This is a genomic window from Acinetobacter sp. 742879, assembly GCF_000588535.1.
GTDB classification, from domain to species: Bacteria; Pseudomonadota; Gammaproteobacteria; order Pseudomonadales; family Moraxellaceae; genus Acinetobacter; species Acinetobacter pittii.
This window is the reverse complement of sequence record NZ_JFYC01000007.1, coordinates 1-194,908: the sequence shown is the minus strand read 5'-3', so window position 1 is coordinate 194,908 and position 194,908 is coordinate 1. Positions and strand designations below refer to the sequence as shown.

Below are 194,908 nucleotides of genomic sequence, written 5' to 3'. Positions count from 1 at the left end.
GCACACAGGTAGGAAGGACATTTTTAGCAAACTCTTGTCCCATATATTTTAGGGAATCCGCATCATAGCCCACGTATCCCACTTGGCAGAGTTTAGTTCGAATGGTTTTATCGGTTACCCATCCAAGCTTATAACCCGCTATATAAGGTGCAAGTCGAATACCACCTAGTATTTGAGTTTTTTTATTTAAAGAAAATTTAAGGAATAGGCTGAATGTATCGCTGTGAGTGATTGTGCCGTCAAAGTCAAATAAAGCTAAGTTCATTTATGATTATCTCTAATATAATTAAAAAGTTATAAATTTAGATTTTTTTAAAGTAATAAAAAACAGGCACAAAAAAACCGCTATAAAAGCGGTTAATTCTTCAAGTTGGTGCGCTCAGAGAGATTCGAACTCCCGACCCCTTAGTTCGTAGCCAAGTGCTCTATCCAGCTGAGCTATGAGCGCGTAACTTGTGTGCCTTTCAGCGATTCGTTCTATTTTACTTGGTGCGCTCAGAGAGATTCGAACTCCCGACCCCTTAGTTCGTAGCCAAGTGCTCTATCCAGCTGAGCTATGAGCGCGTAACTTGTGTGCCTTTCAGCGATTCGTTCTATTTTACTTGGTGCGCTCAGAGAGATTCGAACTCCCGACCCCTTAGTTCGTAGCCAAGTGCTCTATCCAGCTGAGCTATGAGCGCGTAACTTGTGTGCCTTTCAGCGATTCGTTCTATTTTACTTGGTGCGCTCAGAGAGATTCGAACTCCCGACCCCTTAGTTCGTAGCCAAGTGCTCTATCCAGCTGAGCTATGAGCGCATTAAGTAAATGGCGGTGAGAGAGGGATTCGAACCCTCGATACCAGTAATAGGTATGCTTCCTTAGCAGGGAAGTGATTTCAGCCACTCATCCACCTCACCGGAACGAGCCGCCATAATACAAACTAAAACCCTATTGTTCAAGTCATCATAGTGAAATTTTCTTGTTTTTTAGTTCAATGAATTATTTTTTAAGCAATTTTCTCATTATTTTCGTCTTTTTCGATCAAACGCTTGTTAAGATAGATATTATTTCTTCATCAAAATACTGTAGTGCATAACACATTATTGCAAACCTAAACGTGCAGTTCGGGTCTGCATGACTTATGCTAAACTTATCTGCCAAGCGTGAAACCAAACGACATGACAAAAAACTGGGCTGACCCCGAAGCGAAAGCTGAAGCTGAACGTTATGACAATCCTATTCCAAGCCGTACTCTTATTTTAGATACATTGGAACAATTGCAGACACCGCAATCTCATGCAGAACTTGTCGATCATTTTAATATTCATGACCAAAAAAGTATTGAAGCACTCAGTCATCGCTTAAGTGCTATGGTTCGTGATGGTCAAATCATGAAAGACGGGTTTAAATTTCAGTTGGTGGCAGATCAACCGACCTATGAAGCAACTGTTTATATCAATAGTAAAGGTTTAGGCACAGCGCATATTGATGGTCAAAGTGACCTTTTACTTCCTGAACGTGAATTGCGTTTAGTCTTTAACGGTGACCGAGTTAGAGTGCGACAGACTTCGGTTGACCGTAAAGGCAAACCTTGGGGATTTATCACAGAAGTTTTACAACATCGCGTTAAACAATTAATTGGTAAATTGTCGGTTCACGATGGCGAATATTTTATTCAGCCCAACAATCCAAATCAGCACCAACCTATTCCTTTAGAAAAAGAACTGGTAACACACGCTGAAGCAAATGTTGGCGACATGCTACGTGTCGCAATAGATAGTTATCCGACTCGTGAAGAGTTTGCGACGGCGCATATTATTCAATCTATGGCCGACAAAGCTGATACAGAAATTATTATTCCGCAGACTATTCTTGAGTTTGGCTTACCTTACGAATTTCCAGATGAAGTTATAAAAGAAGCTGAAAGTTTTAAAGAACCATCAGCTCAAGACCGTGAAGGCCGCATTGATTTACGAGATTTAGCATTAGTTACGATCGATGGTGAAGATGCTCGAGATTTTGACGATGCTGTTTATGCAGAAAAACGTCCAGGTGGCGGTTATCGTGTAGTTGTCGCAATTGCTGATGTTAGCCATTATGTACGCTTAGACTCAGCCCTCAATGAAGAAGCTGAGGAACGTGGTACTTCGGTATACTTCCCGCATTTCGTATTACCGATGCTACCAGAGGCATTGTCAAATGGCTTATGCTCTCTAAACCCTCATGTAGACCGTTTATGTATGGTCTGTGACTTGAAACTCTCTCGTACAGGCCGTGTAACTGGTTACGATTTTTATCCATCAGTGATGCATTCAAAAGCGCGTTTGACCTATACACAGGTAGCACAATATTTTGACGGCGCAACAGATGCGATTCCAAAAGATCGTGATGTTCATAAATCGTTAAATACGCTTTTCCAGCTTTATCAGATTTTGAAAAATTTACGTGCTGATCGTCATGCAATGGAATTTGAAACCATTGAAACTTACATGACTTTTGATGAGCTAGGCGGGATTAAAGAAATTTTGCCACGTACACGTAATGAAGCACATAAACTTATTGAAGAGTGCATGTTACTTGCTAACGTTGCTGCGGCTGAATATGCATTAGAACATGATGTTCCAATGTTGTATCGCGTGCATGAGGCTCCAGAGTTTTCACGTATTCAGAAAGTAAAAGACTTTGTGAAATTACTGGGTCTACCCTTCCCTGACCAACCAACTCAAGCAGACTATCAAAGAGTAATTGAAGCAACTAAAGATCGTATTGATGCTCCTAGTATTCATGCCGTCTTATTACGCTCAATGATGCAAGCTTATTATGGCGCAAAAAATGCAGGGCACTATGGTTTGGCTTATGAAGCTTATACGCATTTCACTTCGCCAATTCGTCGTTACCCAGACCTATTATTACACCGTGCCATTAAAGCTCACTTGAAACAAAAGCCTTATCCACTCTCTGGTGCTGCACTAGATGATGCAGGTGAACATTTCTCTCAAACCGAGCGCCGTGCTGATGAAGCTTCTCGTAGCGTAACAACTTGGTTGAAATGTCACTACATGCAGCAGCATCTAGGTGATGAATTCATTGGTATTGTAAGTGCAGTGACTGAATTTGGTTTATTCGTGACACTGAAAGATTTATATGTCGATGGTATGATTCATATTAGCCAACTCGGCGATGACTTCTTTATTTATGACCAAGCGAGTCAAAATCTAGTAGGTCAAAATCGTGGTCAAGTCTTTGGTTTGGGCGATGAAGTTAAAATTCAGGTTGCTGGTGTCAATCTGGAAGAACGTAAAATTGACTTTCAGCTCATTAAGCAAGTTACCCATGCAGGCCGAGTAGTTCGTAGCCGTGCGCCGCGTACGACTAAAACTACTACGCAGGCGACTGAAGAAGTTTTCAGTAAACCAACTGTCAGTAGTGATGGTGAGCGACCTGTTCACAAAAAGAAAGAAAAAAGTAAGCCAAGTTCTTACACCAAAAAATCTGGTAAGAAAACCTCAGCAAAAGCCGAGACTAAATCAGAAAAGGTGAAGAAAAAATCTAAGCCTAAAAAGAAAAAGTCGAATGCAAAATCAAAGGCTGAATAGTGAGTAAATAATTATCACACTTCAGAAATAAGTCTCCAATAGGAGGCTTATTTCTTTTTAAAAAGGGTTATTTTACACATTAAGCTTGATTTCCAGCCTGAGAGGACCTACATCTAATACCATGTTTAAAAAATAATGTGGCTATTAGCAATGACTTTACAGCAATCGACTTTACCAACTCCGCGTTTTGACCAAATTGAATTAGAAAATTTAAAACAAGACATTCAACAAGCGATCCAAGCAGGTCAAGAATTTTTAAATACTCTTACGGCTGCACCTACAGATGCAGCTCAGCAACTTGCCGTACTTGAGCAAGTCGATACGCTTGAAAATAATCTAAGTGAATCATGGGGCGTTTTATCGCATTTAAACGCTGTAATGAGCAATGCAGAAACGAGAGAAGTCTATCAATCTTTATTACCAGCATTAAGTGAATATTACACTCAGCTTGGTCAACACACGGCGCTTTATCAAACCTATCAACACATCCATGATGGTCAAGGTTATAGCTCTCTTAGCCCTGCACAGCAAAGTGCTATTCGTCTAGCTTTGCGTGACTTTAAACTTTCTGGCGTCGCTTTAGAAGGCGAAGAGAAAAAACGTTATGCAGAGATTTCTGCGCGTCTTTCACAGCTTTCTTCTGATTTTTCAAACCACGTTCTTGATGCAACACAAGCTTACTTTAAGCCACTTACCGAAGATCAGCTAAAAGGCCTTCCAGAAAGTAATATTGAGTTATTAAAACAGTACGGCAAACAACGTGAACTTGACCAAGCTGTCGCAACCCTAGATTTCCCAGCATATTTTGCAATCATGACTTATGCCGATGACCGTGCATTGCGAGAAGAGCTTTATAGAGCTTATGTGACTCGGGCATCTGATCAGTCTGAACAAACTGAGTTTGATAACAGCAAAATTATGGAAGAAATTTTGAGTCTTCGTCAGGAAATGGCGAAACTACTTGGTTTCAATAACTATGCTGAATATTCTCTGGCAAGCAAAATGGCGCCAGACGTAAAAACAGTACATGAGTTTTTGGTTGACCTCGCAGAGCATGCGCGTGCTCCTGCGCTTCAAGAAGTTGCCGAACTTCAAGATATTGCTAAACAAGATGGTGTAGATGAGCTTAAACCTTGGGATACAACTTACTATTCTGAAAAACTAAAACAGCAACAATTTAATTTATCTCAAGAAGCATTAAAACCATACTTCCCTGCACCTAAAGTTATTCAGGGATTATTCCAGATTGTGCAGCGCCTATATGGCATTAACATTATTGAAAGACAAGCACCTGTCTGGCATCCAGATGCACGTTATTTTGAATTAGAAGACCAAGGCCAAGTGATTGGTGGCTTCTTCTTTGACATCTATGCACGTACAGGTAAACGTGGTGGCGCATGGATGAACGGCTTCCGCTCGCGCATGCAGACTCTTCATGGTTTACAAAAACCAATTTGCTATATGGTGTGTAATTTCACTCCTCCGGTAGGTGACCAACCTGCTTTATTGACTCATGATGAAGTGATTACTTTGTTCCATGAGTTTGGACATGGTTTACATCACATGTTGACCGAAGTAGATAATATCTCGGTTGCGGGAACTCATGGTGTTGCTTGGGATGCGGTAGAACTACCAAGCCAGTTTATGGAGTTCTGGTCATGGGATAAAGAAAGCCTAGATGTATTAAGTGAACACATCGATAGTAAACAGACTTTGCCACAAGAATTACTAGATGCTTTATTAAATGCTCGATTCTTCCAATCTGGTATGCAAACTTTACGTCAGCTTGAATTTGCATTGTTTGACTTGACCATTCACACCAAAACGCCTGCTCTGAATAGTGAGCAAATTCAGCAAACCTTAAACGATATTCGTAAACAATATGCGGTCGTTCCTACTGTCGACTACAACCGTTTCCAACATAGTTTTAGTCATATTTTTGCTGGCGGTTATGCCGCAGGTTATTACTCTTACAAATGGGCAGAAGTCTTAGCGAGCGATGCATTTGATCGTTTTGAAAATGAAGGCATTTTTAACACTCAAACGGGTAAAGAATTCCGTCAGGCAATTCTAGCTGTGGGTGGAAAAGACACTGCGCTTGAGGCATTTGTTAATTTCCGTGGACGCGAGCCTAAAATTGACGCATTGTTACGTCATCAAGGTTGGACGAATGACAACAAAACCGCTTAAACTATGGGCCTAAATTGATCGTGTGGTTAGGGTGATAAAGATGAAAAAACGTTTCATTGCTGGGGCAAAATGTCCAAAATGTGAAGCCATGGATCGGATTATCATGCTAACCACCGCAGAAGACGAATGGATTGAATGTATCGAATGCGGTTATAGCGAAAATCGTCCGACTCATGTTGATGAGCCTGAAACACCTGCTGAACCGGATGAAATCGGGGTAATACAGTTCAAGCCACGTCGTCCCGACTAAAGGTCTTAAACATGCCACTACAAAGAAAACAAAACTCAAAATTATTATGGATTTTAATTGGGGGCTTAAGCATTCTCGTAGTGCTTTTTTTTGCAGCGCAATGGTTTTTTAAAAAAACCGAGTCGTCAGCACCACTGGTTGATCCACAACCTGTCTCGACTCCTGCTCCTGCTAAACCGAAACCAGCTGAGCCATTACCAAGTTCTGAACCCTTAGCTGAAAATGCAAGCTCTCAGCAACTTGTCAGTGAAAATGTGCTTAAAGAGCCTGTCCCAGCACAAGAGTCTTTAGCAAAAGAAGAAGTATCTAAACTTGAAGATATTCATCGCCAGCTAAAAGATCAGGAAGCCACCTTAAAAGCTCAGCATGCAGATGCGGATCAACTAACTAAACTCAAAGAAGAACAAGTTAAATTGCTTGAAGCTCAGCTTAAATAGCAGTAGTTTTTCAATGAACTCTTAAAAAAAGCTAAAGCTGTACATCTTTAGCTTTTTTGGCCGGATTTAAATAATTCTAATCATCTTGTTCTAAATTTACTCAATCTACTTATTAAAAAAGCCCTCCATTTAGGAAGGCTTTTTTGTATAACTAATACTTTGATTTAAGTTATTTATACCAATCGAATAACTTAAATACATATGGCACATAAGTCACTAATACCAATGATGAGAACAAGACAATAATTGGTAGCAACCAGCGCTCATAACGGAAGTAGAAGCTTGTATATTTCTCTTTCGCTTCAGCATCAGCAGCGTTCACTTCATCATCCCCCACGGACAACCGCGTAAGTAGATGGTTCAAGGCAACTGGTGGTGTTACGTAGCCAAATTCGAATGCAACCAACACAATCATCCAGAAATGAATTGGATGAATACCATTTTCGTATGCTACAGGTGCAATAGTTGCAGCAACTAAAATTACAGCACCAAATGGATCTGTACACATACCAATAATGGCAAGTAATAGCGCAATACATGCAAGTGAAATGTAAATACTGCCCAAATGAGTCGGTAATAATTCGACCACTTCAGAGCGTTCAATTAAACCACCTACACTTGCAGACAATGCCATCAAAATAATTAAAGCACCGATATGGCCTACAGTTTCTGAGGTCGCAAAACGAAGTGCTCCACCAAAACCAAGACGGTATTGAGAGCTATGCGGATCATGTGCACGAAGAAATGGTGATTTTTGTTCATGTTCACGAACAATCGCTTCATGAATATTGATTGCAGGTGCTTCTTTTGTCGCAACTAATTTATCATACAAGATCATTGCGATCAGAACTAACGGCAAAATTACTGGTGCAGTAAATTCATTCATTCCTGTATCTAGTGCATATTTATAGATTGCAAGAACAACAGCAGTGATCAGGATGTATGGAATTACAGGTACAAAGGCACGCATCATGCCTGGAATCGCAACTTTTGGTGAATTCACACGGAATTTTTCTTCAGCCAAGAGTAGTGAAACACCCAAGAAAATAAATGCAGTTAACCAAAATACATAAATACCATGCCCAAATAGCTCATCCGACGTAACATGACGGCTATCAAGCATTGCAATTAAAACGACTAATAGACATGGACGTACAACTACCCCTAAAGAACCTGACATTGCAGACACAGCCAAAGCATATTGACGGCGAGCACCCGCATTCCAGACTTCTTTATAAATAATTGCACCTGCTGCGATAACAAAAATACCAGATGCACCTGTATAAGCTGTTGGTACAGCAGCAGCAATTAGAATTAACCAAGTTAAGGTTTCTGGCGCCAAGTTCCATGGACGAAGCACATTAAGGAACAAGTCCATAACGCGTGTTTGAGTTAAAAGCATACCTGCCCAAATAAACAAGGCAAGGTTTAAGAAGATACCCGAGAACTCAACCAATAAACCAAGGTAAATACCTTGCCCCATTGGGTAATCCATAAAGAACGTAAATACGATGCCTGTAATTAGGGCCATGTAAGCATATAAAGGCACTGATAATAAGGCTAAGCCTATATTCCCGCCTTCACGCTTTGGTGGAGGTGAAACAAATAATTGATACAAACTAATTAAAGTCAGAACAACAAATAGAATCATCCAGATCCAGTAAATCGTTACTGTTTCATAGGTAGGTGTTACCCCAGAATTTATGACTGAACGATACTGACTAATGACAGAGGTACTAAGCAGCGCATTACCAATCAACATAAACAGGGAATACACTTTGTAATCTTTTTTTGTTGCTGGGTTACGAAAGCCAATATGGTGATATTTCAACGATGCAGTAATCGCAGAAATCAGCACCATAAAGACTAGTAAAATGGCACGGTTCTCTGTACCAAATTTAAAAATACCAAAGAAACCTGTCTCGATAGCACGGTAAGTACGTACCCCTGGGTTAGCTTCGATATATTTAATAGTTTTATCATACGCCTGATATTTTTCATCACATTGTTGCTGCGCTGCGAGTAGTGATGCACGGACATCACTTTCCGATGCTGCACCAAAGAAACTCGCAAAATCATCAGACGCGTTCGCTTTCATTTGTTCTTTTACTTGAGCCTCGATATTTGGATGTCGATCACAAGTTGGCTTTTCAGGCTCGGCACGCAAAAAAGAATATTGCATACCTGTAGCAGGGTCGCCATAAAGACGTTCCCCGATACGTAATAATTGTCCGTGGATCATTTCCCCGGTACCAATAATTAGCGTCATTAATAGCAGAATGAGGATGACGAATGTTGAGATCCATTCGTTCCAGATATAACCCAGCAGACCTAATCCAGATCTTTTTTCTTGATGTTCTTGCATAAATATTCCAATTTTGTTCTCTCAAGTCCCTAAAAATTAAAGAATTGAGTCATGCAATTTTTCTTGGTCAGGGGTTAAATCCATCCCCCTTCTACCAATCCCTTTATTCAACGATCAAATTTGCATCAAACTTTGTTAATAAAGAATGACTAAAATCTCTTTTTTAACAGTTTGTATTGTCAATGTTTCTTTTTTAATCTCTGGAAAAGCCAATAGCATCCTCCAAAGATTGCGCCACCAATTGCTCCATATAGGTGAGCTTCAGTTAAAACTGGACTCCCTATTAACTGAGCGGTCCCTGTTTGCCCAAAAGTGTTTTCCCATATAAGTTTGGCAATAATTAACCCTAAAACCAGCAAAGCAAAATTTCGCTCTTTACGATATTGCAGATAGACTAAAGCAACCGCTGTATATAGCCCATGTAAGACACCAGATAGGCCCGCATAAGCTTCGATATAAGGTAAATAAAAGTAGAACACCAAACTAATAAAAGGTGGCAATAGCAAAAGTAGACTTAGAAGATGCCATGCTTTTGTATGCGGAAAGATAAAGGGTAAACAGGCAAATGCCATCATATTTAAAAGGAAATGAACCCATCCAACGTGTACCCAATGTGCAGTCCATAAACGCCAGAATTCGCCAAGTAAACTTTCGCGCCAATAAATAAAAGTATCGGGAAACACCTGTAGACAAGCAGATATGGAAATGCACACTGCGACCAAAAGCACTTTACTATTCAGTACATGATCCTTCATGGCACACTCCTTGAAATTAAACTCCTTACGATTATTGTAGAATTTAACAATAGACTCGCAAGAAGTTAGTCTTTCAAATATTCTTTACTGCGCTGCTGGTGGAGCAGATGAATCAGCAGGAACTTCAGAAGCGGCTCCCCCATCAAACAACTCATCTAACTCTGCTGCACCTTCATTCTTATCATTCCAGAAATGAGACATACCATCATCTCCGGTACGTACACCAGTATGTTCAGTCCAGTAACGATCAGAGATACCACGTACAATAAGGCCAGCCATACTGTCAATTAACTTAAAGTTAGGATTGACAGGTTTGTCATCAGCTTGAGACGCCGCATAAGATCTTAATGCATCACGGATTTTTGCATCATCACCGCTTGCTTGGGCAGCTACGGCATATAAGGCATGAGATAGGCGAACACCTTTTTTCTCACCAATCTGAATTGACTGTTTTAAAGTTTGGTATGGATCAGGTTTCCCTTCATCAGCACCTGGCAATAAAGTCCAGATAACAGCACGCGTTGCGTTAGGTGCGCCCCAGAATTTTTCATTATCTAGACAAACCATGCCACGCTCTACAATAGCAGCAATATCTTTAGGAACATTGACTGCGCCGCCTGAGTTAATATCGTTGGTCACAGCCTGAAGACCACTGATCATGCCAAGTAAATAAACGGTTTGATCAGTATCATTACGCATCGTTGGGCAAGAGTCACCTAAGTGATATTTATATTTAGATTCCCAACGATCAGCAAATAATTTATAGCCTGTATACTGACGTTCAGCTGCAATTGCTGCCCAACGCTTCTGTGCAATACGTGCATCTTGGGCTTCTGTCACTTGACCTGCTTTTGAAGCACGTAAATAACGCAGTTCTTGTTCTAAAGCTTGATTTTCCGCACATACACCTGATGCTGCATACATTAATACTGCAACACGTGTCGGATCTGCACCCATCCCTTTGGTAGACATGATTGCAGGCGTTAACGCACTACCGGTATTACATACCATTTCAGCATCTTGCATTGCCAAAATAGGTGGAACGACGTGCTTTTCCGTAAAACCTAGAGCAACATTTGCTCCGGTTTTCACGACGTATGAACAACCTGATAAAACTGAAGCTGCAAGAAAACTCACCGCCAAACCTTGGCTTATTTTTTGGACTTTAGACATCTTCCTGTCCTCTATGTAATTTGTTTTTTCCTTTTCAGATGTACATTAGCAGATGCATATCTTGAATAAAAGAGTAATTACTCTAATTGTAGCGCTTATACTTTGACACACTTCACAGCAGATAAAATTGACAGTTTTTCGAGGAAACAGAAATTTTAGGCAAAAAAAAGTAGCATTGCGACGGTTCAGCACATGCTACTTATTAACTGGGATAAGCTTTTAACGGCTTATATTATTTTTGTTCTATATAATCCTTAAGTAAAGTTCCTGCTCTTCCTACTACTACAGCCATAACAACTGCAATTAACAGAAACATCCACATTGAAATCTCCATGAGAGACCTCCTTACAACAATCGCCCCCAGTTATAAACTGGACACTTGATGAAATTAATCGATTAACCAATTTTAATAATTGACTGATCGACGACCTTGCATCCTCTGTCTCTTAACCTTGTTAAAACTAACTTTGTTAAGATGTTCCCTGAGTAAAGTTCCTGCTCTTCCTATCACCACTGCCAGAATTATGGCAATGACCAAGAACGACCATGTTGGCATCTCCATTTTGAGACCTCCGACACACTTTACGTTGGTGTTTGTACTTTAACCGATCAAATAGATACCCATAGGCGAAATTGTCAGACAATCATATTTCCTTGGCTTTTTTCTATATTTTAATTAGACAATCCGACGTTTAATGAAGAAAAAAATTATTAAGTTTTTGTTTTTTATAATTTTTAAATAAATATACAATTGTAGAATTGTCTAACAATTAATAGAGTTTTTCTAAAACTTTTAATCTTTTCCACTGCTGAATAGGAAGCTGATCGAACCAAACAATAGCTATGTTCGTAGGAGTTTCTTCAAGATAAATAACTACAAATAACTGATAATCAATTATTTTAGTAATTTCCGCGCGGTAAATTTCTTTTTTCGAAAAATATGCAACCGACCATAATTTTTGATCTAAATATTCAATTTGAGATATTTGTGCTTGCTTTAAAAAGAAAATAGAACCAATAAATAGAAGAACGACAGCACATAGCCACCATATCGGTGTTAATAACTGATAAAGCAGGATTGCTAAACCCAAACCAACAAAAAGCTGAAATATTACCGAGACACGGCTATATTTCAGCTCAAAATTTAATTCTTTTATCAAAACAGTTTAGCCATGTACATACTGTTTTAGTTTATAAATAAATTCACGTAACTCAGTACGTGGAGTCTCAGAAACTTCCATGAACCAATCTAATAAATCTGGATCTTCTTGATCAACTAGTTCTGCAAATAATGCTTTTTCTGCCGGATCAGCTTTTAAATAATAGTTTTTTACATACGGGTCAAAATAGACGTCAATTTCTTTTAAGCCGCGGCGTGCTCGATAAATTACTTTACGTTCTTCCAAGGTCATTTCGTCAGACATTTACGTCCCCATCTGTGTTGATAGTGCGCCTAGTTTACCTGATCACACCCTAAAGATCGCTAAAAATATCAAATTGACCAAATTTATCATCTTGTCTGCATAATTGAGCATTCATCACATTGTGAGGCATGAAATGCTTACGTATGTTTAGGGCATAACATCACACCTGAACCAAGGAAGAAATACAAATGCAATCTGGTGCCATCCGTCCTATTCCAAATATGTTACCGAGACAATTATTCAATGAAGAACACGAAGCCTTCCGTGAGACAGTGCGTAAATTCTATGAAAAGGAAGTCGTTCCCAATATAGAGAAATATGAAAAACAGCAACATGTTGACCGAGATCTTTGGAATAAAGCTGGAGAATTAGGTCTTCTTTGCACCACAATGCCAGAGCAATATGGTGGTTCTGGCGTAGATCGCCTATACAGTATGATTCTTATCGAAGAACAAGCGTATGCGATGGACTCAAGTACTGGTTTTTCTCTACATTCCGATATTGTTGCTAATTACGTTAATAATTTTGGTAATGAAGAGCAAAAACAAAAATGGTTACCCAAAATGGCAACTGGAGAAGTTGTTACTGCTATTGCAATGACTGAACCAGGCACTGGTTCAGATTTACAAGCGGTAAGAACCACCGCAGTACTTGATGGTGATGAATATGTCATTAATGGCTCTAAAATTTTTATTACGAATGGCTACTTATGCGACATGGCCGTAGTCGTTTGTAAGACTGGTAATAGTGACAAAGGTTCGGCGAACTTATCCTTAATTATTGTAGAAGCAGACCGTGCTGGTTTTAGTAAAGGTAAACCTCTAAACAAAATTGGTATGAAAGGCCAAGATACCTGCGAACTCTTCTTTGATAACGTTCGCGTTCCTAAAGAAAACCTTTTAGGCATGGAAGGTATGGGCTTTATCATGCTCATGAAAGAATTAGCATGGGAACGAATGTTAGTTGCTATCATTTGTCAGGCAGGTGCTGAAGCAGCATTTGCACATACCGTTCAATATACAAAAGATCGTAAGGCGTTTGGTAAACCTATTGGCGCATTTCAAAATACGCGTTTTAAACTTGCTGAACTCAGAACAGAAATCGATTTCTGCCGGACATATTTAGATCGTTGTATGGAATTACAACTTGAAGAAAAATTGAGTGTAGAAGCTGCCGCAGCTGCTAAATATAAAATTTCTGATATGTTCTCGAAGATTGTAGATGAATGTCTTCAGTTACATGGGGGTTATGGCTATATGCTTGAATATCCAATTGCACGTGCATACATTGATCATCGAGCAAATCGAATTTATGCAGGTACAAATGAAATCATGAAAGAATTAATTTCAAGAACACTTTAATACCTTCATAAGAAAAGGGGCATTACGCCCCTTTTCTTATTTAACACGACTTAAGATACTAATTTTGGTTTACGCTCATTCGCTTCAGAACGCTTATGAAAATGAAGAATGCCATCTTCAAATTTTGCATTTTTCAAAGACTTTCTATCTTCTAAATAGTTATTAGTCACCTGCCATGGAGCACGCTTACCTTGTTTAGGAAGTTCATGTGCTGCACGGTTAATATAACCTGAAGATAATTTACCCATTACAGTATCTTCTTCCATCACAGTCTTATCACCCGATGGAATCACTTCATCATAACTATTTTTGTCCATATAGTTTAATAAGCGACAAATATATTCGGCAGCGATATCTACTTTGAGTGTCCATGAAGCATTCACATAGCCAATAATCATAGCCATATTCGGCACATCACTTAGCATTATGCCGTTATAAAGCATATGTTCAGATGAGTTGATTGGCTTCCCATCAAGAGTTGCCTGAACTCCACCCATAATCTGAACTTGTAGTCCTGTTGCAGAAACAACGATATCAGCATCAAGATGTTTGCCAGATTTAAGTAAAATACCTTTTTCAGTAAATTTCTCGATTTGATCAGTTTCTACACTCGCTTTGCCTTCACGTAAAATCTTAAATAAGTCACCATCTGGCACCACACATAAACGCTGATCCCAAGGATTATATGAAGGTGTAAAATGCTTCATATCAACCTTACCTTTAAGCTGCACTTCAATTGCTTTTAAAAGTAAGCGACGTACAGTTTTAGGATGTTTCTGAGACAACGCATAAATAGCGCGCTGCATACCAATGTTGCGGGCACGGGTAAATTTATAAGCTGCCTCTTCAGACATAAATTTACGCGTTTTTTCATAGATGAAATCGATAGAAGGAACGCTGGCAATATACGTTGGTGAACGTTGCAACATCGTCACATGACCAGCCCCACCTTTAGCCATTGCTGGTACTAAAGTAATCGCTGTTGCACCACTACCAATAATAACCACCTTTTTACCTGCATAATCTAAGTTTTCAGGCCAATGCTGTGGGTGAATGAGTTGCCCTTTAAATGCTTCTTGATTTGAGAAAGAAGGCGCATAGCCCTGATCATAATTATAGTAACCTGTACAACCTACAACAAAGTTGGCAATCCAAGTCTGCTGTTTTTTATTGCTATCTTCGACTACAACCTGCCATTTTTTTGAAGCCGAATCATAATTAGCAGAAAGTACACGATGACCAAAATGAATTTTTTCTTTTAATTTAAATTCATTAATTACTTCACCTAAATATCCTTTAATAGAAGCACCATCAGCTAATACATTCGCTTTACACCAAGGTTTAAAGTTAAAACCAAAGGTAGACATATCTGAATCTGAACGAATACCAGGATAACGGAAAAGATCCCATGTTCCACCAAAAGACTCACGACGTTCTAAAATCTCGAATCGTCGTTGTGGTGAATTTTTTGACAAATGGGCAGCGATTCCGATTCCTGAAATACCTGCGCCAATGATTAAAATATCAACTTGCTTTTCCATTTTATTTTTATACCCATTGTTGAGAATATAAGTTTATTAAAACACAATTTTGACAATACACAATGTCAAGTTTGACCGTTTATCAGCTTTTTTATGTCACTTGAGGACATTTTTATAATTTATTTTGTGACTAGGAATAAAAAAGACCGGTATAAAACCGGTCTTTTTTGAATAAAATCAATTATTCAGCTGAAGTGTTTACTTCACGATCTACAAGCTCAACGTAAGCCATCGGTGCTGCATCACCAGCACGGAAGCCCGCTTTAAGAACACGTAGATAACCGCCGTTACGTTCTTTGTAACGAGGGCCGAGTACGGTAAATAATTTACCAACAGTTGCAGCATTACGAGTACGAGCAAATGCTAAACGACGATTTGCTACAGTATCGTTTTTTGCTAGAGTGATTAAAGGCTCAGCAACACGACGTAATTCTTTAGCTTTAGGCACAGTTGTTTTGATCAACTCGTGTTCAAATAAAGAATTAGCCAAGTTTTGGAACATCGCTTTACGATGGCTGCTTGTACGGCCTAATTTCACACCACTATTACGATGACGCATGGTGATAGTCCTACTTAATTAACGGCTACGATAGGCAAAACGGTCGTCCATACGAAGACTAGCTGGTGGCCAGTTTTCAAGACGCATACCGAGTTGTAAGCCTTTCGATGCCAAAACATCTTTGATCTCTGTTAACGATTTTTTACCAAGGTTAGGAGTTTTTAACAACTCAACTTCAGTACGTTGAACAAGATCACCAATGTAGTAAATATTTTCTGCTTTCAAACAGTTAGCAGAACGAACAGTAAGCTCTAGATCATCTACTGGGCGAAGCAAGATTGGGTCAACTTCTTCACGAGGCTCTTGAGCAACTGGAGTTTGGTCTTTCTGAAGATCAACAAAAATTGCAATTTGTTGTTGCAAGATTGTTGCCGCTTTGCGGATTGCTTCTTCAGGATCAACCGTTCCATTTGTTTCGAGGTCGATTACCAGTTTATCTAAATCGGTACGTTGTTCTACACGCGCATTTTCAACGGTGTAAGAAACACGCTTAATCGGGCTATAAGAAGCATCTAATTGCAAACGACCAACCGGACGTGTTTCACCTTCAGGGAAACGAGAATCAGATGTTTCATAACCACGACCTTGAGCAACTTTCAAGCGCATTTTTAATGAGCCTGAAGCACTTAAAGTACCGATTAAATGTTCTGGGTTAACCACTTCAACATTATGAGGTAAACGAAGGTCAGCAGCAGTAATATCGCCAGGACCTTGTTTTTCTAATGTTAAATATGCTTCATTTTGATCGAACAGCTTAATAGACAATCCTTTTAGGTTCAGCAAGAGCTCGACGATGTCCTGCTGCAAGCCTTCTAAAGTACTGTACTCGTGCTCGACACCTTCTATTTCTACTTCAACCACAGCAGCGCCAGGTAAAGAAGACAATAGAATGCGACGTAAAGCATTACCTAGAGTGTGGCCAAAACCACGCTCTAAAGGTTCTAGAATCACTTTTGCCGAGGTCCCGCTTACCGCTTCGACCTTGATCGCTTGCGGAGTTAGAAACTCGTTTGCAGTACGCGTCATTATTGCTACCTCAAGGATTATTTAGAATACAATTCTACAATCAAGCTTTCGTTGATTTCAGCAGGTAAATCAGAACGATCTGGTGCAGCTTTAAACGTACCTTCAAGCTTAGAATGATCAACTTCGATCCAAGCTGGAATACCACGTTGTGCAGCTAACTCAATCGCGTTTTTAATACGCAATTGTTGTTTAGCACCTTCGTGAACCGCAATTACATCACCAGCTTTAACTTGAATAGATGCGATGTTTACACGACGACCATTCAAAGTAATGCTACGGTGACTTACTAACTGACGAGCTTCTGCACGTGTAGAACCAAAACCCATGCGATAAACAACGTTATCAAGACGGCTTTCAAGCAATTTCAACAAGTTCTCACCTGTTGCGCCTTTAACACGAGCTGCTTCTTTATAGTAGTTACTAAATTGACGTTCTAACACACCGTAAATACGACGGACTTTTTGTTTTTCACGTAATTGTAGTGAATACTCAGATTGCTTACCACCGCGTGCCTGACCATGTTGACCAGGTGCTTTGTTAGCTTTTTTAGTTTTGACGTCAAATGGTTTAACGCCAGATTTAAGTTGCAGGTCTGTCCCTTCGCGGCGAGAGAGTTTGCATTTTGGACCAATATAACGAGCCATGAATGTTTCTCCTTACACGCGACGTTTTTTAGGTGGACGGCAACCGTTGTGAGGAATTGGAGTCACATCGGTAATGCTGTTAATCTTATAACCCACTGCGCCTAATGCACGAACCGCAGACTCACGACCTGGACCAGGACCTTTTACAAGGACATCCAGATTTTTCAAACCGTAATCTAAAGCTGCTTTACCAGCAACTTCAGCAGCTACCTGAGCAGCAAACGGAGTTGATTTACGTGAACCACGGAAGCCTTGTCCACCTGAGGTGGCCCAAGCCAATGCATTACCTTGACGATCAGTAATCGTAACAATGGTGTTATTAAAAGACGCGTGAATGTGTGCAACACCTTCAGAGACGGTACGAGTGACCTTCTTGCGTGTGCGAGTATCTTTAGCCATCTTTTAGCTTCCAGAAATCTTACTTTTTAATCGGTTTGCGCGGACCTTTACGGGTACGTGCGTTAGTTTTGGTGCGTTGACCACGGACAGGCAAGCTGCGACGATGGCGAAGGCCGCGGTAGCAACCCAAATCCATTAAACGTTTAATGTTCATGGAAATTTCGCGACGTAAGTCACCTTCGGTAGGAACCTTAGCAACTTCTGCACGAATCGCATCAAGCTGAGCATCGTCCAACTCACGGATCTTAGTAGTTTCAGTAATACCAACTGCAGCTAAGATATTCTTAGCAGTGTGGCGACCGATACCAAAGATGTAAGTGAGGGAGATAACAGCATGCTTGTTATCCGGAATGTTTACACCGGCAATACGAGCCATTCACTTTCTCCAAAAAGGCAGTAGAGATAATCAACCGCCCCACAAAAATCTTGAGGGGCGGATATTAACCCAATTCGCCTACTGAAATCAACAGGTCTTGATTAGATTAACCTTGACGCTGCTTATGACGAGGTTCTGCGCTACAAATTACGCGAATAACCCCATTACGACGGATAACTTTACAGCTACCACAAATTTTCTTTACAGAAGCTTGTACTTTCATGATGAAACCTCTAAGTGCGCTTATCCCTTAGGATGAGCAGTCGTTTTTCTCATTAATGTTTGATTATCATATTGATGAGATGTTAAATGCGCTTGTAGCTGAGCCATAAAGTCCATAACCACGACAACTACGATCAATAATGAGGTACCACCCAAATAGAATGGAATCCCAAAAGAGCTTTGTAGAATCATTGGCATTAAACAAATGACCGTAATATAAATCGCACCAATAAACGTCAAACGATTAAGAATATGATCTAAGTAACGAGCAGTTTGCTCACCTGGGCGAATACCAGGCACATAAGCTCCGCTGCGTTTTAGATTTTCTGATACTTCCTTAGGGCTAAATACTAAAGCCGTATAAAAGTAACAGAAAAAGATAATTAACGCACCAAAGAGCACCAAATACAAAGGCTGTCCAGGCGACAATACTAAAGCTAAATCTTGTAAGCTGCTTTTAATAAAACCAGCATTTGGATCTGCACTTCCCACCCATTGACCAAGACTTGCCGGGAACAAGAGTAAAGAACTTGCAAAAATCGCAGGAATAACCCCAGCCATATTAATTTTTAATGGCAAATGCGTCTGCTGTGCTGTAAATATACGACGCCCTTGTTGTTTTTGCGCATAGTTTACTGGAATGCGACGTTGTGCTTTTTCAATAAACACAATAGCTGCCAATACACCTAAAGACAAAAGACCAAAGATTACAAGACCAATTAAACTTGTCTGACCATTATCTACAGAAGAAACTGATTGCATAATTAGTTTAGGCAAACCAGCGACAATACCTGCAAAAATAATCATTGAGATACCGTTACCAATACCTCTTTCAGTGATTTGCTCACCTAGCCACATTAAGAACATAGTTCCAGCGACAAGCGAGGTTACTGCTGGGATATAAAACGCAAGACCAACTGATAGAGTAATACCCTGACCAATCAAACCTGCACACATACCAACTGCTTGAACCACTGCAAGCAACAATGTGCCCTGACGCGTATACTGATTAATTTTACGCTTACCTTGCTCACCTTCCTTTTTCAAGGCTTCAAGTGATGGAATTACAGTAGACATTAACTGCACAATAATTGACGCAGAAATGTACGGCATAATCCCTAAAGCAAGAATAGACATTCGCTCTAAAGCACCGCCAGAAAACATATTGAATAGCCCAAGAATAGTTCCTTGGTTCGCATGAAATAAATTTTCTAACGCAGCATTATTAATGCCTGGTACTGGAATATGCGCTCCTAGTCGAAAGACCAGCAATGCACCGATTAGAAAACTCATCCGGCGAATAATTTCACGGTATTTCACATGAAATGGCTGACCTTTCATCATGTTGACATGACCTGAAGAACTAGGAGACATAGACACTCGAGATTACTCCTCGACTTTACCGCCAGCTGCTTCAATCGCAGCTTTAGCGCCTTTAGTCAATGCAACACCTTGAACAGTGAATGCACGAGTGATTTCACCAGAAAGTACGATACGAGCACGAATTTGGTCACGACGAACAACATTCGCAGCTTTCAAAGTTTCTAGGCTAACGATGTCGCCTTCAACTTTGCTTAACTCAGATAAACGTACTTCAGCAGTTTTTAAAGCGATTTGGCTAGTGAAACCGAATTTAGGTAAACGACGATAAATCGCAGTTTGACCGCCTTCAAAGCCTGGACGAACGCCACCACTTTTACGTGATTTTTGACCTTTGACACCACGGCCACCAGTCTTACCAACGCCAGAACCGATACCACGGCCTAAACGACGGTGTTCACGTTTTGCACCTTCTGCAGGCGCAAGTTCATTTAAACGCAGAGTCATGGCTTATTCCTCTACACTAACCATATAGTAGACTTTGTTGATCATACCGCGGTTAGAAGGCGTATCTTGCACTTCTACAGTATGACCAATACGACGCAGACCTAAACCTTGTAAGCAAAGCTTGTGATTTTTCAAGCGATGTGAAGAAGATTTAGTCTGGGTAACTTTAATCGTTTTCATGATTGATTACCCTTGAATTTCTTCTACTGATTTACCACGTTTCGCAGCGACTTTCTCAGGAGAAGTCATATCACGCAAACCCTTGAAAGTTGCGTTTACTACGTTTGCAGCATTAGTAGAACCATAACATTTAGCAAGTACGTTATGTACACCTGCAGCTTCTAGAACGGCACGCATAGCGCCACCAGCAATTACGCCAGTACCTTCAGAAGCAGGTTGCATATATACACGGCTTGCACCATGACGAGCATTCACAGGGTGTTGTAAAGTAGTACCTGCAAGGTCTACAGTAATCATGTTGCGACGTGCAGCTTCAAGTGCTTTAGAAATAGCAGCTGGAACTTCACGAGCTTTACCACGACCAAAACCAACACGACCATTACCATCACCCACAACAGTTAATGCTGTGAAAGAGAAGATACGACCACCCTTAACAACTTTGGCTACACGATCAACGGCAACCAGCTTTTCAACAAGACCTTCGTTTTGTTCAACTTTAGCCATGATTAGAACTCCAAGCCGTTTTCACGAGCAGCATCAGCCAAGGCTTTGATACGACCATGATATTTAAAACCAGAACGGTCAAATGCAACTTTAGTTACACCAGCTGCTTTCGCACGCTCTGCGATTAAAGCGCCTACTTTAGTAGCCGCGTCTACATTACCTGTAGTACCGCTACGTAAAGATGCATCCAAAGTTGAAGCTTGTGCTAAAACTTTGCCACCATCTGCTGAAATAACTTGAGCATAGATGTGACGCGGAGTGCGGTTTACACACAAACGAGTCGCACCCAATGCACGAATGTGCAAGCGTGTGCTTTTCGCACGACGCAAACGGGATTGTTTCTTTTCGTTCATAAGAACCTCGCGCCTTATTTCTTCTTAGCTTCTTTACGAAGAATGACTTCATCCGAATAACGAACACCTTTACCTTTATATGGTTCAGGAGAACGATATGCACGGATTTCTGCCGCTACTTGACCTAACAACTGCTTGTTTGCTGATTTCAAAATGATTTCAGTAGCAGTTGGAGTTTCCGCTGTTACACCTTCAGGTAAAGCGTAGTCAATTGGGTGTGAAAAACCAAGGTTAAGGTTTACAACAGTACCTTTAACCGCAGCTTTATAACCAACACCAACTAGCTGCAACTTACGTTCGAAGCCTTCACTAACCCCTTTAACAAGGTTATTCAATACAGCGCGAGCAGTACCAGCTTGCATCCAAGCATCTTTCGATTCTTTAACTGGAGCAAGTTGAAGTTTACCTTCTTCCTGTTTTAGCTCGACCAGCGCATGCAGGTTGAAAGACAATGTACCTTTGCTGCCTTTCACTTCGACCTGCCGGCCGTTCTGAGTAACTGCTACACCATTAGGTACAGTTACTGGGGCTTTAGCCACACGAGACATGAGGAATCACCTATTAAGAAACAAAAGCAATAACTTCACCACCAACGCCCGCAGCACGTGCAGCGCGATCAGTCATGATGCCTTTGCTTGTAGAAACAATTGCAATACCTAAACCTTGCTTAACGCTTGGAAGTTTATCTTTACCACGGTATTGGCGAAGACCTGGACGGCTTACGCGTTTAACCATTTCGATAACTGGTTTGCCTTCGAAATATTTTAAAGTAATTGTCAAAGTAGATTTTGTCTCTTCTTGAGCAACTTCTACATTTGAAATATAACCTTCTTGTTGAAGTACGTTTGCAATTGCAACTTTCAACTTAGAAGAAGGCATAGAAACAGTTTGTTTCTTAGCCATTTGTGCGTTACGAACACGTGTTAGCATGTCGGCAACGGTATCTTGCATACTCATTTAGTCGCTCCTTACCAGCTTGCCTTAACAACGCCTGGTACATCACCCTGCATTACTGTGTCACGTAATTTGTTACGGCTTAAACCGAACTTACGGAAGTAACCATGAGGACGACCAGTTAAACCACAACGGTTACGAAGACGTACCGGAGATGCATTACGTGGCAATGCTTGTAACTTTAACATCGCTTCGAAACGCTCTTCTTCACTTGCATTTACGTTTGCAATCGTAGCTTTTAATTCAGCACGTTTTGCAGCGTATTTAGCAACTGTTTTTTCGCGTTTCAATTCGCGATTAATCATACCTTTCTTAGCCATATCGACCTCTTATTTGAACGGGAAGCCGAATGCACGCATAAGCGCACGGCCTTCGTCATCGGTGCGAGCAGTCGTAGTAATAGTAATATCCATACCACGAATACGATCAATCTTATCGAAATCGATTTCAGGGAAAACGATTTGCTCTTTCAAACCCATTGAGTAGTTACCACGACCATCAAATGATTTCGAAGAGAAACCACGGAAGTCACGGATACGAGGGATTGCGATTGAGATCAAACGGTCCAAGAATTCGTACATTTGGTCGCCACGTAAAGTAACTTTACAACCAATCGGCCAACCATCACGGATTTTGAAACCAGCGATAGATTTACGAGCAAGTGTAATTACTGGTTTTTGACCAGCAATTAATTGCATGTCGACTACAGCGCCATCTAATAATTTCTTATCAGTTGCAGCTGCGCCTACACCCATGTTTAGGGTAATTTTTGTGATGCGTGGAATTTCCATCACGTTCTTAATGCTAAGTTCTTCTTGTAACTTCGCTTTAAGTTCTTCGTTGTAACGTGCTTTAAGTCTGGCCATTGCCTTTTCAACCTATTACTTCGCTACCGCCACTGATTCACCATTTGATTTATAAACGCGAGTTTTCACGCCATCAATCACTTGGTAACCAACACGGTCAGCCTTCTGGGTTGTAGCATTTAAAATTGCCACGTTTGAAATATGAAGCGAAGCTTCTTGAGTAACGATACCGCCTTCAGCGCCAGTTACACGATTCGGCTTTTGATGCTTCTTCACTAAGTTAAGGCCTTCAACCTTAACGCGGTCTTCAGAAACAGACAATACAGTACCCTGTTTGCCTTTTTCTTTACCTGCGATCACGATAACTTGATCGCCTTTTTTAATCTTAGCCATGATTGCCTCTTATAGAACTTCAGGAGCCAATGAAATGATTTTCATGAACTGTTCAGTACGAAGTTCACGAGTCACTGGTCCGAAGATACGAGTAGCAATCGGAGCTTTGTTGTTGTTCAGGATAACTGCAGCATTATCATCAAAACGGATCACAGAACCATCTGGACGACGAATGCCGAATTTAGTACGAACTACAACCGCATTCATCACGTCACCTTTTTTAACACGTGCGCGTGGGATTGCTTCTTTTACAGTAACTTTAATAATGTCGCCAACAGAAGCATAACGACGATGTGAACCACCAAGTACTTTAATACATTGTACGCGGCGAGCACCACTGTTGTCTGCTACGTCGAGCATAGTTTCGGTTTGAATCATTGCCCTACTCCAAAACCGAGCATCACCGGTCACAATTTCGAAAGGCTCAAAGAGTACTCGAAATTGACCGATGATGCAACAAGAACGTCGAATTACTCAGCAGCTGCTTCAACTACTTCCACTAAAGTCCAAGCTTTAGTTTTAGAAATTGGGCGGCTTTCTTTAATGGTCACAACATCGCCAAGTTTAGCAACATTGTTCTCATCATGAGCGTGTAACTTAGTTGAACGGCGAATTGATTTGCCATACAACGGGTGTTGAACGCGGCGTTCGATAAGAACAACAATAGACTTGTCCATTTTGTCGCTTACTACTTTGCCGGTTAACGTGCGGACTGTTTTTTCACTCATTGTCCGTTCCCCTGTTTTTCGGTAAGGAGTGTCTTAATACGAGCAATTGTCTTACGAGCAACTTGCACTTCATGCGATTTACCCAACTGACCAGTTGCTTTCGCCATACGAAGACGGAATTGATTAAGCTGTTGCTCATCAAGCAAAGCTTTCAACTCTTCTACCGATTTTTCACGTAGATCTTTAGTTTTCATTACATTACCGTCCGAGTCACGATAGTGGTTTTAAACGGAAGTTTAGCAGCAGCTAAAGCAAATGCTTCACGCGCTAATTCCTCGTTCACACCTTCAATTTCGTACAGGATCTTACCTGGTTGGATCTGGCAAACCCAGTACTCCACGCTACCCTTACCTTTACCCATACGCACTTCAAGAGGCTTTTGAGTAATTGGTTTATCCGGGAATACGCGAATAAAGATTTTACCACCACGCTTAATACGGCGGCTAATAGTACGACGTGCAGCTTCAATCTGACGAGCAGTCATACGACCACGTTCAGTTGCTTTGATTGCAATCGAACCAAATGATACTGTACTACCACGATGCGCTAGACCAGTATTACGGCCTTTGTGCACCTTACGGAATTTGGTACGTTTAGGTTGCAACATGGATTATTCTCCCTTGTCAGCAGCACGGTCACCGCGACGACCACGACGCTCTTGACCTTCACCACGACCACGACCACGTTTAGCTGGACGATCTTCAGCAGGAGCAGGGTTCATGACTTGTTTCATGCCACCTAAAATCTCGCCACGGAAAATCCAAACTTTAACACCAATCGTACCGTAAGTTGTTTCTGCACGCATAGTTGCATAGTCAATGTCTGCACGTAGCGTATGTAAAGGTACACGACCTTCACGATACCATTCTGTACGAGCAATCTCTGCACCACCTAAACGGCCAGACACTTCAACTTTGATACCTTTAGCACCAGCACGCATAGTGTTTTGAACCGCACGCTTCATAGCACGACGGAACATTACACGCTTTTCTAATTGAGAAGCGATTGCTTCAGCAACTAAACGCGCATCTAAGTCTGGGCGATCAATTTCGTTGATACTTACTTGCGCTGGAACACCCATAATGCTGGTAAGTTCGCGCTGTAATTTCTCAATATCTTCGCCTTTTTTACCGATTACGATACCAGGACGAGCTGTGCTAATAGTTACTTTAGCAGCGCCTGATGGACGTTCGATAAGAATGTTGCTTACCATCGCATTCTTAAGTTTTTTAGTTAAAAACTCACGAACTTGAAGATCTTTAAGCAAGTATTCAGCGTATTGTTTCGGATTCGCATACCAGTTAGCGTTATGACGTTTCACAACACCTAGGCGGATACCGATTGGATGAACCTTCTGACCCATATCAAACCCCTACCTTAACGGTGATGTGACAAGTACGCTTAGTAATACGATCTGCACGGCCTTTAGCACGTGGCATAATACGTTTAAGGCTCATGCCTTCGTCAACGTAAATCGTAGATACTTTAAGATCGTCAACATCTAAACTGTTATTGTGTTCAGCGTTTGCAATCGCAGATTCCAATGCTTTTTTTACTAAAACAGCAGCTTTTTTATTGCTGAAGTTTAAGATATTTAAAGCATGCGCAACAGATTTGCCGCGAATAAGATCTGCAACCAAACGTGCTTTCTGTGCCGAGATAGCGGCACCGCGTAATTTAGCAGTTACTTCCATCATGACACCTATTAACGTTTAGATTTCTTGTCAACACCGTGACCACGATAGGTACGAGTTGGCGCGAATTCACCGAGTTTATGACCAACCATATGCTCAGTAACAATTACTGGAACGTGGTTACGACCATTATGAACAGAAATTGTTAAACCAACAAAATCTGGAAGGATCATCGAACGACGAGACCAAGTTTTAATCGGCTTGCGAGAGTTACTAGCAACAGCCGCTTCAACCTTAGCGAACAAGTGCGCATCGACGAATGGGCCTTTTTTCAGAGAACGAGGCATTAGTCAGATTCCTTTACTTGACGCGACGGTCGCGAATAATCATCTTAGTCGTACGCTTATTGGTACGTGTCTTGTACCCTTTAGCTTTTTGACCCCATGGGCTTACAGGTTGAATACCTTTGTTACGCCCTTCACCACCACCGTGCGGGTGATCAATCGGGTTCATCGCCATACCACGTACGGTAGGACGAACACCACGCCAGCGCGAAGCACCAGCTTTACCCAATGAACGAAGGTTGTTTTCTTGGTTAGAAACTTCACCAATTACAGCGCGGCATTCAACATGTACTTTACGCATTTCGCCTGAACGAAGACGAATAATTGCGTAAGAACCATCACGACCCAACAACTGAACAGAAGCACCAGCAGAACGCGCTAATTGCGCACCCTTACCAATTTTAAGTTCAACGTTATGAAGTGTAGAACCGATCGGCATATTACGAAGTGGCAAGCAGTTACCTGGACGAATTGGAGCATCGTTACCAGATTGTACTTTATCGCCAGCACGTAAGCCTTTAGGTGCGATGATATAACGACGCTCACCATCAGCATATTTCAACAAAGCAATATGTGCTGTACGGTTTGGATCGTATTCAATACGCTCTACAACAGCTGGGATGCTGTCTTTGTTACGTTTGAAGTCAACGATACGGTAGTGTTGTTTATGACCACCACCAACGTGACGAGTAGTAATGTGACCGTTGTTATTACGACCACCAGTACGTTTTTTAGCTTCAACCAACGGTGCGTAAGGAGCGCCTTTGTGAAGATGGTCATGAACCACTTTCTCTACAAAGCGACGTCCTGGAGACGTTGGCTTACATTTTTGAATCGGCATAATTTTCGTCCTTATTCCGCTGCGCTTTCAGCGGTATCGCCCAAGTCAGCCATTTCAACATCTTGGCCAGCTTTCAGGGTGACGTATGCTTTTTTAACATCAGAACGGCGTCCCAATGTACGACCAAAGCGCTTAGTCTTACCTTTAGTAATAGTTGTGTTAACTTTAACAACTTCTACACCAAAAAGTTTTTCAACTGCTTTTTTGATTTCAAGTTTAGTAGCATTGATGTCTACTTTAAATACTTGAACACCAACAGTATCACCTAATACTTGTGCCTTTTCTGAGAAGACTGGTCCTTTTAGGACTTGATAGATACGTTCGTTGTTCATCCGAGTTCTACCTCAATTTTCTTAGCAGCAGCTACAGACATCACAACTTTATCAAACGCGATCAAGCTTACAGGATCGATTGCAGTTGCATCTACCACATCTACATGCGGAAGGTTGCGTGCTGCAAGATATAAGTTCTCATCTACAGCGTCAGTAACGATTAATGCACGAGCAGCATTTAAGTCGTTAAGCTTTGCAAGCAATTCTTTAGTTTTTGGAGCTGCAACTGCAAACTCTTCAACTAATACAAGACGATCTTGGCGAACAAGTTCAGCTAAGATACATTGCATTGCACCGCGGTACATCTTACGGTTTACTTTTTGAGACCAATCTTGTGGACGAGCAGCAAAAGTTTTACCACCGCCAACCCAGATAGGGCTACGAATAGAACCCGCACGAGCACGACCAGTACCTTTTTGACGGAATGGCTTTTTACCACCGCCAGAAACGTCTGCACGTGATTTTTGAGCACGAGTACCTTGACGACCACCTGCTAAGTAAGCAGTAACAACTTGGTGTACAAGAGCTTCGTTAAATTCACGTCCGAAAGCAACTTCAGACAATTCAACAGCAGAGCCGGAAACAGTTTTCAAATTCACGGTATTTCCCCTCAGGCCTTGATGGTAGGACGTACAATCACGTCACCGCCAGTTGCACCAGGAATTGCACCTTTAACAACTAAAACAGAACGTTCAGCGTCAATAGATACGATTTCAAGACCTTGTACTGTTACGCGTTCATCACCTAAGTGACCAGCCATTTTCTTGCCTTTGAACACGCGCCCAGGAGTCTGGTTTTGACCTGTAGAACCTAATACACGGTGAGAAACTGAGTTACCGTGAGTAGCGTCTTGGGTACGGAAGTTCCAACGTTTAACACCACCTTGGAAACCTTTACCTTTTGATTGACCAGTTACGTCAACTACTTGACCAACTGTGAACAAATCAACGCCAATAGTACCGCCAACTTCACGGCCTTCAAGCTCAGCTTCAGTAACACGGAACTCTTTAACTAAACGACCAGCAGCAACACCAGCTTTCGCGAAGTGACCTTTCTGAGCGTTAGTTACGCGAGATTCGCGACGTTCACCAGTAGTTACTTGAACAGCTTGATAACCATCAGTTTCAAGTGTTTTGATTTGCGTAATGCGGTTTGGATCGACTTCGATGACTGTAACAGGTACAGAAACACCTGCATCTGTAAAGATGCGAGTCATACCACATTTGCGACCGACTAAACCAATAGCCATGTGCATAAACCTCTAAAAAAGCGGCCTAATTAACTTAGAAGTTAATCAACCGAAAGCCTTAACCCAAAGCGATCTGAACATCAACACCAGCCGCAAGATCTAATTTCATCAATGCATCAACAGTTTTATCTGTAGGTTGAACGATATCGATCAAACGTTTGTAGGTGCGGATTTCGTACTGGTCACGCGCATCTTTGTTAACGTGCGGTGAAGTAAGAACGTTGAAGCGTTCGATGCGAGTAGGCATCGGAATTGGACCACAAACTTGTGCGCCAGTACGCTTAGCGGTTTCTACGATCTCTTGAGCAGATTGATCAATCAGACGATGATCAAAAGACTTCAAACGGATACGAATTCTCTGGTTAGACATACCAGTAAACTCCAAGCCAAACATATAAAGAATCACCCTTGACGCATCTCACCTATTGGTAAGTGTCAAAGGCAGTGAAAATCACTAAGGTCATGATCGATGCCACGACTGTAATGCACATTTACTACTTTCTTCGCAGTAAATGCCCCTCCTTTTGAGGGTCGCCCATTATAACGATTGTTTAAGTCTTATGCAATTCTCTTTTTCTATTTTTTGTTCAAAACGCACTTTAACCTAGTATTCTCAACTTGCTCTAGGCATTTATAACAAATTCAATCGCTTTATTTAAGAGTTGATTACCTTGTTCAAATTTTTGTGCTTCTGAATATTGCAGTTCACTCACAGGCTGAACATATTCCCCATTAAAAATAGATAGCTCTTCTTCATTTTCAAGCAAGAGTTCTAACGTTGCTGGTGTCATTTCTGGATGAAATTGAAAACCAAGCACATTTTTTCCAATTTGATACATCTGATTACGACAAGCTATATTCTCGGCTAAGTGTATAGCACCTTTGGGTATTTCAAATGTTTCGCTATGCCACTGCATCACCTTTATCTTTTCAGGCAATGGAAAGCTGTCTTGAGGTAAATTTGCTACCCTTTGAACTGTCGACCAGCCAAGTTCCTGATAGCGGTTTCGACTGACTGCGGCGCCTAGTGCATTAGCAATTAGCTGACCACCCAAACAGAGACCTATAGCAGGCTTTCCTGCTGCTAAATAACGACGCAACCATCTTTTCTCTATCTTAAGCCATGGATAATTCGCCTCATCATTTACACTCATGGTGCCACCCATGACTAATAATAAGTCAACCTCATCAATTTGTGGTAAAGCTTCTATTTCAAGTGACCGATCAACCGGAAGTGCAAAAAACTCCGTAGAACTAATAGTCGCGTGGTGAGCTTTTAAAAATGAATAACAACTCCCAAACCCCTCACCCGCGATATGTTGAAAATAATGAACTCTTAAATGCGACTTCATGCGCTTAAACCTATTGTTGTTAGAATGTTGTAGTGGTCTTTGCAAAAATAAAGCCAAGTTTTTGTTTTATAGGTCTACTGTAACGAAACGTCTTACAAAACTTTATAAATCTAGCGAAGAATTTAAATTTCTCTTAATCTAACTTTATCATTTAAAACATAACGCACTATGAAAAAGCATAACGATTTCCAGACTCGTCTCATTCATGCCCCAAGAAAGGCTCCGCAATTCATTGAAACAGTGCAACCTCCCTTATTTCGCGCATCAACTATTATTTTCAAATCAACTTCGCACCTTTTTGATCGTCATTGGACTGATAAGTATGACTATAGCTATGGAACACATGGCACCCCTACCACATTCACCTTAGGCGACAATATTGCGCAAATTGAAGGTGGCTTGCATTGTTTACTTGCACCGAGTGGCTTATCCGCAATTAATATTGTGAACTCAGCATTTTTAAGCACTAATGACGAAGTATGGGTTCCAGACAATATTTACGGTCCAAATCTAGAGCATTTAACTTATCTACAAAGTCAATATGGCATTATTGTTAAAGTATATAACCCCATTGACGCTGCAAGTTTTCAACCCACCGAAAGAAGTAAACTATTATGGTTAGAAGCTGCAGGTTCAGTTACTTTAGAATTTCCTGATCTTAAAAATCTAGTCAAAAAAGCTAAAAAAAATGGTGTATTGACTGCTCTAGATAACACCTGGGGAGCGGGGCTTGCGTTTAATGCTTTCAATTTTTCTGATGAACATCTATCTGTTGATTTAACCGTTCACGCACTAACCAAATATCCAAGTGGTGGTGGTGACATTTTAATGGGTAGCATTGTAACTCGTGATGAGAAACTTCATCACCGCTTATTCCGTACGCATGCTATTTTGGGCATCGCAATCTCTGGAGATGATGCGGCTCAAGTTCAACGTAGCCTTGCTCATATGTCTTTACGCTATGAACAACAGTCAGCCAATGCTCATACTCTACTTAAATGGCTAAAGAACCAGCCTCAATTTGCACAAGTTCTACACCCAAGTGATGAATCCTCACCAGGCCATCAATATTGGCAAGAGATCTGTATAGACGGTCAAAGTGCTGGCTTAGTGAGTGTTATTTTTAAACCTGAATATGACATTACAGCAGTACGTCGTTTCTGCGATGCATTAGAGTTATTTAAGCTCGGCTTTAGCTGGGGTGGACCTGTTAGCCTGATTATGCTTTATGATTTAAAAATGATGAGAAAACTTGAGAATACACATTTACAACAAGGATTATTGGTTCGATTCTGTATAGGACTAGAAGATCCGCAAGATTTGATACAAGATATCGAAAATGCACTGAAACAACTGTAAAACGACAAGATTATAGTGACTCAAACCATAGGATAAAAATATATGGGTACACCGATTGTTATTGCTAAAAATATTAAGGACACATCAAAAGAAATTGTTTTATTTCCCCAGTTTGCTAACCGTCATGGACTTATTGCAGGCGCGACAGGTACAGGTAAAACAGTTACGTTAAAAGTTCTAGCAGAGAGTTTCTCTCGAATCGGTGTGCCGGTATTTCTTGCCGATGCTAAAGGCGATGTTTCGAGTCTTGCAAAAGCTGGTGAAGCTTCGGATAAATTTAATGAACGCTTAAAACTTTTACAAATTGATAGTGTTCCATTCGCAGCGAATCCAGTTGTTTTTTGGGATTTATTTGGTCAGCAAGGTCATCCTATCCGAACCACCATTTCTGAAATTGGGCCAATTTTATTAGCACGCATACTAAACTTAAATGATACCCAAGAAGGTGTTTTATCTGCTGTATTCCGCATTGCAGATGACCAAGGTTTACTTTTAGTCGACTTTAAAGATTTAAAAGCCATGATCACTTTTGTGAGTGAACATGCAGCTGAATTTAAAGCCGAGTATGGCAATTTATCTCCAGCCAGCCTAGGTGCCATTCAGCGCAACTTACTCGCTCTTGCCGACCAAGGTGGAGAACAGTTCTTTGGGGAACCAGCTTTAAATATTCTGGATTTTATCCAAACCGATGCAAACGGACACGGTTATATCAATATTCTTGCTGCTGACAAGCTCATGAATACACCTAAGTTATATGCCACTTTCCTCTTATGGATGCTTTCAGAGTTATTTGAACAGCTACCAGAAGTGGGTGATATGGATAAGCCTAAACTCGTGTTTTTCTTTGATGAAGCTCACTTGTTATTTGATAATGCCAGCCAAGCTCTACAAGACAAAATTGAACAAGTGGTACGTTTAATCCGCTCCAAAGGGGTGGGTATCTACTTTATTACTCAAAACCCACTCGATTTACCCGAAAGCGTTCTTGGTCAACTTGGTAATCGCGTTCAACATGCATTACGTGCATTCACCCCTAAAGATCAAAAAGCTGTAAAAACCGCAGCAGACACTTTCCGTGCTAATCCCGAGTTTAAAGTTGATGAAGCTATTACCCAACTTGGTGTTGGTGAGGCACTCATTAGCTGTCTAGATGAGCAAGGTACACCACAGATTGTAGAACGTGGTTGGGTTATGCCTCCATACTCTGCATTTACACCGATCACTCCAGAAGAGCGTCAGACTTTAATCTCGCAAAGTATTATTGCTGGGGTTTATGAACAAGCTGTAGATCGTGATAGTGCCTATGAAATGCTACAGAATAAAGTTGCTGAACGCGAACAACAGCAGCAAGAAGCCGAACTTGCAAAACAACAAGCTAAAGAACAAGAAACTTTAGCAAAACAGCAAGCTAAAGAGCAGGAACGTTTGGCACGTGAGCAATTAAAAGAGGAAGAAAGAGCAGCCCGTGAACGAGCTAAACTCACACAAGACATTGTTGGAACTTTTGCCAAAAGTGCTGCACGCAGTTTAGGAGGAAGTACCGGCCAAAAACTCGTAAGGGGCTTGCTCGGCTCTTTATTTGGTAAATAAAAATATTAAAAAAATTGTGTTAATTTTAGGGGATTTTATATCCCCTAATTTTTTTATGGTTTTTTATAAAAAAGTTATTGCCATTAATTTTTTAAAGATGTATTTTAAATACATCTTATATAGCCAGATAAATAAGGTCTAGCCATGACTCCACAACAAATTGAACTTGTTAAATCTACTGTACCGGTTTTACGTGAACACGGCGTTACGCTGACTACATACTTTTATAAGCGCATGCTTAATAACAATCCCGAGTTAAAAAATGTTTTTAATTTAGATGACCAAACCAGCTTACGTCAGCCACGTGCTCTTGCAGCTGCTGTGCTTGCTTATGCAGAAAATATTGAGAACCCTACTGTTCTAGCTAAAGCGGTAGAACGCATCACCACTAAACACGTGAGCTTAGATATTCAACCAGACCAATATGCAATTGTTGGGGACAACCTACTTCATTCAATTAGTGAAGTACTCAATGTGCCATTCGAATCAGAGCTTATTGAAGCGTGGAAACAAGCATACTTACAGTTGGCTGATATCTTGATTGGTGTTGAAAAACAAAAATACGAACAACTTGAAAGCTTAAAAGGTGGATGGGCTGGCTGGCGTTCATTTGAAATTACTCAAATTGATCCTCTGGAATCTGGCAAACGCTTCACTTTAAAAGCAACTGACCATGAAGACGTACTGACTAGCCCAGCAAATGCCTTTATTTCAGTTAAAGTACAAGTTCCCGAACAACAACTTGAACAACCGAAAGCTTTTAAATTTACTGAAGCTCAAGAAGATAACTCGTATCACTTTGAAGTGCAGCCTGAAGAAAATCATACTGAGTTTTCAGTTGCTAATATTCTACTTGAGCATTATAGAGTGGGTGATCAAGTACAGGTTTCAGCCCCTTTAACGCTGTAATGTAAAAACCTCTTGCCTGAAAGTTTTCTTATTAAGACTTTCAGGCTAAGATGATCATCCTTTTAACCTCTTCCATTTTTGGTGATCATGCAGCTTAATAAATTTACCGATTATGCATTACGACTCTTAATGTATGTTGCACGCCCAAGTGATGCACCCTACACGATTGCAGAAATCGCGAAAGATTTGCATGTTTCACAAAACCATCTAGTTAAAGTTGTTCACTTCATGGGCAAGCAGGAATGGATTATTACCATTCGTGGAAAAGGCGGAGGAATTCGCTTAAATCCAGATGCACTTAACTCAAATTTAGGTTCAATCGTTCGAATATTACAGGGCGACAATCAAATCGTTGAATGTAATACACCACCTTGTGTATTACGCAGTCACTGTGGTTTAAAAGGTATTTTAGATCAGGCTTTAGAAAGCTTTTATCAAAGCCTAGATCAATACACACTCGGAGAAGTTTTGCAGCAATCAAAATCTGCTCCTGCCAACTCCCCTATTGCATTTTTACAAATCTAAGCTCTACTGATTTTGATAAGTCGACTTATTGAAAATTAGCAAGAATACCCAAGCTCCTTTATACTAGGCGCGAGCCCTCTCATTTAAAAAGTTATTTTTTATGCGTCGTAGTGAAAAATCGAAAGACACCAAAGCCAGACTCGCACCCAAGCAAAAGATCAGCTATGAAAAGAAACCAGATCCAGCGATCACGGCATATGCTGTGCAATCACTCAATTGGTTACGCCAAGCTGAGTTTCTAATGAGTGCACCTAAATTGGCACTTTGTGTTGAAGATAGTGGCTACGAGATCGCTTTTGCAGGACGCTCAAATGCCGGTAAGTCTAGTGCTATCAATGCATTAACCAATAAAAAACAGTTAGCGCGCGCCTCTAAAAAACCTGGCCGTACTCAGATGATTAACTTCTTTAGTCTAGGCAACCCCGATCAACGTTTAGTCGATCTTCCTGGCTATGGCTATGCAGCCGTACCTGAAGATATGAAACGAGTATGGCAAAAAGAATTAGAGAACTATTTAATCCATCGTAAAAGCTTACAAGGCTTAGTATTACTTATGGATATTCGCCATCCTCTACAGCATTTCGACATGATGATGCTAGAGTGGGCTTATTCACGTCATCTCTTTGTTCATATTCTCTTAACGAAAGCAGACAAACTTAATCGTGGCCCTGCAAACAAAGTGCTATTAGAAGTTAAGCAACAACTGAAAAAAATGAAGCTTGATTTCTCGATTCAACTTTTCTCCTCACTTAATAAGTTAGGTTTAGAAGAGCTAGCAAGTGTTATGGCTGGACGCCTGCATTTTACGCTTGATCAAGAGCCGGAATTTGACGTTGACGCGATCCCTGAAGCATCAGATGAGGATACTGAAGAGTAAATCGTCAAAACAGATACAATTTCTTTATTAAATTTATTTTCAAATTGGCCCCTATTGCTAAACACAAATGTAGGGGCTTTTTTTATACTCGTTATAACTTCATCGAGTTAAAAATCAGGACTAAATGATGAAATTGTTATCTTTTTTGAAGAACAAGGCTTTAGGTTCTTCTATTGACTATAAAATTCTTCCACGTAAAGTAAAATTTGACTGGAAAGATACCCCTGTTGACTGGATTCCAAATCAGCCTTTCGCAAGTTATTTTATTAATGAAATTAATAACATCTTACCTGCTGGAGAATTCTGGTTTTGCCGTTTGTACAATAAAGTTTTACCGCAAATTAAAGATGAAAAACTTAAACAGGATGTGCAAGCATTTATCCGCCAAGAAGCTATGCATGCCAATGCGCATACTTCTGCCAATAAAGAATATTTAAGCGCACGTAATATTGATATCCAGCGAAATCTGGACATTATGAATTATCTATTTACCACTGCCTTAGCAGATAAACCATTCGACAAAGAAGTCCCTCAATTTCTACAAGGGCAATGGGACCTTTTCCGTTTAGGCGTTATTGCAACTGTTGAGCATATGACCTGTGTGTTGGGTAAATATGCACTCTATAACACGCGTTGGGAAGAATTAGGCGCTGACCCTGAAATGGTCGATCTAGTTAAATGGCATGGTTCAGAAGAAATTGAACACCGTACCGTTGCTTTTGATTTATACCGCCATTTGGGTGGTGGGTATATTCCACGCTACTATTTAAGCCTTGCAGTAATTGTACTGGTGCTTGGATTATGGGTAGATGGCGCTGCACATATTATGAAACAAGATCCACGTTTTGCTGATGCTGCTAAATCTAGATTTTTCCCAGTATGGGTTGCTGTAGAGTGGTATAAAATTAGCAGAAAAGATAATCAGGTTTTACCAAACCCAATCTGGCTTATTGCTCAACAAATTGATTACCTCATGCCTTGGTATGATCCAGTCAAGGAAGGCAGCACTGAAGATGCGGTAAGTTATTTATCTCAATCTCCAGCAGCAAAAAGAGCCGAGTTACAAGCGGCTTAAAAATAAAAAAGCAGGATTTAAAATCCTGCTTTTTTATTTAGGAGATTAGACACTGATATCTTTATCTTTTGTATAACGGTCAACAACCACGCTAATCATCATATCACCCTGCACATTTACCACTGTTCTTACCGTATCCAATAGGCGATCAATCGGAAGTAAAATTGCAATTGCTTCAGCCGGTAAACCTACAGACTGTAAAACCATAATCATGGTAACCATACCTGCACTTGGAATGCCAGGGGCCCCTAGTGATGCAATCATTGCTGTTAAACACACAATAATTTGTTGTGTCAGGTTTAAGTCTAGCCCCACCAAATTTGCGACAAATAATGCAGCTGCTGCTTCATATAGTGCAGTGCCATCCATATTAAGCTGTGTACCTAAAGGAATTACAAAACCAGCTGTTTGCGGACGAACACCTAAGTTTTCCTGTGCGCATTTCATACTAAGTGGCATCGTGGCAGAACTAGAGCTGGTTGCAAATGCTGTAATTAACGCTGTACGTGTTCCTTTGAAAAAAGTCCAAGGACTCATGCGGCCAAAAATCCAAAGTAGTAGCGGCAAAACAACAGCACCATGGAAAATGGTAGTCCCTGTCACTACAACAGCAAACTCAGCCAAACGACTTAGTACCGAAATATCTTCCGTTGCCATTAACTTTGCTAATAAAGCAAAAATACCCAAAGGTGCTAGCTTCATTACCCAGCCGACTAGCATCATCATCATTTCAAAAAATTGATGACTTAATACGCGAATACTTTTAAAACGCTCACCGCCATGGACTAAAGCAACACCAACAAATAGCGCAAACACCACAACCGCTAAAACGTTACCGTCGCTGAATGCTTTAAATGGGTTAATTAATGTATTTTGAATAAAATTAGTGAAAAAACTTGCAGGATTTAAACTATCTGGTGCCTGATAGTTTTGCATAGACGTTTGGAAAATAGAGATATCTATACCACGTCCTACTTCAAATAGATGAGCACAACTTATACCTAAAATTAAAGCTAGTGTGGTTGTAGTCAAACAACATAAAAAGGTAATTTTCCAGACTGGACCTAACTGCCCTCCCGCCTGCAAATTAGATACACCCACAACAATCGAGCTAAAAATCAAAGGCACCAACAACATTTTAAGCAGCCCAATAAAGACACTACTTAATATGCCTAACCCATATAAACTATGTTTTACAAACGCAGTATCGGGATACAACGTTAATATAAAACCAAAGGCTAAGCCTAAAATGGCCGCAATAAGAATTTGTGTATTTAAGTTCATATCAGCATTATTTTTTTCAGTTGGCAATCCTTTTGCAAATATGACATGAGCTTGCTTTTCATACGAGCAATTTTTTGTCACATCGTTTCAATTAAAAATAAAAAAGCCATCTCATGAGATGGCTTTATAAATAAGCTTATTGCGTTTCAATTTCCCGCAAACGAATTAAACCCTCTTGCACGGTACTGCATACAAGTTGGCCATTTTGCCACATACGGCCAAAGTTCAAGCCGCGAGAAGCTGCGCTAACGGTTGCTTCCATATCGTAAAGCATCCATTCATCAGCACGCAGCGGGCGGTGAAAATAGATGGCATGATCAATACTCGCACACTGTAAACTTGGAGAAATATAGCTGAGCCCATGCGGTCTCAAAGCAGTTGTCATTAAGGTAAAGTCTGAATAAAACGCAACAATCGCTTGATGGAGAGCAATATCATCTAATTGTTTTGGAATACGGTCGTGTGTGCGGATATAGTGCGCATTATACGGCGCTTCAGGTTGCGGTTGAAACGGATTTACCGGATCAATTGGGCGGATTTCTACATGGCGCTCACGCATGAAACTAGCACGAACATTTTCAGGTACGAAATTTAAAATACCTTCTTTGAGCTCATTTTCAGATTTAAGAGTCTCTGGTGCAGGATACTCTGGTTCTTGATGTTGATAATTCAGTCCTTCTTCTGGGTTAGCAAAAGAAACCATCGCCGAAAATATAACTCGTCCGTGTTGAATGGCACGAACCTGACGGCTTACGAAACTCTTTCCATCACGTAAACGGTCTACTTCATAGATAATTGGAGCATTAATATCACCGCCATACAAAAAATATGCATGCAAAGAATGCGCTGGGCGATCGGTTGTATAAGATGCCGCGCGTAAAGCCTGACCCAAAACCTGCCCACCAAAGACACGTTTACCGACAAGATTACGGCTTATGCCACGGTAAATATTTTCTTCTAGCTTCTCTAAAGTAAGAAGATCAACAAGTTCTTGGGTTAACGCATTCATGAGAGATACCTTCATATTTCAGGTAAAAAATCGTATTAAAGTACAGATGTGTAGAATCTATTGTGCCATAAAAAACTATTTGAACATGGAACAATCAGTCAACTTCTGACGAAGATTGCTCATATAACAGCTAAAAATACGATTTTTAACGATAAAATATGCCAAAAGCATTATAATTTATAAGAAAGTAGCATATTGTTTTTTTTAATAAATGCCGCAAAATAATTACCCTCTGCATTTGGTGCTGGGATTTGTCTTTAAGAAGTAGGAGTTCTTATGTCCAAGAGTGGGTTTGGTCAAATGTATCGTCGGCTTTCGAGTAAACTACTTGACCTCGTGGTAACACCACATGTTCTTGGGGAAGTTCCTACTGAACCAGTATCAGAAACAACAGAAACAGAAGCAAAAACTGACCGCCAAAAAGTGGTTTGTTACGTCTTACAAAACCACTCTCGAAGCAATGCTTTAGTGGTTGATGGGGAAACGCGTCGTTTAAATTTAAAACCTGCGTTAGACCCACTCATTGTGGGTACTCATCAGGAAAAAGCATCAGTTTTATTTTTACAGCACAATGATGAAAATAATTTACTGAATCCGCCTCCTCATGCTTTTCCACCGCGTTTAATAAAACTGATTGAAGTTTTACAAGAAAACCCTGAACTTGATATAGAGCTTGTTCCGGTTACAGTTTTATGGGGCCGTTCGCCAGATAAAGAAGATTCTTGGTTTAAATTATTATTTTCAGACACATGGGCAACACCAAGCACAGTTAAGCAGCTAGTTAATATTGGTTTGCATGGCCGTCAGTCTTATTTAGAATTTCATGATCCACAATCGCTACGTGAATTGGTTGATTATGCACAGCAGCATTATCCAAATCTTTCACCAGCAACTTATATTGTAAGTACGTTAAATGATTATTTAGACCGTCAGCGTGAAGTCGTGTTAGGCCCCGATTTGTCGGATCGCCGCAATGTCATGCAATCGGTTGTTAAATCTCGTGATGTGCAAGAAGCAATCCGCCGTGAAAGTATTCGCGGAAAAGTGAGCATGCTTGAAGCTGAACGCCGTGCGATTGGCTATGTGAATGAAATCGTATCGGATTATTCGCACTCAGCAGTGCGCTTTGCCGATCTTGCCTTAACACGCCTATGGACCCAGCTTTATGACGGCGTAGAAGTACATAACTTTAGTACGGTTCGTGAACTAGCGAAAGATTATGAAGTTGTCTACACACCTTGCCACCGCAGTCACATTGACTATTTACTATTGTCATATGTGATCTATAAACGTGGCTTAATGGTTCCGTATATTGCTGCGGGCGATAACTTAAACCTACCTTTTGTTGGTCAACTTTTACGTGGAGGCGGTGCATTCTTTATTCGCCGCTCTTTCCGTGGAAATGGTCTCTACACTACTGTATTTAAAGAATATCTATATAGTATTTTGTCACGCAACACGCCTCTTGAATACTTTATTGAAGGTGGACGTTCACGTACTGGACGTTTATTACCGCCTAAAACCGGTATGCTTGCCATGACAGTTCACAGCCATTTACGTGGCCGTGCTAAACCGATCGTTTTCTTACCAACTTATATTGGTTATGAACGACTCATGGAAGGCTCAACTTACGTAGGCGAAATGCAAGGTAAGCCAAAAGAAGCCGAATCTATTTTTGGTATTGTGAAAACCTTACGAAAAATTGAACGTATCTTTGGTAAAGTCCACGTGAACTTTGGTGAACCTGTTTTCCTTGATGATCTGCTTAAGCAACATAATGCAGAAAACGTTTATATCGAGAAAAATGACGACCCAATTCCTCAAGCTGTTTCAGATGCAGTAAATAGCTCTGCACATGCAATTTTAGAAAATATTAACCGAGCTGTGGTGATTAACCCTGTTTCTTTACTTTCTATTATTTTGCTTGCAACTCCAAAGCATACGCTTGATGAAGAAATTTGTATTAAGCAGCTAGAAGCTTATCGTAACTTGGCATCGAACTTCCCATATGACCAACGTATGGAAGTAACACCACTTTCTGGTAAAGAAATTATTGCGTATGGTTTAAAGCTTAAACTCATTAAACGCGTTCAGCATGCGCTTGGCGATATTATTGCGATTGAAGATAATCAAGCTGTTCTTTTGACTTACTTCCGTAATAACATCTTGCACGCTTTTGTTTTACCTTCTCTAGTAGCATCACTTGTTGAGCATAATGGAAAAATCAGTCGTTCAGATTTAACTAATGTCATCTATACGCTCTATCCATTCTTGAAAGCTGAGTTATTCCTTAAATGGAAGAGCAGCGAGCTTAAAGCACAAGTTGAGCAATATGCAGATGCTCTAGTTCAATCCAACCTTATTCAACAAGACGATGAAGGTAACTTGATTAGCTCTGCGCCAAATACAGAAGAGCATAATCAGCTTGTTGTTTTAGCAACGCCAGTTAAGCAAAGTCTTGAGCGTTACTACATGACACTTGCGCTCATTACTCAACGTGGTTCAGGCAATATCTCTGCTAAACAAGTTGAAGAATTAAGTCATTTATTAGGACAACGTTTATCAGTTCTATATGAATTTAATTCGCCAGAGTTCTTCGATAAAGCTTTATTCCAAAGCTTCTTAAAAGTACTTACGCAGCAAAATTACATTCGCACTAACGATCAAGGCCAAATTGAGTTTGATGATAACTTCCGTCAAATGGCTGCTGGCGCACAGTTGGTGCTTGATGAAGTAACCTTGCAAATGTTGCAGCACATCACTACCTTTACTGACGAAGAATTGAAAGATGCTCTTGAAGCAATGGCATCTCAACAAGCTAAACGCCGTTTAAAACGCAAAAAAGCTTAAAGTCTTCAGTCAAAATAAAAGGCAACTTCAGTTGCCTTTTATTTTATTAGCGAATTGGACATTCGAAATAACGTGGATCGTCCATACAACGTAAGCGCTTCATAAGCTGAACGAAATAAGCATCGTAATAACCTGAAAGAACGTACTGATTACGTATTTTGGCAACCATTACGTCATAACTTTGCTTCTCATAAAAAGAGACATCTACCCAATAATAAGCAGGTAAATGATTTTCCCATTGTGTTGCACGATTCGTCAGCAATTGGCTATTTTGAACAAACCATCCTCGAATTTTCCGGCCAAAATTAGCAGGATAAGCTTGCGGCTTAATAATTAAATTGACACCGAAATATGCCAAAGGAAAATTAATGACTTGAGTATCTGGTCCAAATTCTTTTTGTAAGTTATACGGCAATAATCCATACACTGGGGCAGCAATAATATCGATTTTATTTTGCTTAAACTGCGCAATCGCGTTAGATAAATCGACATAAACTGGCTGAGCACCTACACTTCGTACCAGTGCTTGTTGTGGTGGATTGTTGGGTAGCACCCCAATACGCTGATTTCTTAATTGAGCGACTCTAGAGAGGTTCCCATTTTTTAGAACCATGTAAGCAGTTCCAATTGGAATCATTCCTATAGCTTCATAATTCTTAGAAACTAACCTTTTCTCGATTGTAGGATGATTTAAAAGCTGCAAAAAGCTTTTGGCCGTACGGTTATTAGGAATAAGTCCTATACCCGCGGTACTTCCCATAAATTGGTTATAACGATAAGTATTGAAATTGGATGCAGCTAAACCTGAACATTTTCCATCATCAAAAGCTTGTATGGCCTGCTGTTCTTTTTGATAGGTAACCACTTTAAATTTGACTTGGTATTGCTGGGCATAAAGTCGAATGTCATTTAAACGGCGAGTAATATCCCCTTGGGACCCGATAGGATCATAGGCACACCACACCTGATCCTCAGCCCAACTCGCAACAGCTGTTATGCTCAAGATAAGAGCTAAACAAATTTTTTTCACTTTCAACCTTTTTATCTTTATCGGCAATTTGACTGCCTCATCAGGTATTTATGTTCTTATTTAAAGTTTAATCAAAATTTCATTTAGTGCTATGAACATTTAAACATAATAAATAGTCATTAAAGCAAATCGGATGTTCCAACTGAAAACCTGTTGTAGATAAATGTTTTGCATAAATTCTTTTACCTGAAATTTGGTTTGATTCTAAAGTTAATTCTGGCAATCCCAATTGTTTTTGAAACCACGCTATAACTTCATGCAAAGGTAATGGTTGGTTATTAGTCACAATATAGCTCGCTTGATGAGTTTCATAATCAGCCATAAAAGCCAAAAATCTTGCTAAATCATCAATATGTATTCGATTGCTATAATGTATATTTGGATAGCTTTGATGATTTTCAGCCATTTTTTTTAAACGGGCAATGGAAGTTCCATAAATACCTGTAGGGCGAACAATTACAGATTGAGTTGGATAATATTTTTGCCAAAGTAGCTCCATATTACGCAATATATGGCCTTGAGCATCATTTGGATGAATTTCACTAAAATCATCAATGATCTCCCCTGCATTTTCACCATATACCCGCGTAGAGGAGACAACGATTATTTTTTTCACTGGATGTATTTTTAATGCTTCTCGAATCGGTTCAATACTATCAACATAAGTTTGCTGATAGCCCTCAACCGTACTCTCATTTGGAGAAAGTAAAATATATACGACATCTACAGGTTCAATTTTACTTAAATCGAGCGTAAAAATATCCTGAACAAGATGTGTTGCGTAACTATCCGTTTTTACACTACGGCTGATTGTGGTAATTTGATGTTCTTTCTCAAATAGTTGTTTAGCAACACGCTGAGATGTTTTACCATAACCGATAAATAATATATGCATAGAAAACTCGTTGAGGGGACATGACTTCAGTCCATCAGTTACAAGGCGTTGGATCGGCTTCAGCAGCCCTGCTCGAAAAACTAAATATTTTTACCACAGATGATTTACTGTTTCATCTGCCACGTGATTATGAAGACCGCAGTACGATTATTCCAATGAATCAACTTGTGGTTGGGCGGAGCTATTTACTCGAAGGAGAAGTCAAATCAATTGATTTCCCTCCGGGAAAGCGAAAATCTATGGCAGCCTTGGTGCAAGATGAATTCGGTAAAGTCACCTTACGCTTTTATCATATTTATAAAAACCTGACTGATAAAATAAAACCCGGTCATCGCTTACGTATTTTTGGTGAAGTCCGTGTGGGTGCCCGCGGCCTTGAGATGTATCATCCCGAAATTCAGCTCATTCATGAACATACGCCTCTACCAAAAACTCAGCTTACAGCAATTTATCCAAGTACCGATGGGTTAACTCAACCCAAATTACGCGAATATGTTAAACAAGCTTTAAAACATCATAGTGATGCCCTACCAGAGCTACTCCCAAAGCAATATACCAATGGCTATGCGCTTAAAGAGGCTTTGTATTACATTCATGAGCCTCCTGTGGATGCCAACATGCTGCAATTGGCCCAAGGCTCGCACCCTGCACAGCAACGGCTTATTTTTGAAGAGTTGGTTGCACACCAAATTAGTTTACTTAATCGCCGTGCTTATATTCGTCAAATTGCATCACCTGCTTTTTCAAGCAGTAAAGTATTAGCTAAAAAACTATTAGAAGCTTTACCATTTCAAATGACCAATGCACAAAAACGTGTATCTAAAGAAATTTTAAATGACTTAAAACAACACCAACCTATGCTACGTCTAGTACAAGGCGACGTAGGGGCTGGAAAGACCCTAGTTGCAGCTGTAGCCGCTTGCCATGCTTTAGAAGCAGAGTGGCAGGGTGCATTAATGGCTCCGACTGAAATTCTTGCAGAACAACATTATTTAAACTTTAAACGTTGGTTTGAACCATTAGGTGTAACCGTGGCATGGTTATCTGGCAAACAAAAAGGTAAAGCCCGTGCCCAAGCAGAACAACAGATTAAAGAAGGCCACGCGGAACTTATTGTCGGTACACATGCCTTATTTCAAGATAATGTTGGCTTCGCTAAATTGGGGCTAGTGATTATTGATGAACAACATCGTTTTGGTGTAGACCAACGTTTAGCTTTACGCAATAAAGGTGCTGAGCAGTTCACTCCACATCAACTTGTAATGACGGCTACCCCTATTCCAAGAACTCTAGCAATGAGCGCTTATGGTGATTTGGATACATCCATAATTGATGAGTTACCTCCAGGCCGTACCCCAATTCAAACAGTTGCCATTCCTCTTGATCGTCGAGAGGAAGTGCTTCAACGTATTGCTTCGAATTGTAGAGATGGGAAACAGGCGTATTGGGTATGCACATTGGTTGAGCAGTCTGAGACTTTAGATGCTCAAGCAGCAGAAGCAACTTACCAAGAGATGAAAGAACGCTTTCCTGAACTCAATATTGGTTTGGTACACGGCAAAATGAAAGCTGATGAAAAGCAAGCCGTCATGCAAGCATTTAAAAATAATGAATTACAACTTCTTATCGCAACGACAGTGATTGAAGTTGGAGTAGACGTTCCTAACTCTTCCATTATGGTGATTGAAAATGCCGAGCGTTTAGGGCTTTCTCAGCTACACCAATTACGAGGTCGCGTAGGTCGAGGTGCTCAAGCTAGTTTTTGCGTACTTTTATATAAAACGCCTCTCTCTCAAAATGGACAAGAGAGACTTTCTATTTTAAGAGAAAGTAATGATGGCTTTGTGATTGCGGAAAAAGATCTGGAATTACGCGGACCAGGTGAATTACTAGGGACTAAACAAACCGGAGATATGGGATTTAGAGTGGCTCGTTTAGAGCGAGATGATCACCTACTGAGTCAAGCTCACTATGTGGCACAACAAGTTTTAAAAGATTATCCAGAACAGGCAGATGCTCTATTAAAACGTTGGCTTCCTGAGGCACCTCGCTACGCCTATGTTTAATTTTTTAAACTTCCAACCTCTTATTCAGTTATTTTCATCTTGCTCATTGTGCGAGTTAGGCACGCGAGAAAAATACTCGCTCTGTAAAGACTGTTGGGAACAGCTACCTTGGCTTAAACAAACGATTCAACGTAATAATCTATCTGTTCTTGTGGCCTGTAATTATGCTTATCCGGTTAACCGGATTATTCAGCAGTTTAAATATGAACAAAAGTTACATTATCAGATCTTATTAGGTGAAATTTTAAAACAATTAAAATTTCCCAAGGTACAAGCGATCGTACCTATGCCCATTTCCAATCAACGTTTAATCGAGCGTGGTTTCAATCAATCATTATTACTTGCCAATATCTTAAGTAAACACTTAAAAATACCTGTTTGGCAACCAATTCAACGTTTAAACGAGCACTCTCAAAAAGGACTTTCTCGGCTAGAACGCTTTGAAAATATCGAACAACAATTTTTACCTCATCATCAAGAGAAACGACGTTATCGCCGCGTTCTCATTATTGATGACGTGATAACCACGGGAAGCTCTGTTCATGCGCTCAGTCAGGCACTTAAACATTTAGGCTGCATATCCATTCATACGGCGTGCCTAGCAGCAACGCCCAAGAGTTAGGCTATTGCACCGTAGATAAATACTCTTCACACCAAGGAATGACAATTTCTCGGGTCAATGGTGCAAGTTGAGTTTCCGAATCATTTAAATCTATCCACTTCATTTCTGCAATTTCGGCTGCAATTTTAGGGGTCTGATCAAGTTGAACAAGATATAAATGACTCACCAGAATATGATCTGGCTCATTGGCAGCTGCTGTTTCGAAATGACCAATAAATTGCTCAATCACACAAGAGCTTCCGACTTCTTCTAAAATTTCTCGCTGCATGGTGATCTCTGGTGCCTCATTAGGTTCCAGCTTGCCACCCACTTGCATAAAAGCGTGTGTATTACGCTTTCTTACAAGCAACAACTGATTTTGCTCATTTAAGATCACTGCGGCAGCGACCGTAATTGTTTTCACCTATTTAACCTCGTTTATGGTTGGACGTCTGCGTTTGTCCATTTTGGAGCAGGAGCCTGATATTGCTCAAATTGTTCAAGAATATCTTCAATTTTGTCTGATGCGATCAATTTATCAACGAACCGTGCTTGGCTGAATCCATTATCCACCGTTCCTTGAATCATTTTAAGTAAATCTTCATAAAAGCCCGCTACATTTAAGAAAGCACATGGCTTTTGATGAATCCCTAATTGCGCCCACGTCCATTGTTCAAAGATTTCTTCCAATGTACCAGCGCCACCCGGCAAAGCAATAAAGCCATCTGAAAGATCCGCCATCTTGGTTTTACGCTCATGCATATTCTCAACCACATATAATCTGGTTAAGCCCGGATGAGCTAACTCACGATCAACTAAAGCACGAGGGATCACGCCAATGACTTGTCCACCTGCTTGTAAGGCGCTATCGGCCACCACACCCATTAGGCCTGAGCGACCACCACCATAAACCAAGGTCTTACCTTGTTTTGCAATAGCCTCGCCTGTAGCTTGGGCAATTTTTTGGAAAATTGGGTTTGAACCAAGAGATGAACCACAGAAAATACAAATTGATTTCATAGTGTAAAAAACCGTTTTATTGAACTGTCATGCTGACAAACTAAACTATCGATAGAGTTTTTTTTTGCAAAATAGCGTATTGGCAAGTGTTTTTCGGCAAATCCTTGTCTAAAATACACCCATCCATTTCCATCAGACTGCGTGAGGAAAAAAGACACATGCTTGAAGCCTTTTATGCCACAGAACGCGGAAGTCTGGAAGATGCCACCATCAATGGTGGATTTGATCTACATCCCGAATTAGTCTGGCTTGATCTTATTGCACCCTCGCAAGAAGAGCAACAATGGGTATTAGATGCCTATGACCAAAATTTACCAACACTAAAGTCGCTTGAAGACATTTCATCTTCTGCACGATTTTACCGTGATGATGACGGTATTTTGCACATCAGTACTTATTTTTTAACGAAAAATAAAAATTATCAGGTGGATGGCGACGCTGAAGAGTCATCACATATGCTGGCCATGGTGCAAACCGTAGCTTTTATTTTACATAAAGACCGCCTCTTTACGATGCGCGGAGAAAAACTAGTTGCGTTTCGTGCCTTTCGTGCCCGTGCTCGCCGAAATGACTATGACATGGACTATAAAGATCCAACGTGGATTTTATTAGGTCTTCTTGAAGCAAAACTCGATGAGCTTGCGGATATCTTAGAAGATATCCACAAAGATTTAGAAAAATACTCCACAGAGGTTCTTAATAACCACCAACGTGAAAAAATTCTAGATCTCGATGACATGATTACACGCCTAGCTCAACAAGAAGACATGCTAGGAAAAGCACAGCTTTGTCTCATTGATTTACGACGTGTACTTACTTTCTTATCGCGTCCACGTGCATTAGGCAGTCATATTTATGACGCAGACATTCGAGAGCTCAGTGAAGATGTGCGCTCACTGGTAGAACATGATGCGTTCTTATTCCAAAAAGTACGATTCTTACTTGATACGACGTCCGGATTTATTAACACCGAACAGAATGACACGATTCGTCGATTCTCGATCTTACCAAGTATGTTAGCTCCTCCAATGCTTATTGCCAGTATTTACGGTATGAACACAGACGTATTACCTTTTGCACATGGTACGACCAGTTTCTTTGTTGTTTTGCTGATTATTATGGGTTTCTTTATTGGGCCGATCATTTATTTCCGCTGGAAAAAATGGATCTAAGCTTTGTAATAAAATGCTAATTTCGAGCATAAAAAAGCACCTAAATATAGGTGCTTTTTTACATCAAAAACATCAGATCATTTGCAGATCATCCTGCAAATGACAGGCTTGAATGATCTTCAGCATTTTTTCAGGGACATTTTTAAAATGCAAACCAGTATTTTTTGGAGTCTCTCGTAACCATTGAACTAAAACAGCTAAGGCCAAGGTACTACCATGCTCAAGCTCAGTTAAGTCCACCACAAGTGGGAAGCTTTGCTGCTTCTTTATGATAGCCAAACCTGCTTGATACTGTTGTTCCGCATTGTCAAAATCAATTTTTCCCGAAACAACCAATTGTTGGTTGAGATACTGAACCACACGTCACCTACTTATTTCTTTTTGTTTTGATTAACAGCCGCGTCTGCATCAGGTTGGAAAGTTGCAATTGCTTTATTTAAATCACCGCCATTGCGTTTCACTGTTGCAGCAAACTGATTACGGAACTGTAATCCTAGATCAATACCAGAGACATTGATATTACGGATTTTCCATTGAGTACCTTTATCAGCTAACTGGAAAGAAACAGGAATTTTTTCACCATTGTGATTAAAGTCCAATGTCACTACAGGGTTCTTACCCGCAGTTGCCTTGTAAGGACGCATGGTATAGCTTTGATTTGTATATTTAGCAAATGCGCTACCGTAATTTTCAATTAATGTATTACGGAAGTTTGTTTCAAACTGAGCACGCTGTGCAGCTGTACTATACTGATTCGTCGCATAAGTACCCATCACGATACGAGTGAACGCTTGTGAATCAACATATGGGTCTAAGTTCTGACGTACAATTGATTTTACTAAAGCAGGATTGTTCTGCAACTTAGCATGATCTGCTTTTAAACGAGCGATCAAGCCATCAGCAACACGCTTGATAAAATCAGGTGGTGCTTCTGAAGGTGCAGCAAAAGCTGTACCTGCAATCATAGTAGACAAAAGACTTGCTGTCAGGGTTTGTTTAAACAACGTATTCACCTGGAACCACTCCTTCAAATAAACTCTTACTCAACAAATGACGGCTGTGCACTGCTGTCGGTACTTGCAGGAGCTTTTTCTTCTGCTGAGGATGAACCAGCGGCAACTTTACCTGCGCCACCACCAGTAATAAATTTACTAATTAAATCTTCTAAATCCATAGTTCCTTGGGTATTTGAAATTGTATCGCCACGTTTAAGATAGTTTAAACCACCACCTGGAACGACTTTCAAATATTTCTCACCCAACAAACCATTGGTTGCAACCATTATATAAGCATCTTCATCAATACTGGTGATGGAGGACATGTTACTGATCAGTTGCTGTTCCATTGCTTTTTGTTGCTCTGGAGAAGCCTCCGTATAATCAGAACTATAACGTAGTTCATCTAAAGCATTTTTTTGAACTTCTTTTAGCTGCTCAGCATTAAAACTTGTCAATTTTCCATCTAAACCAAAGGTTACCGTAGCCAAACGCGTAACTGGATCAAGGGTAATTGAATCAACACGACCAATTGTGACACCGCTCATCGTTACTTTAGCACGAGGCTTTAAACCATTGACGTTATCAAACTGAGCCTTCATGGTATAACTATCATTTAAGTTAGTACCAACAAGGCCACTAACTTTCATGGCTAAAAAGAACAAGGCAATACCGAAGATAATAACAAAGATACCTACGGCCAGCTCACTACTACGTGATTTCATTAAATCCCTCCGAACATGACCGCAGTCAACACGAAATCAAAACCTAAAACACATAATGAAGAATATACAACTGTTCTCGTCATTGCAGTTGCGATTCCTTCTGGAGTCGGATCACACGCATATCCTTGATATACCGCAATCCATGTACATAACAAAGCAAACACAATACTTTTGATAATGCCATTTACGACATCATGCCCAAATTGCACGTTGTTTTGCATACCGCTCCAGAATGAGCCTTCATCGACGCCAAGAAAATCGACACCTACCATTTTACCGCCCACAATACCAATCGCAGCAAAAATGACAGTTAGCATCGGTAAACTGACCACTCCCGCCCAAAGACGTGGTGATACGATTTGTTTTAATGGGTCAACCCCGATCATTTCCATGCTGGCAAGTTGTTCACTTTGCTTCATTGAACCAATTTCTGCTGTTAATGCAGAACCTGCTCGACCAGCAAATAATAACGCAGCAACCACAGGTGCCAATTCACGCAGCAATGTTAAAGACACCATGGTGCCTAGCATTGTTTCACTGCCGACGTTCACTAAAATTGAATATCCTTGTAAACCCAGTACCAAACCAATAAATAGGCCCGATACAGTAATAATTAACAAAGACATCACCCCTACCCGATGCATTTGGTAAATAAATCGTCCAAACCCACCAGATGAAGGAAAAGAAAAAACAATTTGTAAGAGCATTAGTGCCGCAACACCAATCCCTCGAATCCGCTCAATAACGAGTCTACCTAACCAGGCAATCGTATTCATGGACGAACCTCGTTATCTAAATAGGCTTGATGACTAAATTGGTATTCAACTGGTCCTTCTGCCGAACCTGTTAAGAATTGGCGCACAAATGGAGAAGCATATGCCTGTAATTCTTCTGGTGTTCCTTCCCCCTGAATTTTTCCTTCTGCTACAACATAAATGTAGTCAGCAATAGAAAGGGTTTCGGGAACATCATGCGAAACAATAATTGTGGTTAAATCTAAAGCTTCTCGCAATGAACGTATTAAACGTGTCAATACACCTTTTACAATGGGGTCTTGCCCCGCAAAAGGTTCATCGTACATGATTAAATCAGGGTCAAGCGCTATCGCACGTGCCAAAGCAACGCGACGGTTCATACCACCTGAGAGTTCTGTAGGCATTAATTGTTCAGAACCACGCAAACCAACTGATTCCAGTTTTAATGCAACCAGTTCAGCAATTAGATTTTCAGGAAGTTTGGTATGTGCTCGAATTGGAAATGCGACATTTTCATAGACCGACATATCCGTAAATAAAGCACCGCTCTGAAATAACATTCCCATACGCGCACGGGCTGAAAAAAGTTCCTGACGAGACATTTTTGCAATATCTTTACCGTCGAGCAGAACTTCGCCCTGATCAGGAACTAACTGTCCACCGATCAGACGTAATAATGTTGTTTTACCTGTACCAGAAGGTCCCATAATAGCCGTAATCTGGCCACGACGTATATTTAAACTAATATTGTCATAAATGACGCGTTCCCCTCGATTAAAACTCAAATTTTTCACTTCAATAAGTGGTTGAGTCGAGAGAGGAGTTTTATTATTCATAATGGCAATCGTTCCTGCACTTTTATGCACGCATACTATAACACTGAAAATTGACAAACTTGTTGTTATTTTGACAAAAGCAAAGCTAACTTAGTTGGTAGAAATAGAAGAGGTATGTTCGTAAAAAGAGGTTAATTCAGAAATTTGAAACTGCTCAATAGAACTTCCAGTTATAAAAGCATAGGCAAAATAAACCCCATTACACAAAACAAGTGCAATAAAAAGATAAGGCAAGCCGTGCTGAACTAATAAGTTCTTCAACTGTGCCATTATTGTTTCTTTTCGTTTACTTTTACTCATTATTTAATAAAAAATTGAACCAATTCACACTTTGTTATTTTATAACAAAACTGGAAAATAAAAAAGGCCAGTATTTCTACTGGCCTTTTTTTAAACGAACTTTTGATTAACGGTCGAATTTACGACGCGGTTTATCATCAAAACTACGACGTGGACGATCTTCACCACCGAAGCTACGTTTTGGACGATCTTCGCCACCAAACGCTGGACGCTCACCACGTGGTTTATCATCAAAGCTACGACGCGGTTTATCGTTAAAACCACCTTCGCGACGTGGACGATCTGAGTTGAACTCACGACGTGGACGATCTTCGCCACCAAATGATGGACGCTCGCCACGAGGTTTATCATCAAAACTACGACGTGGACGATCTTCACCACCGAAACTACGTTTTGGACGATCACCAAAACCATTTTCACGACGTGGTTTGTAATCTACGCGGTTACCACGGTTGTCATCATTTGAGTCAAAACGCGGTTTATCATTGAAACCACCTTCACGACGCGGACGATCTGAATTGAACTCACGACGTGGACGATCTTCAAAACCACCTTCACGACGTGGGCGATCTGAATTGAACTCGCGACGTGGACGATCTTCACCACCGAATGGACGTTCACCACGTGGTTTGTCATCAAAGCTACGACGTGGACGGTCATCACGACCACCTTCACGGCGCTTGAAGTTGCTTTCGCCTTCAAAACGACGACCACCGCCAAAACCGCCACCACGACGACCATCACGACCACCGTTGCCGCCACGACCACGACCACCGCCATCACGACCTGAACGAGCAGGAGGTGGAGATGGCTCTAAGCCTTCAATTTCAGAAACACTTAAACGTGCATCTAAATAGTCTTCAAGCGCACGGATTTTACCGCGTTCACGATAAGTCGCTAAAGTAATTGCTTGACCTGTACGCCCAGCACGACCTGTACGACCAATACGGTGTACATAGTCTTCGTGCTTCATTGGTAAACCGAAGTTAATTACGTGAGAAATTGTCGGTACGTCAAGACCACGTGCAGCAACGTCTGTCGCTACCAAGATTTTTGCACGACCTTCACGAATACTACGTAAACGACGGTTACGAACTGTTTGTGGCATTGCACCGTGAAGTGCAACTACAGAGTGACCTGCTTCTGCAAGTTCTTCAGCCAACATATCTGTATCTTCTTGAGTGCTCGCGAATACAACCGCTTGATCAAGAGTTTCATCAGCCAACCAGTGAGTCAGAAGTTTCTTCTTGTGTTCGAAACCATCTGTCCAGTGTAAAGTTTGGGTGATGTCAGTGTTTGTACTGTGACCTGTTTCAATTGCAATACGCTCAGGTTCATTCATCATGCGTTCAGCAAGACGAATAATACGGTCAGCGAAAGTTGCAGAGAACATTAATGTTTGACGACGGTTACCAGCTAAATCGCTGATCGCCTCTAAATCTTCAGAGAAGCCGAGGTCTAACATGCGGTCAGCTTCGTCAACGATTAAAGCTTCAACTTTATCTAACTTTAATTGACGACGGTTTACTAAATCTAATAAACGACCTGGAGTCGCAACAATAACTTGCGCGCCTTTAAGCTGTTGGATTTGCTTACCAAAAGGCATACCACCCATGATTGCAGCAATACGAACACCTTTCATGTGACGTACGAAAGCAATCGCATCTTGGCTAACTTGTTGAGCCAATTCACGTGTTGGGCATAAAACTAAAATGTTAGGTTGGGTCACAGCTTTCATACGTTCTTTGAACGGAACAAAAGTTTCTTGACCAGCTAAATTATGTAATGTCGGTAATAAAAATGCCGCAGTTTTACCAGAACCAGTCTGGCTAGATACTAGAAGGTCTTTTCCTTCTAAAGCTGCAGGAATAGATTGTTCTTGCACAGGAGTCGGGGTAGTAAAACCTAAACCTTCAAGCGCTTGTTGTAAGGTTTCATGCAAAGAAAATTCGGCAAAAGTTTTGCTCATAGAGAGTTTCACCCTAGTGGGTGCTCCATTTTTAATAAATACAAAATAGACATCGGCACAAAGCGGCAAAGCAAAGTTAGCTGAAACGTTTTTTCAGCAGCAATCCGAGTAACGACGATGTGGACTAAACGCACGCTTGATTACGGCCGAACCTGAAGAATCGCTGAGCGATCGGGGCGCAAGAAATGGTCCTCTCTATGGACAGCGTGCGCTTACAATGAATAGAACAGAATGTTCAGGTAATGAACGGAAATTTAAGTGCGTGGGCGGATTATAGCAGAAAGAAATTAAAAGTCATGTGTTTTAATCAACTTTCTTCATATTTATTGAACTAACTAAAATTTACCAATTACTTAAAAAATAAAACCCTCTGATAATAGAGGGTTTTATTTATAAATAATTAAATTATTTTGCAGCTTGCCCCCAAGCTGGAACTACAGTTTGCATTAAAGGTTTTAGCATTTTGAGTGAACTTGCAAGCACTTGACCATTTTCAAGAGACTCATTACCACCACGTGCATCAACCACTACACCGCCCGCTTCTTTAATAATAAGCTCACCAGCAGCGATATCCCATGGTTTTAAACCAAGTTCAAAGAAACCATCAAAACGACCAGCAGCAACATATGCTAAATCTAGAGCAGCTGAACCACCACGACGAATTTGTGCGCCAGCTTGAGTAACAGCTAATAATGAAGCAAAGTGTTGTTCTGCATAAGATACGATCTCACCAGCACGTTTAGCACGGTAAGGATGGCCTACTGCCAAGAATGTATTTTCTAAAGTATCTTTTACATTTACACGGATACGGCGTTGGTTCATAACTGCACCGCGACCGCGACTTGCAGAGAATAATTCGTCACGTACTGGGTCGTAGATTACGCCGTGTTGAGTAACGCCTTTATGCTGAACTGCAATAGAAATACAGAAATGAGGGAAACCATTAATAAAGTTTTGCGTGCCATCAAGCGGGTCGATTACCCAGCACCAGTCTGCATCGTGACCTTTGCCTTCTTGCAAACCGAACTCTTCACCTAAGAAGCTATGGTTTTTATAACTTTTACGTAATGTATCAATCGTCAATTGTTCCAAATAACGATCTACACGTGTTACTGGGCCATCAATGCCTTTCTCTTCAACTTGCAAATCGAGTTTATGACGATTTTGATGCGCTTTTAAAAGCTCTTGACCAACTGTTTGAGCCGCACGCGCAGCCATAACCACCATAGGTTCCATTGAACACCCACTACAATACAAATTTGAAGATTTTGACAAAGAATAATGCATAAAAGCGCATACATTTTAGCAAATGAATGCGCGTTATGGGAAAAAATGTTTCAAAAATTTTATTAAAGGCTTAAACCACTTGATTTAGCTTAAGCCAAGCTCGTTCAATTGAGCTCAAAATACCTTTAGCATCTAGCCCACAGTCTTGCAGCATTTGACCATGTGACGCCTGCTGCAAGAACAAATCTGGCAGACCTAAATTAATGATAGGTTTAACAATTTGTTCTTGCGCCATGAACTCATTTACTGCACTGCCTGCACCACCCATAATTGCGTGTTCTTCAACAGTTACAAATAATTGTGTATGTTCAGCCAAATCACGAATAATTTTTTCATCAAGTGGTTTCACAAAACGCATATTTACAACACGCACACCAACATCATGTTTTTGTGCAAACTGCTCAGCAGCTTCTATGGCAACCATAACGCGACTACCAAACGCTAAAATCGTAATCTGCTCATCACAAGCAGATTTAATTTCAGCAACTACTTCTGCCTTACCTAACTCAATAGCCGTTAGCTCCTGCTGAATTTCAACGCCTACCCCCGCACCACGTGGATAACGTACTGCTGCTGGCCCATTATAAGCATAGGCTGTATGTAGCATTTGACGGCATTCATTTTCATCTTTTGGTGCCATGATGACCATGTTCGGAACTGTACGCATATATGCATAGTCATATGCACCAGCATGAGTTGGCCCATCTTCACCAACCAAGCCTGCACGGTCAATTCCGAAAGTCACATCAAGATTTTGTAATGCGACATCATGAATAAGCTGGTCGTAACCACGCTGCAAGAATGTTGAATAAATCGCAACAACAGGTTTTAAACCTTCACAAGCCATGCCTGCTGCAAGTGTTACTGCATGCTGTTCCGCAATTGCAACATCGAAGAAACGTTTTGGAAATTCTTTAGCAAACTTAACCATGCCCGAGCCTTCACACATGGCTGGAGTAATCGCTAATAAACGTTCATCTTGTGCAGCTTCGTCACACAACCATTGACCAAATACATCAGAATATTTTGGTGGTGTTTTACCTGCTGAAGTCGCATTAATTTTGCCAATTGCATGATAGGTAATTGGGTCAGCTTCTGCCGGAGTAAAACCTTTACCTTTTTTAGTATAGACGTGGACTAGGCGTGGACCTTTACGTTTTTTTAATGCGTTAAATACTTGAACGAGTTGATTTACATCATGTCCATCGAAAGGACCGAAGTAGTCAAAACCAATCGCTTTAAATAAATTATCGGCCGCATCTGTTGCCGATTGATGTAAACGAGAGTTGTACGTCCATTTCGGATGTGGCTGTACATAAGCCTCGCCATGTTCATCGACATTAACTAAATGACCTTTTTCCCAAATTGCAGCTAAATGCTTAGCAAAACCACCTGTACTGCAAGAAATCGACATATCATTGTCATTAAGTACAACAATTAAATCGGCATCGTGTGCCACAGCATCGTTCATGGCTTCAAATGCCATACCTGCTGTCATTGCGCCATCACCCACAATACAAACGACTTCACATGGGTCATTTTGATAACGACGTGCTAAAGACATTCCTAAACCTGCTGAAATTGCAGTTGATGAATGCCCTACGCCAAAAGTATCAAAAACTGATTCTTCTCTAGCTGGAAATGCTGCTAAACCGTTCTTAGCACGGATTGTTGTCATTTGCTCACGGCGACCAGTCAAGACTTTGTGTGGATACGCCTGATGTCCTACATCCCAAACTAATCGGTCATTTGGAGTATTAAAACAATAATGCAGCGCAACCGTCAGCTCAACCACGCCGAGGTTAGCACCGAAATGGCCACCACTCTGGCCTGCTGCATATAAAATATATTGACGCAACTCATCAGCCACTTGAACCAATTGGCTATGCTCGAGCTGACGTAATTGTTGAGGATGATCAATTGCATCTAACAATGGCGTAACAGGGCGTTGAGTTGGAATTTCGGTATACAACATATGTGGCAAAGCCTTTATAAGCCTGGCAAATCCTAAGCTGGGTCAAAATGGGTCGATCATACAATCGAATGAAGTCACCTTCAATCAGCCACATTTGCGAACGAGGTCATGCAAAGCAGTCTCTCATACAGTATGGGTATGGTTGGCAGATTATCCTGAATAATCTGACTATTTATCAACTATTATCGTCTTCTTTATACAAAAAAGAAAACCTTAGTGCTCAAAATGATTATGACAATTCGACCAATCTCCCAGCATTACGCTATACTTTAAACCGTTTTCGGTTAAAAGATGAGTTAATCTGTGCCTATAGAGTTCATTGCAACATCAAAACTCCCGACCGCTTTTGGTGAATTCAATATTTCTGTGTTTCAAGATCCAGTATCAGGTGAAGAACATGTGGCACTTTCTAAAGGGTTAGAAAATCCACCCACAGGCCCTGTTTTAGTACGTGTTCATTCAGAATGCTTAACAGGTGATGCTTTTGCGTCATTAAAATGTGACTGCGGCCCTCAATTACAGGCAACTCAAAAGCTCATTAACGAAGCAGGTCAAGGCGTTATTTTATATTTACGTCAAGAAGGACGTGGTATTGGGCTTACAAATAAAATTCGTGCATATGCCTTACAAGATCAAGGTCACGACACTGTAGATGCAAATTTACTTTTAAATTTACCTGCTGATGCGCGCCGTTATGACATGTGTAGCATTATGCTTGATCATTTAAAAGTAAAAGAAGTTAAGTTAATTACTAACAATCCTTTGAAAATTCAGGCACTCAAGGATCAAGGTATTAATGTGATTGGTCGTGTTCCGTTAACGGTTGGACGCAATCCTTTTAATGAACAATATTTAAAAACTAAACGTGAACGCATGGATCACCTTTATCAAAAAGATGATTTCTAAAACAAAATTATAAATTTAAAAATAATTGGGAGGGATTTTTAAGACATTTCTTAAAAATCCCTTACTTTTTTTATGGTTTTGTGTTTTGATGTATCTATCTCCTATCTCAATCATCTTTGAGGGTCACTATGCAGCATCCGACTTCAACAGATATTCAACGTGTCCGCGAATTTCTCCTCGATTTACAAGCTCGTATTTGTGCTGGTTTAGAACAACAAGAAAAAGCTGGCGGTGGTACGGGTGAATTCATTATTGATGATTGGGAACGTCCAGAAGGTGGTGGCGGTCGTTCACGAGTTTTACAAAATGGCACCGTGATTGAAAAAGGTGGTGTGATGTTTTCTCACATCAACATTAGTAAACTGCCCGCTTCTGCTACAGAAAGACATCCTCAAATTGCTGGTGCTAAAGCACAAGCGCTTGGTGTGTCATTAGTGATTCACCCTAAAAACCCAAATATTCCAACCTCCCATGCAAATGTACGTTTATTTGTTGCAGAGCCTGAAGGACAAGATCCGATTTGGTGGTTTGGTGGCGGTTTTGACTTAACACCGTTCTATCCAGATGAACAGGATGTTATCGATTGGCATCAAGCCGCACATGACCTATGCCAGCCTTTTGGTGACAATGTCTATGCTGAACATAAAAAATGGTGTGATGACTATTTCTATCTAAAACATCGAGATGAACAGCGTGGTGTCGGTGGTTTATTCTTTGATGATTTAAATTGCTGGGATTTCGAAACCTGCTTTAAATATATTCAAGCTGTAGGGAATGGTTATTTAAATGCCATTCTGCCAATTTTTGAAAAACACCGTGAACAGCCTTATACCGAAGCTCAACGAGAGTTCCAGCTTTACCGTCGTGGTCGCTATGTCGAATATAACTTAGTGTATGACCGCGGAACATTGTTTGGCTTACAAACAGGTGGACGTATCGAATCTATTTTAGTCAGCCTGCCTAATCTTGCAGCTTGGTCATATCGTCCAGAATGGGATGAAGACTCACCAGAGAAACGTTTAACCGACTATTACTTAAAACCTCGTGACTGGTTAAACCTAAAAGAAAAAGTCGCTTAATTTTTTGCTTTTTGGAGATTCTTTGGCTTCCACCCCAAAGAATCTCCTTTTTTATTTTCAATTTTCTGAATCTCATTCAAATATTTTTTCTTATTAAAATTTGGCTTATAGTGAGGCCTGCTGAAAATTCAGTACAGACTTTATCTGCCTCATGCCATTTTAAAATTTTGGATATAAGAATGACCAAACAGTTTGCAGTAATTGGCAACCCAATCGAACAATCACGCTCTCCTGAATTGCATCATGCTTTCGCTCAAAAAACAGGTATTGACCTAGACTACCAAAAACGTCTTGCCCCTCTTGATGATTTTGAGCCGAGTATGCGTAGTTTCTTTGAAAATGGTGGGAGTGGCATGAACGTTACCGTGCCGTTTAAAGAACAGGCATTTGCTTTGTGTGATGTGCTGACTGAACGTGCTCAAATTGCCAAAGCTGTAAATACACTTTGGATGGAAGATGGCAAATTGCATGGTGACAATACAGATGGCCAAGGCTTAGTTGCCGCAATTCAAGCTTTAGATTGGAACTTAGAAAATACAGCTATTTTAATTTTAGGGGCTGGTGGTGCAACTCGTGGTGTTATTTACCCGCTTGTTCAGGCTGGTGCTAAAAAGATTGTGATTGCAAACCGAACTCTTGCTCGTGCTGAACAACTTGTAGATGACCTAAAAGCGGCAGTTCCTCAAGCTCAATTACAAGCAATTTCTCTAAATGAGTTAGAAGGGAAATTTGATATTGTAATTAATGCAACTTCTGCAAGCCTGTCTGGTGATGCATTACAACTACCTGAAAGTCTAGAGTTCAAATATGCCTTTGAGATGGCCTATGGCAAGCCATCTAGCTTTCTTGATCAAGCTAAACAACGCAATGTGCCTTATGCAGAAGGTTTTGGCATGCTAGTTGGCCAAGCCATTGAAGCCTTCTATATCTGGAATGGCGTAAAGCCAGAATTAAAAGATTTTCTATAAGTCAAAAAAAGAACCTACACGAAGTAGGTTCTTTTTTATTTCATCTATTATTTTTTAGCTGTAACCATCTGCTTATAAACATCTCGGAAAATCTCATAATCAATAAATTCATTATGTTCAGGTTTTAACTTCTGAATTGTTTTTTCCGTAAGTTGCTGTTTGCGAGCAGCGACATAAACTTTACCTAAAATATCAGCTGTTTCTGACAACAAATGTTTTTCTTCATCAGAACTACCATTTTGTTTTTCAAACTCTAATTGATACTGTTTTGAGAAAAGCTGTTCAGGTTGCTTATATTGTTTCTGTAGTTTTTGCCATGCTTCACGCCCAGCTTCACCTTGTATTGTTGTGATCACAATATGGTCCACAGCTCGGCCTAAGTCATTATCAAATTGGTCTTCTTGCTCAAGATGATGCTTTTTCTGCAATGCCTCAATACGTTCTAAAGCTTTACCTTGAGGGTTATAAGTTTCCTCTTCAGAGAACCAATAAGCATAAACCTCGGCAATTTCTTGCAACTGTTGAACTGAATAATAATTAATATATGACGGTTTTTCGGCAGTCAATTTTGCAATAAACACAGCCTTATATGTTTTGTCATAAGCATGTGTTGCATCATAAGTTTGGTTAGCCAACAGCGCTAGACTCGAATCTAAATCTTGTACATCGCTATGTGCACCAACTGGATGCTCAGAAACATCACTCTGCCCAAGTTTTTCACTAAATCCTTTTACGAAGTTTTCAAATAAAGAACCTTTGCTTGCCTCTGCAACTGATTTAGCTTGTTTAAGCTGCTGCTGATTAATTGGGGTCGCTTTACCATAATTGAGAATTTGCATGTCTGCTTTAATATTAAAGCGATGGTTAAATTCAGCTGGTGTATACGCAATATCATAATCCGCGTTGACTAAACGGCCCTTTTCATCCAGTCCGACATCAATCGCAACCGGATTTCTTTGTTTTGGTAAAGCTTGTTCAATTTCTGCCTTATGCTTGATCCATAGAGCCTTGAATGCCCCATCATCAACAAACTGGTTTTGATCATAAGCAGCAAAAGTTTGTTTCAAGGCAGCTTGACGAGCTTTAATCTGAGTTTTTTCGGTATTTACAGCACTCCGATCAAGCACATCAATACCGTAAATTTGACAGTAATTAATATCACCTAAGGCAACGGAACTTTTTTGAGACTGTAATTCGACACACTGATCTTCTGTAAGTGAAGCCACTTCTTCATCTTGTGTGACTTCTTCAGCATCTGCTACAGCAACATCTTCGGCTTGGGCCGTATCAGAAGCATCCTCTTCGGCTGCCCCAGCTTGAGCTGCACTTGATCGGTCTTCATCACCATATTCAGAATCTAAAGCATTACCGAAATGAGCATTAATAAGTGAATAAAGTTGCTGGCTAACTGCTGCTGCATCTTCTGAAGAAACTTTCTGCCCATCAGCATTACCCTCTTTACTCTTCGCTTCCGAAGCAGCTAATTCAGTTGCTATAGTTTCGGCAATCTTTTCTTCATCAAAACCAAAAACATTTTTTTGCAAATATTTAGCATTGACCTGACTATAGAGCTCTGATTGTAGCAATAACGCTTCAACCGTATCTTTTAAACGAATTTTTTCTACAATTCCCGCTTTACGCTCAGCGTCACTAACTGATAAACGCTGTAAATTTTGTGGTTCAGCCAAACGATAAGATACAGCGCCAGAAGCTTTCGCATATTCAACGAATTTCTGCATATCGACATTCGTAAACAGATTTTTATACTTTGAAAAATCGACATACGCTAAATTATTTTGATTATCTTTATTGACCAGATAAGGCATTAATCCGAAATAGTTAACGTAAAATTTATAATCCTTCAGATCAAGTACCATTGGCAATTTTGCCTGTACCAAAAGTGTCGGCTTTTCATACCTTGCTGTAAGGTTTAAAGACCCCATTTTTTGACGATAATGAACCGAACCATCGTAACTAAATTGAAGATCATTTAATAAATTAATTAATACGGCGTTTACTTTTTCTGAGCGTGATTCACCAGAAATGCCTGAATCCGCTTGCTCATTTGCAATTGCGGCATACAGGGCCTGCTTCTGTTTTTTATTCAAATTAATTTTTTGTTCACGTAAATATTGATCTACTTTTTTTTGCACTGCAGCATCTAGCTGCACTGTTTTTTCTACATTATTTATTTTTTTTGACTGATTTGGATCAACACTAACTTTAAAATGCCCACGATAGTCATAGCTTGGGTATTCATATATTGCATTCATACCCTGAATGACTTTTTGATCTAACTGAGTAGATGCTACCGATGGACGTAGGTTATGCTGCGCACAAGCGGTCAAACCCAAACTAAATAAACATAAACTGAGATATTTTAAATGCATAACCTTTTTTAAAACCTTATCGCTTTATCTTTTTAACAAAACTTGCTAAAAATAAGAAAATTAGTTGTTTTTTCACATAAAAGTATAAGTCCTGAATGTAGCAGAAATTATAATTTCAGGTGTATTTATTTTCGACAAAATTCGCTTTTCTGACATTTCTTTCGGGTGCGATTAACATTGTATTTTTATCATGTGAGTGAATAATCAAATCATCGATACAGATAATCCCACAATGATTCAAAATTAGGATTAAAGCCATGCCAGCATATAAAGCCCCGCTACACGATATCCGCTTCTTAATGAATGAAGTACTAGATTACCCTGCTCACTATAAAACTTTATCAAATGGTGAAAATGCAGATCCAGATACTGTTGATATGATTCTTGAAGGTGCGGCAGATTATTGTGAAAACGTATTGTCGCCACTTAACCAATCTGGTGATGAAGAAGGTTGCCATTTTGACAACGGCGAAGTAACTACTCCTAAAGGCTTTAAAGAAGCTTATGACCAATTCGTAATGGGCGGTTGGCAAGGTCTTTCTTACCCAGAAGAATTTGGTGGTCAAGGCCTTCCAATGTCTTTAAACCTGATTAAATCAGAAATGATGGGTACTGCAAACTGGTCATTTACCATGTACCCAGGTTTAAGTTCTGGTTGTATGAACACTATTTTGCAATTCGGTACTGATGAGCAAAAACAAACATATATGCCTAAGCTTGTTGAAGGCACTTGGAGCGGCACAATGTGCTTAACCGAACCTCAATGTGGTACAGACTTAGGTCAGGTAAAAACTAAAGCTGAACCTCAAGCAGACGGTAGTTACAAAATCACCGGTACAAAAATCTTCATTTCTGCCGGTGAACATGATTTAACTGAAAACATCATTCACATCGTACTTGCACGCCTTCCGGATGCACCTGCTGGTACTCGCGGTATATCATTATTCATCGTACCAAAATTCATGCCTACAGCTGATGGCGGTGTTGGTGAGCGTAATACAGTCGCTTGTGGTTCAATCGAACACAAAATGGGGATCCGTGCATCTGCAACTGCAGTACTCAACTTTGATAATGCAACTGGTTATTTAATCGGTGAAGTGAACAAAGGCCTACATGCAATGTTTACCTTCATGAATACAGCACGTATTGGTACTGCTGTTCAAGGTATTGCACACGCTGAGTTATCTTTCCAAGGCGCATTACCATATGCTAAAGATCGTATGTCAATGCGTGCGCTTTCTGGTAAAAAAGATCCTGATAAAGTTGCTGATGCAATCATTCACCATGCAGACGTACGCCGTATGCTGTTAACTCAAAAAGCAATCGCTGAAGGCGGTCGCTCTATGATTTACTACGCTGCTCAAATCGCTGACAAAATGACAGATGCTTTAGCACGTGGTGATCAAGCTGCTTTTGAAGACTACGATGATAAACTTGGTTTCTATACACCAATTTTAAAAGGTTTCTTAACTGAACTTGGTTTAGAAGCTGCTAACCACGGTATGCAAGTTTACGGTGGCCATGGCTATATTAAAGAATGGGGTATGGAGCAAATCGCACGTGATGCACGTATTGCGACCCTATATGAAGGAACAACTGGCGTTCAAGCACTCGACTTGATTGGTCGTAAAGTATTGTTAAGTTCAAAAGGTAAAGTAGTTCGTGAATACACTGCTGAAATCTTAAAATTCTGTGCTGCACATGCACGTAATAAATATTTACGTCGTTTTGCTTGGGACTTAACTAAGCTTTGTGCTCAGTGGAACACTTTAACAGTTCGTATCATGCTTGCTGCACGTAAAGACCGCGACATCGTATCTTCTGCTTCTGTAGATTTCTTGATGTTCTCAGGCTACGTGATGATGGCTTATTTCTGGGCTCAACAAGCTGTGGTTGCTTCTGAAAAATTAGAAGCAGGTAACGGCCAAGAAACTGCTGAGTTCTATAAAGCAAAAATCAAAGTTGCTGATTTCTACTTTGACCGTTTATTGCCACGCGCTCAAGGTCATGCAGAATCAATGGTGACTACATCTCGCACACTAACATCATTACCAGTTGAACACTTTAGCTTCGACTACTAATGATTTTTAAGTGGTGAAATAAAAAGAGCGCAATTTAATATTGCGCTCTTTTTTATATTTATCGGATATCTATTCTTTAGTTAAAACATAAGCCTGATTTGGAACAAAATAATTTTGCTCTAAAAATTCACGATTTTTTCCATAGTCGCTATAAAGTAATTTTTCTAAATTTGTGACCAATCTTTTATTTGAATCAATATTAAAATAAAAATTAACTTTAGATAGTGGACATTGAATTGTTAACTCACGCTCTTTTTCTTCCACTTTCCAATTTAGAGTAGGACATAATTGATTTACAGCGGCACTTTTAGCACCGTCCTTACTTCCCACACGACCAAAATGGACAACATTCCAATAAGCCGACCCATTTGGTAATAAATTTAAAATGTACTCTGCTTCGCCTGATTCACAATCAGCAAAAGCATCTTCACATGAAATACGAGTGTGATATCGCCCTACATATTGCAATGAGGCTTCGTTTAATTTTTGGGTTTGATCTGAGGTATTTTCAGGTAAGAAAGTTCGTCCAGCGACATAATCCAATGTTTTTATAGATGTACTACTTTTTATTAAGTTTTCTTCATGATTAGAACTAGAACTTGTAGTTGAGTGATCTTTTGAATTGGTATGGTTTATATCACAAGCACTGAGTGTCATGCACATCGCAGCCACTACAACCACATGCTTAACTGAAAAACGAGACCACTTCAAAGACATATACATTATTCACAGATAACAGCAACAGCTACATTTACGATTCAAATCAAGTATTAGCTGATTGCCGCTTTAAACTCTTAAGCCCTGAAAGGGTGCATTTTAGTAGATGTTAGTTTCGTTCATTTCAATCCTTTACATATTTTAACTATTTTACTTTTTAAAGGACTTTAAACCCGTTATTTCGTCTCCATATTTTTATTAAGCAAGAGTAATAGCTTCTTGTAACTTTTATCTTTAAGGAGAATTAGATGGCCAGTTCTGGTTTATATCGCTCGAACCGACACAGCATGATCGCCGGTGTAATGGGTGGTATTGCTGAACGTTTTGGTTGGAACGTAACTTTACTACGTGTCATTTTTGTTTTGATCTCAATTATGAGTGCTGCCTTTCCAGGAATTTTAGTTTATCTGGTTTTATGGTTAGTGATTCCTAAAAAACAGCCAGAACATATTGAAGGCTATCGACAATCCGTCCGAACAGTAAATGAAGAACAAGTACGTTAATTAATAACTTTGGTCGCTACGGTTGCATCCCCTAATCAACCGTAGCTTTTTTTATTCTAGAAATTATAGCTTTCGATTTAACTGTTGCTGCAATGCAGCAATCATATCTGCACGGCTAATCATTCCTATAAGCCTACGATCTTCAACAACAGGAATGTAATTAAAAGACTTTTCAACAAAGTATGGCACCAAATCTTGAATAGGTTGAGTTGGCAGTACGGTAACCACCCTACGGCTCATAATTTGTTTTACATAATGCTGCCAAGAATTCCTTGGGTCGGCTGCACCTTTAAACCACTCTACGACTTCATATAACGCTAAAGTTCCGACCAAATGGTTTTCTACATTTACTACAGGTAGGCTCATTAAGTTCACTTGTTTAAACTTATCGAGTGCCTGATGAATATCATCATCTTCATGTAGTTTAATCACATCACGGCTCATAATATCCTGACAGATATATTGATTTACCATACGCTCATTGGCATGTTCCTGAGCTTCTAAAATGATTTTTTCTAAATCATATTGGCTAATATCTAAAAGTTCAGTGTGATGCCCTAATGCATACTCAATATCTTTCGGCTGAATCGATACTTTTTGAGTTGGCGTTGGGTCCTTACTTCGCTCATTTAAATGCGCGGTAACCGGATAATGTCGCCCAATCAATCGATTAAAGAAAACAGCAAACCCAAGTAGAAGTAACGAATTGAGTAAAACTGGATAAAAAATAAAGTAAAAGCCCAACTTATGAATTGTGGCTCCACCCAGCACGGCGGTAATCGCAACCGCTCCACTCGGTGGGTGCAAAGAGTCGGTGGTCATCATTAAAAATATGGCAAAACCTACCGCGACACTAAAAGCTGTAGTTAAATCAGGAATCCACTGTGCACAGGCTACACCAATAATTCCGGCTAACGTATTACCAACAATCACATTCCATGGTTGGGCCAAAGGACTAGTCGGCACAGCAAACAATAGAACAGATGAGGCACCCATTGGGGCGATGTACCATGCATTAATTCCACCCAGAACATACCAGCTAATTAAGGAGGAAATTGCTAAACCACACAAAGCTCCAATTCCGCAAAGTAATCGTTCTTTTAATGGTAGAACCTTAAAATTTGGCTTTAAAATCTGTAACCATTCTGGCTGTATAACACTCACAGTACACCTTAGGGGATATGCCGTTATTTATAACGGGCAAAAGTATACGCCCAAAGACACATAAAGTGCATTTAAATTATACCTTTTAACTATCAGAAAACTTATTAAACCTATTCTTACTATTCTAATACTTTAATATTCAATCAATTTTTCATTTAAATAACGCCAATAACGCTTCGGCAAATATTGCACATGAAGTTTTATATTTTGCCGTTCAGTAATATTTACGCTGTTAAAATAATCCTTCCAAAGCTGATCATATAAAACTTCCTGCTCATCAAGCTCAAGCTGAAAGCTTTGGCTCATTCCATTTTTTAAATTACGATCAACATCCGAGGCTTCTAATGAAACTTCATGTATTTCACGTAAATCATAATAGATTCCAAACTTGCGTTGTTCGTCATAAATAAGCCAACGTTGATCTTGATAACGCCGTTTAAAATGCGGCTGAATGAGCGGTAAAACATTAAAATCAGGACGAACCAGACTTAGAAAAAGCTCATCTTTGGTTTTCTTAAAACGAATAAAAGCCTCCATCCGATGCTTCTCTCGTCCGACTTTTTTCGTCCACTGCGCAATCGCCAAAACACTAAGATTTAAATAATCTTTTTCAATGGAAACATGGCTAGTAAACACATAGATACAATAATCAAATAAGTGCTGATAGGCATCTAAAGATTCAGATAAATAAGCAAAATAAAATTGTTTTAACGAAGAAGATGAAAGCTTTTTTTGTAGCGCAGACCACACACGCTCAGCATGCTGCTCGTTATTTGCAACCTCAATTTTATCGGCAAATAAGCCATGTTGAGCTGCATCATTTAAACAGAGCCTGACCTGCAATTCTTTAAATTGAAATGCACGAAAAACACAGCTCAGCAGCCCAACCATTGAACCATCAAAATAGTAAGCCACTTCATCATTAAACATGGCTAAAACCCAAGGCTTAATTGTGGCGAGAGTTGCTGCACATATTTCGAAGAACCCTGCGTTAAAATCTGCTGCCGAATAAAACTTGAAGAAAGTTCTTTTTGGAACTTTGGACTGTCTTCACAGCGAATAAAGAATTTTGCACGCTGATAAGCTACCCCGAGTTTCTTAAGTAAATCGATATGGATTTTTCCAAAACGGCGAGCCTGCACAATTTTCTTGGCCGATTTCACCCCAATGCCCGGCACACGCAAAATCATTTGATAATCGGCACGATTTAAATCTACTGGAAACTGTTCAGGATGCCTCAAAGCCCAGCTTAATTTAGGGTCTACATCCAAATCTAAATTCGGGTGTTTTTCATTGACGATTTCATTGACCTGAAAACCATAAAAACGCATCAGCCAATCGCTTTGATAGAGTCGGTTTTCACGAAGCAACGGCGGTGCAGAACCAACAGCGGGTAAGTAATTATTTTCAGTATTAATTGGGATATAGCCAGAAAAATAAACACGTTTGAGTTTAAATTCTTTGTAATGCTTATCTGCCATAAACAAGACATCTTGGTCTGACTCTTGATGTGCCCCCACTACCATTTGTGTGGTCTGCCCTGCTGGTACATATTTCGGTACATGCTTAATGATTTGTCGCTCATCTTTAAGCTGAATGAGCCTGTCACGGACCAAACCTAAATCTTTTTGCACTTCCTGATGTGATTTTTCTGGCGCAAAAGTTTTTAACCCAATTTCGGTCGGCATCTCTAAATTAATACTCATACGGTCAGCATATAAACCTGCTTCATGAATCAATTCAGGCGATGCCCCCGGAATAGTTTTTAGATGAATATAGCCATTAAAATTTTCTTCAAGACGCAATTTCTTTACGACTTGAAGCATACGCTCCATCGTATGATCCGCCGATTTAAAAATGCCTGAGCTTAAAAATAAGCCTTCAATATAATTACGACGGTAAAAATTAATGGTTAAATCTACAACCTCTTGCACCGTAAATGCTGCACGCTGGACATCATTAGAACGACGTGAAACACAATAGGCGCAGTCAAAAATACACACATTACTAAATAGAATTTTTAAGAGAGATACACAGCGGCCATCTTCAGTATAGCTATGACAAATACCCGAATGGCTGGCATCACCTAGGCCTTTATCTTTGTTTTTACGGTCACTGCCACTTGATGAACAAGACACATCATATTTAGCAGCATCGGCAAGAATCTGTAGTTTTTCTCGAATGCGATCAGACATATCAAACGACTCATTTATGGCATCGTTTAAAAAATATCATTTTGCATTCTTAAATTTAATCCAGTGAAGTATGCTAAGCGTCATGAGGTGACGTTTAAAATAATTCGTCTTAATTAACGTATTCTTCAAGCTGTTTTACACGCGCCGCATACTCTTGCATTGGGCAATACGAATACATCGGTGAGCCAATGTATGAGCCTGCATTACTACATTCCTGATCTACATAAGCTTTCCAAAGTCGCTGAGATTTTAAAATATCTTGGTAACGTTCTGGCTGTTTGTATTCTTCGCTTTGTGTACGAATCTGATCAATGAGAGCCACAATTTTTTCTTCATAAGTCTTTTTAGCTTTTTCAGAACAGCTATGCACGACCATGTTATTAATGCTTTCAAGCTTCATTTCTTTAATGGTCTGCTCTACACATTGATTATATTCATCTTGCTCGTCAGCACCGGTCTGCGCATACAACCATGGACTACAAAAAAGGCTGGATAAAACAATGAGTTTGCAGCAAAATTTCAGCATAATTTATTCTCGATTGTATAATTTTTAATATGCTTCAATATAACAAAAAAATGATTATTCGCGCACTTGCGCTAGCTCCCATCCCTTTGTTGAGTATATCTGCCTTAGGAATAATCATCTTCAATGCGGAATTTAGTCTTTATTCGGTTGCAGTTATTTTTCTAGCCCATTTCTTATTTTATTTACTTTTTTATGGCCTTCTAGTTATTCCTTTCGCATATATCACTTCATATTTTCTCGTGCGTAAAAATCGTTTAAATCTGATGAGTATTTTTATCTGCGCAACTGTCATCTGGATTTTGATTAGCCCTATTACACGCTTAATTTTTGTCGGTTCATTCCCTTCTCCTTGGTGGCATATTTATAAGATCTATAGTTTTTATCTTATGATTTTATTTACCAGCTTTTGCTACTGGCTAGGCTTGGAATGGCTGAGGCGAAAACAAATAGGCTAAACACATATTCCTGTGATTAAGCCTTTGCCACTCCCCCACAAAATCCTTATACTTAGTGGCAATTTTTCTCATAAATTCGTGGATGCTACATGAGTCGCGCCATCTCGCACATTGATACATTTCAGGGCTTAATTCTTGCCCTACAAAACTATTGGGCCGAACAAGGCTGCGTCGTATTACAACCTTACGACATGGAAATGGGCGCTGGAACATTCCACACCGCAACATTCTTACGTGCTTTAGGGCCTGAAACTTGGAATGCTGCATACGTTCAACCTTCACGTCGTCCAAAAGATGGTCGCTATGGTGAAAACCCAAACCGTTTGCAACACTACTACCAATTCCAAGTGGTGCTTAAGCCAAATCCAGACAACATCCAACAGCTCTATCTTGATTCTTTAAAAGCAATTGGGATTGATACGCTTACTCACGATATTCGCTTCGTAGAAGACAACTGGGAATCCCCGACGCTTGGGGCTTGGGGCTTAGGTTGGGGAGTTTGGCTTAACGGGATGGAAGTAACTCAGTTCACTTACTTCCAACAAGTCGGTGGTGTTGAATGTTACCCAGTAACAGGCGAAATCACTTACGGTTTAGAACGTCTTGCAATGTACCTTCAAGGTGTTGACTCGGTTTATGACCTTGTTTGGACGAAAGGCCAATTCGGCACGGTAACTTACGGCGACGTATTCCATCAAAATGAAGTTGAACAATCGACTTATAATTTTGAATACGCTCCAGTTGAAAAACTATTTGAACTGTTTGATTTTTACGAGTCAGAAGCAAACCGTTTAATTGAAGCAAAACTTTCTCTTCCTGCTTATGAGCAAGTCGTTAAAGCGTCTCATACCTTTAACTTGCTTGATGCACGTGGCGCAATTTCTGTGACTGAGCGTCAACGTTATATTTTACGTGTACGTACTTTGGCTCGTGCAATTGCACAAAGTTATGTACAAGCACGTGCAGAGCTTGGCTTCCCAATGGCAGAACCACACTTACGTGATGAAGTATTGGCACAGTTAAAAGCACAAGCTGAAAGTGAAGCAGCAAAGGCGGAGAAAAACTAATGAGCAAACATACTGTTTTATTCGAACTTGGCTGTGAAGAGCTTCCACCAAAAAGCTTGAAAACTTTACGTGATGCTTTACAGGCAGAAACGGTAAAAGGCTTAAAAGATGCGGGCTTAAACTTCGCATCAATCGAAGCTTATGCTGCCCCACGTCGCTTAGCCCTTAAAATTGTTGATATCGATGCTGCACAAGCTGATACACAAAAACGCTTTGATGGCCCTGCTGTTCAAGCGGCTTACGATGCGGAAGGCAAACCAACTAAAGCACTTGAAGGCTTTATGCGTGGCCAAGGCATTACAGTTGATCAGCTTTCTACTTTCCAAGCAGGTAAAGTTGAAAAAGTTTGCTATTTAAAAGATGTGAAAGGTCAAAGCCTTGATGCTTTACTTCCACAGATTTTACAAACTGCATTAGACAATTTACCAATTGCTAAGCGTATGCGTTCTGCGGCAAGCCGTACCGAATTTGTACGTCCAGTGAAATGGGTTCTTTTACTCAAAGATGACCAAATTGTTGACGCGACTATTCAAGATCATAAAGCCGGCAATGTGACTTATGGTCACCGCTTCCATGCACCTGAAGCAGTGACTTTAGCGCATGCAAATGACTATTTAACTGCTTTAGAAAAAGCTTACGTTGTTGCGAACTTTGAAAAGCGTCAAGCAACTATTCAAGAACAAGTGAAAAAGTTAGCTGATGAAGTGAACGCAACTGCGATTGTTCCAGCTGACTTACTTGATGAAGTAACAAGCCTCGTTGAATGGCCTGTGGCGTTACGTGCAACTTTTGAAGAGCGCTACTTAGCTGTTCCGCAAGAAGCTCTTATTACGACAATGCAAGACAACCAGAAGTATTTCTGCTTGATCAATGCAGAAGGTAAATTACAGCCTTACTTCATTACTGTTTCAAACATTGAATCTAAAGACCCAACTCAAATTATTGAAGGTAACGAAAAAGTTGTTCGTCCTCGTTTGTCTGATGCTGAATTCTTCTTCTTACAAGATCAAAAGCAACCGCTTGCATCTCGTAAAGAAAAACTAGCAAATATGGTATTCCAAGCACAGCTTGGTACGCTTTGGGACAAATCAACACGTATTGCAAAACTTGCAGTTGCATTATCTTCAATCACTGGTGCAAACCCAGCCGATGCTGAAAAAGCTGCATTACTTGCTAAATGCGACTTAACCTCTGAGCTTGTTGGTGAATTCCCAGAACTTCAAGGTATTGCGGGTACTTACTACGCACGTATTGAAGGTGAAAACACTGAAGTTTCAGAAGCTTTAGGTGAACAATACTTACCAAAATTTGCGGGTGATGTTTTACCAAAAACCAAAACAGGTACAACTATTGCCCTTGCTGACCGTTTAGATACGCTTGTTGGTATTTTTGGTATTGGACAAGCGCCTACAGGTTCTAAAGATCCATTTGCTCTTCGTCGTTCAGCAATTGGTATCTTACGTTTAATTATTGAAAATGAATTAGATGTAACAATTGAAGAATTAGTAAATCTTGCGCTTCAAGGTTATGGCGATATCGTTAAAGACCACGACAAAACTCGTGCTGATGCAGTTGCATTCTTGGAAGGTCGTTACCGAGCTAAGTACGAAGACCAAGGCGTTGCCGTTGACGTACTTCAAGCTGTTCAAGCACTTGCACCAAAATCTCCACTTGATTTTGACAAGCGTGTAAATGCTGTTAACCACTTCCGCACATTACCTGAATCTGCGGCACTTGCTGCTGCAAATAAACGTGTTGCTAACATTCTTGCAAAAGAAGCAGCACCAGAAGGTTCTGTAGTTGAAGCGAACTTAGTTGAAGATGCTGAAAAAGCATTATTCGCTGAACTTCAAGCAGTGACACCAGTGGTTGAACCATTACTTGCAGCAAAAGATTACACAGCTGCTCTTTCTAAGCTTGCAGCACTTCGCGCGCCGATTGATGCATTCTTTGATGGCGTAATGGTAATGGCAGATGATGCTGACCTAAAAGCAAACCGTTTACGTTTATTGGCTCAGTTACGTAACTTGTTTACTGCAGTGGCTGATGTGAGCGTGTTGCAGGGTTAAAATTATATAAAAATTAATTTTTGTATAATTAGACTTTAATAAAAACCATGTTTTCACTCTAGTTGGAAACATGGTTTTTTATTGAAGAATTTCATTCAATATAATTATAAATGATTATTTTACGTTCAATTAATAAATAAGAATTATTTACTTCCTTCACTTTTTATCCACAATTCAATAAACTAAAACAAATAATTACCAAACTTAACAAAGTCCCATTGCAATGAAAAACTTAAATTTATTACTCATATCAACATTACTATTCACTGGATGTGCAACGACCAAATCGATTCAATATCCAGCAGCGGGTAAACAAACCTCTCTTTCTGTTTCTTCAGAACAACTTTCTTCAATGACTGAATCAGGTGCAGGTGATTACTTTGTAAAGGAAAGCCAAATATTAGTTGGTGATGCAAGTAGTGCTTCAGCCAGTCCAGTTTCTGGAATGTTTGGCCTTATCGGAGTAGGTGTTGCAATGGCAATTGATAAAAATGCAAATAGTTCAGCCATTGAAAAAAGCTCTCTCAATCAACCTATTAAATTTGACCAGTTAATAAATCAAAAAATTAACGATTCTCTCGCCAAAAATAAAGCAGATCCTACTCTAAAACTTCTAAGTTTAAATCAGGCATCTGAAATTAAAATTGTGCCTTATTCACGCCTTTCTTTCCGTGAAAAGCCAATTGTAAAAGTAAATTTTGGTTTAAAGACCCAATTTAAAAATGCGGCAGACAATAATGCAGATACAAAACGCTTATATCACTATGTAAGCAAAGAACGTATTTCTTTAGCTGAATGGGAAGCTCAAAATAATTTATTATTTATGAAAAAAGCAGATCAAGCATTTAGCGCTCTTAGCCAAGTATTCACTTTAGATTTGCAACATCAATTAAACTTAAAAGCATTTGATGAGAACAAGCAAAAAAACTGTAAAACTAATGCAGATACATCCTTAGTTTCTTTTATCCAAACTCCTGACAATTTATGTGTTGGTGTAGTTAAAACGAGTAAAGGAGATGTATTCGAAAATAGTATTTATATTGTTGAGCAATAATAAATATTAACCAAAAGGCTAGAGAACTACTTAAATTTAAGTAGTTCTCTAATGTAATCAAACAAAGTCTTTAATTTCTTCTAAACTTTTCGACGGCTCAAACCACATAAAATCATAATCGGCCACATCATGAATATAAAACGGATCATTTTTCATAATCTCTTCAGCTTCTTGAATCGAAGAGCTTAGAACTAAAATTACCCCACCTACTCTATTTTCCCGGCGCCCCGACGCTAAAAACTTCTTTTGCTCATAGTAATGATCTAAAAATGCAATATGCTCTTTCAGTACAGCATCAACTTCGGCTAACGGTTTTTTATAGGTCAGGGTAACAACAATCATCTCATTCTCTTAAAGCAAGTAGCGTATGACATAGCATTAGTCTATAGATAGTTTAATGATCTATAGATTATTCGATAGTACGTCTATTCCCCCAATTCATCCATACCAAACTCCCTACAATAATCACCCCACCTAACAGCACCATTATTGACGGTTTTTCATTTAAGAAAACAACTGCCAAATTCATCGCGACAATAGGAGAGCAATATAAAAAATTCGATGCAATCGTTAACGGCATATTTTTAAGTACATAGCCCCAAAGTACATAAGCCATCGCACTTGGGAAAATACCCAACAAAACTATAGACATATTGGCTTGCCAAGTAGCATGTAAAATTTCATGGGGTAAATGAGTACTATAAAATAGTAAAGGAATGGTCCCGAACCAAATGATGTAGCACATCATGCTCAAAGCATCATAATTTAAAGCAAATTTCTTATATAAATTAAAGTAGAGACCCCATGCAATTGCAGCCAAAACAATCAATAAACTATAAGGACTCGGTACACCAAAACCATGATCTCCACTGACCACCAACACGGCACCGCAAAGTCCCAATAAAATACATAACCATTGTTTGAAACTGATGTGTTCCTTAAAAAGCAAAGCTGAAATAATAAAGGTAAATAACGGAATAGATTGGCTCAAAATACTAGATGCAACCGCAGTCACATATTGCTGCCCTGTATTGATAAGCAGATGATGCAGCGTCACAGAGAAAAATCCTAATACTGCAAGCGCAGGAACATCTTTCCACTTTAAAGGCTGAATGCCTTTTTTCATGACCAAAAGCAGTAAAAAAACCGATGCGATCAAAAAGCGAAGCAAGGCAATATGCTGCGGTGTATATGAATGCAAGGCACTATGTACGCCAATAGGTGAATAGCCCCAACAAAAGACAGTCACAGCAATACATAAATAGAGCTTAAATGCGGGAGGCTGGGTTTCGGCAGCAAGAGAAATTGCCATGTTAAATCTGCACTAATGAAATGGAACTCTTTCATCATATGCGCATGGATAGTTGAATAAAATTAACTTATATTGAGTTTAATATTCATTAAAAGTGAATGATAAAACATGGATATCGCTCAGTTAAAGATGTTCCAAACCGTGGTTGAATGCGGAACAATGGCAAAGGCATCAATGCAACTGCATTGTGTACCATCCAACATTACGACACGGATTAAACAACTCGAAGAAGAGCTTGGAGCACCTTTGTTTTATCGAGAAGGAAAAAGTTTAAACCTCACTCCATCTGGTGAGATCTTTCTTAATTATTGCCATAAAATTTTAGCGCTATGCGATGAAGCGAAACGAAGTATTCATCCTGATGCACCGCCCTCTGGCCCATTAAAAATTGGGGCTATTGAATCTTCTGCCACAACTCGCCTCCCCAATTTACTTGCGAAATATCATCAACGTTTTCCAGAGGTTTCCATTCAAATTATTACTGGCACATGGAAACAGCTATTAGTTGATATTTCTCAACATAAACTTGATGGTGCAATTGTCGCGGGCAATATTGAGTTTCCGATGCTCAATAAACTCAGCATTTATCAAGAAGATATGGTTTTAATTGCATCTCACTCTTTGGGAGAGATTCATTGCCAAGAAGACCTGATTGGTAAAGAAATTTTTATGTGGACTGAAGGCTGTCCTTACCGTGCAGCCCTTGAAGAATGGCTTAAACTTAAGAATATCTCTCTTCCCATCACCAGCATTACCAGCTATGCCACGATTATTGGCTGTGTCAGTGCAGGCTCAGGGGTGGCGTTAGTACCTAAAAGTATTTATGAGCAATATAAAAATTTGGCCCATATCCAAAGTTATAAATTTGAATATCTTGCTTTTATGCAGAACCACTTTTTCTGGCACAAAAATGTGAGCAACCATAAAGCCAGAGACATGTTTATAGAATTGATTAAGACTGAATTTAGTTTATGAATCATTGCAATGATTGGTTTAGCGCTATTAAATGATGATTTATCGTAATCAAATCGTATGGGTTTTATCTCATTGCAGTACAAGCTTTATTTTTAACAGTAAGATCACTACTTCATCTTTTGATTCTGGTTGGTGAGATTGATCCATATGAAAACCTTACAAGTGTTATGCGTTACAAGTTCTATATTGGCTTCATCAACCTTATTTGCAGAAACAACACAGCCACAACAAGTTGTTGAAACGACACCTAAAACACAACCTTATGGTGACAATCCTAGCTTAGGGCGCGTACTGTTGTATAAAACAGGCAAAGGCATACAAAATTTAGGAAACTCTATTCAAGGTGCTTCTGAAAAAACATCGAATAAAATTAGTGAGAAATGGCAAAATACCAAAGAATTTACTGCTGAAAAAGCAGAAGTCGTTCAACAAAAAGCAGATACCGCCAAAGTATTTACTGAACAGAAAATAGAGCAAGCCAAACAAAATATTACCAGTAGCCGAAATGGTGAAAATATTCCGATCGAGCAAGGTGAATTAAGTAAATCGAGCACAGCAGCTAACTAATTTTTTGGATAGCGCGATAACTTCGCGCGCTTATAAACACAGATATTTATCTAGAAATAATTTCATTAACTATAAGAAAGCTGGGAATCTGCCTTATGAATAGTCAAAAACTCTTCTTTTCAACACTATGCTGCTTAGTATTAACTGCATGTGCAACCTCTACACCTCCTTCTTCATCTTATTCTCAAGCACAAGTTTTAGAACAAGATACGAATATCGAGGCTTATCCTTCTACTACAGGTAATGTAGCCAAACTCATTAAACAAGATAAACAGGCTTGTATGATTGAATTTACTGGCTATTTAGGGGGCGGACATGTAACTGAGCACTGGACTTTTAATAATAATGGTCTGATTTCAGCGACCTCATCGACTATGCAGTATCCTGATGAATCAGGCATATTAAATCAGGCAACCAGCTCTACAACCAAAAGCTCTACGACATTTAATATTCAAGATCCAGAAATTCAGAATAATTTCAAAAAACTCCAAAGCAACTTTAATCCAGCGAATCTAGCAAAGTGTAATTAATACTTTTTTCATAAAAAGCCCGTTGCAGAAGTTACCCTTTGCAACGGGTTATAGCTATTTAAAAATTTCTTGGACCTAATTTAAAAAATTATAAATAAGCTATTAATTAATGGTTAAACCATTTGTTGCTGCCAGTAAATCAATACGTGGGAAAACCAATCCCGTTCTTGGGTCAGTAATTGGTTTACCTGTCGTTTTTAAACGGCTGATGGTTTGATCAATACTTTCTGTTGGACTCACGCTATTCGCTCGTAACAAAGCAATTGCCCCTGCCACATGTGGTGTCGCTTGAGATGTCCCGCCCATGGTATACCCCCCCGCCGTGATCATTGCTCCTGGTGCTAATAAGGTCACAAGACTACCACCATTACTAAAGCACGCTACCTTATCTGCCGCTGTGGTTGGGTCCGAACATTTCACTGGGTTCCCCCATGACACACCACCAATATTACTATCATAAACAGCTCCTACTCTTACTGCACCAGCAACACAGGCAGGAGATGAAATTCCATCTGAAAATGCATCATTGCCTGAAGCGACTACAGGCACCACACCAGCAGCTCGTGCATTGGCAAATGCAGTTCCATAACTGCTATCACTACACTCCGAGGTATATTTAACACCTGGTACGCCAAGGCTCAAATTCACCGCTTTAATATTATAGGTTTGTGCATTATTTACAGCCCAATTAATCCCTGCGAGGATATCACTATCATAAGCTGTGCTTACCCACTTACCTTGGGATCTCACTTTTCTAAAGACATCAATACCTATAATTTTGGTTTTGGTAGCAACCTTAGATACGATGCCTGAAACATTACTCCCATGCCCATCATCATCTAAAGCGCCATCATCTGGTGCACTATCAAATGAATAAACCACTCGACATGTGCTTGATGGTGTATTTACTGCCGTACAGCCAAAATCAGAATGAAGATAATTCACACCTGTATCAATTACTGCCACACTAGAGCCTTCACCCGTAAAACCATTGGTATTGGCTTGTGGTTGATTAATTAAAGGTAAACTTTCATTGGTCGTAGTCTGGTTAATACGGTTCGGATAAACCGCTTTAACATTTGGATCATTTAATAAAGTCACCAAAGCTTCGCGATTACTAATTCGATAGAAAGCTAAAGGCAAATTATTGTAGTCCCTAAGTACTTGGACACCACCAGCACGGTTAAACCTTGCCTGTATATTCTTTTTATTTGTTGCAATATAACTCCGCCGCTCTAAACCAGAAGGCACACTCACCGAAGGAATATTGTATTCGACGATTAAATCATTCGAATCATTATTGACCAAGGCATCCAAATCGATTTTGCCCTGAAATACTTTTTGTTTTGCTGCTTGATTTAACCGCTGTTTAGCACCTTGAGAATCTAAAGGAAGAGCGGATGCAGTTGTACTTAATATTGTACATAGACCTAATAGAAATAACGTTTTACTTTGCATTATTTTTCTCCGTAGTTTTTCAACTAACAATTTGCTTATTTCGCTTTTATTTCATTTGCTGGATCTTTTTCTGGATCAATCGGTTGAATAGAAAGATCACTTTTTGTGTCATAAAAAGGAACAGTATCAGCTGATACCGATTGAGGATGAGTTGAATGTTGAGATAGATTTTTAGGTTGAGTAGGCTCCTTAAGTTTAGAAAGAAAGGACGATGTGTCTGGTTGTGGCGAATTCGACTCATGTAAAGCAGAATTGAACACATCAGATGTACCACTTGTCGGCTTAAGATAGAGAACAACGGCGACCAAGCCGACCAATACAAGAAGGGAAGCAATAATTTTCATCTGTCATATCTCTGTTTTTTTGTTTATAGATATCTATTTTTATTTTTGATTATTCGAAATAAAGCGCTATTTCTTTCAATATATTTCATGTGAAATTTCTATTTCATGAAATATACAAACCTGAGAAAAGCTAAAGTACCTTTTCCCGAATAAGCAAAAATACAGTTCTGCCCTGTACATTTATATTTCTGGCAGAATATGGTTCAAAAAAGTGCTAAAAAAGCACTCCATTCTCATAATAAGCAATAATTATGCCGTTTCCTCTAATAAATAATTAGATTCACATCACATTTAAAGATATAAAGGACAAGTCGAGAAAAACCGAAAGAGAAAAAATTAAAGGATATTTTTTAAAAAAGGAAAGATAAGCGAGCTTAATTAGAATATCTAACAAATAAATGTTCTTTTTCACTTTATTATTAATTTTTATTAATCTTCACAATTTATCCCTAGTCTGTTTACTCAACGTAACACTGTTGTAACATTTTGATGAAGACAGTTCACAAGACTATATTCCCTTGGCTATGATTCGTTTGCGTTTATGAAATACCTCACTAAAAGGGTATATTCTTTGAAGGATATCGCAATGAAAATGATGAAAACAGCTATCGTTACTGCAAGTGTTCTTGCTTCTGCCTCTATTTTTGCACAAAGTGCGGGCGTTAATGCAGGTGCTTCTGCTCAAGTAAATGTACAACCGGGTGGTCTTGTTAGTGGCGTAGCCAATACAGTCAAAAATACTGCTCATAATGTAGGTAGCTCAGCGAAGCATGCCGGTCATGTAGCGGCTGACACTACAGTTAAAGCAACAAAAAAAACAACAGGAAAAGTGACTGAACTTTCTTCTAAAGCTGCAAATGGTACAAAACATTTTGCTGCCGAAGCTGCGACAGGTACTAAAAATGTAGCAACTAAAGCCGCAACTGGTACTAAACATTTTGCTACCGAAGCAGTAACAGGTACTAAAAATGTAGCGACTAAAGCTGCAAACGGTACTAAAAACTTAGCAGTTGAAGCGAAAGCTGATACAAAAGCAGGTGTTGATGCTGTAAAAGCTAAAGTTGCAGAAAAACAAGCAGACCAAAAAGAATTTACTGCTGAAAAACAAGCTAATGCTCAAGCGCATGTAGATGCTGTAAAAACTCGTGTAGCTCAAAACCAAGCTGAGCAAAAAGAGTTTGTAGCTGACACTAAAGCTGATGCTCAAGCAAAATTAAATGCAGCTCAACCAGCTCATGGAGTTAACGCTCAAACAGGTGTAAACGTTGGTGTTAATGTTGCTGGTATTAATGCAAATGCAAACGTAAATGCAGGCGCTCAAGCGACTACACAAAAAGCTGAAAAGAAATCTTTTATTAAAGGCCTTTTCGGTAATAACTAATCCGTTATAAATAAAAAAGGGCAATTAATTGCCCTTTTTTATTTCTCAAAAAACAAGTATTCAATTCGCTTCAGTTAAAACTAAGCCCGCACGCAAACCAAGCTTCACATTTGGATTTGGAAATAAAATCCAGACCTGATCTTGCTCAACCACATAATTACCAGAAGGTTGAGTTGCAATGATTTCACCTTTGGTAAAAGTCGAAAAATTCGGAGCTTCAGCAGATAAATTCATCTGGAAGTCTTCATCTTTTTTAATTAAAGAATCAGACACTTTAAAGACTCGAATTTTTGTTTTATTGCGTAGCGGTAAGGCTTGCTCAGAAACTACATTACGAATAACTTCATCAATTGCAGCAAATTGGCTCAAGTCATTTTGCCCAAATGGCAAGGCTTTGCCTAACTCTAAAGTTGCGCTCGCCGCTTTAAAACTCTCACTCGTAAAATGTGTAAACGTTTTACCTACCGCATTGTGATAAACCAAAGCATCTAAATCGGCTGCTTCAAGACTTGCTGTTAAATCAGCATCATAACCATGCGTTTGATATGGAAATAAAGCAAACGTTGGTAACAATGAAGCACGAATTGCTGTGTGTAAATCATAGTGATAGCGTTTAGCGTCACTTGCACTTTCTTGAAAGAAGTTTGTGACAACTTGCTCTAAAACTTCAGCACGCTTTGATTCCTCATTCACGGCTAGAGTTTTATATCCACCACAAAACATTCGGTTTACATCATCATGCACATAGCGTTTGCCTTGACGCATTGCATAAGGGTTCCCCAATACAAGCAGCAACCTCACAGCAAGGTTTAAACGCCCTGCAAATAAATCCGTGCAAAGATGAGATAATAATTCAATTGGTGCCGTTTCATTACCATGCACTCCAGCTGACAGTACGACAGCTTTGTCGTACTGTGCGTTTGGCGTACATTCAAGAAGTCCTTCACCCAACCAACGCCAAGAAAAATTATTTTGTTTTCCTTCGCGAGTTATAGGCTGCTCACCTTGTAAGGTTAATGCTAGAAAATCTTGCATGTCACCTCCTCATTATTTTTGGAAAGGATAAACCGAACCCAAACCTAAAATTTTGGTCAGTTCGTCAAGTGCCATACGGCTTTCCATTAACAAATGCGGATCAGCCAGATCTTCTTGTGCTAAACGATCACGATAATGTTTATCAACCCATTGATTGAGTGTGCCAAACAACTGATCGTTCATGAGTACTTTTGGATTTACGGCATTTAACTCAGTTTCGTTTAAAGCTACACGTAAACGTAGACAAGCTGGACCACCACCGTTACGCATACTTTCACGTAAGTCATATACCTGAATAGCATCAATTGGTGTGCCCATTTGAATCATGTCATTCAAATAGCCCCAGACTGCTGCATTTTGACGAGACTCTTCCGGTACAACAATAGTCATTCCACCATCAGGACGAGTCAAAATTTGGCTATTAAATAAATAGGTTGCTACGGCATCGTCAACGGTAACACGGTTTTCAGGGACTTCAATCGAAATAAAATCTTCACCGATGCTTGCCATTTTTTGACGAATTTCAGCAAAAGCCTGATCCTGATTTAAAAAGGCATGTTGATGGTGGAATAAAACCTGTTGGTTACTTACCGCGATCACATCATTATGGAAAACGCCCTGATCAATTACATCCGGATTTTGCTGAACAAAAACAGTATGTGCATCATCTAAACGGTGCAAACGTGCAATTGCTTCACTTGCCTCGCGCGTTTGACGAGCAGGATAACGTTTTGGTCCCGGCAAGCCATTATTTAAATGTTGTTGACCATAAACAAACACCTGAACACCGCGCTTAGCATAATCACCACCTAAACGATTGTGATTTGCTGCACCTTCGTCCCCAAACAAAGCCACTTGTGGCAATGCTTCGTGATGTACAAAGTGGCGTTCATTTTTAAAGATGGCTTGTAAAACTTGGCTTGTAGTTTCAGCTTCAATTGAACGATGAAACTTATTGTTCAAGTTCGCTGCTGTGAAATGCACACGCTCATCTTGACTATCCGCAGAAGGTGAAACGGTAGCTGCATTGGCAGTCCACATTGGAGAAGCTGAACTTAAAGATGACAATAGTTCAGGTGAATGACGCATTGCTTGAGCAACAACGCTAATGTCATCACCTGTAAAACCTAAACGGCGTAACATTGGAACATGTGGACGCTCATGCGGAGCAAGTACACCTTGTTTCATTCCCATATCAGCCAAAGCTTTCATCTTTAGCAAACCTTGTTTAGCTGCTAATTTTGGATTCGAGGTATTATTACGGTTTTTTGTCGATGCTTCATTACCAAACGACAAACCCGCGTAGTGATGTGTTGGTCCCACTAAACCATCGAAATTTACTTCATATCCTTTCATTTTTTCTTTCCCTAGTGTTTAAGGCAACACAATCCCTGGAGATAATTTTTCTGGTAAGGTTAAGCTGTCACTTTCAAGTGATGCCATTGGCCAAGCACAATAGTCGGCAGCGTAAAAAGCACTCGCACGGTGATTACCTGACGCCCCCACACCACCAAACGGTGCAGCACTTGAAGCCCCAGTTAATGGCTTATTCCAATTCACAATACCAGCACGTGCTTCGATGAGTAAGTCATCAAACAGTTCACGTTTTGGTGAAACCAAACCAACTGACAAGCCAAAACGAGTTGCGTTAGCAATTTTTAATGCTTCATCAAAGTTGTCATAACGTTGAATAGTAGTAAGCGGACCAAAATATTCTTCATCCGGAATATCTTTCACGCCTGTGACATCAACAATACCTGGAGTAAGTAGAGAGCTGTCTTCTTGAGGACGCGTCATGGCTAATAAACTTTTTGCACCCAGCTCAAGTAACTTTTGCTGAGCATTCATCATGTTTGTTGCAGCAACTGACGAGATTACCCCACCCATAAATGGTTGTTGTTCATCATTCCAACGACCAACTTTTAGGTTTTTAGCAACTTCAACAAAACGTTGAATAAATGCATCACCTTCAGCACCATTTTTTACCAAGATGCGGCGCGCACATGTACAACGCTGACCTGCCGAAACAAAAGCAGATTGAATAGCAAGATTAACTACTGCATCGACATCAACAATTTCATCAATAATCAATGCATTATTGCCACCCATTTCAAGCGCAAGAATTTTTTCAGGTGCCCCCGCCATTTGCTTATGCAAGTGATAACCAGTGTTTGCACTTCCGGTAAACAATAAACCATCAATTTCATTTGAAGCAGCTAGCGCCTCACCCGTGGTACGACCACCTTGCACCAAGTTCATCACACCATTTGGCAGACCAGCTTGCTGCCAAAGTTTTACAGTTTCTTCAGCAGTCCAAGGCGTTAATTCACTTGGTTTAAATACAACTGTGTTGCCAGCAAGCAATGCAGGAACAATATGCCCATTTGGTAGATGGCCCGGGAAGTTATATGGACCGAAAACTGCAAGCACACCATGCGGACGATGACGTAAAGATGCTACCCCATCGGCCATTTCAGTTGAGCTTTCGCCTGTACGCTGGTGGTAAGCGCGAATCGAAATCGCAACTTTGCCAATCATTGATTGAACTTCAGTTAACGTTTCCCAAAATGGCTTACTGGTTTCTTGGCTAATGACTTCTGCTAAATGCTTTTTATTTTCTTCAAGCAAAGCGGCAAATTTTTCAACAATCGCTACACGCTCTGCAAGTGGTAAACGCGCCCAAGCTGGAAACGCAGTACGCGCTGCCTGACAAGCTTGCTCGACATCAGTAGCAGTAGCCTCGGTACCTGACCATACAGTTTGGTTATCAATCGGATTTGTTTTCTCAAATGTTGCGCCGCTGCCTTGTAACCAGACACCGTTTATAAATAAAGAGTTTGACATCAGGATACTTCCATTGGATTTAGTGATAACACACGAACAACGTGACCTTCTTGTACACCGAGTTTTTCAGCTTGTTCATGTGTTAAATTTATTGTGTTATCAACAAGATCAAGCTTTAACAACATTGCCTTATAGTCATGATAATTATCATTGGCAATGAGATATTGGGTCTTACCGACCGCAGCTTCACTTGTAATTTTGACGTTTAGTAACTGACTTTCTTTTACTGCTCGCAATTCATCAATATTGGCTTCAATGGTTGGACCAGCATCAAAAATATCGACATATCCTTGATAGCGTAAGCCTTCCGACTCAAGCACATGATAAGCAGGTAAAGTTTGTGGATGCATTTTTCCAATTACCTCTTGCGCATCTTTTGGCAAGAGATCTACATAGACTGGAAAACGTGGCATAAGCTCTGCAATAAACACTTTTTGCCCAATTCCACTCAAATAGTCTGCAGTTGAAAAATCCATATTAAAGAAATGGTGACCAATCGCATCCCAAAATGGAGAACATCCATTTTCGTCCGAGAAACCACGCATTTCAGCAATTAACTTTTTCTCGAAATATTGCTTAAAGGCAGCGATAAACATAAAACGGATTTTCGATAAGAATTTACCGTTTTGGTTTTCACGACGCTCTGGATCTAAAAATAGTGTACAGAGTTCACTACTACCTGTTCTGTCATTACTTAAAAATAAAGTAGGTAATGACTTATAGACATTTAATGCTTTTGAAGCGTGTACTTGAGTACCAACATGAAAGTTGTACCAAGGTTCAATGAGCCCTACAGCAACTTCAATTGCACTTAATCCAATAACACGTTGAGCTTCTGTATCTTCAAGAACAAACAGATAGCCTTGTTCACTTTTATGGACATTGCCATTTAAAGTATTGCGAGTACGTGAAATTCGAGCCGAAAGTGTATCCATATTTTGTGGCAAGGAAGTCAGGCCTACACCCGACTTACCCGCTAATTTATAAATATCTTCAAGGTCTCGAAACTCGGCATGACGGACAATCATCATGGCTAGCTTTCCTTTTTTTTATTTAGCCAATTTAGCCAATGCTCTTTTTAAACGAGCAATCCCTTCATCAATATCTTGTTCAGGAATGATAAGCGACGGAGTAAAACGAACCACATTCGGGCCTGCAATTAAAGCAAGTAAACCTTCTTCACCAGCCCAAGTCGTAATATCTTTAGCTTTCCCTGCATACTCAGCTTTTAATACGCAACCAATGAGTAAGCCTTGACCACGAATTTCTTCAAAAATCGGGTACTCAGTATTTAATTTATTTAATGCGTCTAGGAAATATTGATAACGATGTTTTACACCTTCAAGTACTTCAGGCGTATTAATAAACTCAAATACTGCCCCTGCTACCGCACTCGCTAACGGGTTACCACCATAAGTCGTACCATGTGTACCCACTGAAAAATGCGGAGCAAACTTATCGGTTGTTAGCATTGCGCCTACTGGGAAACCACCACCTAGTGCTTTTGCAGTCGTTAACACATCTGGAATAACGCCAGAGTTCATGTAAGCATACAGTGCACCTGTACGACCTACACCAGTTTGCACTTCATCAAAAATAAGTAAGGCACCGAACTCATCACACAGTGTTCTTAAGCCTTTTAAAAATTCGATGTCAGCAGGAATAACGCCGCCTTCACCTTGGATCGGTTCAACAATCACGGCACAAGTTTGTTCATTAATGACCGCTTTTGCAGCTTCTAAATCATTAAAGGCAACATGGTTGATACCATTTGGAAGAGGTGCAAAGTCTTGTGAATATTTAGGTTGACCCCCCGCCGAAACGGTAAATAAGGTACGGCCATGAAACGCATTGTTAAATGCCACAATGCCACTTTTGCCAGCAACACCGCTGTCTAGTCCAACTTTACGAGCTAGTTTTAAAGCAGCTTCGTTCGCTTCTGCACCTGAGTTACAGAAGAAAACCTTGTCTGCAAATGTATTTTCAGTGAGTTGTTTTGCAAGGCGTAGAACGGGTTCATTTGTATAACCGTTACCGACATGCCAAAGTTTTGTTGCTTGTTCTGTTAAAGCATTTACTGCCACTGGATGCGCATGACCTAATGCATTTACTGCAATCCCGCCTGCAAAATCGATATATTCTTTATTTTCTTGATCCCAAATACGTGAACCTTCGCCACGTACCGGAATGAAATTTGCCGGTGCAAAAACTGGAACCATCCAGTCGTTAAAGTTGCTTCGAGTTACAGAAATTGGCTGTTCCATGCTTACCTCAGTATTTATTTAATATATTCGATAACACTTAAATTTGAATAATTCAGAAAAAGGGACTGAACAAATAAACCCTATAACATCCTTTATATTTGTTCAGACCACTTTTTCTAAAAGTAATTTCCGCAGATTAGCCTGGGAAAATACCGCGTTCCTTACGAGCTTTTAAGATACGCTCACATGCCAAGATGTAAGCCGCTGTACGTAAAGTACAAGCGTTGCTGTTTGCTGTATTCCAAACATCTTCCATAGCTTGAACCATCAACTTGTCTAAACGTTCGTTGATTTCTTCTTCGCTCCAGAAGTAGCTCGCCATGTCTTGAACCCATTCAAAGTAACTTACAGTTACACCGCCGGCGTTACATACCACGTCAGGAACTACAACAATGCCACGCTCAACTAATACGTCTTCAGCTTTAGGATATGTCGGGCCGTTTGCGCCTTCTAAAATCAACTTAGCTTTAAGTTTTTGAGCACGTTCAACAGTGATTTGGCCTTCTAATGCAGCTGGAACAATAATGTCAACTTCAGCTGTCCAGAAATCTTCGTCAGCAATTGATTGAGCGCCGGCAAAACCACCAACACCTTGATTTGCATTTACGTGATCACGTAAGGCTTCAAGATCAATACCATCAGCATTGAAAATTGTGCCAGTGTGGTCTTGAACGTGTGTAACTTTCGCTTTTGATTCAACAAACAAGAAAGCTGCTTCACTACCTACGTTACCAAAACCTTGAATAGCAACTTTCGCGCCTTCAATTGGTAAATTAATTTTTGCTGCTACTTCACGACCTGTAACGAATACGCCACGACCAGTTGCTTTTACACGACCTAAAGAACCGCCTAAGTGAACTGGTTTACCAGTTACAACACCAGTTACCGTGTGACCTTGGCTAGTAGAATAAGTATCCATCATCCAACCCATGATATTGGCATTCGTACCAACGTCTGGAGCAGGAATATCTTTTTGAGGCCCAATAATATGACCAATTTCAGTCGTATAACGACGAGTCAAACGCTCTAATTCACGAGTTGATAATTTACGTGGATCAACACGGATACCACCTTTTGCACCACCAAATGGCAAATTCAAAACAGCAGTTTTAATTGTCATCCATGCAGACAACGCCATCACTTCATTCAAATCAACATTTGGATGGTAACGAACACCGCCTTTACCCGGACCACGAGACAAGTTGTGTTGTACACGGTAACCTTCAAAGTGCTGGATCGAACCGTCATCCATCACGATTGGCACGTCAACAATAAGCGCACGCTTAGGACGTTTTAAAGTATCGATATAATCAGCTAAGTGTTCTAAATATGGCGCTACACGGTCAATTTGTGCCAAGTAAGTTTGCCATGCATCGCTATGTTCGTTTACGTATGAAAGATCTGACATCTTTTTTCCTATATACCTTCATAGACTCAGATTTGATAAATCCGTAGTCTTTATTATTCAGCAACCAAAACCTTGCAATAACAAAGTCTTAGTTTATTTACTAAACCTTCTGCTCTTCTAAAGCATTAGATTTTTTAAATTCCATTTGTTGATACTAAAAGTATGATCTACTTTTATATATCGATATCTTTTACAAGCTTTCTTTCATGTAACTTACTGTTTATAAAGCTATCTTTATAAAAGCAAAGTTTAACCACAACCCACTTAATCCAGTCGGCTGAAATATAAATACAAAAGAAATGGCATAACCGTTTGGGAGTTAAAAAGAACGATGATTTATAAAAAAATCATATGTCCATAAAAATTATTTTGACTAATCGATAGATCCCTCCATTAGTCTTTTTAAAAATAAACATTGTTCAATAATGCTACAGATTAATTATCTCTACACACACCGCTTAAAATTAAGCCGGAACATAGCTATAAAATCTTCCAATAAATATAGCATAGAGCACACTCATTTAGAACATTTTAAAATAAATAAGCAGAGAAAAAATAATCAAATCGCACTAATCTTTATAATAAAAAAACAACAAATATTAAAAAAAGCTTAACTTTAATAAAAAAAATTTATAGAAAACATAAAATCATAATTTAAAAAAATACACCAAATTAAAATCATAAATAACAATAACTTAAAAATTAATCACCTTTATGAATTTGTCAAAAAATTATACCCTCTCTACATTAAATCTATAATAAGTCCATTTCTAATTCATATTTTATAAAAACCCAAAAACCTCTTTATCAAATAACCGAGCTAAACATAGACTTAATCAACTATTAATAATAAATAAATATTAATAAGAATCCGATAAATGGTAATTTTATAAAACAATATTTGTTTTCATGATCAAAAATAAAACTTCATTTTTAAAAAAAATATAGAAATTCTTTCTTTTGTAGTTCCTCTAAGGCACAAAAAAAGGCCCCTTTCGGGACCTTTAAAAACACATTTTTCGACTAAAAAGCTTAGCTTTGCACTAGATCTTTCTTTCGATAAAAAATGAAGTAGCTTGCATAACATAAAATGATAAAAATAATGCAGCAGATAAAACCAACTTGCATAGATGGGTCAAACACCATACTGATACAGGTAACGATACAGAACAGCCCACCTACAATTGGAGTAAGAGGGAAAAGAGGTGCCGCGAAGCGTAAATCTTTTGCTGTTTTACCTGACTTATACCACTGTCTACGGAAGTTAAATTGTGAAACGCAAATCGCAATCCAAACCACAACCATCGTAAAAGCAGCTACTCCCAACAAATTCTTAAAAATTGTTTCTGGCGCGAATTGTTCTGAAAGCAACCCAGGAATTGCACCAAACATAGTTACGGTAATGGCAACAATCGGTGTTCCAGAAGGAGTTAATTTAGAAAATATTTTTGGTAACTGATTTTTCGCCGAAAGCGACCACATCATACGCGAAGCAGCAAACAACCCAGAATTTGCAGCAGAAAGTAAAGCCGTAATAATTACAAAGCGGATAATATCTTCTGCATATGGAATACCAATATAGTTAAATACCGTCACAAAAGGACTATTACTTACTTCATTTGCACTAAGGCCTGCAAGCTGGAACGGCAGTAATGAACTAATCACCACAATTGTACCAACAAAGAAAATCAGTAAACGCCAAATAGCCGCATTGATTGCTTTAGGAACTGTCTGTGCTGGATTCTCAGCTTCCCCCGCAGCTACTCCAATTAATTCTGTGCCCGAAAAAGCAAAGTTAACAATCAGCATAGTAGCAAAAATTGGGAAGAGACCGTTTGGGAACCAACCGTGAGCAGTCAGGTTACTAAATAATGGCGCTGTTTCATGTCCTTGGTAAGGAATAAAGCCAAAAATTGCCAGTAGACCTAAACCAATAAAACAGATGATTGTAATAACTTTGACGAGGGCCAACCAGAATTCAGATTCGGCAAATAATCGAGTTGAACTGATATTAAGGAAAAAAACTAAGGCGCCAAAAAAAAGAGTCCAAGCCCATACCGAGGTAGATGGAAACCACTCCTGCACCAATAAAGCTGCCGCAGTAAACTCAGTCCCCAAAGTTGCAGTCCAAGTTAACCAATAGAGCCAAGTAATCATATAGCCCGTACCCGGACCAATATAACGGCGGGCGTATTCACCAAAAGAACCTGATTCCGGTACATGAACCGCAAGCTCACCAAGGCATAACATCACGGTATAGGCAATTAAACCGCCCAAAAAATAAGAAATAATTGCGCCAATTGGGCCTGCTTGGGAAATTACATCACCAGACCCTAAAAAAAGACCTGTACCTATGGCACCGCCAAGGGAGATCATCACCAAATGTCGAGTACTCATTGCTCGTTTCAAAGGTGCAGAACTTCCATGTTGCGATGCATCATTATTCCGATAATTTAATGATTGCATATAAAAAACTGTAACGACAATTTAGTAAAAAATCATTTTAGGAGAAAAAAATAAATATGCAATTATCTTTGAATAGTGAACTTATTTTAACCAAGCCCTTCAGGTAAAAATAAAATATATAGTAAAAACATTTAGTTATATTTTTTTATAGCTATAACTGTATTTTAATTAATCTTATATTATTTCTACAATTTATGTATTATGAAAACCCATTTATTTTTAAATATAATATTTATATACATTACTGGTTATGCCTACTTTAAATACAGCAGATCACCATATAATAAACCTACTATTTATTTAAATAATGAATTTTAAAATAATATACAAATAAGTTTATAAAAAAATATTTTTTCAGCAAAAAATAAAGCCCAAACCTAAAGGTCTGAGCTTTATTTAAACACTATAAAGTTTTAATAGCTGATGGTAGTCAACTGTTCTGTAGGTTGAATTGAACCTTCCGTAAATTCACACAGCCCTTGTTCATCACAAGATAAATTTAGTTGCTTATAGCTAATCGCAAAGCATTCGGAATATTTTTTGATTAGAAAAGGACTCATATCCGATGTTAAAGGCTCTTCACTCTTGAACAATTTAATAATCTTACGATCATTCATCGCTAACAAATAAACTTCATTATTTAATTCAATATGCACTACACCGGTTTGCTCAGCCACAATTGGAACCAAATAAGATTTATTCGCCAGTAGAGTATCTACTGTATAACTTTCAAACTTTGAATTGATAAGGTTGAATACCAAAATTAAACCAAAGCTAGTCTGCAAGCCTTCTGTGTAATTTGCATCTTCTTGAATTCGCAGCACTTTAATACCAAGCTTTTGAAAGTCTAACTCAGTTGCTTGATTTGTTTTTATCAGACTACGTGTAATAGCCTGTTTAAGTGGGTTATCAAAATAACGTTCATCTAACTGAAAATCATTTTGACGCAATATTTTTAACAACATTTCATCATGTTGGGTAAGAACATGCGCAAGTACATTACGGAAGTAAAACTTACTTTGTTTTTTGACCTTACGAACTTGCTGATAAAAATAGATTTCATCGAAATCATGTTCAATAAAATCATGTAATAAACTTGAACTAGCCAATACAGACAATGCTTCATGACCTGTAAATGGTAAATGAATCGTATGTAAGCTAGGTAACAGCTCTTTTATTTTTAAGTAATGTTCACGGTCAATCGAGAAATATGGGTCATAAACAATAACGTATTCACGCGCTGCATCGACATCTTGCGGCTGAATCTGCATGTCCTTGTTTGCTACCGAATCAAAAAACTCAGCGTAGCGTCGGTCTTCAACATGCTCTGGGTCAATTGAATATTGAGGCACAAATGCAATCACACGGTTCATATTCAATAAATTAGAATATTTGATTGCCGCATAGCCGCCCATTGAACCGCCATAACCCACAATATTTTTAAAGCCTTCTAGAATAGGCGAAATTGCTTTTGCCAGCTCAATCATGCTTGCTTGAGGAAACCATGATTTTTGTTTTGGCATTACCCCAATAACATTATATTGGTATTTAATTAGAGACTTTTCAGCATTGATAGATAAGCCACTCGCTCTGGTAATCAAATCGCCAAAAGAGAGAACTAATGTATTAGAATCGCCTGGTAAAAAAATGGCTCTAATGTGTTCGTCTTCAAAAATAATTTGCTTATCCATGCTCACACCGAAAGAAAATTTACTCCCACATACAACGTCAAAAATGAAACAAAATAGGTGTTTTGCCAATTTATGATTGCGGAGTATCTTATTTTATAGATGCCAGTCAGATTAAAAAGCGCAAAATATGACACAATCCTTACATCCTGCCGCTCAAAAAGGCTTCAGCTCAGCTGCTGAACTTTATCAGCAAGTTAGACCTAATTATCCCGCAGAAATAGTAAGTTGGCTGCAAAATTGCCTACAAATACAGGAAAACTCTACTGTTATTGATCTTGGATCGGGTACTGGCAAATTCTTACCCTACTTAAAACAAACACATGCTGATGTTATTGCAGTTGAGCCAATTGGCGAGATGTTACAGCAGCTTCAACAAGTTTATCCTGATATCAAAACATTACAGGCTTTTAGCCATTCAATTCCTGTAGCAGATCATAAAATTGATGCCATTATTTGTGCGCAATCTTTTCACTGGTTTGACAACCTCGACACCCTAACAGAAATGCATAGAGTATTAAAACCAGAAGGACATTTAGGGCTAGTTTGGAATCAACGCGACGAACGTACAGATTGGGTCAAGGCTTTAGCTGACTTCCTACTTCCTCTTGAAGGTGACACACCTCGTTACCATAGTGAAAAGTGGAAACGCGTATTTGAACAACAAGATTTATTCATATTTGATAGCCTACAAACATTCACACAGTCACAACACGGTTCTGTCGAACAAGTCGTGAGTAAACGTTTACTCTCTACCAGTTTTATTGCTGCAATGACTGAAAAAGATCAATTACAACTCAAAGCACAGTTTGAAAAAATTGTTTATGATTTTACGGGATTAGGTCCTCAAGATCAGATTGATTTTCCATACGTTACGTATGCATATCACTTTCAGAAAAGTACGTTACCCATTAAATAATTAGTGAATAGGTTTGGTTGAAAGTTATGAAGAAAACACCTCAAATCATATTAATGTCTTTGCTTTGCTCTAGCCTATTTCTGACTGCTTGTAAAAAAGCGGATGAGCCTGCTAAGACGGAGCAACCTTCTAGCACCTCATCTACCGATCAGGTTTTAGAAAAACTGAATGAAAGGCCTGTTAAGACCTTCCCTGCCACTGCTGATGATGCGCACGATATTGCGCTGTTAGAGGATTATGACCGTCGCTTTACAGAAATGAGTGACGAGATGGAAAGTGAATTAGCAAAAATGCATGAAGCTGGAACCCTCACTACAGAGTTTGAGCAACAGCGTACTCTCGATAATGTGCGCTCTGCTCTAACCATGTTAAAAGATTTAGATTTAAAAACTGAGCAGGGCCGTTACATTCAGGGACTACTCTATCAATATTGGGAAAACCAAGAAAAACACTTGAGTGATAAGCAAGCCAATAAAGATGAACAGATCAATGATCTTGCCGACTATTTACAAGCACAAAATCAATTAAAATATTGGAAAGCATCGCAACAGAAATAAGCAATGTAGTGGTTATAAAAAAGCCTTCAAACTTATGAAGGCTTTTTTTTAAATTATATATTTTGCTTTTCAACCCAATGAATTGCCTGAACGCGGAATAACTCACATGCACCATCACCAGTATCAGTCGGCGTAAGTGAAGATTTCCAGACCAAATTTTTGTCCTTAATCTCGACAAGGTCACCTTTTAGATAAACTAAATCACCACGTTTAACCTGTTTAATCTGCTGAGCAATCTCAGGGTTTGCAGGAATGATGTGCATGTTAGACACCATTTGCATTGCTTGCTCTGCTGGAACAGGTAATTTAGGAATTTTCCAGTTTAAATAACGGTCATATTGTTTCACTGAAATATGACGTGCGATTTCAGGCTGAGCAAACAATCCCCAACTTACGGCATAGTCAATAGGAGAAAATTTAGCTTGTTCATCATTTTGATAAACTTTTGAACCCAAGATTCTGAAATTGCCTTGAAAAGGTTGTAATACAGAAATAGATTGATCTTTTTCTATCGGGCTCAAACCATTGGCAATATTATATTCACTTGAGGTCGATGCAAATGTTGAACTCATGCCAATCACGGCGAGTAAGCCCATCATCAAACGTTGTTTTTTCATCGTGTTACACCTCAAATATTGCTCGATCAAAGTGAATAGATCTTCAATTTATAATAGCTTTAAGCGATGAAAAAAATATCGAAATTTAGTAACAATACAGATCAATTTCGTCTATTTTTGTGCTGAATTAAACAGCTTGTTAATCTTCAAAATCTATTCTCAACGTTTCAAAACGAACCTTGCCTTGTTGAACAGCTTGTGCAATTGCCTGTTGACCCTTTGTAAGTCTAGCTCCACCACTTTTTACATCGAGCAAAATAATATTGATGTCTTCTGCCGTACCATCACCATCGCGAAAATCGGTATATCCATCAAAAATAATATAGTCCACCGGATCGCCCATGAATTTTGCATCACTTGGTAAATACTGAAATTCAGGTAAAACTGGAGCAAATTGTTCTGCCATTTTTCCTTTCAACACCGCACGACTTGTATTTACACTTCTCTTTTGTGCTTGAGTAAGCGCTTGTTGATGCTCTAGTTCAAGTTCAGCAATATATTGCTCATATTCAGCCTTAATTCGTCCATTACGTGTATTTGATAAAATAAGAGTAGTGATAATGATGCCAATTCCAGCACCAATAAGCATGGCAAGCCATACAGACATAAATTTTCCTTAAAAAGCACGAATTAAGATTACAGATCTAATCATATCTAAAATAACGAAACAGCTTAAACTTTTGTCAAATGTGGTCATCTCCTTCACATAAAAAGATGCTAAGGTATAAAACATAAACAAATGTGCTGCTGAAAATAATTGGATTTATGAAAACGATACTTATTGCAAATCAAAAGGGCGGATGCGGAAAAACCATGACGGCCATTACGTTGGCAACAGCATTGGCACAAAAAGGATATAAAGTAGCATTAGCAGATTCGGACAATCAAAAATCGGCTTTACAATGGTTAAAACAGCGCCCTGATAGCGTTGCAACGATTCAAAGCCTAGACTGGCGTCATGAGAAATCAATTGGTGATGCACCCAAAAATTTGGATTATTTAATTATTGATGCGCCTGGTGCTCTGTCAGGTGAGCATGCTGAACAACTTATTAGTGAAGCTCATGCCATTATTACTCCGCTTCAGCCTTCATTTTTTGACATAGACAGTACTCGTCGATTTTTGAAGCATTTACAAGATATTAAACGTATTCGCAAAGGCAAAGTACAGATTTTGCTACTTGCTAACCGTGTAAAACCAAACAGTGCCAGCTCAAAAGATATCCAGCAGTTCTTTGAAAAAATTGAACAGGAACCTGTTGCATGGATTGCTGAACGCACTGCGTATGGCAGCTTAGCAATGCAAGGTTTAAGCATTTTTGATAAACCGCAAAAAAACTTTATTAGTATCCAAAATCAATGGCAACCTGTTCTAAACAAGTTAATTGAAGATAAAGCTGAGTGGTTTTAAAGGAATTTTAGCCTTTGAAACTGGATGTATAAGGTTCTTTACATTACGGCCTTAAAATTTGCCTCAGGTTATTTTTCAGTTAATATGACTTTATTCTATGTAGAAAATTAGAGAAATATTGTTCGTGCATCCATACGCTCCTAATTTACAGCGCGTTTTATTGTTTGGGCTGTTTTTTATTTTGATTTTTTTAGGATTTAATATCCTGAAATATTTTATTGTTCCTGTACTTTGGGCTGCCATCATTGCATATATGACTTGGCCTATTTATTTAAGAATTCAGCGCTTTTTTGGAGAATCACGTAATACTTTAAACGCAACCCTAATGATTAGTCTGGTCATTTTGGTAGTTGGCATCCCCTTTACATGCGCGGTTTTTATTTTGCAGCATGAGGGACGTAACTTATATTTTGATTTACAACGTCAGGTTTTTTCGGGTCATTTAAGCGTTCCAGATTTTATTCGTGACCTTCCTTTTGTAGGAAAAGAGATTTCTCGTACACTCAATGAATTAAATAACGATCCTAATAGTACGATTCAAAATATCGCAGCTTGGGTACAAAGCCATTTAAGTTATGGCCGTGTGCTGCTTGGTGAAATTAGTAAAAATATTGTCAAACTTGGCTTTGCAGTATTTAGCCTATTTTTCTTCTATCGTGATGGTCAAATGATTTTATCTCAAGTGAGTAAAGCTTTAGAAATGGTCATTGGCCCTCGTATTCATCATTATCTCGATACAATTTCTGAAACAACTCGTGCAGTAGTCTATGGTGTCGGTTTAACTGCAATTGCTCAAGCCGTTTTAGCTGGATTAAGTTACTTCGTAGCAGGTGTACCAAACCCTATGGTACTCACGATTGTTACTTTCTTATTGGCTTTAATTCCATTTGGTACTCCAATTTCTTATTTAGGCGTTGGCTTATGGTTGTTCTCTCAGGGACAAACCATGGAAGCAATTGGTGTTGTGGTTTGGGGTGTGCTGATTGTTAGTAGCTCGGATAATGTGATTAGACCACTCGTCATTTCTGGTGCCACCAAAATTCCATTCTTATTAATTATGTTTGGCGTATTAGGCGGTATTGCGAGTTTTGGCTTGGTTGGATTATTTATTGGTCCTGTAATTCTGGCTATTTTATTGGCAATTTGGCGTGAATGGTTACATGAGACGATTGAGCCTGAACCTATGCCAAAAACGACCATGATTTATGATTCTGAGAGTGAATCCTCCAATGACAAAGAGTGACATAGAGATTTAATTTAAAAATGTTTCTAGATACAAATTAACTATTTAAATTAACTTGTAGGTCAGACCTGTGTTTGTTTGAATCAAACAATCATATATATTTATAAGGACATCCAATCATGCAGATGTTTAATAAAATTGGCGCAGTTTGTGCGCTTACAGCCCTTTTTACCGTTGGCTGTAGTTCGGTAACTAAAACTGTATCAGACACAGCCCAAGCATTAACCTCAATGCATACAAAAAAAGTGGTCGATGTAAATGAAGTGACAGCTAACGGTATTGGCAAAAAAATAGGTACGATTAGCTTTCAAGATAGCGACAAAGGTTTAATTATTACCCCTGCTCTTGCTGACTTACCAAGTGGTACTCGTGGTTTCCATATTCATGAAAACGCTTCTTGTGCACCTGCTGTAAAAGATGGAAAACCTGGCGCTGCTTTAGCTGCTGGTAGCCACTATAACCCGAACCAAGCCCCTCATCATGGTACTCCAACCACTGGCCATTTAGGCGATCTACCTGTTTTAGTTGTCGATAATACAGGTGTTGCAACAACTGCCGTAATCGCACCTCGATTAAAACTTGCTGATATTCAGGGTCGAGCGATTATGATCCATGCGGGTGGGGACAATTATTCAGACTCACCTCAACCTCTTGGCGGTGGCGGAGCACGAATTGCGTGTGGCGTGATTAAATAATTTATGTATTTTTCAAATTGTGGGTATCTAAAAAGATATCCACAATTTTGTTAATTTATTGATCGTTACAACTTAGTTTAAGTCTAATAAAATCTTAAAAAATGACTGACTTTTGTAGATAAAAAGAATAATATTTTTGAAGTAATAAAAATTTAAAGTTACATACTGCTTTCTCACGTATTCTCTAATTTAGAACAAAAGCCGTGAATTATCTGACCCAAATATTTAATAGCTTTAAGACAAACTCTATTTTAATTTATTGCCTGCAAATTCTGATTGTACTCACTGGCACAACTTTAGGTTTGCTTTGGCTGGGCTATAATCAGCTTATTGTTCCCGTAACCTTAGGGGCAATTGCAGCAGCATTAACAGACTTTGATGATCGCTTAAGTATTCGATTACGCAACTTGGTTTATGTCTGCCTGCTCTTTTTTACAGTCAGTAGCATTCTCGGCTTTTTAGCTCCTTACAAAATTTTCTTTATTTTATATCTCTCTATCTCAAGCGCTTTTTTCATATTACTAGGCGCCTTAGGGCAACGTTATGCCACGATTTCTTTTGGCACGATTCTGCTCTCTATTTATAGTATGTTCGGTTTAGGCGAATACGCACATTGGTATCAACAACCTACTTATTTTGTTTATGGTGCTCTGTGGTACGGTTTAACTTCTATTTTATTTTTTATTATTAAACCGACACTTCCCTTACAAGATAAGCTCTCACAAATTTTTAAAGAAATTTCTGTTCTACTACAAGCAAAAGCTCGTTTGTTTGATCCTGACAATAAAGAGAATGTTGAACAGCTTTTATATGAATTATCTCTACAAAATACGCAAGTTGCCCAAAGCCTCAATCAAATACGCAGCTCCCTACTTACTCGATTGAAAGCTTCCAGAGTCAGTAATAAAAGTATCTATTGGCTAAACCTATATTTTTTCGCACGAGATATTCACGAGCAAGCCACTTCAAATTATTTACATTACGAACATATTCAACAGAATTTTAGCCGTAGTGATCTTATTTTCCGTTTCCAAAAAAACCTGCGTCTACAAGCACAAGCATGCCAAGACTTAGCTCAATGTATTTTATATAACCAACCATATCAGCCTTCGCAAGAAAGTCAGAAAGTACTAGGACATTTGGAAAGTTCTTTAAAAGATTGGATACAACAACATCCACAAAATTTTGAAGTTAAAAATTTAAAGCTTATTTTTGATAATTTAAAAGGAATGCATGAACAGTTTGAACAACTGCAATATGCCCAACCTGTTCCTGAAAATAGCACTCAAACAAGACAAGAACACTTAAATTTACTTGATGACGATATTCAAGGATTTTCAGATCTTATCTTAAAAATTCGGCAACAACTTACGCCACAGTCAGCGCTGTTTAGGCATGCTATACGGATTGCTGTGGTTTTTGCCGCAGGTTACGCAATTTCATTATTACCGTTTGCACAGCATGGCTACTGGATTTTACTGACCAGTTTGTTTGTCTGTCAGATTACTTATTTTGCGACTAAAAGCCGTCTTAAATTAAGAACGATTGGTACCCTACTCGGTGTTTTATTAGGAATACCAATTTTATATTTTGTACCGAGTATTGAAGGCCAGCTCATCATTACAATTATTTGTGGAGTCTGTTTTTTTTACTTACGTCAAAAGAAATATGCTTTGGCTACGCTCATGGCTACCCTTATGGTGCTATTAATTTTCAACTTAAAAGGCGCTGGCTACAGCATTATTTTACCTCGACTGATAGATACCTTATTAGGCTGCTTTATTGCATGGCTCGCCGTAAACTTTATTTGGCCCGACTGGAACTTTCGAAACATCCCCAATAATATTAATAAAAGCAGCAAAGCAACCTTAGATTATTTCAATGTGATTGTTGAGCAATATCAATATGGCAAAAATCAGGATATAGAGTACCGCCGAATTCGTCGTGCTGCGCATAACGCTCAGATTGAGCTATCCAACATGATTTCGAGCCTAAGTGCTGAACCGAACCCGAACCCTCAACTCATCCATTATGCTTTTCGTTATCTGGTTTATAGCCACAGCCAACTAAGTTACGTGGCAGCGTTAGGAAGTCAACGACAAAAAATTGATGATCAACAAGTATTACAACTCTTACTGGATTGTCAGCAAATTCTTAAACAGAGCTTATTTGATCCGGCTTATATTGATTTCAATTTCCTTGAGCAGACTTTAGCGCAAATTCAAAGCCTAACTACTCATGAGCACTTTTCAGAGAATTACACACTCGTGTTAAAACAAATCAGTTTATTGCTAGAAACCTTGCCAGAATTATTAACACTTAAAGACAAACTTTTAGAACAAGAGATTAAGTAGAATAAAAAAATACCGGAATATCACTTTCGGTATTTTTTTATTTAATTGTTACCTTGTTGCAGTCTTTCTTGCATTTCCTGCTTCAAAGCACTTCGCGGTTGGCTAAACCAAAGAGCAATAAAGGTAAAGGCAGACAATGCAAAAGCCCATAAATGAAATTGTGTATAGAGATAACGTACAAGTTCAATCATTGCAAAGAAGCTCATCATCAGTAACATCGAAACTGCCGCTGCAACAGTTCCTTTTGAGACCTCAGATGACATGAGTGCAAAGCGATATAAGACTGAAAAGCTAATTCCCTCACCAAAACAGATGAGCGTCATCCCTGTAAGCAAACAAGGTATGAGATAGGTTTGCCACACCACACCTAATATTAAAATGAGTGTCCCAATCAGCATAATCGGCAAACCCATCATGACGGTTTTACCCAAAGGCAAACGATCAATAATTTTGATTAAGACAATGTTACCTACAATCAAACCCAAAAATACGGGGAATTGAGCTAAGCCGTATTGCACACTGGTGAGCTTTAATTCATCTACTAAAATGATTGGAGATAAAGCAATCCACAGCATTAAAGGCATACCCACTAAAGGTAATGCGATACTTAAACCTAAAAAACGGCGGTTGGTAAACACCTTTTTAAAATCATCAAAAAGATAACTAAAAGGTTGCTTGGTTACACTGACTTGCTGGCTTGGCATCTGTTTTTTCAACCCGATCCAACTGAGTAATGCCAATACTGCGATGGCGACAAAGCCCCAGTGCCATGACACATAATCAATTAAGAAAGCGCCAAGTACAGGTCCTAGCAAGGGTGCAAGTAATGAGATATTTGCCATGAGGGCCATGACTTTAATCGCATCACGTTCAGCAAAGCTTTCTTGAATAGCCGCATATCCAACTGCTGAAATTACGGTTAAGCCAATTCCCTGCAAAAATCTTAATGCTAGAAACTGCTCGATTTGCGTCGTAAGTAAAATTAATAAACAGCATAGAGCAAAGAATAAAACTCCAGCTAATAGTACTTTTTTACGTCCGAGACGGTCCGACAAAGGACCAAGTAACCATGCAACAGATGCGCCACCTAATAAATAAAATGACATCGAAGACGGTGCCCAAGTTGCACTTACACCAAAGTCTTCAGTAATTGCCAACATGGCTGGCTGAATCAAGTCATTACCAATATAAACCGCAAATTCAAATAGCACTAAGGCCAAAGGAAACATCAACGTTGTACGGTTCAACGTTGTCGTTTGAATATTTTTCATGAGTTGTACACTTCAAAATAGCAGCCATATGTCTGTACGACTACCTATAAAATAAGATGTAGTCATGACGATGACATGTATGGTCAATCAATCTTTAGTTAAGTTGTTATATGCCGTGAGAGTGCATGTTTAGAGTGTGAAACACCGTATTCACAAGGTGTCTAAAACGAGAAAAAATATATGACGTGAGATTCGGTAATTTTTACCAATTGGCACAATTGCCGAGCGCAACAATAGCACTTTTTAAATTGATCAGCAATCATGCAATTTCAAGAAGCATAAATTTCAGTTTTTTGCACAAAAAGGCATGCAAATTATGGTTGTGCACAAACTCAAAGTTATCCACATATTCGATAAAAAATTAAGCATCATGGGCAAGGATTAACTTGAAAATCTGTAGTTTCCTCTCCTTTTGTACATTGATAGCTTTGCTTTTTATTCACAATTTTCCAGATTTGCTGATCTCGTTTTAATAAATATTCAGTACGTGTTTTCGACACCGCATCTGGACTAGGCTCTGTTTGCAAAATAGTAACTTGAGCATTGGAAGGATCATCCGAAGCATTCATTTGCTGTGAAATATCTAAATTGCTTGCATCATTTAAAAGATCTGGTTGATCGAGTAATACAGCCTGTATAGGACTATCAGCAAGTTGAGCAGAAGAATTTTGAGGGGGAGCACAAGCTGTTAATATGCTTAAGCTGAAAATAATCAACAAACCATTCTTTTTCATCACTCTTCCCCTCTATTTACTCAAAATTAATGCTAAAGATAATAGGCCACTTTTTCCTTTTGAGCTTTGTAAATAGTTATAAATTTATTGATATTAATGAGATAGATTAGTTTTAAATAGAAATCCAACAATAATTATTGATTTTTTATCAACAATATTTTTCCTATTCATGCATTTTTCTACAACAGTAAATCTCATAGAGTATGCGTCAAATACAGGAATTTAATGAGAGCAACCTCCATGAGTAAGATTTTAGTGATTAATGGTGCTAAACAATTTGCCCACTCAAACGGTGAATTAAATGACACATTAACCACCCTAGCAACCACACATCTCACGGAACTCGGCCATGAAGTCCAAGTGACCCGTGCAGACAGCAATTATGATGCTGAAAGTGAAGTTGAAAAATACTTATGGGCAGATGTTGTTATCTATCAAATGCCAGGCTGGTGGATGGGCGCACCTTGGACAGTCAAAAAATACATTGATGATGTCTTTACCACTGGTCATGGTTCACTTTATGCAAGTGATGGCCGTAGCCGTTCTGATGCCTCAAAAAAATATGGTTCAGGTGGTTTAATTCATGACAAAAAATATATGCTGTCATTGACTTGGAATGCTCCAATGGAAGCATTTGAAGATGCAGATCAATTCTTCCACGGCGTAGGTGTAGATGGCGTTTATTTACCATTTCATAAAGCCAATCAGTTCTTAGGCATGAGCACCCTTCCGACATTTATTGTAAATGACGTGATTAAAATGCCTGACGTTGATAGTTATGTTGAAGAATATAAAGCACACTTAAATACTGTATTTGCAGCAGCCTAATAAGGAGAAATCCATGCTAACCATTATTGCGGAAATTCGTACTAAATCGGGTGGACAGCATCGCCAGAACGTATTGGATGCCTTTCAAAAAATCATTCCAACTGTTTTAGCAGAAGATGGTTGTCATGGTTATGAACCTCTAGTTGATCACAAATCAAATGCGAGCTTCCAAACCCAAGAGCCTGATACGATTGTCATGCTAGAAAAATGGCAAAGTGTTGCTCATCTTGAAGCGCATTTAGCGACGCCTCATATGCAAGCGCATCATGCAGCCGTTAAAGATGATGTAGTTGACGTCAAAATTAAAATTTTAGAAAGCAGCGTATAATTTAGACTATAAAAAAGACGATATATTTATCGTCTTTTTTATTTTTAAGAGCAAAGTTGTGTTTGGAAACCTCTAGAGCCTTTCCCTCTCGCACATTGGTAGCTCTTTTGCTTATTTTGCAATTGCCACTTTTCATCAACCAGCTTAAATGAATATTCTGTTCGGATTGCAGAAACAGAATCATCCATTAAACCTGTTTGGATAACGGTAATACGGGAAACTGTTGGAGATTCTACTCGGTTAAATACTTGCTGAACTGAGGTATTATTGTGCTCTTTTACAATCTCAGGCTGGGCTTTAAGTACTTGTTGCATCGGGGTTTCAGAACCCACAAAAGGAATTAATTTACTGGTCGTCGCACACCCAGTGAAAAGTCCAGCACAAAGCGCTGAAATTAAAAATAAACGTTGCATTCTTATCACCAAAAACAAAAGCCATAGCTTTATGATGCTATGGCTTTGTCGGTTACTCTGTAGAAACTATGTAGCCCTACAAAATAGATCTAAATTAAAGATCGAATAATTTTCCTGGGTTCATCAAACCATTCGGGTCAAATACTTTTTTCAAAGCTTTCATATATTCAATTTCTTCAGGCGAACGTGAATATTCCAAATATGGCTTTTTCGTCATACCGACACCGTGTTCAGCAGAGATTGAACCGTCGTATTTTTTAACGGTATCAAACACATATTTATTTACCACCTGACACTTCGCAAAGAACTCATCTTTGGTTAAGTTTTCAGGTTTTAAAATATTTAAGTGCAAGTTACCGTCACCGATATGACCGAACCAACAAATTTCAAAGTCTGGATAGTTTTCTTGAACAATCGCATCAATTTCACGAATAAATGCAGGTACGTGAGTAATTAATACTGAAATATCGTTTTTGTATGGAATAAATGGCGCGATTGATTCAGAGATATCTTCGCGTAAACGCCATAAGCTTTCTACTTGGTCAAGGCTCTGGCTCATTACGCCATCAAGTACCCAACCCTGCTCCATACAATGCTCGAAAATTTCCATTGCTTTATCGAGAATCGGCTCATATGGAGCTTCAAACTCAAGTAATACATAGAACGGGCATTGAGTTTCAAATGGGCGTTGTACATGTCCATGATCTAAAACTTTTTGCATTGCAAGTTCACCAAAGAACTCAAATGCAGTTAAGTCGATGTCTTTTTGGAAAGCATGTAACACAGGCATTACTGCATCAAAATCTGGAACACCTAAAACTAAAACTTGTAAGTTTTGTGGTTGACGCTCAAGTTTAATTTCTGCTTCGGTCACTAAACCTAATGTGCCTTCACCGCCAATAAACAAATGCTGTAATGCATAACCAGTTGCATTTTTAACCATGCCTTTGTTTAAACGCAGGATGTCACCTTTACCAGTCACTACAGTTAAACCAAGTACCCAGTTACGTGTCATGCCATATTTAATAACTTTAATACCACCAGCATTGGTACCAATATTACCGCCAATCTGACTAGAACCCGCTGACGCAAAGTCCACCGGATAATACATGCCTTGTTCTTCTGCATAATTTTGCAATTGCTCAGTCACAACACCAGCTTGAACACGCACCATACGGTCTGCCGGGAAGAACTCAAGAATTTGGTTCATTTTGTCCATGCTAATGACAATTTCACCATTGGTTGCTACCGCACCAGCAGAGAGACCAGTACGACCACCTGACGGTGTAATCGCAACATTAAACTGGTTCGCAAGCTTTACAACTGCCTGAACTTGTTCAGTCGTTGACGGAAAAACGATGACCGATGGGTTCGGATTAAAATGCTTGGTATGATCTTTACCCCAGTTTTCGAGACTATCAGCATCAGTTTTAATACGGTTTTCACCGACGATTGCTGTTAATTGGGTGAGTAACTCAGGTGTTAAAGCGACTGGAGCATTCATCGTTTGCAGACCTAGCAAGAAGTAAACTGTGGTGGGACTATGACCTCATAATTCTCAAGGTTCTCACCTGAGCAAAGCCATAATGTTCAAGGAACTCCTATATTCTACATGTATCCGCGCAAGCGATAAAGTTCAGAATAGAGATACTGTCACTACAAAACATGTTTAACGTAAATAAATGCTTTCTATGGGGCTTTCAGAAAAAAATCACATTTCCCCCCATACAAAGCATTTTTAAAAATGCGGAAAAAGCCATAAACAGAAGTGATTAGACATAGATAAAATTGCCATAAGGCGATGGTATAAACGAAATATCTATAGCGCTGCCCAGTATGTTATTATACCGCCACCAAATTTGGCCTTTGTAGCGGAGCCGTAATGAGCCAACATCTTTCACTACCTAAAGATAAAATCCGTTTCCTTTTGTTAGAAGGCGTTCATCAAAACGCAGTCGATACTCTAAACGCTGCGGGTTACACCAATATTGACTATCGTAAAACTGCTCTTGAAGGCGAAGCGCTTAAAGAAGCAATTAAAGATGCTCACTTTATTGGTATTCGTTCGCGTACCCAATTGACTGAAGAAGTTTTCGAAGCTGCAAACAAATTGATCGCAGTAGGTTGTTTCTGTATCGGAACAAACCAAGTTGATCTTAAAGCAGCAATGGCACGTGGTATTCCTGTATTCAATGCACCGTATTCAAATACGCGTTCGGTTGCAGAGCTTGTACTTGCTGAAACGATTCTTCTTCTTCGCCGTGTTCCTGAAAAATCGGCGGCTTGTCATCGTGGTGGTTGGGACAAGTCTGCTGTCGGTTCTTTTGAAACTCGTGGCAAAACTTTAGGTATTGTGGGTTACGGTTCCATCGGTTCTCAACTTTCAGTTCTTGCTGAAAGTATGGGTATGCATGTTATTTATTATGATGCAGTAACCAAATTACCAATGGGTAATGCTCGCCAAGTTGGTTCTTTAGATGAACTTTTAGCAACTGCAGATGTTGTAACGTTGCATGTGCCAGATGTTCCGTCTACACGTAACTTCTTCACTAAAGAACAATTTGCGAAAATGAAAGAAGGCGCGATTTTCTTAAATGCTGCACGTGGTACATGTGTAGTGATTGAAGATTTAGCCGATGCAATCAAGTCTGGTCATATTGCTGGTGCAGCGGTTGACGTATTCCCGAAAGAACCTAAAGCAAATGGTGAAGAATTCCAGTCTCCACTTCGCGGCTTAGACAACGTGATTTTAACTCCTCACGTTGGTGGTTCAACCATGGAAGCGCAAGCAAACATCGGTTTAGAAGTTGCAGAGAAATTTGTTGCTTACTCTGACAAAGGTATGACACTTTCTGCGGTGAACTTCCCGGAAATCGCGTTACCATTGACAGCTGGTCAACACCGTTTATTGCACATCCACAAAAACGTGCCAGGTGTATTGTCTAAAATCAACAACTTGTTTGCTGAACAAGGCATCAACATTTCTGGTCAGTCACTTATGACTAAAGGTGACATCGGTTACCTTATCATGGATGTTGACGCTTCTGCTTCTCAAGAAGCTTTAGATATGTTGCATGAAGTTGAAGGTACAATTCGCGTGCGCGTATTGTTCTAATACGGACTGTAAATTCAAAAGCCACAGCATTGTCTGTGGCTTTTTTATGGGCATTTACATTATCATGTGAAAAGTATACCAATTGATCAAATAATAAAATGTCCACTTTAAACCAGAAATCTCAGCTACATGCTTTGGGTTTTCTTATTCTTGCTATGTTAAGCGTTCAAAGTAGCGCATCTTTAGCTAAAATTTTATTTCAGAACTTTCCTGTACTGACTGTTTCTGCAATGCGCCTATGTTTAGGTGCAATTATTCTTGCGATTATTTTTCAAATTTGGCGAATTAATTTTAGTCAGGTCCGCTGGAAAGCAATTTTAGCTTATGGATTTGCGCTTGCAGGCATGAACGCCTTATTTTATCTGTCGATCGAACGCTTACCGATTGGGATCGCGGTTGCTTTTGAATTTATTGGCCCTTTAAGTGTAGCGTTATACCACGCACGCCAAAAATATGATTTTGTTTGGGTCAGCTTCGCAATTATTGGGCTGATTTTACTTTTCCCTTTTAATCAGGCACATAGTCTAGATTGGATCGGCGTCTTATTTGCAATTAGTGCAGGGGCTTGTTGGGCGCTTTATATTATTGCCGGCCAGAAACCTTCTGGTATTTCAGGTAATCATACGGTGTGCTTGGGAATGAGTGTAGGTGCGTGCATCTTATTACCCATTACCTTTTTTTCAGGCTCGATTGGTCAAGTGATTGAACTTCCCTATCTTTTTTATTTTATTGGTTTGGCTATTTTAGCCAGTGCTCTCCCATTCTCTTTAGAAATGTTAGCACTGCGCAATTTGACACCTTTAAGCTTTGGAACATTGATGAGCCTAGAGCCCGCAGTTGCAGCACTATCTGGATTTATCTTCTTGGGTGAATATCTTTTATGGAATCAATGGCTAGCACTTGCAACCATTATCACTGCCTCTGTTGGTTGTACCGTAACCACCCAAAAAGCTCGCCAAGAACGTGAAAAAGCAGCAAGTTAATTTAATAAAATCTGCCAGCTAAAACATAGTATTCGTTATAATTATCCACCATTATTTTTAGACATCAGATGAAGCGCTAGAGTATTTTCCATGCAAAATCTTCCAATTATTGCTGTGCTGTATATGATTTTGTCGATGGTCTCATATCAAATCAGCGCTTCATTTGCTAAGCAGCTCATTGCAACATTAGACCCTCTCACCGTTACAGTTTTAAGGCTGAGTTTTGCAACGGTTATTGTCGCAATTATGTTCCGATCTTGGAAAATCTGGTCACGCTTACCCTATTTAAAATGGCGTGATTTATTGATGTACTGCGCATCTTTAGGCTTAATGAATATCCTATTTTATACATCACTTGGAAAATTACCCCAAGGTATTGCTGTTGGATTAGAGTTTATTGGTCCATTAGGCCTTGCGCTTCTTTCTATTAAACAAAAGAGTGACTACATTTGGGTAGCACTAGCCATGTTAGGCATTGCACTCATGGTACCTTGGCAAAACCCTATTCAACACCATTTCTCGTATGTAGGTGCAGCATGTGCGCTAGGTGCCGGACTTTGCTGGGCCTTCTATATCTATTTCGGTCATAAAGTTGTGACCCAAAATATCGGGATGCACGCCTTAACGATTGGGATCGGTGTATCTGCACTTGCCTTATTGCCAATTGGAATCTGGCATAATACTCCTGCATTACTTGAAACACAGTACTGGGGTAAAGCCTTACTTATTGCGGTATTAGCAACGGCAATTCCATATGCACTCGACTTAATGGCTCTCAAACAACTTAATAAATTAACTTACGGAACTCTAACGAGTTTAGCACCTGCATTGGCAGCATTAACGGGTTTCTTATTGCTTCACGAAGAAATCAGCATGCTGCAATGGGTGGCTTTGGCTTGCGTAATGCTGGCCTCTATTGGTGTTACTTTAAGAAGTACTAAAAAAGCTACATAGGTTTACTCTACTGTTGCTTTTTATACTTTTTATATTCCTTTAAATATTTATTACCCAGTGTCTCCTTTTCGCTGTCTTTAAGAATTTTTCCGGCTTGTTGAAAAAACTTATGTTCTTCTTCTTTTAAATGATGATGGACTTTTTCACTCAACTGTTTGGCGGTTGCTAACCAGCTTGGGCTACTCATATCGGTTTGTTCAAGTTGTTCGACCAACTCATCCATTTCATGATGTTCAGATAAAGCATGCCTCGTAATATCTAAACCGACATCATCAAACATTAAAGGGATATATAAGTAACGGTCTTCGGCAACCGAATGAGCATATAATTCATTTTTTAATGCATCAAATAATTCTTTTCGTTCTTCGGTTAAACCGTGTGTCTGAATGAGTTGTTCAGAAAGGTTACGTTGATTTTCATGGCTTTCTCTTAATGCTTCGAAAATATTCATTCTCTTCCTCATTTTTAGCTAAAAAATCTTTTTTATTTCAAGGTTTATCATACGTTGAAATTTATAATGTTTAAGTAGCTTAAAATGAGACTATTTTTTACACAGTTCTCTTTCTAGTAAATTTCTGTAATGATTTTTATATTTATAGCTGTAAATGATACACAAAAGTATGAACTGCATTTTTGAGACAGCTCATACTTTCAATCTTATTTAACCCGTAACAAACATTTGATAGCCCAAACGGCAAATCAGAATACTCACCAAAATTAAAAAGATAATTCGCACAAAACCACTGCCATATTTAAGCGCAGTACGCACCCCAACAATAGAACCTAGCACGTTAGCCGCCGCCATCATTAAACCAATATGCAAAATAGCGTGACCAGTTGGGATGAGGAAACTCAGCGCAGCTAAGTTAGTCATAAAATTACCAATTTTTGACAAAGCTGAAGCATGCAAGAAATCAACTTGTAAAAAACGGATAAAGAAGAAAATAAAGAAACTACCAGTACCCGGCCCAAAAATACCGTCGTAGAAACCAATGGCCAAACTACCAATACCAGCTAAAATTAACATTTTCGTGGTAATTTTTTGCTCGGTATGAACTTGACCGAAGTTCTTTTTAACTAGGGTATAAATCGCAATCACAATCAACATCACGAAAACGAAAGGACGCAATACCGATTGAGGAATAAGTGACAAACATGCCGCGCCGGCAAAAGAACTAATCAAGGCACAAATGGCAATAACGGCTAAAAGCTTCCATTGCAATTTTACTTTTTTAGCAAATGTATAAGCCGCCGATGCCGTACCAAAAATGGATGAGACTTTATTGGTACCAATCACCGTAGCAGTCGACATGTTAGGAAAAGTGCTCATGATCCCGGGAATCTGGATGAGTCCACCGCCGCCTACAGCAGCATCAATTGCTCCTGCAGTAAACGCAAAAAAGATCAAACTAAGGATAACGTCCCATTCCATGCCCATGCTCTATACTCTACATCTACTACAAATTTAAGATACGCTTAGGTACCAACCGTTTTTTATCGGTAATCTCGGCTAAGCCTAAACAGCGCTCACCCGAAAACACCAAAACTTCTGCTTCTGCAGAATGCTCAATATTGCTTTCTAAACCGTTGCAAAAATATTTTTCACGCCCTTCCGGAACTTGAATTTTTAGGAAATGGTCAACTGGTGCATAAACTGGAAGTAGCAAAGCTTCTCTTTGCTCTTCTGTTAAACTTTCCAGATATTCAATGGTATAACTTGGGATAAGCTCAAAATGTCCTGTTTGAGTCCGGTTCAGCATCGTTAAATGCCCACCACAACCAAGTGCTTCACCAATATCTTCACCTAATACACGGATGTATGTCCCTTTAGAGCAGGTTACATCCAGAGTGATACTATTTTCGGTAAACTCAATAAGCTCTAAAGCATAAATCGTGACTGGACGCGCCTCTCGCTCAATCTCTATACCTTTTCTCGCCAACTCATATAACGGCTTACCTTCTTTTTTCAAAGCCGAATACATGGGCGGAACTTGTTGAATATCGCCTCTAAACTTTTCTAAAGTTTGTTCAATAAGTTCTTGGTTAAGAACAGGAATAGGACGCTCTTGTAAAATATCCCCTTCCACATCACCTGTTGTTGTGGTCTGTCCCAATCGAACAGTGGTTTGATAACGCTTTGTTGAGTCCAGCAAATAATGTGAGAACTTGGTTGCCTCTCCTAAACAAATCGGTAGCAAACCTGTCGCCAAGGGGTCTAACGCTCCAGTATGGCCTGCTTTTTGGGCGCGATATAACCAACGCACTTTTTGCAAAGCGGCATTTGAACTTAAGCCTAATGGTTTATTTAATAGAAATACACCACTGATATGGCGACGAGAAATTTTTTGATTTTTTGTCGTCATTTTTACTGGAACACAAAGCTAGAAAAAAGTGCCGACATGTTAGCAAATTCGGCAAGATATTTTCACAATATTTAGGTGCCTTTTCACTTATTTTATGGCACATTAATGATCGAGTAAAAAAACAACAAATTAAAACTTAAGGAAGATATCTTTATGCAAGGAATGCAGAAGAAGGTATTGTGGTGCGTGCTCGGTTTTTTTATTTTGGGCCTCATTGCATGTGTCTATTGGTTAAAGCCTGACTCAAAAAACACATTAGCCCAAGTCAGTGAAACCACAGCTCAAAATTTATCATCGGCTCAACCCACAAATCATTCATCGCTAAATGCAGATGCTTACCATAGTAAAAGTCAGCAAGATACTGAAGTTAACTGTCAGTTAAAAATTGATAGTTCCCAACATTTGGTTGTTAACAGTCAAACTCGTGACTGCTTTGAATATTTTATTACTCAATATGGAGAAAATGATTTAGAGCAAATTAAAAATCACTTTGGACAATTTATTCAGGGGAAATATTTAGAGCCAGCTCGCTCACAGATTCTGGATTTATGGACCCGCTACTTAAAATACCGTGAACAGCTTGCTCAAATCCAAACACCTCCATCAAAACAACAAGATAAAAATTATTTTCAAAAGATCTTTAATTCAATGCAAGATCTAAGAAAACGTTTCTTTTCATCCGCTGAAATTGAAGGGCTCTTCTCAACTGAAGATATCTATCAGAACTACACGCTAGATCGTATGCAAATACTTGAGGACTCTTCTTTAAGCGAAATTGAAAAGGCTCAAAAGCTTAAAGAACGCTTTGAACAACTACCAGAAGACTGGCAACAGAACCTGCAAGAACTCTCTAAACTTGATGATTTACATGCACTGACCAAACAAATTAAAGCACGTCATGGTTCAGCAGAAGAACTTCGGCAGATGCGTACGGCACTCGTCGGAGCTGAAGCAACTCAAAGGCTAGAAACTTTAGATACACAGCGTAGTGCTTGGCAGCAAAGGGTTACAAGTTACTTGAGTGGACGAGATGAAATTATTAAAAGCAATATGAGCGATAGTGCTAAAAACCAAGCCATACAACAATTACGCCAACAACAATTTAACTCATCACAAGAACAATTAAGACTTCGAACTTTTGAAACGGTCCATGATCAGGGAGGTGAACTGCCATTTAATTATTAAGCCTTTTCTTTTAGGAGCTGGCTAAACAAGCACTAGCAGTAAGAAGCTGCTTTTCATACAAAATAAAAATAGTGAGTAAAAAATGAAAAGGAAGTTAACGTTTTTTTGCGCTGCAATGCTCTCAGGATTGAGTGTTTCAGCGGCCCATGCCACAAATGCTGAACAAGTTAAAAACTCGTTCGTCTATTCATCTTATGCACAAACCAAATATCCACTGGTTTTTAACCACGGTATGGCAGGGTTTAACCGAGTTGGGACAGATACACTTGGTCTAGATTACTGGTACCAAATTCTTCCTGATCTGGCACGTAATGGAGGAAATGTCTGGGCAACCAGAGTGTCACCTTTTAACTCAACAGAAGTGCGTGGTGAACAACTTGCCCAGCAAGTAGAAGAGATTATTGCCATTACTGGTAAGCCTAAAGTCAACTTGATCGGTCATAGCCATGGGGGCCCGACAATTCGCTATGTGGCCGGTATCATGCCAGAGAAAGTTGCCTCACTCACCACGATCGGTGCACCTCACAAGGGATCACCAATGGCAGATGTGATCCTGAACGTTGAGGGTACTCCTCTGTCTGGACTGGCAACGTTAGTAAACTGGTTTTCAGCAGCCATTACTTGGGCAGGAGGCCTAGACCCAACAAGCTATCCGCATGACTCTTTAGCAGGTGCTCATAGCTTATCAACTCAAGGTTCAGCTCAATTTAATGCTCAATTCCCTATGGGTGTACCAACTACTTCTTGTGGTGAAGGGACATACCAAGAGAAAGGTATTTATATGTATTCTTTCTCGGGGAATAAAGCGCTGACCAACCCATTAGATCCATTTGATATTGCGCTTACAGGCAGTAGTTTAGTAGTCGATCCATTTGGTGATAATGATGGACTTGTTTCCCGATGCAGTGCCAAATTTGGTAAAACAATTCGTGATGATTACAACTGGAATCATTTAGATGAAGTGAACCAAGTACTTGGTATACGTTCTATTTTCGCTTCCGATCCTGTCTCGGTTTACCGTCAACATGCAAACCGTTTAAAACTTCAAGGACTATAGTTTTTAAACAAAAAATGCGCCAAAAGGCGCATTTTTTTACTCGCTATAAGCTTACGCTTTACGAGCTGGTAATTTTTCACGAATACGTGCAGCTTTACCAGACAAGTCACGAAGGTAGTAAAGTTTAGCACGACGAACGTCACCACGACGTTTTACTTCGATTTTAGCAACAACTGGTGAGTGAGTTTGGAATACACGCTCAACACCAACACCGCTAGAAATTTTACGTACTGTGAACGCAGAGTTCAAACCACGGTTTTTCTTAGCGATTACAACACCTTCAAATGCTTGAAGACGTTCACGATCACCCTCTTTTACTTTTACTTGAACGATGACAGTGTCACCAGGAGCAAAAGCAGGGATATCAGATTTTAACTGTGCATTTTCAACAGCTTGAACTAAAGGATGTTTACCACTCATTGTGGGAATCTCCAATATGTGCGGAGTCAGAAGAGGTCTGAATTTCCGCTGGGGATAGAGGCTAAAGCGCATATCAACCCGTTTATCTTTCCCTTTACGACAATATGTCTATAAAGAGCCTTTAAATTTACATAAAACTATTCAATAAATAGAATTATGCTTTAACTCGAAGCATTGCTTCTCGTCTTGTTGCAGAACTTGCGTTCTTGAGAATAACGATTAAGAGTTACCGTTATTCACTTGCGTATCTTTTAGCCATTTTTTTTGCTGCTTAGTCAACTCAACCTTTTCGACCAACTCAGGTCGACGCTCTAGAGTTCGTTGATATCGCTGCAAAAAACGCCATTTTTCAATATTGCCATGATGTCCAGATTTTAATACCTCTGGCACATCCAGCCCTTCAAAATGGTCAGGCTTTGTATATTGTGGACAATCTAAAAGACCGTCAACAAAAGAATCTTGTACTGCTGATTGTTCATCTGACATTACATTCGGCAAACGGCGAATAATACTGTCAAGTAACACCATAGCGGGCAGTTCACCACCAGATAGAACATAATCACCAATTGACCATTCTTGATCAACATAATGCTGGATCAAACGTTCATCGACTCCTTCATAACGTCCACACAGTACAATTAAGCCGTCATAATCAACAAACTGCTGTACTGCCTGCTCATTTAAGGTTTTGCCTTGTGGGGACATATACACCACAGGAACATGAACATGTCCTGCTTGTGAGGCAAGCTGTTTGGCATGTGCAATTGCTTTCGCCAAAGGCTCAGCCATCATCACCATACCTGGGCCGCCACCAAATGGACGTTCATCCACTCTTCTGTAGTTTCCCTCAGCAAAATCACGAGGATTAATACAAGTGACTTGTACAATATCTCGTTTTGCCGCGCGTCCGCTGATGCCGTAGGCTGTAATCGCTTCAAACATTTCAGGAAAAAGCGTAATGACTGCAAAAAACATCACAGACTCCTCTATTTTCCTGCTGTATTAATCCTAAAAGGATTAATAATCTACGCCCCAATTGACGTAAATACGACCAGCTTCAAGATCAACACGTTGTACTACATCTTTATGCCAAGGAATCATGCGCTCTTCTGAATCAATGCTGTCTGGGGTAGCATGCACCACCATCACATCATTAGCTCCAGTTTCAAACAACTCATGAATTTTCCCTAAGTTTACTTCCTGTTCTTCTTCATCAAGACCTAATACAGTTAAGCCCTTTAAATCTGACCAGTAGTATTCATCTACATCTGCTTTTGGCAGTTGAGACTTAGCAATCCAGATATTAGCGCCAACCAAGCTTTCCGCCCCAGTGCGATCACTCACACCTTTCAACGCAACAACTAGGCCTTTGCCATGTGGTTTCCAACGTTTTACATCTATTGTTTGCCAACCGGCCTTGGTCTCAATGTACCAAGGCAGGTAGTCAAACATGTTGCTCATAGGTTCTGTATTTGAATACACCCAGAGCCACCCATTCAATCCATAAGCTGAACGTAACTGTCCAATCTGAATACGATCTTCGGGAACATTCTGTGTTGATGTCATGGGCTACCTACTACAAAAATTATGCAGTAGCTTTTTTAGCTTGAGCAGCTAAAGAAGCAACACGTTCAGAAGGTTGAGCACCTTGAGAAACCCAGTGAGCAAAACGGTCTGCATCTAAACGAAGTTTTTCTGCTTGACCTTGTGCAGTCGGGTTAAAGAAACCGATACGCTCGATGAAACGACCATCACGTGCATTGCGGCTGTCAGTCACAACGATTTGATAGAATGGACGTTTTTTTGCGCCGCCACGTGCTAAACGAATAACAACCATGATAAAAGCCTTATAATTCTTACGGATTATCCCTGCACCGACCATCGGCAACACTTCAAACCCCTTTCATAGAGGGCGACATTCTACGTGATTTTCGCCCTGAAAGAAAGATTATTTTTTGAGTTATCCGCAGTTTTGAATTTAAAATTACTGTAGCCAATTTGATGTGGCAGATAACGCACAATCAGTTGCACCTTTTGCCCAAAATTTTTGCCCTTGATCATTAAGACAAATGATCCCATCACCAGCTTGAGAACTAGTAGCAATAGGTGTAGCAGTTAACACCCAGCTTGAATCAGTTATGCTAGAAAAAGCTAAGTTATATAAGGCTTGGCCTTGTTGAGGACTGACACTAGAACCATAAATCGAAGTAATCGTCGCATTCGAGGGATAACGATTGTGAACTACTTTTTCTGATTCTAAAGTTTGGGCAATATTCATCATTTCAGATTGAACAGCTGTACGATGCCCTTTGCGTAAATACTGCAAATACGAAGGTGTCGCTATAGCTGCTAAAATTGCAATTATTGCTACTACAATCATGAGTTCTATTAAGGTAAAACCATTCTTCATTGCCAATTCTCACTATTTGTTTCACATACATTGCAAGTGCCTGTTCCACCACAGTCATTATCAACAGCTGCAGCTGTTAAACTTTGGCAGCGCAAACCTGAATTCTTAGCAATAAAATTAAAGTTTCTTGAATCTGTAGTTGTCGCTTTAATGACCCATGTCTGCCCATTTGCAGCAGTATTCGTTAATAAATTTCCTGTCGTCGTATCATCACTAATTTCAATCGTATAACCACCCCGTGGCAAAGTTACAGATGTCGTAGTAAATCCTCTATAGGTAAAGTTCTTGGATTTATGCCGTTCCAACTGTTCTGCCAATTTTAGAATTTCACCTTTAGCAGCAGAAGCCGTCGCTCTACGGCTATAACTTTGATATGAAGGGATAGCAATCGAAGCAAGAATAGCGACAATCACGATGACAACCATGAGTTCAATCAAGGTAACACCCTGATTAAACCGCAGAATATAATATTTATTCATCAGTCATCCCTTAGCGATAACGCTCATACCAGCGCGCAGGAACTAAGTGACTTGTACATTGCCACTCGCCCGTTCCACTCTCGTTCCCAGACAGTTGTAATTTCCCACAACTATTAGTCACTGGAGGCTCATCTCTTTTTGGAACAAATGCTATGCCGCGAATACCGGAACCAATAACGTTTTTATTACATTCAGAAGCTCCTACTGGGCAATTAGTACCAGTTTGTGTTTTGAATCCACTTCCATTCTCTTTATTTTGATCAATTGACCCATCAGAATTAAGGCAGGCGCCAAATGGTAAACAGAACGTCTGCTGGTCAGTTTCACCTACTACACGGGGTAAACATGGGTCTGCCGCTACAATACCTGTTCCCTGTGGATCATAAACAGGCACAATTAAAGTCCCTGTAATTGCCATAGGCTCTTCAAAAGCTTTAAGACCTCCTTTAATACGGAAACTATTATTAGCTTTCTCTGTACCATCGCTCATACTAGAAAGTGAGCGATACCAACCACCTTGCCCCACCCCAGTGTTTGGAAAGAAAATCTGTGCTACTCGTGTTTCCCCAGACCGTAAAATTTGTGGATTTTTTCGAAGCGTCGATCGAGTAATATCTTTCGTTTCAAGCTGGCTATCTGTTAAAGACATTAAATTCTTTTTAATAAAGTCTTTATCGATAATTCCATAAACGTTGTTTACAGGTCTTCCGCTTAATGCGGTGCTCGGTGACATCCCCTCACGACCTGTAAGCGGATAAACATCTAAAGGTGTACTACGGTCACCTGAAGCAATACCGACAGTAATAAAAGTGCGGATTCCATAATCGTGAATTGTCACTGTTGGCGGTTCATAAAAACGCGGCGCATTCCCAGCGGTATAGTCGTTCGAGGCATCATAAGTTGAGTCATTCGTTGCTAAATTGGCTAATCGAACAACTCGAATACCGAAACTGCTATAAGTTGAATTTGTTTTTGTCTGGTTATTATTAAGATCGATACGGAAAATTTGTCCGCCTAAATCGCCAAAATATAAATGGTCGACTAAACCATCAGCATCTCGATCTAAGGTACTAATGCGACTAACAATACTGTGCTTCATATTAGAGTTATCTATATTAGAGCCTGTATCACTAGTCCACCATAAGCGTTCCCCAGTTTTAGCATCAATAATATAAACAGCATTCCCTTTTGCTTTTCCATTCGTAAAGCAAGAATTACTCAAGGTAATATTCGGGTTTTCATAACATTGGTCGTAGCCACCACCAACAATCATAACCCGTTTAATAACTCCGTTATAACGTATATTTGCAAGTACAGGTTTAGACCAACTCTGCCCCATACGACTATAATCAGTTTGATCTGCTCCTACTCTAAAGAGAAGCTTAGGTGAAGCAGGATTTAAGACATTTAAGCCATAATAGCTGCTGCCCCCCATTCGCATGCCACCATAAATATTCATTTGTTTTGCAGTTACTTTTGATACTGCTGAACTACCGCTTCCTGTTGTAGTAATACTATATGCAGGGTCAGATACCCAAGCCCCATCCATACCGTGAGCAGGAGCTGTAGCATCACTTTGACCAACCACTAAAGCTTTTGATGCAACTGGATCATTTAATATATCGGCAGGAACGAAAGCCATTTGTTCTACACCAGTTGAGGCATCCACAATATGCAGACCACCTTCCATCGTTCCATAGAGAATGGATTGTTCACGCGCAGATGTTAAATTCCCATTTTCATCTAATGTTCCATTATAGGTAAGCTGTACCGGTAAAGAATGAATACTACCGCCCATCGATAAATAGGGTTCATTCGATGTAACTAATGACGAAGGTAAAGTCGTAGCGCTAATATCAGTTGAGTAACCTAGATAATTTAATATTTTTAATTTCAAACCAATCGGGAAAGCTTTTAAAATATCTTGTCCCGTTGATGCATTAAATTTTCCTAAAACATAACTTGCTGTATTAGCCACACTATCAAAAGGATTAGTTCCTTCTGGGGGAGCAGCTGGAATTTTTAGCAAATTAGTTCCAGAAGTCGATATTTTCGTTAAGCTACCATCCGCCGCAACAGCGGAAACATCAGTAAATAAGTTGCGGATTTTAGTTTGTACTGCGTAATAATATTTTATGATATTTCCATCTTCATCACGTGTTTCATTTTGTCCCACAATTGGTAAAGGAACTTTTGCATATGAACCACCTAAAAAGACATTACCTCCATCATTATAAGTCGAGCTATTCCAATAATCTTTCGTACCCGTTCTAAAAGCCCCAGTTGCGTTGTAAACCAACCCACCAGTGTTAGCTTCAAAAGCACCTGCATTGCCCCCTGATAAAACAACATGATATTTCTTTAAATTTCCACGCCATGTTAAGTATGTGTTAGCTGGGTTTGGCTCTAAAGCCCGTAAGTAACCATATTCCTGTAAATTTTTAGGGTTTAGTGCATCATAAGGAACTGAGATAGCGCCAGTGGTTAAGGGTTGTAACGGAACTTTTTCTAAGTTATTAATAAATGCGATAACGCTGTCTGTTACACCTTGCGCACTTTGGGTAGGGAAAAAACCTCCATTCCCATAACCAGGTGCAGCGACCGCATTTGTGGTCTGATTCGGTGAACACGCATCATCTCCTTTTCGGTCAGATTGGGTTCTCGAACTTAAACGACAGGCATTTTTTACATCAGAAGAACTTAAACTAGAAAAGTCACTTCCAAAACCGACAAATGCTGTTTGAATAGAAACTCCAGCTGGGTTTTTTGTTTTATCAAATAGTCGTTTTGCAAATTCCCCCATACAGGCCCAACCAGAGTCTGCTGTCGTGTTAGACAAACCTCTAGAACAAGTAAAATTTGCTCCCAAAGTGCTGCCTAGGGCTGTCGACATGACAGTTGCAGAACGTGTATTTGTTGTATTGTTCGGCTCCCCATCTGATAAAAAGTAAATGCCCTGCCCATCACAACTCTGGCGATTGGCCACTGCAGGCAAAGGAGATTGGTAAATAGCATTTAAATTAGAGGCATTTCTATCTACAACAATATTGGGATTGCTGGTTGTATCGTTTGATTTTGATTTTGGGATACCACTATCTGCATTTGCTACAGCATAATTAAAAGTGGTGTAGTAATAAGTATAAGAATAGGTCCAATCCGACGAAGTATCATAAGCAGTTGCCGCATCCACACCCGGATTAGAAGTTGACCAGTTACTCCAATAGTTATTAGAACGACAAGGTTGCCATAGATTTGTAGTATCGATTTGTGAATCGCGATAATTCGTACAATATGAGTATTCTGTTCTATTATCAGATTTTCGCACACGCCTTATATAGCTATCTTTTCGAATGGCATAATTTGCCTCTGAATAGGTCGTTGTACCCATCAAATAAGCAGCAGCTTCCGCATAAGCATGTGCTGAAGGCGTTGCCCCGCCAGCAGTTAAATTTGCAACAGCCTGTTTTAATTTATAACGTTGAGAACCCACTGTATTTAAAGTCCTCGCATCTCCTAAAGGAGCAGCAGCCACTAGAACCTGCCCACTTCGGCTATCACCATTTGCAGAGAAATTTCCCAACCCCACACGAGTGTCATTTAAAACAGGATTATTACTTGCTAAAAAAGCATTCATACCATTTTTAAGCATGGCCAGACGGTTTTCGCCATAACTATTGTTGGTCATACTTCCTGATGTATCCAACATCATCACAATGGTTTTTTTACCCGCTGTAGGTGAAGCATAAATTTGTAAATCACTCGCCTGCACAACGGAGCTTGTCATCAACCATGTAAAAGCAACCGAACTCGAACAGATGGCATACCATAAATTATTTGGCTTAAAATTCTTCAATTTTAGTTTCACGATATTCCCCATTATGAACCTGGTGCCGTAATTTGAGTGAGTTTATTGGTATAGTTAAATTCTTGAACTTGAGTACTAAAAGGCACGTTATGATTTGCTAAACACTCCGCTAATGTTTGTTTAGCCGTTAAAGCGGTATCAAAATTGTCGCTAATTTTTGCTGAACTCGTACTTAAACAATCTCTTTGTAAAGTTTCGATAGAGGTAGATGCATAGGCTGGTAAAAAAGCTGTTGTAATCACCCGAATACGTTGTGTAGACAACATGCTTTTAGGTAGTTGCGTACCTTCCGAGGTGTTTGTTCCTCGTGGTAAATTTGAGCCTGGAATATCGCTAGCAGCATCTGTTGGAACACTTACAGCAACTTGGGTAACCACTGCTTGACGATTACTACCATAGTCACTTGTTAAATCGCAGAACCCCGCCACGCCGCCATCTTCAACGACTGCATTATTAGCGCTTCCTGCTCGAAGTAAACTTGCACCTCTGGTCTGAGCAAAATTTGTTGCTGTAGAAACAGGCTTATAACAAAAGTTGTATTCCGCACCAGGATTACTTTCATGCTCTTTAAGCGCGGCACCAATCACATTAGTAATATTAGTTAGGGTGGTAGGATTCATCTGCACAATGAGTTCTAAAGGAGTGTCAGATGACTGAAAATTTAATTGGCTAACTTGGCTATTGGTAGCAACTTTTAAAGAAACAATAGCCACTCTTATTGCTAAAACGCCTACAGAAATAACAATCAATAAAATAATAAGCACAACAATAAGGGTTGCCCCTTTTTCCTTAGATCTACTCTTATGAATTAAATGGGTCATAGACTTTCCCCCATCGCGTTGCGTAGAGCAATTGTTAAGTTATAAGTGCGGCGTAAGAATCGAGTTGTATTATCAGAAGCATGCACGGTTTGATCTAACATAAAAAAAGATTGCTCAGGATCTATTGCTTTGCTTTGGGCATTATTAGTAGAGCGCGCTAATACAGATATTTGTATTGAAAGAATTCGTGGCGGCATCACAGATGGTGTGGCATCTCGGGCAGCCTGTGCAGCAGCGCGATATTGGGTAATGGTATAATAAGCAAAATTGCCAGCCGCATTTTTTGCACCAAACAGCACATGGAAATGATCAATACGCGGCAATACAATTTGACCAGCGTCGCCTAACCCAGCAACAGTGGTCGGTTGAGCTGTGGCTACAGCAGAGGGAGTATTTGCATCACATGCAAGTGCATAGTCTTGCTGGGAACTACCATTGCTATCCAGACGTAAAAAATAACGCTCTACAATTAAATCACCTGCAAGTACATTTACACCTTCACAATTGGTCATATTCGTAGGTGCAATAAATTGGATAGTCAGCTGATCACTTTGCATAGCAGCATCTGAACTGTTCTGTATATTTGAAAGACCTTTCCAGTGATTACTCACAGTACTCACCGTATCCCCTGTACCACGACTAAGTAATGTGTCAGCAATATAAGTATTTGTTCCAACGTTAGGGACAAAATTAACATTGTTGTTATTGGTTGCAGTTGAACCAGTTAATACAACACCGCCCCAAGGGGTCGTATCAGTTAATATTGGGTTGGTTATATTTCCATAATTTAGAAGGCGTATATCACGGGCAATATACTCCAAACCAAAAATACCGCTATCTTGTATTTCAGCATTTGCTTTTTGTAGACGACTTGATAGAAGTCCACCAATAAATAATTGAGTCGCCGCGGCCACCAAAATTAGACCTAAAGCCAATGCAACCATCAGCTCAATTAATGTAAAGCCTCGTTGTTTCCATAATACAAATGAGTGAGCCATTAATATGCCTCCATCATTAAACAGTTCGAATTATTGACATAAACGCCATTTGTACTCATACAACTCGACACATCCGCGCTCGTGACTCCCTCATTTGTTGTAATTACCGGAGAGGTTTTTCCCCAAAAAACAAAAAGACATTGCCTCTGCTGGGCCATCGTGCTTGTAACCCCTGGGCAATTTGTCATTGTAATTTTCATGCCAAGTTGATCAGCATTTCTTGCTGCTTGATATGCATCAAATTGGGCAAGCTGAGAAGGTGTACAAGCTGCATTGAAACACAACGTAGGAGCTGCGGTGGCAGATGAATAATTGCTATAACTACGGACAAATGCGGGATACTGACTAGCTTGAGAACTATTTACGCGAATGTTTTCTGCTAATCCTCTCATGATCATAATCGCTTGAGATTTGCTTAATGCCTCTGAAGAAGCATCCATAGCACGGACTTGCAAGGCAACATATCCCAAAACCCCTATCGCAATTAAAATTAAGGCAACCAACACTTCTAATAAACCCACCCCAACTTGAGCTTTTTGTTTAGAGCCCCGCATTAACATGTCTCCTCAGCTTTAAAAATTAATGTGCCAAGCTTTGTTAAAATAAGAATTTTCTTTTTATTTATTTTTGAATTACAAATAGATAAAAGTGTGTCTTGGGTGATATTGGTTATCACCCCATTCGCATTAAAAGTTAGAGTCGTCGCTGTTGATGAGCTCTGTGTACCATCAGCAGCTATATTTTTAAGCTCAAGAGTGCTATTGGAAGCAGCTTTCCAATTAAAAGAAGTCGATGTATTTGAGGCTGTTGAATTCAGATTAATGGATACATCTTGTCGACCAAGTATTGCTTGGCTCTTCGATTCCGACAAAGTATTGATTAGATCTCGTTGGTTTTCATCTAGTCGCTTACTTTCTAATAAATTCGACATAGATGGCGCGGCCATCATCGCGATAATCGCCATGACCGCAATCGTCACCATAAGCTCAACCAAGGTGAACCCGTCTTGCGGAGTAACTCCCCTCATCCCCAGAACCCCAAATAAACTTAAAAATTTTTTATTTATTAATTAAATTTTACGCCTTGTGTTTACAAAACAAATACAAAGCAGATAAAGGGTATAAAAAAACAGATAACTGTCATATCAACAATTATCTGCTTAACTATTTTAAAATCAGTATGTTAAATAAGTCACACTTTACGCTTGAGTCACATGAATGCGTAATTCTTTAGGAAGACTAAAAGTTATGTTCTCTTCACGCCCATCTAATTCTTTCGGTGCTTGAGCACCCCAATCTTGTAAACGTTGAATCACTTGTTTAATCAAAATTTCTGGCGCAGAGGCACCAGCAGTAACACCAATTTTACACGTCTCATTAAACCATGACTGCTCTAACTGATCAGCATTATCTACAAGGTAAGCGGCTTTACCCATACGCTCTGCAAGCTCACGTAATCGATTTGAGTTTGATGAGTTAGGTGAACCTACAACTAAAACCACGTCACACTTTTCAGCTAAATCACGCACAGCATCTTGTCTGTTTTGAGTTGCATAGCAAATGTCATCTTTACGCGGACCCTGAATATGCGGAAATTTAGCACGCAAAGCATCAATAACTTTAGCTGTATCATCAATAGAAAGCGTTGTTTGAGTTACAAATGCAAGCTTTTCAGGATGTCGTACGGTGAGTGCAGCAACATCAGCTTCATCTTCAACCAGATAAATATCACCGCCTTTTAATTTGTCATATTGCCCCATTGTACCTTCGACTTCCGGGTGCCCTTCATGACCAATTAAAATAGCTTCAGTACCTTCACGCGCATATTTAGTCACTTCAATATGAACTTTAGTCACTAAAGGACAAGTCGCATCGAAAACTTTTAAGCCTCGACGCTCTGCTTCTTGCTGAACTGCTTTTGAAACACCGTGCGCACTAAAAATTACAATTGAATCATCTGGAACCTGATCTAGCTCATCAACAAAAACGGCCCCTCTTTGTCGTAGGTCATCTACCACAAATTTATTGTGTACAACTTCATGACGTACATAAATAGGAGGGTTGAAACATTCTAAAGCCCGATTGACGATTGCTATGGCTCGATCAACACCGGCACAAAAACCACGCGGATTAGCTAACACAATTTCCATAACAGCCTCAAAATTAATAAAACAGGGGAATTTCTCTTGAATATTTGCAATTAAAACTATTCAGTTTAAACGCACGGTACACTACAATAGCGAAGATATTTTATCATATCAGGAAAAATATCATGTCGGGTCTATTGTTTGTCGTTTCTGCTGCATCAGGAACGGGCAAAACATCTTTGGTAAAAGCCCTGCTTGACCGTGTGAGCAATTTACATGTTTCAGTCTCGCATACAACCCGAGGTCAACGTCCCGGTGAGTTAGATGGTGTTCACTATCACTTCACTACAAAAGATGAATTTCTAGACCAAGTCAACCATGATGGATTTATCGAATACGCTGAAGTATTTGGTAACTACTATGGCACTTCTCAAGCTACGGTAAAACAACAGCTAGCTCAAGGACACGATGTCTTACTTGAAATTGATTGGCAAGGTGCAGAACAAGTACGCAAACTTTTCCCTGAATCCAAACAAATATTCATTTTACCCCCAACTCAATTTGACCTACGTCAGCGTTTATCTAATCGTGGCACTGACTCAGTTGAAGTCATTGAGCATCGTTTAAGCTGTGCAGTTGAAGATATGCAGCATTACACGAACTTTGATTACATCATTATCAATGATGATTTTAATAAAGCCTTACATGAGCTTGAAGCTGTGATTACAGCGAACCGTTTGGTGCTATCTCAGCAAGCAAAACGTCATCAAACTTTAATTCAGGACTTGATTACTCCTCAACCAAAACAGGAATAACTTGAGTCTAGATCGAAAGCCTTTTATACTATTTAGTCTGTTCAAATTCACCATTCCAAAACGAGAACTTTTATGGCACGCGTCACCGTTGAAGATTGTTTAGATCATGTAGACAACCGTTTTGAGCTTGTGCTCGTTGCAAGTAAACGTGCTCGTCAATTGGCACGTCAAGGCATGGAGCCAACTGTAGAATGGGATAACGACAAACCGACTGTAGTTTCTTTGCGCGAAATCGCGGCAGGGCACGTTACGAAAGAAATTCTTAAACAACGTGAGCAAGATTACCAAACTTCTAGTCTTGATCTTGCCCTTTCTACAAACAGCTTGAATTTAGAAGGTTTTTCTTTCTAATTCACTCTGTTTCATAAAAAAACCATCGTTTTTCTGCGATGGTTTTTTATTTGGCTTTGTCCCATATTTAAACATATTGAGAAAAGCAATTATTTTCATTGAAAAAAAAATACACTTTTTCAAATGAAAAAATTGACAAGTTCCGCAATATGCTTTTCATTAAGAAGCAGATAGATTTAGTTTTTCAGCAATAGGAAAAAGGGTGATTTATGCCAGGCGAAGAGGTCAGCCAAGCCAAGCAACAGCTCAAATTAATTATCGACCCTTACTTATCGGTAAGTGAAGTCGAAAAAGTGCTTGCTGCCTGCGATTTTGCCGATCTAGCGCACACTGGCATTACGCGTAAAAGTGGCGAACCCTATATTCTGCATCCGATTGCTGTAAGCTGTATTCTTGCAAACATGCGTTTAGATGCTGAAACTTTAATGGCAGCACTTTTGCATGATGTTATTGAAGATACTCAATATACAAAAGAAGATATTATTGAGAAGTTTGGCCTAACCGTTGCAGAGCTAGTCGATGGTGTAACTAAACTTAGCCAATCAAGCGATAAAGAATACAATAAAGCAGCTTCATTCCGAAAAATTCTGCAAGCGACCTTACAAGATCCGCGTGTCATCATTATTAAATTAGCAGATCGCTATCATAATATGACAACTCTAGGTGCTTTACGCCCAGATAAACGAGCCCGTATCGCTCAAGAAACTTTTGATATATTTGTACCGATGGCAAGATTAGTCGGCATGAATGAAATGGGCGATAATCTAGAGAATCTCTGCTATCAAAACCTTGACCTTGATATGTTTGATAACGTTCAGAATGCTCTGCTACAGACAAAGCCAGAACGCTGTAAATATCAAAGTATTTGGGAACAAAACCTCGCTGAACTTCTGCATAATTATCATATTCAAGGCCGTATTAAAAAGAAAAATAACAATATCGAATTATTACGCCATTTCGTTAAAAACGAGATGGATCTCCAAGAGCTTACCCATAGTCATGCTTTTGAAATTGTTCTACAAAGCATTGCCGACTGTGACCGCTTAGAAGAAGCATTAAGAGAAAACTTTCAGGTTATCCAGTACCAAGATCATATTCGTCGCCCATTACCCGGCGGTAATCAGTCTTTACTGATAAAGCTTAAAGGCGAAAAAACAACTCTATCTCTTACCATTCAAACCGAGCTCATGCGTAAAGCTGCCCGTTTTGGGGTGGTTTTAGGCGAAAATGCACCGCAAACTTGCCGCTCTGCCATTCAGGCTTCAATGCAGAACTTAAATACATTGATTGACGGCGAATGTGCTAAAACAACTTTTAATGATTTGCTGGATTACCTACATCAAGAAAAAATCTGGGTATATACGCCCCATGGCCAACTGCATGAGCTACCGCAAGGCGCTACCGTAGTTGATTTTGCTTATTCAGCAAGTTTATTTTTAGGTAACCACGCAGTTGGCGCAAAAGTCGATGGTGAGATTAAACCACTTTCCACCCCATTAGTTAGCGGTCAGGTTATCGAGATTATTACGGATGTTTTGGCAACACCAAATCCAGACTGGCTAAGTTTTATTAATACGCAGAAAGCTCGTCGTGCATTACAGCATGTACTAAAAGATCAAGATATCGAAGAACAACGTCTAGTTGGTGCACAAGCCCTTTCTCGTGCACTGAAACTCTTTAATCGTTCAATCAATGATCTTTCTGAAGCTGATTGGCTAGATCTATTGCAATGGCGTCACATTGATAATAAAAATACATTGTTTGAACAAATTGCGGTTGGTGATTTACTACCTCAGCTTGTAGCAAACCACCTGTTTGCTCATGATAAACATCCGCAAGTAGAAAACTCAGATCGACTTATTCAAAGTACTGAAGGGGTCGACGTTAAATATGCACACTGTTGCAATCCAATTTTAGGCGATCCAATTCAAGGACATTTAACGCGTCGCGGGTTAATTGTGCATCGCATTCGCTGTCATAACTTACTACATGAACAACATCTACACCCTGAAAATATTATGCCGCTTCAATGGAAAGCAGATGATGTAGATGATGTCCGCTTTACAGCCTACCTTGCTATTTATATGGCGATGAATGATGAACAAGTATCAGATCTGATTTATCAATGCCGTAAAAACAATGCTGGGGTAGAGATGGTTCACTCAAATGAGCAAAGAACTTTTGTGAATATTGTAGTGAATAACCGTAAGCACATTGCAAAAGTCATCCGTGATTTACGCATGCACTATGGTTTCCCACGTATTGAACGTTTAGATGCCCCTGCTCCACAAATGGAAATTTCAAAAGTAAGTTAAATTTTTATAGAAACTATTGGTTATAAATTTTTGTTTCCTTAACAAAATCAAACTTTCCAAATTCACTTAATCAATTAAATCGATGATACTTTTGTCCAAAGCTATCATCGATTATGATGGAAATAGATTTAATCAAGGAGAACCAAATGTCCCGCCAAGTCATTCATACTGAAAATGCCCCTGCTGCTATCGGCACATACTCTCAAGCTATTTTAGTAGACAATACGCTATATCTTTCAGGGCAAATTGGTTTAGACCCATACAGTATGGAACTTGTAGAAGGTATCGAAGCTCAAATTCGCCGTGTATTTGATAATTTAAAAGCAGTTTGTGAAGCTGCTGGTGGTTCACTTGCAGATATTGCTAAGCTCAATATTTTTTTAACTGATCTATCAAATTTCCAACTCGTAAACCAAATTATGGGTGAATATTTTGCTCAGCCCTACCCTGCACGTGCAGCTCTTGGTGTAGCAAGCTTGCCAAAAGGCGCACTAGTGGAAATGGACGGAATTGTAATTATTAATCAATAAGATATAAATTTTCAAACTATCCAATTTTAAATATTTAGTTTTTAAAAAACGAACCACCTTGGCATAAAAATCTAAATTCTTTTTAGATTTCCGCTTAGGTGGTATTTTTTTATCCAAAATCCCAATAATGATAAATGAGATTTTAAATGAATTTCATTGACAAACGATAATAATTATCAATAATATCAATTATCGCATTTATATTTGGGGATCACTCCCATGTACGTTTGCTTGTGTCGTGGCATTACCGATCAGGATATTAAAGACGCTATTGAAAATGGCGCTGAAAGCTATCGTGAAATTCGCGATTTGCTTGATCTTGGTACATGCTGTGGACGCTGTGCACCAGAAGCTCGCGCTATTATTAGCGAAGAATTAGCAGAAATCGCTGCTCGCATTTCTGTAGCTGCATAATAAAAATTAATATTTAACAAAATTTATTGACTCCTCCACCGCTTTTTGCGGAACCTTTATAGTTCCTCATTCAAGCGGTTTTTTTTGACATAAAAACCTCCTTTTTAATATTGTGTTGTTTTTGATTGCGATTTTCATTTGCTGTTCCATAAATTACTCGCCATCTCCATGATTGTTCACTAAAATGGATTTATAGATTGCCTTAATTAAGTTTGAGGCAGAAATTGTTTTGGAGTAGCTACAATGAAAGGCAATCGTGATGTCATTAATCAGCTTAACCAAGTGCTGTATCATCATTTAACTGCAATTAATCAATACTTTTTACATTCACGCATGTTTAATGACTGGGGAATTGAGCAGCTTGGCTCTGCTGAATATAAAGAATCAATTCGTCAAATGAAGTATGCAGATAAAATCATTGAACGTATTTTATTTTTAGAAGGACTACCTAACCTTCAACATTTAGGTAAGCTTTATATTGGTCAACACACAGAAGAAGTTCTGCACTGTGACATTCGTAAAGTAAAAGAAAATATAGAAGCAATTCAAAAAGCGGTTGCTTTAGCTGAAACAGAGCAAGATTATGTCACTCGTGACCTTGTTCAAGAAATTCTAGAAAAAGAAGAAGAGTACTGGGACTGGCTAGATACTCAAATTGATCTTATTGGCAATGTTGGTATTGAAAATTATATCCAGAGCCAAATGTAATTTCTCATAAAAAAATCCCCTTATACTTAAGGGGATTTTTTATTACTTCTCTTTTAGTAATTCCGATAGCGTTATTTTTTGCTTATAAAGATGTTGCAAAATAAATATTTGCTGCTGTGCCTGTTCTACTTTCCCGTTGTAAGCGAGCAATTTTGCGTATTTACGTAAGTTGTATGGAGTTGCTTTATTCTTTACTAAATTTTCCCATTCAACCAAATCACCTTCAGATAAAATATTTTGGGGATTAAGTTCTATCCAACTTAAACGCTGCTCAAACTGTGTTAAAACAAAAATTTTACTACTTCCCATAAATTCAGCGTTTGGACGCTTATTATTAAAAAGCAAATTACTATTCAGAACATAGACATTGTAATCACGTAGAATTGCAATAATAAGCAATAAACTTACAACCCATGATAAGCGAAAAAGATGTTTGTTGAGGATAATTCCCTTAAGTACAGTAGTTTGTGCTTGTACAATACCCAGTAGGAATCCACAAGTAAGTAAGAAATAAGCATAGCGCTGTGGAAACTCTAACATGGCATGAATAAGCACTGTACAGACCATCATAATCGCTATAATCGAGATGGTATTTTTAGCCTGTTGATTTAACCAAATAAACCAGCAAGCAAAGTAGGTAATGATTACAGCACCCAAGGGAATACCATTCCAGATAATTAAATCAAGCAGTACATTATGTGCACTGGTAGTCCACTCTCCTGTTGGGAAAGCATGGTAAACTGTCATTTGTGCCACACTGGTTTGATTCCAACCATAACCTAACCAAGGGTGCTGCTGTACAGCAAGCAACATTTGTGACCAGATATTAAAACGCAAATACCCAGAGCTTGCTCTTTCAACCAAACTACTTGCTTCGGTTACATCAGTACTTGACCATGCTTCAATTAAATTAGTAGCAAATGGTAGAATTACACCAGCCATTACGAAAAAACCGACGCACCACAAAAAACCTTGAAAAACTCCAAATCTTTTTTGTTTACCAAATTGTTTAACTATCCAATACATGAATAAAAATGGAAAAACGATCCATGATGTTCGTGACTGACTCAATGCAATCGTAAACAAAATAATTAGTGCTAGAGGTAGGAGTAGCCAGACTGTTGCCTTATTTTTTTCATAGAGATATAAACACCCTAACAATCCAACAATTAGGAATGTTGCCATATTATTTGGCTGACCGAAATTACCGTAAGGGCGATTACCAATCAGATTGAGCATATAAATAAAATCTGACTCTAAATTTAACCATTGGCAAATCGCAATAAAGCTTGTGCCGACAGAGACTGCTAATACTAAAATACTAAAACCAGAAAAAATTTGGTCGCGCTTTTGTTGATCTAAAGATAGGTTGTAACCAGCCACGACCATAAACCAAAAGCCTAGTAAATAAAATGCGCTCAGTAAAGCTGTACTTAAATCAAAAACTAAACCCAAACCCCATTGTATCATTGGTATTAAAGCAAATGGCAACAATAAGAGCTGTGCTCTAGGAATTTTAATATCTTGCTGAACTAGAGTAGCCAATACACACAACCCAGCCCCAAAAGTACTCACTTCACTTGAGAACATCACCCAAGGACTATAATGAAATGGGGATAACCATGCAAAACCCAACAGAATTGCAGCGAGGAATAGGAGGAATACTTGCATAGTGACAGGTTAAGAGATAAAACTTAAAAGAATTATACCTATAATAAAATATTCTTAGAGTTATATTTTTAGGTAAAATTAAGTTAACAGATTTCCAACTTACATAAAAAAGCACCTCTTAAGAGGTGCTTTTTTATGTAAATTTTTAATATTAAATTATAGTACAACCCTTTGGTGCGATTGCTGAAGAAATATCTGTTGTTCCTTTAGTAATAGAACACGCCCAGCCACCCACATTTGCATTTACTCCAGAAGCTGCAGCTACATCTGCACTACGTGTTAAAGTTAAAACACCACCTGTAATTGTAGCGGAACCTTGTAAAGTACATGTAATTGTACCAGTAGTTCCATTTGCAGTTACATTAACAGCTGAACAATTATTAGTGGTACTTTTTAAACCAATTGCTGCTGGACTATTATTCACACTGCTAGCCGTACCTTCAGATAAAGCTAGTTCAAATTGAGTTTTTCCTGGGCTGATTTCCGCTAATGCTGCTGTAATTTGAGAACGAGCAGTATATTTTTGATATTGTGGAATCGCAATTGCAGCCAAAATACCAATAATGGCAACTACGATCATGAGTTCAATTAATGTAAAACCTTTTTGTGCATTCATAGCCTTTTCCCCAAAGATTGTATGTATGTTTTTATATAAGCTTTTTCAGCTATTAACTATATTGCAGCATCCATGCCAACTTTTATTTTAATTAAAAAACAAATACTTATATTACAATCAACTATTCTTAAACATTAAATCGGTGTAAGTAATTGACAAAAAATGTCATATAATTTTTTATAAAAACACTTCACGTATTAAAAAAAATAAATTACACAATTCAAAGTTCATATTTATTTATGTGAACAAAATCTCTTTAAAAATAAATAAGTAGGTGACATTTTTTGTCAGTCACCTTTAAAAGTAAAATTATGAAATTAGCTAATACTGGAATGTTACAAGGCGAGTTAATTAAGAATAATCGGAGCATTCCCCAATTCATTGGATTGATCAGGCATGTTTTCGTCATAAAACCGCGACATCACTTCCCCAATTTGTTGTACGCCAATCACTACAGCTTGTTGATATTGTTGTTTTTTAAGCTTGTGTACTATTGCTTCACAAATCTGTTGCCAGACTTGCTCGTTAGTTGCATTTCTAATACCACGATCAAATATAATTTCTACTTTTCGTTCACATAAATTTAGGTATAACAATACGCCACTATTTAAGGCAGTATCCCAAACGCCCAATTCTGCAAATAACTGCTGTGCTCTTAAACGAGTATTCTGTTTGTAGGCTTGTGACACTGGGATATGGCCTTCAATTACAACCTGTATTTCCCCAACATGGCCATGTTCTGCTTGCTGTACAGCATCTGCGATAGCTTGCTTATCTTGTTTTGAAAAATAACGACTACTAGCAGGTAAATAGCATAGATGTTTAAACCAACGTTTTATGCTTGGCTCTACAGATTCCTCAATTTTTGGTTGAGTAATAATTTGTGTTGTTTCTGATGTTGTTACCATGAGCCTGAAGCACCTCCACCGCCAAAACGGCCTCCGCCGCCACCATAGCCTCCGCCACCTCCGCCGAAGCCTCCTCCGCGTCCACCACCGCCAGAACCACTTAAAATGGCTTGTAAAATAAGTTGGGCAATTGATGTAATGAGTAAAAAGAAAATACCAAAACCAAGTAGTAAGCTAGTGACTAGCCCCGCCCCATTTACAAATCCTGCTACCGCAGCAGCAACTCCTGCTGTAGATGCACTAAGCGGACGACCAACAATAAACGAACCCACAATTCCAGCAACAAGAATAAATAAAGCCATTGTCAGCGTTGTCTGCTTGGCTTGCTGTTCTTCTGCAGCTTGATGCTGACGTTCTTTTAAATCTTGGGCAGCTTGCTGTGCTACTTCTGGATCTAAATTTAAAATTCTTCCGATTTCATCAAGACCTGCACTCAAACCTTGGGCATATTGGGCTTGTTTAAAATAAGGGGTAATTTGGTTTCGAATAATCCGACTTGCCACAATATCCGGCAACACACCTTCTAGGCCATAACCAGTTAGTATTTGTATACGGCGGTCATTTACAGCGACTGCAATGAGTAATCCATTATCACGTTTAGATGATCCCAATTGCCATTTTTCACCAACACGTAATGCATAATCAAAAATATCTTCCTGGCCAGTGGTGGGAACAATAACGATACCAATCTGCGCTTTGCCTTGTTGATATAAACTTAGAATTTTTTGATTAAGTTGCTCCTTCTCAGCTTCGCTTAAGATATTGGCTTGATCAATAACAGGCTGGTTTAAAGTTGGCAAACCACGAATTGATTCCCCATCAGCCATATCATTAGTAACTTGGACTTGAGGAGCAGGACTTGAAGCAGCTTGAGTTTGTTGCTTTTGTATAATTTTGCCAGCAACTACTGCATCAGCCTCATCGGTAGCAGTTGCAATATTACTTTCACTCCATGCCGTATTCTGAAAAAGAACACCACAACAGAGCAAAATTAAGGTCGAGATAAAGACCTTAATTTGCTTTGATTGAAACAATAGAGTATTTCTCATACGGCACTCCTTTGATTTATAAAATTAATCAAAAGAAACTTTTGGAGCCTGTTGTGCAGATGCTTCTGCAGAGAAATTGGCTTTTGGATGCATACCAATTACTTTTGCTGTTACTGCCTGAGGGAACTGACGCACATATGAGTTATAGTCTTGTACTGTTGTAATATAACGATTACGTGCAACAGCAATACGGTTTTCAGTACCTTCAAGCTGAACTTGTAATTCTTGGAATTGAGTATTGGCTTTCAAATCTGGGTAATTTTCCGAAACAGCAATGAGTCGAGATAATGCCCCTGTTAATTGACTTTGAGCCTGTTGATATTTTTCAAGTAAAGCCGGATCTTCTAAAACTTCTTTATCAACTTTTAAACCTGCAACATTAGAACGAGCCTGTGTTACTTCGGTTAATACTTGCTCTTCATGCTTAGCATAGCCTTTAACGACGTTTACAAGATTTGGTACCAAATCTGATCGACGTTGATATTGGTTCTGTACTTCAGACCACGCTGCTGTTACAGCCTCATCTTTTACTTGTAGAGTGTTATAGCCACACCCCGAAAACAGTAAGGTACTGGCAAGTGTTGTTGCGATCGCAAATTGTTTCAACGTTTTCATCGGCACATTATCCTCAAGTTTTTCTTTATATTTTTAACCTCTTTACCTGATTGTATGATGAATTAGGCATTATTGTGTTGCTTTTATTTTATTGATTTTAAAAAACCGGACTTTTAAATCCGGTTATCTATTAGCTCAATCGCTGATCTTTTTCTTGTTCAAAACTTGCCATTTGATATTCTTCTGCCAAAGAGCTTTTCCAATAATTAACCACCCTGCCATAATCTTTTTGACTCGGATGAAAGTCTTTTTTGTAATATGCGAAGTATTCAGGCATTAACTGAACAAGCATCTTCATCAGCAAATATAATCCAAATAAATTACCCCCAATTTTAGGTAAGCTATTCCATTTATCTTGCCAAAATAAACGAGTTGTCCCATAAAAAGCGAGACTCGCAAATCCAGTAGTGACGCTACGCATGAGTAAGCGACGGATACGATCATCACCATATACATGTTGATAAACATCAAATGCAACCGAACGGTGTTCAATTTCTTCAATCGCATGCCATACCCAAAGTTTTAGCGCATCTTCATCTAGGGTTTTTAATAACTCTGGATGTTGTAAAACATATCCCCCAAGTAAAGCAGTGAAATGTTCAAATGCACAGGTGAGTGCCAATTGCAACTTAGGTGGAATTGTTCTTAAATATTTATCGCGCTCATTTAGCCAATTTTGAAAACTGTCCAGATTATAATTATCCCGTCGCCAAGCTTCATTAAACTCACCATGTGCTTTGGAATGCATGGCCTCTTGTCCGATAAACGCTGCAATTTGTGCTTGTAGCTGAGGATCTGAGACTTTATCACGCACATTACGGACGCTATTTACAAAAAACTGCTCTCCTACAGGAAATGTTGATGAGAGTGCAGTTAAAAAATGCGACATGAGGGGTGAATTTGCAAAATAGTGCCGCTTAATCGCCTTTGGATTAAATTCAAGACGACGCACTGTAATACCCAACGCTTTTTGACGATTTAAATATGATTTTTCTGCCGTCATACCTGCGATGTTCATATTCAACACCTACTGTATTGAAGAAGGAAGTTTCGAGTATGTCGCGAGCTTAAAAAGCTAAAAAGGGCAAAAAAGCTTATTATATTTGCCAAAAACATCAAAGTGACTAATGGTAGACAATAAAAAAGCCTACTTGAAGTAGGCTTTTTTTAGTCATTTAACAAATGTCTTTATTAAACACCAAGATAATCCAAAATGCCTTCAGCAGCTTGACGACCTTCCCAAATCGCTGTCACGACAAGGTCTGAGCCACGTACCATATCACCACCAGCAAAGATTTTCGGGTTTGATGTTTGGAATTTGAATTCTTGCTTTTCAGCTGCGACAACACGGCCTGAACCATCAAGATTAATATTCACATTACCAAACCAGTCTGCTGGGCTTGGGCGGAAACCGAAAGCAAGTAAAACTGCATCAGCTGGTAATACTTCTTCAGAACCAGGGATTGGCTCAGGGCTACGACGGCCACGACTATCTGGTTCACCCATTTGTGTCGTTACCACTTTTACGCCTGTCACTTTGCCATTTTCACCAACAATTTCGACTGGTTGACGATTGAATAGGAATTTCACACCCTCTTCGTAGGCATTTTTTACTTCACGCGCAGAGCCTGGCATGTTGCTTTCATCACGGCGGTATGCACAAGTTACATCGTGAGCACCTTGGCGTAATGAAGTACGGTTACAGTCCATAGCGGTATCACCACCACCAAGAACAATAACTTTTTTACCATCTAGGCTAATGTATTCACTTGGATCTTTTTCCCAACCTTGGCAACGATTCACGTTAGAGATCAAGAAATCAAGTGCATCATAAACACCTTCAAGATCTTCACCCGGGAAACCACCTTTCATGTAGGTATAAGTTCCCATACCCATGAATACCGCATCATATTCTGCAAGTAATTCATCAATCGTGATGTCTTTACCAATTTCAGTATTTAAACGGAATTCGATGCCCATACCTGTGAAAATTTCACGGCGGCGTTTCATCACATCTTTTTCCATTTTAAATTCTGGAATACCGAATGTAAGTAAACCACCAATTTCAGGACGCTTATCAAATACAACTGGTTTAACGCCACCGCGAGCTAGAATATCTGCGCAGCCTAAACCAGCAGGACCGGCACCAATAATTGCAACTTTTTTGTCAGTCCATTTTACACCTGACATATCTGGACGCCAGCCTAAAGCAAAGGCTGTGTCATTGATATATTTCTCAGCATTACCAATGGTTACTGCACCAAAACCATCATTTAAGGTACAAGCACCTTCACACAAACGGTCTTGTGGGCATACGCGACCACATACCTCAGGTAGTGTGTTGGTTTGATGACAAAGCTCAGCAGCTTGGAAAATTTGGCCTTCAGCGATAAGTTTTAACCAGTTTGGAATGTAGTTATGTACAGGACATTTCCATTCGCAATATGGGTTACCACAGCCTAAACAACGGTGTGTCTGATTAGTGACAGTTTCCGATGTAAAAGGCTTATAAATTTCCACAAATTCTGCTTTGCGGACAGTAATATCTTTTTTCTCTGGATCTTGACGTGGTACATCCAGAAATTGAAAGTCATTATTTAGGCGTTCTGCCATGTCTCTCTCCGTGGGTAGGCGCGGATTTCCTTGTTGCCCGCACCTGCCTATGTCTTTGCAGTCGTGGAATTATTGTGGGTCAGCTTGTGTTGTTTTCAAAAGCGTTTGCAAGTTAGCAGCTTTTGGTTTCACAAGCCAGAATTTACGGCTGTAGAAATCGAACTCATTGCGGATTTTATAAGCCCAAGCACTACCAGTTTCTTTAATGTGCTCATCGATAATACGCAACAAGAACTCTTTATGATCTTCCATAGATTCTGTTGAAATACGATTTAAATCGATCAATTCGTGGTTGTAGTAATCTACGAAGTCATTATCGAGGTCAAGTACATAAGCAAAACCACCAGTCATGCCCGCACCAAAGTTATGGCCTACTTTACCAAGTACAGTCACAACACCACCTGTCATATATTCACAACAGTGATCACCCGCACCTTCGATTACAGCAAATGCGCCAGAGTTACGAACTGCAAAACGCTCACCCGCTGTACCTGCTGCAAAAAGCTTACCGCCAGTTGCACCATACAAACAGGTATTACCAATAATTGCTGTGTTTTGTGTTTGGAAAGGTGAACCTTGTGGTGGGAAAATCGAAATACGACCACCCGCCATACCTTTACCTACATAGTCGTTTGCATCACCTTCAAGACGGATGTGTAAACCACCAGCATTCCAAACACCAAGAGACTGACCAGCTGTACCAGTTAAGTTCATTACAACTGGATGTGCTTCCATACCCAAGTTGCCGTAGCGACGAGCGATTTCACCCGAAACACGAGCACCGATCGAACGGTCACAGTTCACAACCTTGAAGTTAAACTGACCACCAGCGCTTGACTCAATTGCAGGAAGTATTTCAGCAACCATTTTCTCAGCTAAAACGCCTTTATCAAATGGTGCATTACCTTCTACTTGACAGTATTGTGCTTTACCTTCAGCAGAAGGATGCGAAGTTAACAGAGCACTTAAATCAAGGTGAGCATGTTTTTCAGTCTCGCCCGGTAATACTTCAAGCAAATCAACACGACCAATCAAGTCTTTCAATGAAGAAACACCTAGTGCAGCCAACCATTCACGAGTTTCTTCCGCAATAAAGTGGAAGAAGTTGATGAGCATTTCTGGCTCGCCAATGTAGTGTTCTTGACGTAAATGATCTTGTTGAGTTGCAACGCCGGTTGCACAGTTATTTAAGTGACAAATACGGAGGTATTTACAACCTAAAGCGATCATTGGTGTTGAACCAAAGCCGAAACTTTCAGCACCTAAAATTGCTGCCTTGATTACATCAAGACCAGTTTTTAAACCACCATCAGTTTGTACACGTACTTTGCCACGTAAGTCATTTACACGAAGAGCTTGATGCGCCTCACTCAAACCTAATTCCCATGGAGAACCCGCATGGTGAATTGAAGAAAGTGGAGATGCCGCTGTACCACCGTCATAACCAGAAATGGTAATGAAGTCTGCATATGCTTTAGCAACACCTGCTGCAATTGTTCCTACACCCGGCTCAGATACCAATTTCACCGATACCATTGCTTTCGGGTTAACTTGTTTCAAGTCAAAAATTAACTGAGACAAATCTTCAATTGAGTAAATGTCGTGGTGTGGCGGAGGTGAAATTAGCGTTACACCCGGTACCGAGTAACGTAAACGTGCAATTAAACCATTTACTTTACCACCCGGTAACTGACCGCCCTCACCTGGTTTCGCGCCCTGAGCAACTTTAATTTGCAATACTTCAGCAGAAGTTAGGTATGCAGGAGTTACACCAAAACGACCAGATGCAATCTGTTTGATTTTCGAGTTACGAATTGTGCCGTAACGAACAGGATCTTCACCGCCTTCACCAGAGTTTGAACGACCGCCAATCGTATTCATCGCGATTGCAATTGCTTCATGTGCTTCTGGAGAAAGAGCACCTAAAGACATACCTGCCGAATCAAAGCGAGGCAAGATATCTTCAACTGATTCAACTTGCTCAACTGGAATTGAGTTCGTTGTTTTTAACTTAAATAAGTCACGAATCGTCGCTACTGGGCGGTTATTCACCAGCTCAGCATATTCTTTAAAGTCTTCGTATTTACCAGAGCGAACGGCTTTGTGTAATGCGTTAATCACATCTGGGTTGAACGCATGGTACTCTTTATCAAATACGAATTTAAGTAAACCACCCTGATCAATTGGCTTACGATTTGACCAAGCTGTTGCTGCTAATTTTTTCTGGTCTTTTTCAAGGTCAGCAAATGTTGCACCCTGAATACGGCTTGGAACACCTAAGAAACACTGATCTACCACTTCTGATGATAAACCTACTGCTTCAAATAGCTGACCGCCACGATAAGAAGCAACTGTAGAAATACCCATTTTTGAAAGAACTTTTAATAGGCCTTTCTCAATACCTTTACGGAAGTTTGCTTGCGCATGGATTGGATCACCTAAAAGCTCACCTTTAGCAATCAAATCATTGATCACGTCATATGCAAGGTATGGGTAAACTGCGGTTGCACCAAAACCAAGTAATACCGCAAATTGGTGCGGATCACGTGCAAAACCAGTTTCAACCATGATATTTGCATCAGTACGCAGACCAGTTTTGATGAGGTAATGATGTACCGCGCCTGTTGCAAGTGCTGCGTTTGCTGGCAGCAAACCTTGACGGATATTTTTATCTGTTAAAACAATTAAAGTTTTGCCATCACGAACTGCTTGCGCCGCCTCTTCACAGATACGTGTGATCGCAGCTTGCAAGCCTTCTTCTTCGGCATAGTTTAAATTGATATCAACTGCTTCATAACCCGGACGCTCAATGCTACGGATTTGCTGCATTTTTGAATTTGACAATACAGGGCTAGAGATGATGATACGGTCAGCATGCTCAGGGCCTTGCTCAAATACATTCTGCTCACGACCTAAACAGGTTTCAAGCGACATTACAATTGACTCACGTAGCGGGTCAATTGGCGGGGTTGTCACTTGAGCGAACTGTTGACGGAAGTAATCTGTTACGTGGCGTACTTGACGAGACAATACAGCCATTGGCGTATCATCACCCATAGAACCAACAGCTTCTTGTCCGCTTTCAGCAATTGGACGTAACAACTGGTCACGCTCTTCAAATGTCACCATAAACATTTTTTGAGCCGCTTTTAAAGCATCGCCAGTTAAGCCTTTATCGACTAATTGCTCTTCAAGTTCTGGGTTTGCATTTAAACGAATCGCATGATCACGTAACCACTCACGGTACGGACGCATGTTTTTCAAATGTGTACTAACATCTTTAGTATCAAGTACTTTGCCTGTTAAGGTATCAACTACCAAAATTTGGCCAGGACCTACACGACCTTTAGAAACTACGTCTTCAGGCTCATAACCCCAAACACCGATTTCAGATGCCAAGGTAATGTAATCATTTTTGGTAATTACCCAACGCGCAGGACGCAAACCGTTACGGTCAAGCATACAGATCGCATGACGACCATCTTGAATAACAAGACCAGCTGGGCCATCCCAAGCTTCCATGTGTTTAGAGTTGAACTCATAGAATGCGCGTAAGTCTGCATCTAAAGTTTCTACGTTTTGCCAAGCTGGTGGTACGAGCATACGTAAGGCACGGAATAAATCCATACCACCACCTACTAAGATCTCAAGCATGTTATCTAAGCTTGAAGAGTCCGAACCCGTACGGTTAACGATTGGGTTAAGCTCAGTAAGACCTGGTAATAATGGGTTTTCAAATTTAGGAGTACGCGCCAGCGCCCAGTTACGGTTTGCTGTAATTGTGTTGATTTCACCATTATGAGCAAGGTAACGGAATGGTTGAGCCAACGGCCAACGCGGCAATGTATTAGTAGAGAAGCGTTGGTGGAATACCACGATATGTGATTTTAAACGCTCATCAGCTAAGTCTGTATAGAACTCAGCAATTGCAGCCGGCATCATCAAGCCTTTATAGCTGATTACTGTCGAACAAAGCGTAGTCACATAGAATGACGGATCATTTTGTAATTGTTGTTCTGCACGACGACGTGCCAAGAATAATTTACGGTTAAATTCAACCTCAGTTACGCCCATTGGACAGTTCACAATGACCTGTTCAAAAGCTGGTAAAGATTGAAGCGCAATTTCACCTAATGCATCGTTATTTGTAGGGACAACACGCCAAGCCAGTACACGTAGGCCATCTGACTCGATTTCTTTCGTTAAAATATTTTTAGAATGTTGCGCTAATGCCGGATCAGTATTTAAAAATACAGTACCCACAGCAAAAATTTCACTCAGTGTAATATCACTCAGTTTTTTTGCTTCATCACGGAAAAATTGCTTTGGCATCGCCAATAATAAGCCGCAACCATCTCCCGTCTTGCCATCTGCGGCAATACCACCACGGTGCGTCATGCAACTTAAACTGTGAATCGCGGTTTCAACTAGATGATGACTTGATTCACCCTTCATATGGGCGATCAGTCCAAAACCACAGTTATCCTTAAACTCATCAGGTTGATATAAACCTTGAGCGGGAGCTACAGTATTAGGCGATGGCATGTGCATAGCGTACCCTTCTTTCAATAAGGCTCTTTCGAGCGTCAAACAAACAACTTCTTTTTGCGATAGTGCCTACGGACGACAGTTAGCTCAATGTTTCACAAAAAAAATTTTTGGGCTGATAAGCCAATATACGCTGTTCCATTTTTACGTACACTGGTTTTTGCTAGAAAAATGTTTTGACTTATTTCGCACTCTTTTAAAGCAGTTCGACCCCTCGACTCTGCATAGAATTTACTCTTTAGAGCGCTAAAATAGTTTACAGCACATTAATAAGCACAAGAATAAAGCAAAAACTATGCCAATGTTATTTTTTGCAATTAAGTATTTATAATTATTGAAAATAGATCGATTTTATTCGCGTTATCATTTTAATAAATGACTAAATATGCACCACAGGTGATCAAAAAATATATATAACTATTATTATTGCACCATATCTGTGCAACGCATCCTTATAATTAATTACCTCTTGTGCCCTCATTTGTTGCATTTTTTGCTGTAGGTTCTGTTGTACGATTCTGTTGAGTCTTTTTAGCCACATCAACTGCCGAATTAGACTGATGTACATCCACAACATTCCCCTCAGCATCTCGACGAATAATCGTTGTACGAGTTGTAGAGTTTGTGGCTGGAGCCACCACTTTAGGTTGTGTAGCCACACCGCCCCCTATGAGCAAGGACTCATCAATTTTAGGTAGAGCAGCTGGACGTAACCGCACTTCATAAGTTTGGCTAATACCACCTTTCATTTCATCCGCACCTAAATCATTGACTAATGGCGCATAGGTCGAAAATTGTTGCGGTTGGGGTTTAATTGATTCAGGTAAATCAAGATTAAGTTGGGTTAACTGCTGAATTGCATCTTCAGAACGTTTAAATACACCATATGTCAAAACATATTGTTCAGATTGCTTATCTCCGCTTAAACGGAAGTAGATAAATTTATTTCGTTCTGGACGATTTTTTAAAAAGTTTTTAATAATATCTTCATCAGACGCACGGAAAAGCTCAAGCGTCCATTGTTTCTTGTTTTCATTAATAAATTTTGTACCGCGGAACTCTGCCTCATGCTGACCAGAAGCAACCGTACGAGTTGTTAAATCAAGAGGTCTAACTTCATCAGCTAAAGCCCCTAAATTAGCCGTTGTTGCTACCTTCTCTGGCTGAATTTGCACTGGCGCATCCGAATCAGCTGATTTTTCAACTTCAACCAGCTTTTTACTATCGGTCATTACCCAAAAAATAAAAGCGAGCAACAAGCAGACGATACCACCCACCAACCAGATATATTGTTGAACATTCTGCCAAAGTGTACGTGATACAGTCATGTGTTACCTTAATTTATTATCCGTGTTGATTTGCCAAAATAGCTTGTTTCATGAATTCAACATCAAAGTCTTTAGTAATTACTGCTTGCCCAAGTTGCTTTAACAGCACTAAACGTAATTGACCATTGAGAACTTTTTTATCATGCGCCATATATCCAAGGAATTCATCCAATGGAATTTTTGGACATGATATCGGCAAATTAGCGCGTTGAATAATTTTTTTTGTACGCTCTACATCATCGTTTGAAATCCAACCTAAACGTTGTGATAAATCAGCCGCCATCACCATGCCTGTCGCTACTGCTTCACCATGCAACCAAGTGCCATAGCCAAGGTAAGATTCAATCGCATGACCGAAAGTATGCCCTAAGTTGAGTAAAGCTCGTTCGCCTTGCTCTTTTTCATCGTTAGCAACAATTCGCGCTTTATGGGCACATGAACGATAGACAGCTTCTGCTAAAAGTTCAGCATCTCGCCCAATTAACCCATCCATATTCTGCTCTAACCAAACAAGAAAATCAGCGTCACCCAACAAGGCATATTTAATGACTTCTGATAATCCTGCAGATAACTCTCGATCTGGTAAAGTATCGAGTTGAGCCATATCAGCCAAAACAACTTGAGGTTGCTGAAATGCGCCCAACATGTTCTTACCAAGAGGATGATTAATCCCCGTTTTACCACCCACACTTGAGTCTACTTGTGAAAGAAGTGTAGTCGGAACCTGAACAAAATAAACCCCACGTTGGAAACATGCTGACGCAAAACCAGCCATATCCCCGATAACACCACCACCCAAAGCTAAAACCGTACAATCACGATTAAAACCAGCTTCAAGTAAAGCATCAAAAATTAAATTTAGATGTTGAATATCTTTATATTTCTCACCATCTGGCAAAATACAAGTCGCTACAGTTTTACCCAAACTTTTTAAAGCTTCTTGATAATGAGATAAATATAAAGGAGCGACCGTTTCATTACTCACGATCATGACCTGTTGACCATGAATATAAGGCTCAAGCAACTGCTTAGGATCAAGTTGACTGCCAATAAAAATAGGATAACGGCGTTCGCCTAATTCAACATGTAAAGTTTGCATGAGTTTATAAAACCACAAGTAAGTTTGGCTATTTTAGCGGGTTGGACAAAATAAGTTGCAAAATCTTTTGAGCAAGATCACGAGCAGCACCCTGATTGGTTTCAATCGTGTAATGCGCAACTTCACGATATAGAGGATCACGTATTTTTAACAAATCACGTAATTTTTGTTCAGGGTTTTCAACTTGTAATAGAGGTCTATTTTTATCGCGGTAAGTGCGTTGTAATTGTAGTTCTACAGGAGTGTAAAGATAAACAACAATACCACGTTGCTTTAGAAATTCGCGATTGGGTGCTTGAGTAATCGCACCTCCACCTGTCGCCAACACTAAGGCTTTACGGGAAGTCAACTCATTTAACACTACTGTTTCACGAGTACGAAATCCAAACTCCCCTTCTTTCTCAAAAATCCAGGGAATAGTGGCACCTGTTTTGCGTTCAATTTCATGATCACTATCTAAAAATTCACGCCCTAATAGTTCGGCTAAATGACGTCCAACGGTTGTTTTTCCTGCCCCCATGGGCCCTACCAAATAAATATTTGGCAGGGTTTCAAACGCTTTGCTTGGCAAGGCGCCACCTATTTCAATTGCTTTCATTAAAAAATATATTAATGATTTCTCACCAAAGTGTCATTAACAATTCGTGGCGTAACGAAAATCAGTAACTCTTGCTTATCATCAGATTTCTTATCTTTCCTAAATAGGCGTCCAATTCCCGGTAAATCCCCAAAGAAAGGAACTTTGGTTTGAGAGTTAAGGGTTGTCTGCTCAAACACCCCTCCTAAAATGACTGTCTCACCATTATTCACCAACACATTTGTCTTGATATTATTTTTATTTAGGATCAATTCACCATTAGGAGCCGCACCCGAAACCGAATCCTTTGAAATATCCAATTTCATTTGAATTTTACCATCAGGCGTAATGCTCGGGGTAACATCTAGGCTTAATAGTGCATCTTTAAAAGAGGTACTTGCTGTAGCACCAGCAGCAGAATTAGTTGTAGTTTGATATGGGACCTGTTGACCTGTTGCAACTTTTGCAGGCTGTTTATCTGCAGTCATTACTTTAGGGGTAGAAATAACCTCACCATAGCCATCAGCTTGTAATGCAGAAAGTTCAAGATCAAGCATAAAATCAGACATACTAATCAAGCCAAAGGCAATACTCCCAGCCGGATTGGTTACACCTAAATCGACATTTAAGTTATCTGGACGTTCAATCGTGTATTTATAACCACCCGTAGTCTCATCCTTTTTGGGCTCTCGTAAATTCCACAAGGTCGTTTCACTACCACCAACTAACAAGTTATTATTGTTAGTGATCCCTTGCGATAATATACCCCATTTAACACCGAGCTCTTTGGTAAAAGAAGTAGATGCTCTTACAATTCGCGCCTCAACCATAACCTGTTTAACTTGTACATCCAACAGATCAATCATTTTACGAATTTGATCAATCGACTGAGCCGTATCATTAATAATTAAGGTATTGGTACGATCATCTTGAGTAATTGTTCCACGGGGACTCAATAAACTTCCTACATTATTACCTAAACTATCAACACCAGTATTTAAATTAGTAGATGTAGAATTTCCACCATCAGATGTGCGCTGCATACCATTGCTATTATTTGAGCCTTGAGTAATTAAACTCATAATATCCTGAGCTTGCGCATATTTAAGTTGAATATACTCAGTTTGTAATGGGGCTAATTTCACGCTCTGTGCAACAGCTTTTGCTTCTTCTTCTTCAGCCTTGATCAGTTCCGCAACTGGAGCAATCCAAATTACATTTCCATTTCTGCGTTTATCTAAATTTTTAGTTTTTAAAATAATATCAAGTGCTTGGTCCCATGGTACATCTTTTAAACGCAAAGTGATATTACCTTGCACACTATCAGCCGCGACCATATTAATGCCAGTAAAATCAGCAAGTAACTGTAAAACGCGACGAACTTCAATATCTTGAAAATCGAGAGAAAGCTTATTACCAGAGTAATTAGGCGTCTTATATAAAGAGGTTACATTTTTGTCCTGCGGACGCTTGAGGCTAATGGTTAATTTATTTTCTGCCTGATAAGCCATATATTCATAGCTACCAGTAGATTGAATCGTAATAACGCCATTGCCTTTTTCATTATAAGATTCAATGGTCGAAACAGGCGTCGCAAAATCATTTACATTTAAGCGTTTAGCTAGATGTGTAGGAATTTTAGAGCCTAACGTTCTTACTACAACTTTGCTACCTTGTTGTTGCACATCAACAGGGGTATTACCTCCCAACAGGTCAATAACGATAAGGCCTTCCCCTTGACTACCGCGTTGGAAGCCGATGTTTGAAACACCTTGGGTTTGCATTGCACTTGCTGATACAGGTTTAGCTACAGCTTGCGCAGAATTAATCTTTAAAATAAAAGTGTTGCCTTCAATACGAGTAGTAAAAGCACCTGCCTCTTTCAAATTTACAGTTAAACGTGAACGCTGATCATCGGAGCTTACATCGACCGAACTCGCTTCATTCGTTCCAATCGCTACTTTTGACTGTATTAAATTCTGCTGCGCTTTATTAAAATCTAAAATCAAACGTGAAGGATTCTCAAGCTGATAGGCCTGTGGTTGCGGTGGCAAGCCATTAAATATCACTCGAATTTCTGTTCCCTGACCCGCTATTTGCGTCGGTACAATATTAGTCATGCTGACCTGTGCAGACGCAATCTGCATAATTGCAATCGCCACAGCTCCCATAGAAAACTGACGGAATACGTGATTCATTGTCTAACCATCCCCAATAAATAATCTTTAAAAATAATTTTTTCTTTGTTATTCCCTAAATTTTAGGGTGTGGGTCCAATTAACACTAAGGTTCTTGGTCTCTCCACATAGCCTTCTCGCCCATCAGGGACAATCTCCACCAAATCAATCTGAGTAGGACCAATATGGGTAATTCGACCTTGATTCATCCCGATATAGTTCCCTACCTGCACTCGCTCAATTTGTTGATCAGGTGTTTGGATCAGAGCCATGACTTGCCCGCGGCTGTTACGCATACTTCCTTTCATATTTAAGGACTCTAATGCATAGCTTTCGAGTGGCTGTGGTGCACGTGAGAAATTCGGATATACTCGTTTCCCCGCCATAATTTTGAGCTCAGCAGCAAGTGAGCTTGGTAAAAATGGGCTCTTTAACTGATGGGCTGCATAATTAAATTGTGGCACAGGCGTAAAAACAGGCGCTGGTTCTATGGCTTGTGGTGGCTGATTACGTATATCGGCCATTTGCTGATTTACGGCGTCGATTCTAGAGTCACATCCAACCAAAACCAAGCCTATCCCCAGAGAAAGTAAAATTTTCTTTAGTTTCATTAGTTATCCTCCTACTTTCGCTTTGACTTCTTTATAGAAGGAATATGTACATTACGGCTATCGGAGGCGTTTATCTGACTTTCACCATTTATCACTTGAGGATCACTATTATTTTGGTTTTCAACCGCACCCATATAGCGATAAGTTTTTGCTTTAATAGAATAATTAAGCACAGGAATATCTGATTTACCATCCTTAACAGGAGCAGCTTCAACAACAAAATCATGCATTGTCACAATACGTGGTAATGCCGCAATACTGCTAACAAAAGCACCGAAAGCGTGATAATCCCCAGTTGCTTCGATAGTAATAGGCTGTTCAATAAAAATTTCCTGCTTTACTTCATCTTCTAAGCGGATATTTTTAAACTTCAGACCAGAATTCACCCCCGTTAAGTTAATATCTTCAACTAAACTTGGAATTTCGGTTTCTTTTGGCAATTGTTCTAACTGCTGATTGAAGTTGGCTTGCATCTCTTGAAGCTGAAGCTGGTATTGCTGCAAGTTGCGTAATTTTGAGTCTTTTTCTCGAAACTCATTTAATAAATTACTTTCTTGTGCTTGAGCATTATCAATTGCTTGTAGCTTTGGTTGAATAGCAACAAAATACCCTAAAGCCAATACAGCAAAGAAAATAAAAATCCAACACGTAATTTTCACAGATAATGGCCAGCTGCCATAACTGTTCATATCGAGCGTGTTAAATTGCTGAAGGAATTTTTCTAAGGTGATCTTTTTTTTCTTAGATGGAGCTTGTTCTAAAGACAGCTCATGAAGTTCATCAGGACTCATTTTGCCGCCTCCTTATCCGTACCTACAGACGTATTGGCAGTATCATCTGTTGTAGTCACACCCATTTCCCCTACATCAACAGTAACAACAAAACTGCCATAGCTATCTTCAACTCTAGGAAGCAAAGAACTTACAGCCTTATCTTTTTTCTCTTCGGTCGCCAAGAAAGAACTCATAAAAGCGTTGCGATACCATGGCGATGCTTCGAGATTACGTAATAACTCTGCAACTGTATTTGGACTTTCCGCTTTACCTTCAATCGTAAATTTATCTCCGGTTCGACTGAATTTAGTCAAATACATGGCTGCCGGGGTCACACGTACTAATTCATCCACCAAACGTACAACGACCGGACGTTGGCTTTGCAAACCTTGAATGAGCTTCATACGCTCAATAATTGCGTCCCGCTGTTCTTGCAAGCCATTTAAGGTTTTAAGTTGTTGATCTAGATTCTGGTTTGTACTGATGATGAGCTGATTTGCTTGTTCTTGATCATTTAATTTTTGATTCAAATAAAACCACCCTGCAAATACAGTGGTTATCCCCAAAACAACGACCCCAAAACATAAAATAATAAATTGTTTTTTACGCTGCTCCCTAAGCCCATCACGCCAAGGGAGTAAATTAATTGTTGCCATTAATCAAAACTCCTTAAAGCCAAGCCACATGCCACCATTAATGAAGAAGCATCATTTTCAATTTTTTGAACGTCGACTTGAGGAGAGAAACCCATTTGTAAAAATGGATTGGCAATAGTGACTCGGTAACCGAGTTTCTGCTGCAACAATTTAGCAAGCCCTGGAATGTTGGCATTGCCACCCGCTAGCAAAATATGGTCAATTTCATTGAATTGGGATGAAGAGAAGAAAAATTGTAGAGATCTAGCAGCTTGCTGAACTACAGCATCTAAAAATGGTTCTAAGATTTCGATGTCATAATCATCTGGCAAAGAACGTTCTTTTTTAGCGCGTCCCGCTTCTTCTAATGACAAACCGTAACGGCTTTGAATTTCCAAAGTAAGCTGTTTACCGCCAAAGACTTGTTCACGGGTATAAATGATTTTGCCATTTTGCATAACCGATAATGTGGTCATGGTATGGCCAATATCTAAAATACCAATGGTATTTGCACCCATGGGTAAGCTATCAGCAAACACACTAAAAGCACGCTCGACAGCATAACTTTCAACATCAGCAAGCTTAGGCGTTAAATCAACCAGTTCCAGTACTTCTACGCGTGTTTCAACATTTTCTGTTCGTGTTGCGACTAAAAGTACATTCACACGATTTGGATTCGGCAGTCGATCTGGTAAAACCTCAAAATCAAGGCTCACCTCATCTAAAGGGAACGGTATATATTGCTCCGCATCTAATCGAATCTGAACTTCACGTTCATCATCGTTCATATCTGCATCCATTTCGATGGTTTTATGAATAACCGTCGATGTTGGAACAGCAATTGCAGCGTTAGTGGTGTGGGGATTTGCTAAATTCATCGCCCGTTCCAAAGCTTCTGCAACTGCTTCTGGATTCAAGATATTTTTTTCAACTACACTGTTCTCAGGTAAAGGCGTTAAAGCATAGCTTTCTACCCAATATTTACCGTTCTTAACAGAGAGCTCTAACAACTTAACAGAAGTCGAACTAATATCGACACCCATTAACCCCTTATTCGGTTTACGATATAACCTGAGCACACTATTGTCCTATTATTTTTTTATCCCCAAAAAAAATTACAAACCAATAATCTAGGTCTTTATTTTTACACGGATACAATATCTCATCTAACAATCCGCATGTCTAAAGGCTATACTGACCACAATTAGTTTGTATTCGATCTTATTAAAGCTTACTTATCATGAAAAAGCTATCCAGTTTGGGCTTCGTGCGTCCAATTTTTTTGATCATTATTATTATCTTAGTCTCACTTCCGATGGGCTTTTATGGCATGTATCTCTATATCGCCCCATCGCTTCCAGAAATGAGTTCACTAAAAAAAGCTCCCCTCTTAAAACCATTACAGGTCTACACTTCAGACAATCAACTGATTGCCGAGTACGGTGGTAAGCTTTCTATTCCGGTTGAATACAAACAAATTCCCCCTGCTTTTATTCATGCATTTTTAGCAGCAGAAGACTCTTCTTTCTTTGAACATAGCGGGATCAGTTTTAAGGGTTTAGGTCGTGCTTTGAGCGAAAGCGTGACGGGTTCAGATGTGCAAACTGGTGGTTCAACGATCACCATGCAAGTTGCAAAGAACTATTATTTGAGTCCAGAAAGAACTCTAAAACGTAAAATAACCGAAATCTTTTTGGCTCGAAAAATTGAGCAAAATTTATCCAAAGAAGAAATTCTCAGCCTCTATGTGAATAAAATCTTCTTAGGGAAAAATGCGTATGGTATCGCGGCAGCAGCTAAAATTTATTATAACAAAAGCATTAATGAGCTCAGCATTGCTCAAATGGCAATGATTGCAGGTTTGCCCAAAGCACCTTCTAAATATAACCCTGTAGTTAATCCTGAGCGCGCACTCGAACGACGCAACTGGATTTTAGGCCGTATGTTACAGCTGGGTTATATTTCTCAAGCAGAATATCAAAAAGCAGTTGCAGAGCCGATCAATTTAAATATGCCCAATCGGGATTTAAATAATATTCATCCCTATGCTGGGGAAATGGTTCGTTCAGAACTTGTAAAGCATTTCGGCGAACAAGCCATTGATTCTGGTTATAAAGTCTACACAACAATTAATGCTAAACGCCAAGCGATTGCAGAAAAAGCTGTGCAAGATGGCCTTGAGGCTTATGACCGTCGTCATGGCTGGCGTGGTGCAGAAGCACATGACAAACCATTAACTGAATTTAGAGCATATGCCAACACCTATCCTGCACAAGTTACTAAGGTAAATAGCAGCTCTTTTGAAGCATTAATGCAAGATGGCTCAACCGTTACGGTTCAATGGTCAGGCATGTCATGGGCACGCCCCTATCGCAATGCAAATAGCGTAGGTGGCGCTCCTTCACGTGCCTCCCAAATTGTTAAAGTTAAAGATATTGTTCGTTTACGCCCAAACGATAATAAAACCGCATGGTCTTTAGTTCAGGTTCCAAAAGTTCAAGGTCAACTCATTGCAATTAACCCGAATGATGGTTCAATTGAAGCAATTGTAGGTGGCTATAACTTCTACCAATCAAAATTTAACCGCGCCCTACAAGGCTGGCGTCAACCGGGTTCTACAATCAAGCCATTCCTCTATGCTTTAGCATTAGAAAGAGGTATGACCCCGTATAGCATGGTGAATGATAGCCCAATTACAATTGGCAAATGGACACCGCGAAACTCTGATGGGCGTTACTTAGGTATGATCCCATTACGTCGTGCTTTATATTTGTCTCGTAATACCGTATCAGTAAGACTTCTACAAACTGTAGGGATTGAACGTACTCGCCAATTATTTATGGATTTCGGTTTACAGGAAGATCAAATTCCACGCAACTACACCATTGCCTTAGGTACTCCTCAAGTATTACCAATTCAAATGGCAACTGGTTATGCAACGTTTGCAAACGGTGGCTACCGTGTTCAACCGCATTTCATTCAACGTATTGAAGATGCTTACGGCAAAGTCATTTATGAAGCTAAACCAGAATACGCGTGTATTCCATGTATTAATGCACCTGACACGACAGGTGATGAACAAAAACCTAAAACAACTGATGATGAAGTCATTGAAGTTACGAATAAAGACATAGAACAGAAAGAAAACGCAGCTAAGCAGCTTAATCTTAAACGGACTGACAAAAACAACAGTCAATATCGCCAAGCTCAACGTATTTTAAAATCAAGCTCTGCTTATGATATGGCGAACATCTTACGTGATGTAATCGAGCATGGTACAGGTCGTGCTGCACTTAAAATTGGCCGTAGTGACTTAGGTGGTAAAACTGGTACTACGAATGATGCAAAAGATGCATGGTTTGCAGGCTTCAACGGCAAGTTAGTGACTGTAGCATGGGTTGGATTTGACCAACCGACTACGCTTGGCCGTCGTGAATATGGCGGTATTGCTGCATTGCCGATCTGGATTAACTTTATGGGTCAAGCATTGCAAGGTACGCCAGCAGCTTGGGTCCGTTTAGATAAAGATGCTAAAGGTCCTATTTCACGTGACCAACAAGAAACCGTTACTGAAGTAGCTGATAAGAAAACTTATCGTGCGGCTCCGCCACTAGCACGTCCGCTCTATCGACCAGCACCGCCACAACCAAAATTAAGCAATGACAATGACTTTTCCGATTTACCAGGTGAAGAAATTGTTATTCCGTCAAAAGCTGCGCCTCCTGCCATGAGACCTTCACAGGAGTCCGCTCCTAAGCGAGAAAAAGATGAATTAGAAAATCTGATTAATCAGATTGAATAATAGAAAAAGCCATCGTTAGATGGCTTTTTTATTGCGCTTCTGAAAGACATAAATTTGAAAAGATGCAGTTATTTCTAATTGTGACTGCTGCTCTAACTGCGAACGGCGCTCAGGAGAGGCTTTATAAGCATAAGGTGTCATAGCAATCAGATTTTTTAGAGCCTGTTGATCAAGCACAAAAGGCGCATCAATAATTTGCTCTTGCTTTAATTCAAATAAATCTTGTAGTTGCTCTACAAACTTTTCTGGTGTGTGAGGATTAACTTGCTCAAATAAAGCCTCACGCATGGCATACAAATGTTCAGAAGCAGGCGTAACAACAATTAAATGACCCTCATCTTTTAAGACACGCGCAATTTCTGCTTGCGGAATTGGGCTAAATAAACTGGTGCAAGCATCCATACTCCTATCCAATACAGGTAAAGTTGCTCCTGTTCCCACCACCCAAGTTACTTCAGTGTTGAGCTTTGCCGCACGTTGTACCGCGTTTTTTGCAATATCAACACCAACACACTGTTCAACAACTTGCTGCATAGCACTTGTATAGTAGCCCTCACCACATCCGATATCGAGTATTGCTTTTACATCTAGTTGCTTTAATAAAGCGACTACAGCTTGCTGTAATGGCTGATAATAACCACCTTGCAAAAAAGCTCGTCGCGCATCGACTGACTCGGGCGTATCCCCTGGGTTTTTACTATGTTTATGTTGCACCACATGTAAATTGACATAGCCTTGTTTAGCTACATCATAACTATGTCCTTGCTCACATCGCCAAGTTCGTTCAGTTAAATTCAGGGACTGACGACACACAGGACACATTAAAACTTGCTTAGCCACTTTTAATTATTCTCTTGTTCTTTTTGTTGTAAATAAGTCTTTGCGTGTAGTCCAACAAAGGTGCGACCTGCATTTATACCATTAATCCATTCATCTACCTGAAACAAATCAAACAGACCTACCTTTACTAAAGTTGGAATTGCGATCTTTAACTCTTCCTCAATTTGCCCTCTTTGCCCAGCATTATATAATTCAATATTGTGCAGCATTGTTGCTACAGTTCCTGTTTGAACCTGACTTCCATCTTTAAGTACAACTTGAGGTAATACCTCGCCCTCTCCAACTACTTTTTGATTAATCACCGATAATTGGTCTAGACCAGCAACTTTTGTCATTCACCTCTCCAATAAAAAAAGCCAGTAGAACTGGCTTTATATTGACACTAAAATAAGATCTATCGCAATTTTAAAGTCATTAGACCTAAAACTACTAATATAATTGTGATAATCCAAAAACGGATCACAACTTGCGTTTCTTTCCAGCCCTGCTTTTCATAGTGATGATGCAGCGGCGCCATTAAGAACACACGTTTATTACGCATACGCAAGGAGCCGATTTGTAAGAATACAGATACTGCCTCCATTACAAATACACCACCCATAATTGCAAATACGATTTCTTGACGAACCATAACTGCAATTGTTCCAAGCATCGCACCTAAAGCTAAAGCACCGACATCCCCCATAAATACTTGAGCAGGATGCGCGTTATACCAAAGGAATGCCAAACCAGCACCAATCATGGCAGAACAGATTACTACGAGTTCAGAGGTATATTTCACATATGGAATATGTAAATAGTTAGCGAAACGGATGTCACCAGACAAGTAAGCAAATACGCCTAAGCCCGTAGCTACCATGACAACTGGCATGATTGCCAAGCCATCTAAACCATCTGTTAAGTTAACTGCGTTAGAAGCACCATTAATCACTAGATAGGTAAATACAATAAATGCCAAACCTAAAGGAACAATTGAGAGTGGAATTGAAAGATTCTTAAAGAATGGAATCAATAAATCCAGCATGTTTGCCGTATGTTCTGCATTGGACTGTTGAGTTGCAATTAAATATAACGCAATACCAGCACCCAGCGATGCAACAGAAGTCCAGAAAAACTTCTTACGTGCGGGTAAACCTGCATTGTCTTTATAGCGAATTTTAATCCAGTCATCTGCCCAGCCTACAGCACCGAACACAACCATTACACCAAGCACAATCCAGACATAAGGGTTAGATAAATCAGCCCATAGCAAGGTACTAATACCAATTGAAAGTAGAATTAAAATTCCACCCATTGTTGGTGTACCCATTTTTTTAGCATGATTTTCAGGAGCAAACGAACTTACTGCCTGACCGTATTTTAACGCTTGTAATTTACGAATCATGATCGGTCCAAGGACCAGACCAATAGTCAGTGAAGTTAATACACTGAGTAAAGAACGTAATGTTAAATAACGAACGACCTGAAACGAGCTGTGATAGCCCGCAAGTTGTTCAAACAACCATAACAGCATTTAAAGTTTCTCCATCAAATCAGCCATCAACGTTTCCATATGAGTAAAGCGAGAACCTTTAAACAGGAAACTCATGGACTGGGGTTGATGTGTTTGGATTAGATTGATTAAAAATGGAAGCGCCTCAGCTTGTGTCTGAAATGCTTTCACTTTATTAGAATGAGAGTCTGCACCCTCGAGAGCAGCTGGAGCGAACTGTCCAACTGCAATAATATGATCTAAAGAAAGTTCGGCAAGATCACGACCTAAATCATAATGCTCTTGCCAACTGCTATCACCTAACTCACCAATATCCCCCATGACCATCACTTTTACGCCTTGTTGCTGCAACAACACTTGTGCAGCAGCACGCATAGAAGTCGGATTGGCATTGTAGGTATCATCAATAAATAAGTAAGGTGACTTTTGAATAAAGTTAAGACGACCTTTGGCCCCCTGAGCTTGCTCTAAACCTTGGACAATATCTTCTAGTCTAATACCAATTGCTAAAGCAAAAGCTACAGCTGCGGTCGCATTTTGAACATTATGCTCACCCGCAAAAGGAAGCTTAACTGCACTGCTACCTTGCGGTGTATGAAGGTTAAAATTCGTTGATTGAGGCAATAACTCCACATCTGTTGCATAGACATCACCCCCTACACCAAATGTAGAAATACGATGAGCTTTCGCAGCATCAAGAATTTCGGCAGTGAAGTCATCTTGTTGCGGCACGATTGCAACGCCATTTGGTGAAATATGACGATAAATTTCCGATTTTGCGCGGCAAATACCTTCACGACCACCAAATTCGCCTAAATGAGCTGTACCAATATTTAATATGCCCGCAACATGAGGCTGAACGAGTTTTGATGTGTAATCAATCTCGCCTTGATGGCTTGCACCCAACTCCATCACCGCATATTGATGTTCTTTGCGAAGCTCTAGCAACATCATTGGTACACCAAGGTCATTATTTAAATTGCCTCGGGTGATTAGTGTCGGTGCTAAGCGCGACAATATACTTCCCAGCATTTCTTTGGTTGTAGTTTTACCACTACTTCCCGTTAAGGCAATCACCTTTAATTGTGAGTTTTGCGCACGGCGATAAGCGCCGAGTTGCCCTAAAGCCAATCGGGTATCGGCAACAACGAGTTGCGCAATATCTACATCTAACGGACGTTCAACAATAGCTATTTGACAACCATTTGCAGCAACTTGCACAACGAAATCATGCGCATCGAAACGCTCACCTTTTAGTGCTAAAAAGGCATCCCCAGTTTCCGCATGACGCGAGTCCGTCAAAATACGTTTAATTTCAGTTTGAGGGATCTGGTCTTTATTCCAGTAGCCCTGTGTTGCCTGTTGTAATTGTTGAGCTGTCCACGGTTCCAAAGGCACGGTACTGGTGGTTGAAGTATGCATAATTCGTCCTATTGTGCAGGGTAAGCAGCGTCTACAGTGTGATGTTGTGCATCAATCGCAGAACGCACTTCAACAACATCATCAAACCAGTGACGTACGCCATTAATTTCTTGATAATTTTCATGTCCTTTACCGGCAATCACAACAATATCACCAGCCTGAGCCTGCTGTGCAACAAATTTAATTGCTTCACGGCGGTCATGAATTTCATGCATACGGTGCCCTGAAAAGTCGATTCCTTGCTTCATGTCAGCAAAAATTTGTTCAGGGTCTTCTGTTCTTGGGTTATCCGACGTCAAAATAACTGGATTTGCGCCGTATAAAGCTGCTTGAGTCATTAATGGGCGCTTACCGCGATCGCGGTCCCCGCCACACCCAAATACAGCCCAAAGTTGATTAGACACATGACGTTTTAATGTTTTAAGCACTTGAATTAATGCATCTGGTGTATGCGCATAATCAACAACAAATAAACGCTCACCATCACGAATAACCTGCATTCGACCTGGGGCACCAATTAGTTTAGGAACGAAAGCTACTAACGCTTTTAAACTAAAACCTGCTTGCTCAGCAGCAATAAGAGCTGCAACCAAGTTTTCGACATTAAAATGCCCTAACAATGGACTTTGCACAGCAAAAGAACCTTGCGGGCTCACTAAATTAAATGTCGCTCCTGCTAAACTGTAACTCAGGTCAGTAATATAATAATCAGCAGTATTTTGAGTAAGTGAATACGTTAAAATTTTTGGTTGAGCAGGATTTTGCTTTGCTGCATTGATCATGAGAGCAGCATGCTCATCATCTAAATTAATAACGGCTACTTTTAAAGAGCTAAAACGGAATAAAAGAGCCTTCGCTTCTGCATAAGCCTCTAAAGTGCCGTGGTAATCCAGATGGTCACGACTCAAATTGCTATAAACAGCAATCTCAATCGCACAACCATTTAAACGACCTTGTTCCAAACCATGTGAGCTTGCTTCTAAAGAAGCGAAAGTCGCACCTTGTTTTGCATAATCATGCAATGCATTTTGCAGTTGTAAAGCATCAAGCGTAGTGTGAGTTGAGGGTGTTAAGTCTGGTAAAATACCATTGCCTGTAGTGCCCATCACAGCACAGCGCTGTTGTTGAGAGCTAATTAATTCAGCCACTAGACGCGAAATTGTGGTTTTACCATTTGTACCAGTCACTGCAATAATACGCACTGGTGCTACGGGATCTATACGCTGTAAATAACGTTCTTGCCACTCACCCATACGTTGACGTATATCAGAACATACCCACTCATTTGCTACGCCCAACTCAGTTTCGCTAATAATCGCAAGAGCGCCATTAGCTAAAGCTGACTCAGCAAAAGCGCGTGTTTTTTCAGGTTGGCTATAACTGGTCAAAGCGATAAAGATCTGGCCTGACACAACCTTACGGCTGTCTAAACTAAAGCCTTGAAAAGGCTGTTTAGACCACTGTGCATCGATCTCGACTGGATTAATCTCTTGGAAAGAAACAGACATAGCTTACCTGCGAATAGGATTTTCTGGAGTATCAAGGGGCTTATCAAGCGGCACATTCATTAAGCGCAATGATTCTTGCATAATGCGTGCAAAAACAGGGGCCGCAACCAAACCACCGTAATAACGGCCTTGTGGGTTTTCAACAACTACAATTACCGCTAAACGAGGATCACTAATCGGAGCTACACCTGCAAATAAAGCACGGTATTCATTATTTGAATAACCTTTACGGTCTGCACGAAGTTTATGAGCTGTACCTGTTTTACCACCAACGCGATAACCCGGAATATTAGCTTGCTTTGCAGTACCGCCTGGCATCGTCACCTGTTCTAGCATAAGCAAAACCTGATCAGCAATTTTTGGAGCAAGAACTTGCTCACCTTTAGGTGCTTGATCGAGCTTATGCAAGCTTAGAGGCATTTTTACCCCATGGTTTGCAAGCATTGCATAGCCTTGCGCCAACTGAAGAATAGTTGCATTTAGACCATAACCATAAGCCATGGTACCAATTTGGGAAGAGTTTAATTTGCTTACAGGAAGTACTAAACCAGAGCTTTCACCGGGGAACTTCACAGCAGAACGTTTACCAAAGCCAGCACGGTTAAAGAAGCTTGGTAACGTTTCTTTAGGAAGTGACAACGCAATTTTTGCCGAACCCACGTTTGATGACTTAATAATTACGCCACTGACAGTCAAAGCACCATAATTATGCGTATCACGAATGGTATGCCAGCCTAAACGCATTGAACCTGGTGAAGTGTTGACAATCGTATTTGGGGTATATTGTCCAGTTTCGAGCGCAGCAGAAACTGTAAAAGGCTTCATGGTAGAACCCGGCTCGAACATATCAATCGCACCGCGGTTACGCATGGCATCTTTATTAGATAAACCGTTTTTATCATTCGGGTTATAAGATGGCCAACTGGTCATAGCCAGAATTTCGCCTGTTTTAACATCTACAGCAATTGCTGTCGCCGAACGGGCGTTATTTGCGACACCAGCAGCAGTCAACTCACGGTACATAATGTATTGCAAACGAGAGTCGATACTTAAAGTGATGTTTTCGCCTGGCTCACCTTCACGAATAACCTCTGAAACTTTTAAGCGGTTACCACGTTTATCACGAATAATTTTTTGTTCGCCATCTACCCCAGACAGTTGTTTATTCAACTGCATTTCCAAGCCTTCAATCCCTTGGCCTTCACTATTGGTTAAACCAATAATCTGAGCATTTGGCTGCGGTTGAGGATAATAACGTTTATATGTTTTCTCAGCATAAACGCCTTGGAAGTTACCCTTTGTAATGAGATCTGCCTGCTGTGGCGGCACTTCTTTTTTCAAAACCAAATAACGAGAACGTGGACGCGCATTCATCTGTTTTTTTAGATCTGCACGATCTAAACCAACCACATCCGCTAACTCATCAAGGTTTAGGTTTTTATCTGGTAATTGTCGTTTTAACTTACGATTATTTGGATCTTTTTTTAATTCCGCTGTAATTTCGTCATATAAATGCTTGGTATCAAAGTAATCACGTGGATCAATGACAATTTTCATAATAGGCGTACTAATGGCCAAAGGCACACCATGACGGTCGCTAATAACCCCACGCATTGCCTCAATACGTTCCGTACGCAAAATATTGGCATTGGCCTTGTTTTGTAAAAAGTCTTTATTAATCACTTGCACATAAAATGCACGTGCAATTAATACAACAAAACAGAGCAGTACTGTTGCCCATAGCAGATAAAACCGCCACATATCGAAGGCAAGAGTTGGTTTTTCCGAAATAGACTGCTGTTTTTTCCGTGTTTGCTTTGTTCGCTTATCTACCATACAGCAAGGCCTTACTTATTTTGCTCTGAGGTCATCGGTAAAGAAATTACCACCGTTTCTGCAGCAGGTGGCGAAAACATGCGTAGTTGAGTTACAGCACGCGTACCAATCTGTGCTGTTGCACCGAAGGTTTGTTGCTCAATAAGCAAACGCCCCCATTCAGCATTGAGATCATCACGTTCACGCATATAAGAGCTAAGCTCTCTATAATCATGACGATATTCAAATACTTGAAAAACCACCATCATGGCACTGATAAAAACAAGCGCCACTAATACGGTGTATGCCACAACTTTTTTCACCACTTTATTTTCAGTGGTTTCAATTTCATCACTGCTTTTCATTACGCGCCTTTTTGTTCCAAGCGTTCAGCAACCCGAAGCCATGCACTACGTGAACGTGGGTTCGCTTTTACTTCTTCTTCACTCGCACGAACCCGTGAAATTTTCTTTAACCTTCTTGTATCTACCTGTTGCTGAGGCATTCCCCAGCTAATATCTTCTGCCAAAGTCGATTCTTTTTGAATAAATTGTTTGATTAAACGATCTTCAAGAGAATGAAAGCTAATCACAGACAAACGCCCTTTTGGTTTTAGTAAGTCTACAGCTTGTGGTAAAAATACTTCAATATCATCTAGTTCTTTATTAATAGCAATACGAATTGCCTGAAATGTACGTGTTGCTGGATGCTTATGTTTTTCCCACTTTGGATGAGCTGTTTTAACAAGTTCTGCCAATTGGGCTGTTGTATCTAGTTTTCCAGCTTGTTTAATCGCTTTTGCAATACGTCGACTATAACGTTCTTCGCCATATTGATAAATAATATTTGCTAATTGTTCTTCTTCAATTTCAAGTAACCACTCAGCTGCGGTTAATCCCTTAGAATTATCCATTCGCATGTCTAGAGGACCATCCTGCATAAAACTGAAACCACGCTCAGCTTGGTCGAGTTGAGGAGATGACACTCCTAAGTCAGCCATAATGCCATCAACACTCATCACACCAATTTCCTGCATTTTTTCTTTAATATCAGCAAAACTGGCATGAATAATGGTAAATCTCGGGTCTTCTTGCGCCAAAGCAGCTGCAACTTCCAAAGCTTGAGGGTCTTTATCAAATGCATATACTCGTGCATTTTCATCAAGTTTCGAGAGCAATAAACGTGTATGCCCACCTCGTCCGAAGGTTGCATCGATATACACCCCTGTTGTGCGATCTGCCAATAAGCTCTCAACGGTCTCAAAAAGTAAGACAGAAATATGCGACATAGGTGTTAAATCATTGCGTAAAAATGTAACTGCACATTATCACCTTGTTTATGACCAACGCCAAACGGCTTTTTGTAGGAAAATATTAATTTTTCATAGATAAAACCGTTTTGTTAGCATTTTTTAAGCAAAAAAAGAAAGCAAGCTTACTTTTTTAAGTTTGCTTGCTTTCTTTATGAATATTTAACTTCTAAGTTTTCTTTTTGGACTATTGTTTTTAGATCATTTTATTTACTGCTTGCCGTCATAAATTTGATCAAAAATAGCACCGTTTGCAAAGTGAGTTTTCTGAGCTTTAGCCCAACCACCGAACACATCATTAATGGTAAATAATTTAATTTTTGGAAATTGCGCTGCATATTTCGCAGCCACTTGAGCATTACGCGGTCGGAAATAATGTTTAGCAGCCAATTCTTGGCCTAAAGGTGAATATAAAAAGTTCAGATAACCTTTTGCCAAGGTTCGGTTTCCATCTTTATCTACTGTTTTATCTACAATCGCGACAGATGGTTCAGCCAAAATTGAAATTGATGGATAAACAATTTGATATTTATCCTTATCAGGTCCTTTCGTCGCCAACAAAGCTTCATTTTCCCAAGACAACAAAACATCACCAATGCCACGTTCGGCAAATGTCGTAAGTGAACCACGGGCTCCCGAATCTAGAACTTTCACATTGTGATAAAGCTTTTTCACCAACTCTCGAGCCTTAGCATCATTTCCACCTGGCTGTTTTAAAGCATATCCCCACGCAGAGAGATAAATCCAACGCGGTGCACCACCTGTTTTAGGGTTAGGGGTGATAATTTCCACACCTGGTTTTGTTAAATCATTCCAGTCGCGTATATTTTTTGGGTTACCTTTTCGTACTAGAAACACGACAGTCGAAGTATACGGGGCAGAATTATTTGGAAATTCTTTTTGCCAGTTCGGCTGAATAAACCCAGCTTTCACAATCTCATCAATATCATTCGCTAATGCTAACGTTACTACATCAGCTTCAAGTCCTGTGGCTACCGCGCGGGCTTGTTTGCCAGATCCACCATGTGACTGTTTGAATTCAACGTCTTGCCCTGTTCGCTGTTTCCAAAATTTACCAAATGTTTGGTTATATTCTTGATAGAACTCTCGAGTCGGATCATAAGAAACATTTAAAAAAGAGGTCGCTGCTTGAGCCGCTGTTGTCGCTATTCCCACATATAAAGCGACAGCTATTATTGATATTTTTTTCATTTATAAAATCCATCATTCGTTTTAGTTTAACTATATTTTCAATTTTATTTTTTACAATCAATTACTTATATTTATATCTTTTTTATTAATCTTTTTTAGATATATAGCTTAGAATGTCTAAGTTATTTCATTTTTGAAAAATTTTGTAATTATTCTTACAACTTATTTAGGACCTTCACTTTATCTACACATTAATTTGTTAAATAATGAAGCGTAAAGGATACATATGGTCTACATTTGAGTCGACCAGCTTAAAATATAGGTAAATTTTGTAAAAAGTGTGACACAGTTCCACTTTTTTATTAATATTTATGTTTAAATCGTAGCATTACCGTAATTTTACATTTTGTTAAACTCAAAAAATAGATGAAATGTAATGAACAGAGGGGATGATTAACAATGAAAATTCATTATGGAAAAGCTTTAAGCTTAAGTTTGGTGCTGAGTTTGGCATCACAGTTTTCTGCAGCAGCAGTACTTAAAGATACTCCAAGCAAAACTGGTTCAGAGAAACAGACTTCGCTTATTGAAAAAGCTTTAGATCAGCAGAAACGTAACCCTATTGTGTTACCTTCTACAAATGATGAGCTTAAAGTTCTAAATACGATTCGCGTTACACCAACTCAAAATTTTCTTGCTGCACAACACGAACGTTTTTCACGTTTTGTTCAGGCAATCTTTCAGCCCCATGCTTCTTAAAATCTGAAACACCCCCTCTTCGTTTCAGTTTTAGCCCAGCCTGACGTTAAATAAAACGTCAGAATACTGGGCTTTTTCGTTATAATAGTTTCAATTTTTATTCTGACCCATTATCTATGAAAGTTCGTACTCGTATTGCACCTTCCCCTACCGGTTTTCCTCATGTTGGCACAGCCTACATTGCTTTATTTAACATGTGTTTTGCGAAACAACATGGCGGAGAATTTATTTTAAGGATTGAAGATACAGACCAACTTCGTTCTACACCAGAGTCTGAAAAAATGATTTTGGATTCATTACGTTGGTTAGGTTTGAATTGGTCTGAAGGTCCAGATGTAGGTGGCCCACATGCACCATATCGCCAATCTGAACGTATGGGAATTTATAAGCAATACGCATTAGAACTTGTTGAAAAAGGTCATGCTTTTTACTGTTTCGCAACCGCAGAAGAACTTGACCAAATGCGTGCTGAACAACAAGCACGTGGCGAGACACCAAAATATGACGGCCGCGGTTTAAAACTTTCTCAAGAAGAAGTGACTCGACGTCTTGAAGCGGGTGAACCTCATGTCATTCGTATGAAAGTGCCTGAAGAAGGTGTTTGTAAATTTAACGACTTGCTACGTGGAGAAGTTGAAATTCCTTGGGCTCAAGTCGATATGCAAGTCCTTCTTAAAACAGATGGTTTACCAACTTACCATTTAGCTAACGTTGTTGATGACCATTTAATGGAAATCACTCATGTATTGCGTGGTGAAGAATGGCTTCCTTCTGCACCAAAGCATCAGTTGCTTTACCAATATTTTGGTTGGGAAATGCCAACTCTTTGCCACATGCCACTGTTACGTAACCCAGATAAATCAAAACTATCTAAACGTAAAAATCCGACATCAATTAACTACTACCGCGATATCGGTGTATTACCAGAAGCCTTACTCAACTATTTAGGCCGTATGGGTTGGTCAATGCCAGATGAAAGAGAAGTTTTCACATTACAAGACATGATGGATAACTTTGACATTCAACGTGTATCACTAGGCGGACCAATTTTTGACGTTGAAAAATTGAACTGGTTAAATGGTCAATGGATCAAAGGTTTAACACCTGGCCAATTATTAGACCGTTTATTAACATGGAAGAGTGATCGCAACACTTTAGAAGACATTGCTGCCGCTATTCAACCACGTATTAATTTACTTTCAGAAGCTGTGAATTGGGCTGGTTTCTATTTTAACCATATGCCACAAATTACTGCTGAAATGTTTGAAAGTAAAAAATTGACTCAAGAGCAAGTTCGTCAAAGTTTACAATTTGCAATTTGGCGTCTTGAAGGTCAGTTTACTTGGAATAATGACACCGTTAGCCAAACCCTAATGGATCTTGCGAATCAGATGGGCATTAAACTACGTGATTTCATGCCAGCGTTCTTTATCGCAATTGCCGGTTCAACGAGTTCAACACCAGTGATGCAATCAATGGTTACGCTTGGGCCTGATTTAACTTTCGCTCGCTTACGTCATGCCTTAGAAATTGTGGGCGGACCGAGCAAGAAAGAAGTTAAAAATTGGGAAAAACTCAATGAGAGCTTAAAATTGCCGAAAAATGACGCAACTAGCGAAGTTTAATTCATTTTTTTGTTGACGTGTGAGCGCATTCACCCTAAGATTGCGCTCACACAAACTGGGGTCATAGCTCAGTTGGTAGAGCGCTACAATGGCATTGTAGAGGTCAGCGGTTCGATCCCGCTTGACTCCACCACGCTCCTTTGTGTTTGCCTCATCAAGTCCCTATCGTCTAGAGGCCTAGGACATCGCCCTTTCACGGCGGTAACCGGGGTTCGAATCCCCGTAGGGACGCCATATTCTGCTTTAAAAATTATAAAAAGACTCTATCGTCACCTTACTGTTTATTCTTTATCTCTTTCTAGATTGCACATTTGTCTATTTTATCTAAAATAGCGTCTTTCTTAATTCTCTCAATGTGTAATATGCAGCCATCTGACAATCAACTAGATGCTCATCAGCATCAGAACAGTACTGCACCTTTAAAAAGAGCCATGAGTACGCGCCATCTTGTGATGCTATCACTGGGCGGAGCGATCGGAACTGGTCTATTTTTAGGTTCAGGGGAAGTCATTTCACAAACTGGAGCTATTGGCGCAATTATTGCCTATATTCTTGGTGGCGCGATCGCTTACATGGTCATGCTCTGCCTAGGAGAACTCGCTGTACACATGCCTGTTTCAGGTTCTTTTGGTGCCTATGCCAAAAAATATATCAGTCCAAGTACTGGCTATATGATTTCTTGGATGTACTGGCTCACCTGGACTGCAACGCTTGGAACCGAATTCACTGCCGCAGCCCTACTCATGCAAGAATGGTTCCCGCAGATTTCGATGTGGATTTGGACAATTATTTTTGCAGTTACTATTTTTGGCTTAAATATTAGTTCAACTCGTATTTTTGCTGAATCTGAGTTTTGGCTGGCTCTTGTTAAAGTCGTTACCGTGATTGCCTTTATTGTGCTCGGCCTATTAGCAATTTTTGGTTTAATTCCATTCCATGGTGCCCAGACTGCTCCACTATTTAGCAATCTTACGGCTCAAGGCTGGTTCCCTCATGGTTTAATTCCTATTTTTACGACCATGTTAATTGTTAACTTTGCTTTCTCAGGAACCGAATTAATTGGTGTAGCAGCTGGCGAAACAAAAGATCCGGCTCAAAATGTACCAAAAGCGATTAATGCCGCGATCTGGCGCCTCCTTATTTTCTTTGTGGGTACCATCATTGTTATTAGCGCTTTACTTCCTTTCCAACTTGCGGGTTTAGGCGGTGACGGTGTAAGTAGCAGTCCTTTTGTGACGGTATTTAATTATATTGGCATTCCATATGCGGATGACATTATTAGGTTTGTAATCATCACAGCTCTGCTTTCAGCAGCCAATTCTGGCCTATATGCAGCTTCACGTATGATGTGGTCTCTGTCAGAACAAAAATTACTACCTAGTGTGTTTGCGACTTTATCAAAAAGTGGAACGCCAATCGTAGCTCTAGTTGTAACTATGTTCGGTGCAATTCCAGGTTTATTATCAGAGCAATTTGCACCTGAGACTATTTTTAAGAATCTGCTGGGTGTAGCTGCTTTTACCATGGTCATCGTATGGATGAGCATTTGTTTAAGTCAGTTCAATTTCCGCCGCCAATGGTATAGATCAGGTCATACAGTTAAAGACTTACAATATGCTGCGCCTTTATTCCCTATTGTGCCAATTTTAGGTTTTGTTTTCTGTTTCATTACTTGCTTGAGTATGGCAGCAGACCCTGAAATGCGCGCTGGTTTTGTAGGCTGTCTTATTTTTACAGCTTTATGTTATGTCAGTTATTTTATTTTTTATCGTAATAAAGACTAAACCCGTCGTTATTCAATTAAAGTGTAGCAAAAAGCTACACTTTTTTTTGCCTATATACTGGTTTTAAACAACATACCGTTGTAGATTAAAATTTATATTAAAAACAAAATCTTGTATAGAATGAAAATTATATTTATCCACGGGATGAATCAACAAAACTACACAGCACATCGCTTGAAAGAGCATTGGTTAAAAGTATTCAAGCTCGGCCTGAAACAAATGCCTTGCAAAGTTAATGTCCGCGATCTTCATATTCACATGCCATTTTATGGCGACTTAATGACCAAATACCAATTAAGTAACCAATTAGACCTTAACACGTTATTACCTAAATCATTTTTTAATAATTATTTCCCTATTAACGTACACCCAAGTAATCCTCCTACTAGAGAGCACACTCCATTTGTTCCGTTGTTACGTCCCTCAACCGATCAAACTGATAAAAGCTTCTCAGAACGGCTTTATCTCACTTCTCAATTAGTTAAAGATCGTGTACTGAAAGAACTAGTTGTTTTATTAAATAACTTTCCTAAACTGCATGAAAGTTTGATTCAACAATTCCTCATCGAAACCTATATGTATCTATCTAATCCAGAGTTTATGGAGGAAGTACATCAAAGAATTTTAAAGAAAATGCGAGAAGAAGAAGATTATGTTGTGGTTGGACACTCTCTCGGTTCAGTTATTGCTTTTCAATTATTATCAGATCCATCTTATCAATTCTCAGTTAAGCGTTTTATCACCCTAGCTTCCCCTTTATCTTTTCGCGTGATTCAAAGTAAGCTCCCGAGTCCAATTTCTAGACCGCCATGTATTTACGGTGATTGGTTTAATTTTTACTCTCAGGATGATTTTTTGACCGCATTTCCATTGTGCGAGGCCCCATTTAATTTTGATCCTGCCATTATTAATCAGAAAATTTATACCTTTGCCAACCAGCCGCATGAGATTTTAGGATATTTACAACATCCGTCGGTTATAAAGGCAATTATTGAACCTTTTCAGAAAAATGAAGGCTAAATGTATATATTTTCTACAATTTGAGTTATTTTTAATCGCTTGACTGTTTTTTTTAATATTTCTTCAGAAAACTATTTGACACTTTTATTAAATCGACCTAATATACGCCCACCTCTGAAACGTCCCTATCGTCTAGAGGCCTAGGACATCGCCCTTTCACGGCGGTAACCGGGGTTCGAATCCCCGTAGGGACGCCAATATTTTTTCAGATGTATGCCTCATATAAGTCCCTATCGTCTAGAGGCCTAGGACATCGCCCTTTCACGGCGGTAACCGGGGTTCGAATCCCCGTAGGGACGCCAATATTTTTTCAGATGTATGCCTCATATAAGTCCCTATCGTCTAGAGGCCTAGGACATCGCCCTTTCACGGCGGTAACCGGGGTTCGAATCCCCGTAGGGACGCCAATATTTTTTCAGATGTATGCCTCATATAAGTCCCTATCGTCTAGAGGCCTAGGACATCGCCCTTTCACGGCGGTAACCGGGGTTCGAATCCCCGTAGGGACGCCAAATTCTAAAAAGCCACTGCATAACGTCAGTGGCTTTTTTCTTGCCTAAAAAAATAAAAAGCCAATCAATGATTAGCTTTTCATATGCTCTATCAACCCGCAATTCCTACTTGTACTTCAAGGCGACCTGACTGCACTCGCAGTCCTCTAATTTCAAACTGATCTACGAGCTGCTGCACAAGCTCGCGACTTTCTCTCAAAATATTCAAGCCTGGTAAAATACTAAAATCAGTCAAACTTAAAAGCTTTTCAACCATCCATGAACGGTTGTTAATAAAGTCAATAAATCCTGCTTGCTCTAGGTCAATAAACCACATGCGGTGGCCATCGCGTTGGATTCCGGGAATATCGCCAATCAAATGATTAATGAGTGATGGAATAGGCAACATATTTACCACTTCAAAACCAACTCGACCAATACGGCGCACAGCCCAATTTGACAAGGTGCCGCCATGTCGAATCTGAACATCAAGACTTTCATCCATTTGTCGCAAGCGTAAGAATTTTTCCTGCCCAATACGACATTCCAACACTTTAAAATCTAAACTCAAACGATACATGAAACGATGATAATGCCCATCGATCTCGACTTGGAAACTGTCATTGCCGCACTTAATTTTAATATCATCAATTTCTGAGCGATCAATGCGCTTACGAATTTGATTATTTAATAACATTTCGGGTAAGTACAACGTTAAGGTACTTTTGCCCAAAAAAGTTCGCGCCATAATCAACGCGACTTGGCGTGCTGTTTCACTGGTTTCAGACACCATATCTCTTACCGTGCCTGCTGCCAGATTTGTCATTCCGACAACTCCACGTCGTGTATGAGTAGTTACTTGATCGAGCGCGTCCAAAGCAGCATCAGCAACCTCTGCAATATTACGTGTCGTGTCGCTAGCAAACCCAACTGCATCTTGGGCATGTTGCAATGTCTTATGCAGTAATCGACGAGATAATGACGGTTTAGCGGTATCTGGGGTAGCTAAAACCGATGCTGTCGTTGTAGGCTGCGACTTATTGTCATCTTGTTGACCCAAGTCCCTCTCTCCTTTTTATATTTATCCCACATCCTATTCGAGTATTTAAGCTCACTTATTGTGCTAATCACACTTCATTTTTCTGTAGATTAGCATGCTCTACAATATTATTTTAATTTTTATGTGTACGGATAAATCATCTGTTTTTTTATATTTCTTTGTTTATTCATAAGTAATTTTTCTGCTAACTCAACGCATTTCATCGATATCTTACAAATTTTTTTCTTTCTGCACATTTCCGTTAGAATAGATTCAAACTAAATGTGGAGTTCTCATGCAATATCGTTGCCCTAAATGTCAAAGTGTTAAAATTATGCCTGTGAGCCAAGGCGTGAACAGCGCAAAACCTGTCGTTCCTAAAAGTCTGGTTATCTTGATTCCTGCAATTTTTGTGCTTTTACTGTTAGTAGTCATTAGCATCTTTATGTGGATTTTTGGCAATGGTGCAGGTAGTTCTCTTCAAATCGCAACAGTAGTTGCATTTGTGGTTACTGTAGGGGCAGGTTTTATGTTCTGGCGTGATTTACCTGATTTTAAACTGTCTATGCAAGCATTTATGCAGTCACAAAAACACTGGAAATGCCGTGACTGCAATAACGAATGGGAAATTTAAAAAAACTGTTCACATCAGCTTAATGCTGATGTGAATGTGCATTGTCTGCATCATCATGTTTGTGCGAAGCATGCTGAGCAATATGCTGACAATTGATCTCGGCATCGTCCTCAATTTGTAATGTCACTTCACCAATACCATGTTCATGAGAAAGCATTTCAACAGCATCTTGATAGAGCTTGGTACGATCAGCTTCAGGCGCAAATAAGTGCACGGTTAAATGGATATTTTTAGAAGTAATCGCCCACACTTTGAGTTGGTGAATACTCTCAACACCATTTAAAGAAAGTAAATCTGCACGTAGCTTCTCAATATCAACCTCTTCGGGTACACCTTCGAGCAAAATGTTAATACTTTGCTTAAGTAAAACCCATGTTCTTGGCAGCACCCAAAATCCAATCAGTACCGCAATAAGCGTGTCAATCCAGTACCAATTAGTGAAGTAAATAATAATTGCACCAATAATAACGCCTACCGAACCTAGTGCATCACTCAATACTTCTAGATAAGCACCTTTCACATTTAGGCTGTTATTGGCACTCGACATCAGGATTTTCATTGAGATGAGGTTAATTACCAAACCAATAGTCGCTACAACCAGCATACCCACACTTTGAATTTCGGGTGGCTTAGAGAAACGGATATAGGCTTCATATAAAATATAAATTGCCACCACGAACAGCATGAGTGCATTAAATAAAGCGGCCAGAATTTCAAAGCGTTGATAACCAAAAGTACGCTTATTATCAGCGGGACGTTTTGAAATCTGAATTGCGACCAGAGCAATTGCCAAAGCAGCTGCATCTGTAAACATATGCGCAGCGTCAGAGAGCAACGCCAGACTTTGTGTGATTAAACCTGCAATAACCTCAACAATTAAAAATGTCGTAGTAAGCGCCAAGGCAATCGTTAATTTCTTGGCATTACCTTCAGTCACTACAGCATGACTATGGTCATGACCATGTTGTCCACCCATTTTGCGGACTCCTTATTATTTATCTTTATGGTGAGGTAAAAGTAACCATGAATTCATGTTTACCTTTACCTGTTTCAAATACTTTTCTGACTCAAACTTTTTCATCAAAAAAGATATCTCAAATCGATGACATTATGAATGCTCAACTTTATTCGTCTTGCTTTCATTCATCCATCGATAAATGACTGGTAATAAAACCAGCGTTAGTATCGTAGATGAAATAATGCCACCGATTACTACCGTTGCCAAAGGTCGTTGTACCTCTGCACCAGTTCCAGTTGCCAAAGCCATTGGAATAAAACCAAGTGAAGCAACAAATGCCGTCATTAATACAGGGCGTAGTCGCAGTACAGCACCTTTCCAAGTTGCAGCATGAACATCTAGGGTTGCTCTTAGCTCTTTAATGAATGTGAGCATGACCAAACCATTCAATACCGCAACACCTGATAAAGCGATAAACCCGACTCCAGCAGACATAGAAAGCGGAATATCTCTCAGCCACAAAGCCACTAATCCGCCAGACAAAGCGAAAGGAACCCCGCTAAATACCAGTAAGCTATCTTTAAAATTACTGAATACAGCCATCAGCAACACAAAGATCATGATGAGCGCCATCGGTACAACGATTTGCATTCTTGCAGTGGCAGAAGCCAGGTTCTCAAATTGCCCTCCATAACCTAACCAATAACCGCTAGGTAGCTTTTGCTCCGCCAGTTTGCTTTGCATCTCTTGTACAAAAGACCCAAGGTCACGATCACGCACATTTGCCGTCACAATCACTCGGCGCTTACCATTTTCACGGCTCACTTGAGCAAGGCCCAGAATATTCTCAACCTTGGCAACGTCTTGTAACTGGATCAGACCGCCGTTTGGTAAGCGAATCGGTAATTGTGCTAGCTGCTGAGGCGTACGCATGTTTTCCTGTAAGCGAATCACGAAATCGAAACGTCTATCGCCCTGTAAAATTTGCCCTACACTCTGTCCTCCAATACTAGCAGCGACAATATCCTGAATAGACTTGACTGATAATCCATATTGCGCAGCCAGAGCATGATCAACATCTACATTAAGTAATGGCAAACCATCAGTCTGTTCAACTTTGACTTCACTGGCACCTGGAATACTACGTAACTGTTGGGCTATTTTTTCCGCTTCCTGATTGAGGATTTGCATATCATCCCCAAAAACTTTCACCCCGATATCACTACGGACGCCTGAAATGAGTTCATTAAAACGTAGTTCAATCGGTTGCGAGAATTCACTGTTATTACCAGGAATCTGATTCACGAATTGCAGCATTCTGGTACGCAATTCATCTATCGTTTCTTTAGGGTTTGGCCATTGATCATGTGGTTTTAATAGAACAATACCATCGGAAATATTTGGAGGCATGACATCGGTAGCAACCTCGGCTGTTCCTGTTCTTGCAAAAATGGCTTTAATTTCAGGGAAAGCTTTGAGTAACTGCTTTTCTACATTCTCTTGAATCTTAAGCGACTCTTCTATGCCTGTGCTCGGTGCACGCATGAGTTGTAGTGCAAAATCACCCTCACTGAGTTGAGGTGCGAATTCACTGCCCACTCTTGTTGCAATAGCACTTGTCAAAATTAAGATGCTGACCGCTGCTGTGACAACAACATATCGAAAGGCATATGCTTTATCGAGTAAGCCTGCATAACCTTTTTTCAGCGTCATCATCCAGCGGCTTTCTTTTTCCTTCACTTCACCCGTAACAAACAGAGCTACTGCTGCCGGAACAAAGGTCACAGATAAAATAATTGCTCCCAATAATGCTAGGACAACGGTCATTGCCATAGGATGAAACATCTTTGCTTCAACGCCTGCTAAAGCAAAAATTGGTAGGTACACGACCATAATGATGATCTGACCAAATATTAATGGTCGGCGTGCTTGTTTAGCCGCTAGAAAGACCTCAGTGAAACGTTCGGAACGTGTTAATAAGCGACCTTTTAAATGCTGCGCTTCAGCTAAACGCCGAATACAGTTTTCAACAATAACAACGGCCCCATCAACAATGATCCCGAAGTCCAAAGCGCCCAGACTCATCAGGTTGGCACTGATTTTTTGTTCCGCCATACCTGTTAAGGTAAAAAGCATTGCCAATGGGATAATACAAGCAGTGATTAAAGCGGCGCGAAAGTTTCCTAAAAAAATAAAAAGGATAACGATGACTAAAATCGCCCCTTCAATCAAATTTTTAGCTACTGTTTTAATCGCTTTATCTACGAGGCTACTACGATCATAGACTGTTTCAATCACCACGCCCTGAGGGAGCGATCTTTGAATTTCCTCAACTTTGTCGTCAATGGCCTTGGCAATGGTTTTACTGTTTTCACCCATCATCATCATGGCGATACCTAAAACAGTTTCCTGTCCATTATAGGTAGCACCCCCCGTACGCAAGTCATGACCAATCGATACTGATGCAACATCTGCAACCCGTATAGGTAAACCGTTTTTAGTGGCAACCGTAACGTTCTGGATATCTTGTATTGACGTCAGCATACCGGGAACACGAACTGTGAGTTGCTGGCCATTTTCTTCAATAAATCCAGCACCACGGTTTTCATTATTATTTTGAAGCGCATCCTGTAAATCAGTGAGTGGAATTTGCAACTGTTGTAACCGTGTCAGATCTGGAGAGACCACATAGGTTTTGTTATATCCACCAATGCTATTAACCTCGGCTACCCCTTGTACACGTTGTAACTGAGGCCGAATAATCCAGTCTTGAATTTCACGCAGGTCCATCGCGCTATAGGCTGAACCATCTGCTTTTTTAGCATTGGGCTCTGCTTTTACCACCCATTGATAAATCTCACCGAGTCCAGTCGAAATTGGAGACATTTGCGGTTCAATGTCATCCGGTAAAGCACTCTTAGCTTCTTGTAAACGCTGGTTAATCAGCTGTCTTGCCCAGTAAATGTCAGTACCATCTTTAAAGATAATCGTGACCTGAGAAAGACCATATCTGGAAATTGAACGAGTCTGTTCCAGATTTGGAATACCGGACATGGCATTTTCAATCGGATAAGTAATCCTTTGCTCAACTTCTGGTGCTGTAAAACCATTAGCCTGACTATTGATTTGTACCTGTACATTGGTGATATCAGGCACGGCATCAATTGAAAGTTTTTGGTAGCTATAAATTCCGACACCAATCCAAGCAATGACAAACATCATGACCCAAATGGCGTTGTTAATTGAAAACTGAATGATTCGATCAAACAAACCTTCAGCCTTTGGCAAATCAGGTTTATTAATGTCCATGCTCGGCCTCCCCTTTTTCAAGTTCGGACTTGAGCAAGAAACTACCTTGAGTCACATATTGCTGCTTTTCAGTAATTCCGGATTTAACTTCGACCCATTGCGCATCTGAAGAATAATTGCCTAACTCTACCGCAACAGGAGCAAAATGAATTTTGTCCTTCTCCTGTTTTGCAATAAAGACGACATTCTTTCCATCAATCTGTTGTATCGCTGTCTTATTAACTCGTAATACAGTCGCTGCATTATTTTGTTTCAGTAACACATTGACCATTAAGTTAGGACGCAATTCTTTTGAAGGTGTCAGTACCTTGGCACGAACCTGTAAACGACCAGTTTGAGTATCTGCTTCTGAAGTTAGGCTTTGCACCTGCGCTTTGAAAATATTGTTCGTTTGCAATGATTTAAATTCAATTTCCTGATTAGGCTGAATATTGGTATTTGCACTTGGTAGCACAAATTCGACCCATAACTGATCCAGGCGATCAATAACAAATAATTGTTTTTCAGGGCCAATTTGCTCCCCAATGACAATATCTTTATTACTGATTACACCACTTAAAGGTGCAGTTAAAACATATCGGCCTTTACTTGAGCGATTCGCCCCCAAAGCAGATAAACGGCTATTTGCAGCCTGCACTTGAATCTGCGCCTGACGATAAGCATTGTAAGCGCGCTGGTAATCTTGTCGTGCTGAAACCCCTTGTTCCCACAATTGTTTTTCACGTTGATAATCTTGCTGCGCTAATGTCAGTGCTTCTTGTGCCATGCTTAAGTTAGCTTGTTGATCGACCAAATCCGGTACAAATAAAGTCGCAAGTGCCTGACCCTTTTCAACTTGTTGTCCCAGTGCGACATTTACGCTGTCTACTCGTGCAGAAAACGTAGAAGAGACATGTGCTTGCTGGTCTGTATTTACAACGAGTTTGGCAGGATAAGAGAGGCTCTGTTCAACTTCTCCACGCCCTACTTGCTCTAACTTCACGCCATATTCAACCAGTTGCTTAGAAGTTAAGTTTAAACTGCCTTCCTCTTTTTCAGATTCTTCATGACCAGCTTCACCCTCTGCATGCTCTTCTTCACCTTCATCAGTATTAGGCTGTTTTTTTCCAGAGAAAAATAACCAAGCACTTAAAGCAAGGCAGACAATCAGCAGCAAAATAGCAATAAGCCGTTGGTTTTTCATTTTTTTAACTGACATTACTCTGCCCCTCCAACTGTCGGCAAGTTATAGGTGTCTTGCCATAAATTTTGATTAATTTGATTTAATGCATCTCCAGACATCACCACATTTGGATCGATCCCGAGAGCTAAACTTTCTGCCTCAATTGCTTTTTGCCAAGCAGATTTAAGGAGTTGAACTTTCTTCAAACGTTGTTCTTGTAATTGAAGGGTAGATTGCTGAACATCAGTAATTGCAAATTTACCGACTTTAAAGCCAAGCAACATTTTCTCTTGTACCGTCTCTGATAAAGGGATTTGCTGCTCATTCATTAAATTATATTGCTGCTTTAAACCCACTAACTCGTACTGTAGAGTACGAATAGAATTCTCGCTTTGCTTTTTATAAAAGCTTTGCTGCTGGTCAATTAAATCAAGTTTGCTTTGAGCAACTTTTAGGGTATATTGCTGGCGATTAAAAATGTTTAAAGGAACTGCTATACCGACTCGAATCTGATTTTCGGTACTGCTCGTTTCTGCGGTTTTACTACGAACCACACCCATATTTACAGTAGGCGTAGGACGATTTTTTGCCTTTAAATAATTAATTTCAGAATTTTGTTGTATTGCTTGAAGCCGCAGGGACTGCTCTAACAAATTTTGTTTTAGATATTGATCGATATCACCTTCATTTTTTAAAGGCCACACACTTTTTATATCTGGACGTAACGTGAAGTTATCTTCTGTCTCACCCCATAAGTTAGCCAATTTTCTTTTAGCACTACTCAGTGATAATTCAATTTCCTGATATAAACGCTGATTTTCAACATGCGTCATGAGAGTTCGATCTAAATCAACCTGAGCAATACTGCCTGCCTGAAAGCGTAAGCGGGTAGCATCTAAAAGGTTCTTACTCGTTCTTAACTGGGCTTTAGCAACTTCATGTTCAAGCTCTAAAATAGATACTTGTGACCATAAATATTTTACCGCCAGCTTCAGTTGAGCCTCATATAAGACCTGATTTAACTCAACTTGATTTTGCTGAACACTTGCTAGTTTTTTTGCTGCGGAACGTACACCAAAAATATCTAGTTTTTGCGAGATCCCAAGTTCTAATTCCTGATCTTTTCCAGATTTAAAACCCGTTTGCTGTACAGAAACCGTCGGATTTTCCCATAGCTGACTCTGTTTGATATTGCTCTCGGCGATATCTTGTTGAGTTTGCCAAATTCCTGTTTGAGTCTGAAACTGCTTAACCTGATCGAGCACCTGTTCAAACGTTAAAACATTCTGTACTTGCTGCGGTTGAGTATTCTGCGTGAGGTTCTGATTTGCACTAGCAGCAGTTGTTACAACGCTAGTTGAAAGCGCAACTGCAACAACTAATGATTTAAGTACCCAAGATGTGCTCAGACTAACGAAACGCTTTTCGTATAAAAAAATAGACATAAAATAACCCTATGAAATAAATAATATTTCTGGTGGGCTAATTTTCGGCTACCCCACCTATAGCAGGGTTAAAACAGGAGGCGGGGCTTGTTTAGAAATATGAGGGGACTTATAAGAATTGGACCAATAATATTGTTGTTTTGGCTCAGATGACTGTATTAACGGTGAAACAAGCTTTTCTTGTGCTTCTACAATCACAACATGAAAACATGAAGGTAAATGGTCATGATGATCAGACAAGGTTAAAGGAGCTTTATGAGTAGTTCCTACGATATCTGTCTTTTCCGTATGGCTATGCTGTAAAGCTTCATAGCTCAACGCTGCATGATGACCAAAATGATGTAATGCCTTCTCCTGATTTTCATGGGCGCAAAATGCTGCTGCCACATTCCATAAACTTTGGAATATAAGCAAACAGAATAAGACGGACATGAAAAGTGCAGAACGTGGCAACAGCACACCATTAAACTAAGAAGTTGAACAAAGCCACTATAGCAGGCTATCGGCATGTAATAAAATTACATCTATAAATAGCAATATAGAAGCGATCCTAATCTCGCCTGAGTAAAGATAAGAATAAATCATTAAGAATTTTTATCTTTACTCATAGGAAACTAATTATTAAGTAATTAGTTTCCTAAAAAATAAAAATTATTTACGCTTACAAGTTAAATGAGGATTCTTACTTTTTTCAGCTTTAGCTTTTGTTTCTTGCTGAGACTTAATATTCTTTTCGAGGAATATTAACCCTCCATCAGCATGAGCCAAACTTGTTGAAAGAAGTAAAACCATCAAAACTGATTTTTTATTTAGTTTAATAGACATAATAATCACCTGATCTAAATATTTCGAATTTATTTAAGGATTTAACCCAGAAATAAAATTAATTTTTCGCATGCCTTAGTTAATCAACTCAGAACAAAACTTCTGAGTCTCTAAGAAGCATGCGGATATACTTTCATTTCATTTTTAGAACCAACTAAACAATGAAGGGAGAACACCGTGTAGTCGCAACTCATCAAAAAGTTGGACTAACGCCGCAACCCAGATAAACCACACCACCTGCGTCAAAAAAATACGGAAATGCGTCGGCGAAACCTGATAGAACTCAGGCTCTTTAAAATTTTTGAAACTTGGTAAAAAGCGTGGAATTGTCTTTATATAATCTGAATATGCGGTTCCATATTTTTCACTCAGGAATGCTTCTTCTTGGCGTATAACAAAATGGTAGTAACAGAGAAAATAAAGCGTGAATAATATTGGGAAGATAAACGTCTCTGTAATCAACATGATCCCGACTCCCCCCAGATAACTAAACAGATAGAGTGGATTTCTACATAAAGAATAGGGACCGTCTGTCACCAACTTGGCATTCTTAAATCCAGAAATGTAAAGACTGCACCATATTCTTCCCATTACTCCGATGCCCACAAAAAACCATCCAAAGAACCATAAAATATGTTCTATAAATGCCGCCTGGAAATGCCATTTACTAAAACTGAAGGCGAGAATAATAGCTAAAACAATCCCAATCCCTCGGGAGCTCACAGTCCTAACACGGGGGGTAAATAAAATATTCATTTCCATAAACCTCCATCACTGTGAATCATCAGAGATGAGATAACAGATTCATTAAAATGATATTTTTGTTTTCCGGAAAAATTTGACAGAACCTTATATCCCGCCTTGTCATTAACATAAAGACGTGAATGTTTAAGCGAGTAATCTACATAGAAGATTGCTGCGCTTTGTTTGCACATATAATTAAGCATAAAATAACCCTTTGAAATAAATAAATTTCTGGTGGGTTATTTTTCGGCTACCCCACCTATAGCAGGGTTAAGACAGGAGGGGGATTTAAAGAGCCAAGATGCGGAGACTGATAAGAATTAGACCAGTAATAGATTTGTGAAAGCTCATGTACACGCACAAAAGGTTCTTGAGCTTGTTGTGCATTTTCAGTCATCACTACATGAAAACATGAAGGTAAATGATCGTGATGATCTTGCCAGCTTAATGGAGCATTATCAGAATTTTCTACAATACCAACATGTTCAGTCTGCATATGGTCTGAAGATTGATATACATTTAAATCTGCATGATGACCGAAATGTTGTAATGCCGCTCCCCTATTTTCATGCACGCAAAATGCCGCCGCCACATTCCATAAGCTTTGGAATATGAGCAAGCTAAACAAGACGGACATAAAAATTGTAGAACGTGGCAACCGTACACCGTGATAATTAGAAATTGCACAAAGTCACTATAGCAAGCGATACCAATGTAATAAAATTACAAAATAATTTTTGGTCAATTTATCGCTGTTTTAAAAAAGTTTTTTCTTTAGAAAAATTATTTTCCTATTTGAGTTCCTGCAATGTATAAACTATTTTCCACCCTAATCGTTATCGTCTGTTTAAATTTGAGTGCTTGTGCCACGACATTGCTTTCAGAAGCCCTTCCTAATGAAACCACAAGAATCGAGAAGATCATTTTAGCAAAAGATCAAATCATTGCTTTAGGGCAAGCTGTTCAAAACCAGCAAGAACAAGGGATCGTATTTGTAGGCCAAGATTTCAGCTATTTAATGACCGAGGGAAGCGCTGAGCTATCAAAACTTCTTCATGCAATCCCGGCAGACCAACGGAGTCTGACCAGTCCATCCCCACTAGTACTGACCATGGATGACCCCAATCATTTTCATGGAGAACTTCAATTCCTATATAAAACTCCTCTATTCTCTCTTTCTGAACAACAAAAAGAAAATTTAAAAAACCTAGGATTTAAAAATCATTTTGTTGTGATAGAAAATCAAAAAGATGTTTTATATCCTTACGCTTTTCTTAGCTTTAAAGGACAAATATATAAAGCTCCAGACATACAAAAAATTCAACAAACCCTTCCCATTCCTTATCCTATCGCCTTACAGCAAAAATATGAAATAACAAAGAAACATCCGTTTAAACGTGTAACTCGTATGGCACTTTATCCGTTAGCGATGGCATTTGATGTGGTCACGGTGGCCCCTTCTCTGATATGGGCAGACTTACGAGGTGACTTTACAAAATAGAAGTTCCTAGGCAAAACTAATTAACTAGCTCTTAAGCTGGTTTTGTTTAAAGAAATTTCTTTTGTTTGATATTTATAAATTTTCTCAAAAGTCTTTTGCGTTAAATAATAGCTATTTTTTAATTTTAAAAGCTCTAATTTCCCTTAAGAATGCCACTATTCTCATAGTAGTTTCACTTAGCGTAAAAACACGTGTAACTTTTATGTAAGCCAAAACTTCATTATTTTTCATCCAAATGCGCTATATCACATTTACAAAAAAAAACATAATATTTCAATATAAGGGACTAGCTTAAAAGTGTGAGTCAATTCAATTAAATTGAGGAACAAGGGAGACTATCATGAATATGAAATCAATCAAGTATAGGCTTAATCACTTGTTTGCTTTTGAAAACTTACCTTCTGATATGCATTCACAAGCAGTTGATGAAATTGAACAGGGTTTACGCTTTGAGGAACTAGCCGAGCAAGACCATGAACGTATGCAAAACTGGTTAGATGTAACTCCTAACGACCGAAATGCTATGTGGTGCTACCTACGAGCAGCTTTACGTGGTAGCTCTGACGCTTCTTTTAAGCTTGGTATCGGTTATCTAAATGGTCAATTTGGATTAGATAAAAATTATCGTGAAGCTGAAAAATGGCTACAAAAAGCAGCAAGTCAGGGACATCCCGATGCTGAACGCTGCTTACAAGAAGCGTTTAGCAAGCTCGCATTTTCTTAAAATAAAAAACCAGCCCTTAGGCTGGTTTTTTAAATTAACAGAGATTAGCCGCTAATTTTTTTGTATTTAGTACGTTTTTGAACAGCGTCTTCACCTAAACGTGACTGACGGTATGCTTCATATTCTGCATAGTTACCTGTGTAGAATTCTGGCTGTTCATTTTCGAATGACAAGATGTGTGTCGCGATACGGTCAAGGAACCAACGGTCATGCGATACCACCATTACCGTACCCGGGAATACAAGAATTGCATCCTCAAGCGCACGTAAAGTTTCAATATCCAAATCGTTTGATGGCTCATCCAGTAAGATAACGTTTGCACCTTGCTGTAAAATTTTCGCAAGTTGTAAACGGTTACGCTCACCACCAGACAATTCGCCTACGCGTTTTTGCTGATCTTGACCTTTGAAGTTAAAGCGGCCGATATAAGCACGTGAAGCAATTTCATAATCGCCCACTTTCAAGATATCTAAACCACCAGACACTTCTTCCCAAACAGTTTTGTTATTGTCTAGAGTGTCGCGAATCTGACCCACGTAAGCCACTTTAACTGACTCACCTAAAGTCACAGTACCTGTATCAGGTTGCTGTTCGCCAGTCATCATACGGAATAAAGTCGTTTTACCCGCGCCGTTTGGACCAACGATACCCACAATTGCTGTTGGAGGTACAGTAAACGATAAGTTTTCGTACAATACACGGCCGTCAAATGATTTGCTGATACCTTCCACTTCCACAACTTTATTACCCAAACGAGGGCCAGGTGGAATGTAGATTTCAGACGTTTCATTACGTTGCTGGAATTCTTTAGAGTTAAGCTCTTCAAAACGCTCCATACGTGCTTTGTTTTTCTTTTGCTGACCTTTCGCATTTGAACGAACCCATTCAAGTTCTTTTTTCAATGCTTTAGCAAAAGATTCTTCTTGTTTCTGCTCTTGTTCTAAACGAGCATTTTTTTGCTCTAACCAAGAAGAATAGTTACCTTGGTAAGGAATACCATGCCCACGGTCAAGCTCCAAGATCCACTCGGCAACGTTATCCAAGAAATAACGGTCATGCGTAATCGCAACAATTGTGCCAGGAAAATCTTTCAAGAAGCGCTCTAACCAAGATACCGATTCTGCATCTAAATGGTTCGTCGGTTCGTCAAGAAGCAACATGTCTGGCTTTGAAAGCAATAAACGGCAAAGTGCTACACGACGGCGTTCACCACCTGAAAGCTTAGTTACGTCTGCATCCCAAGCTGGAAGGTTCAAGGCATCTGCCGCGATTTCAAGCTGGTTATTTAAGTTATGTGCATCCCAAGCATGGATAATTGATTCTAATTTTTCCTGCTCTTTTGCAAGTGCATCAAAATCTGCATCCGGATCTGCATATTCTGCAAAAACCTGATCAAGGCGCTCTAATGCATCTAAAGCTTCACGCACGCCATCTTCAACGTTACCACGAACGTCTTTAGTCGGATCAAGAGGTGGCTCTTGCTCTAAATAGCCGATTTTAATTCCAGGTTGTGCACGAGCTTCACCAGAGAAATCTTTATCTACGCCAGCCATAATACGAAGCAAGGTAGATTTACCTGCACCGTTCAAACCGAGCACACCAATTTTGGCACCCGGGAAAAATGATAAAGAGATGTCTTTCAAGATTTCGCGCTTTGGCGGAACCATCTTAGACACTCGGTTCATCGTATAAATATATTGGGCCACGCAGGACTCCTCAATTGAAAAACCAATACATCGCATAAGCGATAAATAATCGCGCGTATTATACGCTGAAAACCTCTATGACTTGAAGTTATGATTTCCATCGTACGGATTTATCAAACAATTTTCTTTTTCAATAAGTTGCAAAATGTTTATGAATAAGATTTATACAGCGTTTCAGCGTATATTTTTCTATCTTTATTCCTAAAATTAGAAAACAAACCAGAATTTCTGCAATTTTCTATTTAACTTTTAAGCTAGACTCGCTCAATATTTAACTCACGAAGATGAAGTAATCATGACTTATAAAGATGAAACCTTAGCAATTCATGCTGGCTACTCACCCGAAGCAACAACAAAAGCGGTTGCGGTCCCTATTTATCAAACCACTTCATATGCATTTGATAATACACAGCACGGTGCTGACCTTTTCGATTTAAAAGTTCAGGGCAATATTTATACCCGTATTATGAACCCGACCACTGCTGTGCTTGAGCAACGTCTTGCTGCACTCGAAGGCGGAATTGGTGCTTTAGCCTTGGCTTCTGGAATGGCAGCGATTACGTATGCTGTCCAAACGATTACAGAAGCTGGAGACAACATTGCCTCCGTCTCAACTTTATATGGCGGAACTTATAATTTATTTGCCCACACCTTACCAAAACAAGGCATTGAAGTTCGCTTTTTTGATTATCAACAGCCTGAAAGCTTACGTAACTTAATTGATGATAAGACTAAACTTGTTTTTGTTGAATCAATTGGGAATCCACTCGGAAATATTATCGATTTAGAAGCAATTTCAAAAATTGCACATGAATATGGCGTACCTGTCATCGTCGATAATACGGTTGCCACCCCTGCCTTATTAAAACCATTTCAATATGGTGCCGATATCGTCATCCATTCGCTTACTAAATATATTGGTGGTCATGGCAATAGCATTGGTGGTGCAATTATCGATAGCGGTAAATTTCCTTGGGGTAAATATCCAGAGCGTTTTAAAGTTTTGAACACGCCAGACCCAAGTTATCATGGTGTGAATTATGTTGAGGCATTAGGCGAAGCTGCCTATATAGCACGAGCTCGAGTTGTACCATTGCGTAATACAGGCGCGGCAATTAGCCCGCTCAGTGTCTTCTTGATTTTACAAGGCCTCGAAACTCTAAATCTCCGCATGGAGCGTCATACTGAAAATGCGCAAAAAATTGCAGAGTATTTACAGACCCATCCAAAAGTAAAATGGGTGAATTACGCAGGTTTAAAAGATCATCCGCAGCACCAGCTTGCTCAAAAATATGTAAAAGGTAAACCTTCTGCAATTTTATCTTTCGGTGTACAAGATGGGCGTGAAGGAGGTACTCGCTTCATTGATTCACTTCAGCTATTTACTCGTCTTGTAAACATTGGTGATGCGAAAAGTTTGGCTTGCCACCCTGCAACTACGACTCACCGCCAGCTCAATGAACAAGAGCTTAAATCTGCTGGTGTAAGTGAAGATATGGTTCGTCTTTCCATTGGAATTGAGCATATTGATGACTTAATTGCCGATTTAGAACAAGCACTTTCAGCTGTATAACTTTTAAACTATTTATCAAGCCTCTGGAAATAGAGGCTTTTTTCATTTTTCTGTTCACTATATAACTAAAATAATTAATGGATTAAGATACTATTTTAGAGTTTTTACTCTAAATAAATTGTTAAATTTCATATATTTACGGACTAGACAATTTTTAAACATCTATTAAGATAAAGACAATATTTATGAGTTCATTTGGATGAACCTACGGTTGTAAAAAATAAAAATTACATACCGGAATAAATAGTCCCTGCCCCTACTTAGGTAAAATGCTGTGAATAAAAAATTAGAAGCTCTGTTCCAGGAAAAGGTACAAGATAAAGTCATTTTAGTGACAGGCGCCTCGAGTGGAATCGGATTAACGATTTCAAACAAACTTGCTGATGCTGGTGCCCATGTTTTACTGGTTGCCCGTACTCAAGAAACTTTGGAAGAAGTAAAAGCAGATATCGAAAAACGTGGCGGTAAGGCATCAATTTTCCCATGTGATCTCAACGATATGGAAATGATTGACCAAGTTTCTAAAGAAATTTTAGCAACTGTGGATCACATTGATATTTTAATTAATAACGCAGGTCGCTCTATTCGCCGTGCTGTACATGAATCTTATGATCGTTTTCATGACTTTGAACGCACGATGCAATTAAATTATTTTGGCGCGGTTCGCCTAGTTCTCAATATCTTGCCGCATATGATTCAGCGTAAAGACGGACAAATCATTAATATTAGCTCGATTGGTGTTTTAGCAAACGCTACTCGCTTCTCTGCATATGTCGCGTCTAAAGCAGCGCTTGATGCATTTAGCCGCTGTCTATCGGCCGAAGTTCATGCACACAAAATCGCAATTACTTCAATTTATATGCCATTGGTTCGTACCCCAATGATTGCACCAACTAAAATTTATAAATATGTTCCAACCCTTTCACCTGAGCAGGCTGCTGACTTAATTGCTTATGCAATTGTGAAACGCCCGAAACGTATGGCAACTAACTTAGGTCGCTTAGCTTCAATGACTTATTCTGTAGCGCCAGGCATCAATAATATGTTCATGTCGATTGGTTTCCGTTTATTCCCAAGTTCAGATGCAGCGAAGGGACAAAAAACTGAGAAATTAAACTGGGCACAAAAAGCTTATGCACGCATTTTCCCAGGTGAACACTGGTAATTTTGAGTTAATCGCATAAACAAATAAAAAGCGCCTTAACTAAGGCGCTTTTTTTAACTAAAGGACTGATCAATCAAGAAACTGAACATGCCCTGTTTTTACATCGTAAATTGCACCCACAACTACGATCTCACCTCGATCAACCATATCTTTAAGCACGCTGCTGTTATTAATAATGTACTGGATGTTGTAATGAACATTCATTGCTGTGACTTGACTTATAAAAGCATTACCTAATTCACGTGGCTGCATAATGTCATATACGCTATCAACCGAATGCATTAATGGCCCAAGCACATATTGAATGTGTGGCATTTCCTTCACATCAGACACTTGCTTTTGCTCTAAACGCAATTGACATGCACTTGTTACTGCACCGCAATCGGTATGTCCTAAAACAACGATGACTTTAGAACCTTTAGCCTGACAAGCAAACTCAAGTGAACCCAATACTTTTTGCCCAGCAATATTACCTGCAATTCGTAAGCTAAACAGATCACCAATACCGACATCAAAAATCATTTCGGTAGGGGCACGTGAGTCCATACACCCAAGGACTGCTGCAATCGGATGTTGCCCTTCATCTGCAGTCACACGAATTTGTCGGTAAATATCTCGTTGTAGACGTTCATTTTTTACAAAACGTTCGTTCCCTTCTTTAAGTAGGTTAACGACCTGTTGTGGACTCAGCTTTTGTTGTAAATCATGCGTACTAATATCAATATCAAGTACCGCATCATCAACATCTTGATAGTGCTGTTTGAACCCGACCAATTTAAGGTTTACCTGACGTTTAATAGCCGTTTCACTTTGATAATCTTGAATAACTTGATAGATATCAGGATCAATCGAATCACACTGAGTTGCATCAATAATGAGTTGCTGATGTTTATGTACATGTTCCAATGCCGAAATAAGCGCAGAACGATTAAGGAAGGTCACTTGTGATGGGAGTTCAATACGCGTGACTACGCCATGCAAACGCTTCTCTCTATAAACACGAATACCTTTATTAAAATTGCCATAGAGAATAAAAGCACTACTGGTGAACAGACCAATTAAAATTCCCATTAAAAGATCTGTCAGCAAAATTGCAACTAAGGTAATAATAAAAGGTAAAAACTGTTTCCAACCTTTTTGATAAAGCTGTTTGAATAGTTTTGGATGGGTAAGCTTAAAGCCTGTCACAATAAGGATCGCAGCCAATGCAGACAGAGGAATCATGTTCATTAATGGCACGAAGAACAAAACCGCTAACAGCAACAATACCCCATGAATAATGGTAGAGCACTTACTACGCGCGCCTGTATTCGCATTCACCGAACTACGAACAATCACTGAGGTGACGGGCATGCCACCTATTAAGCCCGAAACGATATTCCCTGTACCTTGTGCCCAAAGTTCACGGTTCGGCGGAGAAGAACGTTTTTGAGGATCGATTTTATCTGCTGCCTCTAAATTCAATAACGTTTCTAAAGATGCAACGACAGCCAGAGTAATTGCCCCTGTGTAAATCATAGGCTCAGCTAAATAGCTAAAATCAGGGAAAATTAATACTTTTTCAGGTGCCTGTAATATATTCGGCAATTGAATAAGATTATCAATTTGTACTGCCCATGAAGAGCCCATACTCACTAAAATAAAATTTAAAACTGCTGCGAGCACAACCGCAATCAAAGCCGAAGGTAAAGCTAGTTTTTTAAGCGGACTGCTATCCCACGCTAAAATTAAAAATAAACTGAGTAAACCAATAAGTGCCGCTCCTCCATCAAAACGTTGAAGGAATGCATCTGGTGTTGAAGTCCAAACCTGTTTCCATGAAAAATCAGAAAGTCCAAACAGATAAGGTAATTGTGTGGCAATCAGGATGACACCAATAGCGGCTAATAACCCTAAAATGACATTATTTGGAATAAAGTTCGCAAAAAAACCTAACTTAAATAATCCAAATAGAATTTGTAGAACACCGGCAAAAATAATACATAATAAAAAGGCGGCATAATTGCCGCCCAATTGTTCTAATTGCACAAGGATGACAGCAGTCAGCCCTGCCGCTGGGCCTGCAACGCTAATGTGAGAACCACTCAGTAAACCCACAATAATGCCGCCTACAATACCTGCAATAATACCAGAGATGATGGGAGCACCTGAGGCTAAAGCGATACCCAAGCATAGTGGTAATGCCACGAGGAATACGACAACTCCGGATAAGAGGTCTTTTAAATGAAATCTATTTTTCAGGTTTAAAACCGACATAAAACAACCATTTATAATAAAAAGAAATAAGCAAAGTTGTACTATTACAGCCTGAAAGTGAGTAAATGCTTCAAGGCTGGGTTGATGATGTCGAACAACTGAATATCATTAAAGTTTAGTTATGCTATAACGTTGTGTATTTAATTGTGTATTTAACAACGATTTGTTGATCTTAAGATTCACCTCATCTTTACGACTGTTTTTTTCTTATTTTGCTTTTATATAGTTATTAAAAACATAATATTTAACCCATAAAAAAGCCTCCAATTGGAGGCCTTTTTATCAACTAAAGACTCTTATTTAGAACCTTTAATTCCTGCTTGTAATAACAATGCACCTAAACCACCGATCTTTTGTTCTTGTGGTTTCTCTTGCTTGCTACGCTGAGGGCGTTCAGCTTGATCTTTACGCGGTTGAGGACGTTTACCTTGAGGCTTACGTTCAAAACGCTGTTCTGTATTTTGTTCACGGCGTGGTGGACGCTGTGCTTTTACAGGTGCAGAACCTTCAGCACGCATACTTAAGTTCACGCGGTTACGTTCAACATCAACCTGCATAACACGCACTTGTACGATCTGACCTGGTTTTACAACTTTATGCGGGTCAGAAACAAACTCATTCGCTAATTCCGAAATATGAACTAAACCATCCTGATGCACGCCAATATCAACAAAGGCGCCAAAGTTTGTGACATTAGTAATCACACCTTCAAGTTGCATACCTTCAGTTAATTGACCAACTTCAGTGATATCTTCGCGGAATTTAGCAGTACGGAACTCTGGACGCGGGTCACGACCCGGTTTTTCAAGTTCAGCTAATACGTCTTGAACTGTTGGCAAACCAAATTTGTCATCAACAAATTCATCAGCTTTTACTTGGCGAATGATTTCGGTATTACCAATGATGTCTTTAACAGTTGTCGCTTTTGCTGCAACAATTTTCTCAACAAGACCATAACTTTCAGGGTGAACAGCAGAAGCATCTAAAGGTTCAGAACCATTTTGAATGCGTAAGAAACCAGCAGCTTGTTCAAAAGTACGCTCACCTAAACGTGGTACGCTTTTCAAAGCTTGACGGTTATCAAAACGACCATGCTCTTTGCGATATTCAACAATTTGCTGAGCAATGGCTTTATTCAAACCTGCAATATAAGCCAAGATTGCTGGCGATGCCGTATTTACATCAACACCAACAGCATTCACACAGTCTTCAACTACCGCATCAAGTGTTTTAGCCAAACCAGTTTGATTTACGTCGTGTTGATATTGACCTACACCAATTGATTTCGGATCAATCTTAACAAGTTCAGCAAGTGGATCTTGTAAACGGCGAGCAATCGACACTGCACCACGAATTGAAACATCAAGCTCTGGAAGTTCTGCCGCAGCAAGCTCACTTGCAGAGTAAACAGATGCACCCGCTTCACTTACAGTCACACGTGTTAATTTAAGGTCTGTATTAGCAGCCATCATTTCAGCCACTACAGCTTCTGTTTCACGGCTAGCTGTACCATTACCAATAGCAATAAGCTCTACATTATATTCACGGCATAGACGTGCAAGTTCAGTAATAGAACCTTCTTTATCTTCTTTAGGTGCGAATGGGTAAATCGTGCTATGGGCAAGTACATCACCTGCATCGCTTACTACCGCAAGTTTCACACCAGTACGAATACCAGGGTCAACACCTAAAGTAGTACGACCACCCGCTGGTGCTGATAATAATAAATGACGAAGATTTTCAGCAAATACTTGCATTGCTTCTGCTTCGGCAGTAAGTCGTTTCTCTGTTAGCAATGAATGCTCGATTTGAGGACGAACTTTACCTAACCAGAATAATTTTGCAGTTTGTTTTAAGAAATCTTGACGTGCTTGAGGTTGAATTTGCTCAAGGTTGTATTCAGTTTCAATACGCGCTAATGGCGCATCATCTTCACCATCAACTTTTAAACCTAATACATTTTCTTGACGACCACGCAACATCGCCAATAAACGGTGTGAAGGTAATTTGTTTAAACCTTCAGAAAATTCAAAGTAATCACGGAATTTTTTACCGACTTCTTTCTTTTCTTCAGAAGCAACAGTACTTTTTAAAACCGCAGTTTTTGCAAAAGTTGCTTTTAATTCTGTAGTAAGCGCAATATTTTGTGCCCAGTCATCAATCAGAATATGCTGGATCGCATCTAACTGACTTTCAACATCTGGATAGTCTTCATGACTAAACCCAGCCAATGCTTCTGTCGGGTCAACTTGTTCTGCAATAATTTTTTCAGCAATTGGTCCTAAACCTGCTTCTTTTGCTTTAAAAGACTTACTTGTACGCTTAGGACGATACGGTGCATAAATTTCTTCTAAAGCATTTTTTGTTTCGGCTGCATTCACCCGCGCCAACAAGTCATCATTCAATTTATTCTGTTCTTGCAAAGACTGAATGACCTTTTCACGGCGCTCATATAAATCACGTAAATACGCTAAACGAGTATCTAATTGGCGTAACTGCGTATCATCTAAACCTTGTGTTACTTCTTTACGGTAACGGGCAATGAATGGAACACTGGCACCTTCGTCAATTAAGCGGATGGCAGCTTCTACTTGGTTTGGACGTACGGCAAGCTCACTTGCCAACTGCTGAACTAAGTCAGTCATCGTGTTTGATCCCACAAGGATAAAGTTTAAAAGCACTGATTATAAAGACCAAGCCCATAAAATCCACACTTGTTTGCGTATTCAAAACGTTTTTTTGTATTGACTCTGAATATTTATACTTTTTACGACTACTAGAGCACATAAAAACAGTGATTTAAGTATGAAAAATTTGAGAGCGAACCCTCCCTTTTAATCTTTAAAAAATATAAACGTATGACTTGTGTCATGAACGTGACAAAAAATTAATATAATTTATGAGAAATTGATCATATTGATACATAGCCCAAAAGACAAAAATATTAAGGTTGAGCACTACTTTATTCTTCTAATTTGTTATTTACTCAGTTTTTTTATCTTATTCAGCAATCAAAAGCCTATTATATTTATTTCAAATAACTGATTTGAAACAATTAGTTATTACTATTGAGTTATTAGAAATTTATTGAAAATTTAACTATTTGTTGTTTTAGATCTATCTTTGCTAAATTATGGGCTTAAGATGTTGTTTTTTGGTTTCAAACCACCTTGAAAATTGTAATTTTGAGCAAATTGATACATAGTCTAAACAAGAACATCGGCATTATACTGAGGGCTTGTTGGCAATAAGCCTATCCGACCCAATAATATATAAATTATGACTTTAAAAGGGAGTACATCATGAGTTTAGTTGTACCTGCTGAACATCCTGAAACCGTACACAACGAAACGGATCGTGTCGAACGTATTTTAGTGGTCGATGACGATGTGCGTTTACGTACCCTCTTGCAACGTTTTTTGGAAGATAAAGGCTTTGTTGTAAAAACTGCCCATGATGCTTCACAAATGGATCGTTTATTACAACGTGAGTTATTTTCACTTATCGTACTCGACTTTATGTTACCGGTTGAAGATGGTTTAAGTATTTGCCGTCGTTTGCGCCAATCAAATATTGATACGCCAATCATCATGTTAACAGCACGCGGTAGCGATTCAGACCGTATTGCAGGTCTTGAAGCTGGTGCAGATGACTACTTGCCAAAACCATTTAACCCAAATGAACTTTTAGCACGTATCCGTGCAGTATTACGTCGCCAAGTTCGTGAAGTTCCGGGCGCACCAAGCCAACAAGTTGAAGTTGTAAGCTTTGGTCCATGGTCTCTAGACTTGTCTACTCGTACGCTGACACGTGAAGGACAAATCGTTACCTTAACAACTGGTGAATTTGCAGTATTAAAAGCATTGGTACAACACCCACGTGAACCATTAACGCGCGATAAACTGATGAACTTAGCGCGTGGCCGTGAATGGGGTGCAATGGAACGTTCAATTGACGTTCAAGTTTCTCGTTTACGTCGTTTAATTGAAGATAACCCTGCACGTGCACGTTACATCCAAACTGTATGGGGTGTAGGCTATGTATTCGTTCCAGATGGTGCTGAATAAGCTTGAGATAAAATAGAGTGAGTTTAGAACCAATCGCCCCACAGAACTTTACCGATTACGTTGCCTATTCAGAACGTAAACGGACTCGATGGGAACGTTTTCTCGACAAAATAAAGCCACGTTCTGCTGCCATGCGTACCACTATTTTGGTACTGCTGGTGGTGTTCTTTAGCTTATTTATGTCGTTATGGTTCTTTTGGCGCACTCTTTATTTACCTGAAATTCAACAGCACGCCCGTTATCTTGCGGTTGAGCTTGAGCTCGTCAATAATCCTGATATACGAATTTTTCATCGTGAAAATGAAGTAGATATTGATGCGTGGTTGCGTAATCGAGTCGGTATTGAATACGTTACCAATCCCAAAGAATATCCAAGTGTCCGAGAAAAGGTCATTGCCGAGTTTTTTACCAATCATGTCGAAAAAAAGCTGGCAAATGAGATTGGGACTAAAGACGTTACCGTTTACTTTCAGTTTAAACCGAGCCCACGCATTTGGATTCAAACTCCTGAAATGCATGGGAACTGGGTTCGTGAGCCTTTAAAAACCTATGCCAACTACAGTCCTGAACTTTTAGTGGGTTGGGTCGTGGGTGTTCCATTACTGTCGGCTATCATTATTTTAATTTTGGTTCGACAGATGAACCGCCCTCTGCGTCGTTTGCAGAATGCTGCCAATGAATACAGTAAATCCGGAACAGCGCCGTATCTTGATACCAACCACGGTCCATTAGAAATTCGTCAAGTAAACCAAGCCTTTAATCGCATGGTCTACACACTCGATCAGACTGAGCGCGAACGACGTATTATGTTGGCGGGGATTTCACATGATTTGCGCACCCCTCTTACACGCATACGTTTAACAGCAGAGATGCTGCCTGATGAGTTTTTGCGTGAAGGTTTGGTTTATGACGTAGATGATATGGATGCAATTCTTAATCAGTTCATTTCGTATATGCGCGATGGTTCAGATGAGGAATTGAAAGACACCAATATCAACATGCTTTTGCAAGAACTTGTTGTGCAATTTAAACCTCTCGATATTCAATTCGAGATGCAGGATGTACCTATTATTCCAGCACGTAGTCTTTCTTTAAAAAGATTGATTGCCAACTTGATTAATAATGCAAAACGCTATGGTGCTGAACCGATAGAACTCAGCGCAAAAGTTGAAAATGAATGTATTTTAATTACCGTTGCTGATCATGGTGAAGGCATTCCTGCAGATCAAATTGAAGAGTTAATGCAACCTTTTGTTCGCGGAGACTCAGCAAGAACTATTCAAGGTAGTGGTCTTGGGCTGGCTATTGTTAAACGTATTGTCGATATTCATCATGGTGAGATTCAAATTCATAATCGTGAACAAGGTGGTTTAGAAGTTATTATTTCTTTACCAATCCCTAAACCGAGTACCGAAGAAAATACCACGACGAATCCTTTGGAAAAAATAAAACAAACTTTGAGTGAGCGCTTTTAATTTAATCAGTTGGTTATTAAAAGGCTCATTTTAAAGACAAATAAAAGCAATAAAAATCAATCAAATAAAAACCATAAATATAATTTATACCACCATTTATTTACAAAATTAGACCTTAGCCTAACACCTATGCACTTTTCAATTTTTCATAGCTAAAATCCCGTATGTTTTGACAATATTGAGGATGTCCAATGTCTTTAAGTCGTATTCGCCTAGCTTCTCTTCATGACAAGGTCATCAGTGCTGAACAAGCTGCGCAATTCATCGAAAATGGAATGACCGTTGGTATGAGTGGTTTTACTCGTGCCGGTGAAGCTAAAGCTGTTCCACAAGCACTTGTAGAGCATGCAAAGAAAAATCCGTTAAAAATCACGTTAATTACGGGTGCTAGCTTAGGTAATGACTTAGACAAACAACTCACGGAAGCAGGTGTTTTATCTCGTCGTATGCCATTTCAGGTAGACAACACTTTACGTCGTGCGATTAACAACGGCGAAGTTATGTTTATTGATCAACATTTATCAGAAACTGTTGAGCAAATGCGTAACCAGCAACTTAAACGTCCAGACGTTGCGGTGATTGAAGCAATCGCGATTACTGAAGATGGCGGTATTATTCCAACAACTTCTGTAGGTAACTCTGCAAGCTTTGCTATTTTTGCCGAAAAAATTATTGTTGAAATCAACACCTCTCTAAGCGAAAGCTTTGAAGGTTTGCACGACATCTATATTCCGACTTACCGTCCAACACGTACTCCAATTCCATTAACAAAAGTGGATGAGCGTATTGGTACAACAGCAATCCAAATTGATCCTGCAAAAATTGTAGGTATTGTATTTAACGATACACATGACTCACCATCAACAGTAACTCCTCCAGATGATGAGACTCAAGGCATTGCAAACCACTTAATTGCTTTCTTTAATAAAGAAGTTGCAGAAGGTCGTTTACCGAAAAACCTTGGTCCATTACAAGCAGGAATTGGTTCTATTGCCAACGCTGTATTAACAGGTTTAAAAGATTCTGATTTTGAAGACCTCATCATGTACTCAGAAGTACTACAAGACTGTACTTTTGAACTCATTGATGCAGGCAAAATGAAATTTGCTTCTGGTAGCTCAATTACCCTTTCTGCAAAATGTGGTGAAAAAGTTTTTGGCAATATCGAAGCTTACAAAGACAAATTAGTGCTTCGTCCACAAGAAATTTCTAACCATCCTGAATTGGTTCGTCGTTTAGGGATTATCGGCATTAACACTGCGCTTGAGTTTGATATTTACGGTAACGTGAACTCAACTCACGTGTGTGGTACTAAAATGATGAACGGTATTGGTGGTTCAGGTGACTTCGCTCGTAACGCTCACTTGGCGATCTTTGTAACCAAATCAATTGCTAAAGGCGGCGATATCTCTTCTATCGTACCAATGGTAAGCCACGTTGATCACAGTGAACACGACGTTGATATTTTAGTGACAGAGCAAGGTTTAGCAGACTTACGCGGTTTAGCGCCTCGTGAACGCGCTCGCGCTATTATTGATAATTGTGTACACCCACTTTATCGTGATGCATTAAATGACTACTTTGACCGTGCATGTACGAAAGGTGGACATACTCCTCACTTACTTCGTGAAGCATTGTCTTGGCATGCAAACTTCGAAGAAACAGGTCAAATGCTTCAAGCAGCACCAGTTGCAAAATCAGCTTAAATCACTGGTTTAATTCAAGCACTCCTTCGGGGGTGCTTTTTTATTTGTTTAAATTATTAATAAAAAACTGCTCAAGCCCGAATTTTTATTTTATCTTTTCAGCACATCAAAACAAAAAGTAGAAATCCATATGTTTATTATTCGTCAATTTACAAATGCAGATCTGGATGATGTCGTTATTTTATGGGAAAGCTGTGGTCTAACCCGTCCTTGGAATAATCCTGAAACCGATATTTTCAGGAAAGTCTCGCAACAGGATGATTTGTTTTTGGTTGCTATTAAAGATGAGCAACTGATTGGCACGCTTATGGGCGGCTACGACGGCCATAGAGGCTGGATTAACTATTTGGCTGTTCACCCCCACCAACAACGCTTAGGAATCGCTACAGCGCTTGTTCAGCAGCTTGAGAAGCGACTGATTGCTCGCGGCTGCCCAAAACTTCAATTATTAGTCCGTAAAGACAATTTGAATGTGTTGAACTTTTACGAACAGCTTGGCTATGACGAGATAGAAGCAGTGTGCTTAGGAAAACGACTTATTCGTGATAGTTCTCACGATTAGAGACAAGTTTTCAGTTGAGCCATTTTTAGAAAGTTAAGGCAATATTGGGGATAACTCTTTGCTTGTGGATAAAATGAGATTTATACACAGGTAAGGTCTTAATATTTTTATTAAATAAACAGGCATGAAAAAAGCCCCATACATTATATATGGGGCTTTTTCGAATATGGTGGCGAGACCCAGGATCGAACTGGGGACACACGGATTTTCAATCCGTTGCTCTACCTACTGAGCT

General features: G+C 39.6%; 189 protein-coding genes, 11 tRNA genes and 4 pseudogenes. 70 read left to right on the top strand and 134 right to left on the bottom strand.

Going from position 1 to position 194,908, the window contains the following annotated elements; genetic code table 11:
• From J690_RS15210 to J690_RS15185, 6 genes and pseudogenes are all read right to left on the bottom strand, one after another.
• Nucleotides 1-265: pseudogene (locus tag J690_RS15210) on the bottom strand (HAD-IB family hydrolase); the annotation flags it as partial.
• Nucleotides 266-371: 106 nt separating this feature from the next.
• Nucleotides 372-448: transfer RNA gene (locus tag J690_RS15205), tRNA-Arg, on the bottom strand.
• A 39-nt stretch (nt 449-487) separates the two neighbouring features.
• Nucleotides 488-564, bottom strand: a tRNA-Arg gene (locus J690_RS15200).
• 39 nt (nt 565-603) lie between these two features.
• Nucleotides 604-680: transfer RNA gene (locus tag J690_RS15195), tRNA-Arg, on the bottom strand.
• Nucleotides 681-719: 39 nt separating this feature from the next.
• Nucleotides 720-796 (bottom strand) — tRNA-Arg (locus J690_RS15190).
• 10 nt (nt 797-806) lie between these two features.
• Nucleotides 807-897, bottom strand: a tRNA-Ser gene (locus J690_RS15185).
• Nucleotides 898-1,158: 261 nt separating this feature from the next.
• Between J690_RS15185 and rnr the strand changes: the two genes are divergently transcribed.
• The 4 genes from rnr to J690_RS15165 all read left to right on the top strand — a co-directional run bounded on the left by rnr (nt 1,159) and on the right by J690_RS15165 (nt 6,453).
• The gene (gene rnr / locus J690_RS15180; RefSeq protein ID WP_005078314.1) at nt 1,159-3,576 is read left to right on the top strand and encodes a ribonuclease R; all 2,418 of its coding nucleotides are present in this window, start codon (nt 1,159-1,161) and stop codon (nt 3,574-3,576) included.
• Between the two features lie 135 nt (nt 3,577-3,711).
• Nucleotides 3,712-5,766 (top strand): M3 family metallopeptidase, encoded by a 2,055-nt coding sequence (locus J690_RS15175; RefSeq protein ID WP_032036739.1) that lies wholly within the window; start codon nt 3,712-3,714, stop codon nt 5,764-5,766.
• 40 nt (nt 5,767-5,806) lie between these two features.
• Entirely contained in the window at nt 5,807-6,016 is a 210-nt protein-coding gene (locus J690_RS15170; RefSeq protein WP_002117042.1) for a YheV family putative zinc ribbon protein, read from the top strand.
• An 11-nt stretch (nt 6,017-6,027) separates the two neighbouring features.
• Nucleotides 6,028-6,453: a hypothetical protein gene (locus J690_RS15165; protein ID WP_032036737.1), complete on the top strand. Its 426-nt coding sequence runs from the start codon at nt 6,028-6,030 to the stop codon at nt 6,451-6,453.
• Nucleotides 6,454-6,622: 169 nt separating this feature from the next.
• Here J690_RS15165 and J690_RS15160 read toward each other — a convergent pair whose 3' ends face one another.
• The 5 genes from J690_RS15160 to J690_RS15140 form a co-directional block, all read right to left on the bottom strand.
• Nucleotides 6,623-8,818, bottom strand: a complete 2,196-nt coding sequence (locus tag J690_RS15160) for a TRAP transporter large permease subunit (protein WP_032036735.1) — start codon at nt 8,816-8,818, stop codon at nt 6,623-6,625.
• 179 nt (nt 8,819-8,997) lie between these two features.
• Nucleotides 8,998-9,573, bottom strand: a complete 576-nt coding sequence (gene rrtA / locus J690_RS15155; RefSeq protein ID WP_005078319.1) for a rhombosortase — start codon at nt 9,571-9,573, stop codon at nt 8,998-9,000.
• A gap of 84 nt (nt 9,574-9,657) precedes the next feature.
• Entirely contained in the window at nt 9,658-10,746 is a 1,089-nt protein-coding gene (locus J690_RS15150; RefSeq protein WP_032036732.1) for a hypothetical protein, read from the bottom strand.
• 770 nt (nt 10,747-11,516) lie between these two features.
• On the bottom strand, nt 11,517-11,906 hold the full coding sequence (locus J690_RS15145; protein ID WP_032036731.1) for a hypothetical protein: 390 nt from the start codon (nt 11,904-11,906) through the stop codon (nt 11,517-11,519).
• 6 nt (nt 11,907-11,912) lie between these two features.
• Complete coding sequence (locus J690_RS15140; RefSeq protein WP_032036730.1) at nt 11,913-12,170, bottom strand: FAD assembly factor SdhE; 258 nt, start codon at nt 12,168-12,170, stop codon at nt 11,913-11,915.
• A gap of 188 nt (nt 12,171-12,358) precedes the next feature.
• Here J690_RS15140 and J690_RS15135 point away from each other — a divergent pair, with 188 nt between their 5' ends.
• Complete coding sequence (locus J690_RS15135) at nt 12,359-13,531, top strand: acyl-CoA dehydrogenase family protein (RefSeq protein ID WP_016143559.1); 1,173 nt, start codon at nt 12,359-12,361, stop codon at nt 13,529-13,531.
• Nucleotides 13,532-13,581: 50 nt separating this feature from the next.
• On the opposite strand, the gene J690_RS15130 is transcribed toward J690_RS15135, so the two are convergent.
• The 30 genes and pseudogenes from J690_RS15130 to J690_RS14985 all read right to left on the bottom strand — a co-directional run bounded on the left by J690_RS15130 (nt 13,582) and on the right by J690_RS14985 (nt 29,795).
• Nucleotides 13,582-15,072 carry a flavin-containing monooxygenase gene (locus tag J690_RS15130; RefSeq protein ID WP_032036727.1) on the bottom strand — a complete coding sequence of 497 codons (1,491 nt, stop codon included), beginning with the start codon at nt 15,070-15,072 and terminating at the stop codon, nt 13,582-13,584.
• 181 nt (nt 15,073-15,253) lie between these two features.
• A complete protein-coding gene (gene rplQ, locus J690_RS15125) occupies nt 15,254-15,631 on the bottom strand; it encodes a 50S ribosomal protein L17 (RefSeq protein WP_002049717.1) in 378 nt (125 codons plus the stop codon).
• Between the two features lie 18 nt (nt 15,632-15,649).
• Entirely contained in the window at nt 15,650-16,657 is a 1,008-nt protein-coding gene (locus J690_RS15120; RefSeq protein WP_002116730.1) for a DNA-directed RNA polymerase subunit alpha, read from the bottom strand.
• 17 nt (nt 16,658-16,674) lie between these two features.
• Entirely contained in the window at nt 16,675-17,301 is a 627-nt protein-coding gene (gene rpsD, locus J690_RS15115; protein ID WP_000135204.1) for a 30S ribosomal protein S4, read from the bottom strand.
• A gap of 12 nt (nt 17,302-17,313) precedes the next feature.
• Complete coding sequence (gene rpsK, locus J690_RS15110; RefSeq protein ID WP_001040166.1) at nt 17,314-17,700, bottom strand: 30S ribosomal protein S11; 387 nt, start codon at nt 17,698-17,700, stop codon at nt 17,314-17,316.
• 19 nt (nt 17,701-17,719) lie between these two features.
• Complete coding sequence (rpsM, locus tag J690_RS15105; RefSeq protein WP_000090815.1) at nt 17,720-18,076, bottom strand: 30S ribosomal protein S13; 357 nt, start codon at nt 18,074-18,076, stop codon at nt 17,720-17,722.
• Nucleotides 18,077-18,182: 106 nt separating this feature from the next.
• The gene (gene rpmJ / locus J690_RS15100) at nt 18,183-18,299 is read right to left on the bottom strand and encodes a 50S ribosomal protein L36 (RefSeq protein ID WP_000867907.1); all 117 of its coding nucleotides are present in this window, start codon (nt 18,297-18,299) and stop codon (nt 18,183-18,185) included.
• A gap of 20 nt (nt 18,300-18,319) precedes the next feature.
• Nucleotides 18,320-19,639 carry a preprotein translocase subunit SecY gene (gene secY, locus J690_RS15095; RefSeq protein WP_014207743.1) on the bottom strand — a complete coding sequence of 440 codons (1,320 nt, stop codon included), beginning with the start codon at nt 19,637-19,639 and terminating at the stop codon, nt 18,320-18,322.
• A 45-nt stretch (nt 19,640-19,684) separates the two neighbouring features.
• Nucleotides 19,685-20,125: a 50S ribosomal protein L15 gene (rplO, locus tag J690_RS15090; RefSeq protein WP_002116985.1), complete on the bottom strand. Its 441-nt coding sequence runs from the start codon at nt 20,123-20,125 to the stop codon at nt 19,685-19,687.
• Between the two features lie 3 nt (nt 20,126-20,128).
• Complete coding sequence (gene rpmD, locus J690_RS15085; RefSeq protein WP_000849088.1) at nt 20,129-20,305, bottom strand: 50S ribosomal protein L30; 177 nt, start codon at nt 20,303-20,305, stop codon at nt 20,129-20,131.
• A gap of 6 nt (nt 20,306-20,311) precedes the next feature.
• Entirely contained in the window at nt 20,312-20,809 is a 498-nt protein-coding gene (gene rpsE, locus J690_RS15080; protein WP_001141025.1) for a 30S ribosomal protein S5, read from the bottom strand.
• Between the two features lie 2 nt (nt 20,810-20,811).
• Nucleotides 20,812-21,162 carry a 50S ribosomal protein L18 gene (gene rplR, locus J690_RS15075; protein WP_002049741.1) on the bottom strand — a complete coding sequence of 117 codons (351 nt, stop codon included), beginning with the start codon at nt 21,160-21,162 and terminating at the stop codon, nt 20,812-20,814.
• A gap of 14 nt (nt 21,163-21,176) precedes the next feature.
• Entirely contained in the window at nt 21,177-21,710 is a 534-nt protein-coding gene (gene rplF / locus J690_RS15070) for a 50S ribosomal protein L6 (protein ID WP_002116801.1), read from the bottom strand.
• A 13-nt stretch (nt 21,711-21,723) separates the two neighbouring features.
• The gene (gene rpsH, locus J690_RS15065) at nt 21,724-22,119 is read right to left on the bottom strand and encodes a 30S ribosomal protein S8 (protein WP_002049732.1); all 396 of its coding nucleotides are present in this window, start codon (nt 22,117-22,119) and stop codon (nt 21,724-21,726) included.
• A gap of 11 nt (nt 22,120-22,130) precedes the next feature.
• The gene (gene rpsN / locus J690_RS15060; RefSeq protein WP_002049689.1) at nt 22,131-22,436 is read right to left on the bottom strand and encodes a 30S ribosomal protein S14; all 306 of its coding nucleotides are present in this window, start codon (nt 22,434-22,436) and stop codon (nt 22,131-22,133) included.
• A 9-nt stretch (nt 22,437-22,445) separates the two neighbouring features.
• Nucleotides 22,446-22,982: a 50S ribosomal protein L5 gene (gene rplE, locus J690_RS15055; RefSeq protein ID WP_002116961.1), complete on the bottom strand. Its 537-nt coding sequence runs from the start codon at nt 22,980-22,982 to the stop codon at nt 22,446-22,448.
• A gap of 15 nt (nt 22,983-22,997) precedes the next feature.
• Nucleotides 22,998-23,315, bottom strand: a complete 318-nt coding sequence (gene rplX, locus J690_RS15050; RefSeq protein ID WP_002116820.1) for a 50S ribosomal protein L24 — start codon at nt 23,313-23,315, stop codon at nt 22,998-23,000.
• A 9-nt stretch (nt 23,316-23,324) separates the two neighbouring features.
• Nucleotides 23,325-23,693, bottom strand: coding sequence for a 50S ribosomal protein L14 (gene rplN / locus J690_RS15045; protein ID WP_001982634.1), 369 nt, complete (start codon nt 23,691-23,693; stop codon nt 23,325-23,327).
• A gap of 92 nt (nt 23,694-23,785) precedes the next feature.
• Nucleotides 23,786-24,043 carry a 30S ribosomal protein S17 gene (gene rpsQ / locus J690_RS15040; RefSeq protein ID WP_002116661.1) on the bottom strand — a complete coding sequence of 86 codons (258 nt, stop codon included), beginning with the start codon at nt 24,041-24,043 and terminating at the stop codon, nt 23,786-23,788.
• Nucleotides 24,040-24,237 (bottom strand): 50S ribosomal protein L29, encoded by a 198-nt coding sequence (gene rpmC / locus J690_RS15035; RefSeq protein ID WP_000849928.1) that lies wholly within the window; start codon nt 24,235-24,237, stop codon nt 24,040-24,042. The genes rpsQ and rpmC overlap by 4 nt, the downstream gene beginning before the upstream one ends.
• Nucleotides 24,237-24,650: a 50S ribosomal protein L16 gene (gene rplP, locus J690_RS15030; protein ID WP_002049688.1), complete on the bottom strand. Its 414-nt coding sequence runs from the start codon at nt 24,648-24,650 to the stop codon at nt 24,237-24,239. Before rplP ends, rpmC begins: the two co-directional genes overlap by 1 nt.
• Nucleotides 24,590-25,406 (bottom strand): annotated as a pseudogene (gene rpsC / locus J690_RS15025) (30S ribosomal protein S3). Before rpsC ends, rplP begins: the two are co-directional and overlap by 61 nt.
• 1 nt (nt 25,407) lies before the next feature.
• Entirely contained in the window at nt 25,408-25,737 is a 330-nt protein-coding gene (rplV, locus tag J690_RS15020; RefSeq protein ID WP_001982638.1) for a 50S ribosomal protein L22, read from the bottom strand.
• An 11-nt stretch (nt 25,738-25,748) separates the two neighbouring features.
• Nucleotides 25,749-26,024, bottom strand: coding sequence for a 30S ribosomal protein S19 (gene rpsS, locus J690_RS15015; protein WP_001138119.1), 276 nt, complete (start codon nt 26,022-26,024; stop codon nt 25,749-25,751).
• 13 nt (nt 26,025-26,037) lie between these two features.
• Nucleotides 26,038-26,862 (bottom strand): 50S ribosomal protein L2, encoded by an 825-nt coding sequence (rplB, locus tag J690_RS15010; protein ID WP_002049686.1) that lies wholly within the window; start codon nt 26,860-26,862, stop codon nt 26,038-26,040.
• 11 nt (nt 26,863-26,873) lie between these two features.
• Entirely contained in the window at nt 26,874-27,194 is a 321-nt protein-coding gene (rplW, locus tag J690_RS15005; protein ID WP_002049693.1) for a 50S ribosomal protein L23, read from the bottom strand.
• Nucleotides 27,191-27,793 carry a 50S ribosomal protein L4 gene (rplD, locus tag J690_RS15000; RefSeq protein WP_002049755.1) on the bottom strand — a complete coding sequence of 201 codons (603 nt, stop codon included), beginning with the start codon at nt 27,791-27,793 and terminating at the stop codon, nt 27,191-27,193. The genes rplW and rplD overlap by 4 nt, the downstream gene beginning before the upstream one ends.
• A gap of 11 nt (nt 27,794-27,804) precedes the next feature.
• On the bottom strand, nt 27,805-28,443 hold the full coding sequence (gene rplC, locus J690_RS14995) for a 50S ribosomal protein L3 (RefSeq protein WP_002117051.1): 639 nt from the start codon (nt 28,441-28,443) through the stop codon (nt 27,805-27,807).
• Nucleotides 28,444-28,501: 58 nt separating this feature from the next.
• Nucleotides 28,502-28,813 carry a 30S ribosomal protein S10 gene (gene rpsJ / locus J690_RS14990; RefSeq protein WP_000070912.1) on the bottom strand — a complete coding sequence of 104 codons (312 nt, stop codon included), beginning with the start codon at nt 28,811-28,813 and terminating at the stop codon, nt 28,502-28,504.
• Nucleotides 28,814-29,066: 253 nt separating this feature from the next.
• A complete protein-coding gene (locus tag J690_RS14985) occupies nt 29,067-29,795 on the bottom strand; it encodes a type 1 glutamine amidotransferase (protein ID WP_002116949.1) in 729 nt (242 codons plus the stop codon).
• A gap of 168 nt (nt 29,796-29,963) precedes the next feature.
• Between J690_RS14985 and J690_RS14980 the strand changes: the two genes are divergently transcribed.
• The 7 genes from J690_RS14980 to J690_RS14955 all read left to right on the top strand — a co-directional run bounded on the left by J690_RS14980 (nt 29,964) and on the right by J690_RS14955 (nt 36,130).
• Complete coding sequence (locus tag J690_RS14980; protein WP_032036725.1) at nt 29,964-31,154, top strand: PLP-dependent transferase; 1,191 nt, start codon at nt 29,964-29,966, stop codon at nt 31,152-31,154.
• A gap of 42 nt (nt 31,155-31,196) precedes the next feature.
• On the top strand, nt 31,197-32,744 hold the full coding sequence (locus tag J690_RS14975) for a helicase HerA-like domain-containing protein (RefSeq protein ID WP_032036724.1): 1,548 nt from the start codon (nt 31,197-31,199) through the stop codon (nt 32,742-32,744).
• Nucleotides 32,734-32,886 (top strand): hypothetical protein, encoded by a 153-nt coding sequence (locus tag J690_RS24295; protein WP_155392813.1) that lies wholly within the window; start codon nt 32,734-32,736, stop codon nt 32,884-32,886. The genes J690_RS14975 and J690_RS24295 overlap by 11 nt, the downstream gene beginning before the upstream one ends.
• A 2-nt stretch (nt 32,887-32,888) precedes the next feature.
• A complete protein-coding gene (locus J690_RS14970) occupies nt 32,889-33,653 on the top strand; it encodes a globin domain-containing protein (RefSeq protein ID WP_014207751.1) in 765 nt (254 codons plus the stop codon).
• Between the two features lie 87 nt (nt 33,654-33,740).
• Nucleotides 33,741-34,178, top strand: coding sequence for an RrF2 family transcriptional regulator (locus tag J690_RS14965; RefSeq protein ID WP_002116968.1), 438 nt, complete (start codon nt 33,741-33,743; stop codon nt 34,176-34,178).
• 100 nt (nt 34,179-34,278) lie between these two features.
• Entirely contained in the window at nt 34,279-35,055 is a 777-nt protein-coding gene (gene yihA, locus J690_RS14960; protein WP_002116788.1) for a ribosome biogenesis GTP-binding protein YihA/YsxC, read from the top strand.
• Between the two features lie 124 nt (nt 35,056-35,179).
• Nucleotides 35,180-36,130 carry a metal-dependent hydrolase gene (locus J690_RS14955; RefSeq protein ID WP_080749811.1) on the top strand — a complete coding sequence of 317 codons (951 nt, stop codon included), beginning with the start codon at nt 35,180-35,182 and terminating at the stop codon, nt 36,128-36,130.
• Nucleotides 36,131-36,175: 45 nt separating this feature from the next.
• Here the strand turns inward: J690_RS14955 and J690_RS14950 are convergent, their stop codons facing one another.
• Together J690_RS14950 and J690_RS14945 are read right to left on the bottom strand one after the other, a co-directional pair.
• Entirely contained in the window at nt 36,176-37,441 is a 1,266-nt protein-coding gene (locus J690_RS14950; protein WP_031945274.1) for a dicarboxylate/amino acid:cation symporter, read from the bottom strand.
• A gap of 109 nt (nt 37,442-37,550) precedes the next feature.
• Nucleotides 37,551-38,423: an acyl-CoA thioesterase gene (locus J690_RS14945; RefSeq protein ID WP_002116924.1), complete on the bottom strand. Its 873-nt coding sequence runs from the start codon at nt 38,421-38,423 to the stop codon at nt 37,551-37,553.
• Nucleotides 38,424-38,699: 276 nt separating this feature from the next.
• Here J690_RS14945 and plsB point away from each other — a divergent pair, with 276 nt between their 5' ends.
• On the top strand, nt 38,700-41,273 hold the full coding sequence (gene plsB, locus J690_RS14940) for a glycerol-3-phosphate 1-O-acyltransferase PlsB (protein WP_032036720.1): 2,574 nt from the start codon (nt 38,700-38,702) through the stop codon (nt 41,271-41,273).
• Between the two features lie 46 nt (nt 41,274-41,319).
• Here plsB and J690_RS14935 read toward each other — a convergent pair whose 3' ends face one another.
• Both J690_RS14935 and J690_RS14930 read right to left on the bottom strand, forming a co-directional pair.
• Complete coding sequence (locus J690_RS14935) at nt 41,320-42,303, bottom strand: putative solute-binding protein (RefSeq protein WP_032036719.1); 984 nt, start codon at nt 42,301-42,303, stop codon at nt 41,320-41,322.
• Between the two features lie 79 nt (nt 42,304-42,382).
• The gene (locus J690_RS14930; RefSeq protein ID WP_032036718.1) at nt 42,383-43,198 is read right to left on the bottom strand and encodes an NAD-dependent epimerase/dehydratase family protein; all 816 of its coding nucleotides are present in this window, start codon (nt 43,196-43,198) and stop codon (nt 42,383-42,385) included.
• Nucleotides 43,199-43,218: 20 nt separating this feature from the next.
• Here J690_RS14930 and recG point away from each other — a divergent pair, with 20 nt between their 5' ends.
• Both recG and J690_RS14920 read left to right on the top strand, forming a co-directional pair.
• Entirely contained in the window at nt 43,219-45,264 is a 2,046-nt protein-coding gene (gene recG / locus J690_RS14925; RefSeq protein WP_032036717.1) for an ATP-dependent DNA helicase RecG, read from the top strand.
• Nucleotides 45,257-45,886, top strand: a complete 630-nt coding sequence (locus tag J690_RS14920) for a ComF family protein (protein WP_032036716.1) — start codon at nt 45,257-45,259, stop codon at nt 45,884-45,886. The genes recG and J690_RS14920 overlap by 8 nt, the downstream gene beginning before the upstream one ends.
• Nucleotide 45,887: 1 nt before the next feature.
• Here the strand turns inward: J690_RS14920 and J690_RS14915 are convergent, their stop codons facing one another.
• Nucleotides 45,888-46,289 carry an NUDIX hydrolase gene (locus tag J690_RS14915; protein ID WP_032036715.1) on the bottom strand — a complete coding sequence of 134 codons (402 nt, stop codon included), beginning with the start codon at nt 46,287-46,289 and terminating at the stop codon, nt 45,888-45,890.
• 14 nt (nt 46,290-46,303) lie between these two features.
• Complete coding sequence (locus tag J690_RS14910; protein ID WP_032036713.1) at nt 46,304-46,885, bottom strand: LOG family protein; 582 nt, start codon at nt 46,883-46,885, stop codon at nt 46,304-46,306.
• Between the two features lie 158 nt (nt 46,886-47,043).
• Here J690_RS14910 and J690_RS14905 point away from each other — a divergent pair, with 158 nt between their 5' ends.
• Nucleotides 47,044-48,057 carry a magnesium and cobalt transport protein CorA gene (locus J690_RS14905; protein WP_002116978.1) on the top strand — a complete coding sequence of 338 codons (1,014 nt, stop codon included), beginning with the start codon at nt 47,044-47,046 and terminating at the stop codon, nt 48,055-48,057.
• 72 nt (nt 48,058-48,129) lie between these two features.
• Here the strand turns inward: J690_RS14905 and J690_RS14900 are convergent, their stop codons facing one another.
• The 9 genes from J690_RS14900 to dxs form a co-directional block, all read right to left on the bottom strand.
• Nucleotides 48,130-48,417 carry an STAS domain-containing protein gene (locus J690_RS14900; protein WP_032036711.1) on the bottom strand — a complete coding sequence of 96 codons (288 nt, stop codon included), beginning with the start codon at nt 48,415-48,417 and terminating at the stop codon, nt 48,130-48,132.
• Between the two features lie 11 nt (nt 48,418-48,428).
• Nucleotides 48,429-49,070, bottom strand: coding sequence for an MlaC/ttg2D family ABC transporter substrate-binding protein (locus J690_RS14895; RefSeq protein ID WP_002116826.1), 642 nt, complete (start codon nt 49,068-49,070; stop codon nt 48,429-48,431).
• Between the two features lie 26 nt (nt 49,071-49,096).
• A complete protein-coding gene (gene mlaD / locus J690_RS14890; RefSeq protein ID WP_032036709.1) occupies nt 49,097-49,777 on the bottom strand; it encodes an outer membrane lipid asymmetry maintenance protein MlaD in 681 nt (226 codons plus the stop codon).
• The gene (gene mlaE, locus J690_RS14885; protein ID WP_032036707.1) at nt 49,777-50,553 is read right to left on the bottom strand and encodes a lipid asymmetry maintenance ABC transporter permease subunit MlaE; all 777 of its coding nucleotides are present in this window, start codon (nt 50,551-50,553) and stop codon (nt 49,777-49,779) included. Before mlaE ends, mlaD begins: the two co-directional genes overlap by 1 nt.
• Nucleotides 50,550-51,368 carry an ABC transporter ATP-binding protein gene (locus J690_RS14880; protein WP_002116999.1) on the bottom strand — a complete coding sequence of 273 codons (819 nt, stop codon included), beginning with the start codon at nt 51,366-51,368 and terminating at the stop codon, nt 50,550-50,552. Before J690_RS14880 ends, mlaE begins: the two co-directional genes overlap by 4 nt.
• Before the next feature lie 90 nt (nt 51,369-51,458).
• Nucleotides 51,459-51,668, bottom strand: coding sequence for a hypothetical protein (locus J690_RS14875; RefSeq protein WP_005067237.1), 210 nt, complete (start codon nt 51,666-51,668; stop codon nt 51,459-51,461).
• Between the two features lie 106 nt (nt 51,669-51,774).
• The gene (locus tag J690_RS14870; protein WP_016143582.1) at nt 51,775-53,637 is read right to left on the bottom strand and encodes a DEAD/DEAH box helicase; all 1,863 of its coding nucleotides are present in this window, start codon (nt 53,635-53,637) and stop codon (nt 51,775-51,777) included.
• Nucleotides 53,638-54,042: 405 nt separating this feature from the next.
• On the bottom strand, nt 54,043-54,873 hold the full coding sequence (locus J690_RS14865) for an inositol monophosphatase family protein (RefSeq protein WP_002117045.1): 831 nt from the start codon (nt 54,871-54,873) through the stop codon (nt 54,043-54,045).
• Nucleotides 54,874-54,994: 121 nt separating this feature from the next.
• Nucleotides 54,995-56,899 (bottom strand): 1-deoxy-D-xylulose-5-phosphate synthase, encoded by a 1,905-nt coding sequence (gene dxs / locus J690_RS14860; RefSeq protein WP_002117085.1) that lies wholly within the window; start codon nt 56,897-56,899, stop codon nt 54,995-54,997.
• A gap of 303 nt (nt 56,900-57,202) precedes the next feature.
• On the opposite strand from dxs, the gene ribA reads away from it, so the two are divergent.
• The 3 genes from ribA to aroE all read left to right on the top strand — a co-directional run bounded on the left by ribA (nt 57,203) and on the right by aroE (nt 59,852).
• Entirely contained in the window at nt 57,203-57,805 is a 603-nt protein-coding gene (ribA, locus tag J690_RS14855; protein WP_032036704.1) for a GTP cyclohydrolase II, read from the top strand.
• Between the two features lie 128 nt (nt 57,806-57,933).
• Nucleotides 57,934-58,884 (top strand): oxygen-dependent coproporphyrinogen oxidase, encoded by a 951-nt coding sequence (gene hemF, locus J690_RS14850; protein ID WP_005067232.1) that lies wholly within the window; start codon nt 57,934-57,936, stop codon nt 58,882-58,884.
• Between the two features lie 179 nt (nt 58,885-59,063).
• Nucleotides 59,064-59,852 (top strand): shikimate dehydrogenase, encoded by a 789-nt coding sequence (gene aroE / locus J690_RS14845; protein ID WP_017387003.1) that lies wholly within the window; start codon nt 59,064-59,066, stop codon nt 59,850-59,852.
• A gap of 47 nt (nt 59,853-59,899) precedes the next feature.
• Here aroE and J690_RS14840 read toward each other — a convergent pair whose 3' ends face one another.
• On the bottom strand, nt 59,900-62,242 hold the full coding sequence (locus J690_RS14840) for a hypothetical protein (protein ID WP_032036691.1): 2,343 nt from the start codon (nt 62,240-62,242) through the stop codon (nt 59,900-59,902).
• A 257-nt stretch (nt 62,243-62,499) separates the two neighbouring features.
• On the opposite strand from J690_RS14840, the gene J690_RS14835 reads away from it, so the two are divergent.
• Nucleotides 62,500-64,323: an acyl-CoA dehydrogenase C-terminal domain-containing protein gene (locus J690_RS14835; protein ID WP_002116803.1), complete on the top strand. Its 1,824-nt coding sequence runs from the start codon at nt 62,500-62,502 to the stop codon at nt 64,321-64,323.
• A gap of 69 nt (nt 64,324-64,392) precedes the next feature.
• Here the strand turns inward: J690_RS14835 and J690_RS14830 are convergent, their stop codons facing one another.
• Nucleotides 64,393-65,040 carry a hypothetical protein gene (locus J690_RS14830; RefSeq protein WP_081405185.1) on the bottom strand — a complete coding sequence of 216 codons (648 nt, stop codon included), beginning with the start codon at nt 65,038-65,040 and terminating at the stop codon, nt 64,393-64,395.
• A gap of 248 nt (nt 65,041-65,288) precedes the next feature.
• Here J690_RS14830 and J690_RS14825 point away from each other — a divergent pair, with 248 nt between their 5' ends.
• Complete coding sequence (locus J690_RS14825; RefSeq protein ID WP_002116779.1) at nt 65,289-65,543, top strand: PspC domain-containing protein; 255 nt, start codon at nt 65,289-65,291, stop codon at nt 65,541-65,543.
• 63 nt (nt 65,544-65,606) lie between these two features.
• Here the strand turns inward: J690_RS14825 and J690_RS14820 are convergent, their stop codons facing one another.
• From J690_RS14820 to J690_RS14805, 4 genes are all read right to left on the bottom strand, one after another.
• Nucleotides 65,607-66,707, bottom strand: coding sequence for an HPP family protein (locus J690_RS14820; RefSeq protein ID WP_032036687.1), 1,101 nt, complete (start codon nt 66,705-66,707; stop codon nt 65,607-65,609).
• A 132-nt stretch (nt 66,708-66,839) separates the two neighbouring features.
• Nucleotides 66,840-67,637 carry a TIGR03915 family putative DNA repair protein gene (locus J690_RS14815; RefSeq protein WP_032036685.1) on the bottom strand — a complete coding sequence of 266 codons (798 nt, stop codon included), beginning with the start codon at nt 67,635-67,637 and terminating at the stop codon, nt 66,840-66,842.
• 2 nt (nt 67,638-67,639) lie between these two features.
• A complete protein-coding gene (locus J690_RS14810) occupies nt 67,640-68,902 on the bottom strand; it encodes a putative DNA modification/repair radical SAM protein (protein ID WP_005804586.1) in 1,263 nt (420 codons plus the stop codon).
• 109 nt (nt 68,903-69,011) lie between these two features.
• Nucleotides 69,012-69,428 carry a lysozyme inhibitor LprI family protein gene (locus J690_RS14805; protein WP_032036683.1) on the bottom strand — a complete coding sequence of 139 codons (417 nt, stop codon included), beginning with the start codon at nt 69,426-69,428 and terminating at the stop codon, nt 69,012-69,014.
• A gap of 29 nt (nt 69,429-69,457) precedes the next feature.
• Here J690_RS14805 and J690_RS14800 point away from each other — a divergent pair, with 29 nt between their 5' ends.
• From J690_RS14800 to J690_RS14785, 4 genes are all read left to right on the top strand, one after another.
• Nucleotides 69,458-69,883 (top strand): hypothetical protein, encoded by a 426-nt coding sequence (locus J690_RS14800; RefSeq protein ID WP_032036682.1) that lies wholly within the window; start codon nt 69,458-69,460, stop codon nt 69,881-69,883.
• An 89-nt stretch (nt 69,884-69,972) separates the two neighbouring features.
• Entirely contained in the window at nt 69,973-70,950 is a 978-nt protein-coding gene (glyQ, locus tag J690_RS14795) for a glycine--tRNA ligase subunit alpha (protein WP_032036681.1), read from the top strand.
• On the top strand, nt 70,950-73,019 hold the full coding sequence (gene glyS / locus J690_RS14790; protein WP_032036679.1) for a glycine--tRNA ligase subunit beta: 2,070 nt from the start codon (nt 70,950-70,952) through the stop codon (nt 73,017-73,019). The genes glyQ and glyS overlap by 1 nt, the downstream gene beginning before the upstream one ends.
• Nucleotides 73,020-73,242: 223 nt before the next feature.
• Nucleotides 73,243-74,073 carry a hypothetical protein gene (locus J690_RS14785; protein ID WP_032036677.1) on the top strand — a complete coding sequence of 277 codons (831 nt, stop codon included), beginning with the start codon at nt 73,243-73,245 and terminating at the stop codon, nt 74,071-74,073.
• Between the two features lie 57 nt (nt 74,074-74,130).
• On the opposite strand, the gene J690_RS14780 is transcribed toward J690_RS14785, so the two are convergent.
• Together J690_RS14780 and J690_RS14775 are read right to left on the bottom strand one after the other, a co-directional pair.
• A complete protein-coding gene (locus tag J690_RS14780) occupies nt 74,131-74,415 on the bottom strand; it encodes a YciI family protein (RefSeq protein WP_002116836.1) in 285 nt (94 codons plus the stop codon).
• A 67-nt stretch (nt 74,416-74,482) separates the two neighbouring features.
• A complete protein-coding gene (locus J690_RS14775; protein WP_032036675.1) occupies nt 74,483-75,385 on the bottom strand; it encodes a DMT family transporter in 903 nt (300 codons plus the stop codon).
• Nucleotides 75,386-75,493: 108 nt separating this feature from the next.
• Here J690_RS14775 and J690_RS14770 point away from each other — a divergent pair, with 108 nt between their 5' ends.
• The 3 genes from J690_RS14770 (at nt 75,494) to J690_RS14760 (ending at nt 77,457) form a co-directional block, all read left to right on the top strand.
• Complete coding sequence (locus J690_RS14770; RefSeq protein ID WP_032036673.1) at nt 75,494-76,360, top strand: LysR family transcriptional regulator; 867 nt, start codon at nt 75,494-75,496, stop codon at nt 76,358-76,360.
• Nucleotides 76,361-76,507: 147 nt separating this feature from the next.
• Nucleotides 76,508-76,927 (top strand): hypothetical protein, encoded by a 420-nt coding sequence (locus J690_RS14765; RefSeq protein ID WP_032036672.1) that lies wholly within the window; start codon nt 76,508-76,510, stop codon nt 76,925-76,927.
• 95 nt (nt 76,928-77,022) lie between these two features.
• Nucleotides 77,023-77,457, top strand: a complete 435-nt coding sequence (locus J690_RS14760; RefSeq protein ID WP_032036670.1) for a hypothetical protein — start codon at nt 77,023-77,025, stop codon at nt 77,455-77,457.
• 102 nt (nt 77,458-77,559) lie between these two features.
• On the opposite strand, the gene J690_RS14755 is transcribed toward J690_RS14760, so the two are convergent.
• Together J690_RS14755 and J690_RS14750 are read right to left on the bottom strand one after the other, a co-directional pair.
• A complete protein-coding gene (locus J690_RS14755; RefSeq protein ID WP_032036668.1) occupies nt 77,560-78,915 on the bottom strand; it encodes a S8 family peptidase in 1,356 nt (451 codons plus the stop codon).
• A gap of 35 nt (nt 78,916-78,950) precedes the next feature.
• Nucleotides 78,951-79,259, bottom strand: coding sequence for a hypothetical protein (locus J690_RS14750; protein ID WP_032036666.1), 309 nt, complete (start codon nt 79,257-79,259; stop codon nt 78,951-78,953).
• A 586-nt stretch (nt 79,260-79,845) separates the two neighbouring features.
• Here J690_RS14750 and J690_RS14745 point away from each other — a divergent pair.
• On the top strand, nt 79,846-80,640 hold the full coding sequence (locus J690_RS14745; RefSeq protein WP_032036665.1) for a hypothetical protein: 795 nt from the start codon (nt 79,846-79,848) through the stop codon (nt 80,638-80,640).
• Between the two features lie 60 nt (nt 80,641-80,700).
• Here the strand turns inward: J690_RS14745 and astE are convergent, their stop codons facing one another.
• From astE to J690_RS14705, 8 genes are all read right to left on the bottom strand, one after another.
• On the bottom strand, nt 80,701-81,675 hold the full coding sequence (astE, locus tag J690_RS14740) for a succinylglutamate desuccinylase (protein ID WP_032036663.1): 975 nt from the start codon (nt 81,673-81,675) through the stop codon (nt 80,701-80,703).
• 12 nt (nt 81,676-81,687) lie between these two features.
• Nucleotides 81,688-83,031 carry an N-succinylarginine dihydrolase gene (gene astB, locus J690_RS14735; RefSeq protein ID WP_002116805.1) on the bottom strand — a complete coding sequence of 448 codons (1,344 nt, stop codon included), beginning with the start codon at nt 83,029-83,031 and terminating at the stop codon, nt 81,688-81,690.
• 18 nt (nt 83,032-83,049) lie between these two features.
• Nucleotides 83,050-84,519, bottom strand: coding sequence for a succinylglutamate-semialdehyde dehydrogenase (gene astD, locus J690_RS14730; RefSeq protein ID WP_032036661.1), 1,470 nt, complete (start codon nt 84,517-84,519; stop codon nt 83,050-83,052).
• A complete protein-coding gene (gene astA / locus J690_RS14725) occupies nt 84,519-85,550 on the bottom strand; it encodes an arginine N-succinyltransferase (RefSeq protein WP_002116871.1) in 1,032 nt (343 codons plus the stop codon). Before astA ends, astD begins: the two co-directional genes overlap by 1 nt.
• 18 nt (nt 85,551-85,568) lie before the next feature.
• Nucleotides 85,569-86,783 (bottom strand): aspartate aminotransferase family protein, encoded by a 1,215-nt coding sequence (locus J690_RS14720; protein ID WP_032036659.1) that lies wholly within the window; start codon nt 86,781-86,783, stop codon nt 85,569-85,571.
• Between the two features lie 136 nt (nt 86,784-86,919).
• A complete protein-coding gene (locus tag J690_RS14715; protein WP_005078412.1) occupies nt 86,920-88,191 on the bottom strand; it encodes a Glu/Leu/Phe/Val family dehydrogenase in 1,272 nt (423 codons plus the stop codon).
• Between the two features lie 1,032 nt (nt 88,192-89,223).
• The gene (locus J690_RS14710; RefSeq protein ID WP_005804571.1) at nt 89,224-90,657 is read right to left on the bottom strand and encodes an amino acid permease; all 1,434 of its coding nucleotides are present in this window, start codon (nt 90,655-90,657) and stop codon (nt 89,224-89,226) included.
• A 413-nt stretch (nt 90,658-91,070) separates the two neighbouring features.
• Complete coding sequence (locus J690_RS14705; protein WP_032036657.1) at nt 91,071-92,348, bottom strand: hypothetical protein; 1,278 nt, start codon at nt 92,346-92,348, stop codon at nt 91,071-91,073.
• 127 nt (nt 92,349-92,475) lie between these two features.
• Between J690_RS14705 and J690_RS14700 the strand changes: the two genes are divergently transcribed.
• On the top strand, nt 92,476-93,264 hold the full coding sequence (locus J690_RS14700; protein WP_032036655.1) for a class I SAM-dependent methyltransferase: 789 nt from the start codon (nt 92,476-92,478) through the stop codon (nt 93,262-93,264).
• A 26-nt stretch (nt 93,265-93,290) separates the two neighbouring features.
• On the top strand, nt 93,291-93,821 hold the full coding sequence (locus tag J690_RS14695; protein WP_078219767.1) for a hypothetical protein: 531 nt from the start codon (nt 93,291-93,293) through the stop codon (nt 93,819-93,821).
• A gap of 53 nt (nt 93,822-93,874) precedes the next feature.
• Here J690_RS14695 and J690_RS14690 read toward each other — a convergent pair whose 3' ends face one another.
• Together J690_RS14690 and J690_RS14685 are read right to left on the bottom strand one after the other, a co-directional pair.
• Entirely contained in the window at nt 93,875-94,438 is a 564-nt protein-coding gene (locus J690_RS14690) for a hypothetical protein (RefSeq protein WP_032036652.1), read from the bottom strand.
• A gap of 139 nt (nt 94,439-94,577) precedes the next feature.
• The gene (locus J690_RS14685; protein WP_002116954.1) at nt 94,578-95,045 is read right to left on the bottom strand and encodes a Holliday junction resolvase-like protein; all 468 of its coding nucleotides are present in this window, start codon (nt 95,043-95,045) and stop codon (nt 94,578-94,580) included.
• A gap of 158 nt (nt 95,046-95,203) precedes the next feature.
• Between J690_RS14685 and J690_RS14680 the strand changes: the two genes are divergently transcribed.
• The 4 genes from J690_RS14680 (at nt 95,204) to yccS (ending at nt 100,140) form a co-directional block, all read left to right on the top strand.
• Nucleotides 95,204-95,848: a ParA family protein gene (locus J690_RS14680; protein WP_032036650.1), complete on the top strand. Its 645-nt coding sequence runs from the start codon at nt 95,204-95,206 to the stop codon at nt 95,846-95,848.
• Between the two features lie 124 nt (nt 95,849-95,972).
• Nucleotides 95,973-97,091: an AI-2E family transporter gene (locus J690_RS14675; RefSeq protein WP_005067168.1), complete on the top strand. Its 1,119-nt coding sequence runs from the start codon at nt 95,973-95,975 to the stop codon at nt 97,089-97,091.
• Nucleotides 97,092-97,216: 125 nt separating this feature from the next.
• On the top strand, nt 97,217-97,786 hold the full coding sequence (sodC, locus tag J690_RS14670; RefSeq protein WP_075383285.1) for a superoxide dismutase family protein: 570 nt from the start codon (nt 97,217-97,219) through the stop codon (nt 97,784-97,786).
• 203 nt (nt 97,787-97,989) lie between these two features.
• Complete coding sequence (gene yccS / locus J690_RS14665) at nt 97,990-100,140, top strand: YccS family putative transporter (RefSeq protein WP_032036649.1); 2,151 nt, start codon at nt 97,990-97,992, stop codon at nt 100,138-100,140.
• Between the two features lie 41 nt (nt 100,141-100,181).
• On the opposite strand, the gene craA is transcribed toward yccS, so the two are convergent.
• Both craA and J690_RS14655 read right to left on the bottom strand, forming a co-directional pair.
• Nucleotides 100,182-101,411, bottom strand: a complete 1,230-nt coding sequence (gene craA, locus J690_RS14660; protein ID WP_032036647.1) for a chloramphenicol efflux MFS transporter CraA — start codon at nt 101,409-101,411, stop codon at nt 100,182-100,184.
• 368 nt (nt 101,412-101,779) lie between these two features.
• Complete coding sequence (locus J690_RS14655; protein ID WP_014207798.1) at nt 101,780-102,148, bottom strand: hypothetical protein; 369 nt, start codon at nt 102,146-102,148, stop codon at nt 101,780-101,782.
• Between the two features lie 237 nt (nt 102,149-102,385).
• Between J690_RS14655 and J690_RS14650 the strand changes: the two genes are divergently transcribed.
• Together J690_RS14650 and J690_RS14645 are read left to right on the top strand one after the other, a co-directional pair.
• A complete protein-coding gene (locus J690_RS14650; RefSeq protein ID WP_014207799.1) occupies nt 102,386-102,973 on the top strand; it encodes an NAD(P)H-dependent oxidoreductase in 588 nt (195 codons plus the stop codon).
• Between the two features lie 13 nt (nt 102,974-102,986).
• A complete protein-coding gene (locus J690_RS14645; protein ID WP_032036645.1) occupies nt 102,987-103,301 on the top strand; it encodes a putative quinol monooxygenase in 315 nt (104 codons plus the stop codon).
• A 44-nt stretch (nt 103,302-103,345) separates the two neighbouring features.
• Here the strand turns inward: J690_RS14645 and J690_RS14640 are convergent, their stop codons facing one another.
• On the bottom strand, nt 103,346-103,714 hold the full coding sequence (locus tag J690_RS14640) for a hypothetical protein (RefSeq protein WP_017400479.1): 369 nt from the start codon (nt 103,712-103,714) through the stop codon (nt 103,346-103,348).
• Between the two features lie 94 nt (nt 103,715-103,808).
• Nucleotides 103,809-105,218, bottom strand: a complete 1,410-nt coding sequence (locus J690_RS14635; protein ID WP_002116692.1) for an FAD-binding oxidoreductase — start codon at nt 105,216-105,218, stop codon at nt 103,809-103,811.
• Between the two features lie 378 nt (nt 105,219-105,596).
• Between J690_RS14635 and serA the strand changes: the two genes are divergently transcribed.
• The 3 genes from serA to J690_RS14620 all read left to right on the top strand — a co-directional run bounded on the left by serA (nt 105,597) and on the right by J690_RS14620 (nt 108,766).
• Nucleotides 105,597-106,829 (top strand): phosphoglycerate dehydrogenase, encoded by a 1,233-nt coding sequence (gene serA / locus J690_RS14630; RefSeq protein WP_005067152.1) that lies wholly within the window; start codon nt 105,597-105,599, stop codon nt 106,827-106,829.
• A gap of 98 nt (nt 106,830-106,927) precedes the next feature.
• On the top strand, nt 106,928-107,812 hold the full coding sequence (locus J690_RS14625) for an EamA family transporter (protein WP_032036643.1): 885 nt from the start codon (nt 106,928-106,930) through the stop codon (nt 107,810-107,812).
• 90 nt (nt 107,813-107,902) lie between these two features.
• Nucleotides 107,903-108,766 (top strand): EamA family transporter, encoded by an 864-nt coding sequence (locus J690_RS14620; protein WP_032036642.1) that lies wholly within the window; start codon nt 107,903-107,905, stop codon nt 108,764-108,766.
• Nucleotides 108,767-108,773: 7 nt separating this feature from the next.
• Here the strand turns inward: J690_RS14620 and J690_RS14615 are convergent, their stop codons facing one another.
• The 3 genes from J690_RS14615 to truB form a co-directional block, all read right to left on the bottom strand.
• Complete coding sequence (locus J690_RS14615) at nt 108,774-109,217, bottom strand: hemerythrin domain-containing protein (RefSeq protein WP_002116886.1); 444 nt, start codon at nt 109,215-109,217, stop codon at nt 108,774-108,776.
• Nucleotides 109,218-109,427: 210 nt separating this feature from the next.
• A complete protein-coding gene (locus J690_RS14610; RefSeq protein ID WP_000525218.1) occupies nt 109,428-110,204 on the bottom strand; it encodes a sulfite exporter TauE/SafE family protein in 777 nt (258 codons plus the stop codon).
• Nucleotides 110,205-110,223: 19 nt separating this feature from the next.
• Nucleotides 110,224-111,129 carry a tRNA pseudouridine(55) synthase TruB gene (gene truB, locus J690_RS14605; protein ID WP_032036641.1) on the bottom strand — a complete coding sequence of 302 codons (906 nt, stop codon included), beginning with the start codon at nt 111,127-111,129 and terminating at the stop codon, nt 110,224-110,226.
• Between the two features lie 153 nt (nt 111,130-111,282).
• Between truB and J690_RS14600 the strand changes: the two genes are divergently transcribed.
• Both J690_RS14600 and J690_RS14595 read left to right on the top strand, forming a co-directional pair.
• Nucleotides 111,283-112,314, top strand: a complete 1,032-nt coding sequence (locus J690_RS14600) for a lipase secretion chaperone (protein ID WP_032036639.1) — start codon at nt 111,283-111,285, stop codon at nt 112,312-112,314.
• 115 nt (nt 112,315-112,429) lie between these two features.
• Complete coding sequence (locus J690_RS14595; protein ID WP_080591800.1) at nt 112,430-113,371, top strand: lipase family alpha/beta hydrolase; 942 nt, start codon at nt 112,430-112,432, stop codon at nt 113,369-113,371.
• Between the two features lie 51 nt (nt 113,372-113,422).
• Here J690_RS14595 and rplS read toward each other — a convergent pair whose 3' ends face one another.
• From rplS to ispH, 12 genes are all read right to left on the bottom strand, one after another.
• Nucleotides 113,423-113,791, bottom strand: coding sequence for a 50S ribosomal protein L19 (gene rplS, locus J690_RS14590; RefSeq protein WP_002116654.1), 369 nt, complete (start codon nt 113,789-113,791; stop codon nt 113,423-113,425).
• Nucleotides 113,792-114,010: 219 nt separating this feature from the next.
• Nucleotides 114,011-114,766, bottom strand: a complete 756-nt coding sequence (trmD, locus tag J690_RS14585; RefSeq protein WP_002116964.1) for a tRNA (guanosine(37)-N1)-methyltransferase TrmD — start codon at nt 114,764-114,766, stop codon at nt 114,011-114,013.
• Nucleotides 114,767-114,808: 42 nt separating this feature from the next.
• Nucleotides 114,809-115,357 carry a ribosome maturation factor RimM gene (gene rimM / locus J690_RS14580; protein WP_002116736.1) on the bottom strand — a complete coding sequence of 183 codons (549 nt, stop codon included), beginning with the start codon at nt 115,355-115,357 and terminating at the stop codon, nt 114,809-114,811.
• A gap of 19 nt (nt 115,358-115,376) precedes the next feature.
• The gene (gene rpsP / locus J690_RS14575; RefSeq protein ID WP_000260334.1) at nt 115,377-115,628 is read right to left on the bottom strand and encodes a 30S ribosomal protein S16; all 252 of its coding nucleotides are present in this window, start codon (nt 115,626-115,628) and stop codon (nt 115,377-115,379) included.
• A gap of 147 nt (nt 115,629-115,775) precedes the next feature.
• A complete protein-coding gene (locus J690_RS14570; protein ID WP_014207809.1) occupies nt 115,776-116,201 on the bottom strand; it encodes a type IV pilin protein in 426 nt (141 codons plus the stop codon).
• A complete protein-coding gene (locus J690_RS14565; protein ID WP_032036637.1) occupies nt 116,198-116,680 on the bottom strand; it encodes a type IV pilin protein in 483 nt (160 codons plus the stop codon). Before J690_RS14565 ends, J690_RS14570 begins: the two co-directional genes overlap by 4 nt.
• Before the next feature lie 10 nt (nt 116,681-116,690).
• Nucleotides 116,691-120,545 (bottom strand): PilC/PilY family type IV pilus protein, encoded by a 3,855-nt coding sequence (locus J690_RS14560; RefSeq protein ID WP_032036635.1) that lies wholly within the window; start codon nt 120,543-120,545, stop codon nt 116,691-116,693.
• 11 nt (nt 120,546-120,556) lie between these two features.
• Nucleotides 120,557-121,366: a PilX N-terminal domain-containing pilus assembly protein gene (locus tag J690_RS14555; protein WP_002117088.1), complete on the bottom strand. Its 810-nt coding sequence runs from the start codon at nt 121,364-121,366 to the stop codon at nt 120,557-120,559.
• Nucleotides 121,363-122,364 (bottom strand): PilW family protein, encoded by a 1,002-nt coding sequence (locus tag J690_RS14550; RefSeq protein WP_032036633.1) that lies wholly within the window; start codon nt 122,362-122,364, stop codon nt 121,363-121,365. The genes J690_RS14555 and J690_RS14550 overlap by 4 nt, the downstream gene beginning before the upstream one ends.
• The gene (gene pilV, locus J690_RS14545; RefSeq protein WP_081405184.1) at nt 122,364-122,924 is read right to left on the bottom strand and encodes a type IV pilus modification protein PilV; all 561 of its coding nucleotides are present in this window, start codon (nt 122,922-122,924) and stop codon (nt 122,364-122,366) included. The genes J690_RS14550 and pilV overlap by 1 nt, the downstream gene beginning before the upstream one ends.
• Complete coding sequence (locus J690_RS14540; protein WP_032036630.1) at nt 122,918-123,391, bottom strand: pilus assembly FimT family protein; 474 nt, start codon at nt 123,389-123,391, stop codon at nt 122,918-122,920. Before J690_RS14540 ends, pilV begins: the two co-directional genes overlap by 7 nt.
• Before the next feature lie 171 nt (nt 123,392-123,562).
• Nucleotides 123,563-124,513 (bottom strand): 4-hydroxy-3-methylbut-2-enyl diphosphate reductase, encoded by a 951-nt coding sequence (ispH, locus tag J690_RS14535; RefSeq protein ID WP_032036628.1) that lies wholly within the window; start codon nt 124,511-124,513, stop codon nt 123,563-123,565.
• Between the two features lie 122 nt (nt 124,514-124,635).
• Between ispH and gmk the strand changes: the two genes are divergently transcribed.
• The 5 genes and pseudogenes from gmk (at nt 124,636) to J690_RS14515 (ending at nt 128,461) form a co-directional block, all read left to right on the top strand.
• Entirely contained in the window at nt 124,636-125,265 is a 630-nt protein-coding gene (gene gmk / locus J690_RS14530; RefSeq protein ID WP_002116973.1) for a guanylate kinase, read from the top strand.
• Nucleotides 125,266-125,337: 72 nt separating this feature from the next.
• On the top strand, nt 125,338-125,616 hold the full coding sequence (rpoZ, locus tag J690_RS14525; RefSeq protein ID WP_002116990.1) for a DNA-directed RNA polymerase subunit omega: 279 nt from the start codon (nt 125,338-125,340) through the stop codon (nt 125,614-125,616).
• Nucleotides 125,617-125,654: 38 nt separating this feature from the next.
• Nucleotides 125,655-125,810, top strand: a pseudogene (locus tag J690_RS24290) (hypothetical protein).
• 15 nt (nt 125,811-125,825) lie between these two features.
• Nucleotides 125,826-127,931, top strand: a complete 2,106-nt coding sequence (locus J690_RS14520) for a RelA/SpoT family protein (protein WP_002116807.1) — start codon at nt 125,826-125,828, stop codon at nt 127,929-127,931.
• A gap of 146 nt (nt 127,932-128,077) precedes the next feature.
• Nucleotides 128,078-128,461, top strand: a complete 384-nt coding sequence (locus tag J690_RS14515) for a RidA family protein (protein WP_002116996.1) — start codon at nt 128,078-128,080, stop codon at nt 128,459-128,461.
• On the opposite strand, the pseudogene J690_RS24285 reads toward J690_RS14515, so the two are convergent.
• Nucleotides 128,451-128,578 (bottom strand): annotated as a pseudogene (locus tag J690_RS24285) (hypothetical protein). The gene J690_RS14515 and the pseudogene J690_RS24285 sit on opposite strands and share 11 nt — an antisense overlap.
• Nucleotides 128,579-128,680: 102 nt before the next feature.
• Here J690_RS24285 and J690_RS14510 point away from each other — a divergent pair.
• Nucleotides 128,681-128,875: a bacterioferritin-associated ferredoxin gene (locus J690_RS14510; protein WP_000289091.1), complete on the top strand. Its 195-nt coding sequence runs from the start codon at nt 128,681-128,683 to the stop codon at nt 128,873-128,875.
• Between the two features lie 243 nt (nt 128,876-129,118).
• Nucleotides 129,119-129,583, top strand: a complete 465-nt coding sequence (gene bfr / locus J690_RS14505; protein ID WP_032006355.1) for a heteropolymeric bacterioferritin subunit Bfr — start codon at nt 129,119-129,121, stop codon at nt 129,581-129,583.
• A 42-nt stretch (nt 129,584-129,625) separates the two neighbouring features.
• On the opposite strand, the gene J690_RS14500 is transcribed toward bfr, so the two are convergent.
• The 16 genes from J690_RS14500 to J690_RS14425 all read right to left on the bottom strand — a co-directional run bounded on the left by J690_RS14500 (nt 129,626) and on the right by J690_RS14425 (nt 149,882).
• Complete coding sequence (locus J690_RS14500; RefSeq protein WP_032036627.1) at nt 129,626-131,254, bottom strand: PglL family O-oligosaccharyltransferase; 1,629 nt, start codon at nt 131,252-131,254, stop codon at nt 129,626-129,628.
• A 151-nt stretch (nt 131,255-131,405) separates the two neighbouring features.
• Complete coding sequence (locus J690_RS14495) at nt 131,406-131,870, bottom strand: pilin (RefSeq protein WP_032036626.1); 465 nt, start codon at nt 131,868-131,870, stop codon at nt 131,406-131,408.
• 347 nt (nt 131,871-132,217) lie between these two features.
• Nucleotides 132,218-132,778, bottom strand: coding sequence for a TPM domain-containing protein (locus tag J690_RS14490; protein ID WP_032036624.1), 561 nt, complete (start codon nt 132,776-132,778; stop codon nt 132,218-132,220).
• Nucleotides 132,772-133,827, bottom strand: coding sequence for a TPM domain-containing protein (locus J690_RS14485; RefSeq protein WP_032036622.1), 1,056 nt, complete (start codon nt 133,825-133,827; stop codon nt 132,772-132,774). The genes J690_RS14490 and J690_RS14485 overlap by 7 nt, the downstream gene beginning before the upstream one ends.
• Nucleotides 133,828-133,851: 24 nt before the next feature.
• Nucleotides 133,852-134,442 (bottom strand): LemA family protein, encoded by a 591-nt coding sequence (locus J690_RS14480; RefSeq protein WP_002117090.1) that lies wholly within the window; start codon nt 134,440-134,442, stop codon nt 133,852-133,854.
• 130 nt (nt 134,443-134,572) lie between these two features.
• Nucleotides 134,573-135,460 carry a metal-dependent hydrolase gene (locus J690_RS14475; RefSeq protein WP_032036621.1) on the bottom strand — a complete coding sequence of 296 codons (888 nt, stop codon included), beginning with the start codon at nt 135,458-135,460 and terminating at the stop codon, nt 134,573-134,575.
• Nucleotides 135,461-135,633: 173 nt separating this feature from the next.
• A complete protein-coding gene (locus J690_RS14470) occupies nt 135,634-137,055 on the bottom strand; it encodes a glutamate synthase subunit beta (protein WP_005804536.1) in 1,422 nt (473 codons plus the stop codon).
• A 69-nt stretch (nt 137,056-137,124) separates the two neighbouring features.
• The gene (gltB, locus tag J690_RS14465; protein WP_171073737.1) at nt 137,125-141,600 is read right to left on the bottom strand and encodes a glutamate synthase large subunit; all 4,476 of its coding nucleotides are present in this window, start codon (nt 141,598-141,600) and stop codon (nt 137,125-137,127) included.
• Nucleotides 141,601-142,061: 461 nt separating this feature from the next.
• A complete protein-coding gene (locus J690_RS14460) occupies nt 142,062-142,931 on the bottom strand; it encodes a hypothetical protein (RefSeq protein WP_032036618.1) in 870 nt (289 codons plus the stop codon).
• 16 nt (nt 142,932-142,947) lie between these two features.
• Nucleotides 142,948-144,030, bottom strand: a complete 1,083-nt coding sequence (gene aroB, locus J690_RS14455; protein ID WP_032036617.1) for a 3-dehydroquinate synthase — start codon at nt 144,028-144,030, stop codon at nt 142,948-142,950.
• A 28-nt stretch (nt 144,031-144,058) separates the two neighbouring features.
• Nucleotides 144,059-144,628, bottom strand: coding sequence for a shikimate kinase AroK (gene aroK, locus J690_RS14450; protein WP_002116987.1), 570 nt, complete (start codon nt 144,626-144,628; stop codon nt 144,059-144,061).
• A gap of 11 nt (nt 144,629-144,639) precedes the next feature.
• A complete protein-coding gene (gene pilQ / locus J690_RS14445) occupies nt 144,640-146,805 on the bottom strand; it encodes a type IV pilus secretin PilQ (protein WP_032036615.1) in 2,166 nt (721 codons plus the stop codon).
• A gap of 62 nt (nt 146,806-146,867) precedes the next feature.
• Nucleotides 146,868-147,395 carry a pilus assembly protein PilP gene (locus J690_RS14440; RefSeq protein WP_032036613.1) on the bottom strand — a complete coding sequence of 176 codons (528 nt, stop codon included), beginning with the start codon at nt 147,393-147,395 and terminating at the stop codon, nt 146,868-146,870.
• 11 nt (nt 147,396-147,406) lie between these two features.
• Nucleotides 147,407-148,186: a type IV pilus inner membrane component PilO gene (locus J690_RS14435; RefSeq protein WP_032036611.1), complete on the bottom strand. Its 780-nt coding sequence runs from the start codon at nt 148,184-148,186 to the stop codon at nt 147,407-147,409.
• Nucleotides 148,183-148,824 carry a PilN domain-containing protein gene (locus tag J690_RS14430; RefSeq protein WP_032004890.1) on the bottom strand — a complete coding sequence of 214 codons (642 nt, stop codon included), beginning with the start codon at nt 148,822-148,824 and terminating at the stop codon, nt 148,183-148,185. The genes J690_RS14435 and J690_RS14430 overlap by 4 nt, the downstream gene beginning before the upstream one ends.
• Nucleotides 148,824-149,882 carry a pilus assembly protein PilM gene (locus J690_RS14425; protein WP_005067078.1) on the bottom strand — a complete coding sequence of 353 codons (1,059 nt, stop codon included), beginning with the start codon at nt 149,880-149,882 and terminating at the stop codon, nt 148,824-148,826. Before J690_RS14425 ends, J690_RS14430 begins: the two co-directional genes overlap by 1 nt.
• 161 nt (nt 149,883-150,043) lie before the next feature.
• On the opposite strand from J690_RS14425, the gene ponA reads away from it, so the two are divergent.
• Nucleotides 150,044-152,605: a penicillin-binding protein PBP1a gene (gene ponA, locus J690_RS14420; RefSeq protein WP_032036609.1), complete on the top strand. Its 2,562-nt coding sequence runs from the start codon at nt 150,044-150,046 to the stop codon at nt 152,603-152,605.
• 15 nt (nt 152,606-152,620) lie between these two features.
• Here ponA and J690_RS14415 read toward each other — a convergent pair whose 3' ends face one another.
• The 9 genes from J690_RS14415 to J690_RS14375 all read right to left on the bottom strand — a co-directional run bounded on the left by J690_RS14415 (nt 152,621) and on the right by J690_RS14375 (nt 162,203).
• Nucleotides 152,621-153,445, bottom strand: a complete 825-nt coding sequence (locus tag J690_RS14415; protein WP_005078486.1) for a putative RNA methyltransferase — start codon at nt 153,443-153,445, stop codon at nt 152,621-152,623.
• A 2-nt stretch (nt 153,446-153,447) separates the two neighbouring features.
• Complete coding sequence (locus J690_RS14410; protein ID WP_032036607.1) at nt 153,448-153,780, bottom strand: DUF7709 family protein; 333 nt, start codon at nt 153,778-153,780, stop codon at nt 153,448-153,450.
• Nucleotides 153,781-153,839: 59 nt separating this feature from the next.
• A complete protein-coding gene (gene mraY / locus J690_RS14405; protein ID WP_002116751.1) occupies nt 153,840-154,958 on the bottom strand; it encodes a phospho-N-acetylmuramoyl-pentapeptide-transferase in 1,119 nt (372 codons plus the stop codon).
• Nucleotides 154,959-156,359 (bottom strand): UDP-N-acetylmuramoyl-tripeptide--D-alanyl-D-alanine ligase, encoded by a 1,401-nt coding sequence (locus J690_RS14400; protein WP_032036605.1) that lies wholly within the window; start codon nt 156,357-156,359, stop codon nt 154,959-154,961.
• Between the two features lie 8 nt (nt 156,360-156,367).
• A complete protein-coding gene (locus J690_RS14395) occupies nt 156,368-157,867 on the bottom strand; it encodes a UDP-N-acetylmuramoyl-L-alanyl-D-glutamate--2,6-diaminopimelate ligase (protein ID WP_032036604.1) in 1,500 nt (499 codons plus the stop codon).
• A gap of 3 nt (nt 157,868-157,870) precedes the next feature.
• Complete coding sequence (gene ftsI, locus J690_RS14390) at nt 157,871-159,703, bottom strand: penicillin-binding protein PBP3 (RefSeq protein WP_002117016.1); 1,833 nt, start codon at nt 159,701-159,703, stop codon at nt 157,871-157,873.
• Nucleotides 159,704-159,714: 11 nt separating this feature from the next.
• Complete coding sequence (ftsL, locus tag J690_RS14385; protein WP_002116847.1) at nt 159,715-160,047, bottom strand: cell division protein FtsL; 333 nt, start codon at nt 160,045-160,047, stop codon at nt 159,715-159,717.
• Nucleotides 160,047-160,970 carry a 16S rRNA (cytosine(1402)-N(4))-methyltransferase RsmH gene (gene rsmH / locus J690_RS14380; protein WP_032036603.1) on the bottom strand — a complete coding sequence of 308 codons (924 nt, stop codon included), beginning with the start codon at nt 160,968-160,970 and terminating at the stop codon, nt 160,047-160,049. The genes ftsL and rsmH overlap by 1 nt, the downstream gene beginning before the upstream one ends.
• 231 nt (nt 160,971-161,201) lie before the next feature.
• The gene (locus J690_RS14375; RefSeq protein WP_032036602.1) at nt 161,202-162,203 is read right to left on the bottom strand and encodes a sulfate ABC transporter substrate-binding protein; all 1,002 of its coding nucleotides are present in this window, start codon (nt 162,201-162,203) and stop codon (nt 161,202-161,204) included.
• 399 nt (nt 162,204-162,602) lie between these two features.
• On the opposite strand from J690_RS14375, the gene J690_RS14370 reads away from it, so the two are divergent.
• From J690_RS14370 to J690_RS14325, 10 genes are all read left to right on the top strand, one after another.
• Nucleotides 162,603-162,902 carry a hypothetical protein gene (locus J690_RS14370; RefSeq protein WP_002116889.1) on the top strand — a complete coding sequence of 100 codons (300 nt, stop codon included), beginning with the start codon at nt 162,603-162,605 and terminating at the stop codon, nt 162,900-162,902.
• Between the two features lie 116 nt (nt 162,903-163,018).
• The gene (gltX, locus tag J690_RS14365; protein WP_017387062.1) at nt 163,019-164,527 is read left to right on the top strand and encodes a glutamate--tRNA ligase; all 1,509 of its coding nucleotides are present in this window, start codon (nt 163,019-163,021) and stop codon (nt 164,525-164,527) included.
• A gap of 57 nt (nt 164,528-164,584) precedes the next feature.
• A tRNA-Ala gene (locus J690_RS14360) sits at nt 164,585-164,660 on the top strand.
• Nucleotides 164,661-164,685: 25 nt separating this feature from the next.
• Nucleotides 164,686-164,761: transfer RNA gene (locus J690_RS14355), tRNA-Glu, on the top strand.
• Nucleotides 164,762-164,889: 128 nt separating this feature from the next.
• Nucleotides 164,890-166,311, top strand: coding sequence for an amino acid permease (locus J690_RS14350; RefSeq protein WP_005067053.1), 1,422 nt, complete (start codon nt 164,890-164,892; stop codon nt 166,309-166,311).
• Nucleotides 166,312-166,431: 120 nt separating this feature from the next.
• Nucleotides 166,432-167,331 (top strand): PGAP1-like alpha/beta domain-containing protein, encoded by a 900-nt coding sequence (locus J690_RS14345; RefSeq protein ID WP_081405183.1) that lies wholly within the window; start codon nt 166,432-166,434, stop codon nt 167,329-167,331.
• A gap of 121 nt (nt 167,332-167,452) precedes the next feature.
• Nucleotides 167,453-167,528: transfer RNA gene (locus tag J690_RS14340), tRNA-Glu, on the top strand.
• Nucleotides 167,529-167,557: 29 nt separating this feature from the next.
• Nucleotides 167,558-167,633, top strand: a tRNA-Glu gene (locus tag J690_RS14335).
• 29 nt (nt 167,634-167,662) lie between these two features.
• Nucleotides 167,663-167,738: transfer RNA gene (locus tag J690_RS14330), tRNA-Glu, on the top strand.
• Between the two features lie 29 nt (nt 167,739-167,767).
• Nucleotides 167,768-167,843, top strand: a tRNA-Glu gene (locus tag J690_RS14325).
• A 91-nt stretch (nt 167,844-167,934) separates the two neighbouring features.
• On the opposite strand, the gene J690_RS14320 is transcribed toward J690_RS14325, so the two are convergent.
• Complete coding sequence (locus tag J690_RS14320; RefSeq protein ID WP_002116860.1) at nt 167,935-168,882, bottom strand: hypothetical protein; 948 nt, start codon at nt 168,880-168,882, stop codon at nt 167,935-167,937.
• A gap of 274 nt (nt 168,883-169,156) precedes the next feature.
• On the opposite strand from J690_RS14320, the gene J690_RS14315 reads away from it, so the two are divergent.
• Complete coding sequence (locus J690_RS14315) at nt 169,157-169,495, top strand: hypothetical protein (RefSeq protein ID WP_002117013.1); 339 nt, start codon at nt 169,157-169,159, stop codon at nt 169,493-169,495.
• A gap of 19 nt (nt 169,496-169,514) precedes the next feature.
• Here J690_RS14315 and J690_RS14310 read toward each other — a convergent pair whose 3' ends face one another.
• From J690_RS14310 to J690_RS0104485, 9 genes are all read right to left on the bottom strand, one after another.
• Nucleotides 169,515-170,471, bottom strand: coding sequence for a cation diffusion facilitator family transporter (locus J690_RS14310; RefSeq protein ID WP_005067046.1), 957 nt, complete (start codon nt 170,469-170,471; stop codon nt 169,515-169,517).
• Between the two features lie 132 nt (nt 170,472-170,603).
• A complete protein-coding gene (locus J690_RS14305; RefSeq protein ID WP_032036599.1) occupies nt 170,604-173,762 on the bottom strand; it encodes an efflux RND transporter permease subunit in 3,159 nt (1,052 codons plus the stop codon).
• The gene (locus tag J690_RS14300; protein WP_032036598.1) at nt 173,752-174,960 is read right to left on the bottom strand and encodes an efflux RND transporter periplasmic adaptor subunit; all 1,209 of its coding nucleotides are present in this window, start codon (nt 174,958-174,960) and stop codon (nt 173,752-173,754) included. Before J690_RS14300 ends, J690_RS14305 begins: the two co-directional genes overlap by 11 nt.
• Nucleotides 174,960-176,369, bottom strand: coding sequence for a TolC family protein (locus J690_RS14295; RefSeq protein WP_032036596.1), 1,410 nt, complete (start codon nt 176,367-176,369; stop codon nt 174,960-174,962). The genes J690_RS14300 and J690_RS14295 overlap by 1 nt, the downstream gene beginning before the upstream one ends.
• A gap of 57 nt (nt 176,370-176,426) precedes the next feature.
• Nucleotides 176,427-176,822 carry a cation efflux protein, CzcI-like gene (locus J690_RS14290; protein WP_032036595.1) on the bottom strand — a complete coding sequence of 132 codons (396 nt, stop codon included), beginning with the start codon at nt 176,820-176,822 and terminating at the stop codon, nt 176,427-176,429.
• A 198-nt stretch (nt 176,823-177,020) separates the two neighbouring features.
• Nucleotides 177,021-177,194: a hypothetical protein gene (locus tag J690_RS23870; protein ID WP_199977048.1), complete on the bottom strand. Its 174-nt coding sequence runs from the start codon at nt 177,192-177,194 to the stop codon at nt 177,021-177,023.
• 144 nt (nt 177,195-177,338) lie between these two features.
• On the bottom strand, nt 177,339-177,956 hold the full coding sequence (locus J690_RS14285) for a methyltransferase family protein (protein WP_081405181.1): 618 nt from the start codon (nt 177,954-177,956) through the stop codon (nt 177,339-177,341).
• Nucleotides 177,947-178,141, bottom strand: a complete 195-nt coding sequence (locus J690_RS0104490; RefSeq protein WP_031946965.1) for a hypothetical protein — start codon at nt 178,139-178,141, stop codon at nt 177,947-177,949. Before J690_RS0104490 ends, J690_RS14285 begins: the two co-directional genes overlap by 10 nt.
• A gap of 56 nt (nt 178,142-178,197) precedes the next feature.
• A complete protein-coding gene (locus J690_RS0104485; protein ID WP_032036591.1) occupies nt 178,198-178,596 on the bottom strand; it encodes a cation efflux protein, CzcI-like in 399 nt (132 codons plus the stop codon).
• A 150-nt stretch (nt 178,597-178,746) separates the two neighbouring features.
• Between J690_RS0104485 and J690_RS14280 the strand changes: the two genes are divergently transcribed.
• Complete coding sequence (locus tag J690_RS14280; RefSeq protein ID WP_032036590.1) at nt 178,747-179,439, top strand: YidX family protein; 693 nt, start codon at nt 178,747-178,749, stop codon at nt 179,437-179,439.
• A 340-nt stretch (nt 179,440-179,779) separates the two neighbouring features.
• The gene (locus J690_RS14275) at nt 179,780-180,163 is read left to right on the top strand and encodes a tetratricopeptide repeat protein (protein ID WP_002116715.1); all 384 of its coding nucleotides are present in this window, start codon (nt 179,780-179,782) and stop codon (nt 180,161-180,163) included.
• A 44-nt stretch (nt 180,164-180,207) separates the two neighbouring features.
• Here the strand turns inward: J690_RS14275 and ettA are convergent, their stop codons facing one another.
• Nucleotides 180,208-181,869: an energy-dependent translational throttle protein EttA gene (gene ettA, locus J690_RS14270; RefSeq protein ID WP_005067029.1), complete on the bottom strand. Its 1,662-nt coding sequence runs from the start codon at nt 181,867-181,869 to the stop codon at nt 180,208-180,210.
• 295 nt (nt 181,870-182,164) lie between these two features.
• Between ettA and J690_RS14265 the strand changes: the two genes are divergently transcribed.
• On the top strand, nt 182,165-183,442 hold the full coding sequence (locus tag J690_RS14265) for an O-acetylhomoserine aminocarboxypropyltransferase/cysteine synthase family protein (protein ID WP_005078509.1): 1,278 nt from the start codon (nt 182,165-182,167) through the stop codon (nt 183,440-183,442).
• Between the two features lie 274 nt (nt 183,443-183,716).
• Nucleotides 183,717-184,607 carry an SDR family NAD(P)-dependent oxidoreductase gene (locus tag J690_RS14260; protein WP_002116932.1) on the top strand — a complete coding sequence of 297 codons (891 nt, stop codon included), beginning with the start codon at nt 183,717-183,719 and terminating at the stop codon, nt 184,605-184,607.
• 69 nt (nt 184,608-184,676) lie between these two features.
• On the opposite strand, the gene J690_RS14255 is transcribed toward J690_RS14260, so the two are convergent.
• Together J690_RS14255 and J690_RS14250 are read right to left on the bottom strand one after the other, a co-directional pair.
• Complete coding sequence (locus J690_RS14255; RefSeq protein WP_005067022.1) at nt 184,677-186,863, bottom strand: SulP family inorganic anion transporter; 2,187 nt, start codon at nt 186,861-186,863, stop codon at nt 184,677-184,679.
• A 296-nt stretch (nt 186,864-187,159) separates the two neighbouring features.
• Nucleotides 187,160-189,508, bottom strand: coding sequence for a Tex family protein (locus J690_RS14250; protein ID WP_032036587.1), 2,349 nt, complete (start codon nt 189,506-189,508; stop codon nt 187,160-187,162).
• A gap of 657 nt (nt 189,509-190,165) precedes the next feature.
• Here J690_RS14250 and ompR point away from each other — a divergent pair.
• From ompR to J690_RS14230, 5 genes are all read left to right on the top strand, one after another.
• Nucleotides 190,166-190,930 (top strand): osmolarity response regulator transcription factor OmpR, encoded by a 765-nt coding sequence (gene ompR, locus J690_RS14245; protein ID WP_000060753.1) that lies wholly within the window; start codon nt 190,166-190,168, stop codon nt 190,928-190,930.
• Nucleotides 190,931-190,947: 17 nt separating this feature from the next.
• The gene (locus J690_RS14240; protein ID WP_032036586.1) at nt 190,948-192,405 is read left to right on the top strand and encodes an ATP-binding protein; all 1,458 of its coding nucleotides are present in this window, start codon (nt 190,948-190,950) and stop codon (nt 192,403-192,405) included.
• Between the two features lie 27 nt (nt 192,406-192,432).
• Nucleotides 192,433-192,561, top strand: coding sequence for a hypothetical protein (locus J690_RS23865; protein ID WP_081405186.1), 129 nt, complete (start codon nt 192,433-192,435; stop codon nt 192,559-192,561).
• Between the two features lie 35 nt (nt 192,562-192,596).
• The gene (locus J690_RS14235) at nt 192,597-194,111 is read left to right on the top strand and encodes an acetyl-CoA hydrolase/transferase family protein (RefSeq protein ID WP_032036584.1); all 1,515 of its coding nucleotides are present in this window, start codon (nt 192,597-192,599) and stop codon (nt 194,109-194,111) included.
• Between the two features lie 130 nt (nt 194,112-194,241).
• The gene (locus J690_RS14230) at nt 194,242-194,673 is read left to right on the top strand and encodes a GNAT family acetyltransferase (protein ID WP_032036583.1); all 432 of its coding nucleotides are present in this window, start codon (nt 194,242-194,244) and stop codon (nt 194,671-194,673) included.
• The last annotated feature ends 235 nt before the right edge of the window (nt 194,674-194,908 follow it).

What these genes read in the sequence shown, in the direction of transcription:
- J690_RS14745 (WP_032036665.1), top strand. Translation starts at nt 79,846, where the DNA reads ATGAAAATGATGAAAACAGCTATCGTTACTGCAAGTGTTCTTGCTTCT.
- J690_RS14780 (WP_002116836.1), bottom strand. Translation starts at nt 74,415, where the DNA reads ATGATTGTTGTTACCCTGACCTATAAAAAACCGTTAGCCGAAGTTGAT.
- sodC (WP_075383285.1), top strand. Translation starts at nt 97,217, where the DNA reads ATGTTTAATAAAATTGGCGCAGTTTGTGCGCTTACAGCCCTTTTTACC.
- J690_RS14295 (WP_032036596.1), bottom strand. Translation starts at nt 176,369, where the DNA reads ATGTCTATTTTTTTATACGAAAAGCGTTTCGTTAGTCTGAGCACATCT.
- rplV (WP_001982638.1), bottom strand. Translation starts at nt 25,737, where the DNA reads ATGGAAGTAACTGCTAAATTACGCGGTGCCGCTATCTCGGCACAGAAA.
- J690_RS14305 (WP_032036599.1), bottom strand. Translation starts at nt 173,762, where the DNA reads ATGGACATTAATAAACCTGATTTGCCAAAGGCTGAAGGTTTGTTTGAT.
- J690_RS14875 (WP_005067237.1), bottom strand. Translation starts at nt 51,668, where the DNA reads ATGAGTAAAAGTAAACGAAAAGAAACAATAATGGCACAGTTGAAGAAC.
- J690_RS14520 (WP_002116807.1), top strand. Translation starts at nt 125,826, where the DNA reads ATGCCAGGCGAAGAGGTCAGCCAAGCCAAGCAACAGCTCAAATTAATT.
- J690_RS14315 (WP_002117013.1), top strand. Translation starts at nt 169,157, where the DNA reads ATGCAATATCGTTGCCCTAAATGTCAAAGTGTTAAAATTATGCCTGTG.
- J690_RS14495 (WP_032036626.1), bottom strand. Translation starts at nt 131,870, where the DNA reads ATGAATGCACAAAAAGGTTTTACATTAATTGAACTCATGATCGTAGTT.
- J690_RS14770 (WP_032036673.1), top strand. Translation starts at nt 75,494, where the DNA reads ATGGATATCGCTCAGTTAAAGATGTTCCAAACCGTGGTTGAATGCGGA.
- J690_RS14980 (WP_032036725.1), top strand. Translation starts at nt 29,964, where the DNA reads ATGAAAAAGCATAACGATTTCCAGACTCGTCTCATTCATGCCCCAAGA.
- rpsJ (WP_000070912.1), bottom strand. Translation starts at nt 28,813, where the DNA reads ATGTCTAACCAGAGAATTCGTATCCGTTTGAAGTCTTTTGATCATCGT.
- mraY (WP_002116751.1), bottom strand. Translation starts at nt 154,958, where the DNA reads ATGCTGTTATGGTTGTTTGAACAACTTGCGGGCTATCACAGCTCGTTT.
- J690_RS14835 (WP_002116803.1), top strand. Translation starts at nt 62,500, where the DNA reads ATGCCAGCATATAAAGCCCCGCTACACGATATCCGCTTCTTAATGAAT.
- J690_RS14375 (WP_032036602.1), bottom strand. Translation starts at nt 162,203, where the DNA reads ATGAAAAAAATATCAATAATAGCTGTCGCTTTATATGTGGGAATAGCG.
- trmD (WP_002116964.1), bottom strand. Translation starts at nt 114,766, where the DNA reads ATGTTTTTTGCAGTCATTACGCTTTTTCCTGAAATGTTTGAAGCGATT.
- astE (WP_032036663.1), bottom strand. Translation starts at nt 81,675, where the DNA reads ATGCAAGATTTTCTAGCATTAACCTTACAAGGTGAGCAGCCTATAACT.
- pilV (WP_081405184.1), bottom strand. Translation starts at nt 122,924, where the DNA reads ATGTTAATGCGGGGCTCTAAACAAAAAGCTCAAGTTGGGGTGGGTTTA.
- J690_RS14700 (WP_032036655.1), top strand. Translation starts at nt 92,476, where the DNA reads ATGACACAATCCTTACATCCTGCCGCTCAAAAAGGCTTCAGCTCAGCT.
- J690_RS14910 (WP_032036713.1), bottom strand. Translation starts at nt 46,885, where the DNA reads ATGAAATCAATTTGTATTTTCTGTGGTTCATCTCTTGGTTCAAACCCA.
- J690_RS14230 (WP_032036583.1), top strand. Translation starts at nt 194,242, where the DNA reads ATGTTTATTATTCGTCAATTTACAAATGCAGATCTGGATGATGTCGTT.
- astB (WP_002116805.1), bottom strand. Translation starts at nt 83,031, where the DNA reads ATGAAAGGATATGAAGTAAATTTCGATGGTTTAGTGGGACCAACACAT.
- J690_RS14600 (WP_032036639.1), top strand. Translation starts at nt 111,283, where the DNA reads ATGCAAGGAATGCAGAAGAAGGTATTGTGGTGCGTGCTCGGTTTTTTT.
- J690_RS14985 (WP_002116949.1), bottom strand. Translation starts at nt 29,795, where the DNA reads ATGAAGTCGCATTTAAGAGTTCATTATTTTCAACATATCGCGGGTGAG.
- plsB (WP_032036720.1), top strand. Translation starts at nt 38,700, where the DNA reads ATGTCCAAGAGTGGGTTTGGTCAAATGTATCGTCGGCTTTCGAGTAAA.
- J690_RS14680 (WP_032036650.1), top strand. Translation starts at nt 95,204, where the DNA reads ATGAAAACGATACTTATTGCAAATCAAAAGGGCGGATGCGGAAAAACC.
- J690_RS14410 (WP_032036607.1), bottom strand. Translation starts at nt 153,780, where the DNA reads ATGACAAAAGTTGCTGGTCTAGACCAATTATCGGTGATTAATCAAAAA.
- J690_RS15175 (WP_032036739.1), top strand. Translation starts at nt 3,712, where the DNA reads ATGTGGCTATTAGCAATGACTTTACAGCAATCGACTTTACCAACTCCG.
- J690_RS14785 (WP_032036677.1), top strand. Translation starts at nt 73,243, where the DNA reads ATGAAAAACTTAAATTTATTACTCATATCAACATTACTATTCACTGGA.
- rplN (WP_001982634.1), bottom strand. Translation starts at nt 23,693, where the DNA reads ATGATTCAAACCGAAACTATGCTCGACGTAGCAGACAACAGTGGTGCT.
- gltB (WP_171073737.1), bottom strand. Translation starts at nt 141,600, where the DNA reads ATGCCATCGCCTAATACTGTAGCTCCCGCTCAAGGTTTATATCAACCT.
- truB (WP_032036641.1), bottom strand. Translation starts at nt 111,129, where the DNA reads ATGACGACAAAAAATCAAAAAATTTCTCGTCGCCATATCAGTGGTGTA.
- J690_RS14880 (WP_002116999.1), bottom strand. Translation starts at nt 51,368, where the DNA reads ATGAATAATAAAACTCCTCTCTCGACTCAACCACTTATTGAAGTGAAA.
- craA (WP_032036647.1), bottom strand. Translation starts at nt 101,411, where the DNA reads ATGAAAAATATTCAAACGACAACGTTGAACCGTACAACGTTGATGTTT.
- rsmH (WP_032036603.1), bottom strand. Translation starts at nt 160,970, where the DNA reads ATGTCGCATATTTCTGTCTTACTTTTTGAGACCGTTGAGAGCTTATTG.
- rplF (WP_002116801.1), bottom strand. Translation starts at nt 21,710, where the DNA reads ATGTCTCGTGTGGCTAAAGCCCCAGTAACTGTACCTAATGGTGTAGCA.
- J690_RS14435 (WP_032036611.1), bottom strand. Translation starts at nt 148,186, where the DNA reads ATGAGTCCTGATGAACTTCATGAGCTGTCTTTAGAACAAGCTCCATCT.
- ftsI (WP_002117016.1), bottom strand. Translation starts at nt 159,703, where the DNA reads ATGGTAGATAAGCGAACAAAGCAAACACGGAAAAAACAGCAGTCTATT.
- J690_RS14965 (WP_002116968.1), top strand. Translation starts at nt 33,741, where the DNA reads ATGCAGCTTAATAAATTTACCGATTATGCATTACGACTCTTAATGTAT.
- glyQ (WP_032036681.1), top strand. Translation starts at nt 69,973, where the DNA reads ATGAGTCGCGCCATCTCGCACATTGATACATTTCAGGGCTTAATTCTT.
- J690_RS14920 (WP_032036716.1), top strand. Translation starts at nt 45,257, where the DNA reads ATGTTTAATTTTTTAAACTTCCAACCTCTTATTCAGTTATTTTCATCT.
- J690_RS15165 (WP_032036737.1), top strand. Translation starts at nt 6,028, where the DNA reads ATGCCACTACAAAGAAAACAAAACTCAAAATTATTATGGATTTTAATT.
- J690_RS14235 (WP_032036584.1), top strand. Translation starts at nt 192,597, where the DNA reads ATGTCTTTAAGTCGTATTCGCCTAGCTTCTCTTCATGACAAGGTCATC.
- J690_RS14275 (WP_002116715.1), top strand. Translation starts at nt 179,780, where the DNA reads ATGAATATGAAATCAATCAAGTATAGGCTTAATCACTTGTTTGCTTTT.
- J690_RS14715 (WP_005078412.1), bottom strand. Translation starts at nt 88,191, where the DNA reads ATGTCAGATCTTTCATACGTAAACGAACATAGCGATGCATGGCAAACT.
- ftsL (WP_002116847.1), bottom strand. Translation starts at nt 160,047, where the DNA reads ATGAAAAGCAGTGATGAAATTGAAACCACTGAAAATAAAGTGGTGAAA.
- J690_RS14250 (WP_032036587.1), bottom strand. Translation starts at nt 189,508, where the DNA reads ATGACTGACTTAGTTCAGCAGTTGGCAAGTGAGCTTGCCGTACGTCCA.
- rpoZ (WP_002116990.1), top strand. Translation starts at nt 125,338, where the DNA reads ATGGCACGCGTCACCGTTGAAGATTGTTTAGATCATGTAGACAACCGT.
- mlaD (WP_032036709.1), bottom strand. Translation starts at nt 49,777, where the DNA reads ATGAAATCACGTAGTAGTGAGCTGGCCGTAGGTATCTTTGTTATTATC.
- J690_RS14460 (WP_032036618.1), bottom strand. Translation starts at nt 142,931, where the DNA reads ATGACTGTATCACGTACACTTTGGCAGAATGTTCAACAATATATCTGG.
- J690_RS14650 (WP_014207799.1), top strand. Translation starts at nt 102,386, where the DNA reads ATGAGTAAGATTTTAGTGATTAATGGTGCTAAACAATTTGCCCACTCA.
- J690_RS0104490 (WP_031946965.1), bottom strand. Translation starts at nt 178,141, where the DNA reads ATGCTTAATTATATGTGCAAACAAAGCGCAGCAATCTTCTATGTAGAT.
- aroE (WP_017387003.1), top strand. Translation starts at nt 59,064, where the DNA reads ATGACCAAACAGTTTGCAGTAATTGGCAACCCAATCGAACAATCACGC.
- J690_RS14800 (WP_032036682.1), top strand. Translation starts at nt 69,458, where the DNA reads ATGCTTCAATATAACAAAAAAATGATTATTCGCGCACTTGCGCTAGCT.
- J690_RS14550 (WP_032036633.1), bottom strand. Translation starts at nt 122,364, where the DNA reads ATGGCTCACTCATTTGTATTATGGAAACAACGAGGCTTTACATTAATT.
- rpsP (WP_000260334.1), bottom strand. Translation starts at nt 115,628, where the DNA reads ATGGTTGTTATTCGTTTAGCACGTGGCGGCGCAAAAAAACGTCCATTC.
- J690_RS14440 (WP_032036613.1), bottom strand. Translation starts at nt 147,395, where the DNA reads ATGAAACTAAAGAAAATTTTACTTTCTCTGGGGATAGGCTTGGTTTTG.
- mlaE (WP_032036707.1), bottom strand. Translation starts at nt 50,553, where the DNA reads ATGAATACGATTGCCTGGTTAGGTAGACTCGTTATTGAGCGGATTCGA.
- ponA (WP_032036609.1), top strand. Translation starts at nt 150,044, where the DNA reads ATGAAAAAGCTATCCAGTTTGGGCTTCGTGCGTCCAATTTTTTTGATC.
- J690_RS14865 (WP_002117045.1), bottom strand. Translation starts at nt 54,873, where the DNA reads ATGGAACCTATGGTGGTTATGGCTGCGCGTGCGGCTCAAACAGTTGGT.
- J690_RS14710 (WP_005804571.1), bottom strand. Translation starts at nt 90,657, where the DNA reads ATGCAATCATTAAATTATCGGAATAATGATGCATCGCAACATGGAAGT.
- J690_RS14635 (WP_002116692.1), bottom strand. Translation starts at nt 105,218, where the DNA reads ATGAATGCTCCAGTCGCTTTAACACCTGAGTTACTCACCCAATTAACA.
- ompR (WP_000060753.1), top strand. Translation starts at nt 190,166, where the DNA reads ATGAGTTTAGTTGTACCTGCTGAACATCCTGAAACCGTACACAACGAA.
- J690_RS15170 (WP_002117042.1), top strand. Translation starts at nt 5,807, where the DNA reads ATGAAAAAACGTTTCATTGCTGGGGCAAAATGTCCAAAATGTGAAGCC.
- bfr (WP_032006355.1), top strand. Translation starts at nt 129,119, where the DNA reads ATGAAAGGCAATCGTGATGTCATTAATCAGCTTAACCAAGTGCTGTAT.
- rpsM (WP_000090815.1), bottom strand. Translation starts at nt 18,076, where the DNA reads ATGGCTCGTATTGCCGGTGTAAACATTCCGGATAACAAGCATGCTGTT.
- rpsQ (WP_002116661.1), bottom strand. Translation starts at nt 24,043, where the DNA reads ATGAGTGAAAAAACAGTCCGCACGTTAACCGGCAAAGTAGTAAGCGAC.
- J690_RS14430 (WP_032004890.1), bottom strand. Translation starts at nt 148,824, where the DNA reads ATGGCAACAATTAATTTACTCCCTTGGCGTGATGGGCTTAGGGAGCAG.
- J690_RS14350 (WP_005067053.1), top strand. Translation starts at nt 164,890, where the DNA reads ATGCAGCCATCTGACAATCAACTAGATGCTCATCAGCATCAGAACAGT.
- J690_RS14565 (WP_032036637.1), bottom strand. Translation starts at nt 116,680, where the DNA reads ATGAATAAATATTATATTCTGCGGTTTAATCAGGGTGTTACCTTGATT.
- J690_RS23870 (WP_199977048.1), bottom strand. Translation starts at nt 177,194, where the DNA reads ATGTCTATTAAACTAAATAAAAAATCAGTTTTGATGGTTTTACTTCTT.
- rpsN (WP_002049689.1), bottom strand. Translation starts at nt 22,436, where the DNA reads ATGGCTAAGAAAGGTATGATTAATCGCGAATTGAAACGCGAAAAAACA.
- J690_RS14930 (WP_032036718.1), bottom strand. Translation starts at nt 43,198, where the DNA reads ATGCATATATTATTTATCGGTTATGGTAAAACATCTCAGCGTGTTGCT.
- J690_RS14975 (WP_032036724.1), top strand. Translation starts at nt 31,197, where the DNA reads ATGGGTACACCGATTGTTATTGCTAAAAATATTAAGGACACATCAAAA.
- J690_RS14685 (WP_002116954.1), bottom strand. Translation starts at nt 95,045, where the DNA reads ATGTCTGTATGGCTTGCCATGCTTATTGGTGCTGGAATTGGCATCATT.
- rpsH (WP_002049732.1), bottom strand. Translation starts at nt 22,119, where the DNA reads ATGAGTATGCAAGATACCGTTGCCGACATGCTAACACGTGTTCGTAAC.
- J690_RS14625 (WP_032036643.1), top strand. Translation starts at nt 106,928, where the DNA reads ATGTCCACTTTAAACCAGAAATCTCAGCTACATGCTTTGGGTTTTCTT.
- J690_RS14810 (WP_005804586.1), bottom strand. Translation starts at nt 68,902, where the DNA reads ATGTCTGATCGCATTCGAGAAAAACTACAGATTCTTGCCGATGCTGCT.
- aroB (WP_032036617.1), bottom strand. Translation starts at nt 144,030, where the DNA reads ATGCAAACTTTACATGTTGAATTAGGCGAACGCCGTTATCCTATTTTT.
- ispH (WP_032036628.1), bottom strand. Translation starts at nt 124,513, where the DNA reads ATGGAAATTGTGTTAGCTAATCCGCGTGGTTTTTGTGCCGGTGTTGAT.
- rplS (WP_002116654.1), bottom strand. Translation starts at nt 113,791, where the DNA reads ATGAGTGGTAAACATCCTTTAGTTCAAGCTGTTGAAAATGCACAGTTA.
- rplX (WP_002116820.1), bottom strand. Translation starts at nt 23,315, where the DNA reads ATGGCTAAGATTAAAAAAGGCGATCAAGTTATCGTGATCGCAGGTAAA.
- J690_RS14825 (WP_002116779.1), top strand. Translation starts at nt 65,289, where the DNA reads ATGGCCAGTTCTGGTTTATATCGCTCGAACCGACACAGCATGATCGCC.
- rimM (WP_002116736.1), bottom strand. Translation starts at nt 115,357, where the DNA reads ATGACATCAACACAGAATGTTCCCGAAGATCGTATTCAGATTGGACAG.
- recG (WP_032036717.1), top strand. Translation starts at nt 43,219, where the DNA reads ATGACTTCAGTCCATCAGTTACAAGGCGTTGGATCGGCTTCAGCAGCC.
- J690_RS14750 (WP_032036666.1), bottom strand. Translation starts at nt 79,259, where the DNA reads ATGAAAATTATTGCTTCCCTTCTTGTATTGGTCGGCTTGGTCGCCGTT.
- J690_RS14905 (WP_002116978.1), top strand. Translation starts at nt 47,044, where the DNA reads ATGCTTGAAGCCTTTTATGCCACAGAACGCGGAAGTCTGGAAGATGCC.
- J690_RS14695 (WP_078219767.1), top strand. Translation starts at nt 93,291, where the DNA reads ATGAAGAAAACACCTCAAATCATATTAATGTCTTTGCTTTGCTCTAGC.
- rplR (WP_002049741.1), bottom strand. Translation starts at nt 21,162, where the DNA reads ATGAACGAAAAGAAACAATCCCGTTTGCGTCGTGCGAAAAGCACACGC.
- rpsK (WP_001040166.1), bottom strand. Translation starts at nt 17,700, where the DNA reads ATGGCTAAAGATACTCGCACACGCAAGAAGGTCACTCGTACCGTCTCT.
- rplP (WP_002049688.1), bottom strand. Translation starts at nt 24,650, where the DNA reads ATGTTGCAACCTAAACGTACCAAATTCCGTAAGGTGCACAAAGGCCGT.
- J690_RS14400 (WP_032036605.1), bottom strand. Translation starts at nt 156,359, where the DNA reads ATGCATACTTCAACCACCAGTACCGTGCCTTTGGAACCGTGGACAGCT.
- J690_RS14815 (WP_032036685.1), bottom strand. Translation starts at nt 67,637, where the DNA reads ATGTTTAATGATGAAGTGGCTTACTATTTTGATGGTTCAATGGTTGGG.
- secY (WP_014207743.1), bottom strand. Translation starts at nt 19,639, where the DNA reads ATGAAAGGTCAGCCATTTCATGTGAAATACCGTGAAATTATTCGCCGG.
- J690_RS14970 (WP_014207751.1), top strand. Translation starts at nt 32,889, where the DNA reads ATGACTCCACAACAAATTGAACTTGTTAAATCTACTGTACCGGTTTTA.
- J690_RS14255 (WP_005067022.1), bottom strand. Translation starts at nt 186,863, where the DNA reads ATGTCGGTTTTAAACCTGAAAAATAGATTTCATTTAAAAGACCTCTTA.
- J690_RS14370 (WP_002116889.1), top strand. Translation starts at nt 162,603, where the DNA reads ATGAAAATTCATTATGGAAAAGCTTTAAGCTTAAGTTTGGTGCTGAGT.
- hemF (WP_005067232.1), top strand. Translation starts at nt 57,934, where the DNA reads ATGCAGCATCCGACTTCAACAGATATTCAACGTGTCCGCGAATTTCTC.
- J690_RS14720 (WP_032036659.1), bottom strand. Translation starts at nt 86,783, where the DNA reads ATGGAACAGCCAATTTCTGTAACTCGAAGCAACTTTAACGACTGGATG.
- J690_RS14345 (WP_081405183.1), top strand. Translation starts at nt 166,432, where the DNA reads ATGAAAATTATATTTATCCACGGGATGAATCAACAAAACTACACAGCA.
- rplE (WP_002116961.1), bottom strand. Translation starts at nt 22,982, where the DNA reads ATGGCCAGACTTAAAGCACGTTACAACGAAGAACTTAAAGCGAAGTTA.
- J690_RS14755 (WP_032036668.1), bottom strand. Translation starts at nt 78,915, where the DNA reads ATGCAAAGTAAAACGTTATTTCTATTAGGTCTATGTACAATATTAAGT.
- J690_RS14870 (WP_016143582.1), bottom strand. Translation starts at nt 53,637, where the DNA reads ATGAGCAAAACTTTTGCCGAATTTTCTTTGCATGAAACCTTACAACAA.
- J690_RS14485 (WP_032036622.1), bottom strand. Translation starts at nt 133,827, where the DNA reads ATGAGAAATACTCTATTGTTTCAATCAAAGCAAATTAAGGTCTTTATC.
- rnr (WP_005078314.1), top strand. Translation starts at nt 1,159, where the DNA reads ATGACAAAAAACTGGGCTGACCCCGAAGCGAAAGCTGAAGCTGAACGT.
- J690_RS14395 (WP_032036604.1), bottom strand. Translation starts at nt 157,867, where the DNA reads ATGTCTGTTTCTTTCCAAGAGATTAATCCAGTCGAGATCGATGCACAG.
- J690_RS14285 (WP_081405181.1), bottom strand. Translation starts at nt 177,956, where the DNA reads ATGGAAATGAATATTTTATTTACCCCCCGTGTTAGGACTGTGAGCTCC.
- J690_RS14830 (WP_081405185.1), bottom strand. Translation starts at nt 65,040, where the DNA reads ATGTCTTTGAAGTGGTCTCGTTTTTCAGTTAAGCATGTGGTTGTAGTG.
- astD (WP_032036661.1), bottom strand. Translation starts at nt 84,519, where the DNA reads ATGTCAAACTCTTTATTTATAAACGGTGTCTGGTTACAAGGCAGCGGC.
- J690_RS14510 (WP_000289091.1), top strand. Translation starts at nt 128,681, where the DNA reads ATGTACGTTTGCTTGTGTCGTGGCATTACCGATCAGGATATTAAAGAC.
- J690_RS14475 (WP_032036621.1), bottom strand. Translation starts at nt 135,460, where the DNA reads ATGAACATCGCAGGTATGACGGCAGAAAAATCATATTTAAATCGTCAA.
- gmk (WP_002116973.1), top strand. Translation starts at nt 124,636, where the DNA reads ATGTCGGGTCTATTGTTTGTCGTTTCTGCTGCATCAGGAACGGGCAAA.
- J690_RS14775 (WP_032036675.1), bottom strand. Translation starts at nt 75,385, where the DNA reads ATGGCAATTTCTCTTGCTGCCGAAACCCAGCCTCCCGCATTTAAGCTC.
- J690_RS14640 (WP_017400479.1), bottom strand. Translation starts at nt 103,714, where the DNA reads ATGCAACGTTTATTTTTAATTTCAGCGCTTTGTGCTGGACTTTTCACT.
- glyS (WP_032036679.1), top strand. Translation starts at nt 70,950, where the DNA reads ATGAGCAAACATACTGTTTTATTCGAACTTGGCTGTGAAGAGCTTCCA.
- J690_RS14480 (WP_002117090.1), bottom strand. Translation starts at nt 134,442, where the DNA reads ATGAAAACGTTGAAACAATTTGCGATCGCAACAACACTTGCCAGTACC.
- J690_RS14265 (WP_005078509.1), top strand. Translation starts at nt 182,165, where the DNA reads ATGACTTATAAAGATGAAACCTTAGCAATTCATGCTGGCTACTCACCC.
- J690_RS15140 (WP_032036730.1), bottom strand. Translation starts at nt 12,170, where the DNA reads ATGTCTGACGAAATGACCTTGGAAGAACGTAAAGTAATTTATCGAGCA.
- rpmD (WP_000849088.1), bottom strand. Translation starts at nt 20,305, where the DNA reads ATGAAAACGATTAAAGTTACCCAGACTAAATCTTCTTCACATCGCTTG.
- J690_RS14555 (WP_002117088.1), bottom strand. Translation starts at nt 121,366, where the DNA reads ATGACCCATTTAATTCATAAGAGTAGATCTAAGGAAAAAGGGGCAACC.
- J690_RS14945 (WP_002116924.1), bottom strand. Translation starts at nt 38,423, where the DNA reads ATGAATGCGTTAACCCAAGAACTTGTTGATCTTCTTACTTTAGAGAAG.
- J690_RS14645 (WP_032036645.1), top strand. Translation starts at nt 102,987, where the DNA reads ATGCTAACCATTATTGCGGAAATTCGTACTAAATCGGGTGGACAGCAT.
- J690_RS14840 (WP_032036691.1), bottom strand. Translation starts at nt 62,242, where the DNA reads ATGCATTTAAAATATCTCAGTTTATGTTTATTTAGTTTGGGTTTGACC.
- J690_RS15135 (WP_016143559.1), top strand. Translation starts at nt 12,359, where the DNA reads ATGCAATCTGGTGCCATCCGTCCTATTCCAAATATGTTACCGAGACAA.
- J690_RS15150 (WP_032036732.1), bottom strand. Translation starts at nt 10,746, where the DNA reads ATGTCTAAAGTCCAAAAAATAAGCCAAGGTTTGGCGGTGAGTTTTCTT.
- J690_RS14470 (WP_005804536.1), bottom strand. Translation starts at nt 137,055, where the DNA reads ATGGCAGAACGCCTAAATAATGACTTTCAATTTCTGGATGTACCACGT.
- rplB (WP_002049686.1), bottom strand. Translation starts at nt 26,862, where the DNA reads ATGCCGATTCAAAAATGTAAGCCAACGTCTCCAGGACGTCGCTTTGTA.
- J690_RS14570 (WP_014207809.1), bottom strand. Translation starts at nt 116,201, where the DNA reads ATGAAGAATGGTTTTACCTTAATAGAACTCATGATTGTAGTAGCAATA.
- rplW (WP_002049693.1), bottom strand. Translation starts at nt 27,194, where the DNA reads ATGAACAACGAACGTATCTATCAAGTCCTAAAAGGACCAGTCTTCTCA.
- astA (WP_002116871.1), bottom strand. Translation starts at nt 85,550, where the DNA reads ATGATGATTGTCCGTCATGCCGAGTTTCGAGACCTTGAAGATATTTAT.
- J690_RS14955 (WP_080749811.1), top strand. Translation starts at nt 35,180, where the DNA reads ATGATGAAATTGTTATCTTTTTTGAAGAACAAGGCTTTAGGTTCTTCT.
- J690_RS14610 (WP_000525218.1), bottom strand. Translation starts at nt 110,204, where the DNA reads ATGGGCATGGAATGGGACGTTATCCTTAGTTTGATCTTTTTTGCGTTT.
- J690_RS14490 (WP_032036624.1), bottom strand. Translation starts at nt 132,778, where the DNA reads ATGGTAACAACATCAGAAACAACACAAATTATTACTCAACCAAAAATT.
- rpmC (WP_000849928.1), bottom strand. Translation starts at nt 24,237, where the DNA reads ATGAAAACTAAAGATCTACGTGAAAAATCGGTAGAAGAGTTGAAAGCT.
- aroK (WP_002116987.1), bottom strand. Translation starts at nt 144,628, where the DNA reads ATGAAAGCAATTGAAATAGGTGGCGCCTTGCCAAGCAAAGCGTTTGAA.
- J690_RS14620 (WP_032036642.1), top strand. Translation starts at nt 107,903, where the DNA reads ATGCAAAATCTTCCAATTATTGCTGTGCTGTATATGATTTTGTCGATG.
- J690_RS15120 (WP_002116730.1), bottom strand. Translation starts at nt 16,657, where the DNA reads ATGACGCGTACTGCAAACGAGTTTCTAACTCCGCAAGCGATCAAGGTC.
- rpsE (WP_001141025.1), bottom strand. Translation starts at nt 20,809, where the DNA reads ATGGCTAAAGTTGAACAAAACGAAGGTCTTGTTGAAAAGCTGGTTGCC.
- rrtA (WP_005078319.1), bottom strand. Translation starts at nt 9,573, where the DNA reads ATGAAGGATCATGTACTGAATAGTAAAGTGCTTTTGGTCGCAGTGTGC.
- J690_RS14805 (WP_032036683.1), bottom strand. Translation starts at nt 69,428, where the DNA reads ATGCTGAAATTTTGCTGCAAACTCATTGTTTTATCCAGCCTTTTTTGT.
- J690_RS14760 (WP_032036670.1), top strand. Translation starts at nt 77,023, where the DNA reads ATGAATAGTCAAAAACTCTTCTTTTCAACACTATGCTGCTTAGTATTA.
- rplC (WP_002117051.1), bottom strand. Translation starts at nt 28,443, where the DNA reads ATGGCTATTGGTTTAGTCGGTCGCAAATGTGGTATGACTCGCATCTTT.
- J690_RS14500 (WP_032036627.1), bottom strand. Translation starts at nt 131,254, where the DNA reads ATGCAAGTATTCCTCCTATTCCTCGCTGCAATTCTGTTGGGTTTTGCA.
- rplQ (WP_002049717.1), bottom strand. Translation starts at nt 15,631, where the DNA reads ATGCGTCATCGTAATAGTGGTGTGAAATTAGGCCGTACAAGCAGCCAT.
- yihA (WP_002116788.1), top strand. Translation starts at nt 34,279, where the DNA reads ATGCGTCGTAGTGAAAAATCGAAAGACACCAAAGCCAGACTCGCACCC.
- J690_RS15160 (WP_032036735.1), bottom strand. Translation starts at nt 8,818, where the DNA reads ATGCAAGAACATCAAGAAAAAAGATCTGGATTAGGTCTGCTGGGTTAT.
- rplO (WP_002116985.1), bottom strand. Translation starts at nt 20,125, where the DNA reads ATGACTCTGCGTTTAAATGAACTTGCGCCTGCAGAAGGTGCAAAACGT.
- J690_RS14300 (WP_032036598.1), bottom strand. Translation starts at nt 174,960, where the DNA reads ATGTCAGTTAAAAAAATGAAAAACCAACGGCTTATTGCTATTTTGCTG.
- J690_RS14690 (WP_032036652.1), bottom strand. Translation starts at nt 94,438, where the DNA reads ATGAAAAAACAACGTTTGATGATGGGCTTACTCGCCGTGATTGGCATG.
- J690_RS14765 (WP_032036672.1), top strand. Translation starts at nt 76,508, where the DNA reads ATGAAAACCTTACAAGTGTTATGCGTTACAAGTTCTATATTGGCTTCA.
- dxs (WP_002117085.1), bottom strand. Translation starts at nt 56,899, where the DNA reads ATGTTGTATACCGAAATTCCAACTCAACGCCCTGTTACGCCATTGTTA.
- rpsD (WP_000135204.1), bottom strand. Translation starts at nt 17,301, where the DNA reads ATGGCTCGTTATATTGGTCCAAAATGCAAACTCTCTCGCCGCGAAGGG.
- J690_RS14705 (WP_032036657.1), bottom strand. Translation starts at nt 92,348, where the DNA reads ATGGATAAGCAAATTATTTTTGAAGACGAACACATTAGAGCCATTTTT.
- serA (WP_005067152.1), top strand. Translation starts at nt 105,597, where the DNA reads ATGAGCCAACATCTTTCACTACCTAAAGATAAAATCCGTTTCCTTTTG.
- J690_RS15130 (WP_032036727.1), bottom strand. Translation starts at nt 15,072, where the DNA reads ATGGAAAAGCAAGTTGATATTTTAATCATTGGCGCAGGTATTTCAGGA.
- rpsS (WP_001138119.1), bottom strand. Translation starts at nt 26,024, where the DNA reads ATGCCTCGTTCTCTGAAAAAAGGCCCATTCGTCGATGCGCACTTGTTC.
- J690_RS14540 (WP_032036630.1), bottom strand. Translation starts at nt 123,391, where the DNA reads ATGAGGGGAGTTACTCCGCAAGACGGGTTCACCTTGGTTGAGCTTATG.
- J690_RS14615 (WP_002116886.1), bottom strand. Translation starts at nt 109,217, where the DNA reads ATGAATATTTTCGAAGCATTAAGAGAAAGCCATGAAAATCAACGTAAC.
- J690_RS14310 (WP_005067046.1), bottom strand. Translation starts at nt 170,471, where the DNA reads ATGGGTGGACAACATGGTCATGACCATAGTCATGCTGTAGTGACTGAA.
- J690_RS14515 (WP_002116996.1), top strand. Translation starts at nt 128,078, where the DNA reads ATGTCCCGCCAAGTCATTCATACTGAAAATGCCCCTGCTGCTATCGGC.
- gltX (WP_017387062.1), top strand. Translation starts at nt 163,019, where the DNA reads ATGAAAGTTCGTACTCGTATTGCACCTTCCCCTACCGGTTTTCCTCAT.
- rpmJ (WP_000867907.1), bottom strand. Translation starts at nt 18,299, where the DNA reads ATGAAAGTACAAGCTTCTGTAAAGAAAATTTGTGGTAGCTGTAAAGTT.
- J690_RS14280 (WP_032036590.1), top strand. Translation starts at nt 178,747, where the DNA reads ATGTATAAACTATTTTCCACCCTAATCGTTATCGTCTGTTTAAATTTG.
- J690_RS14595 (WP_080591800.1), top strand. Translation starts at nt 112,430, where the DNA reads ATGCTCTCAGGATTGAGTGTTTCAGCGGCCCATGCCACAAATGCTGAA.
- pilQ (WP_032036615.1), bottom strand. Translation starts at nt 146,805, where the DNA reads ATGAATCACGTATTCCGTCAGTTTTCTATGGGAGCTGTGGCGATTGCA.